Origin of the sequence: Micromonospora terminaliae, assembly GCF_009671205.1 — a bacterium.
Taxonomy (GTDB): Bacteria; Actinomycetota; Actinomycetes; order Mycobacteriales; family Micromonosporaceae; genus Micromonospora; species Micromonospora terminaliae.
In genome coordinates, this window is sequence record NZ_CP045309.1 from 5,350,001 (window position 1) to 5,573,296 (window position 223,296).

Annotated in this window: 222 protein-coding genes and 5 tRNA genes (1 of these 227 running past the window's edge); 135 read left to right on the forward strand and 92 right to left on the reverse strand. The window is 72.5% G+C overall.

Annotated elements, in window-relative coordinates:
* Positions 1-124: 124 nt before the first annotated feature.
* The 5 genes from GCE86_RS24575 (at position 125) to GCE86_RS24590 (ending at position 4,355) form a co-directional block, all read left to right on the forward strand.
* On the forward strand, positions 125-340 hold the full coding sequence (locus GCE86_RS24575) for a hypothetical protein (RefSeq protein ID WP_239542967.1): 216 nt from the start codon (positions 125-127) through the stop codon (positions 338-340).
* Positions 341-392: 52 nt separating this feature from the next.
* Entirely contained in the window at positions 393-560 is a 168-nt protein-coding gene (locus tag GCE86_RS31730; RefSeq protein ID WP_167537068.1) for a hypothetical protein, read from the forward strand.
* 90 nt (positions 561-650) lie between these two features.
* A complete protein-coding gene (gene trpS, locus GCE86_RS24580; protein ID WP_154229104.1) occupies positions 651-1,709 on the forward strand; it encodes a tryptophan--tRNA ligase in 1,059 nt (352 codons plus the stop codon).
* A gap of 282 nt (positions 1,710-1,991) precedes the next feature.
* The gene (gene argS / locus GCE86_RS24585; protein WP_154230658.1) at positions 1,992-3,710 is read left to right on the forward strand and encodes an arginine--tRNA ligase; all 1,719 of its coding nucleotides are present in this window, start codon (positions 1,992-1,994) and stop codon (positions 3,708-3,710) included.
* A 132-nt stretch (positions 3,711-3,842) separates the two neighbouring features.
* Entirely contained in the window at positions 3,843-4,355 is a 513-nt protein-coding gene (locus GCE86_RS24590) for an SRPBCC family protein (RefSeq protein WP_154229105.1), read from the forward strand.
* Between the two features lie 65 nt (positions 4,356-4,420).
* Here GCE86_RS24590 and GCE86_RS24595 read toward each other — a convergent pair whose 3' ends face one another.
* Positions 4,421-5,845, reverse strand: a complete 1,425-nt coding sequence (locus GCE86_RS24595) for a hypothetical protein (RefSeq protein WP_154229106.1) — start codon at positions 5,843-5,845, stop codon at positions 4,421-4,423.
* A gap of 419 nt (positions 5,846-6,264) precedes the next feature.
* On the opposite strand from GCE86_RS24595, the gene GCE86_RS24600 reads away from it, so the two are divergent.
* Positions 6,265-6,792, forward strand: coding sequence for a hypothetical protein (locus tag GCE86_RS24600; RefSeq protein ID WP_154229107.1), 528 nt, complete (start codon positions 6,265-6,267; stop codon positions 6,790-6,792).
* An 84-nt stretch (positions 6,793-6,876) separates the two neighbouring features.
* On the opposite strand, the gene GCE86_RS24605 is transcribed toward GCE86_RS24600, so the two are convergent.
* The 4 genes from GCE86_RS24605 to GCE86_RS24620 all read right to left on the reverse strand — a co-directional run bounded on the left by GCE86_RS24605 (position 6,877) and on the right by GCE86_RS24620 (position 9,806).
* Positions 6,877-7,320 carry a hypothetical protein gene (locus GCE86_RS24605; protein WP_154229108.1) on the reverse strand — a complete coding sequence of 148 codons (444 nt, stop codon included), beginning with the start codon at positions 7,318-7,320 and terminating at the stop codon, positions 6,877-6,879.
* A 769-nt stretch (positions 7,321-8,089) separates the two neighbouring features.
* Positions 8,090-8,401, reverse strand: coding sequence for a hypothetical protein (locus GCE86_RS24610; RefSeq protein ID WP_154229109.1), 312 nt, complete (start codon positions 8,399-8,401; stop codon positions 8,090-8,092).
* Between the two features lie 177 nt (positions 8,402-8,578).
* Complete coding sequence (locus tag GCE86_RS24615) at positions 8,579-9,256, reverse strand: hypothetical protein (RefSeq protein WP_154229110.1); 678 nt, start codon at positions 9,254-9,256, stop codon at positions 8,579-8,581.
* A 235-nt stretch (positions 9,257-9,491) separates the two neighbouring features.
* Positions 9,492-9,806 carry a hypothetical protein gene (locus tag GCE86_RS24620; RefSeq protein ID WP_154229111.1) on the reverse strand — a complete coding sequence of 105 codons (315 nt, stop codon included), beginning with the start codon at positions 9,804-9,806 and terminating at the stop codon, positions 9,492-9,494.
* A 317-nt stretch (positions 9,807-10,123) separates the two neighbouring features.
* Between GCE86_RS24620 and GCE86_RS24625 the strand changes: the two genes are divergently transcribed.
* The 6 genes from GCE86_RS24625 (at position 10,124) to GCE86_RS24650 (ending at position 16,049) form a co-directional block, all read left to right on the forward strand.
* Positions 10,124-11,620 (forward strand): Eco57I restriction-modification methylase domain-containing protein, encoded by a 1,497-nt coding sequence (locus GCE86_RS24625; RefSeq protein WP_163636863.1) that lies wholly within the window; start codon positions 10,124-10,126, stop codon positions 11,618-11,620.
* Between the two features lie 15 nt (positions 11,621-11,635).
* Complete coding sequence (locus tag GCE86_RS24630) at positions 11,636-12,646, forward strand: BsuBI/PstI family type II restriction endonuclease (protein ID WP_204342716.1); 1,011 nt, start codon at positions 11,636-11,638, stop codon at positions 12,644-12,646.
* A gap of 251 nt (positions 12,647-12,897) precedes the next feature.
* Positions 12,898-13,491, forward strand: a complete 594-nt coding sequence (locus tag GCE86_RS24635) for a hypothetical protein (RefSeq protein WP_154229113.1) — start codon at positions 12,898-12,900, stop codon at positions 13,489-13,491.
* An 896-nt stretch (positions 13,492-14,387) separates the two neighbouring features.
* Positions 14,388-14,639, forward strand: coding sequence for a hypothetical protein (locus GCE86_RS24640; protein WP_154229114.1), 252 nt, complete (start codon positions 14,388-14,390; stop codon positions 14,637-14,639).
* Between the two features lie 61 nt (positions 14,640-14,700).
* Entirely contained in the window at positions 14,701-15,612 is a 912-nt protein-coding gene (locus GCE86_RS24645; protein WP_154229115.1) for a hypothetical protein, read from the forward strand.
* A 26-nt stretch (positions 15,613-15,638) separates the two neighbouring features.
* Complete coding sequence (locus GCE86_RS24650; protein WP_167537069.1) at positions 15,639-16,049, forward strand: PIN domain-containing protein; 411 nt, start codon at positions 15,639-15,641, stop codon at positions 16,047-16,049.
* 6 nt (positions 16,050-16,055) lie between these two features.
* Here GCE86_RS24650 and GCE86_RS24655 read toward each other — a convergent pair whose 3' ends face one another.
* The 3 genes from GCE86_RS24655 to GCE86_RS24665 form a co-directional block, all read right to left on the reverse strand.
* On the reverse strand, positions 16,056-16,412 hold the full coding sequence (locus tag GCE86_RS24655) for a hypothetical protein (protein ID WP_154229117.1): 357 nt from the start codon (positions 16,410-16,412) through the stop codon (positions 16,056-16,058).
* Positions 16,413-16,649: 237 nt separating this feature from the next.
* Positions 16,650-17,345 carry an HAD family hydrolase gene (locus tag GCE86_RS24660; protein WP_154229118.1) on the reverse strand — a complete coding sequence of 232 codons (696 nt, stop codon included), beginning with the start codon at positions 17,343-17,345 and terminating at the stop codon, positions 16,650-16,652.
* Positions 17,342-18,208, reverse strand: a complete 867-nt coding sequence (locus GCE86_RS24665) for a GntR family transcriptional regulator (RefSeq protein WP_154229119.1) — start codon at positions 18,206-18,208, stop codon at positions 17,342-17,344. Before GCE86_RS24665 ends, GCE86_RS24660 begins: the two co-directional genes overlap by 4 nt.
* Positions 18,209-18,394: 186 nt before the next feature.
* Between GCE86_RS24665 and GCE86_RS24670 the strand changes: the two genes are divergently transcribed.
* From GCE86_RS24670 to GCE86_RS24720, 12 genes are all read left to right on the forward strand, one after another.
* The gene (locus tag GCE86_RS24670) at positions 18,395-18,793 is read left to right on the forward strand and encodes a transcriptional regulator (RefSeq protein WP_154229120.1); all 399 of its coding nucleotides are present in this window, start codon (positions 18,395-18,397) and stop codon (positions 18,791-18,793) included.
* Complete coding sequence (locus GCE86_RS24675; protein ID WP_239542966.1) at positions 18,793-19,008, forward strand: hypothetical protein; 216 nt, start codon at positions 18,793-18,795, stop codon at positions 19,006-19,008. Before GCE86_RS24670 ends, GCE86_RS24675 begins: the two co-directional genes overlap by 1 nt.
* A gap of 96 nt (positions 19,009-19,104) precedes the next feature.
* Positions 19,105-19,275: a hypothetical protein gene (locus tag GCE86_RS31735; protein WP_167537071.1), complete on the forward strand. Its 171-nt coding sequence runs from the start codon at positions 19,105-19,107 to the stop codon at positions 19,273-19,275.
* Positions 19,275-20,924, forward strand: a complete 1,650-nt coding sequence (locus GCE86_RS24680; protein WP_154229122.1) for an FtsK/SpoIIIE domain-containing protein — start codon at positions 19,275-19,277, stop codon at positions 20,922-20,924. The genes GCE86_RS31735 and GCE86_RS24680 overlap by 1 nt, the downstream gene beginning before the upstream one ends.
* Positions 20,921-21,226 carry a spread protein gene (locus tag GCE86_RS24685; protein WP_244317059.1) on the forward strand — a complete coding sequence of 102 codons (306 nt, stop codon included), beginning with the start codon at positions 20,921-20,923 and terminating at the stop codon, positions 21,224-21,226. The genes GCE86_RS24680 and GCE86_RS24685 overlap by 4 nt, the downstream gene beginning before the upstream one ends.
* Positions 21,227-21,244: 18 nt before the next feature.
* Entirely contained in the window at positions 21,245-21,433 is a 189-nt protein-coding gene (locus GCE86_RS24690; RefSeq protein ID WP_154229123.1) for a hypothetical protein, read from the forward strand.
* On the forward strand, positions 21,430-21,699 hold the full coding sequence (locus GCE86_RS24695; RefSeq protein WP_154229124.1) for a hypothetical protein: 270 nt from the start codon (positions 21,430-21,432) through the stop codon (positions 21,697-21,699). The genes GCE86_RS24690 and GCE86_RS24695 overlap by 4 nt, the downstream gene beginning before the upstream one ends.
* Complete coding sequence (locus tag GCE86_RS24700; protein WP_154229125.1) at positions 21,684-22,316, forward strand: hypothetical protein; 633 nt, start codon at positions 21,684-21,686, stop codon at positions 22,314-22,316. The genes GCE86_RS24695 and GCE86_RS24700 overlap by 16 nt, the downstream gene beginning before the upstream one ends.
* A complete protein-coding gene (locus tag GCE86_RS24705; protein WP_154229126.1) occupies positions 22,313-22,750 on the forward strand; it encodes a hypothetical protein in 438 nt (145 codons plus the stop codon). The genes GCE86_RS24700 and GCE86_RS24705 overlap by 4 nt, the downstream gene beginning before the upstream one ends.
* A 223-nt stretch (positions 22,751-22,973) precedes the next feature.
* A complete protein-coding gene (locus GCE86_RS24710; protein ID WP_154229127.1) occupies positions 22,974-24,692 on the forward strand; it encodes a replication initiator in 1,719 nt (572 codons plus the stop codon).
* A gap of 13 nt (positions 24,693-24,705) precedes the next feature.
* Positions 24,706-24,906: an excisionase family DNA-binding protein gene (locus GCE86_RS24715; RefSeq protein WP_013477449.1), complete on the forward strand. Its 201-nt coding sequence runs from the start codon at positions 24,706-24,708 to the stop codon at positions 24,904-24,906.
* Entirely contained in the window at positions 24,906-26,138 is a 1,233-nt protein-coding gene (locus GCE86_RS24720) for a site-specific integrase (protein ID WP_154229128.1), read from the forward strand. Before GCE86_RS24715 ends, GCE86_RS24720 begins: the two co-directional genes overlap by 1 nt.
* A gap of 76 nt (positions 26,139-26,214) precedes the next feature.
* On the opposite strand, the gene GCE86_RS24725 is transcribed toward GCE86_RS24720, so the two are convergent.
* Positions 26,215-26,287: transfer RNA gene (locus tag GCE86_RS24725), tRNA-Arg, on the reverse strand.
* A 35-nt stretch (positions 26,288-26,322) separates the two neighbouring features.
* A tRNA-Ser gene (locus GCE86_RS24730) sits at positions 26,323-26,413 on the reverse strand.
* A 133-nt stretch (positions 26,414-26,546) separates the two neighbouring features.
* On the opposite strand from GCE86_RS24730, the gene GCE86_RS32200 reads away from it, so the two are divergent.
* Positions 26,547-27,941, forward strand: a complete 1,395-nt coding sequence (locus tag GCE86_RS32200) for a hypothetical protein (protein WP_154229129.1) — start codon at positions 26,547-26,549, stop codon at positions 27,939-27,941.
* 79 nt (positions 27,942-28,020) lie between these two features.
* Here the strand turns inward: GCE86_RS32200 and GCE86_RS24740 are convergent, their stop codons facing one another.
* On the reverse strand, positions 28,021-28,794 hold the full coding sequence (locus GCE86_RS24740; RefSeq protein WP_154229130.1) for a CPBP family intramembrane glutamic endopeptidase: 774 nt from the start codon (positions 28,792-28,794) through the stop codon (positions 28,021-28,023).
* A 143-nt stretch (positions 28,795-28,937) separates the two neighbouring features.
* Here GCE86_RS24740 and GCE86_RS24745 point away from each other — a divergent pair, with 143 nt between their 5' ends.
* Positions 28,938-30,059: a globin domain-containing protein gene (locus tag GCE86_RS24745; RefSeq protein ID WP_154229131.1), complete on the forward strand. Its 1,122-nt coding sequence runs from the start codon at positions 28,938-28,940 to the stop codon at positions 30,057-30,059.
* A gap of 119 nt (positions 30,060-30,178) precedes the next feature.
* Here the strand turns inward: GCE86_RS24745 and GCE86_RS24750 are convergent, their stop codons facing one another.
* Complete coding sequence (locus GCE86_RS24750) at positions 30,179-31,711, reverse strand: peptide deformylase (RefSeq protein WP_154229132.1); 1,533 nt, start codon at positions 31,709-31,711, stop codon at positions 30,179-30,181.
* 322 nt (positions 31,712-32,033) lie between these two features.
* Between GCE86_RS24750 and GCE86_RS24755 the strand changes: the two genes are divergently transcribed.
* Positions 32,034-32,816 carry an IucA/IucC family C-terminal-domain containing protein gene (locus tag GCE86_RS24755; RefSeq protein WP_154230661.1) on the forward strand — a complete coding sequence of 261 codons (783 nt, stop codon included), beginning with the start codon at positions 32,034-32,036 and terminating at the stop codon, positions 32,814-32,816.
* Between the two features lie 16 nt (positions 32,817-32,832).
* On the opposite strand, the gene GCE86_RS24760 is transcribed toward GCE86_RS24755, so the two are convergent.
* Positions 32,833-34,644, reverse strand: a complete 1,812-nt coding sequence (locus GCE86_RS24760; RefSeq protein WP_154229133.1) for a glycosyltransferase family protein — start codon at positions 34,642-34,644, stop codon at positions 32,833-32,835.
* 210 nt (positions 34,645-34,854) lie between these two features.
* Between GCE86_RS24760 and GCE86_RS24765 the strand changes: the two genes are divergently transcribed.
* The gene (locus GCE86_RS24765; RefSeq protein ID WP_154229134.1) at positions 34,855-35,565 is read left to right on the forward strand and encodes a class I SAM-dependent methyltransferase; all 711 of its coding nucleotides are present in this window, start codon (positions 34,855-34,857) and stop codon (positions 35,563-35,565) included.
* A gap of 39 nt (positions 35,566-35,604) precedes the next feature.
* Here the strand turns inward: GCE86_RS24765 and GCE86_RS24770 are convergent, their stop codons facing one another.
* On the reverse strand, positions 35,605-36,138 hold the full coding sequence (locus tag GCE86_RS24770) for a YbhB/YbcL family Raf kinase inhibitor-like protein (protein WP_154229135.1): 534 nt from the start codon (positions 36,136-36,138) through the stop codon (positions 35,605-35,607).
* A gap of 136 nt (positions 36,139-36,274) precedes the next feature.
* Positions 36,275-36,361 (reverse strand) — tRNA-Ser (locus GCE86_RS24775).
* A gap of 97 nt (positions 36,362-36,458) precedes the next feature.
* Between GCE86_RS24775 and GCE86_RS24780 the strand changes: the two genes are divergently transcribed.
* Together GCE86_RS24780 and GCE86_RS24785 are read left to right on the forward strand one after the other, a co-directional pair.
* A complete protein-coding gene (locus GCE86_RS24780; RefSeq protein WP_244317061.1) occupies positions 36,459-36,998 on the forward strand; it encodes an AAA family ATPase in 540 nt (179 codons plus the stop codon).
* Positions 36,999-37,007: 9 nt separating this feature from the next.
* Entirely contained in the window at positions 37,008-37,982 is a 975-nt protein-coding gene (locus GCE86_RS24785; RefSeq protein WP_154229136.1) for an NAD(P)H-quinone oxidoreductase, read from the forward strand.
* A gap of 4 nt (positions 37,983-37,986) precedes the next feature.
* On the opposite strand, the gene soxR is transcribed toward GCE86_RS24785, so the two are convergent.
* Positions 37,987-38,445, reverse strand: a complete 459-nt coding sequence (soxR, locus tag GCE86_RS24790; RefSeq protein WP_154229137.1) for a redox-sensitive transcriptional activator SoxR — start codon at positions 38,443-38,445, stop codon at positions 37,987-37,989.
* A gap of 46 nt (positions 38,446-38,491) precedes the next feature.
* Here soxR and GCE86_RS24795 point away from each other — a divergent pair, with 46 nt between their 5' ends.
* Both GCE86_RS24795 and GCE86_RS24800 read left to right on the forward strand, forming a co-directional pair.
* Complete coding sequence (locus GCE86_RS24795; protein ID WP_154229138.1) at positions 38,492-39,184, forward strand: transketolase; 693 nt, start codon at positions 38,492-38,494, stop codon at positions 39,182-39,184.
* Positions 39,185-39,192: 8 nt separating this feature from the next.
* A complete protein-coding gene (locus GCE86_RS24800) occupies positions 39,193-40,086 on the forward strand; it encodes a transketolase family protein (protein WP_154230663.1) in 894 nt (297 codons plus the stop codon).
* Positions 40,087-40,155: 69 nt separating this feature from the next.
* Here the strand turns inward: GCE86_RS24800 and GCE86_RS24805 are convergent, their stop codons facing one another.
* Positions 40,156-40,863, reverse strand: coding sequence for a glycosyltransferase family 2 protein (locus tag GCE86_RS24805; protein ID WP_154229139.1), 708 nt, complete (start codon positions 40,861-40,863; stop codon positions 40,156-40,158).
* A 241-nt stretch (positions 40,864-41,104) separates the two neighbouring features.
* Between GCE86_RS24805 and GCE86_RS24810 the strand changes: the two genes are divergently transcribed.
* The gene (locus tag GCE86_RS24810) at positions 41,105-42,703 is read left to right on the forward strand and encodes a ricin-type beta-trefoil lectin domain protein (RefSeq protein WP_154229140.1); all 1,599 of its coding nucleotides are present in this window, start codon (positions 41,105-41,107) and stop codon (positions 42,701-42,703) included.
* Between the two features lie 48 nt (positions 42,704-42,751).
* Here the strand turns inward: GCE86_RS24810 and GCE86_RS24815 are convergent, their stop codons facing one another.
* From GCE86_RS24815 to GCE86_RS24845, 7 genes are all read right to left on the reverse strand, one after another.
* Positions 42,752-43,360 carry a hypothetical protein gene (locus GCE86_RS24815; RefSeq protein WP_154229141.1) on the reverse strand — a complete coding sequence of 203 codons (609 nt, stop codon included), beginning with the start codon at positions 43,358-43,360 and terminating at the stop codon, positions 42,752-42,754.
* A gap of 56 nt (positions 43,361-43,416) precedes the next feature.
* Positions 43,417-44,862, reverse strand: coding sequence for a sensor histidine kinase (locus GCE86_RS24820; protein ID WP_154229142.1), 1,446 nt, complete (start codon positions 44,860-44,862; stop codon positions 43,417-43,419).
* Complete coding sequence (locus GCE86_RS24825) at positions 44,855-45,547, reverse strand: response regulator transcription factor (RefSeq protein WP_154229143.1); 693 nt, start codon at positions 45,545-45,547, stop codon at positions 44,855-44,857. Before GCE86_RS24825 ends, GCE86_RS24820 begins: the two co-directional genes overlap by 8 nt.
* Before the next feature lie 69 nt (positions 45,548-45,616).
* Positions 45,617-46,129, reverse strand: a complete 513-nt coding sequence (locus tag GCE86_RS24830; protein WP_154229144.1) for a hypothetical protein — start codon at positions 46,127-46,129, stop codon at positions 45,617-45,619.
* A gap of 140 nt (positions 46,130-46,269) precedes the next feature.
* A complete protein-coding gene (locus tag GCE86_RS24835; protein ID WP_154229145.1) occupies positions 46,270-48,009 on the reverse strand; it encodes a COG1361 family protein in 1,740 nt (579 codons plus the stop codon).
* Positions 48,010-48,236: 227 nt separating this feature from the next.
* Positions 48,237-49,214, reverse strand: a complete 978-nt coding sequence (locus GCE86_RS24840) for a phosphotransferase (protein WP_244317063.1) — start codon at positions 49,212-49,214, stop codon at positions 48,237-48,239.
* Between the two features lie 42 nt (positions 49,215-49,256).
* Positions 49,257-50,429 carry a thiolase family protein gene (locus GCE86_RS24845; protein WP_154229147.1) on the reverse strand — a complete coding sequence of 391 codons (1,173 nt, stop codon included), beginning with the start codon at positions 50,427-50,429 and terminating at the stop codon, positions 49,257-49,259.
* A 100-nt stretch (positions 50,430-50,529) separates the two neighbouring features.
* On the opposite strand from GCE86_RS24845, the gene GCE86_RS24850 reads away from it, so the two are divergent.
* Positions 50,530-50,964, forward strand: a complete 435-nt coding sequence (locus tag GCE86_RS24850) for a PH domain-containing protein (RefSeq protein ID WP_244317064.1) — start codon at positions 50,530-50,532, stop codon at positions 50,962-50,964.
* A 31-nt stretch (positions 50,965-50,995) separates the two neighbouring features.
* Here the strand turns inward: GCE86_RS24850 and GCE86_RS24855 are convergent, their stop codons facing one another.
* Together GCE86_RS24855 and GCE86_RS24860 are read right to left on the reverse strand one after the other, a co-directional pair.
* Positions 50,996-51,940: a rhomboid family intramembrane serine protease gene (locus tag GCE86_RS24855; RefSeq protein WP_154229148.1), complete on the reverse strand. Its 945-nt coding sequence runs from the start codon at positions 51,938-51,940 to the stop codon at positions 50,996-50,998.
* A 25-nt stretch (positions 51,941-51,965) separates the two neighbouring features.
* Complete coding sequence (locus tag GCE86_RS24860; RefSeq protein ID WP_107075444.1) at positions 51,966-52,496, reverse strand: peptidylprolyl isomerase; 531 nt, start codon at positions 52,494-52,496, stop codon at positions 51,966-51,968.
* An 84-nt stretch (positions 52,497-52,580) separates the two neighbouring features.
* Here GCE86_RS24860 and GCE86_RS24865 point away from each other — a divergent pair, with 84 nt between their 5' ends.
* Positions 52,581-53,384 (forward strand): hypothetical protein, encoded by an 804-nt coding sequence (locus GCE86_RS24865; RefSeq protein ID WP_154229149.1) that lies wholly within the window; start codon positions 52,581-52,583, stop codon positions 53,382-53,384.
* Positions 53,385-53,453: 69 nt separating this feature from the next.
* Here GCE86_RS24865 and corA read toward each other — a convergent pair whose 3' ends face one another.
* Entirely contained in the window at positions 53,454-54,602 is a 1,149-nt protein-coding gene (corA, locus tag GCE86_RS24870) for a magnesium/cobalt transporter CorA (protein ID WP_154229150.1), read from the reverse strand.
* A gap of 368 nt (positions 54,603-54,970) precedes the next feature.
* Complete coding sequence (locus GCE86_RS24875) at positions 54,971-56,065, reverse strand: aminotransferase-like domain-containing protein (RefSeq protein ID WP_154229151.1); 1,095 nt, start codon at positions 56,063-56,065, stop codon at positions 54,971-54,973.
* A 201-nt stretch (positions 56,066-56,266) separates the two neighbouring features.
* Here GCE86_RS24875 and GCE86_RS24880 point away from each other — a divergent pair, with 201 nt between their 5' ends.
* Both GCE86_RS24880 and GCE86_RS24885 read left to right on the forward strand, forming a co-directional pair.
* Positions 56,267-57,082, forward strand: coding sequence for a 3'(2'),5'-bisphosphate nucleotidase CysQ (locus GCE86_RS24880; protein WP_154229152.1), 816 nt, complete (start codon positions 56,267-56,269; stop codon positions 57,080-57,082).
* Positions 57,083-57,182: 100 nt separating this feature from the next.
* Positions 57,183-58,334 carry a glycoside hydrolase family 26 protein gene (locus GCE86_RS24885; RefSeq protein WP_154229153.1) on the forward strand — a complete coding sequence of 384 codons (1,152 nt, stop codon included), beginning with the start codon at positions 57,183-57,185 and terminating at the stop codon, positions 58,332-58,334.
* Between the two features lie 10 nt (positions 58,335-58,344).
* Here GCE86_RS24885 and GCE86_RS24890 read toward each other — a convergent pair whose 3' ends face one another.
* From GCE86_RS24890 to GCE86_RS24905, 4 genes are read right to left on the reverse strand one after another with little or no spacing between them, the layout of a single operon-like run.
* Positions 58,345-59,259, reverse strand: a complete 915-nt coding sequence (locus GCE86_RS24890; RefSeq protein WP_154229154.1) for a glycosyltransferase family 2 protein — start codon at positions 59,257-59,259, stop codon at positions 58,345-58,347.
* Positions 59,256-60,218, reverse strand: coding sequence for a sulfotransferase family protein (locus GCE86_RS24895; RefSeq protein ID WP_154229155.1), 963 nt, complete (start codon positions 60,216-60,218; stop codon positions 59,256-59,258). The genes GCE86_RS24890 and GCE86_RS24895 overlap by 4 nt, the downstream gene beginning before the upstream one ends.
* Positions 60,215-60,748 (reverse strand): glycosyltransferase, encoded by a 534-nt coding sequence (locus tag GCE86_RS24900; RefSeq protein ID WP_154230665.1) that lies wholly within the window; start codon positions 60,746-60,748, stop codon positions 60,215-60,217. The genes GCE86_RS24895 and GCE86_RS24900 overlap by 4 nt, the downstream gene beginning before the upstream one ends.
* 56 nt (positions 60,749-60,804) lie before the next feature.
* Positions 60,805-61,245, reverse strand: coding sequence for a glycosyltransferase family 28 protein (locus tag GCE86_RS24905; RefSeq protein ID WP_154229156.1), 441 nt, complete (start codon positions 61,243-61,245; stop codon positions 60,805-60,807).
* Positions 61,246-61,553: 308 nt separating this feature from the next.
* Here GCE86_RS24905 and GCE86_RS24910 point away from each other — a divergent pair, with 308 nt between their 5' ends.
* Complete coding sequence (locus tag GCE86_RS24910) at positions 61,554-62,477, forward strand: sulfotransferase (protein ID WP_163636859.1); 924 nt, start codon at positions 61,554-61,556, stop codon at positions 62,475-62,477.
* Positions 62,478-62,522: 45 nt separating this feature from the next.
* On the opposite strand, the gene GCE86_RS24915 is transcribed toward GCE86_RS24910, so the two are convergent.
* The gene (locus tag GCE86_RS24915; RefSeq protein WP_154229158.1) at positions 62,523-63,377 is read right to left on the reverse strand and encodes a core-2/I-branching beta-1,6-N-acetylglucosaminyltransferase family protein; all 855 of its coding nucleotides are present in this window, start codon (positions 63,375-63,377) and stop codon (positions 62,523-62,525) included.
* Positions 63,378-63,679: 302 nt separating this feature from the next.
* On the opposite strand from GCE86_RS24915, the gene GCE86_RS24920 reads away from it, so the two are divergent.
* The 8 genes from GCE86_RS24920 (at position 63,680) to GCE86_RS24955 (ending at position 75,898) form a co-directional block, all read left to right on the forward strand.
* Complete coding sequence (locus tag GCE86_RS24920; RefSeq protein WP_239542965.1) at positions 63,680-65,431, forward strand: Wzz/FepE/Etk N-terminal domain-containing protein; 1,752 nt, start codon at positions 63,680-63,682, stop codon at positions 65,429-65,431.
* A complete protein-coding gene (locus tag GCE86_RS24925; RefSeq protein WP_154229160.1) occupies positions 65,428-66,423 on the forward strand; it encodes a DUF3048 domain-containing protein in 996 nt (331 codons plus the stop codon). Before GCE86_RS24920 ends, GCE86_RS24925 begins: the two co-directional genes overlap by 4 nt.
* Positions 66,420-67,880, forward strand: coding sequence for an O-antigen ligase family protein (locus GCE86_RS24930; protein ID WP_154229161.1), 1,461 nt, complete (start codon positions 66,420-66,422; stop codon positions 67,878-67,880). Before GCE86_RS24925 ends, GCE86_RS24930 begins: the two co-directional genes overlap by 4 nt.
* On the forward strand, positions 67,880-69,106 hold the full coding sequence (locus GCE86_RS24935; RefSeq protein ID WP_154229162.1) for a hypothetical protein: 1,227 nt from the start codon (positions 67,880-67,882) through the stop codon (positions 69,104-69,106). The genes GCE86_RS24930 and GCE86_RS24935 overlap by 1 nt, the downstream gene beginning before the upstream one ends.
* Complete coding sequence (locus GCE86_RS24940) at positions 69,103-69,963, forward strand: sulfotransferase family protein (RefSeq protein WP_154229163.1); 861 nt, start codon at positions 69,103-69,105, stop codon at positions 69,961-69,963. Before GCE86_RS24935 ends, GCE86_RS24940 begins: the two co-directional genes overlap by 4 nt.
* A complete protein-coding gene (locus GCE86_RS24945; RefSeq protein ID WP_244317065.1) occupies positions 69,951-71,495 on the forward strand; it encodes a lipopolysaccharide biosynthesis protein in 1,545 nt (514 codons plus the stop codon). Before GCE86_RS24940 ends, GCE86_RS24945 begins: the two co-directional genes overlap by 13 nt.
* Before the next feature lie 102 nt (positions 71,496-71,597).
* On the forward strand, positions 71,598-72,608 hold the full coding sequence (locus GCE86_RS24950) for a glycoside hydrolase family 26 protein (RefSeq protein ID WP_239542964.1): 1,011 nt from the start codon (positions 71,598-71,600) through the stop codon (positions 72,606-72,608).
* Positions 72,609-72,826: 218 nt separating this feature from the next.
* A complete protein-coding gene (locus GCE86_RS24955) occupies positions 72,827-75,898 on the forward strand; it encodes a malectin domain-containing carbohydrate-binding protein (RefSeq protein ID WP_244317067.1) in 3,072 nt (1,023 codons plus the stop codon).
* A gap of 67 nt (positions 75,899-75,965) precedes the next feature.
* Here GCE86_RS24955 and GCE86_RS24960 read toward each other — a convergent pair whose 3' ends face one another.
* On the reverse strand, positions 75,966-76,358 hold the full coding sequence (locus tag GCE86_RS24960) for a CBS domain-containing protein (protein WP_154229166.1): 393 nt from the start codon (positions 76,356-76,358) through the stop codon (positions 75,966-75,968).
* A gap of 114 nt (positions 76,359-76,472) precedes the next feature.
* Between GCE86_RS24960 and GCE86_RS24965 the strand changes: the two genes are divergently transcribed.
* The 5 genes from GCE86_RS24965 (at position 76,473) to GCE86_RS24985 (ending at position 80,282) form a co-directional block, all read left to right on the forward strand.
* Positions 76,473-76,922 carry an NUDIX domain-containing protein gene (locus GCE86_RS24965; protein WP_167537072.1) on the forward strand — a complete coding sequence of 150 codons (450 nt, stop codon included), beginning with the start codon at positions 76,473-76,475 and terminating at the stop codon, positions 76,920-76,922.
* Positions 76,919-77,728 carry a hypothetical protein gene (locus GCE86_RS24970; protein WP_244317069.1) on the forward strand — a complete coding sequence of 270 codons (810 nt, stop codon included), beginning with the start codon at positions 76,919-76,921 and terminating at the stop codon, positions 77,726-77,728. Before GCE86_RS24965 ends, GCE86_RS24970 begins: the two co-directional genes overlap by 4 nt.
* Before the next feature lie 70 nt (positions 77,729-77,798).
* Entirely contained in the window at positions 77,799-78,530 is a 732-nt protein-coding gene (locus GCE86_RS24975) for a phosphocholine cytidylyltransferase family protein (RefSeq protein ID WP_154229167.1), read from the forward strand.
* Entirely contained in the window at positions 78,518-79,582 is a 1,065-nt protein-coding gene (locus tag GCE86_RS24980; RefSeq protein WP_154229168.1) for an iron-containing alcohol dehydrogenase family protein, read from the forward strand. The genes GCE86_RS24975 and GCE86_RS24980 overlap by 13 nt, the downstream gene beginning before the upstream one ends.
* Positions 79,560-80,282, forward strand: coding sequence for a CDP-alcohol phosphatidyltransferase family protein (locus GCE86_RS24985; protein ID WP_154229169.1), 723 nt, complete (start codon positions 79,560-79,562; stop codon positions 80,280-80,282). The genes GCE86_RS24980 and GCE86_RS24985 overlap by 23 nt, the downstream gene beginning before the upstream one ends.
* A 135-nt stretch (positions 80,283-80,417) precedes the next feature.
* Here the strand turns inward: GCE86_RS24985 and GCE86_RS24990 are convergent, their stop codons facing one another.
* A complete protein-coding gene (locus tag GCE86_RS24990) occupies positions 80,418-81,683 on the reverse strand; it encodes a glycosyltransferase family 4 protein (protein ID WP_154229170.1) in 1,266 nt (421 codons plus the stop codon).
* 24 nt (positions 81,684-81,707) lie between these two features.
* Between GCE86_RS24990 and GCE86_RS24995 the strand changes: the two genes are divergently transcribed.
* From GCE86_RS24995 to GCE86_RS25015, 5 genes are all read left to right on the forward strand, one after another.
* Positions 81,708-82,568 (forward strand): Fpg/Nei family DNA glycosylase, encoded by an 861-nt coding sequence (locus GCE86_RS24995; protein ID WP_154229171.1) that lies wholly within the window; start codon positions 81,708-81,710, stop codon positions 82,566-82,568.
* Positions 82,569-82,893: 325 nt separating this feature from the next.
* A complete protein-coding gene (locus GCE86_RS25000) occupies positions 82,894-84,405 on the forward strand; it encodes a sugar transferase (RefSeq protein ID WP_154229172.1) in 1,512 nt (503 codons plus the stop codon).
* Positions 84,406-84,438: 33 nt separating this feature from the next.
* A complete protein-coding gene (locus GCE86_RS25005) occupies positions 84,439-85,662 on the forward strand; it encodes a sensor histidine kinase (protein WP_154229173.1) in 1,224 nt (407 codons plus the stop codon).
* The gene (locus GCE86_RS25010; RefSeq protein WP_154229174.1) at positions 85,659-86,423 is read left to right on the forward strand and encodes a LytR/AlgR family response regulator transcription factor; all 765 of its coding nucleotides are present in this window, start codon (positions 85,659-85,661) and stop codon (positions 86,421-86,423) included. Before GCE86_RS25005 ends, GCE86_RS25010 begins: the two co-directional genes overlap by 4 nt.
* A gap of 74 nt (positions 86,424-86,497) precedes the next feature.
* Positions 86,498-87,160, forward strand: coding sequence for a DUF5701 family protein (locus GCE86_RS25015; protein ID WP_154229175.1), 663 nt, complete (start codon positions 86,498-86,500; stop codon positions 87,158-87,160).
* A 47-nt stretch (positions 87,161-87,207) separates the two neighbouring features.
* Here the strand turns inward: GCE86_RS25015 and GCE86_RS25020 are convergent, their stop codons facing one another.
* Positions 87,208-88,437, reverse strand: a complete 1,230-nt coding sequence (locus GCE86_RS25020; protein WP_154229176.1) for a beta propeller repeat protein — start codon at positions 88,435-88,437, stop codon at positions 87,208-87,210.
* Entirely contained in the window at positions 88,424-88,948 is a 525-nt protein-coding gene (locus tag GCE86_RS25025) for an RNA polymerase sigma factor (protein ID WP_244317071.1), read from the reverse strand. Before GCE86_RS25025 ends, GCE86_RS25020 begins: the two co-directional genes overlap by 14 nt.
* Positions 88,949-89,151: 203 nt before the next feature.
* Between GCE86_RS25025 and GCE86_RS25030 the strand changes: the two genes are divergently transcribed.
* Together GCE86_RS25030 and GCE86_RS25035 are read left to right on the forward strand one after the other, a co-directional pair.
* Entirely contained in the window at positions 89,152-89,598 is a 447-nt protein-coding gene (locus tag GCE86_RS25030; RefSeq protein WP_154229177.1) for a DUF485 domain-containing protein, read from the forward strand.
* Entirely contained in the window at positions 89,598-91,238 is a 1,641-nt protein-coding gene (locus GCE86_RS25035; protein ID WP_154229178.1) for a sodium:solute symporter family transporter, read from the forward strand. The genes GCE86_RS25030 and GCE86_RS25035 overlap by 1 nt, the downstream gene beginning before the upstream one ends.
* Before the next feature lie 30 nt (positions 91,239-91,268).
* On the opposite strand, the gene GCE86_RS25040 is transcribed toward GCE86_RS25035, so the two are convergent.
* The gene (locus tag GCE86_RS25040; RefSeq protein WP_154229179.1) at positions 91,269-91,727 is read right to left on the reverse strand and encodes a pyridoxamine 5'-phosphate oxidase family protein; all 459 of its coding nucleotides are present in this window, start codon (positions 91,725-91,727) and stop codon (positions 91,269-91,271) included.
* 136 nt (positions 91,728-91,863) lie between these two features.
* Between GCE86_RS25040 and GCE86_RS25045 the strand changes: the two genes are divergently transcribed.
* Genes GCE86_RS25045 through GCE86_RS25055 form a run of 3 tightly spaced genes read left to right on the forward strand, consistent with a single transcriptional unit; the run spans position 91,864 to position 94,816 of the window.
* Positions 91,864-92,628: an ABC transporter ATP-binding protein gene (locus GCE86_RS25045; protein ID WP_154229180.1), complete on the forward strand. Its 765-nt coding sequence runs from the start codon at positions 91,864-91,866 to the stop codon at positions 92,626-92,628.
* Positions 92,613-94,316: an ABC transporter permease gene (locus GCE86_RS25050; protein WP_154229181.1), complete on the forward strand. Its 1,704-nt coding sequence runs from the start codon at positions 92,613-92,615 to the stop codon at positions 94,314-94,316. Before GCE86_RS25045 ends, GCE86_RS25050 begins: the two co-directional genes overlap by 16 nt.
* Entirely contained in the window at positions 94,316-94,816 is a 501-nt protein-coding gene (locus tag GCE86_RS25055) for an SRPBCC family protein (protein WP_154229182.1), read from the forward strand. Before GCE86_RS25050 ends, GCE86_RS25055 begins: the two co-directional genes overlap by 1 nt.
* 19 nt (positions 94,817-94,835) lie before the next feature.
* Here the strand turns inward: GCE86_RS25055 and GCE86_RS25060 are convergent, their stop codons facing one another.
* Together GCE86_RS25060 and GCE86_RS25065 are read right to left on the reverse strand one after the other, a co-directional pair.
* On the reverse strand, positions 94,836-95,045 hold the full coding sequence (locus tag GCE86_RS25060) for a DUF397 domain-containing protein (protein ID WP_154229183.1): 210 nt from the start codon (positions 95,043-95,045) through the stop codon (positions 94,836-94,838).
* Positions 95,042-95,827 (reverse strand): helix-turn-helix domain-containing protein, encoded by a 786-nt coding sequence (locus GCE86_RS25065; RefSeq protein ID WP_154229184.1) that lies wholly within the window; start codon positions 95,825-95,827, stop codon positions 95,042-95,044. Before GCE86_RS25065 ends, GCE86_RS25060 begins: the two co-directional genes overlap by 4 nt.
* 414 nt (positions 95,828-96,241) lie before the next feature.
* On the opposite strand from GCE86_RS25065, the gene GCE86_RS25070 reads away from it, so the two are divergent.
* The 12 genes from GCE86_RS25070 to GCE86_RS25125 all read left to right on the forward strand — a co-directional run bounded on the left by GCE86_RS25070 (position 96,242) and on the right by GCE86_RS25125 (position 108,076).
* Positions 96,242-96,859, forward strand: a complete 618-nt coding sequence (locus GCE86_RS25070; protein ID WP_420846489.1) for a flavin reductase family protein — start codon at positions 96,242-96,244, stop codon at positions 96,857-96,859.
* Between the two features lie 160 nt (positions 96,860-97,019).
* Positions 97,020-97,388 carry a DUF485 domain-containing protein gene (locus GCE86_RS25075; protein ID WP_091265236.1) on the forward strand — a complete coding sequence of 123 codons (369 nt, stop codon included), beginning with the start codon at positions 97,020-97,022 and terminating at the stop codon, positions 97,386-97,388.
* Positions 97,366-99,039, forward strand: a complete 1,674-nt coding sequence (locus tag GCE86_RS25080) for a solute symporter family protein (RefSeq protein ID WP_154229186.1) — start codon at positions 97,366-97,368, stop codon at positions 99,037-99,039. The genes GCE86_RS25075 and GCE86_RS25080 overlap by 23 nt, the downstream gene beginning before the upstream one ends.
* 70 nt (positions 99,040-99,109) lie before the next feature.
* Positions 99,110-100,090 carry an NAD-dependent epimerase/dehydratase family protein gene (locus GCE86_RS25085; RefSeq protein WP_154229187.1) on the forward strand — a complete coding sequence of 327 codons (981 nt, stop codon included), beginning with the start codon at positions 99,110-99,112 and terminating at the stop codon, positions 100,088-100,090.
* Between the two features lie 74 nt (positions 100,091-100,164).
* Positions 100,165-101,418 (forward strand): LCP family protein, encoded by a 1,254-nt coding sequence (locus tag GCE86_RS25090; RefSeq protein ID WP_154229188.1) that lies wholly within the window; start codon positions 100,165-100,167, stop codon positions 101,416-101,418.
* Positions 101,419-101,627: 209 nt separating this feature from the next.
* Positions 101,628-102,839, forward strand: a complete 1,212-nt coding sequence (locus GCE86_RS25095; RefSeq protein WP_154229189.1) for an LCP family protein — start codon at positions 101,628-101,630, stop codon at positions 102,837-102,839.
* 208 nt (positions 102,840-103,047) lie between these two features.
* Complete coding sequence (locus GCE86_RS25100) at positions 103,048-103,965, forward strand: LCP family protein (protein ID WP_167537073.1); 918 nt, start codon at positions 103,048-103,050, stop codon at positions 103,963-103,965.
* Between the two features lie 29 nt (positions 103,966-103,994).
* Positions 103,995-104,330 carry a rhodanese-like domain-containing protein gene (locus GCE86_RS25105; protein WP_091265213.1) on the forward strand — a complete coding sequence of 112 codons (336 nt, stop codon included), beginning with the start codon at positions 103,995-103,997 and terminating at the stop codon, positions 104,328-104,330.
* 14 nt (positions 104,331-104,344) lie between these two features.
* Positions 104,345-105,130 (forward strand): glycerophosphodiester phosphodiesterase, encoded by a 786-nt coding sequence (locus GCE86_RS25110; RefSeq protein ID WP_154229190.1) that lies wholly within the window; start codon positions 104,345-104,347, stop codon positions 105,128-105,130.
* Positions 105,131-105,206: 76 nt separating this feature from the next.
* On the forward strand, positions 105,207-106,661 hold the full coding sequence (locus GCE86_RS25115; RefSeq protein WP_154229191.1) for a sensor histidine kinase: 1,455 nt from the start codon (positions 105,207-105,209) through the stop codon (positions 106,659-106,661).
* A gap of 64 nt (positions 106,662-106,725) precedes the next feature.
* The gene (locus tag GCE86_RS25120; RefSeq protein WP_244317073.1) at positions 106,726-107,142 is read left to right on the forward strand and encodes an ATP-binding protein; all 417 of its coding nucleotides are present in this window, start codon (positions 106,726-106,728) and stop codon (positions 107,140-107,142) included.
* A gap of 49 nt (positions 107,143-107,191) precedes the next feature.
* Positions 107,192-108,076 carry a DUF5926 family protein gene (locus GCE86_RS25125; RefSeq protein ID WP_154229193.1) on the forward strand — a complete coding sequence of 295 codons (885 nt, stop codon included), beginning with the start codon at positions 107,192-107,194 and terminating at the stop codon, positions 108,074-108,076.
* On the opposite strand, the gene GCE86_RS25130 is transcribed toward GCE86_RS25125, so the two are convergent.
* Positions 108,063-109,283, reverse strand: a complete 1,221-nt coding sequence (locus GCE86_RS25130) for an arginine deiminase (RefSeq protein WP_154229194.1) — start codon at positions 109,281-109,283, stop codon at positions 108,063-108,065. The genes GCE86_RS25125 and GCE86_RS25130 overlap by 14 nt on opposite strands.
* A 163-nt stretch (positions 109,284-109,446) precedes the next feature.
* Here GCE86_RS25130 and GCE86_RS25135 point away from each other — a divergent pair, with 163 nt between their 5' ends.
* The 5 genes from GCE86_RS25135 (at position 109,447) to pheA (ending at position 112,902) form a co-directional block, all read left to right on the forward strand.
* Positions 109,447-110,184 carry a hypothetical protein gene (locus GCE86_RS25135; protein WP_154229195.1) on the forward strand — a complete coding sequence of 246 codons (738 nt, stop codon included), beginning with the start codon at positions 109,447-109,449 and terminating at the stop codon, positions 110,182-110,184.
* 227 nt (positions 110,185-110,411) lie between these two features.
* Entirely contained in the window at positions 110,412-110,867 is a 456-nt protein-coding gene (locus tag GCE86_RS25140; protein ID WP_154229196.1) for a hypothetical protein, read from the forward strand.
* 74 nt (positions 110,868-110,941) lie between these two features.
* On the forward strand, positions 110,942-111,331 hold the full coding sequence (locus tag GCE86_RS25145; protein WP_154229197.1) for an ACT domain-containing protein: 390 nt from the start codon (positions 110,942-110,944) through the stop codon (positions 111,329-111,331).
* Positions 111,332-111,380: 49 nt separating this feature from the next.
* Positions 111,381-111,935: a hypothetical protein gene (locus tag GCE86_RS25150; RefSeq protein WP_154229198.1), complete on the forward strand. Its 555-nt coding sequence runs from the start codon at positions 111,381-111,383 to the stop codon at positions 111,933-111,935.
* A 10-nt stretch (positions 111,936-111,945) separates the two neighbouring features.
* Positions 111,946-112,902: a prephenate dehydratase gene (gene pheA / locus GCE86_RS25155; RefSeq protein WP_154229199.1), complete on the forward strand. Its 957-nt coding sequence runs from the start codon at positions 111,946-111,948 to the stop codon at positions 112,900-112,902.
* 43 nt (positions 112,903-112,945) lie between these two features.
* Here the strand turns inward: pheA and GCE86_RS25160 are convergent, their stop codons facing one another.
* From GCE86_RS25160 to GCE86_RS25170, 3 genes are all read right to left on the reverse strand, one after another.
* Positions 112,946-113,668, reverse strand: coding sequence for an AIM24 family protein (locus tag GCE86_RS25160; protein ID WP_091265171.1), 723 nt, complete (start codon positions 113,666-113,668; stop codon positions 112,946-112,948).
* A gap of 94 nt (positions 113,669-113,762) precedes the next feature.
* Positions 113,763-114,107, reverse strand: coding sequence for a metallopeptidase family protein (locus GCE86_RS25165; RefSeq protein ID WP_208602825.1), 345 nt, complete (start codon positions 114,105-114,107; stop codon positions 113,763-113,765).
* Positions 114,108-114,194: 87 nt separating this feature from the next.
* On the reverse strand, positions 114,195-114,623 hold the full coding sequence (locus tag GCE86_RS25170; RefSeq protein ID WP_154229200.1) for an OsmC family protein: 429 nt from the start codon (positions 114,621-114,623) through the stop codon (positions 114,195-114,197).
* Positions 114,624-114,741: 118 nt separating this feature from the next.
* Between GCE86_RS25170 and GCE86_RS25175 the strand changes: the two genes are divergently transcribed.
* From GCE86_RS25175 to GCE86_RS25185, 3 genes are all read left to right on the forward strand, one after another.
* On the forward strand, positions 114,742-115,485 hold the full coding sequence (locus tag GCE86_RS25175) for a hypothetical protein (protein ID WP_154229201.1): 744 nt from the start codon (positions 114,742-114,744) through the stop codon (positions 115,483-115,485).
* 212 nt (positions 115,486-115,697) lie between these two features.
* On the forward strand, positions 115,698-116,519 hold the full coding sequence (locus GCE86_RS25180; protein WP_154229202.1) for an HAD family hydrolase: 822 nt from the start codon (positions 115,698-115,700) through the stop codon (positions 116,517-116,519).
* On the forward strand, positions 116,519-117,331 hold the full coding sequence (locus GCE86_RS25185; RefSeq protein ID WP_154229203.1) for an HAD family hydrolase: 813 nt from the start codon (positions 116,519-116,521) through the stop codon (positions 117,329-117,331). Before GCE86_RS25180 ends, GCE86_RS25185 begins: the two co-directional genes overlap by 1 nt.
* Positions 117,332-117,361: 30 nt before the next feature.
* On the opposite strand, the gene GCE86_RS25190 is transcribed toward GCE86_RS25185, so the two are convergent.
* Entirely contained in the window at positions 117,362-117,952 is a 591-nt protein-coding gene (locus GCE86_RS25190) for a bacterial proteasome activator family protein (RefSeq protein WP_091265155.1), read from the reverse strand.
* Positions 117,953-118,037: 85 nt separating this feature from the next.
* Between GCE86_RS25190 and GCE86_RS25195 the strand changes: the two genes are divergently transcribed.
* Together GCE86_RS25195 and GCE86_RS25200 are read left to right on the forward strand one after the other, a co-directional pair.
* Positions 118,038-118,865, forward strand: a complete 828-nt coding sequence (locus GCE86_RS25195) for an alpha/beta hydrolase family protein (protein WP_154229204.1) — start codon at positions 118,038-118,040, stop codon at positions 118,863-118,865.
* A 49-nt stretch (positions 118,866-118,914) separates the two neighbouring features.
* Positions 118,915-120,144: an ABC transporter substrate-binding protein gene (locus GCE86_RS25200; RefSeq protein WP_154229205.1), complete on the forward strand. Its 1,230-nt coding sequence runs from the start codon at positions 118,915-118,917 to the stop codon at positions 120,142-120,144.
* Between the two features lie 61 nt (positions 120,145-120,205).
* Here GCE86_RS25200 and ddaH read toward each other — a convergent pair whose 3' ends face one another.
* Positions 120,206-120,991, reverse strand: a complete 786-nt coding sequence (ddaH, locus tag GCE86_RS25205) for a dimethylargininase (protein ID WP_154230670.1) — start codon at positions 120,989-120,991, stop codon at positions 120,206-120,208.
* Between the two features lie 107 nt (positions 120,992-121,098).
* On the opposite strand from ddaH, the gene GCE86_RS25210 reads away from it, so the two are divergent.
* Both GCE86_RS25210 and GCE86_RS25215 read left to right on the forward strand, forming a co-directional pair.
* Entirely contained in the window at positions 121,099-121,557 is a 459-nt protein-coding gene (locus tag GCE86_RS25210) for an Lrp/AsnC family transcriptional regulator (RefSeq protein ID WP_091265141.1), read from the forward strand.
* 64 nt (positions 121,558-121,621) lie between these two features.
* On the forward strand, positions 121,622-122,578 hold the full coding sequence (locus GCE86_RS25215) for a zinc-binding dehydrogenase (RefSeq protein ID WP_154229206.1): 957 nt from the start codon (positions 121,622-121,624) through the stop codon (positions 122,576-122,578).
* Positions 122,579-122,632: 54 nt separating this feature from the next.
* Here the strand turns inward: GCE86_RS25215 and GCE86_RS25220 are convergent, their stop codons facing one another.
* The 3 genes from GCE86_RS25220 to mobA all read right to left on the reverse strand — a co-directional run bounded on the left by GCE86_RS25220 (position 122,633) and on the right by mobA (position 124,675).
* Positions 122,633-123,733 carry a T3SS (YopN, CesT) and YbjN peptide-binding chaperone 1 gene (locus GCE86_RS25220; protein ID WP_154229207.1) on the reverse strand — a complete coding sequence of 367 codons (1,101 nt, stop codon included), beginning with the start codon at positions 123,731-123,733 and terminating at the stop codon, positions 122,633-122,635.
* An 88-nt stretch (positions 123,734-123,821) separates the two neighbouring features.
* On the reverse strand, positions 123,822-124,079 hold the full coding sequence (locus GCE86_RS25225) for a DUF6457 domain-containing protein (RefSeq protein ID WP_154229208.1): 258 nt from the start codon (positions 124,077-124,079) through the stop codon (positions 123,822-123,824).
* On the reverse strand, positions 124,076-124,675 hold the full coding sequence (mobA, locus tag GCE86_RS25230; RefSeq protein WP_154229209.1) for a molybdenum cofactor guanylyltransferase: 600 nt from the start codon (positions 124,673-124,675) through the stop codon (positions 124,076-124,078). Before mobA ends, GCE86_RS25225 begins: the two co-directional genes overlap by 4 nt.
* Positions 124,676-124,846: 171 nt before the next feature.
* On the opposite strand from mobA, the gene fdhD reads away from it, so the two are divergent.
* Positions 124,847-125,737: a formate dehydrogenase accessory sulfurtransferase FdhD gene (fdhD, locus tag GCE86_RS25235; RefSeq protein WP_154229210.1), complete on the forward strand. Its 891-nt coding sequence runs from the start codon at positions 124,847-124,849 to the stop codon at positions 125,735-125,737.
* A 40-nt stretch (positions 125,738-125,777) separates the two neighbouring features.
* Here fdhD and GCE86_RS25240 read toward each other — a convergent pair whose 3' ends face one another.
* On the reverse strand, positions 125,778-126,860 hold the full coding sequence (locus GCE86_RS25240; RefSeq protein ID WP_154229211.1) for a DUF4192 domain-containing protein: 1,083 nt from the start codon (positions 126,858-126,860) through the stop codon (positions 125,778-125,780).
* A 162-nt stretch (positions 126,861-127,022) separates the two neighbouring features.
* On the opposite strand from GCE86_RS25240, the gene GCE86_RS25245 reads away from it, so the two are divergent.
* The 5 genes from GCE86_RS25245 to GCE86_RS25265 all read left to right on the forward strand — a co-directional run bounded on the left by GCE86_RS25245 (position 127,023) and on the right by GCE86_RS25265 (position 133,788).
* Positions 127,023-127,937, forward strand: coding sequence for a fructosamine kinase family protein (locus GCE86_RS25245; protein WP_154229212.1), 915 nt, complete (start codon positions 127,023-127,025; stop codon positions 127,935-127,937).
* Positions 127,934-128,950, forward strand: a complete 1,017-nt coding sequence (moaA, locus tag GCE86_RS25250) for a GTP 3',8-cyclase MoaA (protein ID WP_154229213.1) — start codon at positions 127,934-127,936, stop codon at positions 128,948-128,950. The genes GCE86_RS25245 and moaA overlap by 4 nt, the downstream gene beginning before the upstream one ends.
* A gap of 3 nt (positions 128,951-128,953) precedes the next feature.
* A complete protein-coding gene (locus GCE86_RS25255; protein WP_154229214.1) occupies positions 128,954-129,199 on the forward strand; it encodes a MoaD/ThiS family protein in 246 nt (81 codons plus the stop codon).
* 19 nt (positions 129,200-129,218) lie between these two features.
* A complete protein-coding gene (locus GCE86_RS25260; RefSeq protein ID WP_154229215.1) occupies positions 129,219-130,505 on the forward strand; it encodes a metallophosphoesterase in 1,287 nt (428 codons plus the stop codon).
* 94 nt (positions 130,506-130,599) lie between these two features.
* Positions 130,600-133,788: a UvrD-helicase domain-containing protein gene (locus tag GCE86_RS25265; RefSeq protein ID WP_154229216.1), complete on the forward strand. Its 3,189-nt coding sequence runs from the start codon at positions 130,600-130,602 to the stop codon at positions 133,786-133,788.
* A 97-nt stretch (positions 133,789-133,885) separates the two neighbouring features.
* On the opposite strand, the gene GCE86_RS25270 is transcribed toward GCE86_RS25265, so the two are convergent.
* Positions 133,886-134,512, reverse strand: a complete 627-nt coding sequence (locus GCE86_RS25270; RefSeq protein WP_154229217.1) for a prepilin peptidase — start codon at positions 134,510-134,512, stop codon at positions 133,886-133,888.
* Between the two features lie 11 nt (positions 134,513-134,523).
* The gene (locus tag GCE86_RS25275; RefSeq protein ID WP_154229218.1) at positions 134,524-135,531 is read right to left on the reverse strand and encodes an EamA family transporter; all 1,008 of its coding nucleotides are present in this window, start codon (positions 135,529-135,531) and stop codon (positions 134,524-134,526) included.
* 86 nt (positions 135,532-135,617) lie between these two features.
* On the opposite strand from GCE86_RS25275, the gene GCE86_RS25280 reads away from it, so the two are divergent.
* Positions 135,618-136,397: an LppU/SCO3897 family protein gene (locus tag GCE86_RS25280; RefSeq protein ID WP_154229219.1), complete on the forward strand. Its 780-nt coding sequence runs from the start codon at positions 135,618-135,620 to the stop codon at positions 136,395-136,397.
* 135 nt (positions 136,398-136,532) lie between these two features.
* A complete protein-coding gene (locus GCE86_RS25285) occupies positions 136,533-137,768 on the forward strand; it encodes an ATP-binding protein (protein ID WP_091265089.1) in 1,236 nt (411 codons plus the stop codon).
* 4 nt (positions 137,769-137,772) lie between these two features.
* Here GCE86_RS25285 and GCE86_RS25290 read toward each other — a convergent pair whose 3' ends face one another.
* Positions 137,773-138,318 carry a GNAT family N-acetyltransferase gene (locus GCE86_RS25290; protein WP_154229220.1) on the reverse strand — a complete coding sequence of 182 codons (546 nt, stop codon included), beginning with the start codon at positions 138,316-138,318 and terminating at the stop codon, positions 137,773-137,775.
* A 135-nt stretch (positions 138,319-138,453) separates the two neighbouring features.
* On the opposite strand from GCE86_RS25290, the gene GCE86_RS25295 reads away from it, so the two are divergent.
* Both GCE86_RS25295 and GCE86_RS25300 read left to right on the forward strand, forming a co-directional pair.
* Entirely contained in the window at positions 138,454-138,999 is a 546-nt protein-coding gene (locus GCE86_RS25295) for a DoxX family protein (RefSeq protein WP_154229221.1), read from the forward strand.
* A 204-nt stretch (positions 139,000-139,203) separates the two neighbouring features.
* Entirely contained in the window at positions 139,204-140,640 is a 1,437-nt protein-coding gene (locus tag GCE86_RS25300; RefSeq protein ID WP_154229222.1) for a glycosyltransferase 87 family protein, read from the forward strand.
* Positions 140,641-140,644: 4 nt separating this feature from the next.
* On the opposite strand, the gene GCE86_RS25305 is transcribed toward GCE86_RS25300, so the two are convergent.
* The 5 genes from GCE86_RS25305 to GCE86_RS25325 form a co-directional block, all read right to left on the reverse strand.
* Positions 140,645-141,076: a molybdenum cofactor biosynthesis protein MoaE gene (locus GCE86_RS25305; RefSeq protein ID WP_154229223.1), complete on the reverse strand. Its 432-nt coding sequence runs from the start codon at positions 141,074-141,076 to the stop codon at positions 140,645-140,647.
* Between the two features lie 55 nt (positions 141,077-141,131).
* Positions 141,132-142,391 (reverse strand): molybdopterin molybdotransferase MoeA, encoded by a 1,260-nt coding sequence (locus GCE86_RS25310; protein WP_154229224.1) that lies wholly within the window; start codon positions 142,389-142,391, stop codon positions 141,132-141,134.
* 37 nt (positions 142,392-142,428) lie between these two features.
* Positions 142,429-142,899 (reverse strand): MogA/MoaB family molybdenum cofactor biosynthesis protein, encoded by a 471-nt coding sequence (locus GCE86_RS25315; RefSeq protein ID WP_154229225.1) that lies wholly within the window; start codon positions 142,897-142,899, stop codon positions 142,429-142,431.
* A complete protein-coding gene (gene moaC, locus GCE86_RS25320) occupies positions 142,896-143,387 on the reverse strand; it encodes a cyclic pyranopterin monophosphate synthase MoaC (RefSeq protein WP_154229226.1) in 492 nt (163 codons plus the stop codon). Before moaC ends, GCE86_RS25315 begins: the two co-directional genes overlap by 4 nt.
* 224 nt (positions 143,388-143,611) lie before the next feature.
* A complete protein-coding gene (locus tag GCE86_RS25325; protein WP_154229227.1) occupies positions 143,612-146,644 on the reverse strand; it encodes an AfsR/SARP family transcriptional regulator in 3,033 nt (1,010 codons plus the stop codon).
* Between the two features lie 543 nt (positions 146,645-147,187).
* Here GCE86_RS25325 and GCE86_RS25330 point away from each other — a divergent pair.
* The 5 genes from GCE86_RS25330 (at position 147,188) to GCE86_RS25350 (ending at position 152,921) form a co-directional block, all read left to right on the forward strand.
* On the forward strand, positions 147,188-149,704 hold the full coding sequence (locus tag GCE86_RS25330) for a putative bifunctional diguanylate cyclase/phosphodiesterase (protein WP_420846487.1): 2,517 nt from the start codon (positions 147,188-147,190) through the stop codon (positions 149,702-149,704).
* A gap of 62 nt (positions 149,705-149,766) precedes the next feature.
* On the forward strand, positions 149,767-151,122 hold the full coding sequence (locus GCE86_RS25335; RefSeq protein ID WP_154229228.1) for a glycosyltransferase 87 family protein: 1,356 nt from the start codon (positions 149,767-149,769) through the stop codon (positions 151,120-151,122).
* A complete protein-coding gene (locus GCE86_RS25340; RefSeq protein WP_154229229.1) occupies positions 151,119-151,751 on the forward strand; it encodes a phosphoribosyltransferase in 633 nt (210 codons plus the stop codon). Before GCE86_RS25335 ends, GCE86_RS25340 begins: the two co-directional genes overlap by 4 nt.
* 23 nt (positions 151,752-151,774) lie before the next feature.
* Positions 151,775-152,155, forward strand: coding sequence for a TFIIB-type zinc ribbon-containing protein (locus GCE86_RS25345; RefSeq protein ID WP_154229230.1), 381 nt, complete (start codon positions 151,775-151,777; stop codon positions 152,153-152,155).
* Between the two features lie 82 nt (positions 152,156-152,237).
* Positions 152,238-152,921 (forward strand): maleylpyruvate isomerase N-terminal domain-containing protein, encoded by a 684-nt coding sequence (locus tag GCE86_RS25350; protein WP_154229231.1) that lies wholly within the window; start codon positions 152,238-152,240, stop codon positions 152,919-152,921.
* An 18-nt stretch (positions 152,922-152,939) separates the two neighbouring features.
* Here GCE86_RS25350 and dnaB read toward each other — a convergent pair whose 3' ends face one another.
* On the reverse strand, positions 152,940-154,343 hold the full coding sequence (gene dnaB / locus GCE86_RS25355; protein WP_154229232.1) for a replicative DNA helicase: 1,404 nt from the start codon (positions 154,341-154,343) through the stop codon (positions 152,940-152,942).
* Positions 154,344-154,736: 393 nt separating this feature from the next.
* On the opposite strand from dnaB, the gene GCE86_RS25360 reads away from it, so the two are divergent.
* Positions 154,737-156,332 carry a hypothetical protein gene (locus tag GCE86_RS25360; RefSeq protein ID WP_154229233.1) on the forward strand — a complete coding sequence of 532 codons (1,596 nt, stop codon included), beginning with the start codon at positions 154,737-154,739 and terminating at the stop codon, positions 156,330-156,332.
* Between the two features lie 85 nt (positions 156,333-156,417).
* Here GCE86_RS25360 and rplI read toward each other — a convergent pair whose 3' ends face one another.
* From rplI to rpsF, 4 genes are all read right to left on the reverse strand, one after another.
* Positions 156,418-156,864 carry a 50S ribosomal protein L9 gene (rplI, locus tag GCE86_RS25365; RefSeq protein ID WP_091265040.1) on the reverse strand — a complete coding sequence of 149 codons (447 nt, stop codon included), beginning with the start codon at positions 156,862-156,864 and terminating at the stop codon, positions 156,418-156,420.
* A gap of 14 nt (positions 156,865-156,878) precedes the next feature.
* On the reverse strand, positions 156,879-157,118 hold the full coding sequence (gene rpsR, locus GCE86_RS25370; protein ID WP_013289355.1) for a 30S ribosomal protein S18: 240 nt from the start codon (positions 157,116-157,118) through the stop codon (positions 156,879-156,881).
* Positions 157,119-157,159: 41 nt separating this feature from the next.
* Positions 157,160-157,690, reverse strand: coding sequence for a single-stranded DNA-binding protein (locus GCE86_RS25375; RefSeq protein WP_172967885.1), 531 nt, complete (start codon positions 157,688-157,690; stop codon positions 157,160-157,162).
* Positions 157,691-157,770: 80 nt separating this feature from the next.
* Entirely contained in the window at positions 157,771-158,061 is a 291-nt protein-coding gene (gene rpsF, locus GCE86_RS25380; protein WP_046563719.1) for a 30S ribosomal protein S6, read from the reverse strand.
* A gap of 635 nt (positions 158,062-158,696) precedes the next feature.
* On the opposite strand from rpsF, the gene GCE86_RS25385 reads away from it, so the two are divergent.
* Entirely contained in the window at positions 158,697-159,479 is a 783-nt protein-coding gene (locus GCE86_RS25385; RefSeq protein WP_154229234.1) for a deoxyribonuclease IV, read from the forward strand.
* Complete coding sequence (locus tag GCE86_RS25390; protein WP_154229235.1) at positions 159,476-161,692, forward strand: hypothetical protein; 2,217 nt, start codon at positions 159,476-159,478, stop codon at positions 161,690-161,692. The genes GCE86_RS25385 and GCE86_RS25390 overlap by 4 nt, the downstream gene beginning before the upstream one ends.
* Positions 161,693-161,707: 15 nt before the next feature.
* Here GCE86_RS25390 and GCE86_RS25395 read toward each other — a convergent pair whose 3' ends face one another.
* From GCE86_RS25395 to GCE86_RS25405, 3 genes are all read right to left on the reverse strand, one after another.
* A complete protein-coding gene (locus GCE86_RS25395; RefSeq protein WP_154229236.1) occupies positions 161,708-163,261 on the reverse strand; it encodes a glycosyltransferase family 87 protein in 1,554 nt (517 codons plus the stop codon).
* Between the two features lie 123 nt (positions 163,262-163,384).
* On the reverse strand, positions 163,385-166,183 hold the full coding sequence (locus tag GCE86_RS25400) for a transglycosylase domain-containing protein (protein WP_154229237.1): 2,799 nt from the start codon (positions 166,181-166,183) through the stop codon (positions 163,385-163,387).
* Between the two features lie 194 nt (positions 166,184-166,377).
* Positions 166,378-166,824 (reverse strand): DUF5318 domain-containing protein, encoded by a 447-nt coding sequence (locus tag GCE86_RS25405; protein WP_154229238.1) that lies wholly within the window; start codon positions 166,822-166,824, stop codon positions 166,378-166,380.
* A 174-nt stretch (positions 166,825-166,998) separates the two neighbouring features.
* On the opposite strand from GCE86_RS25405, the gene GCE86_RS25410 reads away from it, so the two are divergent.
* Positions 166,999-167,637, forward strand: coding sequence for a PadR family transcriptional regulator (locus GCE86_RS25410; protein WP_154229239.1), 639 nt, complete (start codon positions 166,999-167,001; stop codon positions 167,635-167,637).
* 24 nt (positions 167,638-167,661) lie between these two features.
* The gene (locus GCE86_RS25415; protein ID WP_154229240.1) at positions 167,662-168,741 is read left to right on the forward strand and encodes an inositol-3-phosphate synthase; all 1,080 of its coding nucleotides are present in this window, start codon (positions 167,662-167,664) and stop codon (positions 168,739-168,741) included.
* 61 nt (positions 168,742-168,802) lie between these two features.
* Here GCE86_RS25415 and GCE86_RS25420 read toward each other — a convergent pair whose 3' ends face one another.
* Positions 168,803-169,282 carry a methylated-DNA--[protein]-cysteine S-methyltransferase gene (locus GCE86_RS25420; protein WP_154229241.1) on the reverse strand — a complete coding sequence of 160 codons (480 nt, stop codon included), beginning with the start codon at positions 169,280-169,282 and terminating at the stop codon, positions 168,803-168,805.
* A 70-nt stretch (positions 169,283-169,352) separates the two neighbouring features.
* Here GCE86_RS25420 and GCE86_RS25425 point away from each other — a divergent pair, with 70 nt between their 5' ends.
* Genes GCE86_RS25425 through GCE86_RS25440 form a run of 4 tightly spaced genes read left to right on the forward strand, consistent with a single transcriptional unit; the run spans position 169,353 to position 173,043 of the window.
* Positions 169,353-169,862, forward strand: coding sequence for a SigE family RNA polymerase sigma factor (locus GCE86_RS25425; RefSeq protein WP_244317075.1), 510 nt, complete (start codon positions 169,353-169,355; stop codon positions 169,860-169,862).
* Positions 169,859-170,950: a PD40 domain-containing protein gene (locus GCE86_RS25430; protein ID WP_154229243.1), complete on the forward strand. Its 1,092-nt coding sequence runs from the start codon at positions 169,859-169,861 to the stop codon at positions 170,948-170,950. The genes GCE86_RS25425 and GCE86_RS25430 overlap by 4 nt, the downstream gene beginning before the upstream one ends.
* An 18-nt stretch (positions 170,951-170,968) precedes the next feature.
* The gene (locus GCE86_RS25435) at positions 170,969-171,511 is read left to right on the forward strand and encodes an NfeD family protein (RefSeq protein ID WP_154229244.1); all 543 of its coding nucleotides are present in this window, start codon (positions 170,969-170,971) and stop codon (positions 171,509-171,511) included.
* Positions 171,512-171,537: 26 nt separating this feature from the next.
* Positions 171,538-173,043 carry a flotillin family protein gene (locus tag GCE86_RS25440; RefSeq protein ID WP_154229245.1) on the forward strand — a complete coding sequence of 502 codons (1,506 nt, stop codon included), beginning with the start codon at positions 171,538-171,540 and terminating at the stop codon, positions 173,041-173,043.
* Between the two features lie 65 nt (positions 173,044-173,108).
* On the opposite strand, the gene GCE86_RS32420 is transcribed toward GCE86_RS25440, so the two are convergent.
* Complete coding sequence (locus tag GCE86_RS32420) at positions 173,109-175,151, reverse strand: S8 family serine peptidase (protein ID WP_154229246.1); 2,043 nt, start codon at positions 175,149-175,151, stop codon at positions 173,109-173,111.
* A 179-nt stretch (positions 175,152-175,330) separates the two neighbouring features.
* On the reverse strand, positions 175,331-176,791 hold the full coding sequence (locus GCE86_RS25450) for a CCA tRNA nucleotidyltransferase (RefSeq protein ID WP_154229247.1): 1,461 nt from the start codon (positions 176,789-176,791) through the stop codon (positions 175,331-175,333).
* A 132-nt stretch (positions 176,792-176,923) separates the two neighbouring features.
* Here GCE86_RS25450 and murJ point away from each other — a divergent pair, with 132 nt between their 5' ends.
* The 7 genes from murJ to GCE86_RS25485 all read left to right on the forward strand — a co-directional run bounded on the left by murJ (position 176,924) and on the right by GCE86_RS25485 (position 185,289).
* Complete coding sequence (gene murJ / locus GCE86_RS25455; protein ID WP_154229248.1) at positions 176,924-178,672, forward strand: murein biosynthesis integral membrane protein MurJ; 1,749 nt, start codon at positions 176,924-176,926, stop codon at positions 178,670-178,672.
* A gap of 430 nt (positions 178,673-179,102) precedes the next feature.
* Positions 179,103-180,713, forward strand: a complete 1,611-nt coding sequence (locus tag GCE86_RS25460; RefSeq protein ID WP_154229249.1) for a protein kinase family protein — start codon at positions 179,103-179,105, stop codon at positions 180,711-180,713.
* A 43-nt stretch (positions 180,714-180,756) separates the two neighbouring features.
* Positions 180,757-181,488, forward strand: coding sequence for an RNA polymerase sigma factor SigM (gene sigM / locus GCE86_RS25465; protein ID WP_154229250.1), 732 nt, complete (start codon positions 180,757-180,759; stop codon positions 181,486-181,488).
* Entirely contained in the window at positions 181,485-182,444 is a 960-nt protein-coding gene (locus GCE86_RS25470) for a hypothetical protein (RefSeq protein WP_154229251.1), read from the forward strand. Before sigM ends, GCE86_RS25470 begins: the two co-directional genes overlap by 4 nt.
* A 180-nt stretch (positions 182,445-182,624) precedes the next feature.
* The gene (gene trxB, locus GCE86_RS25475) at positions 182,625-183,578 is read left to right on the forward strand and encodes a thioredoxin-disulfide reductase (RefSeq protein WP_154229252.1); all 954 of its coding nucleotides are present in this window, start codon (positions 182,625-182,627) and stop codon (positions 183,576-183,578) included.
* A gap of 38 nt (positions 183,579-183,616) precedes the next feature.
* Positions 183,617-183,940, forward strand: coding sequence for a thioredoxin (gene trxA, locus GCE86_RS25480; RefSeq protein WP_154229253.1), 324 nt, complete (start codon positions 183,617-183,619; stop codon positions 183,938-183,940).
* A 188-nt stretch (positions 183,941-184,128) separates the two neighbouring features.
* Complete coding sequence (locus tag GCE86_RS25485; RefSeq protein ID WP_154229254.1) at positions 184,129-185,289, forward strand: N-acetylmuramoyl-L-alanine amidase; 1,161 nt, start codon at positions 184,129-184,131, stop codon at positions 185,287-185,289.
* A 33-nt stretch (positions 185,290-185,322) separates the two neighbouring features.
* On the opposite strand, the gene GCE86_RS25490 is transcribed toward GCE86_RS25485, so the two are convergent.
* Complete coding sequence (locus tag GCE86_RS25490; protein WP_154229255.1) at positions 185,323-185,988, reverse strand: GNAT family N-acetyltransferase; 666 nt, start codon at positions 185,986-185,988, stop codon at positions 185,323-185,325.
* Positions 185,989-186,280: 292 nt separating this feature from the next.
* Here GCE86_RS25490 and GCE86_RS25495 point away from each other — a divergent pair, with 292 nt between their 5' ends.
* Both GCE86_RS25495 and GCE86_RS25500 read left to right on the forward strand, forming a co-directional pair.
* Positions 186,281-187,594 carry an aminotransferase-like domain-containing protein gene (locus GCE86_RS25495; protein WP_154229256.1) on the forward strand — a complete coding sequence of 438 codons (1,314 nt, stop codon included), beginning with the start codon at positions 186,281-186,283 and terminating at the stop codon, positions 187,592-187,594.
* Positions 187,595-187,601: 7 nt separating this feature from the next.
* A complete protein-coding gene (locus tag GCE86_RS25500) occupies positions 187,602-188,600 on the forward strand; it encodes a D-alanine--D-alanine ligase family protein (protein WP_154229257.1) in 999 nt (332 codons plus the stop codon).
* 2 nt (positions 188,601-188,602) lie between these two features.
* On the opposite strand, the gene GCE86_RS32210 is transcribed toward GCE86_RS25500, so the two are convergent.
* From GCE86_RS32210 to rpmH, 10 genes are all read right to left on the reverse strand, one after another.
* Positions 188,603-189,526, reverse strand: a complete 924-nt coding sequence (locus GCE86_RS32210) for a hypothetical protein (RefSeq protein WP_420846486.1) — start codon at positions 189,524-189,526, stop codon at positions 188,603-188,605.
* Between the two features lie 1,957 nt (positions 189,527-191,483).
* On the reverse strand, positions 191,484-191,837 hold the full coding sequence (locus GCE86_RS25510; protein ID WP_239542962.1) for a nucleoside triphosphate pyrophosphohydrolase family protein: 354 nt from the start codon (positions 191,835-191,837) through the stop codon (positions 191,484-191,486).
* A gap of 447 nt (positions 191,838-192,284) precedes the next feature.
* A complete protein-coding gene (locus GCE86_RS25515) occupies positions 192,285-193,340 on the reverse strand; it encodes a ParB/RepB/Spo0J family partition protein (RefSeq protein ID WP_154229258.1) in 1,056 nt (351 codons plus the stop codon).
* Between the two features lie 27 nt (positions 193,341-193,367).
* Positions 193,368-194,738: an AAA family ATPase gene (locus GCE86_RS32425; protein ID WP_154229259.1), complete on the reverse strand. Its 1,371-nt coding sequence runs from the start codon at positions 194,736-194,738 to the stop codon at positions 193,368-193,370.
* 248 nt (positions 194,739-194,986) lie between these two features.
* Positions 194,987-195,766 carry a 16S rRNA (guanine(527)-N(7))-methyltransferase RsmG gene (gene rsmG, locus GCE86_RS25525; RefSeq protein ID WP_244317077.1) on the reverse strand — a complete coding sequence of 260 codons (780 nt, stop codon included), beginning with the start codon at positions 195,764-195,766 and terminating at the stop codon, positions 194,987-194,989.
* A 626-nt stretch (positions 195,767-196,392) separates the two neighbouring features.
* Entirely contained in the window at positions 196,393-196,977 is a 585-nt protein-coding gene (locus GCE86_RS25530; protein WP_154229260.1) for a Jag family protein, read from the reverse strand.
* 215 nt (positions 196,978-197,192) lie between these two features.
* On the reverse strand, positions 197,193-198,182 hold the full coding sequence (gene yidC / locus GCE86_RS25535) for a membrane protein insertase YidC (protein ID WP_154229261.1): 990 nt from the start codon (positions 198,180-198,182) through the stop codon (positions 197,193-197,195).
* Complete coding sequence (yidD, locus tag GCE86_RS25540) at positions 198,183-198,422, reverse strand: membrane protein insertion efficiency factor YidD (protein ID WP_013477538.1); 240 nt, start codon at positions 198,420-198,422, stop codon at positions 198,183-198,185.
* Between the two features lie 41 nt (positions 198,423-198,463).
* Complete coding sequence (gene rnpA, locus GCE86_RS25545) at positions 198,464-198,877, reverse strand: ribonuclease P protein component (protein ID WP_154229262.1); 414 nt, start codon at positions 198,875-198,877, stop codon at positions 198,464-198,466.
* A 35-nt stretch (positions 198,878-198,912) separates the two neighbouring features.
* Complete coding sequence (gene rpmH / locus GCE86_RS25550) at positions 198,913-199,050, reverse strand: 50S ribosomal protein L34 (protein ID WP_007073824.1); 138 nt, start codon at positions 199,048-199,050, stop codon at positions 198,913-198,915.
* A gap of 606 nt (positions 199,051-199,656) precedes the next feature.
* Here rpmH and dnaA point away from each other — a divergent pair.
* The 5 genes from dnaA (at position 199,657) to GCE86_RS25575 (ending at position 206,054) form a co-directional block, all read left to right on the forward strand.
* Complete coding sequence (dnaA, locus tag GCE86_RS25555; RefSeq protein ID WP_154229263.1) at positions 199,657-201,492, forward strand: chromosomal replication initiator protein DnaA; 1,836 nt, start codon at positions 199,657-199,659, stop codon at positions 201,490-201,492.
* Positions 201,493-202,255: 763 nt separating this feature from the next.
* The gene (gene dnaN, locus GCE86_RS25560; protein WP_154229264.1) at positions 202,256-203,389 is read left to right on the forward strand and encodes a DNA polymerase III subunit beta; all 1,134 of its coding nucleotides are present in this window, start codon (positions 202,256-202,258) and stop codon (positions 203,387-203,389) included.
* A 38-nt stretch (positions 203,390-203,427) separates the two neighbouring features.
* Positions 203,428-204,300 (forward strand): phosphogluconate dehydrogenase (NAD(+)-dependent, decarboxylating), encoded by an 873-nt coding sequence (gene gnd / locus GCE86_RS25565; protein WP_154229265.1) that lies wholly within the window; start codon positions 203,428-203,430, stop codon positions 204,298-204,300.
* Positions 204,301-204,316: 16 nt separating this feature from the next.
* Positions 204,317-205,450, forward strand: coding sequence for a DNA replication/repair protein RecF (gene recF / locus GCE86_RS25570; RefSeq protein ID WP_154229266.1), 1,134 nt, complete (start codon positions 204,317-204,319; stop codon positions 205,448-205,450).
* Positions 205,440-206,054 carry a DciA family protein gene (locus tag GCE86_RS25575; protein ID WP_154229267.1) on the forward strand — a complete coding sequence of 205 codons (615 nt, stop codon included), beginning with the start codon at positions 205,440-205,442 and terminating at the stop codon, positions 206,052-206,054. Before recF ends, GCE86_RS25575 begins: the two co-directional genes overlap by 11 nt.
* Here the strand turns inward: GCE86_RS25575 and GCE86_RS25580 are convergent.
* Complete coding sequence (locus GCE86_RS25580; RefSeq protein ID WP_154229268.1) at positions 206,045-206,278, reverse strand: hypothetical protein; 234 nt, start codon at positions 206,276-206,278, stop codon at positions 206,045-206,047. The genes GCE86_RS25575 and GCE86_RS25580 overlap by 10 nt on opposite strands.
* A 94-nt stretch (positions 206,279-206,372) precedes the next feature.
* Between GCE86_RS25580 and GCE86_RS25585 the strand changes: the two genes are divergently transcribed.
* Entirely contained in the window at positions 206,373-206,867 is a 495-nt protein-coding gene (locus tag GCE86_RS25585) for a MarR family winged helix-turn-helix transcriptional regulator (RefSeq protein WP_154229269.1), read from the forward strand.
* Here the strand turns inward: GCE86_RS25585 and GCE86_RS25590 are convergent.
* Positions 206,852-207,406, reverse strand: coding sequence for a hypothetical protein (locus tag GCE86_RS25590; RefSeq protein WP_091316247.1), 555 nt, complete (start codon positions 207,404-207,406; stop codon positions 206,852-206,854). The genes GCE86_RS25585 and GCE86_RS25590 overlap by 16 nt on opposite strands.
* 529 nt (positions 207,407-207,935) lie before the next feature.
* Here GCE86_RS25590 and gyrB point away from each other — a divergent pair.
* The 6 genes from gyrB to GCE86_RS25615 all read left to right on the forward strand — a co-directional run bounded on the left by gyrB (position 207,936) and on the right by GCE86_RS25615 (position 213,938).
* Positions 207,936-209,882: a DNA topoisomerase (ATP-hydrolyzing) subunit B gene (gene gyrB, locus GCE86_RS25595; protein ID WP_154229270.1), complete on the forward strand. Its 1,947-nt coding sequence runs from the start codon at positions 207,936-207,938 to the stop codon at positions 209,880-209,882.
* Between the two features lie 130 nt (positions 209,883-210,012).
* A complete protein-coding gene (gene gyrA, locus GCE86_RS25600) occupies positions 210,013-212,538 on the forward strand; it encodes a DNA gyrase subunit A (RefSeq protein WP_154229271.1) in 2,526 nt (841 codons plus the stop codon).
* A 3-nt stretch (positions 212,539-212,541) separates the two neighbouring features.
* Positions 212,542-213,462, forward strand: a complete 921-nt coding sequence (locus GCE86_RS25605) for a DUF3566 domain-containing protein (RefSeq protein WP_154229272.1) — start codon at positions 212,542-212,544, stop codon at positions 213,460-213,462.
* 145 nt (positions 213,463-213,607) lie between these two features.
* Positions 213,608-213,681, forward strand: a tRNA-Ile gene (locus tag GCE86_RS25610).
* A 43-nt stretch (positions 213,682-213,724) separates the two neighbouring features.
* The gene (locus GCE86_RS31885; protein ID WP_208818042.1) at positions 213,725-213,853 is read left to right on the forward strand and encodes a DLW-39 family protein; all 129 of its coding nucleotides are present in this window, start codon (positions 213,725-213,727) and stop codon (positions 213,851-213,853) included.
* 9 nt (positions 213,854-213,862) lie between these two features.
* Positions 213,863-213,938: transfer RNA gene (locus tag GCE86_RS25615), tRNA-Ala, on the forward strand.
* A gap of 151 nt (positions 213,939-214,089) precedes the next feature.
* On the opposite strand, the gene GCE86_RS25620 is transcribed toward GCE86_RS25615, so the two are convergent.
* The 3 genes from GCE86_RS25620 to GCE86_RS25630 all read right to left on the reverse strand — a co-directional run bounded on the left by GCE86_RS25620 (position 214,090) and on the right by GCE86_RS25630 (position 215,869).
* Complete coding sequence (locus tag GCE86_RS25620) at positions 214,090-214,470, reverse strand: VOC family protein (RefSeq protein ID WP_154229273.1); 381 nt, start codon at positions 214,468-214,470, stop codon at positions 214,090-214,092.
* A 155-nt stretch (positions 214,471-214,625) separates the two neighbouring features.
* A complete protein-coding gene (locus GCE86_RS25625; RefSeq protein WP_154229274.1) occupies positions 214,626-215,168 on the reverse strand; it encodes a hypothetical protein in 543 nt (180 codons plus the stop codon).
* Between the two features lie 65 nt (positions 215,169-215,233).
* Positions 215,234-215,869, reverse strand: a complete 636-nt coding sequence (locus tag GCE86_RS25630) for an AAA family ATPase (RefSeq protein ID WP_154229275.1) — start codon at positions 215,867-215,869, stop codon at positions 215,234-215,236.
* 95 nt (positions 215,870-215,964) lie between these two features.
* On the opposite strand from GCE86_RS25630, the gene GCE86_RS25635 reads away from it, so the two are divergent.
* Positions 215,965-216,930 carry a phosphotransferase enzyme family protein gene (locus tag GCE86_RS25635; RefSeq protein WP_154229276.1) on the forward strand — a complete coding sequence of 322 codons (966 nt, stop codon included), beginning with the start codon at positions 215,965-215,967 and terminating at the stop codon, positions 216,928-216,930.
* A 25-nt stretch (positions 216,931-216,955) separates the two neighbouring features.
* The gene (locus tag GCE86_RS25640) at positions 216,956-217,309 is read left to right on the forward strand and encodes a hypothetical protein (protein ID WP_154229277.1); all 354 of its coding nucleotides are present in this window, start codon (positions 216,956-216,958) and stop codon (positions 217,307-217,309) included.
* A 4-nt stretch (positions 217,310-217,313) separates the two neighbouring features.
* Here GCE86_RS25640 and GCE86_RS25645 read toward each other — a convergent pair whose 3' ends face one another.
* Complete coding sequence (locus GCE86_RS25645; protein ID WP_154229278.1) at positions 217,314-217,904, reverse strand: dienelactone hydrolase family protein; 591 nt, start codon at positions 217,902-217,904, stop codon at positions 217,314-217,316.
* Positions 217,905-217,967: 63 nt separating this feature from the next.
* Here GCE86_RS25645 and GCE86_RS25650 point away from each other — a divergent pair, with 63 nt between their 5' ends.
* Positions 217,968-218,567: a winged helix-turn-helix domain-containing protein gene (locus GCE86_RS25650; protein WP_154229279.1), complete on the forward strand. Its 600-nt coding sequence runs from the start codon at positions 217,968-217,970 to the stop codon at positions 218,565-218,567.
* On the opposite strand, the gene GCE86_RS25655 is transcribed toward GCE86_RS25650, so the two are convergent.
* The 3 genes from GCE86_RS25655 to GCE86_RS25665 are packed head-to-tail and all read right to left on the reverse strand — an operon-like array spanning position 218,561 to position 220,324.
* Complete coding sequence (locus GCE86_RS25655; RefSeq protein WP_154229280.1) at positions 218,561-218,818, reverse strand: DUF7660 family protein; 258 nt, start codon at positions 218,816-218,818, stop codon at positions 218,561-218,563. The genes GCE86_RS25650 and GCE86_RS25655 overlap by 7 nt on opposite strands.
* On the reverse strand, positions 218,815-219,720 hold the full coding sequence (locus GCE86_RS25660) for an aminoglycoside phosphotransferase family protein (RefSeq protein ID WP_239542970.1): 906 nt from the start codon (positions 219,718-219,720) through the stop codon (positions 218,815-218,817). Before GCE86_RS25660 ends, GCE86_RS25655 begins: the two co-directional genes overlap by 4 nt.
* A gap of 52 nt (positions 219,721-219,772) precedes the next feature.
* The gene (locus GCE86_RS25665; RefSeq protein WP_154229282.1) at positions 219,773-220,324 is read right to left on the reverse strand and encodes a hypothetical protein; all 552 of its coding nucleotides are present in this window, start codon (positions 220,322-220,324) and stop codon (positions 219,773-219,775) included.
* Positions 220,325-220,398: 74 nt separating this feature from the next.
* Here GCE86_RS25665 and GCE86_RS25670 point away from each other — a divergent pair, with 74 nt between their 5' ends.
* Positions 220,399-221,346, forward strand: coding sequence for an L-threonylcarbamoyladenylate synthase (locus tag GCE86_RS25670; protein WP_154230674.1), 948 nt, complete (start codon positions 220,399-220,401; stop codon positions 221,344-221,346).
* 4 nt (positions 221,347-221,350) lie between these two features.
* Here the strand turns inward: GCE86_RS25670 and GCE86_RS25675 are convergent, their stop codons facing one another.
* Both GCE86_RS25675 and GCE86_RS25680 read right to left on the reverse strand, forming a co-directional pair.
* Positions 221,351-221,815 carry a GNAT family N-acetyltransferase gene (locus tag GCE86_RS25675; RefSeq protein WP_154229283.1) on the reverse strand — a complete coding sequence of 155 codons (465 nt, stop codon included), beginning with the start codon at positions 221,813-221,815 and terminating at the stop codon, positions 221,351-221,353.
* A gap of 41 nt (positions 221,816-221,856) precedes the next feature.
* Entirely contained in the window at positions 221,857-222,147 is a 291-nt protein-coding gene (locus tag GCE86_RS25680; protein WP_154229284.1) for an antibiotic biosynthesis monooxygenase, read from the reverse strand.
* 119 nt (positions 222,148-222,266) lie between these two features.
* Between GCE86_RS25680 and GCE86_RS25685 the strand changes: the two genes are divergently transcribed.
* Complete coding sequence (locus tag GCE86_RS25685) at positions 222,267-222,686, forward strand: CBS domain-containing protein (protein ID WP_091264855.1); 420 nt, start codon at positions 222,267-222,269, stop codon at positions 222,684-222,686.
* Positions 222,687-222,739: 53 nt separating this feature from the next.
* Here the strand turns inward: GCE86_RS25685 and GCE86_RS25690 are convergent, their stop codons facing one another.
* Positions 222,740-223,296, reverse strand: the 3' portion of a protein-coding gene (locus GCE86_RS25690; RefSeq protein WP_154229285.1) for an MBL fold metallo-hydrolase. 232 nt of this gene lie beyond the right edge of the window; only the last 557 of its 789 coding nucleotides appear in the window; its start codon lies beyond the right edge, outside the window — the gene reads right to left on this strand; it ends in the stop codon at positions 222,740-222,742.

Consider the following 223,296-nt stretch of genomic DNA (forward strand, 5'->3'; position numbering starts at 1 on the left):
ACCAGGGAGGCGGCATCTGAATCGATCGGCGGGCACCGATTATGAGGTATCTCGCATAAACGCATCACGATGAATTCAGAATTGCTTTCGTGTTTCCCGCATTCGACGTTCGGGCACTGTTCGGGTGGAGGCGACCGACGGGCGGATCGGCGCGGTCGACCGGGCGAGCGAGGACGCGGGCGCGGGCTACCTGATGGTGGACACCGGACCGTGGATCTTCGACCGGAAGGTGCTGCTGCCGGTCAAGGAGTCACCGGCCTTCGACCCGGACGACTTCGACCGACCCGAGTACCGGGAGCAGGTCGGCGACTACTACGCCGAGAGCTACCGGCGGGGCTGACCAGGCCGTTCCGGTCTGCGCGCGGGGCGCTGGACCGGCTACCGTGTCAGGCATGGTCCGGCCGAGCACCTGCGCCCCGGAGACCCTCGACGGTCTCCCGACGGCTGCCGCTCCGGTTGTCCCGGCCCGTGTCGACGACGGTCGGGAGCAGATCCTCGACGTCCTCCGTGCCGGTGGGCTGCGGTTCCGCGCCGGCGGGCGATGGCGGCGCTCGCACTGACGAGCCAACCCCACTGATCCGGGCACACCCCGGGTCTTCTCCGCGCGCCCGCGCGTCCTCCACCGACTCAGCCACGAGAGGCGTACGACCATGTCTTCAGCACGGATGCTCACCGGTGACCGCCCGACCGGGCGGCTGCACCTGGGCCACTACGTCGGCAGCATCGCCAACCGGGTGAAGCTGCACCAGCGCTACGAGAGCTTCTTCATCATCGCCGACCTGCACATGCTCACCACGCGGAACAGCCGCGAGGACATCGAGCAGGTCTCCCGCAACGCCCGCGAGATGGTCACCGACATCCTCGCCGCCGGCGTCGAGCCGGACCGGGCCACCTTCTACCTCCAGTCGGCGATCCCCGAGGTCGGCGACCTGAACACCCTGTTCCAGAACCTGGTCACGGTGCCCCGCCTGGAACGGGTGCCGTCCCTGAAGGAGATGAGCCGGGACGCCGGCAAGGAGGAGATGCCGTACGGGCTGCTCGGCTACCCCGTCCTCCAGGCCGCCGACATCCTCTGCGTGAAGGGGCAGGTCGTGCCGGTGGGCAAGGACAACGCGGCGCACGTGGAGGTGACCCGGGAGATCGCCCGGCGCTTCAACCACCTCTACGGCGAGGTGTTCCCCGTACCGGAGATGATCATGTCGGAGACGCCCACCCTGGTCGGCACCGACGGCGCCGGAAAGATGAGCAAGAGCCGGGGGAACGCCATCGCGCTCTCCGACGACCCGGCCGCCGTGCGGCGCAAGGTCATGGGGATGTACACCGACCCGAACCGGGTCCGCGCCGACGTGCCGGGCACGGTCGAGGGGAACCCCGTGTTCGCGTACCTCGAGGTGTTCCACACCGACCGCGCCACCGTCGAGGAGCTCAAGGGGCGCTACCGCGCCGGGCGGGTCGGCGACGTCGAGGTCAAGGAGGAGCTGGCGGGCGCGCTCAACCGCTTCCTCGACCCGGTCCGGGAGCGGCGGGCCCGGTTCGAGGGGCAACCCGGCCTGGTCGACGAGCTGATCGTCGAGGGCACCGAGCGGACCCGCGCCGAGGTGCGCCGCACCCTGGTCGAGGTCCGCCGGGCGATGGGCCTGACCAGCGCGTACACCCAGGTGCGGCGGCGGGCCGAGCGCTACCGCAAGGCCGTCGGCACGCCGGCCTGACCACCCGGGTACGCCGGCCGGCCGGCCCGGGTACGGCCTTGCGCCGCCCCCGGGCCGGCCGGTTAGGCTGCTCGCATGACCAGCTCGCACGCGTTCCCGACGGCGTCCTCCGACGTCCTGTTCGGCGCGCTGCGACGCCGGCGGTCCCGCGACCGCCTGCGCTGAGCATTCCTCACTGCGACCGGCGGATCGAGCCGCCGGTCATCGCCGATCGTCCTCGGTCCGCCCGCATCCCCGTCCGGTGATCCGCGTGTGGCGGATCCGAGCGAGATCGGCGTACCCATGGATCTGGAGAAACTGCTGACCGGCCGGCTGGCGCCGGCGTTCGCGACGGTGGCCGGCGTGCCGGTCGACCCGGTCGTGCGGCGCTCCCAGCGCGCGGACTTCCAGTCCGACGCGGCGCTGGCGCTGGCCCGGCGGCTCGGCCGGCCGCCGCGCGCCGTCGCCACCGAGGTGCTGGAGCGCGCCGAGCTGGCCGACCTGTGCAGCGCGGCGGAGGTCTCCGGTCCGGGTTTCCTCAACCTGACGGTCGCCGACGGGGCCCTGGCCGGGCTGGTCTCGGCACTGGCCACCGACCCGCGGCTCGGGGTGCCGGTGACCCGCGCACCGGAGACCGTGGTCGTCGACTACTCGGCGCCGAACGTGGCGAAGGAGATGCACGTCGGCCACCTGCGCTCGACGGTGATCGGCGACGCGGCGGCCCGGCTGCTGGAGTGGCTGGGGCACCGGGTGCTGCGGGCCAACCACCTGGGCGACTGGGGCACGCCCTTCGGCATGCTCATCGAGCACCTGGCCGACCTGGGCGAGGCCGAGGCGGCGCAGGAGCTGTCGATGGGCGACCTCGACTCGTTCTACAAGACGGCCCGGGCCAAGTTCGACGCCGAGGAGGCGTTCCGCGAGCGGTCGCGGCTGCGCGTGGTGGCGTTGCAGGGCGGCGACCCGGCGACGCTCCGGCTGTGGCGGCTGCTCGTCGAGCAGTCCGAGCGGTACTTCCTGACCGTGTACGACCTGCTCGACGTGACCCTCACGGCGCGCGACTTCCACGGCGAGAGCAGCTACAACGACCTGCTCGGCCCGGTGGTCGAGGAGCTGGACCGGCTCGGGCTGCTGCGGGACAGCGACGGGGCGGCCTGCGTGTTCCCGCCCGGCTCGGTGGGCCGGGACGGTGAGCCGCTGCCGCTGATCGTGCGCAAGTCCGACGGCGGGTACGGCTATCCCGCGACCGACCTGGCGGCCATCCGGCACCGGACCGGCACGCTGGGCGCGACCCGGCTGCTCTACGTGGTCGGGCTGCCGCAGCGGCGGCACTTCGAGATGGTCTACGCCGCCGCCGCGCAGGCCGGTTGGCTGGCCCCGCCGGCCCGGGCCGAGCACGTCGGATTCGGGTCGATCCTCGGCCCGGACGGGCGGATGCTGCGCAGCCGGGCCGGCGAGTCGGTGAAGCTCGTCGGGCTGCTCGAGGAGGCCGTGGCCCGCGCCACGGCGCTGGCCCGCGAGCGGAACCCGGAGCTGGGCGAGGCGGAGGCGGCGGAGGTCGGCCGGGCGGTCGGCATCGGCGCCATCAAGTACGCCGACCTGTCCAGCGACCGGCACAAGGACTACGTGCTCGACTGGGAGCGGATGCTCTCGCTGGACGGCAACACGGCGCCCTACCTGCAGTACGCGTACTCGCGGATCCGGTCGATCTTCCGGCGGGCCGGGGTGGCGGCCCGGCCGGAGGCTGCGGTCTCACTGGCCGAGCCGGCCGAGCGGGCGCTTGCCCTGGAGCTGGTCGGCTTCGGTGCGGTGGTCGGCGAGGTGGCGGAGAACCTGGAGTTCCATCACCTGGCCGGCTATCTGTCCCGGCTCGCCGCTGCGTTCAGCGCCTTCTACGAGCGGTGCCCGGTGCTGCGGGCCGACGAGCCGGTCCGGGAGAGCCGGCTCGTGCTCTGCGACCTGACGGCGCGGGTGCTCGGGCAGGGCCTGCACCTGCTCGGCATCCGCACACCCGAGCGACTGTGACCTCGAACCCGGGCCGGACCGGTGACGCCCGCGCGGTCGTCACCGGTCCGGGCCGGGTTTAGTGAACGGGCCCGCGGGCAAGCGGCCCGGGTCGCAGCAGGGCTGGGACGGGAAGATCTGTGGGAGGCAGCCATGCGCTCACCACCACCGGCCGAGGCGAGAGTGACCATCGAGCGCCGGGCCGCCGACGTCTTCGACTTCTACCGCGACTTCCACAACCTGCCCCGCTTCCTGGGCGACGTCATGGCCAGCGAGCAGATCGGTCCGGCGACGTTCCGCTGGACGATCCAGGGACCGCTCGGGGTCCGGCTGCGCTCGACGGTGCGGCTCACCGAGGAGCGCGCGAACGAACTGCTCCGGTACGAGACGGCTGCCGGGCCCGGGATGCGAACCCGCTGGACGGTCCGGTTCAGCCCCGGGTCGGAACCGGGTCGGACCGAGGTCCACGAGGTGCTGACGACGCCCTTCGGAGCACTGGGCCGCATCGCCCTGACCCTGGCCGGGAAGCCGCCCGCCGCCGAGGTGGCGGCGAACCTCCGCAGGCTCAAGCAACTCCTGGAGACGGGAGAGGTCACCGACACCGCGCACGCGGTGGCCGGCAAGTTCGGCCGGCCGGCCGTCGGCGGTCACGATGGCCCCGACTGACCAGAGTCCGTGGGGAGCTCAGTCAACAAGCCGCCGGATACGCCGTCCGCAGCCGGCTGACCAGCTCAGGCATGGCGATCAACGTATTCCTGGCCGCGGTGACCGGCGGCGGCATCGGTTGGATCGTCGGGTGAGGGTGTGCCGTCGGGCTCGCCGGCCTCCGGGCCCGGATCGATTCGACCCGTACTGGTCCGCTCGCGGATCGCCGCCGTGGCCGCATCCACCGCTGCGGCCACGAGCAGGATCAGCCCGACGCGCAGTAGCACCGCCTCCTGGATGCCGAACCGGGCGTACTCGCCGGCCGTGAACAGAGTGCCGGCCACTGCGCTCGCGGTGCTGCCCAGGACGAGCAGGCCACCGGCCGCGGCGACCCACCGGGCGCGCCGGAATCCGCGGGTGAGCAGCCCGACGGCCACAGCCAGCGCCGCGACCAGGCCGGCCAGCAACAGCACCCGCTCGGGGCGGGGGAAGATGAGCCGTTCGGGGAAGGCCGGCACCGCCGCGACCGGCTCGGCGTAGTGGCCGGCGGTGCCGCCCAGCAGCACGGGCATCGTCTCGACGGTCTTCGCGGCGGCGTGCCTCGGGTGTGCCAGCGCGTAGCGGTAGGCGACCGAGCCCTTTTCCCGCTGCGTCCAGGCGATCAGGTCGGGGCAGCCCTCGTAGGCGTCGAAGAAATCGGGCATCTTCCAGGCGGGGCGGCCGGCGATCCGTTCCGCCTGCTGGCAGTGGGGCATGCCGAACTCGTCGCGGTAGGCCTTGGCGACCTGCGGGTCGTTGAGCACCTGGAAGCGCAGCCGGTACACGAACGTCGCCTCGGAAAGGCTCAGGCCGTTGTACCAGGCCCGGTAACTCTCATCCACGGTGGCGACCGTGGCGACGTTCCAGGTCAGGCCGGCGAGCAGGGCCAGAACGGCGACGACAGCCGCGCGGCGGTAGCGACGCAGCAGCGCGTAGCCGGCGAGCACCACGACCAGGAGCAGAACGTAGGGCAGCACGTCCTGCCGGACGAAGGTCCACCACACGGCGGCGACGACCAACGCCCCGAGCGCGACCCGGGACCGGGACCGGACCCAGATGGCCAGCAGCGCCAGCGCGGCGATGCCGAGACTGATCGACAGCGACTCGGACAACACGGCGTGGTCCCACGAGTAGACGGATCGGCTCAACGCCAGGCCGACCACGGCCGACACGGCGCCGATCCGGGCGAAGGAGGTGCGCAGCAGCAGCCAGCAGGCGCAGATCAGCAGGGACCAGGCGAGAGTGCTGATCCCCCACTGCGCGACCGTGCCGGCCCGGTCGGAGCCGGCCAGCGCGTAGAGCAGGGGCACGGCCCACGGGCGCGGGGCATGACCGGTGAACGACAACAGCTCGATGGTGTTGCCCGGCCGGTCCGCGTACGACGTGCTGTCGACCGAGGTGAAGACCGTGTACCGAGCCAGGATGACCAGCCGGGCGGTCACATAGAGGCCGAGCAGGACGGCCAGCGGCACGTGCCGCGGCGAGGGGCGCCACCTCAGAAGCAGCGGGGGACGCGCAGGCGCGTGAGGGTCCTCTGGCGGCATGCGGGGACCTCCGAGAGAGTCGGGAAGCGCACCAGCCGGAAAGCATAGTGACGTGGGCCGGCAGAAGCGTCCACGGACCTCAGCAGGAGGTTCACTCCTCCGCTGATGACACGACAGTTCACGTGCCGTCACGCTTGTCATAGTGGTAAGGGCCGGTCTCCCGTGACAGGAAACCGGCCCGTTGACCTCTGTGCGCCCGAAGGGACTCGAACCCCTGACCTTCTGATCCGTAGATTCCCAAGACCATTCCGCAGCCGTTCGGCAACCCGCGTGGCCCTGGTCGCCGCGCCGTCAAGTCGTTCTCTCGTCGTAATCGCCTGGTGACCGTCGATGCTCACGCTGAAGGGATGCGACGGACGGGGATGCTGGGACTGGTCTGCGCGTTGGTGCTGGCCGGGCTGACCGGCTGCGTCGCTGCCACCGAGGGCGCGGTCGGGGTACGGCTGGACGCCGACGGCCGGCTGGTCGGGGTATTCGACTGGTGCCGGGGCAAGGCCGGGACCGACCGGATCACCCTCTACCTCAGCAAGGACGACGGCACGCTCACCGACAAGGTGATCCGGCTCGAGCGGGATCCCGGCCGCAGCGCCCGCACCGCAGAGGAAGTCGTGCTGCTCGACCCGGGGGCCGGCTGGCAGACGACGCTGGCACCGCCCACGTTGGACGACGACCAGATTTACGACCTGACCGCGGGGAACAAGGACTACGGCGCAGTAAAGGACTTCCCGTTCCGGATCAGCGAGCTGCGCGGCCGGACCGGATCCGACGTGATCCTCACCAAGCAGTGGGACGGCGGGGAGCACGGCGCCTACGTCGCCAAGTTCCATACGCCCGAGGACTTCGCGCGCTACGCCAACACGGTGTGCGACGGCTGAGGAGGCCACACGGTCGAGCCTGTCCCTCCGTCGACTGACGTGCGACACGCGTCCGCCTTATGGCGGGTGGGTGCGCGACGTGCGTCACCCCTGCGGGGTGTTCCAGTCGGATGGCCGCCCCTCGACCACGGCGTCATACCGGCCCGCCGCCACCTGGTGCGCCGTGAACATGCCGATGGGCGCTTGGTCGCGGGCAAGACGGTGGAGCACTGCTTCGTAGGCGGACACGGCGACGCCCGACAAGTAGCCAACGAAGATTGCCTTGACCTTCTCAGAGGGCACCGTCCAGACGCCGACCGTGCCTGGCCCGTCGCATCTGAGCAGCACGTCCAGTTCCACCGGAAGCCGCACGCCGGGGGCAAACTGATCGCGAAAGGCATTGAACCGGTCGAACTGAGAAGCACACGCTGGCTCTACGTTCACCGCCGCCCGGGGCACCTCGTCCGCCCTCAGCCAGTATCTATCCTGCTTCAGCAGGTCCTTGCGTCGAGGACCGCGCGGGCGACGTCGAGGAAAGCCGCGGTTCATGAAGCACCCGGCTCCGCCGTTCCTGCCATCGCTCACATAGGCATGGTTCCTCATCCCGATCGATCGGGCATCCCGGGAAGCGGATCGGCAGGATCCCGGAAGTGCGCTCCTCGGCGTGGTCGGATGTGCCTCACACGACGAGCCGTCACCGCACGACCAGCGGCAGTTGAGTAAGTCGGTGGTTGGCAACGCGATGCGTACGATCCGCGAGCAGCGGCATCCACCCCTCGCCCTGCGAGCGATCGACTGCCTCAACTGGTAGATCGATCCCGACAACTTCTCGCACCGGCTCTCGACTCTGTGCAAGCGCGCCGGCCTCGGTCATGGCACCCTCACGAGCTTCGCCATTCCGGGGCGTCGCTGATGCTGGCCCAGGGCACGCCGCTGCATGTCCCACGCCCTGTTCGGGCAGTGAACGGGCCGGTGGCTCCCAACATGGCTCCCACGGCTGCCCCGCCCGTGATCCTGGCGGATATGGAAAAGCCCCCGACCTCGCCGTTACGGCTGGTCGAGGGCTTCTTCCTGCTCTGTGCGCCCGAAGGGACTCGAACCCCTAACCTTCTGATCCGTAGCTCCGGGCGATGCGATCTCCTACGGTCGTTCCCGACGTCAGACAGCTCCTAATCGCCACCTGGTAGCTCTTGCGGCTCGATCGGTTGCTGTACATCACTGCTGTACTGCTGGCTCCCGCTTCGGGATTAGGCAGGGTCAGCCAGAGCCTGTCCGCAGCAGCGTCTGACCGTCCCGCGCCGACAGGCACGTGCGCGCGTCACTTCCGCCATCCGCGGGGCGCAGGGGTCTCGCCTTCCATCGCCTGGTTGGCTTGCAGCCGGGCCAGCTCGGTCAACGCCCGAGCAGTTTGCGCCTGCGCCGCCGCCTTGGCCAGTTCTACCCATATCCCGGCCAACGCCAAGTCCGCTTGCGCGAGCGTTGCATATGCGGCCACCTCTTCAGGCTTGTCCGTGCCCGGGTAGACGTGGGAGCGGCGATCGTCGACGGCTTGCGCGCGAGCCCATGCGTCGGTTAGATACTTGCCGATCTTTTCTTCGAAGTCTGCATCAGGCATCGTGTCCTGCTCCATTCCTCATAGACGACGGGATGCGGGCGACAACCCCGGGATTATTGAGGTCAACACCGAAGGCGGCTGGCTCGCGCTGCCATTGAAGGTCGCGGCAGGCCGGGCGGTTTGGGTTACTGCTACGGTGGAATTAGGTCCGCGGGCTCAACGGGCGTGGACTGGGCGACCTGGGGTGCACTGCTAATCCTCGATCGGCGGGTCGCCCATGGGAAGAGGCCGCAAAGCCCGCTCGGGAGTTCCGTTGTCGGTCCGCTCCCACTCTCGGCCCCGTGAATCAAAGAAGCGCAAGGTTACGAACGAGTCCGGCATGCGGTCTTCCCCCCACGGCGACAACCGTTTGTCGGGCGGTACCAGCACGGCAGGCAGCTCGAACCTGCCTGATGCCGGCCTCTCGTCGCCGGGCCCGATGACCTCCCCGACGTGCAGTACCCAGACGTTCGTTACGCGAGTTGATCCGACTATCGCAACAACCCCGCGCACCGGCTCGGCGCCGTAGTTCGTGACCGTCATGCCTATCGAGAGTCGCGCCTCTCCGCTGCTAGCTAGCCACATGGTCGCCAAGAGGCTTCGATGCTGAACGGCACGAGCTGCCATCTTCTCTGCTTCGACACGCTCCTGTCGGAGTTGTTCTCGCGCCTCTCGGGCCTGCTGCCGTTCATGTAGGAGCAACCAGCTTGCCGCCACTGCCGCCACGGCACCGGCAACCACACCCGCCAAGCTGCCCCAACCCTGCATCCAGTCCGTCACCTTCGGCGGCTCGATGCCAGGGGGTGGCTCGTACGTCATCGACACCACGACAGTGAGCAGCGCCACCGCGGTCAGGCCACACACGACGCAGCCAGCCAGCAACCACGGCATCCAGCGGTCTCGTTGCGGAGTCATCCGGAGCACAGTACCGACCGAACATCAGAAAGCCGATGAACGCGGGCCCTGGCCAGGTGGCCGGGCTGAGCCACGCCTCTAGCTACTCGCCTCGGACCCGGCCTTCGGTCTACCGGCTCCCGCCACGGAAGACAAGGTGCCTACGGCCCTGGATCTCTGGCGGCAGGGAAAACATCCACGTCCCTGACCTTCGGCCCCTCCAAATCCCTCCTCAAGATTCCTCTGACCCGACGGTCCACTTCCACAGGTAGTAGACCGTGCCCCGGCCTGGGACGGGCTCAGCCTTGATCTGTTCAGCAAGGGTGCGGATGCTCTCCGTTCGATCCTCGATGGTCGCGTCGTCATCGCACAGGATCGCTGCGAGGACGGTCAGGAAACACACCAACTCTCGGGTCCCGCCGACGACAGCGATGCTGACCCAATCGGCGTACACATTGCCGTGGCTGACGTCATGGACGCCAAGGTCATCCAGTTCGGCAACGAGGCGGCTCCACTGCTCGTTGGTGATCCACAGATTCCGTCCCACTGGACACCCCTTAGACACCCGCCCGGCACTGCCCTGCCTCGCAAAGATCAAGACTACTGTCAGCCAACGTCGGCTCGTGCCGCTGGCCTGCTCGCCGTGTCGCCTTCGTCGGTCCCGTGCATGCTCCGTTTGCTGGCTTGGCTGTACGGATTGCGGTAGAGCCCCGTTCCTCTGAACTTCTTCCGCCCGGCGACGATGCTCCCGCTGGCTTCTGGCCGCCTTATGCAGCGCAGACGGCCAGTAGTGGCTCGAGACACAGCAACCTCCCTTGCTAGCCCTGGCTCGGCGTTCTGACTATGAGGCGGCAGACTGGGCGCATGACAACCAGGCCCGACGACCTCATCGCGCGTACGGAGCAACGCCGGCTTGCTTGCAGTGCCCAGCTCCCGGACGCGACGCGCACCAAGCTCGGGCAGTTCTTTACGCCAGCGGCAGCCGCTGACCTGATCGTTGGCTTGGCAGAGATCCCTGATAAGGGAAGCATTCGCAGCCTCGACGCGGGTGCCGGTACGGGCTCCCTCACTGCGGCGCTAGTTGCGCGGGCTGCCCGCGAAGCTCCCGACCTGAAGCTGCACCTGACGACGTTCGAGGTCGATCCCAACGTCAACGCCGAGCTGGCTGCCACCCTCGCAGACTGCGCCGACGCGCACCCAGTCACTATTGACCAGCGCCCCGACGACTTCCTTGCTTGGGCAGCTGAACAGCTGCGGACGGGTGCCGCGCCACAGTTCGATCTGGCGATCTTGAATCCGCCGTACCGCAAGATCCGCGCCGACAGCCCTGAGCGTGCCGTCCTGGATCCCATAGGCGCGTCGACGACGAACCTCTACACGGCGTTCGTCCTGCTCGCGTTGCGGCTGCTCGCGCCTGGCGGTCAGCTAGTTGCTATCACCCCGCGCAGCTTCGCGAACGGCACCTACTTCCAGAAGTTCCGAGAGGAGCTACTGAGCAAAGCTGCGCTTCGCAACCTGCATGTCTTCGACAAGCGCAACATCGTGTTCGGCGACAGCGATGTTCTTCAAGAAAACGTGGTCTTCCGAGCAGTCGTCGGCGACCCGCCGAGCAGCGTAAAGATCTCAACCAGCGAGGGGTACACCGATCACCCGATCTCGCACGAGGTGCCGTATGGCCAGGTGGTAAGCCCGAGCGACCCTAAATCATTTATCCGGATCACAACCGACGTCGCAGGGCTTGAGCTGGCTGAACGAGTAGCCGACCTACCGGCCTCGCTTGCCGACCTCGAGTTGAGAGTGAGTACCGGGCGCGTCGTAGACTTCAGGACCCAAAACAACCTGCGCGCAGAGTACGGCGTGGGAACGGTGCCGCTGCTATATCCGGGGCACCTGCGTGCCGGGCGCATCAGCTGGCCGATGGCTACTGGCCGCAAGCCGAACGCCCTGGCAGACAACACCGACACGGCGCCACTTCTGCTTCCGTCTGGCGCGTATGTGCTAGTGAAGAGGTTCAGTGCCAAGGAAGAGCCGCGGCGGGTGAGTGCAGCGCTGCTGCTGCCGGACGACCTCCCAGGGACGACCGTCGCGATCGAAAACCACCTCAACGTCTTCCACGCGAACAGTGCTGGCATTGACCCCCAGGTCGCGGCCGGGCTGGCAGCGTTCCTGAACAGTGAGCCGGTCGACCAGTTCGTCCGCCTGTTCAGCGGGCACACCCAGATCAATGCCGGCGACCTGCGTAGTCTTCGGTACCCGTCGCTTGAACAGCTACGCGAGATCGGATCGAGGGTCGGGTACTCGATCAAGGTTGGCGATGTGGATGCAGTCGTGCAGGATGTGGTGCCAGGCCTATACCCGTAACCCTGGAGCATCCTCGTGTCCATCGAAGATGAGCAGAACGCCCGCGTTCAAGAGGCGCAAAGCGCGTTGAAGCAGCTGGGGCTACCCAAGCCTCAGCAGAACGTCCGCACAGCTCTTGTGCTCTTGAGCATGCTCGACCTGGACGCGAACAAGCCGTGGGCAGTAGCGCAACGGCAAACCCTTGGCATCACCGAGAGCATGAACTGGATGGCAGCGCGCTACCCGTCGGTGAAGAAGGGCCGGAAGGACCCAGTCCGATATGCCCCGAATAGCCGCGAAAGCGTCCGCAAGCAGAGCGTCCACCAACTGATGGCCGCGGGGATCCTCGAGGCGAACAGCGACGCACCGGACCGCGCAGTGAACAGCGGTGACTACTCGTACCGGCCGACCCATATTGCCCTTGCTGCGCTTCGGACTTTCGGCACGCCGGACTGGGATGCCGCTCGGGCCAACTTCGAACGGGAGCTTGGGTCGCTCCGGGACCGGTGGGCCGCCGAGAGAGAACGGCATCGGGTACCGGTGCGACTGCCGGACGAGTCCAAGGTGACACTCAGCGCCGGCAAGCACAGCGCCCTGATCGCGGCTGTAGTAGAGGACTTCGCGGCCTACTACACGCCGGGTGCCAAGGTCGTGTACCTGGGCGACACAGGCGCCAAGTGGGTTGTGAACGAAGAGGCGTACCTCGCCGACCTGGGCATCAGGGTCGATCCGCACGGCAAGATGCCCGACGTACTCCTGCATGACGTTGACAGGGACTGGCTGGTCTGCGTCGAGGCCTACCAGTCAGTGGGGCCAATGAACGCAAAGAGAGTCGATGAGCTGCGGAAACTCTTTGCTGGCTGTCGACCCGGTCTGGTGTTCGTGACTGCCTTCCCAGACCGGGCCACGTTTCGGGCTGCCGCCGTCGACATCGCTTGGGAAACAGATGTCTGGATCCGGGATGCTCCTACCCATTTGATCCACTTCAACGGTGAGCGTTTCCTTGGCCCTTATGAGACACCCTCCGGAGTGGTGGACCTCGATTGATCTTGGACGCCTGGGGTTCCGGTAGGGCGCTCCTGCTGGCGGGGCTGACACCCCTTGCGCCGGTGTAGAAGACTTGTCCAGTGCTCGCCCAGATACTTCCCGGCGTCCGCCACGTACGTACGCCCCTCGTAGCAGGGTCACTATGGCTCTTCGTATTCTGGCTCCTGTTTGGACGCCACCTGCCTTCTCAGGACCAAGCGGCGGGACTGTGGGCTGACCTATACCGCCTCGCGGGCGCCCTCGGGCAGCCGGTGCTGATTGCAGCACTAACGGTAACGGCGTATGTCGTCGGCGTGCGCATTTCATCCCTGGTAGAGAACTTTCAAGATGCGGTGAAATGGTTGAGGGGCAAGCTGCCTTCCTGGCTCCGCCCGTCTGGGTCAAGTGGGCATATACCGCCTCAGGTCGATGCCGTTATCCAGGAAATTGCCATCAGGTATCCCTCCAATGAGGAGGGAGACGACGTTGCCCACCTCAGAGCTGTATACAGGTCATGCATCGATCAAGCGGTGGCCGAAGCGAAATTCAGGTGGCCGGCCGAAGCCGCTGATTTATTTCAGGAATACGATCGCCGCGAGTCTGAAAGAGACTTTGCCTATGGGATCTCGGTGCCCCTAGCGACCCTCGCATTCGTGCTTGTGGTGACGGGAACGGGCTGGTCAGGGGTTGCCTTGGCGCTCGTCGTTATCGCACTGCTTTCCAAGCAGGCCGGGTTTCGGCATCAACGAGAATTGGAACGGTTCGTTTTGGAAGCAGTAATGGTGGGACGAATTAGGTCGGATCTCACCAAACTGCTGTTGGACTGGGGTAACCAGGTTGGTCGTCCGCTGGTCAAGCCGTTCTAGCATTTGACGACAGGATGGTTTTTGTACTGCCCGCCACGTGCGCGCCCCTGCTTCTGCTGCCATCCCGTCTGCCGCCGACCCACACTCCGTGGAGCGGGCCAGGGCCAGGGTGACAAGGTGGAGCGCCCCACTGGACGTACGACCTTGGCATCCTGGCCCTGGTCTGCTCGGCTTGCCTGGGTCGGTGGTAGACGGGATGGCAGCTCCCCAACCACTCACTCACCGGAACCGTTCGGCAATTCCATCTCGGAGTCGTCTGGCCCCCGCCGGAGGCACAGCTCTAACCCCGCCCGCTCCCTCACCTCTCACCCTCCCCCACCTCCACCCCTTCCCTCCCTGGGAGCCTCAGCGACCCCGCACGGGCCGTTCGGCAACTCCGTCCGCCCGCTGTTGACCTCCGCCCTTCGTGAGTCTCTGGACTGTCGAGAACGGGTGAGGCGGGTGCTTCTGGCTCAGGTCCACACCGGGACTCGTCACCGGGTCACCTACTGACCAGGGTGACGCGCGGGGCGGGGCGTGGGGTTCGGGCCGGCTGACTTTCCGCCCCGGCGCCGTAGGCAGCCGGGGCGGCGGCTCCGTAGGAGCCGTTTGCCGCGCCCCGGCCCGCGCCGCGCGGAGCGCTTGATCTAGTACAGGCCAATTCGGCAACAGATCACGGGTTGCGTCCGAGTCGACCTAGCCGGCACGACACAACCCCTCCCGGCCGTCGTCCTCCCGGTGTCACCTCGGGGATCGCTGCGGCTCATACAGTGCGGGACGCTGGCTGCCTCGTCCGCTCCGTTCGTGGTCGCCTGTCCACCCTCTCTGTCACCGGCCGTGCGCAATTCTGGTCCCTCGCCCTCGGGCATCCTTCGCTCCCTTCCCGCCACTCCTTCGAACGCCTGTACGATCGCCCAGTGGGGAAAGACCTGGTGGCGCGCTGGTGGAATGGCACGTGGGGTCGGCTGACCCGGCGTGATGTGTGGCTCGCCCGCGAGGTTCGTTGGCACGTCGTCGCCAGGGCAGGCGACTCCGAGGCCGGCAACGTGCTCCGCTGGGAGTTCGACACCGAGGAAGATGCTCGGCAGATGGTGAAGCGCCTCGTGCAAGCGGATGGCGGCCACTGGCGTGAGATGAGCTCCGAAGCGGCCACGCAGCCGCCGATGTGAGGCACGCTGCCCAGCGCCTTAGGTGCTAGACGGCCGGGATCAGATGTAGGAGTCTTGGTTCATGAGGATCGTCCGGGCGAAGCTGGAAGGCGTCAACGCTGAGCCTGGCCGCGTTGCGGCAGCCGACGTCGCCCGAATGATTCTTGGCCTCGAACGGGCAATCGCTCGTGCGGCGTACTTGGTTCTGGGCAAGGCTCGGCGTGGCACCGGAAGGCATAGCCAGGCTATTGAGAGCGCTGCTCGGCTTCGGTTCGTGGGGGTCGAACGCGGCAGCTTCGTTGAGCTCCTTGCTCTGCCAGAAGGGGCAGAACCGACGGATGAGGAATTGCCGTTCTCGGTGGCGGACCTCAGTTCCCTGGCCTTTGATCGGTTGCTAACCGTCATCACAAGCGGTAGCCCCGATACTGACGCCGAACTGGCTGCCGCAGTCGCGCAATTGGCAACAGAGCTTGGTATCGGTGACCGAAACACCGCCATTACGCTGATCAACGATTCCGAACAAACGGGAAAGCCGGCCCGTCGGGCGACGATTGACGTTGCTGTCCGAGAGCGCATGCAGCGCCTCAGTGAGCAAGCTCCGGCGAGCAGGGATGAGACGTTAGTCGGCGTGCTATTCGAGGCCGATTTCGAGGGAAATACGGCACGGTTGCGCTTAGCCAGTGGCGGCGTCGTGACTGTTAACTTTTTGCCCGAGCTTGCAGATGATATTCAAGAGGCACTGCGTTCGCGTGCACGTCTTGAAGGTCATGTGCGTTACCATCCACGGACCGCGCAGGCGACCAGCGTCGAGCTGCGGGCAGTCTCCCGGAGTACTCAGCTGGAGCTAGACGTTGAGTCCTTCTGGGAGTCGCAGACATTTGCTGAACTTCAAGCAGCGCAGGGAACCACGGGCCGGGTCGACGCAGCAGCTCTTGGGATGGCCGATTTGACGAACGACGAGCGAGCCGCGTTCCTCGCGGCTCTGGGCGAGTGAGGCCGGAGGACGTCCCCGATGGGCCGTTGCTCATCGATACGGACGTCGTGAGCTATTGGCTGGTCGAAACCGAACTCGGCAAAGAATTCGCTACCCTCACGGCCGGCCACGAGCAGGCAGTAAGTTTCGCCACGTATGGAGAGCTGCTTGCGAATGCCCACCGCAGCCGATGGGGAGAGCGACGCATAGAGGCGCTACGGAATCAGCTCAAGTCCTTCGTGGTGGTGCCGTACAGCTCCCAAGTTGTGGACTTGTGGGCGGAGATGCACGCAAAGCTTTCCGGGCACCTTCAGAAGGGCGGAACTAACGACCTCTGGACCGCCGCCTGCGCGCTCACCCTACGTCCGCAACTACCGATCGTCACCAACAACTTGAGCGATTTCGGAACGATTTCGAGAGCTTTCCCCGACCTTCGCCTCATCCACCCGAGGCTCTGACCAGGCTCAGGGTCCGTGGCATACGTCGGCGCGGACGTGTACTCCGCACCACGGGGGCAGGTCGACGGACCAGACGCGCCAACCGCTGCCATCCTCGCGCAGCTCCCACCGCCAGGGATGATCGTCACCCGCGAGAAGGTGGGGGCCATCCCACCACACTGCGCGCACCTGCTCCACGACCGTTGCCCGGTCGTCGCCCTGGTGCTCGATGGTCATTTGTCCGACCGCCTCCAGCTTCGACGGTGGCCTCCCTGAGCTTGTCATCTCGGCGCGGTAGTCGCGCCACTGCTGCCGGAGCTCGTCATGACGGCGCTTCGCCAACACCCGCGACATCCCCAGCTCATCCCCGGCGCTGAGCTTCACGAACCACACCGTGACGGCTGCCTCCGGCGTCGCCTCACCTCGCTCCGCCTCCAGCTGCTTCCGCACTGCCCACGACGCGGGTACAGCAACAAGGCCGGCGCAGACGATTGCCACGAGCGCTAAGAGCACCCACGGCCACCGCCGCGCCGGCCAAGCTCGCCGCACCCGGTGCGGCCGCCATCCCGGTAGTTCCTCCCCCATGGTCATCTGCCGACCATACGAAGCGCCCGCGAGAGATCAAAGACCTTCAAGGCGCACGAGGGCTTGAGCTATCTGCCGCATCGACGTGACCACAGCGTCCGCGCCCACAGCTTGGAACGCTGCTGTCTTCGCTGGCTTGTTGGCATACCCAATAACGCTGGCGCCCGCGGCTTTCGCCCCCTCGACGTCGGAGAGCGAGTCGCCGACCAACACACACCGCTCCGGGACGATCCCAAGAGATGCAGACGCGTCGAGGATCGGCGCGGGGTTCGGCTTCATGCGCGAGGGATCGGCGTAAGCCCGACCAACGATCCTGGCGACATGTTGGCTCAGTCGGTGCTCTCTCAGGTAGGTGTCTATCGCCTGCGGCGAGTTGTTGCTGACCACTGCGATGGGCATGTTTAGCTGGCGCGCGGCCACGATTACCTCTCGCCCGTAGGCAGTTGGTTCCGCAGTCGACGCCGCCTTCACCTCCGCTGCGATCAAGGCATCTTCGACAAGGCGCGTCAACTCCTGGTCCGCCGAGTTGCCGGTCTCTCTCAGTACCTCCAGCGGGTCCGATTCTTCGGTTTGCTCGGCCGTGAGCGCCACGCCTTGGCTCGCCAGCAAGTCCAGGAGCTCCCTGGCAACCTGTGGCGCTGGGTAGTTGGCAAAGATGCTGCAAACCGGCCCGTCGAAGTCGAGCAGTAGGGCGCGTGCATCACTGCACAACTGCTCAAGGTCGGCCATCACCCCTCGTACCGGTAGGCGATGGTCGACCACAGGGAGTCGAACCACTGGCGGGATGCCTCCACGAACTGGGTGCCGTGGGAGGTGTCGTCGTCGCTAACGGCGTAGTGGAAGAGCGGCACATCCTTGCCCATGAGGTCGTAGATGGCTGTCGGCTCGCCTTTGATGCTGACGGTTCGCTCGACCGCAGGGTAGAAGCCGAAGAAGACCTCTTCGTCGTTGAGCATGTAGAGCTTGAACTGAGGGGAGCCGCGGTGTATCCGCACCTCGACAGTGGCCGAGCGGATCAGGCCGAGGTCGCCTAGTTCGGAGACCTGGTCGATGATGCCGTCGACCGCTCGCCGGGTGATCCGGTCGGCTCGTTCGCGTACCGCTGGATCATCGGCCTGCGTCTCAGCCCTCGCGGGGAGCGCCATCGGCACCGACATGTCGGAGACCAGCACGCGCACTGCGATCGTCTCGGGAGCGAGCCGGCCCACTCGGACCTTGTCCAACACCTCCGCGAGGGCATCCCGCAGGGTCTCGCCTGAGAAGCCGGCGAAGTCGATGGCTACGTGAGGTCGTTCAAACGCTGCTTCGATGTGGGGCCGTAGCTCGACCGCTCGTTGTGTCTGGGCGCGGACGAAGGCGCCGCTGCCCTGCCTGGTGATGATGAGGCGCTCCGAGCGAAGGATTTCCAGCGCTCGTTTGACAGTCTCGCGTGCTACCCCATATCGGGACGCGAGTTCGGGTTGCGACGGGAGCTTGTCGCCGGGCGCCAGTCGGCGCGTGAGGATGGCAGCCCGAAGCTTGTTCGCGATCTGCTGTGACGCTTGCTTCGGGTCATCGGGGTCAAGTCCCCCCAGGTAATCCCAGTGTTCAGCCACCCAACAAGGCTACTGCTGACTAGCCAAGCTAGGAAACTCCTTCTCCAACTCTTGACCTGACTAGCCAAGCACCCCTAACCTCAATGGCAAGCTACTTGGCTAGCCAGGCAGGCCAAGCCTGGCGCATGAGTTCGGTCGGAACTCGTCCGATCGAACAGGAAGCGCCCAGCGCTAGAGGAGGAATCCATGGCTCTTCGTGGTGGCACGCGGTTCTCGGTTCCGTTCGAGGCGGTTTTCCCTCACGGCGCGGTGTTCGTCCCGGACTCGATCGCGGAGGCGCAGGACTTCGACGAGAAGACGCGGATGCGGACGCCGAGCAAGGACAAGCTGACGGGCCAGCGGGTGTGGCAGTGCCGGGTGATGGACATGGACCCGGAGCTGGGCGCGCGGTCGCGTGAGGTGTCGATCAAGATCCTGGCCGATCACCAGCCGGTGCCGCCGGTGGGGCCGTTCCAGCCGGTGGAGTTCGAGAACCTGACGGTCACGCCCTACGTGGGCAGCAACGGCCGGCTCGCGTTCTCGTACCGGGCGACTGCGCTGGTCGCGCCGAAGACCCTGGCCGAGTCGCGCGGTAAGGCTGCCTGATGGCCACCTACGTCGCGGCGTCGGTGCACGTGAAGCCGGACACGGAGCTGTCGTTTCACGCCTACCCCGAGGACGACCGGGTGACGGTGGACCTCGGGCAGGTACCGGGCGCGGTGACGCTGTTCCTGCCTCGGTCGGAGATCGACCGGTTGGCCGGTGTGCTGGCTGAGGCGCGCGAGTCCCTGTCGGTCCCGTCCGTGAAGGCGGCGGCCTGATCCCTGATGTGGCGCGGGGCGGTCCTGGCCCTAGGAAAGCTTGACCGCCCCGCTGCCCTCTCCAAAACCCTCACGGCCTGGAAGGGCGGGTTCATCATGCCTGTTTTCTTGGACTGGACGCGCGGTGGTGGTGCCGGCGAGTCGGTCCCGTGTGTCATCTGCAACCGGCCGACCATCTGCCGCAGTCCGGCGGGCAAGCCGGTGCACAAGGTCTGCGCCGAGCAGTGGACCGAGCAGCATCGCGCCGACCGGAAGGCGGTGGCCTGATGGTGCGGGCTCCGCTGGTCAACTTCCGCCGTTTCCAGATCACCGCCCCGTGGCCGTTGGTCTGGACCCTCACCGGCCTGTTCCTGCTGTTCCGCCTCGCCGTGCTGGCGGTGCGCTTCGCCGTTTTCGCGGTAGGGCACTGGCGGGCCTGGCCGCTCGTCGCTTTCGCCGTGGTCGCCGCCGAGGTCTATGACTCGCACGGCTGGGTGCCTCACCTCCTGGTCCTCATCGTCCTCGGGGCTGCCGGCGGCCTGTGGTGGTGGCGGGCTCGGGACTCCTTCCACCGCCTGGTGGTGCTCCGGTCGGTGTCGGTGTGGCGCCGGTTGTGGGTGTACCGCCGGCAGTGGCACGAGGTGATGTCGCTGTGCGGCCTGGTGAAGAAGTACGACGGCGGCGAGAAACTGCCGCGGCTGCTGTCGGTGCGGTGCACCTACGCCACCGACGAACTCGTCCTGCGCATGCCGAAGGGGCAGAACCCGGAGGTGTACCAGAAGGCCGCCCGTGACCTGGCGTACTCGTTCGGCACCCGCCACTGCCGGGTGTTCTCGGTGCGCCGGCAGGCCGCCCCGCACCGTTCCGGCCGGCTGGCTTGGCTGCTGCGGCTGGTCGACCGGGTGCGGTTCCGGGACCGGCCCCGGCATGTGTGGCTGGTGTTCATCCGCCGCGATCCGCTGACCCGCATCGTCGCGCCGCTGCCGGTCCCAGCTCGGCCGGACTTCACCGCCCTGCCGCTGGGTCTGCGGGAAGACGTGGCTGTCTACTGCGTGCGGCTGCTCGCCACGCACGTCCTGATCGGTGGCGCGACCCGCATGGGCAAGGGCTCCGTCATCTGGTCCCTTCTGCGGTCGCTCGCCGCCGGTATCCGGTCGGGACTGGTGCGGGTGTGGGCGATCGACCCGAAGGGGGGCATGGAGCTGTCCATCGGCCGGGGCCTGTTCTCCCGCTACGTCGATGACGACTGGTCGCGCATGGCGGACCTCCTGGAAGATGCCGTGGCTCGGATGCGGGCGCGTCAACAGGCGCTGCGCGGCAAGGTCCGAGTCCACACACCGACCGTGGATGAGCCGCTGATCGTCGTCGTTATTGACGAGATCGCCGCGCTGCTGGCGTTCCTCCCGGACAGCGAGATCCGCCAGCGGATCACCCAGGCGCTGGGGTTGCTGCTGTCCCAGGGTGCCGGCCTCGGCGTCCTGGTCGTGGCCGCCACCCAGGACCCGCGCAAGGAAGTCGTGTCTGTCCGGGACCTGTTCCCCACCCGCATCGCCCTCGGGCTGACCGAACGCGGCCACGTCGACCTGATCCTCGGCGACGGCGCGCGCGACCGCGGAGCCCTCGCGGATCAGATCCCGCTGTCGGCCAAGGGCGTGGGCTACGTCCTGCTCGACGGACAGCCCGAACCCGCCCGCGTCCGGTTCTCCTTCCTCGATGACGAGCTGATCCGGGACATGGCCGCGACCTTCCCCGCCCCGCCGGAGGTCCAGCCCGAACCCGAAGCCGTCCCGGCCCCCGTGAAGCCGTCCCCGACCAGCGGCAACGGCCGGCACGTCTACCGGCCCACCCTGCCGAAGCAGGCCGCGCCGCTGCTGCCCCCGTCCCTGCTCAACGCCCTGGACCTCAACACCACCCCGAACGGAGGTGAGCCGCGGTGACCCCCGAATACTCCGACACCCCGGCCCGGATGCCCTACGCCGATGAACCCGATGAGCAAACCCCGGAGCCGCGTCGCTTCTACCGGCTGCGCGCCCCGCACGTCGACAAGACCTCGGTGCCGGTCACGGTCCGGGTCACGCCCGACGCGGATCTCTACGTCGCGGTCGGCTCCGGTCGGCGCCGCATGTACCTCACCCCCTCTGAGGCGTGGGCGCTGTGGCGCTGCCTGTCCGAAGCCGTGGCGTCGACCGGTGAGCCGCCGGAGTGGATCCGCGTGCACATCACCCCCACCACCCGCTGACCTGTCTTGGAGACCGTGATGCGTACCCGTCGACTTGCCCGCCGACCGATCCGCCGAATCTGCCTCGACCTCGCCCACACCGACCCCGACCAGTCCTGCCCCTACTGCGCCCCCGACACCCAGGCCGCCGCGCTCCTCGACGCCGCGCTCACCCGGCACGCCGAGATCGCCGCCGAGGACGCCGAAGCGTGGGGGTGGGCCGCATGAGTCACCAACTGTGGTCCTGGCTGCTGATGGCTGTCGGCGTCACCGGCCTGTGGCTGGCCGGCAAACGCTCCTGGACCGGCTGGGCCGTGGGCCTCGCCGCGCAACTGCTCTGGCTGGCCTACTCGATCACCACCCGGCAGTGGGGGTTCCTCGTCTCCTGCTTCGTCTACGGCGCGGTCTACCTGCGCAACCTGAGCGCCTGGCTCCGCCCCACCCCCGCCCCGCCCCCGCCGGCCGAAAAGGTGACCCGATGCGTCGCTTCCTGAACGCCGACGGCCTGGAAGCCGTCGCCCTGGTCCTCATCCTCCTAGTCGTGGCAGGCACCGCCGGGTGGGCGTCGTTCTCCCACGTCCACGACTGGACCATGCGCCACGTCCCCGACGGCACCCCGGACGCCTTCGGCTGGGCCAACGCCGTGCTCTCCGACCTCGTGCCGGTCGCCTGCCTGCTCGACATCCGCCGCCGTCGCCGCCGCCAGGAACCGATCGGCTACCCGGTGTTCCTGATGCTGGCCTTTGCTTGCTTCTCCCTCGCCGCCCAGCTCGCTGTCGCGGACGCCAGCCCGTCCGGCTGGCTGCTCTCGGCGCTGCCCGCGCTGGCGTTCATGGCCCTGACCAAGCTCGTCTTCTCCGGCTCATCGGCTCCGGCTCCGGCTCCGGCTCCGGCTCCGATTAAGGCCCCCGCCCCAGCTCCGGCCCGAGAGCCGGTCGACGTGGAACCGGTGGACGTGCCCACCGCCCCGGCTCCCGTCCTCACCCCGTCGACCCCGAGCCCGGTTCCCGTTCCGGCGCCTGCTGTCGCCCCAGTTCGGTCCGCTCTCATTTCCTCCGTCGTCCAGACACCCCGCAACGGTCAGGTCTTCGCCTCGGAGGTGACCCGATGACCCGCACCCAGCTCGCCCGCCGCACCCACGCGCAGCACCGCGCCGGTGCCCTGACTCGCCGCATCGTCGGCACCCCTGCCGAGGTCGCCGCGACCGTCGCCGTCCTGCGGGACTCCGGCCGGCTGCTGTTCATGGACCGGACCCAGCAGACCGGCGCCGACCGGGTCACCGTCACCGTCCGGTTCCTCGACACCCCCGGCCCGGCTCCGGCTCCGGTGCGCCGGCTGCGCCGCGGCCCGGTCATCGCCGCCGTCACCGTCTCCACCGTGGGCGTGCTGGCTGGCGTCGGCTACCTCGCCGCCCAGCTCACCCACACCGTCCGGGCCGCCTTCCCCGGCGTTGTGGGCGTCGTCCTGGTCCTCGTCGTCCTCGCGCTCCTGCTGCGGCGCAAGACCCGGTGCGCCGGGCTGCACTGCGCCGGCTGCAACCACTGACCGCCATGACCGCCGAACGGCCCACCTACTGCGCCCGCTGCCGTAGGTGGGCCACGGCCCTCATCGAAGCCGGCCAACCCGGCACCGGCCGCTACCGCGCCGAGACCGCCTGCCCCCGCCACGAACCCGCCGCCCACCGCTGGGCCGGCCGACTCGGTCCTACCCGCTCCACCCCGATCGGCTCCGCACAACCCGCCCTGTTCGATCTCCCGGAGGTGACCCGTTGACCGCCCCGACCCTGCCCGGCCTCACCCCCGCCCCCGACCCGGAAACCGTCGCGGCCGCTGTCGCGCCGGCGCCGGGCTCCCGTGCCGCCCGCCTTGCCCTGCCCATGTCCCGGCGAGTCCTGACCGAGATGGCCGCCGAGTACGGCGTCTGTCTGCGACCGGTCACCCTGCGCCGCACCGACCTGCACACCGGCCAAACCGAAGTCATCGACCTGCCCTGCGGCACCACCCGCGAAGACAAGTGCCCACCCTGCGCCAACCGTGCCCGTCGACTCCGGCAGACCCAGATCCAGGAGGGCTGGCACCGCACCGACGAACCCGTCCCCAGCCCGAACCCGGCGACCGAGGAACAGCGAGAGCTGGTCATGCTCCGCGCTCATCTGGAATTCGCCCGCGACGAAGCCCAACGGGCCGCCCAGTTCGACCAGGTACCCGCGATCGATCAGGCCATCACCGAGGTAGAGGAAGCCATCGCCGCCGAAGGGCTCCGCGGTGCCATCGCTCCCTCGCACGAGCAGGACGACAACCACGGTCGGCGCAAGCGCTCCACCCGCCGCCGCCAGGACGCACCCGACCTGCCCCGCAAGAAGGTCGAACCCCGCACGGTCGGGAAGGTCTACACCGCGCCGGACGGCACCCAGCACCGGCCATCCATGTGGCTGTCGCTCACCCTCGACACCTACGGGCGGGTCCTCCCCGACGGCACGCCCGTTGACCCGGACACCTACGACTACCGGCGAGCAGCGTGGGATGCGGTGCACTTCGCCCGGCTGCTGGATCGGTTCTGGCAGAACCTGCGCCGCTGCGTCGGCTGGAACGTCCAATACGCCGGCTGCGTCGAGCCGCAACGCCGCCTCGCCCCACACGCGCACTTCGCCATCCGAGGCACCATCCCCCGGGCCGTGCTGCGGCAGGTCGCCGCGGCCACCTACCACCAGGTGTGGTGGCCACCCGCTGACGAGCTGGTGTACTCCCTCGACCGGCCGCCCGTGTGGGACGGCGACCGCGGGGAGTGGGTCGACCGCGACACCGGCCAGCCGCTGACCTCGTGGGCTGATGCCCTGGACCTCATCGACACCGACCCCGACGCCACCCCGGCGCACGTGGTCCGCTTCGGTGCCCAGGTCCACGCCGAAGGCGTCACCCCCGGCACCGTCCATGCCAACCGCACCATCGGCTACATCACGAAATACATCACCAAGTCCGCGGCCGACTGCCACAAGGCGGCCAGCGACCGCCAGCGGGACCACCTCGACCGGCTATGGCAACAGCTCCGGGTCACCCCGTGCAACGAGCGGTGCGCCAACTGGCTGCTCTACGGCATCCAACCGAAGAAGGCACACGGGCGCCTGCAAGCCGGCCGGTGCAAGGGCAAAGTCCACCAACGGGCCACCCTCGGCATCGGCGGCCGACGCATCCTCGTCTCCCGCGACTGGTCCGGAAAGACCCTCGCCGACCATCGCGCCGACGCCCGCGCCTGGGTCCGCCGACTCCTCGGCATCACCACCGGCGCCGACGACACCGACCCCGTCGACCAGGAAGACCCGCCCGTCTACGCCTGGGAACTCGCCCGCCCGGAAGACCCCGACATCCCACCCCTGCAACACCGACTCCTGCGAGCCCTGTCCCAGCGCGCCCAATGGAAAGCCGCCCTACTGGCCGCCAGAGACAGGCCGTCACCCGATCCAGCACTGCCCACCGACCAGCCCGCCTGACGGAGAGGACCACATGAGAACTCAGCCCCTGGCCCCGAAGTGGTACTCGCCCGCCGAGGTCGCCGCTCTGCTCGGCTTCGGCTTGTCGAAGGTCAAAATGAAGATCGCCACGGGTGAGCTGCGCTCGGTGAAGGACGGCAAGTACCGCCGGATCCTGCCGGAGTGGGTCGATGAGTACATCCGCGAGCAGGTCGAGCGGCAGGAGGCGGCCTGATGCCCGGACGCACCCGCGCCAACGGCGAAGGATCGATCTTCCCCTACCGCAACGGCTACGCCGCGTACGTCTGGGTTGACAAGCCGGACGGCAAGCGTGATCGCAAGTACGTCTATGGGCAGACCCGCGAGATCGTCCACGAGAAGTGGTTGAAGCTGCACCACCAGGCCAAGGCAGGGCCGGTGGCCACCCGGGTGCCGACGCTTGCCCGCTACCTCGGGTACTGGCTGGAAGAGATCGTGAAACCGAACCTGGCGCCGGCTACGTACGTCTCGTACGAGGGCTTCACCCGGCTCTACATTGTGCCGGGCATCGGCGCGAAGCGGCTCGACCGGTTGCAGGTCAAGGACGTGCAGACCTGGATCAACAAGGTTGCTCGGACGTGCCAGTGCTGCGCCCAGGGCAAGGACGCCGCCAGGCCGCCGGCCAAGCGACGCTGCTGCGCCCTCGGGTCGTGCTGCAACGCCGTCCCTTCCGACAGCGCGATCAAGGGCCTGCGGGCGACGCTGCGGGCCGCGCTCTCTCAGGCCGTGACGGAAGAGCTGGTCAGCAAGAACGTTGCGGCCCTGGTCAAGCTGCGTGCCACCCGCAAGAGGCCGGGCACGGCGTGGGACAGCGACGAGGCGCGCCGGTTCCTGGAAGCGGCACGGGCGGACAACGATCCGATGTATGCGGCATGGGTGCTGCTCCTGGTGCTCGGGCTGCGCCGTGGTGAACTTCTCGGCCTCGGCTGGGACGACATCGACCAGGCGACCGGCGAGCTCAACGTCTCCTGGCAGCTCCAGCGCATCGGCGGGCAGCTGGTGCGCCGCGAGACCAAGACGGCGGAATCCGACGCGTCGATGCCGCTGCCCGACATCTGTCGGACCGCCTTGGCCATTCGCCGCGCAGAGCAGGTAGCGGACCGGAAGGCGGCCGGCGAGGTGTGGCAGAAGTCGTCACTGGTGTTCACCACCCGATTCGGCACGCCGATTGAGCCGCGGAACTTCAACCGGGCCTGGGAAGCTCGGATCCGCCGCTATGGTCTCCGGGAGATCACTCCGCACGGCGCCCGGCGAACCTGCGCAAGCATCCTGGCCGATCTCGACGTGCATCCGCGGGTGGCGATGCAGATCCTCCGGCACGCCGATTTCAAGGTCACGATGGAGATCTACACGCGGGTCAGCTCGAAGCAGACTCGTGAGGCGTTGAAGCGCCTGGGCGATCGGATGAACGGCACGGAATCGGCATGACCGCTGCTGTACTTTGCTGCTGTATCCCACGAAACAGGGGCCGTCTCGGTCTCCCGAAACGGCCCCTCACCTGCTGTGCGCCCGAAGGGACTCGAACCCCTAACCTTCTGATCCGTAGTCAGATGCTCTATCCATTGAGCTACGGGCGCTTGCTGCTCGGCCAGTCTACACACCGGCTTTTGCGCGGAGACTCCGGGATTCGAACCCGGGAGGGGCTTTAAGACCCCAACCGCATTAGCAGTGCGGCGCCATAGACCAGACTAGGCGAAGTCTCCCTGGTGGCCCGGAGACCACCGCGCCCGAGGATACAGGTCCGTACCCACCCGGAGCAAAGCGACTACCGGGAAGGGCCCGCCTCCAGCGTTTTCGCCGTGTGCCAGGTCACGCTCGGGTCTACGCTCCATCGATATGCACGAGCAGCCGCCGAGCGATCCGCCCCGTCGCGAGCCCGCCCCCCAGGCCCGGCGGCGCCGCTCCCCGCGCCCGACCTTCACTCCGCCGCCCACCCCGGATCCCGCGCCGGCCGAGGCGGCGGACGACACGCCCCCGCGGCCCCGGATCGCGCCGACCGTCCTGTTCCAGCCACCCGACCCGGCGCAGGCCGCCCCGCCCGCCGCGGCCGCGCCGGCGGCCCCGCACCAGCGCCCGCCCGCGGAGGCCGCCGCCGGTCCGGGCACGCCGGCCGGCGTCGTCGCCCCCACCGACCCGGGTACGCCGGCCGTCGCGCCGCCACCGGCCACCGTCCCCGCCGATGAGGCGGTGATCGAGGAGGCCCCGAAGCGGACCCGCCGTGCAACGGCCCCGAAGAAGGCCACCCCGGCGAAGAAGCCGACGCCTGCGGCGCGGAAGCCGGCTTCCACCGCCGAGGCTCCCGTGGCGGCTCCCGATTCGGTGCCAGCTTCAGAAGCCCCGGCACCCCGGGCGACCGCACCCGGAGCCGATGCGGTGGGGCCGGCCGGAGCGGCCACGGAGACCGTCACGCCGGCGCGGAGCGACCGGGCGCGGAAGAGCACCAAGGCCACCCCGGCGAAGAAGGCCGCCCCGGCGAAACGGACACCGGCCCGCCGCGCCTCCGCCACCCCGGCCCCCGTCCAGCCGGACGTCGCCGCCCCACCGTTCCCCGCCCGGGAGGTCGTCCCCGTGGCGGCCGTACCGGTCGGCCGGCAGGTGGAAGGGCAGGGCTGGCGGGAGCTCACGGCCCGCGTACTCGATCACCCTGGCTTCGCTCCCGAACTGCTGGCCCTCGCCGCGGTGGACGCCCTCGGTCCGCGCGCCGCCGCCTGGGTGGGGCGGACCCGTGACGCCTATCCCGACGCCGACGCGGACGGGCTGGCCCGGCTGGTGACCCGGCGGTTCGTCCGGCTGGCCGGCACGGGTGGTGCGCTCGCGGCGGGCGCCGGGCTGTTCGCGCCGGTGGCGGAGCTCACGGCGGTGCTCTGGACCCAGGCCAACCTGGTGCTGCACCTGGCCGCCGTCTACGGCCGGGACCCGGCGCATCCGGACCGGGTGGCCGAGCTGCTGGTGCTGACGCAGGTGCACCCGGACGCCGGCACGGCCCGCGCCGCGCTGGACGGGCTGCGCTCGGCCGGCGCTCCGGTGGAGGGGTCGCTGTCCCGGGTGGCCGAGGCGGCCTGGCGGCTGGCCACCCCGCTGGCCGCACAGGCCGCCGGCTGGCTGGCCCTCCGGCTGGCCGCACGGCTGCTCCCCGGTGCGGCGGCCCTGGCCGCGGCGACCGGCGACGCGACGGCGGCCGAACGCCTGGCCGCCCGCGCCACCACCCTCTACCGACCGGCCCGCCGCTGATCCACTCCAGCTCGGCGAGGTGGCGCGGTCCCGCACCCGGGGAGACCGCCACCTCCCGCGAGCTGGTGGCGGGCCCGCGTCAGAGCCAGCCGAACCAGGACCTCGGGAGAAGGGCGTAGCCGACGAAGGCGACCACGTCGAGCAGGGTGTGCGCGACGATCAGCGGCCCGACCCGGCGGGTGCGCAGGTAGAACAGGCCGAAGATCACGCCCATCACGGCGTTGCCGAGGAACGCGCCGAAGCCCTGGTAGAGGTGGTAGGACCCGCGCAGCACGGCACTCGCCGCGAGCACGGCGCCGAGCCGCCACTGGAGCTGCCGCAGCCGGGTGACCAGGTAGCCGACCACGATCACCTCCTCCAGCACGGCGTTCTGCACGGCGGCGAGGATGAGCACCGGCACCGCCCACCAGAGGTGCGGCAGGGCGGCCGGGACGAGGGTGGCGTTGATCCCGAGCTGGGCGGCCGCCCAGAAGAGGGCCAGGCCGGGCAGGCCGATCAGCGCCGCCAGCCCGGCGCCGCGGGCCAGGTCCGACCCGGGCCGGGTGAGGTCGGCGCCGAGCGCCCGCGCCGGGTCGCCGGGGTCGCGCGCCAGCAGGTGTACGGCGAGCAGCACCGGCAGCAGCGCGAAGAGGATCCCGAGGAGCTGGTACGTCAGGTCGAGGTACGGCCGGGCCGACGCGGAGGTGTTGAGCGCGGCGGTCTGCTTCGACAGCCCGCCCGTGGCGGTCAGCTTGGCGACCAGCGAGACCAGGGCGTACACGGCCGACTGGCCGAGGGAGAGGCCGAGCACGAGCAGCGTCTCGGTGCCCAGGGTCCGGCGGGAGACCGGACGGGTCAGCTCGTCAACCGTCACCGGACCACTGTGCCGCACCCGGCGGGCGCTCGGCACGTCCCGGCGGCCAGGTGAGCCGATCGCACATTCTGTGCGACCGGCCCGCACGCTCCGTGGAGATTCTGTGGGGGCCGATCCGCCCGTCCGGAGAAGGAGCGTGCCCTGTGGAGAACTTCGCGCGGTTGCTGAAGGAGAGCTGGACCCTGGTCGAGGGGGACCGGGAGCGGCTCAGCGGTCACTTCTACGCCCGGCTGTTCCTCCTCGACCCGGCTCTGCGCGGCCTCTTCCCGGTGCAGATGAACGGTCAGGGTGACCGGATCCTGGAGGCGATCGTCACCGCCACCCAGACGGTCGACGACCCGGAGAGCTTCGACGAGTACCTGCGCGCGCTGGGCCGGGACCACCGGAAGTTCCACGTCGAGGCGAGCCACTACGCGACCATGGGCGTCGCCCTGCTGGACGCGCTGCGCAGCACGGCGGGGGACGGCTGGAACCTGGAGTACGACCAGGCGTGGCGGGAGGCGTACGCGAGCATCACCGAGCGGATGCTGGCGGGTGCGGCGGCCGACGACAACCCGCCGTTCTGGCACGCCGAAGTGCTCACCCACGAGCGGCACGGCCCCGACACGGCGGTACTGACCGTGCGCGCCCTCCAGCACCCGATGAGCTGGCAGGCCGGCCAGTACGTGAGCGTCGAGGCGCCCCGCTACCACCCGCGGGTGTGGCGGACGTACTCGGTGGCGAACGCCCCGAACGAGGAGAACGTGCTGGAGTTCCACGTGCGGACACCGGCCGGGGCGGCGGGCTGGCTGTCCGGGGCGCTGGTGCGCCGGACCCGGCCGGGCGACCTGCTGCGGGTGGCCGCGCCGATGGGTTCGATGACCCTGGACCGGGCGTCGACGCGGGACATCCTCTGCGTGGCGGGCGGGGTCGGGCTGGCCCCGATCAAGGCGCTGGTGGAGGAGCTGACCCGGGTCAACCGGACCCGCTGGGTGCACGTCTTCTACGGGGCGCGGCGGCCGGCGGACCTGTACGGGTTGCCCGGCCTGGAGAAGCTGGTGGCCGCCCACCCGTGGCTGTCGGTGACCCCGGCGTGCAGCGACGACCCGGGCTTCGACGGCGAACTCGGCGCCATCTCCGACGTGGTCACCCGCTACGGGCCGTGGACCACCCACGACTGCTACGTCTCCGGCTCGGCGGCGATGGTCCGGGCGACGCTGCGCGCGCTGGCCGCCGACGACGTGCCGCCGGACAACATCCGCTACGACACCTTCGGCAACCTGTAGACCTTGCTCCCCCCGAGCCGGGTCGCGTGCCCCTGCCCCCTGGGGCACGCGACCCGGCCCCCGTTCACCGGTGTGCGGGTCGGGCCGGCAACCGGCCCGCGCACCGGAGTTCCGGCGGGTCAGTAGCGCCAGGGGGTGCCGCTCTCCCGGTACTCCTCGACCGGCACCAGCGGCACGCCGGGGGCCATCCGGTCGGCGTACAGGCGACCCTCCAGGTGGTCGATCTCGTGGGCGACCAGCCGCGCCATGGCGTACTCGAAGGAGGTGATGACGCGGCTGCCGTCCCACTGGGCGTGCTCGACGTCGATCCGCAGCGGCCGGGGCACCAGACCGCGGTGGTCGAAGAAGGAGAGGCAGCCCTCGTACTGCTCGTCGATGTCCCGGGAGCTGTCCACCACCCGGGGGTTGAGCAGCACGACGGGTTCGGCGGCCCGGTCGGCGGGGCGGACCAGGGCGGCGGCCCAGCCGAGCCCGAGCTGCGGCGCGGCGATGCCGACGCCCTTGCTGAACGGGTGCAGCTCGTCGAGGCGGACCAGCAGGCCGGAGAGCCGGTCGACCACGTCCCGGGCGAGTTGTTCCTCGCGCGGCAGGTCGAACTGGCGGGCGGGCTGCCGGAGCAGGTCGTCGCCGCGCTGCACGATGCCGACGGCGCGCATCCGGTCGCTGGCCCGGAGGCGGGTGCCGGGGGCCGGCCCGTCGGGCTCGACGTCGGGGGGCTGGCTGCGGAACCGCCACTGCATCCGGTAGCGGGCGTTCAGCGGCGGGTCGTCGGTCGCCCACTCGAAGATCGCCCGGCCGCCGCCGTCGTCGGTGCGCAGGATCGGGGTACGCAGCGGGCCCTCCTCGGCGGAGAGGGAGGTCTCCGCGCCCCACACCTTCGGGTCGAGGTCGGCGGGGAGGTCGAGGCGCACGGCGAGGTGCCGGGTGGGCAGGCGTACGGCGCGCTGGAACCAGGGGCCCCACTTGTCCCGCCCGACGCGGTACGCGTACTCGATGGTGGCCCGGTCGCCGGGATAGAGCGGGAAGCGGCCCTCGTCGTTCTCGAAGAGCAGCCAGATCTCCTTGAACGCGTCCCGGTCGTGCTTGGCGCGCCAGTGCATCGGCTCCCGCGCGCCCCCGTCGTCCCGGTAGGCGGTGAGTTGCAGCTCGGCGAAGGTGAGCGGGTGCTCCCGGTGGTGCCGGTTGGAGCGGCCCGGGTCGTTGGGGTAGCGGTCGACGGCGACCCGGACCAGGTAGCGGGTGACCGGTTCGGTGCCGGCGTTGTACAGCTCGCGCCGGATGGCGCAGTGGTAGCCGTCGCCGGTGTACGTGAGGGTGGCGGTCTCGCGCTCGACCACCAGCCCGGTGCCGGGCGGCAGCCACTGGCCGGGCACGGGCGGGTCCCGGTGCGACCCTCCGGACCGGCCGTGCCGCAGCTCGTCGTACTCCCGGAAGCGCTGCCAGATCGCGCCGCTGGCCTCCAGGACGGCCTCGGCGCGGCGGGCGAAGTCCTCGGTGGGCCGGTGCCGGCGCCCCTCGACGTGGCTCACGTACGACGGGTCGAAGCCCATCAGCGTCGCCAACTGCTTCTTGGACAGCCCGCGGCCGGTGCGCTGCCGGGCGAGTTCGGCCGCGAACGAGTCGGCGGCACGCTCGATGGGTGAGGTCGTCATCGGCTTCCTCGTACGCGGGAAGACCATTTTCACGTTCGGTGGCCGAACGTGTACGGAAACTGCCTCGTATTCGACACTCGCCTTGACAATTCAGCGGTGCCCGTCGATGCTTGCGCCGCCTGCCGCCCCGCTCGGCGGCGTTTTCCGCCCATCCCGCCGGGTAGTACGCGACGGGCGACGGAGTGAGCGGGACCTCTCTTCCGAGCCCCCGGGACCACTTCCCTCCACCGGGAAGCTGTGGTTAGGCTAGCCTTAGTCCGAGCCGGCGACACGCGACGGCCGGTGGGGCGACCAGACAGGGGACGACCAGGTGACTGCGGTGATGCCGGGGCGGGACGTCGCCACCCCGTTCGCCCCGGTCACGGCGACCCTGCGCGCCATGTTCGGCACCGACGACCTGCCCGGGCTCGCGCCCGGCCTGCTGGTCACCGACGGCGCGCCGCACTGGGCCCCGGCGACCCGGCTGATCGACGGCACCCTGCTTCCCGAGTTCCTTCGTGCGGCGGGCCGGCGCTGGGGTGGCACCCCGCACGCCTGCGCCGCGCTGGCCTGGAAGTCCTACAGCTACTGGACGGCGCTGCCGGCCGTGCTCGGCTGGGCCTCGGCCCGGCGGGTGCCGCTGCTCGACCCGGCCGACGTGCTGGTCCACTTCGAGGACCACCACCAGCTGCTGACCCTCGGCCTGCGCAGCTCGACCACCGTCGCGGTGCTTCCCGGCGACCCCCTGGCACTGGCGGGCGTCCCCGGCGTCCGGGTTGTCGCCGACGAGGCCGCGCTGCTCGACGCCCTGCGCGCCACGCTGCTCGACGCCCACTTCGCCCCGCTGATCGAGGCGATCCAGGGCGAGGTCCGGATCGGCACCCGTACCCTGCTCGGCTCGGTCGCCTCCGGCATCGCGCACGGCATCCTGCGCGCCTCGGACGCGCTTCCCGGCTCCTCCACCGGAACCATCACCACGCTGCTGGACACGCTCGACCTGAGCGACCTGATCGAGCTGGTGCCCGGTCCGGCGGGCGAGCCGACCGTGCAGCGGCGCACCTGCTGCCTGGCCTTCACCCTGCCCCGGCCGAAGATCTGCCAGGGCTGCTGCGTCCGCCAGGCCTGACCCGCCGCCGTCCCGGTCAGTCGACCAGGGGACGCACGTCCCAGAGCCAGACCCCGCCGGTGAACGTCGGCGTGATCCCGGTCAGCTCGGTCATCCCCCGGTACAGCGAGCCGGCCTGCTGCAGTCGCGGGTCGAGGACCACCGCGCCCGCCCGCCAGTACCGGAGGTCGTCGACGGCGGCCACCCGGTCCTGGGGCGTGATCGGCGGCACCGCGTCGGTCTTCCGGATGGTGGTGAAGAAGGTGCTCGTGGGACGGGGTGGGGCGGTGAAGAGGGCGACCCGGCCCGCGCCGGGGCGCGTGTCCGGATAGAGGAAGTAGCCGCGGGCCAGCGGCATGTCCAGCCGGGTCTCGGCGGACCAGCGCAGCGGGACGGCGTAGGTAGTGTCGGGCAGCGGGAGCGTGACGATGCTGCGGCCGTCGGCCACGTAGGGCCGCCAGGCGCTGGAGGTGACGAAGCTCGGGGTGGGGTCGAGGCGTACCGCGGGCAGCGGGGTGGGCAGGAGCGGCAGCAGCGCCATGGTGAGCACCGTGGCGGTGGCGAACCGGATCTGGTGCCGGGCGCCCGGGTGCCGCCGGGCCAGCCGCCGCACGTGCTCGGCGCCGAGCGCGAGCAGGACGCCGACGATCGGGGTGAGCGCCAGCGACCACCGGGTGGGCACCACCGAGTGCAGGATCGGCAGGTGTTCCAGCGCCGCCCAGGGGCCGGGGATGCCGGTGTCCCGCCCGTCGAAGCGGATCTCCCGGCCGAGCGAGAACAGCACGAAGACCGCGCCGACGGCGGCCAGGCCGAGCACCACGACGTTGCGGCGCAACCACCAGACCAGCGCGACCACCAGCACGGCGAGCGGCCAGCCGAAGAACGCGTTCTCCTCGGTGGCGTTCTTGGCCAGCCAGACGCTGCCCCGCGCGTCGCCCGCCAGGGACTCCCGGGACCAGGCGACGTAGGAGGCCAGGTCGGTGCGGTAGCCCCGGATCAGCGTGGAGAGCCCCTGGTAGGCGCCGGGTCCGAAGAACTGGACGGAGAGCGGGTACGCCAGCAGCACCCCGGAGAACACGGCGGCCACGGCGAGCCCGGCGCCGAAGGGCCGGGCGGCCGTACGCAGTTCGGGCCGGCCGAGGGCGAGCGCCAGCACCACGACGCCCAGGCCGATGGCGGTCATCAGCAGGATCTCGAGGTTGAGGAAGGCCTGCCAGACGATCAGCAGGCCGAGCAGCACACCGTTGCGCAGCCAGCGGCCCGGCTCGGCGAGGCGCAGCGTCCGCCAGACGAGCAGGGGCACCACGAACTGGCTGACGATGTTGGGGTGGGCGTTGGCGTGCGAGACCATGGCCGGCGCGAACGCGCAGAAGCCGGCGCCCAGCCAAGCCGGGCCGCGAGCTCCGATGAGCACCCGGGAGAGGACGAAATACCAGGCCACGCCGGTGGCGGCCATTCCCAGGGTGAGAAAGAGCAGGAATGACCAGCGGGGCCCGAACAGGACGGTGACCGGCGTCATTGGCAGCGAAATGGATAATACGGACGTATTCGCCATGAGATTGACGCCGTCCGGCACATTCATCCGGTCCGACGTGAAGGGATAGGCGAAATCGGTCACAACCCGCGCACCGTGCGCCATCATCCACTCGAACTGCGCCTGATCGGTGCGGTTGTCCCGGACCCCGTTCGCCGGGTCCAGCCAGAGCCGGGCGGTGATCCAGAAGGCGAGCAGCACGAAACTGAGCACGGCGACGGCGTCGACCCACCTGCCCTGCCCCGGTCGTCCGCCCTCGTCGGGCCCGTCCTCGGCGGCACCACCCGCGGCCGCGTCCGATTCAGGAGTAGTCATGACAATTCAGAGCGTAGTCAGGGTATGGCAGGGCCGTGACATGTTTCTGGGTACTGGCGTACTATGTGCCGGGTTCGCCTACCGCCGATCACGTGCCCACCCCCGACCACAATTCGGCCACCCCCGGTGCCCCGATTCCCCCGCCGTCCATCCGGATGGTTGACTCTGTCGGTCCAGGCGCGGGTCAGTCATATCGTGAGGAATCGACGCATGGCAGAAATCACTGGGGATCAGCGCGTCCAGTCGGAGGTGCTCGAAGGGCTCGCGACGGCGGTCAACCACCGTCGCTGGTTCGTCGAGCTCGCCGTGCCCTACCTCGGTGACAACCCCATCGAGATCGGCAGCGGGCTGGGCGACTACGTCCTCGAGTGGTCCGAGCACATCCCTCGCATCACCGCCACCGAGGCGGACCCGGACCGCCTGGTCCGGCTGAAGGAGCGGCTGGCCGACCACCCGGCCATCGAGGTCCGGCAGATGCTGCTGCCGCACTCGGAGCGCGGCGACTACAGCGCTGCCGTGTCGTACAACGTGCTGGAGCACATCGACGACCACGTGGGCGCGCTGCGCAGCATGCGCGACCTGGTCCGGCCCGGCGGCGCGGTGATCATCATCGTGCCCGCGTTCCAGTTCGCCATGAGCCCGGCCGACATCGCCACCGGCCACGTGCGCCGCTACACGAGGAAGACCCTGACCGCGGCGATGACCGAGGCGGGCCTCACCGTCGAGAAGATCCACTACGCGAACGCGCTCGGCCTGATCGGCTACTTCATGGCCACCAAGGTCTTCCGGCTGATGCCGAAGGAGGGCCCCATGGTGAAGGTCTACGACACCCTGGTCCTCCCGGCCACCAAGGCCGCCGAGCAGCGCGTCCGGCCGCCGTTCGGCCAGTCGGTCTTCGCGGTCGCCCGCGTACCGGGCTGACCGGGCCGGGGCCTCCGCGGGTGCGGAGGCCCCGTCGCCTCACTCCTTGACCTGGTACGTCGGGCGGATGACCGCCCGGGCCAGGGTGTGGAAGGCCAGGTTGAAGCCGACGTACCCGGGGCTGGCCCCCTTGCCCACGTCGAGCCGCTCCACGTCGACGGCGTGCACCGCGAAGACGTACCGGTGGGGACGGTCGCCGGCCGGCGGGGCGGCACCGCCGTAGCCGGTGTCGCCGTAGTCGTTGCGGATGCTGAAGGCGCCACCGAGGTCGCTCTCCCCGACCCCGGTCGGCAGCTCGGTGGTCGAGGCGGGCACGTCCACCAGCACCCAGTGCCAGAAGCCGCTGCCGGTCGGCGCGTCCGGGTCGAAGCAGGTGACCACGAAACTCCTGGTCTCGTCCGGGAAGCCCGACCAGGCCAGGTGCGGGGAGAGGTTCTCGCCGCCGGCGCTGCCGTGCGCGTACCGGGCGTCCATCGGCTCGCCGTTGTGCACGTCGTCACTGGTCAGGTTGAACGACGGCACCGTCGGCAGCAGCTCGTACGGGTCCGGGGCGATCGGTCGTTCCAGGCTCATCGAAACGGTCCTTCCGGGTGCGCGCGAATGTCCTGCGCCCCTTCATACCCCCTCGGCGGCCCGAATCGAACCGGATGCCCCCGGTGTCCGGACAAGCTGCTGCTCGACGAGGGATGACGGACCTGACGGTCGGGGGCGGAGGGTGTGGGATTCGAACCCACGAAGACATCGCTGCCTTACCGGTTTTCAAGACCAGCGCCATCGGCCACTAGGCGAACCCTCCCTGCCACGTCCCCGACGGGGTACGCGGCCGTGCCTAGTCTGCCACGGCCGGTGAAACCGGCGAGCCACCGTCCCACCCCTGCTGTCAGGATGCTTCCGTGTGGGAGACCCCGGCGGTGGTGCTGATCAGTGGAATCATGGCGGCCGGCAAGTCCACTGTGGCCGACCTGCTGGCCCGGCGGCTGCCGCGCGCGGTGCACCTGCGCGGTGACGTCTTCCGGCGCATGATCGTCAGCGGGCGCGCGGCGATGACCGCCGGGCTCACCGACGAGGCGTGGCGGCAGCTCCGGCTCCGCTACGACCTCGCCGCGTCGGCCGCCGACCGGTACGCCGCCGCGGGCTTCACCGTCGTACTCCAGGACGTGGTGCTCGGTGCGGAGCTGCCGGCCCTGGTCGAGCGGATCCGGCACCGGCCGCTGGCCGTGGTGGTGCTCGCTCCCCGCGCCGACGTGGTCGCCGCCCGCGAACGGGACCGGCCCAAGCAGGGGTACGGCGACTGGCCGGTGGCCGACCTGGACGCCGACTTCCGTTCCACCACGCCACGGATCGGGCTCTGGCTGGACACCTCGGCGCAGACCCCGGAGGAGACGGTGGACGAGATCCTGGCCCGGGCGTGGACGGCGGGCCGGATCGGGTAAGACTGGGACATGCATGCGATCACGATCCCGAAACCCGGTGGCCCCGAGGCTCTCGTCTGGGCGGTCGTGCCCGACCCGGAGCCCGGCCCGGGTGAGGTGCTGGTCGAGGTGTGCTCCAGCGCGGTGAACCGGGCCGACCTGCTGCAACGGCAGGGGAACTACCCGCCGCCTCCGGGCGCGCCGGCGTACCCCGGTCTGGAGTGTGCCGGGGTGGTGGCCGCGGTCGGGCCGGAGGTGACGGGCTGGTCGGTCGGCGACGAGGTCTGCGCGCTGCTGGCCGGCGGCGGGTACGCCGAGCGGGTCGCCGTGCCCGCCGGCCAGCTGCTGCCGGTCCCGGCGGGGGTGGACCTGGTGGACGCGGCGGCACTGCCCGAGGTGGCGTGCACGGTCTGGTCGAACGTGGTGCAGCTGGCCCGGCTGGCCGAGGGCGAGACGCTGCTGGTGCACGGCGGCGGCAGCGGGATCGGCACCTTCGCCGTCCAGCTCGGGGTGGCGCTCGGCGCGACCGTCGTGGTGACCGCGCGGGCGGCGAAGCACGAGCGGCTGCGCGAGCTGGGCGCCGCGCACACCATCGACTACGCGGAGCAGGACTTCGTCGAGGAGCTGCGCCGGGTGACCGACGGCCGGGGCGCCGACGTGATCCTGGACATCATGGGTGCGGCCTACCTGCCGGGGAACGTGGCGGCGCTGGCCACCGGCGGCCGGCTGGTCGTGATCGGCATGCAGGGCGGCCGCAAGGGCGAGCTGGACCTCGGGATGCTGCTGGCGAAGCGGGCCTCGGTGCACGCGACCGCGCTGCGGTCCCGCCCGCTCGCCGAGAAGGCGGAGATCGTCCGGGGTGTCCGCGAGCAGGTGTGGCCGCTGGTCGAGTCGGGCAAGGTCCGGCCGGTCGTCCACGCCCGGGCGAAGATGGCCGAGGCCGCGGACGCGCACCGGCTGGTGGAGACCAGCGACCACGTGGGCAAGGTGCTGCTGGTCCGCTGACCGGTCAGGCGGCGTCCGGCGCCGGGCGGGGAAGCATGAGCCGGGCGCCGGAGCCCTCGGCGGCGAGCGCGTCGCCCGGGTTGTAGAGGGTGCAGCGCTGCAACGACAGGCAACCGCAGCCGATGCAGCCGTCGAGGTCGTCGCGCAGCTTGCCGAGCAGCCGGATCTTCTCGTCGAGGCGGCTCCGCCAGGCCCGGGAGAGGGCGGCCCAGTCGTCGGGGGTGGGCGTCCGCCCCGCGGGCAGCGAGTCCAGCGCGTCCCGGATCTCCTCAAGCGAGACGCCGACCTGCTGGGAGATCCGGATGAAGGCCACCCGGCGCAGCTCGGTGCGGGCGTAACGACGCTGGTTGCCGCCGGTCCGCTCGGCACGGATCAGCCCGAGCCGTTCGTAGTAGCGCAGCGCGGAGGGAGCCACGCCGCTGCGCTCGGCGAGCTGGCCGATGGTCAGGGTTGCTTCGTGCATCACAGGGCCTTGAGTTGAAGTTCGCTTCAAGTCCGAGGCTATCCGCATGACGACGACAACCGCCACCGACCCCGCGGTCCTGGAGGCGCTGCTCGACCGGGTACGCGCCGGTCGCGAGTTCGGCGCCAACGTCCATTCGACGCTGGACGTCCTCCAGGTGCTCTACGACCGGGTGCTCCGGATCACCCCGGCGAGCGTGGACGACCCGGACCGCGACCGTTTCCTGCTCTCGAAGGGGCACGCGGTCGCCGGCTACTACGCGCTGCTCGCCGCCAAGGGCTTCATCCCGGTGACCTGGCTGGACGGCCAGGGCGGTCCGGAGAGCCGGCTCGGCGACCACCCGGACCGGACGCTGGTGCCGGGCGTGGAGATCGGCTCGGGGTCGCTCGGCCACGGTCTCGGCCTGGGCGTGGGCACCGCGCTGGGGCTGCGGGCCCAGGGCCGCACCGACCCCCGGGTGTACGTGCTGCTCGGCGACGCCGAGCTGGACGAGGGCTCGAACCACGAGGCGATCGCCTACGCGGGGGCCACGGAGCTGGGCAACCTGACCGCGATCGTGCTGGACAACCGGTCGGCGAGCCACGGCTGGCCGGGCGGCGCCGCGAGCCGGTTCACCGTCAACGGGTGGACCGCCGCGACCGTCGACGGCCGGGACCACACGGCCCTGCACCTCGCCCTGACCGGGCACGACCACCACCGGCCGCACGTCGTCGTCGCGGTCGTCACCGACGGGGAGTGACCATGACCATGCGCGATGTCTTCGTGACCACGGCCGAGGAGGTCCTGAGTGATCCTCGCACCACGGTTGTGCTGGCCGACATCTCGGCGGCCGCGTTCGCCCCGGCCGCGGCCCGCTACCCGGGCCGGGTGGTCAACGTCGGCATCCGGGAGCAGTTGATGGTGGGCGTGGCCGGCGGGCTGGCGCTGACCGGGCAGCGGCCCATCGTGCACAGCTACGCGCCGTTCCTCGTCGAGCGGGCGTACGAGCAGATCAAGCTGGACCTCGACCACCAGGGGGTCGGCGCGGTGCTGGTCAGCGTCGGCGCGTCGTACGACCGGGCGGCGGCGGGACGGACCCACCTCGCGCCGGCCGACGTGGCGCTGATCGACACCCTCCGGGACTGGACCGTGTACGTGCCGGGGCACCCCGACGAGGTTCCGGGGCTGCTGCGCGACGCGGTCTGCGGGGCGGGTTCGGCGTACCTGCGACTGTCGACGCAGACCAACGCGCGGGCGTACCCCGGGTCGGGTGACCTGCGGGTGCTGCGGGACGCCGGGCCGGGCGCGCCGCTGCTGGTGGCGGTCGGGCCGGTGCTGGACGCGGCCCTCGCGGCGGTGGCCGACCGGCCGGTCACGGTGGCCTGGACCCACCGGCCGCGCCCGTTCGACGCGGCCGGGCTGCGGGCGCTCGCCGGCACCGAGGTGATCCTGGTCGAGCCGTACCTGGCGGGCACCTCGGCCCGGGTGGTGGGCGCCGCGCTGGCCGACCGGCCGCACCGGCTGCTGGCTCTGGGGGTGGGCCGGTCGGATCTGCGCCGCTACGGCACGCCCGAGGACCACGATCGCTGGCACGGCCTGGACGCGGCCGGCCTGCGCCGCTCGGTCGACGCGTTCCTCACTCCGGCCCGGGCCGCCGCCTGACCGGCGAAACGACGGGACCCCGCACGCCGGCCTGGCCGGGGTGCGGGGTCCGGTGTCGTGCGTGGGGCGTCAGCGGGCGGCGGGGCCGACCGGGTGGCGCCGGGCGCGCTCGCGGGCCAGGATCCAGATCGCCTCGACGCCGTCCTTCCAGGTGATCTTCTTGCCCTCCTCGCGGCCCCGGGCGCGGTAGCTGATCGGGACCTCGTAGGGGCGGATGCGCTGGCGGAGCAGCTTGCCGGTGACCTCGGCCTCCATGCCGAAGCCGCGCGAGCGGACCCGGAGCGAGCGGTAGAGCTCCAGCGGCATCAGCTTGAAGCAGGTCTCCAGGTCGCCGATGTAGGAGTTGTAGAGCACGTTGGCGGCGAGCGTCACGCCCTTGTTGCCCATCACGTACCAGAAGCTGTAGGAGCTGTGGCTGCCGAAGGTCCGGTTGCCGTAGACCACCGTCGCCCGCCCGTCGAGCACCGGCTCGAGCAGCCGCGGGATGTCCTGCGGGTCGTACTCGAGGTCGGCGTCGAGGATGACCATGTACTCACCCTCGGCGTTGTCGACGGCGGTCTTGATCGCCGCGCCCTTGCCGGCGTTGCGCTGGTGGGTGATCACCCGCAGCCGGGCGTCGTCCACGCGGCCGAGCACCTCGCCCGTGCCGTCACGGCTGCCGTCATCCACGACGACGAGCTCGATCTCGCACGGGTAGTCCACCGCCAATGCCTGCTTCAGGGCATCCGCAATGCGTTCTTCCTCGTTGTATACCGGCATGAGGATCGAGAGCTTCACGGTTTCTCCACGGTGGCGACGGCCAAGTCGGGGCCTAGCCTAACCCGACTGGTCGCCGAGGTCACCACTGCCCGTCCGCCCTGCCCGGACGCCCTCGGCACCGGCCCGCCCGATGTGCCGGAGAAGTGCCCTTCCGCACCCGCCCGCAACGTTTCCGAGATGCATTCACATCCCGTGACGCGGCGGTTACCTTCTGGTAACTCGATCGACATCCCGCGATCGAGGCGAAAGGAGTGCGTCGATGTCTGGTACCCCCGCCAGGCGCGCACGGACGACCCGACGCCGCACCCTGGCCGTCCTGTCCGCCGCCGCCCTCGCCCTGCCGATGCTGTTCGGTCCCGCCGCCCCCGCGGCCGCCGCCGACCGGCCCGCCGTCCAGCCGCTGCCCGCCGCGCTGGAGACCGTCCGCGCCGCCGAGGCCACCGCCCTCTACGGCTCCCCCGACATCCGGCCCCTCGAACAGCGGCGCACCGCGCTGGTCACGATGGGCGACAGCGAGATCTCCGGTGAAGGCGTCGGCAACTACGTGCCCGGCACCCACCAGGACGGGAACTGGTGCGACCGCTCGTACGACCAGGCGGTGTTCCGCACCGGCATCCCGGCCGACCAGAAGTACAACCTGGCCTGCTCGGGGGCGACCCCGTGGAACCTGATCGCCGGCGGGCCGACCCAGCACAACGAGCTGAACCAGGGCGACCAGTTGGCGATCAAGGCACGCAACACGCACGTCCGGCTCATCTGGGTGGTGGTCGGCGCGAACGGCGACGGCACCATCCAGTTCGGGCCGGTGGCCACCGACTGCGCGATCCGCCGGGTCTTCTTCCAGGGCGCGTGCTGGCCCACCTACACCGACCAGTGGACGATCCGCACCGACGGCAGCCGGCAGGCGGTCGAGGCCGCGCTGACCTCGATCCGGCAGACCATGACGGGGGCCGGCTACCTGCGTTCGGACTACGAGCTGGTGCTCATGTCGTACCCGAGCCCGGGCAGCCCGGACGTCGAGGACAATCCAAACTTCCCCGGCTGGTACTCCGGCGGCTGCCTGCTCTACCTGGCCGACATGGCGTTCGCCCGGAACAAGGCCGTGCCGATGTTCGAGTCGGCGCTGCGCGCCGCCGCCAGCAACACCGGCACCCGCTACCTGGACGCCAGCCGGCTCTTCCACGGCCACGAGGTGTGCACCGACAACACCTCGGTCCGCGGCCTCTACATCGAGGTGGGCATCTGGGACGAGAACGCGGCGCGGCAGTCGTTCCACCCGAACTACCGCGGGCACGGCATGTTCGCCCAGTGCGTCACCCAGTTCTGGAACTCGGGCGCGCAGCGGGCCACCTGCGTGGACCCGGCCAGCACCGGACAGGGCGTGCTGGTCGACGGGCTGCTGGAGTTCCGGCAGCTGCGGAACGCGGCCACCGGGACCTGTGTGGACGGCAGGGGGTACGACTCCCGCAACGGCACGGTGCAGCAGTCGTACGCCTGCCACGGCGGTCGCAACCAGGGCTTCTGGTACGACCCGGCCCGGCAGTCGCTGCACTCCGAGCTCTCCCACGACCGCTGCCTGGACGTGAGCGGCGGCAGCCTGACCGCCGGCACCGCGGTCAACGTCCACGACTGCCACGGCGGGGCCAACCAGAAATTCGTCTTCGCCGGCAACCAGCTCAAGCCGGCCGGCGCGACCACCCTCTGCGTCGGCTTCGACAACCCCTGGCTCACCACTCCGCGACTGCGGCTGGCGACCTGCTCGACGAGCAGCCGCCAGCAGTGGTACTTCGAGTCCCGGTCGTACGCGAACCCGGTCGGCTACGGCCACGACGACTTCATCGGGTCGCGCGTCTACTGAGGAACGGCACCGGGGCCGGCGCGCTGACGCCGGCCCCGGTGCCCCGCCTCAGCGCTGCTTGAGCGGTACGACGACGAGGCGGGCGACGGACGTGTCGCCGTCCTTCGCACCGGCCACACCGACCGTCGTGCCGACCTTGATGTCGCTGGGCTGCACGGTGCTGCGGCGCTCGACCACCCGGAGCTTCTCGTCGAAGGTCCAGGTCATGGTGAAGCCGTCGGTCGACTTCACGGTCATCGACCTGGCGTCGATGGCGGTCACCTGGCCGCGCTGGACGGCGACGGTCTTCGTCCCGCCGTCCTTCGTCTGCACCACGACCTCGCCGTGCAGGGTGTTCCTGCGCAGCAGCACCCGGGCGCGGTGCCGCTTGCGCCACTCCTGCGCCTGCTCGCCCCGCTTGCCGCGCGGGCCGGCCTGCTCTTCGGGCGTGCCGGAGGCCGACGGCGCCGGGGCGGCGACGGGGTCGACGTCCAGCTCGGCGGCGTCGACGCCGAGCGCGGCCAGCGCCTGACCGTCCGCACCCAGGGCGGCGGCCACCTCGACGGCCGTCTCCTTCGCCGAATCCTGGGCGACCTCGGCCGGGCCGCATCCCGCGAGCCCGAGGGCGGCGGCCGCGAGCAGCGCCGTGACGCCGGTGACGATTCCCTGACGTGCCATCAGTGTTCCTCTCGTCCGTGGTGCCGTCAGCCTCCCCCACCGCCGCGAGCGGATCGTCAGGCCGATGTTCGGGTCAGGTAAGGATCGCCGGGCAGCCGGACGGTGAAGGCCGCCCCGCCCTCCGGAGCGTGACCGGCCCGGATCTCGCCGCCGAGCCGCCGGACCAGCCCGGCGGCGAGCGCCAGCCCGAGCCCGCTGCCCACCTTGCGCACCCCCCGGTACCGCTGGTGCAGGGCCCCGCGCTCGAACGCCACCGCCAGGTCGTCGTCGGTGAAGCCGGGTCCGCCGTCCCGGACCTCGACGAAGCCGCCCGCGGCCGGGTCCGCGCCGGCCGCCCGCACCGCGAGCACCACGGGCGCCCCCGGGGGTACGACCCGCAGCGCGTTCTCCAGCAGCCCGTCCACGACCTGCCGGATCCGCCCCGGATCGGTGTACGCGGGCACCGGCCCGTCCGGCGTCTCCACCCGGAACGGCACGCCGACCGCCGCGCACCGGTCGGACCAGGTGCGTGCCGCGTCGGCGGCCAGCCGGGTCAGGTCGACCGGCCCGGGTTCCAGCGGGAAGTCGGCGGCCTCCAGCCGGGCCAGCGCCAGCAGGTCGCTGACCAGCCGGTCCAGGTGCTCGGACTCGGCGAGCACCGTCCGCCCGGTGGCCGGCACCGCGTCGGCCTCGATGACCCCGTCGGCCAGCGCCTCGGCGTAGCCGCGGATGGCGGTGAGCGGGGTGCGGAGCTCGTGGGAGACCGAGAGCAGGAACTCGCGCTGCCGCCCCTCACTGGTGGCCAGCGCGGCGGCCAGCCCGTTCAGCGCGTACGCCAGGTCGGCCACCTCGTCGGGCGGCTCCACGGGCACGCGCACCGCCCGGTCCCCGGCCCGCAGCCGCGCGGCGGCCGTGGCCGCGGTGCGGATCGGCCGGGCCAGCCGGCGGGCCAGCAGCAGGCCGGCGGCCGCCCCGGCGGCGAGCCCGGCGAGCATCGGCAACCAGAGGCTGAGCAGCACCTGCCGCCACGGTCCGTTGCGGGTCGGCCGGGCCAGCACGACGCCGTCGCCGCCGGGCAGCGCCCGCCCCTCGACCAGGGCCCGTTCGCCGCCGACCAGCCGCCGGCCGGAGACGTCCCGGCCGGCCGCCACCCGCTTCACCACCTGCGGGGGCAGGCCGGCGTGGTCGGCCTGGCCGGCCCGGACCAGGTACACCTGGATCTGCTGCTGGCGGAGCTGGCGGATGAGCCGGTCCCCGGCATTGTCCCGCTGGCGCGCCGCGCGGACCCGGAGCACCTCGGCGGCCAGCCGGGCCTGCGCGGCCAGCGCCTCCTGGTCGCGCCGCTCCGCCCCGCGTACCGCCAGGGGCACCGCGACCAGCGCGGTGACCAGCACCGACACCAGCGCCACCGCGCAGGTGACCAGCACGGCGCGGGCGGTCAGGGTGTGCGCGAACCGCCGCCGGGGCGGGGCCGCCGGGCCGGACCCGATGACCGGGAGCGCGACGGTGGGCTGTTCAGGCATCGGCCGCGTACCCGACGCCGCGGTGGGTGCGGATCACGCTGGCCGGGCCGAGCTTCGCCCGCACCTGCGCCACGTGCACGTCGACGGTCCGGGTGCCGGCGTGTGCCGCGTACCCCCAGACGCCGGCCAGCAGTTCCTCCCGGGTGAAGACCCGGCCGGGCCGGGCCATCAGGTGCGCGAGCAGGTCGAACTCGGTGGAGGTCAGCTGCACCGGGGCGCCGCCGGCGGTGACCGTGCGGCGGGCCGGGTCGAGGGTGACCGCGCCGACCACCCGGGGCTGCTCGGCCGTGGCGGGTGCGCCGGCGGCGCGGCGCAGCACCGCCCGGACCCGGGCGACCAGCTCGCGGGGGCTGAACGGCTTCGTCACGTAGTCGTCGGCGCCCAGTTCCAGGCCGACGATCCGGTCGACCTCGTCGTCGCGTGCGGTGAGGAAGATGACCGGCGTCCAGTCGCCGGCCTCGCGCAGCCGCCGGCAGATCTCGGTGCCGGCCAGGCCGGGCAGCGCGATGTCGAGCACGCAGGCCACCGGCCGCAGCCGCCGCGCGGCGGCCAGCCCGGCCGACCCGTCCCGTTCCAGGTGTACGCCGAACCCGTCCCGGGTCAGGTAGAGCCGGACCAGGTCGGCGATGGCCGGCTCGTCCTCCACCACGAGGACGAGCCCACGCGGAGCGGCGTCGGCGGTCACCGGCCCATGATTACCGACCGGGGGCCGGTCGGGCGGCCGGCGGAATGTTCGGGTTCGGTAAGGAGCCGGTCAGCGGACCGTCGCGGGCCGGAGCACGGCCGTGCGGGCGGCGGCCGGCGGCTGGCCGATGGTGGCGACCAGCCGCTCCGCGGGCGTCCGGAGCCGCGTCCGGAAGGCGTGGTTGAGCAGGGTGTCGAGCTGCCACACCTGCTTCGGGTGGTGGGTCCGGATGAGGAACCGCTCCCGGACCCCGTCGATCGCGGTGGCCGCCAGCTCCAGGCTGTGCGACCGCGGGTCGGGGCTCCAGGTGACGTTGCTGAGCTCGCGTAGTTCGGTGTTGAGGTGCAGGCGCAGCCGGTGCAGCACCCGGGTCTGCTGAGTGACCACCAGGCGGCGGTGGGTGAGCAGCATGAGGTAGTCGCCGCCGATCGGGTGGTCCGGACGGCTGCAGCGGGTGACCAGGATGGTCGCGTCGCCGGAGCCGACGCACCGGCGGAAGACCGGCATGTGCCGGCTGACGGTCTGGGTCGCCAGGCCGGTCTCGGCGGCGGCCGGAAGGAACGTTCGCGAGAACACGTCCATGCAAGATGCAACGAGCATGTGAGCAGGGGTGATATGGGTCACTCCCGATTTCTGGAACTTCCACCCGTGCAAATCGCACTCGATGTGCGACAGACGGCGGGCCCCGGTCGCCGCGAGGGCGGCCGGGGCCCGTGGTGGGGTCAGGAGGTGACGCGTACCAGTCCGGCGTCGACCTGCCACTCGCTGCCGTTCGGCACGTACTGGTCGACGCTGTGGCCGATCACCTCGTCGCCCTCGACGGCGTACCGGGAGACGTCCGAGTCCACGGCGTCGTCGGTGGCGTCCCGCCCGGTGAAGTCGTACGTGGCCGCGACCCGCACCTCGACCCGGTACTGGTTCGGCTTGACCTCCACGGTCCAACTGCCGTCGGCGGCCACCGGCACGGCGATCGGGGTGCCGTTCGGCTGCCCGGCGAAGGTCGGCACCACCCACACCGAGGCGTTCGCGGCGACCGGGTCGACCGCCACGTCCTCGGCGTCGCGCCGGCCGTCGCCGTCCAGGTCCTGCCAGAGCTGACCGTGCACGGTGCTGGTGTCCGCGAACTCGACGCTGGTGCCGATCTCGTTGGCCCCCGAGGGCAACTCCGGCGTGGCGGTGGTGAGCACGCCCTGGAACGGGATCAGGTCACCCGCGACGCCGCCGACCACCGTGAAGTCGAGGGCGATCACCGCCTGCTCGCCCGTGACCATCGGCGCGTGCCGGCAGTCCCACCCGTCGGTGACGGTGGTGCACTGCCACGGCGCGGCCACCCCGTCGGCGGCGACCGGGCGCAGCCGCGGGTCAAGGGTGATCCGCATGGTGACGTCCTCGGCCACCATGTCGCCGACGTTCTCGAACTCCCAGGTCGTACGGACCGTGTCACCCGCGACCACCCAGTAGGGCCGGACGTCGAGGGTGGTGAACCGGAGGTCGGCGCCGTGCGGCTCGGGCACGATGCTCGCGTCGTAGGTGAAGACCGCGTCGCCGATGTTGTCGCCGCTGTTCGCTTCCTCGCTGGTGGTGCTCACGTCCACCGGCACGGTGATGGTCGACCCGTCCGTGCCGCCCGGGAGCCGCACCCCCAGGGTCAGCGCGGCGGCGGCCTCCCCCGCGGCGAGCGCCGGGTGCGTACAGGCGACCACCGGCGCGGAGACGTCACACTGCCAGGGGCCGTCCGCCGGCACCCCGCCGCCTTCGCCGGCGACGGTCACGCCGTCGGGCAGCCGGACGTGGAGGTTGATTCCGTCGGCGACGGCGTTGCCCCGGTTGACCAGGGCCAACCCGACGCCGGCCGCCTGGCCGTCGACCAGGACCCGCTCCGGATCCGGGGTGACCGTGAGCCCGAGGTCCGCGACCTCCGGCTCGGGTACCACGATGCTCGCGTCGTAGGTGAAGACGGCCGTACCGGCGTTGTCGGCGGTGGAACTCTCCCGGCTGGTCGTGGTCACGCCGACCGGCACGGTGAGGGTGCCGCCGTCCTGCCCGGCCGGCAGCCGCACCTGAAGCTTCAGCGGGGCGGCGGCCGCCCCGGCGGCGAGCGCCGGGTGCGTGCAGCTCGTGACCGGGGTCGAGAGGACGCAGTGCCACGGGCTGTCGGACGGGACGCCGCCCTCACCGGCGGGCGCGACGCCCTGCGGGAGGCGGAAGGTGAGAGTGACGCCCTCGGCGGTGGCACGACCGTGATTGAGCAGGTCGACCCCGATGCCGGCCACCTGACCGGCCACCAGGACGCGTGCCGGGTCGGGCGTCACGGTGAGCCCCAGGTCGGCGCGGGGCGGGGCGGCGGAGACCGGGCCGGCGCCGAGGGCCGTGGCGGCGGTGGTGAGGGCGAGGGCGGCGACTCCGGCGCGCAGCGCCGGGCCGCCGGGACGACTGGAACGGACGAAGCGGATGACGGGCATGCCTGCCTTTCGTCGGTGGAACGGCGGCGCGGCCGGCGCCGCCGGGTGCCGGGGGCCGCCACGTCACCCCGTCGGGGGCGGTCGGCCTCGGCCGGCATCCATCGATTCAGGCGCTGCCCGGCCGACGGCCGTTACGCAGCGAGCCGCCACACCCTCCACTGTTCACCGACGGGCAACCGGGACGCCACCGGGCCGGCCACGCACTGATCGCCGCCGCGGCCGCCGTCTCAGGCAGGGCTGGGAGCGAAGAGTTCCCCGAGCCAGCCGGGCACGGCGGCCGCGTACTCGGACCGGGCCGGATCGGGCGTGGCCAGGGCGCGCCGCCAGGACAGCGCCCGGCTCACGGTGGCGACCGTCATGGCCAGCCCGGCGGCCTCCCGCAGGGCCGCCCGGTCGTACCGGCCGGTCCACGCCTCCAGGTAGGCGTCCCGCAACCGGCCCAGCACCGGGTCGCCCGGTGCCAGCCCGGCGCCGTGCGCCACCGAGTTGAGCGTCACCAGCAGAGTGGCGAACGGGTGGGCCACCGAGGCGTCGCCCCAGTCGAAGAAGCGGTAGCCGGCGTCGGCGACGAAGACGTTCCCGTCGTGCAGGTCGTCGTGCTGGACGCTGGCCGGGACCCCGAACTCCGCCAGCCGACGGCAGGTCGCCGCGAACTCCGGCCGGTGCGCCCGCAGCCGCGCGTGCAGTTCCGGGGTCAGCCCGTCCGGCCGGCCCAGCAGCAGGGCGTCGGAGTCGTCGAGCAGCCCGTCGAGGAGTGCCGGCATCAGCTCCGGCCGGTGGTCGGGCACCCCCGCGGCGAGCAACCGGTCGACCCTCGGCGCGACCGCGATCTGCACGGCCGCGTACGCGGGCAGCACCCGCTCCCAGAGCGTCAGGTCCCCGGCGAGCACGTCCCGCAGGCTCGGGCCGCCGTCGGGCAGCAGCGACCAGCCGCGCGCGGGGTCCACGGCGAGCGGGTCGAGCACCGCCTCCGGGGCGAGCCGGGCCAGCTCGGCCAGGAGCGCCGCCTCGAAGCGGGTGCCCGCGTTGTTGGCCTTGAACCAGGCCGGGCCGGCGTCGGTGGGCACCCGCCAGACGAGCGACCAGGGGCGGACCCGGGGCTCCACCGGGCCGGTCACCCGCCGGCCGTGCCGGCCCAGCGCGTCACCGACCCAGGCCAGCGCGGCGTCCCGCCACCGCGGATCGGACCAGTCGGGTGTCGTCACGGTCGGCACGCTAGGCGGCGCCCCCGGCGGCGGCCAGCGATTTCAGAGCAGCTCGACGATGGTGGCGTTGGCCATGCCGCCGCCCTCGCACATGGTCTGGAGGCCGTAGCGGATCCCGTTGTCGCGCATGTGCTGGAGCATCGTGGTCATGATCCGGGCGCCGGAGCCGCCGAGCGGGTGGCCGAGCGCGATCGCCCCGCCGCGCGGGTTCAGCCGCTCCGGGTCGGCCTCGGTCTCCGCCAGCCAGGCCAGCGGCACCGGGGCGAACGCCTCGTTCACCTCGTACACCCCGATCTCCTCGATGCCCAGCCCCGCGCGGCGCAGCGCCTTCGCGGTGGCCGGGATGGGGGCCGTGAGCATGGTGACCGGGTCGTCGGCCGCGACCACGGCGGTGTGCACCCGGGCCAGCGGGCGCAGGCCGTGCCGGCTGGCCCACTCGCTGGTGGTGACCGCGAGCGCCGCGGCCCCGTCGGAGATCTGCGACGCGGAGCCGGCGGTGACCACGCCGTCGGCCCTGAACGGGGTGGCCAGCTCGCCGAGCTTGGCCAGCGACGTGTCCCGCCGGATGCCCTCGTCGGCGCTGAACTTGCCGCCGTCGGCCAGCGCCACCGGCGCGAGCTCCGGGTCGAACGCCCCGGCGTCCTGCGCGGCGGCCGCCTTCTCGTGGCTGGCCAGCGCGAACTCGTCGAGCTGGGTACGCGAGAAGCGCCACCGCTGGGCGATCAGCTCGGCGCCGACGCCCTGGTTGAACGGGAGCGGGCTGTCCGCGGCGACGCCCTCGACGCCGCGGTAGCGCTCGAGGATCGCCGCGCTGAACGGCATCCCGCCGGCCACGCTGGAGCCCATCGGCACCCGCGTCATCGACTCGACGCCGCCGGCCACGACGAGGTCGGCCTGGCCGGAGAGCACGGTGGCGGCGGCGAAGTGCAGCGCCTGCTGGCTGGACCCGCACTGCCGGTCGAGGGTGGTGCCGGGGACCGACTCGGGCCAGCCGGCGGCCAGGACGGCGTTGCGTGCCACGTTCCACGACTGCTCGCCGACCTGCGACACGCAGCCCCACACCACGTCGTCGACGTCGCCGGGATCGATGCCGGTCCGCTCGGCGAGGGCGCGCAGCACGTGCGCCGAGAGGTCGACCGGGTGCACGCCGGCGAGGCTGCCCTTGCGTCGCCCGACCGGGGTCCGTACCGCACCGACGATGACCGCGTCACTCATGACTACTCCCCGGTAACTTGGCTTGCCCCGATCCTACGTGCTGACCCGGCCGGTCGTCCTCCCCCCGGTCCGGGGCCCGTCCGGCTGGCATGCTGGGACCGTGACTCCACAGTCGTCCCCGGCCCGGCAGTGGCGGGTGCCGCCCCTGCTGCCGGCGGTCAAGGCGCTCGGCGCGCTCGTGCTGGTCGCGCTGGGCCTGCTCTTCGCGGGCGAGGACCGGATCCAGCTCGTGCTCGCCGGCCTGGCCGCGGCCGCGCTGCTCGGGTGGGCGCTTCGCGACCTGGTCGCGCCGGTCCGGCTGGCCGCCGACCCGGAGGGGATCACAGTGATCCAGGGCTACGCCCGCCGCCGACGCCTTCCCTGGGCGGCCGTGGAGGCGATCCGGGTGGAGCGGCGTACGCGGCGCGGGCTCACCGCCGAGACGCTGGAGATCGACGCGGGCGAGTCGCTGCACCTGTTCGGCCGCTACGACCTGGACGCGCCGCCCGAGGAGGTCGCCGCCGCGCTGGAGGCCGCCCGCGCCGCCGCGCGCTGAGCCCGCCGCGCCCTGAGCCGGCCGCGCCCGGTCAGCCGGTGAGCGTGGCCGTGCGGACGAGGATCAGCCCGAGTAGCGCCACCAGCAGGATCGCCCCGCCGGCGACCTGGAAGGCGGTCCGCCGCATCCGCGGGGCGTACGCCAGGACCAGGGCCATCAGCGCCCCGACCACCAGCCCGCCGAGGTGCCCGGCCACCGAGATGCCCGGCACGGTGAACGTGAAGATCAGGTTGATCACGAGGATCGGCACGATGGCCGAGGTGTCCCGGCCCAGCCGGCGGAGGATCACGAAGATCGCGGCGAACAGGCCGAAGATGGCCGTCGACGCACCGACGGCGGGCTGGTTGGGGGCGCTGAACAGGTAGACGGCGACGTTTCCGCCGAGCCCCGCGATCAGGTAGAGCGCCAGGAACCGCAGCGGGCCGAGCACCGCCTCCAGGTTGCGCCCCAGCACCCAGAGCGCCCACATGTTGAGCAGCAGGTGCACCAGGCCGTAGTGCAGGAACATCGCGGTGACCAGCCGGTACCACTGGCCCTCGGCCACCCCGCCGACGGTGCCGTCGGGGAAGACGGCCTGGCCGAGCACGGCGCCCCAGTTGGTCAGCGGCGTCGAGCCGCCCATGAGGCCGCCGAAACCGGACCCACCGGCGGCCGCGTCCCCGCCCCGGTCGGAGGCGATGGACAGCACCATCACCAGGACGTTCAGGGCGATCAGCGTCTTGGTGACGTAGCCCTGGCGGCCGGCGGCACCGCCCCCGAAGGCGGTACGCGCCGGCCGCACGCTGCGGCGTCCCTCGTTGACGCACTCCGGGCACTGGTGGCCCACCGAGGCGTCCCGCATGCACTCCGGGCAGATCGGCCGGTCACAGCGGGTGCACCGGACGTACGTCTCCCGATCGGGGTGCCGGTAGCAGACCGGAGTGGTCGGCGCCGGCCCGCCGGTGGCGTCGCCTGCCTGCCCGGAGCGCTCAGTCATGCGAGCAAAGGTACCCGCGCGACGCTCAGGCCGGCTTGCGCTCGATCTCGACGCGCTCGATGACCACGTCCTGGAGCGGCCGGTCGCTCGGGCCGGTCGGGGTGTTGGCGATCGAATCCACGACCTTCGCCGACTGCTCGTCCGCGACCTGACCGAAGATGGTGTGCCGGTTGTTCAGGTGCGGCGTCGGGCCCACCGTGATGAAGAACTGCGAGCCGTTGGTGCCCGGCCCGGCGTTCGCCATCGCGAGCAGGTAGGGCCGGTCGAAGCGCAGCTCCGGGTGGAACTCGTCCGCGAACTTGTAGCCCGGGCCACCGCGACCGGTGCCGGTCGGGTCGCCCATCTGGACCATGAATCCGCTGATCACGCGGTGCGAGATGGTGCCGTCGTAGTACGGCCCGCTGCCCGGCTGGCCGGTACGCGGGTCGATGTACTCCCGGGTGCCCTCGGCCAGCTCGACGAAGTTGCGGACGGTCTTCGGCGCGTGGTTCGGGAAGAGCTCCAGCCGGATCGGGCCAGCGTTGGTGTGCAAGGTGGCGTAGACAGCCTCGGCCACGGGTACTCCTCACTCGTTGGTCAGTTCCATGCGGATCCTCCCATGTGCCCGATCTGGCCATGCGGAGGCATCCGAAGGTGGAGGATGACGGAGGAACAACTCCCAGGAGGTGGGACCGTGTTTGGAATCGGGCGGCGCAAGACCCAGGGGCAGCTCGCGAGGGCGGAGCTGAACCAGGGCATCGGTCACCTGAGGCAGGCCGCCACGCACGCGGCGAAGGGTGCCGGCGCCACGGTCGGCCCGCGCGTCCAGGCAGCCCGGGGCGCTGTCGGGCCCACCGCGATCGTCGTCCGGGACCGGGCGTCGAGCGGTGTGGCATCGACGGTCGCCGCGCTCGCGCCGCTGCTCATGACGATGCGCAACGCCCAGGCCGAGGCCGCCGGCAAGGCCCTGACCGGTCGGAAGGCCGCCGCCGCCAAGCAGGCCGCGATGAGCAAGAAGGTGAAGGCGAAGAACATGAAGGCCGCGAAGAAGAAGCAGAAGAGGTCGCGCGGCATGACGACCGGCCTGCTGGTCGCCGGGACCGTCGCCGGCCTGGCCGGCGCGATGGCCATGCGGCGCCGCCGCGAGCAGCAGGAATGGGCCGAGTACGACCCGACCGGCAAGCTGGAGCCGATGCGGGAGGACGTGGACACCATCGTGGTGGAGACCCCGGACGCGACCGCGAAGGTCACCCAGGCCGGCCCGACCGGCGCCGGCAGTTCGGCGGTGGCCGGCAGCGGCAGCGCCTCGACCGCCACGTCGAGCAGCCAGCCGGTGATCCAGCCGACCGACAAGGTTCCCTCGGTCGCCGAGGGTGCCCGGGACGTTTCCGGCCGCCCGGCGGACGACGTCACCAAGGCCACGCAGAACGGCCGGAGCACCGCCAAGTCCAGCGGTCGCCGCTGACCCGACGGTCACCGGAAAGCGCCGGCGCGCGGGGGTACGCCCCACGCGGCCGGCGCTTCCGTCTGCGGGTCAGAGCCAGCCGTTGCGGCGGAACAGCCGGTAGAGCGTGAACGACGAGATGAGCATCAGCGCCCACACGCCCGGGTAGCCGTACGTCCAGCCGAGCTCCGGCATGTACTTGAAGTTCATGCCGTAGATGCCCGCGATGGCGGTCCACACCGCACCGATCGCGGCCCAGGCCGCGATCTTGCGCATGTCGTTGTTCTGGTCGACGGTGACCTGGGCCAGCCGCGCCTGGAGGATGGAGTTGAGCAGGTCGTCGTAGGAGTTCACCTGCTCGACGGTGCGGCTGAGGTGGTCCTGCACGTCCCGGAAGTAGCGCCGCACCTCCTGCGGCACCTCCCGGTTGACCTGCGAGGTGAGGGTGAGCAGCGGGCGCTGCAACGGCACCACGGCCCGCTTGAACTCCACCAGCTCCCGCTTCATCTGGTAGATCCGCTGGATCCGCCCGCTGCCCTGCCGGTCGAAGACGTCCGCCTCCAGCACGTCGAGGTCGTCCTCCAGCCGGTCGGCCACCTCCAGGTAGAGGTCGACCACCCGGTCGGTGACCGCGTACGCGACGGCCCACGGGCCGTGCTCCAGCAGGTCCCGCTTCGCCTCCAGGTCGGCCCGGACCGGCGACAGCCGGCAGGCGTCCCCGTGCCGGACGCTGATCAGGAAGTTCGGCCCGATGAAGAGCATCACCTGGCCGGTCTCCACGACCTCGGAGTTCTCCGTCAGCTCGGTGTGCTCGCAGTAGCGGGCGGTGCGCAGCACCAGGAACGCGACGTCGCCGAAGCGCTCCAGCTTGGGACGCTGCTGGGCCTTGACCGCGTCCTCCACGGCCAGCTCGTGCAGGCCGAAGGTGGCCGCGATCGCGGTCATCTCCTCCAGCTCCGGCTCGTGCAGGCCGAGCCAGACGAAGCCGTTCCGCTCCTCGCGGGCGGCGGCCAGGGCCTCGGCGTAGTGCCACTCGCCGGGCCGGCGCTCGCCGTCGACGTAGAGGCCGCAGTTGACGATCCCGCTCCGTCCGGAGTCGGCCGGCTGGGTCGTACGCGGGGAGCCGTCGGCGTTGAGGATGCGCGACATGGCGCGTACCGGGGCGGCCCAGGCCCGTGGTCTGGGTGCCCGGTCGCCGTTCTGCCCGGCGCTGCGGTCGCGTGCCACCCGGTCCGTCATCTCGCCCCCTCTCCACGAAGCTGCGGCTTGCAGGTTACGCCGATCGGGACGGGGTGCAGCGCCGGCGAGCACGGGGCGGGCGGCCCGGTGCGACCCGCGTCACGTCGCCGCGAGGCGGGTGACGGCGCCGGGCGGGCCGGCCGCGTCAGGGGGGTGAGGGGCGACACGGCCCACCCGGCACCCATTGGGGGCGGGAGTTGTGCTGTGCGCGCCGGCGGCCCGGACGGGGCGGCGCGTGGCCTACCCGGTCGGCGGACCGGCCACCGAGGAGAGGTGAGCGGCGCTCGCAGCATTGTGGGCCGCCGGCCGGCTCAGCGGGAGAGCCGGACCGGCCGGTAACGCCATTCTGTCGGAAACCCGACAGACAGCTAGCCTCGGACGGCCGCCATCGCCTCGGCCAGCCGCCGGACACCCTCGTCGATGCGGTCGGCCGTCACCGCGGAGAAGGCCAGCCGGAGCGCGTGGCGGCCGCCGTCGATCATGAAGTCGCTGCCCTTGACCACCGCGACGCCACGCTCGGCCGCCGCCGGGGCGAGCCGGTCGACGTCCACGTCCTCGGGCAGCTCGACCCAGAGGAAGTAGCCGCCGTCCGGCTCCACGAACCGCGCCTCGGGGATGTGCCGGCGCAGCGACTCGGCCAGCACCACGGCGCGCTCGCCGAGCGCGCTCCGCACCGTGTGGATCGACCGCTCGATCTCACCGGAGACGCAGAACTGGTGCACGATCGCCTCGGAGACCATGCCGGGCGAGATGTAGAGGCTGGTGGCCCGCTTGGCGATCGTCGCGATCACGTCCGCGGGGCCGACCAGGTAACCGACGCGGACGCCCGGGCAGACCGTCTTCGTGAAGCTGGAGGCGTGCACCACGACGCCCCGGCTGTCCATCGACAGCATCGAGGGCAGCGGCTCGCCCCGGAAGCGGATGTCCGCGTACGGGTCGTCCTCGAAGATCGTGAAGCCGTACTCGGCGGCCAGGTCGAGCAGCTCGCGACGCTTCTCCAGGGAGAGGGTCACGCCGGCCGGGTTCTGGTAGTTCGGGATGACGTGGGCCAGCCGGGGCCGGACCCCCGACTCCAGCAGCTTGCGCAGCTCGGCCGTGTCCAGACCGTCGGGCTGGATCGTCACGCCGTGGATCTCGCCGCCCATCTGCTGGAGGTTGAGCAGCGTCCGGTCGTACGTCGGGCGCTCGACGACCACCGCGTCGCCCCGGCGCACCAGGTGGTCGAAGAGGAACGCGTCGGCCTGGAGCGAGCCGTTGGTGATCAGCACCTGGTCGGCCTCGACGCCGTGCTTCTCCGCGATCCACTTCCGCAGGGGCGGGTAGCCGACAGAGGTGCCGTACGCCGTGATCCCGGCGGGGTCGGCGTCGAAGGCGCGGACGGCGGCGGCCTTGAGCCCCTCGACATCGACGATGTCCAACGAGGGAGCGCCACGGGCGAAGGAGATCAGCTGCTCGGCGGTCATGCGCACGAGCCTAGGGCCTGGCCCGGCGGGTCCGACCGCCATACACGCGAAGTTCAACATGCGGGCAGAACTCGGTGGGCCGGGCGTACCGTTCCGGCCGCCGCACTTGTTGTCGGCTCACCCCACCGGCCAATATGGTGCGGTCCGGGCGACAGGGACCGCCGGCCGCCCGTCGACGCCAGAGAAGGTGGTGGGTAGCAGGTGTCGGACGACATCGACCGGCTCGACGATCAGGCCTTCGCGCGGTGGTTGGCCGGCCATGCCGGCAGCGCGTTGACCGCGTTGCGGGCCAGCCAGGGCTTCGCCGACCCGCGGGCGCTCAAGGACGCCGGCGACCGCGCCTCGCACGAGCTGATGCTGGCGGCGCTGGCCCGCTACCGGCCGGCCGACGAGGTGCTCTCCGAGGAGCAGGCGGACTCCCGGCAGGACTTCTCCACCGGCGACCGGCCGGCCCGGCTCGACGCCGACCGGGTCTGGATCATCGACCCCCTGGACGGCACCCGCGAGTTCTCCGAGGAGGGCCGCACCGACTGGGCCGTCCACGTGGCCCTCTGGGAACGCTCGGCCGGCCCGGACGGCGGGCTGACCGCCGGCGCCGTCGGCATGCCGGCGCGGACCGGCGCGGACGGCGACCCGCTGGTCCTGGGAACGAGCGAGCCCACCGCTCCGGCGGCCGACGGCCCGCTGCGGATCGCGGTGAGCCGCAGCCGGCCGCCCGCGTTCGTCCCCCAGCTGATCGAGGAGCTGGGCGCGGAGGCGGTGCCGATGGGCTCCGCGGGCGTCAAGGTGTGCGCGGTGGTGACCGGCCAGGCCGACGCGTACGTGCACGCCGGAGGGCAGTACGAGTGGGACTCCGCCGCCCCGGTGGCCGTCGCGCTCGGTGCGGGGATGCACGCGTCCCGCATCGACGGTTCGCCGCTGCGTTACAACGCCGCCAACCCGCGCCTGCCCGACCTGCTCGTCTGCCGGCCCGAGCATGCCGAGCAGCTGCTGAAGGCCATCGACCGGTTCCTGTGAGACCGGTCGCCGCACCGACCCGCCGCCTGGCTCGTTGCACGTCGAGGTGGCGCCGGCGCCGAGCCGGGAAGCAGCTGACACGCCGATCCAGAGGAGGGTCATGGGACCCGGCCCGTCAATCGCCCCCGTTCTCGACCCGTACCCGGCCCCGGCTCCGCCGCCGGGCCGGCGGCCCCGCCGCCTGTTCCGGCGCGGCTGGCTCGTCGCCATCACCGCGGCCGTCGTCCTGCTCAGCACGACGGTTGCCATCGCGGTCACCCGGGATGACGAGCCCGCCCGGCAGGCCGCACCGGGGGGGCCGGGGAGCAACGCACCGGAGCCCGGCCCGGCCGCGTCCCTGCCGGCCGCCACGCCGGGCGGTGTGACGGGGCTCGGCGCGAATCCGAGCCTCGGACCCAGCGCGTCGCCGTCCGCGACTCCCGGCGGGGGCTTCCGGCCCTTCCCCGCGCCGCGGACCACTCTGCCCGGAGCGAGCATCCACCTGCTCGGCGGCGAGAGCTTCAGCGCCGGGCTCGCCCGGTCCGACCGCGCCTACGGGCCGCTGCGGATGGTCCGGGTGTTCTACCCGGGTCTGCCGCCCGCCTGGCCGGGCAGCCGCGCCGACGTCGTCAACCGGACGGTGGTGGTCTCCTTCAAGGCGCCGCCCGGCGAGGTCTCGGCCGGCAAGCACGACGCCCGGCTGGCGAAGTGGTTCGCCTCGATCCCGCGTGACCACGACGTCTACTGGTCGTACTTCCACGAGCCGGAGAACGACGTGGAGGACGGCAACTACACCACCGCCCAGTTCCGCGCCGCCTGGCGCCGGGTGGCCGGCCTCGCCGACCGCGCCCGGAACCCGCGGCTGCGGGCCACCCTGATCCTGATGTGCTGGACGCTGAACCCGAACTCGGGGCGGAACTTCAACGACTACTACCCGGGCGGCGACGTCGTCGACGTGCTCGGCTGGGACTGCTACAACAGCGGCGGCAAGTACAACCGCTACACCGAGCCGGCCAAGGTCTTCGGACCGATGATCAGCAAGTCGAAGGCGCTCGGCAAGCCGTGGGGCCTCGCCGAGACCGGCAGCGTACGGATCGCCGGGGACAGCGGAGCCGGACGCGCCGCCTGGATCCGCTCGATGAGCACCTACCTGAACGGCCAGCGACCGCTCTGGGTGGCGTACTACGACTACCAGGTGTCCGGCGGAGACTTCCGGCTCACCGACACACCCAGCAAGGACGCCTGGCGCGCCTGGTGCTCGGCGCCGAGCTGACCGGTCCGGCTCAGATGCCCCGACCGCGTTTGTGCAGCGTACGCAGGACGCGGTCGGGGTTCACGGCCTTGCTGGCCACGGCGAGCGCCAGGTAGGCGCGGGGCTCCTTCGGGTTGCCGGCCAGCGTCCGGCGGGCCCAGCGGACGGCCTCCCGGCGGTTTCCCATCGCGGCCTGGGCGAAGGCGATCTGCCCGGCGACCCGGGCCTCCCCCGCCGGCACGGTCGCGAACTCGGGGTAGCGGGTGAGCAGCCACTGCAACGCGGTGGAGATGGTCTCCCAGCGCTGGGCGAAGTACGACCGCTTGTGCCAGCGCACCGTCACGTACGGCTCGGTCAGGTTGACCAGCGGCGCGTGCCGGGCGGCGCGGAGCAGGAACTCGTAGTCCTCCGCGTAGCTGCCCGGGATCTCCTCGTCGACCAGCCCGATCGCGTCGACCAGGGCGTCCCGCCGGATCAGGAAGGTGGACGGGTGCAGTTCGGTGTGCCGGTCCCGCAGCAGCGCCGTCAGCGGCACCCGGTCCATCGGCAGCGAGCGGTCGACGCTGCGACCGTCGTAGTCGACCCGGATGCCGCAGCTGACGAAGGCGCCGTCCGGTGCCGCCCGCAGCGCGGCCACCTGGGCGGCCAGCTTGCCGGGCAGCCACTCGTCGTCGTCGTCGCAGAACGCCACCAGCTCGCCGGTGGCGGCCAGGATGCCCGTGTTGCGGGCGCCCGCCAGGCCGGGGGTACGGCTGTTGGTGACCACCCGGATCCGCGGGTCCTCGGCGAGGGTGAGGTCGGGCTCGGACTGGTCGTAGACGACCACCACGTCGATCCCACCGGGGTAGTCCTGACCCAGGATCGCGTCGAGGGCGGCGCGCAGCAGCACCGGCCGGTCCCGGGTCGGGACCACGGCGGTCACCTGTGGCGAATTGCTCGCGGTCACGACGCCTCCGTGCTGTTCGTTCGGCCGCCGCCGAGATATCCGTAGCGCAACCGCAGCGGCAGCGTCGCGGCGCTGACCACGGCACGGCTGCGGGTCGGCAGGTTCTCCCGCCAGGCGTTGTCCTGTCGCACCCGCAGCGGGCCCGCGCTGAAGCGCAGGGGGTTGCCGGCGATGCTGTGCGCCCGGACCAGCGGCACGGGCGGCTCGTCGAGCACCCGCAGCGCGTCCGCCGTGTCGGCGAGGCCGGCGAACCGGCGTACCCGGGCGACGGTGCCACGCGGATCGGCGGTGAAGTCCTCGTAGCGCAGCCGGACCACCGGCACCCGGGCGGCGAGCAGGTGGAACGCGGCGTTCTGCGCGGTCCACAGGCCGCTCACCGTGAACGGGGAGAAGGTCGGCATGTACGCCTCGCTGTCCACCACCTCGGGGCGGCGGACCTGCTTGGCCCAGGAGTAGGCGACCGCCCGGCTGTCCCGGACCAGGTGGACGACCCGCAGGTCGAGATCCGGTGCCCAGCGCAGGGCGAACGCCAACGAGGCGTGCTTGCTGGAGTCCACCACCACCTCGGCGCCGGTGACCTCGGTCGCCGCCCGGTAGATCCGGGCGTAGAGGTCGGCGTACCGGCGCACCGCCGCCAACTGCTCGGCGGGCAGGTCGCCCCGGGCGAGCTGGGGGATGTGCCGGGTCCGGTCCACCTCGGCCTTGAGCGCCAGCACCTCGTCCCGGTCCACCGCGTCCCAGCCGCCGAAGGCGTGGTCGCCGACGCGCTGCCAGAAGTCGCAGGCCGTGAAACGCTCGCCGCAGCCGCAGCGTTCGTCACCCCCGAGGGCCCGCTCCCACAGGTGCACCACCTCGCCCACGGCACAGACGTCGGGGTGCTGGGCGAGGATCAGCTCGAGCAGGGTGGAGCCGCTACGCCCCAGCCCACCCACGAAGAGCACGCGGGCGGGGCCGGTCACCGCCGCCACCGGCGCCGTCCCGACGCACGCTGGCGTACCAGGTCCTCGACGATCTGGCCGACGCGCACGGCCGCGGCGGCCCGGGGGTCGGGCAGGTCCGGGTCGGCGACCACCCGGAACGCCCTCGGGTCGACGAGCGCCTTGTCGAGCGACTCGACCAGGTCGGCTTCCGTCTCGACCAGCCGCACCATGCCGGCGGCGCCGAGGCGCCGGGCGAAGAGCTGCTGGTGGTTGTCGACGTGCTCGTGGTAGGTCGGGTCGCGCGGGACCACGATCGGCAGGTGACCGGTGCGCCGGGCCTCCGTGATGGTGGCCGGCCCGCCGTGGCAGACCACGACGCTGGCCTCGGCGATCGCCCGCTGCAATTCCTCGTGGGCCAGGAACGGCACCGCGTCCGGCAGGTTCGGCGGGGTGCTGCTGCCGTACTGGAGGACGAGCCGGACCTGCTGGGCACCGCCGGCACGCGCCGTCCACCAGCGCTCCAGCCAGCCGACCAGCCGGTCGAAGCGGTGCACGTCGGTGCCGACCATCGCCAGCACGGTGTCCTGCTCCGGCCCGGTTTCCGGTTGCCGGGGAATGAACGCGGTCACAGGAGGTTCCCCACCAGGGTGCCGTCGGGGTAGAAGCGGCGCTGCTCTTCCCACTGCACCAGCATCACGGAGAGGAACGGGCGGCAGAGCCGGGCGGTGAGCGTGGGGCTGTCGATCCGGTCGTACACCTCGATGTAGACGGTGGGGATACCGCGCAGCCGGGCCACCACGACGAACGGCAGCGCGACGCCGGCGCCGGTGGTGACCACCGCGTCGACGTTCCGCCGCTTGAGCGTCCGGACCGCGAGCAGCAGGTTGCGGACCAGGTTCTTCAGGTTGCGGGTGGTGGGATGGTGCGCCCACACCACCTGCTCCCCGTCGAGCAGCGAACGCGCGTCCGGGGTGTCGAAGGTCACCCAGGACCGCGCGCGGCCGCGGTACCAGGGAGCAAGCGCCAGCAGCTGGGCCAGGTGCCCACCGCTGGAACCCACAAGCATGACTTCACCGGGCTCCACGTCTCCAACCGCCTCCCCATCGCGCACCCGTGCCACCCACCCGGGACGGTCACCTGAGCTACGAAGCGCCGGAACAATCTAACGGGACGGCCCGCGGAACAGAAGTGGCAGTCGCATTCACGAACCCGCCGGACGCACGGTTCCGAGGTTTCCGCCGGCCCGCGCTCTTCCGATCGCGCCTACACTGCCGCTTGACATCCACCGGGTACGAGGAGAAGCGATCGATGACGGCCCAGCAGCCTCTGGCGGGAGACGGTTCAGGGGCTGGCGCTCCGTCCGGCACCGGCCGGGTGACGGTGCTCTACGTCTGCGGGATGCCGCGCAGTGGCTCCACCCTGCTCGACCTGATGCTCGGGCAGTTCGTCGACCACTGCGACGTCGGCGAGCTGTTCTACCTCTGGCAGTCGGGGGTGGAGCGCAACTTCCGCTGCGCCTGCGGGCAGCACTTCGACGAGTGCCCGTTCTGGGGTGAGGTCGGCCGGCAGGCGTACGGCGGCTGGGCGAACATCGACGTGCAGGAGGTGCGGGCGCTGCAACGCCGTGTCGACGCCACCGGCAAGGTGCCCCTGATCGTGGGCTCCCGGGTCACGCCGGGCTTCCGGCAGGACCTGGAGCGCTACACGGCCCTGATCACCAAGCTCTACCGCGCGATCGCCCAGGTGTCCGGGGCCAAGGTGGTGGTCGACTCGACCAAGCGCCCGTCGCTGGCGTACATCCTGGCCCGCGCTCCGGAGATCGACCTGCGTCTGGTGCACATCCTCCGCGATCCGCGCGGGGTGGCCTACTCCTGGAGCCAGGTCGTCGAGCTGCCCGAGGGCACCTCCACCAAGGGCCGGATGAACCAGCGCTCCGCCCGGCTGACCGCGCGGCGCTGGGTCACCGTCAACGCGATGATCTCGTCGCTCGCCCGGTCCGGCGTACCGCGGGTGGTCGTCCGGTACGAGGACCTGGTCCGCGACCCGCGGAGCGAGCTGGGCCGGATCGCCGCCCTCACCGCCGACGTGACCGGGCAGGTCGATCCGCTGTCGTTCCTGCACGGCACCGAGTTCGAGCAGGCCGGCTCGCACGCGGTGGCCGGCGGACGGATCCGGATGCGCAGCGGGCCCATCGCGCTCAGCCTCGACGAGAAGTGGCGCCGGGAGTACGCGCCGGGGCGCCGCCGGATGGTCGGCGCGATGACCTGGCCGCTGCGCCGGAGGTACGACTACCGCTGACCGGCCGGGTCCGGCGGCGGCCGCGCGGCGGCCGCCGGACCCCGGTCAGGACCGGGCGGCCCCGGGGCTCGCCACGGCCGCCAGGTGGGCGTCGAGGACGTCGAGCAGTTCCGGGTTGCGCTCGTAGTCGAACTTGCGGGCGAAGTGCGCGCCGCTGGCCAACGCCCTGGGCAGGTCCTCCGCGGTGAGCGACTTCGGGTGGTTGAACGAGCTGTTCCGGAAGTCGAAGTAGCGCTTGCAGTCGGGCACCAGGTTGAACCGGTCCGCGCTGCACACGATGGTCTGGAAGACCGCCTCGACCGGGGAGAGGCAGTGCCGGAAGTAGTCCACCACGTCCGGCCGCCGGTCGAAGTACTCCCGCAGGTAGGCCACGACCGGCCAGGTCAGCGACGAGAACGCCGACCCGCCGTGCAGCCGCAGGTCGGGCCCGAACGGGGTGCGGGCCCGACGGCCCACCACCAGCCCGTACGACACGTGCACCCGCATCAACGGCTGGACCCGGTTGACGGCCTGCAGCGGGCGGAGCAGCTTCTTGGCCCGGGGGCTGAGGCCGCCCAGCCGGCGGTGCTGGAAGTGGTAGCGGGAGCGGACCCGGCTGCGCGGCCAGTGGCTCTCCGGACCGAACGCGTCCCAGTACTCCATGAACCCGTCGGCCCCGGAGTCGACCAGCTCGGCCTCCGCCTGGTCGAGCGGACGGATCGGATAGTCCTGACCGGTGATGTTGACCAGCCAGTCGACCTGGACACCCTCGCCGTTCAGCCAGTCCACGGCCGCCATGTAGCGGTCGACGTGACTGAAGTCGCCGTAACCACCCTCGTGGTACTGGACCGCCACGTCGGGTAATGTGCGCAGCTCGGCAAGGTCGAGCGGAGCCCCGTTCACATCGTGGCTGATGTGCACGATACTGTCCGGACTGTACCGCTTCACCGCGTGAACCAGCCTGGTCAGCTGCTCAGGTGAACGGTGACTCTGGATGTGATAGCAGAAGCGCACCCGTGCATTATCGTCCCCGGCACCCTGCGGGCAGAAGTGGCGGACCTTCGGCGACTTCCACTCTCCGCGCCGATCAGGGAGACTCAGGTTTCACCGTGGCGCGGACGTCCCACGGCTGACTGGCCGGTCCGGTCGAAAGGGAGCGACACACTTCGATGCCCTCGCCTCACCACCCCGATCTGCGTCACGACGCGGACGGACCCACGCTGATGGCCTACCTCGAGTGGCTCCGCCGCCGATGGTGGATCCTGGCGCTCGCGGCCCTGCTCGGCATCGGCTCCGGCCTCCTCGTCACCCAGATGCAGACGCGCACCTACACCTCCACGACGTCGGTGCTGGTCCGCCAGGTGGGGCCGGACGCGGTCCCCGGCACCAAGGTCAACCTCGACACCGAGGCGCAGGTGGTCCGCTCCCTGGTGGTGGCCGAGCGGGCCCGCGCCCTGCTGAAGACCGGCACCGCCAGCGAGGACCTGGTCCGCTCGCTGACGGTCACCGTCCCACCGAACAGCCAGGTCCTCCAGATCGCGTACGAGGGCACCACGCCGCAGGCGGCGCAGAACGGCTCGCACTCCTTCGCGCAGGCCTACCTCGACCTGCGGCTCGCCACGGCGACCAAGGCGGTGGAGAACGAGATCACCTCGATCAAACAGCAGATCGCCGAGGTCAACAAGGATCTGGCCGCGACCGCCGGCAAGATCGCTGCGGCTCCGGCCAACTCCGCCGCCCGGGCGCAGGCCGAGGCCAACCGGCAGGTCCTCACCAACCAGCTGACCCGGCTCAACGAGCGGCTCAGCCCGCTGCAGGACAACGCGCCCGACCCGGGCCAGATCATCTCCGACGCGGCGCTGCCCCGGAAGCCCAGCTCGCCGAACCGCACGCTGAACCTGGCCAGCGGGATGGGCGCCGGCCTGCTCTTCGGCATCGTGCTGGCCCTGGTCCTGGACCGGCTCGACACCCGCGTCCGGCGGGGCCGGGACGTGACCGCCCGCACGGGCCTGCCGACGCTGCTGGAGCTCCCGGTCCGCGCACCGTCGCTGACCGTCCTGCCACCCGCCCACCGGGTCTCCCGTGAGCTCGGCCGGCTGCGCAACGTGCTGCTCTCGATCATGCCCGAGCCCCGTCCGGGTCGCGGTCGTCAACTGCTGCTCACGGACACCTCGCCCGGCCGGGCGGCCGGTTTCGTCGTCGGGAACCTGGCCGCCGCGTACGCCCGTACCGGTGCGCAGGTCGCGGTCGTCACCACCCGGGCCGACTCGCCGCTGACCGCCATGTTCGGCGGGCTGAAGCCCCGGCGCACCCTCGCCGACGTGCTGCGGCACGACGTCGGCGCGCTCGCCGCGCTCACCCCCGCGCCCGGTCTCAACACGCTGCGCCTCCTGCTGCCCGGCGACCTGGACACCGATGTGGAGCTGCCGGTCGCCAGCATGCTGACGATCCTCAACGAGCTCGCCGACCGCTTCGACCACGTGCTGATCGAGACCGCCCGGCCCACCCAGGCCGTCGAGGCGCAGGCCCTGGCCCGGCACGTCGACGGCGTCATCCTCGTCATCGAGAGCGGGCGGACCCGGAGCAGCGAGATCACCGCGGCCCTGCAGCAGTTCGAGCAGGTGGATGCGCCCGTGCTCGGCAGCGTGCTGGCACCCCGCCTGCCGGAGCAGGCCAGCGGTCCGGCTGCCACCGGAGGCGGCCAAGCGGACCGGAAGCCGTCTCCCCGCCCACGCCCGGAGCCCGCCTTCCGCCCGGGTGCGCAGCCGGCCAGTGACAGCACGATGATCCTGCCCCGGCCGGTCAGCCGTCCGGCGAGCACTCCGCCCAAGCCGGGCCCGAGCACCGCCCAGCCCGCCACCGGCGCGGCCCGGCCGTCGCCGTCCACGGTCTATCGGTCCAAGCGCGAGCGCGACGGCGTCGACGGCCAGAGCCGGCTCTCGATGGCCTTCGACCCCGTGGAGGACCAGGAGTGAGGCTTCGACGGGCTCTCGCGGCGTCGGCCGCGGGGGTGCTGATCGCGACGCTGGGTGCCGCCTGCTCCGAGCCACCGCCCCCGGGCGCGAGCGACCTGGTCGATCCCGGTACCCCCGCGCCGAAGCCCACCCCGACGCCCAGCCTGCCGGCGGGGCCGCTCTCCGGACAGCCGCTCACCCAGCCGGCCGTGGCCGGCCGGCAGGCGATCGCGGTGCCGATCCGGGTGAGCGAGTCCGGCACCCCGGCCGGGCTCGACGCGGCGGACCTGGTCTACCAGGAGTTCGCCGAGTCGGGCAGTCTGCACCTGAGCGCGGTCTACCAGTCGCGCGACGCGACGAAGATCGGCCCGGTCGCCGAAGTCCGGCCGGTCGACATCCGCAGCGTGGGGGTGCTCCACCCCTGGCTCGGCTACGCGGGCGGTCCCACCGGCTTCGTCAACCAGCTCGCGGCCGCCAACCTCAGCGGCGTCACGCCGGCGCAGCGCAGCGCCGCCTTCCCGAGCGGATACACCTCGACCACCGCGCTCCGTGCGGCCGCGCCGAAGGGCGGCACCGCCCCGGCCCCGCTGTTCGACTACGCCACCACGGGCACGCCGCTGGCCACCCGGGACGTCACGGCCGCCGGCAAGCTCACCGTCTCCGCGTCCGGCCATCCCACCCAGACCTGGACGTACGACCAGGCGACCCAGCAGTGGTCGGGGCGGGTCGGCAAGACCACGGTGAAGGCCTCCGCGGTCGTCGTGCTCACCATGGAGTACCGGACGCTGACCGTCCGTAAGCCCAGCGTGCGGTCGCTGCCGAGCGCCAATGTCTACGGCAAGGGCAAGGCCCTGGTCGTGTCCGGGCCGTCGAGCGCCAAGGCGGAGTGGAGCAAGCCGGGACAGAAGCTCGTCTGCAACGTCACCGATCTGGCCGGGTACCAGATCCGGCCGCAGCCGGGCACCACGTGGGTGATCTACGCACCGACCACGGCTCGGGTAGCGGTCACATGAAGACGCTCGTCCCGCTCCAGCCCTCGCGGCCGGAGCCGGTGCCGAGGGGTACGGTCCCGACGGGCACGTCGGCGGGCGCGGCCCGCCGCCGGCGGCTACCGACCGCGTGGCCGCTGACCGCGCTCTTCGTGCTCTATCCGGTGTGGTGGGCGCTCGGCCTGCCCTCGTTCATCTTCGCCATCCTCGCCGTGCCGATGGCGCTCCAGCTGCGCAAGCGCGATCGCATCCGGGTGCCGCCCGGGTTCGGATTCTGGCTCATCCTGCTCGCCTGGGTCGTGCTCTCCGGGCTGATGCTGGACATCACCGCACCGAACACGCTGACCCCGGACGGTTTCGGCCGGTACATCGGCTGGGGCATCCGGGTGATGAACTACACCGCGCTGACCGTCGCCATGCTCTACGTGCTCAACCTGAGCGAGAAGGAACTGCCCCGGATCCGGATGCTGCGGCTCTTCGGGTTCCTGGCCGTGGTCACCGTGATCGGCGGGTACGTCGGGGCGCTGCTGCCCGACCTGAAGTTCACCGCTCCGCTCAACTACCTCCTGCCCGACGTCGTCGCCCACGAGCCGTTCGTCAACCGGCTGATGCACGTCGAAGTCGCCCAGGTGCAGGAGGTGCTGGAGGGCGAGGCCAGTTCGCCGCGTCCCGCCGCCCCCTTCGAGTACACGAACACCTGGGGCGAGAACATGGGCATCCTGCTCGTGTGGTTCCTCGTCGGCTGGGTGGTGTACGGCCGGGGGTGGCGCCGGCTCGGCGGGTACCTGGTGGCGGCCGCCGCGATCTTCCCCATCGTCTTCTCACTCAACCGCGGTCTCTGGATCGGCCTGGTCATCGCCGCCGTCTACGTCGCGCTGCGGCTGGCGCTGCGCGGGCGGATCGCCGTCCTCGCCGGGATGGCGCTGGCCACCGCGCTGGCCGGAGTCCTGGTGCTGGCGTCGCCGCTGGGCGGGCTGCTCGACGAGCGGATGCAGAACGGGCACAGCGACGAGATCCGGGCCACCCTGTCCAGCGGGGCGGTCGAGGCGGCCAGGCACTCCCCGGTGCTGGGCTACGGCGCCAACCGGGCGCTGATCGGCAGCAACCGGTCGATCGCGATCGGCAAGTCGGCCGACTGCAAGCAGTGTGGCAACCGCGAGCTGGGCAGCAACGGGCAGGTCTGGAACCTGCTCGTGGGGCAGGGCTGGGTCGGCGCCTTCTGCTACAGCGCGTTCTTCCTCTGGTGCCTGTGGCGGTTCCGGCGGGACAACACCCCCATCGGCATCGCCGGCAGCGTGGTGCTGATCCTGATGCTGTTCTTCCAGTTCCTCTACGGCGCGCTCAACACCACGCTGGCGTACGGCCTGATCAGCGTGGCGGTGCTGGCCCGCAACGACCGGCATCTCCGCGCGCTGCGCCGGGAGGCGCTGGCCGCGGCGGAGTCCGCCGAATCGACCGACCGACCGGAACGGACCCGCTGATGACCGCAACCCCACGCGTCGATGACGCGCGCGCGGCGTACCTGCCCGAGCTGGCCGCCGTGGTCTGGCCCGAACCGGCCGGCCCGACCCTGCGCCGCGGCGGCGCCGGCTACGCCGTGGTGCCCTCGGCCGCGCGGCCGCGGCTGCTGGTGCCCGCCGGCTCCCGGCGGGCCGCGGCCAGTGCGGTCCGGCACTCGACGGAAGCGGTGGGTACGAAGGCCCGGCTGCGCCGGTCACTGCTGGCCACGGCGTTCCGCACCGGCGTCGGCCGGATCGCCTTCCGGGATCGCCTGCTGGTCGGGGCGACCGAGGGGACGCTGGAGGAGCACCTGAGCGAGGTGCTCGGCCGCCCGGCGTTGCTGAGCGTCCACATCGGTCCGGCCCGGGCCAACCGCAAACCGGTGATCCAACTGCTCGACGACCGGGGCCGGCCGCTGGGGTACGCCAAGCTGGGTGTGGACCGGCTCACCCGCGGCCTGGTCGACGCGGAGGCCGAGGTCCTGCGCCGGCTTGCGGCCGTCGACCTGCCCGGAATCGTGGTGGCCGAGGTGTTGCACCACGGCGGCTGGGGCGAGCACGCCCTGCTCGTGCAGAGTGCGCTCCCCGTGGAACTGCCCCGGGCGGCGCCTTCGGTGGCCGCCGAGCGGGAGCGTGCGGCGATGGTCGCGGTCAGCCGCTGCCTGGGCGTCGACCGCCGGCCCTTCGCCGGCAGCGGGTACGCCGAGCGGCTCGCCGCCGAAGTCCAGGCGCTGGGTGACCGGCCGGAGACGGGCCGGCTGCACGCGGTCCTGGCGACCGTGCTCGGGCTGGACCCGACCGTCGACCTCGGTGCCTGGCACGGCGACTGGAACGGTGGCAACAGCGCGGCGCTGGCCGACGGACGGGTGCTCATCTGGGACTGGGAGCGGTTCGCGGCGGGCGTGCCGGTCGGCTACGACGCGCTGCACCGACGGCTCCAGACGGCGATCACCAAGGCCGGGGTGGAGCCGACGACGGCGGCCCGCGAGTTGCTGGCCGGGGCGGCCGTGACGCTGGCGCCGTTCGCGCCGCCGGCCGGCACCGAGGACCTGGTGGCGGTGCTCTACCTGGTCGAACTGGCCGCGCGCTACCTGCGCGACCGACAGGCCGAGGCGGGCGCCCGGCTGGGACACGTGGCCGCCTGGCTGTTGCCGGCGGTGGAGGATCACCTGGCCGCCCGGCCGGGTGCGGGAGGAGTGGCGAAATGACGCTGGCCAAGGCTCAGGCGCGACGGGCCGTGCGCTCGGTGACGCGGACGGTCGGCAGGTGGACGGCGGGCTCGCGGCTGACCCCCGACTTCCTCATCGTGGGCGCCCAGCGTTGCGGCACGACGTCGCTGTTCAAGACGCTCTCCCAGCACCCGGCCGTGCTGCCGGCGGTCTACCACAAGGGCGTCCACTACTTCGACACCGGCTACGACCGGGGCATGGACTGGTACCTCGGGCACTTCCCCACGGTGCGCCGGGCCGAGGCGGTGCGGGAGAAGCTCGGTGTGCGCGGGGTGACCGGCGAGTCGAGCCCGTACTACATGTTCCACCCGCTGGCCGCGGACCGGATCGCCGCCGAGCTACCCGCGGTCCGGCTGCTGGTGCTGCTGCGCGACCCGGTGGAGCGGGCGTACTCGGCGCACGCGCACGAGTCGGCCCGGGGTTTCGAGAGCGAGCCGTTCGAGCGGGCCCTCGAGCTGGAGCAGAGCCGCATCGCCGGTGAGCGGGAGCGGCTGCTCGCCGACCCGACCGCGCACAGCCACCACTACCAGCACAACGCCTACCTGACCCGCGGGCAGTACATCGAGCAGCTGGAGCGACTGGAGTCGATCTTCGGTCGGGAGCGGCTGCACGTGATCGACGCCGACGACTTCTTCGCCGACCCGCGGCCGTCCTTCGACGCGGTCTGCGACTTCCTCGGCCTGCCGCACTGGGCGGACATCTCGTTCGGCAAGCACAACTCGCGGTCCCGCTCGCCCATGGACCCGGAGTTGCGCGACCGGTTGGAGGCGCACTTCACCCCGTACGACGAGCGACTGGCCGCCTGGTGGGGACGCGTACCGTCGTGGCGACGGTAACGCCCACCCGGGCGGCGGGCACCGAGCTGGGCGGGGCCGCCCGGCACGGGGTGCTGAACCTGCTCGGCGTGGCGGTGGCCGCGATCACCGGCTTCGGGCTGAACATCGTGGTCACCCGTGGTTGGTCCATGGCGGACGCGGGCCTGTTCTTCGCCGCCACCAGCGCCTTCATGATCGCGTACGCGGCCGCCCGGCTCGGCACGGGCGTCGGCTCCGTCTACTTCATCAGCCGGTACCGGGCGCTCGGGCAGCCGGAACGGATCCGGGCCTCGGTGCTGGTCGGGCTGCTTCCGCTGCTGTTGGTGGCTGTCGTGCTCGCGGTGGCCGGCTGGCTGCTCACCCCGCAGGTCGTCGAGCTGACCTTCGCCGATCCGGTCCCCGGCGCGGTGCCGGCGCTCCGTGCGCTGCTGCTCTTCGTACCGCTGGCCGCGCTCTGCGACTTCGCGCTGGCCGCCTGCCGGGGCTTCGGCAAGATGCGCCCGCTGCTGCTGATCGAGCGGCTCGGACGCAACGTGCTGCAGCTGCTCGCCGTGCTGCTGGCCGCGGTGCTCGGCCTCTCCGCCACCACGGCGTTGCCGCTGGCCTGGGCGCTGCCGTACGTGCCGGCCGCGCTCGCCGCCGCGATCTGGCTGGCCCGGCTGGTCCGGCGTGCGGAACGCGGTGCCGGACCGGAACGCCCACGGCCGGTCGGGTGGCGGGAGGAGTTCGGCCCGTACTGGCGGTACAGCGGGCCACGGGCGCTGAGCGGCCTCGCCCAGATGGTGGTGCAGCGACTCGACATCGTCCTGCTGGGCGCGCTGCGCGGGCTCTCCGAGGCGGCGCTCTACACCGCGGCCACCCGGTTCCTGACCCTCGGCCAGCTCTCCGGTCAGGCCCTGTCCACCGCCGTCCAGCACCGGCTGGCGGAGCATCTGGCCCGCGAGGACCGGGCCGCGGCCGGACGCCTCTACCAGGCCGCGACCGGTTGGCTGGTGCTGCTGACCTGGCCCATCTACCTGCTGTTCGCGTCGTTCGCCGGCCCCATGCTGGCCCTGTTCGGCTCCGGCTACGACACCGGACGGACGGTCACCGTCTACCTGGCCCTGATGATGCTGGTCGCCACCGGTTGCGGCATGGTCGACACGGTGCTGAACATGGCCGGGAAGACGGCCTGGACGTTCTACAACGCGCTCTCCGGCACCGTGGTCAACGTGGTCGCCAACGTGCTGCTCATTCCCCGCTACGGCATCATGGGTGCGGCGGTCGCCTGGTCCGCCTCCATCCTGATCACCAATCTCGTGCCGCTGTTCCAGTTGCACCGGGCGTTCCGGCTGCATCCGTTCGGGCCGGGCACACTCACCGGGGCCGGGCTGGCGCTGGCCTTCTTCGGGGTGCCGTCGCTGCTGCTGCACGCGTTCACCGACCCGGGGGTGCTGGCCCTGCTGGTGGTCGCCGTGCTGGGTGCCGGCGGCTACGCCGCGGCGGCCTGGCGACTTCGTGGGGTGCTCCAGCTCGACACCCTGCGGACGCTGCGACGCAGCCGGAGGCGATGACCGACGGCCCGACACGACGTCGAGTCACCGGCACGGCCGGTGGCATGAGCACGGGGAGGCACGGAAACGATGAAGTGGGTCCATAGCTCGGCGGCACTCCTGATGGGATCGGTACTCGCCCTGACGGCCTGTCAGGGGGAGGCGCCCGCACCCCTCACACCGGCCCCGGCCGGCAGCGCGACCGCACCGGTCCAGCCCCGGCCCGCCAACGGCCTGGAGACCACCGGACGGGGCCCGGAGATGCCGGCGCGAGGCGCCTGGCTCGGCGCCTGGGTGAAGCCGGACTGGCAGACGCCCGACGGGCGGGTCAACGCCCTGACCTCGTTCGGCGAGCAGACCGGCGGCAAGGTGGCCCTGGCCCACATGTTCCACGAGTGGGAGGACGAGTTCCCCGGCCCGACCGAACACGCGATCCAGGCGGCCGGAATGCTGCAGATGATCTCGTGGTCCGGTGCCGACACCCGGTCGATCACGGACGGCGTGTACGACCAGCTGATCCGGCAGCGCGCCAAGGAGATCAAGGACTTCGGGGTCCCGCTGCTGCTGCGCTGGCGGTGGGAGATGGATCGGCCCAACCTGCGCCAGAGCGTCCGCTCGCCCGAGGACTACGTGGCCGCGTGGAAGCACATCCGGGCCATCTTCACCGAGGTGGGGGCGACGAACGCCGCCTGGGTCTGGTGCCCGCACGTGCTCGGCTTCGTCGAGTCCGACCGGAACGCCGCCGCCTACTACCCCGGCGACGACCAGGTCGACTGGCTGTGCACGGACGTCTACCCGGGTAAGGACTACGCCGGCTTCGCCGAGCAGATGGACAGCTTCATGGCCTTCGCCCGGGAGCGGCCGCGGCCGGTGCTGATCGGCGAGTTCGGCGTCACCCATGACGGCGGGCCGGGCCAGCGGGCCGCGTGGCTGCGCGAGGCGCACACCTACGTGAAGCGGCACCCCCAGATCAAGGCGGTGGTGTACTTCGCGGCCAAGCAGACCAAGGGAACCGCGTACGACAGCACCTTCGACGACGACCCGGAGGGCCTGGCCGCGTACCGCGAGCTGGCCGCGGACCCGTACTTCTCGGCACCCGTGCCGACTGCCACGCCGGGGGGCCCGGTGAGCTGACCTCCACCGTTCGTGTGGCCGGGCCACCTCTCCCGGTATCCGCCATGTCGTGTGGACGGGTATAAAGGTCATCCGGGGTGGACGCCATAGCTGAAATACGGAAGTGTGTGCCCATCACGCGTCAACCGGCCGTGCGCCCCCGATCGGCAGCCCCAGCAACCTCTGTCCGATCGGCCGGGCCGGCCACCTCATTCTCCGTCACTCCCTCGGAGCTGCCCGTGCTAACTCTTCCAGCGATCACGCGCCGATCGTTCGCGCTGGTCACCGCCACCTTCCTCGGCGTCGGTGGCGTGCTGTCGGCCAGCCCCGCGCTCGCCGCACCGGGCCACGAGACCGTGGTCAGCAGCGAAACTTCCAGCAACACGCCGAACATCATGGACGGCACGGTCTTCGCCATCCACGACGCCGGCAGCAAGGTGATCGCGGGTGGGTCCTTCACCCAGGTGCGCAACCGGAACAAGTCGGCTGACATCGACCGCAACAAACTGCTGGCCTTCGACAAGGCCACGGGCACTGTCGACGAGGCGTTCGCGCCCGTGCTCGACGGCGACGTGCTGGCGATCATCGCGGGCCCCACCGCCGGGACGGTCTACATCGCCGGCGACTTCAACACCGTCAACGGGGTCAACCGCCGGAAGCTGGCGCTGCTCAACGTCGCCGACGGCTCGCTGGTCACCACCTTCAAGGGGCCGGCCTTCAACGGCCTGGTCAACGACATCGCCAAGGTCGGCGACCGGCTGCTGGTGGGCGGCATCTTCAGCAAGATCGGCACCGACGTCGTCCGCAACGGGGTGGCGTCGATCAACGCCAACACCGGCGCGCTGGACGACTACCTCACCGTCGCCCTGACCGAGAACCACAACTGGACCCCGGGCAGCACCGGTGTCGCCAAGGCCGGTGTGGGAGCCGAGAAGCTCGCCGTGTCGCCGGACGAGAAGCAGCTGGTCGTCATCGGCAACTTCAAGAAGGCCAACGGCGTCGTCCACGACCAGATCGTCCGGATCAACCTGGGCGACAGCACGGCCACCATCGCGGACTGGAACACCGACAGCTACTCGGGCGCCTGCAAGTACAGCGCGTTCGACTCGTGGGTACGCGACGTGCAGTTCGCCCCCAGCGGCAAGTACTTCGTCGTGGTGACCACCGGCGCGTCCTACCCGGGCACGCTCTGCGATTCCGCGGCCCGGTGGGAGACCGCCGCCACCGGTGACGGGCAGAAGCCCACCTGGACCAACTTCAGCGGCGGCGACACCTTCCTCTCCACCGGCATCAGCGAGGAGGCGGTCTACGTCGGCGGCCACTTCCGCTGGGCGAACAACCCGCTCGCTCGCGACCAGGCCGGCCCCGGCGCGGTGCCGCGGCCCAGCATCGCGGCCCTCGACCCGGCCAGCGGCCTGCCGCTGGCCTGGAACCCGGGCCGCAACCCGCGCGGCTACGGCGTGACCGAGATGCTGGTCACCCAGGAGGGCCTCTGGATCGGCAGCGACCAGGACTACATCGGCGACCGCGAGTTCCTGCGCAAGAAGATCGCGTTCTTCCCGCTGGACGGCGGCAACGCGCCGCACTCCACCAGCACGAAGGGCCTGCCCGGCAACGTCTACCAGGCCGGCCGTGCCGCGCAGAGCGAGGTGCTCTACCGGGTCAACGCCGGTGGTCCGGCGATCCCGGCGACCGACGGCGGTCCGGACTGGTCCGCCGACAGCGCCGCCGCGCCCAGCCCGTACCACAACAGCGGCAGCAGCGTCTCGGCCTACACCACCAACGCGACGTTCGACGCCACGGTGCCGGCGAGCACGCCCGCCACGCTGTTCAACACCGAGCGCTGGGACCAGGCGACCGCGCCGGACATGCAGTGGGACATCCCGATCGCGGCCGGCACCCGGGTCGACGTGCGCCTCTACCTGGCCAACCGGTACGCCACGACCGGCACGGTGGGTAAGCGCAAGTTCGACGTCAGCATCGACGGCGTGCTCAAGCTGAACGACTTCGACCCGGTGGCGGGCGCCGGCGGCACGGACCGCGGCACCATGCGGTCCTTCTCGGTGGTCAGCGACGGCGTGATCGACGTCGACTTCGGTCGCGTACTGGAGAACCCGCTCGTCCAGGGCATCGAGGTCGTCAAGACCGCGCCCACGCCGGACGCCGCTGACGTGCTCTACCGGGTCAACGCGGGTGGCGACCAGCTGGCCGCGCCGAGCGGCCCGGCCTGGGCCACCGACAGCCTGGCGGCGCCGAGCACCTACCACAACACCGGCAACACCGTCTCGACCTACACCACGAACGCGGCGCTCGACGCCACCGTTCCGGCCGGCACCCCGGTCGCGCTGTTCAACAGCGAGCGCTGGGACGAGTCGACCACGCCGGACATGCAGTGGGACTTCCCCGTCCCGGCGGGCACCCCGATCCAGGTGCGGCTCTACCTGGCCAACCGGTACGCGGGCACCGCCACGGCCGGCAAGCGCAAGTTCGACGTCAGCATCGACGGCGTGCTCAAGCTGAACGACTTCGACCCGATCGCCTCGATCGGTGCCACCAACAAGGGCACCATGCGGGCCTTCGCGCTCACCAGCGACGGCAACGTCGACATCGACTTCGGTCGCGTGCTGGAGAACCCGCTGGTCCAGGGCATCGAGATCGTCAAGCTCCCGCCGGTGCCGCCGGCCACCACGGTGGACAGCATCACCACGCGGACGTACGACGGCGCCACCGCGGTGGGCGACGCGACCACGGTCGCCAACCCGGACAACACCGCGTGGTCCACGGTGAAGGGCGCCTTCTGGGTCGGCGGTGACCTGTTCTACGGCGTCAACGGCGACCTCTACAAGCGCTCGTTCGACGGCACGGCCTTCGGCACCCCGAAGAAGCTCGACCCGTACCACGACGCCAAGTGGGACCTGGTCCTCACCGGCTCCGCGCCGGAGGGCCAGACCTACGCGGGCCGGACGGTCAACTTCGCCGCCGAGCTGCCGAACGTGACCGGCATGTTCTACAGCAGCGGCCGCATCTACTACACGCTGGCCAACCAGAGCGCCCTGTTCTGGCGCGGGTTCGCGCCCGACACCGGCACCGTCGGGGCCGAGCGGACCACCATCGCCGACACCAACGGCTACGGCGGCGTGGGTGGCATGTTCCTCAGCGACGGCAAGCTCTACACGGTGAGCCGGAACAACGGCAACCTGTACGTCCGGGACTGGTCCGCGGGCGCACCGGCCAACAGCGCCACGCTGGTCAGCGGTCCGACCGTGGACAAGGTGGACTGGCGGGCCACCGCCGTCTTCGTCGGCCCGTGAACTGACGCGTCGAACGACGATGGCCCGGCCGGTATCGGCCGGGCCATCGCCCTTTCCGCGGTCGGTGTCAGACGCGGGGGGCGCTGTGCTCCCGCGCCCAGACCCGCATCAGGTCGCGCACCGAGATCACCCCGGCCACCTCCCGGCCGTCGAGCACCACCAGGTGCCGGAATCCGCCCCGGGCCATGGCGGCGGCCGCCTCCTCCACCGTCCAGTCCGGGCCCGCGTAGACCACGTCCCAGGTCAGGTGCGCTCCGGTGCGTTCGACATCCGGGTCGAGCCCGGCCCCGATCGCGTTGAGCACGTCGCGTTCGGTCATGATCCCGATCCCCTCGGAATCCGGGTCGATCACGACCGCCGACCCGACCCGGCGGGCCGACATCATCTGGGCCGCCTGGCGGAGCGTGTGCTCCGGGCCGACCACGAGCACCTCGTTGGACATCGCTTCGCGTACCTGCATCACGCATCACCCCTGTGGGACGGCGGCCTCGGTACGGACATGGTGGGCCATCGATGCGGAACGGGACAAGACCGGGCATCGCCACGAACGGCGCGGGATCGCTACTGTCGTGAGGTGCCCACCGAGCCCCTCCGCTGCGCCGGCGCGCTGATCGTCGACGACGACGGCCGCATCTTCATCCAGCGCCGGTCCCCCGAGCGGCGCCTCTTCCCCAACTGCTGGGACATCGTCGGCGGCCACCTCGAGCCCGGCGAGGAGGTGCAGGACGCGCTGCGCCGGGAGGTCGCCGAGGAGACCGGGTGGACCGTCTCCCACGTGCTCGGCCAGGTCGGCGAATACCGGTACACCGGCGACGACGGGCTGACCCGCGTGGAGACCGACTTCCTGGTCCGGGTGGACGGCGACCTGAGCCGGCCCCGGCTGGAGGCGGGCAAGCACACCGAGTACCGGTGGCTGGCGGAGCAGGACGTCGCGTTGCTCGACGAGCACCGCGACGTCAACGACGGGCTGATCCGGCGGATCGCCGAGAACGGCTTCGCCGCCCTGCGTTCGATCGGTCTGTGAGCGCGACGATTCCCGGTCGCGGCGCGCCGCGGTCTCCGACGCACCGGGTCGAAGCGGGCGACGCCGTCGAGCTGCCGCCGCACCGGTTCGCGGGGCTGGTCGCCCCGGCCGTCGACCGGGCCTTCGTCGCCGGCATGCTCGCCGGCCGTGACGGCGGCGGCGCGGAGCTGAGTTCCCGGTACGGGGGACCGGCCGCCACCGGCTTCCTCGTGGAGTTCCGCACCCGGCTGGCCGTACCGGGCGGCACGGTGGACGCCGAGGGCTTTGCGGCGGTGACCCGCTACCGGGACCCGGCCGCCTGCCAGCGGGCGCTGGACAAGCAGGTCGCGTACGGGATGATCCAGCGCTTCCCGGACGGCGGCTTCTGCGCCACCGAGCGCGGGCTCGCCTTCCTGGCCGAGCTGTTCGGCGTGCACGGCGAGGTGACCGAGGAGCTCTGGGCGGGGCACGACGACCGGGTGGCGCGGCTGGTCCCGGCGCTGGGCCGGGTGCTGGCGTGCGCATTCGCGGCGGCGGAGCCCGGCGCCTTCGCGACCATGGCCCCGCCGCACGAGCCGGACGGCACCCCGCCCGGGGTGCTGCTGCTCAACCGGCTGGGCACCCTGCGCTACCACCGTGCCGACGCGCACGCGGCCGCGTGGACCGCTGCCGGGCACACGGCCGCCAGCGTCGTCGAGCTGCCCGCCGGGCCGGAGCGGCTCGCCATCGAGCAGGAGACGGACCGCCGTGCGGCCGGGCCGTGGGCGGTGCTCGCCGCGGAGGAACGGCTGGAACTGCTCGCCGACCTGGCCGCCCTGCCGGGCTGAACCACGGCCGGCGGCGGCGCGACGATATCCTCCCCCGGTGGAGCGGAGTCGAGAAGAGGATGGTGCCGGCATGATCGGGATGGTGCTCGCCGCCGGTGCGGGGCGCCGGCTGCGCCCGTACACCGACACCCTGCCCAAGGCCCTGGTGCCGGTCGACGGGGAGACCACCATCCTCGACATCGCGCTGCGCAACCTCGCCGAGGTCGGGCTGACCGAGGTCGTGATCGTGGTGGGGTACGCCGCGGACGCCGTCCGGCAGCGGCAGGCCGCGCTGGAGGAGAAGTACGGCGTCACGATCACCCTCGTCCACAACGACAAGGCCGAGGAGTGGAACAACGCGTACTCGCTCTGGCTGGCCCGGGAGCACTTCTCCCGCGGCGTGCTGCTGGTCAACGGCGACACCGTGCACCCGGTGAGCGTCGAGAAGACCCTGCTGGCCGAGCGTGGCCCGGGCATCCTGCTGGCCATCGACAACATCAAGGCGCTGGCCGAGGAGGAGATGAAGACCACCTTCGACGCGGCCGGCCAGCTCACCCGGATCACCAAGCTCATGGACCCGGGCGAGGCGTACGGGGAGTACATCGGCGCGACGCTGATCGAGCCGCAGGTGGCCGAGGCGCTGGCCGACGCCCTGGAGGCGACCTGGCGGCGCGACCCGAACCTCTACTACGAGGACGGCTACCAGGAGTTCGCCGACCGGGGCGGCGAGGTGCGGGCCGCGCCGATCGGCGACGTCTCCTGGGTCGAGGTCGACAACCACGCCGACCTGGCCCGGGCGCGGGAGATCGCGTGCCGCTACTAGCCCGGACGATCCTCACCCCGCTGCACATCGACGTGCGGCGCGGTGCGGTGGCCGACCTCGCCGCGATCCTGGCCGACGGGCGGATCTCCGCCGGCGGCGACGTGGCGGTGGTGGTCGGCCCCGGGCAGGGCGAGCAGATCGCCGAGCTGCTGCGCCCCTCGCTGCGGTCGGCGGACCTGTTCACGGTGGCCGGCGGCTCCCTGGACGCCGCCGACGACCTGGGCGCGAAGCTACGCAACCGGTCGTACGACGCGGTGGTGGGCATCGGCGGCGGCAAGACCATCGACGTGGCGAAGTACGCGGCGACCCGGCGCGGCCTGCCCATGGTCACCGTGGCGACGGCCCTGGCCAACGACGGCATCGCCTCGCCGGTGGCCAGCCTGGTCACCGAGGGCATCAAGGGTTCCTACGGGGTGCACATCCCGATCGCCGTGATCGTGGACCTGGACTTCGTCGAGGCGGGGCCGGAGCGGCACAACCGGGCCGGCATCGGCGACGTGGTGAGCAACATCAGCGCCCTGGCCGACTGGGAGCTGGCCCGGCAGGTCCGCGGGGAGCCGGTCGACGGGCTGGCCGCCTCGCTGGCCCGGATGGGAGCCGAGGCGGTGCTCGCCCACCGGGGCGACATGAGCGACGACGGCTTCGTCACGGTGCTGGCCGAGGCGCTGATCTCCACCGGGCTGGCCATGGCGGTCTGCGGCACCAGCCGACCGGCCAGCGGCGGCTGCCACGAGATCATGCACGCGATCGACTCGCTCTACCCGGGCACGGCGTCGCACGGCGAGCTGGCCGGCCTGGGCGCGTTGTTCTGCACCTTCCTCCGGGGGGACGAGCGCCGGCTCACCGAGATGTCGGCCTGCCTGGCCCGGCACGGCCTGCCCCGGCTGCCCGCCGACGTGGGCCTGACCGACGAGCAGTTCGTGGAAGCCGTGCAGTTCGCCCCGGCCACCCGACCGGACCGCTACACCATCCTCGAACACCTGGCGATGTCGCCTACCGAGACCCGGGAGCGGCTGGCAGACTACGCCGGTGCACTCCGCGACCTTGGCTGAGCCGTCCCGCCCCTCCGTCGCCGACTTCCACCGGGTCAACCGGGGCGGCGGCCTGTTCAGCGAGTCGATCAGCCAGTGGATCGGCGCGGTCTTCGCGCTGGTCGCCCAGCGCCTGGGGCTGCGCCCGACCGCGCTGACCATCACGAACCTGGTGCTCGGCCTGGCCGCCTCGGTCACCGTGGTGGCGCTCGCCGACGATGTCGCGGCGGGGTCGGTCCCCGCCTGGGCCGTGGGGCTGGTCGCCCTCGTCGGCTGGCAGATCGCGTACGCGCTGGACTGCGCCGACGGGCAGCTCGCCCGGGTCACCGGGCAGGGCAGCGCGGCCGGCGCCCGGGTCGACGTGCTCTGCGACGTGGCGGCCCAGATCGCGCTGGTCACCGCGCTCGGGGCGACCGCCGTGGCGCAGCGGCCCGCGACGCCCGTCTGGCTGATCGCGGTCTTCGCCGGCACCTGGATGGTCAACCTGGTGACCTCGGTGATGCAGGCCGGCCCGAACGCTGCCAGCATGGTCACCTCGACCTCGCTCCCGGTCCGCCTGGCGAAGCTGGTCCGCGACTACGGCGCCGTGATCTTCCTGGCCGGCCTGGTGCTGGCCGTGGCGCCCGCCCTGACCGTGTGGGTGATCGTCGCCTTCACGGTCGTCAACGGCGGCTTCCTGCTGGCGAGCATCGCCTTCTCCGCCCGCGCCTCCCTCCGCTGACGGCGCTCCCCGCCCTCCCCGCCCTCGTTTCCGCGTCGATCATGGAGTTGGGGCGGTGGACGAAAGGCATGAAGACGGGCAAGTCAGGAACCCCAAGTTCATGATCGACGCGTCGGGGGCGGTGGCGGCGGCCGGTCAGCGGCGGGCGGTGCTCGCGACGCCGGTGTAGATGTCGATCAGGCGCTTCGTCACCACGTCGGGGTGGAAGGTGCGCTCGTAGCGGGCGCGGGCGGCCGGGGCGAGAGCCGCCGCGCCGGCCCGGGCCACCGGGAGGGCGGCGGCCAGCGCCTCCGGGTCGGGCGCCACCACCCAGCCGGCCTCGCCCCGTTGCACCCCCCTCGGCAGGGAGACGTGCCCGTCGCCGGGCGCCGCGGTGGCCACCTCGGCCGGTCCGGTGCCGGCCGGCTCCCGGGGATCGTCCGCGCCGACGAGGTACGGGATGCCGCCCAGCGCCGTGCCGAGGACCGGCCGGCCGCTGGCCAGCGCCTCGATGATCACGGTGGGCAGCACGTCGTGCCAGGTGGAGGTGGCCAGCACCACGGCGCTGTCGGCCAGCACGGCGCGCACCCCGGCCCGGTCGAGCTGGCCCAGGTAGACCACGTCGGGCCGCTCGGCGGCGGCCGCCTCGGCCAGCGCGCGCAGCTCGCCGTCGCCGGCGATCCGCAGCGGGCCCAGCGACCCCACGGGGTGCCGCCGCCACGCCGTCAGCAGCAGGTCGAGCCCCTTCTCCGGGCTGAGCCGGCCCATGAACAGGAACCCGTCCCCGGGCGGCGCCGGGGTCCCCGGGTCGGGCACCGCGTTCGGCTTGACCACGATCCGGTCGTCCGGGATGCCGTAGTCACGCAGGTGGTCGGCGACCGCGGTGGTGAGCGCGATGTACCGGTCCACCGACTTCCAGGTCGGCCGGTGCACGGCGAGCGTGGTGGCCATCAGGGCGCTCTGCGCCCGGGAGCCCCGGTAGCAGCGGTGCACGATGGCCGGCACGCCCAGCGCCCGGCCCCGGCAGTCCTGGCAGATCACGCCGTCGCGGAAGTAGAGCCCGGACGAGCAGACCTGGCGGTAGTTGTGCACCGTCTGCACCACCGGCACGCCACGCCGGTGCGCGGTCCGCACCACCCAGGGCGAGAGCAACGGGTACGGGTTGTGCAGGTGCAGCACGTCCGGGCGGTGCTCGGCGAGCAGGCGGTCCAGGTCGTGCTGGGCCTTCGGGGCCCAGATCGGCGAGATCGGCAGCAGCGCCTTGGCCGGCTTCGACATCGCGGGGATCTCGTCGGAGCTGCGCAGGAACGGCAGCACCTCCACCCCGGCCGCGGTCAACTGGGCGATCTCCGCGTCGACGATGGTGTTCTCGCCGGAGGGCTGGGCTTCCCGGTACCGGTTGTGCGCCACCACGATTCTCACGGGAAAGAAGGCTACCTTTGTACGGTGCCTGAACTACCGGAGGTGGAAGCGCTCGCCGGGTACCTGCGCGAGCGGGCGGTCGGCCGGCGGGTCGAGCGGTTCGAGGTCGCCGCGATCAGCGCGCTGAAGACGTACGACCCGCCGCCCAGTGCGGTCGCGGGCCGGGCGGTGACCGGCGCGGGCCGGCACGGGAAGTTCCTCGACGTCCGGTTCGACGAGGGCCTGCACCTGGTGATCCACCTGGCCCGGGCTGGCTGGCTGCACTACCGGGAGGCGTTCCCGTCGGCCGCGCCGCTGCGCCCCGGCAAGGGCCCGATCGCCGTGCGGGTACGCCTCGACGACGGCTCCGGCTTCGACCTCACCGAGGCGGGCACGCAGAAGAAGCTGGCCGCCTACCTGGTGACCGACCCGGCGCTGGTGCCGGGGGTGGGCAAACTGGGCCCGGACGCCCTGGAGGCCGACCTGGCCACCTTCGGCTCCCAGCTGCGCAGCCGCCGTGGGCAGGTCAAGGGGGTGCTGACCGACCAGTCGGTGCTGGCCGGCATCGGCAACGCGTACTCCGACGAGATCCTGCACGCGGCGAAGCTGTCCCCGTTCGCGATCACCGACCGGCTGACCGACGACCAGCTCGCCACGCTGCACGCGGCGACCCGTGCCGTGCTCGGCGACGCGGTGCGGCGCTCGATGGGGCAGCGGGCCGCGGAGCTGAAGGGCGAGAAGCGCTCCGGGCTCAAGGTGCACGCCCGGAAGGGCCTGCCCTGCCCGGTCTGCGGCGACCTCGTGCGGGAGGTCTCGTTCGCTGATTCCAGCCTTCAGTACTGTCCCACCTGTCAGACCGGCGGCAAGCCGCTGGCTGACCGACGGTTGTCCCGCCTCGTACGGTGAGTAACCACACCTCGCGGTTACGGAGAGGAATCGTCCCCGGATCACCGAAGGTCCCACTCCGCACCTCTACCGGGGGCCCGATCCATCGGTATAGTGGCTCGGTCCCCGGCTTCACAACCGACTCGAAGCCGGCCAGATCCCCGCGAGCACCATCAGACGGCTTCTCCCTCCGGGGTCCGTCCGGGCCGTGCCCGCGTGGGAGACTGGGACGGTGGGCGACCCGGGCCCTCACGGCGAGTGAGGGCACGTGTCATGCGGGAGGACACTGGTTGAGGTGACGACAAGCCTCCAGCGCCCGGTAACCAACACAGGCCGGAGCGAGAGCGTGCGGCACGTCGACAGCTTCGAGATCCAGCCGCCGACTCCGCCGTCGCACAACGGCGTACCCCGGTCGGCATGGGCCCGTGCCCGGCGTCGGGTGTCCCGCTGGCACCGTCCCTACATCGCGATGCTGCTGCTGCTCGACTTCGGGGCCGCCGCCCTGGCCAGCCTCATCGCGATCAACGTCTTCGAGCAGGCGTCCGCCGGTTTCTACGGCGCCGAGGAGAACCCGGCCTGGTTCCACACCGTCGCCTTCGGCCTGCTGCCGCTGGGCTGGCTGCTCATCCTCTGGGGCAACCGGGCCTACGACCGGCGCTACCTGGGCCTCGGCCCCGACGAGTTCAAGCGGGTGATCCGGGCCGGCGTGGCGGTGGCCGCGACGGTCTCGTTCCTGGCCTTCGCCACGAAGACCATGCTGTCCCGGTGGACCGTGGGCTTCGCCCTGCTCGGTGCCCTGCTGCTGATCCTGCTGGGGCGCATGGTGGCCCGGGTGGCGCTGCACGCCGTCCGCCGCCGGGTCGGCCAGGCCGGGCACCGGATGGTGCTGGTCGGCACCCTGCCGGAGTGCCTGGAGGTCTACACGGCGGTCACCCGCAACCCGGGGGCCGGCCTCGTGCCGGTGGCCATCCACCTCACCGACGGGTACGCCGCCGCCCGCGGCATCGAGACCCCGGTGCCGGTCTACGCCGGCCGGGACGTGCTCGCCCTGGTGCGCGAGGTCGGCGGGGACACCATCGCGGTCTGCGGCTCGGCCAGCGCCGAGCCGGGCGAGCTGCGCCGGATGGCCTGGCAGCTGGAGGGCTCCGGCGTCGACCTGGTGGTCGCGCCGCAGCTCACCGACATCGCCGGCCCGCGGGTGCACATCCGCCCCATCGAGGGCCTGCCGCTGCTGCACGTCGAGGAGCCGACCCTGTCCGGGCCGGCGCTGCTCGCCAAGAACCTCATGGACCGGGTCGCCGCCGGGCTGGGCCTGCTGCTGCTGACCCCGCTCTTCGCGGCCATCGCGATCGCCATCCGGATCTCCGACCCCGGGCCGGTCTTCTTCCGGCAGCCCCGGGTCGGGCACGAGGGGCGCACCTTCCGGGTCTGGAAGTTCCGGACCATGTACGTCGACGCCGAGGAGCGGCTGGCCGGCCTGGTCGACCAGAACGAGACCGACGGCATGCTGTTCAAGATGAAGCAGGACCCCCGGGTCTTCCCGGTGGGCCGCTTCCTGCGCGCCTCCTCGCTGGACGAGCTGCCCCAGCTGATCAACGTGCTGTGGGGCGAGATGTCGCTGGTCGGCCCGCGCCCGCTCCCCGCCGACGACGGTGACTTCCTGGGCGACGTCCGGCGGCGGCTGCTGGTCCGCCCGGGCATGACCGGGCTCTGGCAGGTCTCCGGCCGCTCCGACCTCTCCTGGGACGAGGCGGTCCGGCTCGACCTCTACTACGTCGACAACTGGTCGCTGGCCTACGACCTGAGCATCCTCTGGCGGACCGTCGGCGTGGTGCTCGCCCGCAAGGGCGCGTACTAGCGTTCCGGCCCGCCACCCGTCAGGATCGCGGGCGTGGGTGGCAATCTCTCGGCCGCGTTCGGCGTCGTCTCGCTGGTCACCGCGCTGGCCGCGGCGCTGTGGGCGGTGCTGCGGCTGCGCGCCCGCCGGGGCATCGCCACGGCCACCCAGCGGGCCACCTACGAGGTGCTGCACACCGCCGGCCTCGCCGCCGAGCCGCTGCGGGGCGGCCTGAGCGCGGCGGGCGCGGCGAAGGCCGTACGCCATCTGCGGGCCCTCGTGGGCGCGGCCGGGCTGGCCCTGACGGACCGGGAGGCGCTGCTCGCCCTCGACGGGCACGGCGCGCACCACGGCGACCAGTTGCTCGCGGCGGCCCGGCGGGCGGTCGGCACCGGGCGCTCGACGGTGCTGCGGGAGTCGGAGCTGCACTGCGACCTGGTGGACTGCCCGGTCCGGGGCGCGGTGGTGGCCCCGCTGAGCGCCGACGGCCGGGTGGTCGGTGCGCTGGTGGCGGTGGCCGGCGAGCGGCCGGCACCGGGACTGGTGCAGGCGACCCTGGAGACCGCGCACTGGGCCGGCGACCAGCTGGCCCTGGCGGAGCTCGACTCCTCCCGGGAGCGCCTGGCCCGGGCCGAGGTACGCGCGCTGCGCGCCCAGATCAGCCCGCACTTCATCTACAACGCGCTGACCGCGATCGGCTCGTTCGTCCGGACCGATCCGGAGCGGGCCCGCGAGCTGATCCTGGAGTTCGCCGAGTTCACGCGCTACTCGTTCCGGGCGCACGGGGAGTTCACCACGCTCGCCGAGGAGCTGCGCTCGATCGACCGCTACCTGACCATCGAGCGGGCCCGCTTCGGCGAGCGGCTCCAGGTACGCCTCCAGATCGCGCCGGAGGTGCTGCCGGTGACCCTGCCGTTCCTCTGCCTCCAGCCGTTGGTGGAGAACGCGGTCCGGCACGGGTTGTCCCGCAAGCCGGGCACCGGCATGGTGAGCATCGAGGCCCGGGACGCGGGCGCCGAGTGCCACATCACGGTGGAGGACGACGGGGTGGGGATGGATCCGACGACGCTGACCGCCGGCATCGCCGAGCTGGCCGGCGCCGGCAGCGACCCGGCCGACGACCCGGGCCAGCACGTCGGCCTCTCGAACGTCGACGAGCGGCTCCGGTCGGCCTTCGGGGACCGGTTCGGCCTGGTCGTCGAGACGGGCCTGGGCTCGGGTACGAAGGTCAGCATGCGGGTGCCGAAGTTCCACCCCCGGGTACGGGCGACGTCATGAACGCGGCGACCGGGTTTCTCCGCGTGCTGGCGGTCGACGACGAGCCGCCGGCCCTGGACGAGCTGGCGTACCACCTGCGGGCCGACCCCCGGGTGGCCCGGCTGCACACCGCCGGCGACGCGACCGAGGCGCTGCGGGTGCTCCGCGACGGCGACGTGGACGTGGTCTTCCTGGACATCCGGATGCCCGGGCTGGACGGCATGGAGCTGGCCCGGGTGCTGCGCCGGTTCGCCCGGCCACCGGCCATCGTGTTCGTCACCGCCTACGACGACGGCGCGGTGGACGCCTTCGACCTGGGCGCGACCGACTACGTGCGCAAGCCGGTCCGGGCCGAGCGGCTGGCCGAGTCCCTGCGCCGGGTGATCGGCTCGCGGGTGGTCCCCTCGCACCCGGCGGCGCTGGCCCGGGCCGAGGAGGACCCGACCATCCCGATCGAGCTGGCCGGGACCACCCGGATGCTGCCCCGGTCGGCGGTGCGCTGGGTGGAGGCGCAGGGCGACTACGCCCGCCTGCACACGGCGGACGGCTCGCACCTGGTCCGGGTCTCGCTGGCCACCCTCGCCGAGCGCTGGGCCGACGCGGGGTTCGTCCGGGTCCACCGGTCCTACCTGGTGCAGCTCAAGCTGATCGCCGAGCTGCGGCTGGTCAACTCCGGCTACGTCGTGGTGATCGACGGGGCCGAGCTGCCGGTGAGCCGCCGGCACACCCGCGAACTGAAGGACAAGCTGGTCCGCGCGGCCAAGCAGGACTGGAACCGCTGACATCCTCCGCCGGCGGGGAATACCCGCCCCTTGTCGTACGCTGTACGGGACGCCGTACGACAGATGGAGGCCGCATGTCCGACAGCCGCTACGACGCCGCGACCGAATTCGACCGGCAACTCGACCGCCTCGTCCAGCTCGGCTACCCGGCAATGGCCGGGCTGACCGAGGACGCCTTCCGTGACCTGCTCACCCCGCTGCGCCCGGCGGCCGTCGCCCGGGCGGCCGACCTCGCCGCGCCCACCGACGGGCGGGTGCCCTTCCTGCTGGTGACCACCCGCGAGCTGGTGCCGGTCCAGGAGCGGATCGCGCTGACCACGCTCGCCGGCAAGCGGAAGCCCGGCATCCTCGACCGGAACTTCCCGGCCGGCGACCTGCCGGCCTTCGATCCGATCAAGGAGCTGGAGGTGCCGGCCGGGCCGGCGTACCTGCTCTTCGACGTGGACCGGGGGGAGGAGTACCGCAACCTGCCGCCGTCGACCGCGCTGGCGCAGATGACCGAGCGGGGCCGCCTGCCGATCACGATCGACGAGGGCCTCGCCTTCGTCACGCTGCACCCGCCGGCGCTGGCCAGCAACCGGTGCTTCTCGCTGGTCGGCTCCCGCTGCGGGGACAAGCGGGTGCCGGCGCTGTGGATCAGCCAGGGCGCGCCGAAGCTGGGCTGGTGCTGGTTCGGCAACCCGCACACCTGGCTCGGCTCGGCCACCGCCGACCCGGTGCGAGTCGGACTGGAGTGAGAAATGCGTCGGCGCGGCCCCTCGGCGGGTGCCGCGCCGACGCCTGTTCAGTGCGGCAGCGCGAAACGCTTCCAGGTCGTGCCGTCGGTGGTGACGATCACGTGATCCGGCCCGGCGTCGGAGAGGTCGTCGCGGCCGTACAGCCAGGCCAGACCCGGACCGGCACCGCCCGTGCCCTCCTGCGTCCGATAGTCGCGGGACACGGTGAAGTGGCGACCGTCGTCGCGGCTCACCAGGAGCTTCGCCGAAAGCTCCGGCGTGTCGGCGAACCCGAGCGGAACCAGCAAGGCACCGTCGGCACCGCTTGTGAGGAACGGCATCTGCTGGGTCGCCGGGAGGTCGGTGCCGGTGTCCACCCAGGTCCGCGCCCCGTCGGTGGTTCGCAGTAGTCGGGCCGGGCCAGCCGGTACGGTCGAGCCGGCCGGTGGCGGCGGCTGGATCAACAGATAGCCCTCCCGGGCATCCACCCCCACCACCGCCACGACGACGGTGCCGGCTTGCGGGCGCCAACTTACCCAGCTCGCACCGCGGTCGGCGCTGCGGGCGACGATCGGCTGGGCAGCCTCGCCCGGCCAGTACGTCACCCAGATCGAGCCGTCGACCGCGGGGTAGATGCTGAACGGCGGGTACGGCGACGGCGGCTTCCCGGTCAGCCGGTAGACCGTCGCGGTGGTGTCGTCCACGGCCAGTGGCTCCCGGACCGCGCCGCAGCCCTGTTGACAGAAGACCGGTCTCGCCCGGGTCGGAAACCTGGCCACCGGCACGGTGGCCTCTGCCGCGTCCTGCCAGGTGCGACCCTGGTCGGTGCTGAGCAGGTCGCGTTCGCCGTCACGCACCAGGTAGCTGCTGTTGCTGAGCACTGCGTACTCCAGGTCGGCGTTCCGGTTGCCCGCGCTGTTCGTGGGGCAGCTCTCGGCCTCGTAACGGGCCGCGTCCCAGTCCGACCAGCTCCGCCCCTCGTCCGCGCTGTGCGAGAAGAGCAGGGCGCACTCCATCCGGATGACCGCCACGCCGGAGTCTCGGCTGGTGAGCACGACCTCGCCGGCCCGCGCCGGGCGGGCAGGCGGTTGGTCCGGGCCAGCCCAGCCGGACCTGTTCGAGCCGCGGAGCAGCGGCGTCACCACCAGACCAGCCATGACCAAGACGGCGACCGCGAGCCTGGTGGTCCGCTGCCGGCGGCGGGACCGCGCCGCCGTCCGCAGGTCGGCCAGCGGCGGCTGGCGCACGGCCTCGGCCACGGTGTCGACGTCGAAGCCGGAGAACTCACGATCGGACATCGATCCTCCCGATGCTCGGCTCGGTGGTGTCGGAATCGGTGAGCAGGGCGGCCAAGGCCTGCCGGCCGCGGGAGAGGCGGGACTTCACCGTGCCGGGCGACACGCCGAGAGTCACCGCCACCTCGTCCACCGGCAGGTCGACCAGGTAGTGCAACGCCAGGGCCTGTCGCTGGCCCTCGGGCAGCCCGCGCAGCGCGGCGAGCAGGGCGAGGTGCTCGGGCGAGCGGTCGGCCACCGCGGGTGGCGGGCCGATGCGCCGCAGCAGCGTGTCGAACAGCCGGCGTCGCCGATGCCGGCTGCGGGCCACGTTCACCGCCACCCGGCGCAGCCACGCCTCCGGGTTCTCCAGGCCGGCGATTCGCCGGGGTGTGGCCAGGGCGCGGGTGAACGCCTCCTGGACCGCCTCCTGCGCCTCGCTCAGGTCACCGGTCACCGCGTAGAGCTGGACGACCAGCCGTCGGAAACAGCCGGCGTACAGCTCGGAGATCAGCTCGCCGTCGGACACCGTCACCTCCCCTCTCCACCTGTTCCACTCACCGGGCGGGCGGAAGGTTCCGGGAAAAGCTCAGAAGATGTCGCCGACCGGCGTCGTCCACAACGAGGCGGCCGTCATCCACCGGGTTGTCCACAGGAGTGAGGCGTTATCCACAACTTGTGCACAGGCCTCTCCCGGGCACCCTTGACATTCCCGCTGATCAGGCGAGACTGCCGGGGATGACCGGACCGGAGGAGCAGGACGTCCCGGGGCGGCCCGACCAGGCCGCTCCGGTCCCCGCTCCGCGCGCCCCGCAGCCGCCCCGGCGGACCCGGGTCGTCCTGGCCGAGGTCGCCCGGCCGCGCAGCCGCGCCGAGCGCACCCGCTCCGAGCTGACCCAGCAGACCCGGGTCGGCGAGACGCTGGTGCAGGGCCTCATGCGGGCCCAGCTCTCGCTGGCTCTTCGGCTCAGCGTGCTGGTGCTGATCGGGCTGGGCGGCCTGCCCTGGCTCTTCGCCATCGCGCCCTCGGTCGGCCGGGTCACCGTGCTCGGCGTCAACCTGCCCTGGCTGCTGCTCGGGGTGGCCGCCTTCCCGTTCCTCATCGGGGTCGGCTGGGCGTACGTGCGGCTGGCCGAGCGCAACGAGCAGGACTTCACCGACCTGGTCCAGCGGCCGGAGCGCTGATGGGCAACGGCTACGTGGTCCCCGCGATCGTGGCGGTCACCCTCGTCACCGTCGGGATCGGCTTCTACGGGCTGCGGCTGGCCCGGACCACCTCCGACTTCCTGGTCGCCTCCCGCGCGGTCAGCCCCACCTGGAACGCCGCCGCGATCGGCGGGGAGTACCTGTCGGCCGCCAGCTTCCTGGGCGTGGCCGGGCTGATCCTCAAGTACGGCGTCGACGTGCTCTGGTACCCGGTCGGCTTCGCGGCCGGCTACCTGGCGCTGCTGCTGTTCGTGGCCGCCCCGCTGCGCCGCTCCGGTGCGTTCACCCTGCCCGACTTCTGCGAGGTGCGGCTCGGCTCGCGGCGCCTGCGGAAGCTGGCCACCGTCTTCGTGATCTTCATCGGCTGGCTCTACCTGGTGCCGCAGCTCCAGGGGGCCGGGCTGACCCTGGCCACGGTGGCCGGCTCGCCCTATCCGGTGGGCGCGCTGCTGGTGGCCGTGGTGGTGACCGCGAACGTGGCGCTGGGCGGGATGCGCGCCATCACCTTCGTCCAGGCCTTTCAATACTGGCTGAAGCTCACCGCGCTCGCCGTACCCGCGATCTTCCTGGCGCTGCAGTGGCAGGCCGACGCCCGCCCGGCGGTGACCCCGCCCGACGGGCCGGCGTTCCGGACCGCCACCACCGTCGTGGTCGAGCACCGCGCGACGCTCACGCTGCCCGACGGCGAGACCCGGGAGGTACGCCCCGGCGACCGTCTCGACTTCGCGGCCGGCGACCCGGTGCCCGAGGTCTCGGGCGCGGCCACCGCCGCCACCGACTGGCTGCTGCCCGACACGGCCGGCGACGACGACCGGGGGCTGTTCGGCACGTACTCGCTGATCCTGGCCACCTTCCTGGGCACCATGGGGTTGCCGCACGTGCTCGTGCGCTTCTACACCAACCCCGACGGTGCGGCCGCTCGGCGTACCACCCTGGTCGTGCTGGCCCTGGTCGGCGTCTTCTACCTGCTGCCCACGATCTACGGCGTGCTGGGCCGGGTCTACACGCCGCAGTTGCTGGTCACCGGGCAGACCGACGCCGTGGTGGTGCTCCTGCCGGGTGCGGCGCTGGGCGACGGCACCACCGGGAGGCTGCTCGCCGCGCTGGTCGCCGCGGGGGCGTTCGCGGCCTTCCTCTCCACGTCCTCCGGCCTGCTGACCAGCGTGGCCGGGGTGATCTCCACCGACGTCCTCGGCCGCGGCTCGGTGCGCGGCTTCCGGCTGGCCACGGTGATCGCCGGTGGGGTGCCGGCGGTGCTCGCGTTGAACGTCTCCGGGCTGGACGTGTCCCAGGTGGTCGGGCTGGCCTTCGCCGTGGCCGCCTCGAGCTTCTGCCCGCTGCTGGTGCTCGGCATCTGGTGGCGCGGCCTCACCGACCTGGGCGCCGCCGCCGGGGTGCTGGTCGGTGGCGGCGCCGCGATCGGCGCGGTGCTGCTCACCGTGCTCGGCCCGCCGCTGTCCGGCTGGCCGGCCACGCTCACCACCCAGCCGGCCGCGTGGACGGTGCCGCTGGCGTTCACCGTGATGGTGGCGGTGTCGATGGCCACCCGACGGCGGCTGCCCCGGGACGTCGGCGTCACCATGCTCCGCCTGCACACCCCGGAGACCCTGCGCCTGTAGGAGCCTCCGTCATCGTGGCGGGGCCGGCCTTCACTCGGTGATCCGGTCACCGTCCCGCATGAGGTCCCGGCCGGCGAGTTCGTTCTCCTCCCGCCACGCCTGCACCAGGCGCGGTCGCACCCGGAAGTACCGGTACCGGTCCCCGAGCCGCCGCGGATCGAAGCCCGTCTTCGCCGCGAAGGCGTCACCGACCCCGTCGGGCAGCTCCTCGGCACGCAGCGTCTCCACGGTGCCCTCCACCAGGACCACGTCCCGCGTCTCGCCGACACCGAGGCGGACCCGGCCGGTGGCCAGCAGGTTGCGGCCCGTCGGGCTCGCCACGGCGGTGGAGAGCAGCAGCGTCTTCCCGTCCCAGAGGAAACTGAGCGGCACCAGGTAGGGAGTGCAGTCGGCCGGATCCGCCGTTGCCACCCAGACGTCCACGTCCCGGTCCAGGCGGTCCAGGGTGTCTTTCCAGCGCTGAGCACGGGAGCGGGGCGGTGCGACCATCGGTGGCCTCCTCCTCGGGGCGGTTCGACGGGTACGGCAACGGGCCGGCCGGTACCGAACCGTACCGCTCAGGTAGGACCAGAGATCATCCTCCGGCGGGAGTGACCGTTGGTCACGGCGGGCTACGGTCGGGGGCATGACCGATCAGCACCCGGCGCTGTCCCTCCGTGGCCTGGCCAAGCGGTTCGACACCAAGGTCGCGGTCGCCGGCGTCGACCTCGACGTGCCGACCGGCTCGTTCTACGGGCTGCTCGGCCCGAACGGGGCCGGCAAGACCACGACCCTCTCCATGGCCGTCGGCCTGCTGCGGCCCGACGCCGGCCAGGCCCGGGTGCTCGGGCACGACGTCTGGGCCGATCCGGTACGCGCCAAGGCGCTGCTCGGCGTGATGCCCGACGGGGTACGCCTCTTCGACCGGCTCAGCGGGGCCGAACTGCTGGCCTACCACGGGCTGCTGCGCGGCATGGACCCGGCGGTGGTCGACCAGCGCGCGGCCGAGCTGCTCGACGTGCTGGCGCTCTCCGACGCCGGCCGGACCCTGGTGGTCGACTACTCGGCCGGCATGAAGAAGAAGATCGGCCTGGCCTGCGCGCTGCTGCACGGCCCCCGGCTGCTGGTGCTGGACGAGCCGTTCGAGGCGGTCGACCCGGTCTCCGCGGCCCTGATCCGGGACATCCTGCACCGCTACGTCGTGGGCGGCGGCACGGTGATCTTCTCCAGCCACGTCATGGAGGTCGTCGAGCGGCTCTGCTCGCACGTGGCGATCCTGGCCGACGGCCGGATCAAGCGGGTGGGCACGCTCGCCGAGGTCCGCGGCGAGCGGTCGCTGGAGGAGGTCTTCGTCCAGGTGGTCGGCGGGCGGACCGCGACCGGCGAGGAGCTGTCGTGGCTGTCCCGGTGACGGTGACCGCCGCCGAGCGGCCGGCCCGGGCCGTCTCGCCCCGGCACTTCGTCCGGCTCAAGCTGCGGGTGCTGGGCAACAACTTCCGCGGGCAGGGGTGGCGGATCGCGCTGTTCGTGGGCGGCGTGCTGGTCGGGCTCTGGTTCGCCGTCAGCGGCTTCTTCGGACTCGCCGCCCCCGGCCTGGCCGGTGAGTCCCGCTACGCCCTGATGACCGCGGCCTTCGGCGGCGGCCTGCTGACGTTCGGCTGGATGCTGCTGCCGCTGGTCTTCTTCGGCGTGGACGAGACGCTGGACCCGGCGCGCTTCGCGCTGCTCCCGCTGTCCCGCCGGACCCTGGTCACCGGGCTGTTCGCGGCCGCCCTGGTCAGCGTCCCGGCGCTGTCGACCCTGCTCGCGGTCGCCGGGCTGGTGGTCACCGCCGGCGCGCTGGGCGGCTGGTTCGCCGCGCTGGTCGGGCTGCTCGGGGTGCTCCTCGGCGTGCTGCTCTGCGTCGCCGCCGCCCGCGCGGTGACCAGCGCCTTCGCCACCATGCTCCGCTCCCGCCGGGTACGCGACCTGGCCGCCGTGCTGCTCGCGGTGGTCGCCGCCCTGCTCGGCCCGCTGCAGCTGCTGGTGCTCGGCGCCGTCCAGCAGGCCGACTGGGACCGGCTGACCGGGGTGGCCCGGGTGGTCGGCTGGACGCCGTTCGGAGCGCCCTGGACCGCCGGCGTCGAGGTGGCCGAGGGGCACGCCGCCGCGGCCGGGCTCAAGTTGCTGATCACCGTGGCGGCGATCGGCGTACTCCTGCTGTGGTGGTCGCGGTCGCTGGAGTCGGCGATGGTGGGCGCGGCGAGCGCCGGGCCGTCCCGGGACCGGCGCGGCGCGGTGGCCGGCGCGGCGGTCGGGCAGCTCTTCCCCCGGGCCGTCGGCTGGGCCCGGCGGGACCGGTTCGGCGCGCTGGTGGCGCGGGAGTGCCGCTACTGGTGGCGGGACGCCCGGCGGCGCGCCAACCTGATCACCGTGGCGGTGGTCGGCATCTTCGTGCCGCTGATGGTCAACCTGGGCGGCTCCCGGATGGCCACCGAGGGCGGGGCCGCGTTCGGCGAGGCCACCGCCAACGCGTCCCCGGTGCTGGTCAGCCTCTCGATGCTGTTCGTCGGGGTGCTCGCCTCGGTGACGCTGGCCAACCAGTTCGGCTTCGACGGCAGCGCGTACGCGGCCAACGTGGTGGCCGGTGTACCGGGGCGGGTGGAGCTGCGGGCGCGGATGGTCGCGTTCTCGCTCTACGTGGTGCCGATCCTCGGCGCGGTCGCGTTGGTGCTGGCCGTCGTGCTCGGGCGGCCCGGCTGGCTGGGCGTGATGGCCGGTGGGCTGTTCGCCGCGTACGGGTGCGGGCTGGCCATCAACGCCGCCGTCTCGGTGCTCGGCGGCTACTCGCTGCCGGAGACCAGCAACCCGTTCGCCATGAACACCGGCGCCGGGATGGCGAGGGGCCTGTACGCCCTGGTGTCCATGGTGGTCTCGGCGGCTGCCGCGGTGCCGCTCGTGGTGGCCGCCGCGCTCCTCGGCGACGTCTGGCTGTGGCTGGCCCTGCCGGTCGGCCTGGCGTACGGCCTGGGTGCCGCACTGCTCGGCGCGTACCTGGCCGGAGACGCGCTGGACCGTCGCCAGCCGGAGCTGCTGGCCGTCGTCACCCCGAGGCGCTGATGCCCGTCGTGGAGGCGGTGACCACCGTCCCGGTCCCGCCGGAGCTGGCCTTCGCGGTGTCGCAGACCGTCGCGCCGGTCCGCTACCGGTGGGACCCGTTCGTCCGGGAGCAGCACTTCGTCGACGGGGCGACCCGGCCAGGCCGGGGTGTGCGCACCTTCACCCGGTCCCGGCACGGCCTGGCCATGGTCAGCGAGTACGTCTCCTGGGCGCCGCCCACGAACGTGGGCATGAAGATGGTCCGCGGCCCCTGGTTCTTCGAGCGGTTCGGCGGCGGCTGGCGGTTCGCGCCCGGCACCGAGCCGGGCACCACCGTGGCCACCTGGCGGTACAACTTCCGGTGCCGGCCGGCGTTCCTGCGTCCGGTGGCCGACCGCATCGGCGTCTGGCTGCTGCGCCGCGACATCCGGCGCCGGATCGCCGGGTACGCGGCGGGCTGCGCCGACCCGGAGGTGCTGGCCGCCGCCCGCCGCTCCCTGCCTCCGGAGCGCCAGCGGTAGATCCTCGACGACCTGCCGTTCACCTCGAACGGAAAGTCTCCGAGATCGGGGTGCCCGCGCTCACGAAGGCGCGCCAGGCGTCGGAGGTGAACGTGAGAGTCGGGCCGGACCGGTCCTTGCTGTCCCGCACCAGCACCACCCCGGGCAGATTGCCCGCCACCTCGACGCAGTTGCCACCGGAGTCGGTCGATCGCGACGACGTGCGCCAGGCGGGCTCGGCGGTGGTCATGGCGTCACCTTCAACTTCCGGATCAAATCCAGTGAGGCTCCCGTGGACAGCGCTTCGCCGAGGAGGCTATCCCACTTCCGCTCGATCAAGCCGATGGTCTCCGGGTCGTCGATCACGTGTCCGCGCGCGGCATTCTCGAGGTAGAGCACCCGTTCGGAGTCCGGCAACTCGGCCAGCACGAAGCCGCCGCCGAGACCGGCATGCTCGCCGACGGCCAGCGGGACGACATGGAGCCGCACAGCTGGCAGCTCGGCCACCTCCAGCAGGCGCGCGAGCTGCGCATCGAGTACCGCCGGCCCACCGACCGGCCGACGAACGGCGGTCTCGTCCAGCAGGAAAACGCAGTGTGGCGGCTGGTCACGGTGCAGCAGTTGCTGCCGCTCCAGCCGGAGGGCCACTAACTCGTCAACGGTGCCGGGCGGGTGCAGGCCGCCGGTCGAGATCACCGCGCGGGCATAGTCCTCGGTCTGCAACAGGCCCGGGACCAGGCACGCCTCGAAGGCGCGGAGCCTGACCGACTGCTGTTCGTAGCCGCGCCAGGGCACGAACCATGACGGACCGCGCTCCTGGTCGGCGGCCTTCAGCAGTTGGGCGAGGAGGCCGCCGGTGCCGAGGGCCTGGTCGGCGGCCACGGCGAACTCCATGGTCGGCCGTCGGCGCCCGGTCTCGATGGCGGCCACCGTCGACGGGCTCCACTTGATGAGCGCGGCCAACCCTTCCTGGGAGACGTCCGCACCCGACCGAGCGGCCTTGAACGCCCGGATCCACACCTCGATGTCCATCCTTACGTCCCCGGTAAGTACGTGACTGCGCCGCGTAGTAAGCCCTGGCATCCTCCCCTGCCCGCGCCGCCGAGTCCAGGGTGGAGACACGCGGCCCGGCCGGTGGAGGCGACGACCCGGCGGCCGGTCCTGCGCCCGGTCGCCCCGGCCATCCCCCGGCCGGGGCGACCCTCATCCGGGGAGGCGCTGATGGGAGACGACCGCCGAGATCTTGGAGGGAAACGGCCCTCCGAGGGGCCGAATTCGGCCAAGATCTGGAGGAGGCCGAGCCCGGTCAGGGCACACGTCGCCATGCGGCCCGCGTGGCGGTGTCGGGCGTGCGGGGCGCCCTGGCCGTGCCAGCCGGCGCGGCTCGCACTGCTGGCGGAGTACGGGCACGATCGGGTCGCGCTGCTGCTCCACCTGGGGCGGCTCATGGCGGAGGCCGCCGAGCAGCTTCCACAAGCGCGGGACCTGCACCGGCGCTTCCTCGGCTGGGCGCGGGGGCGGGGCGGCACAATGTTTCACGTGAATCATGAGCCGGGCGCCGAGATCCACCACACCGACCCGTTCGCCGTACCGAGCGGGCAGCGCTCCCCGGTCCGCCGGCTGCGGGGCCGGCTGGCCGCTCCGGTGACGCTCTGGACCGCGCCCGGTCCGGCCGGGCTGACCGTCTCGTCCACCCTGGTGGCCGAGGGGGAGCCGGACCGGCTGCTCGGGCTCGTCGACCCGGAGTCGGACCTGTGGGCGGCGGTCGAGGAGGCGGGCCGGTTCGCGGTCGTGCCGCTCGGCCCGCAGCACCGCCAGCTCGCCGACCGGTTCGCCGGCCTCTTCCCGTCCCCGGGCGGCCTCTTCGCCCTCGACTCGTGGACCGAGACCCCCTACGGGCCGGTACCCGCCGACGCCGGCGGGTGGGCCGGCTGCCGGCTCGACACCGCCCGGGAGTACGGCTGGGGCCTCCTGGTCGAGGCCACCATCGAGACGGTCGACCTGGCCGAGGAGACCACGCCGCTGCTGCACTACCGCGGCCGTTACCGGGGGCTGACCGACTGACCACCGACCGCTGAGCGGAGTGACGTGGGTCACTCGGCGCAGCCGGGGTGCCGTTCGGCGCAACCGTCGACCATGGCCGATCCGAGCCTTCCCCGGCGGGGAGCGCGCTCTCTACCGTGCGCGAAAACTCCCCCACGCCTGCGAAGGTGGTGATCCACAGATGTCCACGGACACACCCGCGTCCGCACCCGCCGAGTCGGCGGCGGAACGGTACCTCGCCGTCCAGCGGTCGGACGAGTTCGCCGGGTTGCGGCGCGCACTGCGCGGCTTCGTCTTCCCGATGACCGTCGCGTTCTTCCTGTGGTACGCGCTCTACGTCATCCTCTCCGCGTACGCGCGGGGATTCATGGGGACGAAGCTGGTCGGCAACATCAACGTCGCCCTGGTCTTCGGCCTGCTCCAGTTCGTCTCCACGTTCGTCATCGCCTGGCTCTACTCGCGGTTCGCCGACCGGAAGATCGACCCGGTCGCCGACCGGATCCGCGCCGAGATGGGGGAGGTGACCCATGAGCACGGTCCTCGCGGCTGAGGCGGGCGACACCACCGCCCGGAACCTCACCATCACGCTCTTCCTGGTCTTCGTGGCGATCACGCTGGCCATCACGGTCTGGGCCAGCCGGCAGACCAAGACCGCCACCGACTTCTACGCCGGCGGCCGATCCTTCTCCGGCTTCCAGAACGGCATGGCCATCGGCGGCGACTACATGTCGGCGGCGTCCTTCCTGGGCATCGCCGGCCTCATCGCCCTGTACGGCTACGACGGCTTCCTCTACTCGATCGGCTTCCTGGTCGCCTGGCTGGTGGCGCTGCTGCTGGTCGCCGAACTGCTGCGCAACTCCGGCCGGTACACGATGGCCGACGTGCTGGCGTTCCGGATGCGCCAGCGCCCGGTCCGGACCGCGGCCGCGGTCTCCACCATCACGGTGTCGATCTTCTACCTGCTGGCCCAGATGGTCGGCGCGGGCGCGCTGGTCGCCCTGCTGCTCGGCATCAAGCCGGGCACGACCTTCCTCGGCATGGACGCGGACACCGCCAAGGTGGCCACGATCATCCTGGTCGGCGCCCTGATGATCATCTACGTCACGGTCGGCGGGATGAAGGGCACGACGTACGTCCAGATCGTCAAGGCGTTCCTGCTGATGACCGGCGCGATCGTCATGACCCTGCTGGTGCTGGCGCACTACAAGTTCAACCTGTCCTCGCTGCTCGGTGATGCCGCCAAGCAGTCGGGCAAGGGTGCGGCCTTCCTCGAACCCGGGTTGCGCTACGGCGTGGAGACACCCGGCGACGCGCTGAAGACCTTCTACAGCAAGATGGACCTGCTCTCGCTGGGTATCGCGCTGGTGCTCGGCACGGCCGGCCTCCCGCACATCCTGATCCGCTTCTACACCGTGCCGACCGCGAAGGCGGCCCGCAAGAGCGTGCTCTGGGCGATCGGCATCATCGGCACCTTCTACCTGCTCACCCTCGCCCTCGGCTTCGGCGCGGCGGCGCTGGTCGGCGGCAAGGCGATCACGGCGCAGGACAAGGCCGGCAACACGGCCGCCCCGCAACTCGCGGAGAAGCTGGGCCTGGACTTCCTCGGCGGGGACCTGGGCGGGGCGACGCTGCTGGCGATCATCGCGGCGGTCGCCTTCGCCACGATCCTGGCGGTGGTCGCCGGCCTCACCCTGGCCTCGTCGTCGAGCCTGGCGCACGACTTCTACGCCAACGTCGTGAAGAACGGCCAGGCGTCCGAGCGGCAGGAGGTGAACGTCGCCCGGATCTCCGCCCTGGTGATCGGCGCGATCTCCATCGTGCTGTCGATCTTCGCGCAGAGCCTGAACGTGGCGTTCCTGGTGGCGCTGGCCTTCGCGGTCGCCGCCTCGGGCAACCTGCCGGCGATCCTCTACAGCCTGTTCTGGAGGCGGTTCAACACCTCGGGCGCGGTCTGGGCCATCTACGGCGGCCTGCTCGCCGCCGTGGTGCTGGTCTTCTTCTCCCCGGTCGTCTCCGGGGCGCCGACGGCCATGTTCCCGAAGCACGACTGGCACTGGTTCCCGCTGTCGAACCCGGGCATCATCTCGATCCCGTTCGGCTTCCTCTGCGGCTGGATCGGCACCCTGGTGTCGAAGGAGCACGACGAGGACAAGTACGCCGAGCTGGAGGTGCGTTCGCTCACCGGCGCGGGCGCGCACTGACACACCCCCTACCCGTGTGGGCCGGAGCCGATGGCGGCTCCGGCCCACCGGCTTGAGTAGGCTGGCCCGCATGAAGGTCGCTCCCCGCTTCGGCTCCGGACATCGCATCCTCGTCACCGGCGGCGCCGGGTTCGTCCCGTCCCACCTGGTCGACCGCCTCATCGAGCGCGGCTGCACGGTCGTGGTGCTGGACAACTTCGTCACCGGCTCCAAGGACAACATCGCGCACCTCCTCGACCGGCCGACCTTCACGCTGATCGAGGCGGACATCTCCGAGGGGCTGCCCACGCACCACCCGGCGATGGCCGAGCGCTTCGACGCGATCCTGCACATGGCCTCCCCGGCCAGCCCCACCGACTTCGAGAAGCTGCCGGTGGAGATCCTGCGCGTCGGGTCGGTGGCGACCCTGCACCTGCTCGAGCGGGCCACCGCCGACGGCGCCCGGTTCCTGATGGCCTCCACCTCCGAGGCGTACGGGGACCCGAAGGAGCACCCGCAGCGCGAGACGTACTGGGGCAACGTCAACCCCATCGGCATCCGGAGCGTCTACGACGAGGCGAAGCGCTTCTCGGAGGCGGCCACCATGGGATACCACCGCAGCCGGGGCACCGACACCGCGATCGTCCGGATCTTCAACACGTACGGCCCGCGGATGCGGCCGGACGACGGCCGGGCCATCCCGACCTTCATCTCGCAGGCGCTGCGCGGCGAGCCGATCACGGTGCACGGCACCGGCAACCAGACCCGGTCGATCTGCTACGTGGACGACCTGGTGCGCGGCATCCTGCTGCTGCTCGACTCGACCGAGACCGGCCCGATCAACTGCGGCACCGAGCACGAGATGTCGATGCGGCAACTGGCCGAGACGATCGTGTCACTCACCGGAAGCAGCTCCGAGGTGAGCTACATCACCCGCGCGGCCGACGATCCGGAGATGCGGCGGCCCGATCTCACCCTCGCCCGTGAGCTGCTGGGATACGAACCCACCGTGACGCCCGAAGACGGCCTCCGACGCACGATCGAGTACTTCCGCGGCCGGCTAGGGTACTGACTCCCCCTGGGAGGAGGCTGACACCCGGCTGCGCCTCAGGGCGACGGTGGCCCGCCCGACCTACCCTCGGTTACATGTCAGCGACCTCGTCTGCCGGCGTCCCGTTTCCCGCTCCCCTGAGCCGGAGCGCGGGCCGCGCCCAGGTGCCCGGCTCCGGCCGGGGCACCACCGGGCGTGCCCGCGCGACCGACGCGCGCTGGTACCCGTCGCCCGACGACGAGCCGCGCCCGGGCGGTCCCGGTGGTCCGGGCGGACCGACCGGACCGGACGGGCCGGACGGGCCGGGCGGCGGCTCCGGGGGCTCGGGCCGGCGCGGCCCGCGACCGCGCTGGGGGCGCATCGGCCTGGTGGCCGGCATCGCGGTACTGGTGCTGGCGCTGCTCGGCGGCGCGGGCGCGTGGCTCTACGCCCGCAACCTCAACGGGGACCTGGCCCGGACCGACCCCTTCTCCCAGATCACCGGGGGCCGGCCGGCCAAGCAGGTCGACGGCGCGTTGAACATCCTGCTGGTCGGCAGCGACTCGCGGGACCCGGACGCCGAGGTCGACGCCGCGGGCAAGTGGCGGGCGGACACGCTGATCGTCATGCACATCCCGGCCGACCACAAGCAGGCCTACCTGGTCTCCATCCCGCGCGACCTCTACGTGCCGATTCCGGAGAACGCGGGCGCGTCCTGCGACTCGGGCTCCCGTAACAAGATCAATGCGGCGTTCGCGTTCGGCGGCCTGCCGCTCGCCGTGAAGACGGTGGAGTGCTTCAGCGACGTCCGGATCGACCACGTCATGGCCATCGACTTCGCCGGCTTCAAGGAGGTCACCGACGCCCTCGGCGGGGTGGACCTCAAGGTGGAGCGGACGATCACCTCGATCCACAAGCCGTACCGGACGTTCACCAAGGGTGTGAACCACATGAACGGCGCCGAGGCCCTGGACTGGGTGCGGCAGCGCAAGCAGTTCCCCGACGGCGACTTCGCCCGGATGCGTCACCAGCAGGAGTTCCTCAAGGCGCTGATGGACAAGGCGGCCAGCACGGGCACCCTGACCAACCCCAGGAAGCTCAACGACTTCCTCAAGGCGGTCACCGCCGCCGTCACGGTCGACCAGGGATTCTCGTTGACCGACATGGCACTGCAGTTCCGGAGCCTGCGTGGGGAGAACCTGACCTTCGTCACCAGCCCGAACCTCGGCGGCCAGACCATCGACGGCCAGTCGGTGGTGGTCTCCGACCGGGAGAAGGCGCTCGCCATGTACAAGGCCATCGCGGCGGACACGATGGCCGACTGGGTGAAGGCCAACCAGCAGACCGACAGCGACGGGAGCGGCGGCTGAGGCCGGCCCCGCGCCGCAACACGTCCGGTCGACGAGTCAAGACTCGTCCCACAGCAGGCCAACCGCCGACCGGATCTTTTCAATTATCCGTTCGGACACAACCCTGAGCCATTGGCCGAGATTGACGGGAATAGCCCTCGCACGAGGTCGCGAGAACGGGAACAGATACGTACAGTGGTCCCGCCCCCGATCACCGAGCTGGAGCACGCATGCCGGTCCAGACCAGCCGTCGCCCTCAGTCACTGGAGCCCGGATCACCCGGGCGGGTTCCCCCGATCGTCCCGACGCAACCCGGCCACGGCGGCCGCGGACCCGGCGGCGGCAAGAAGCGCACCAAGCGCAAGGACCCGCTCTGGGCCAAGCTCACGGTGATCTTCGGTGCCGTGCTCATGATGACCAGCGGCATCGCGATCGTCGGCAGCAAGGCGGTGATCGGCCAGGCGACCAGCAGCATCGACCAGGGCAACCTGCTCGGTGAAGCGGGCAAGACCGACGCCGAGGGCGGCAACAGCCTCGAAGGCCCGATCGACATGCTGCTGCTCGGTGTGGACGCCCGGGCGCGCTGGGCCGCCGACGACGTCCGGTCGGACACGATCATCATCCTGCACATCCCGGCCACCCACGACCAGGCCTACCTGATCTCCATTCCCCGGGACACCGAGGCGCAGATCCCGTCCTTCGAGAAGAGCGGCTACCGGGGCGGCACCGACAAGATCAACGCCGCGTTCTTCCACGGCGCGCAGAACGGTGGCGGCTGGGAGGGCGGCGCCCAGCTGATGGCCAAGACCATCAAGTCGATGACCGGGATCAGCTTCGACGGCGCCGCGATCATCAACTTCGGCGGCTTCAAGAACGTGATCGACGCCCTCGGCACGGTGCGGATCTGCGTGAGCCACGAGGTCAAGTCGCACCACATGATGATGGTCGACGGCAAGCCCATGTGGAACGCCGACGCCAAGAAGACCGGCAAGCCGATGACCCCCGTGGTGCACAAGAAGGGCTGCAAGGAGATGGAGGGCTGGGAGGCCCTCGACTTCGCCCGCCAGCGCTACGGCCTGCCGAACAGCGACTACGACCGCCAGCAGAACCAGCAGCAGCTGATCAAGGCGATGGCCAAGAAGGCCACCGACAAGGGCATGCTGACCAATCCGATCAAGCTGAACGCGCTGATCAAGGCGGCCGGCAAGGCCTTCATCCTGGACACCGGCGGCGTGCCGATCGCGAACTTCATCTTCACGCTCAAGGGCGTCAGCGGGAACGACCTGGTCACCCTCCGGACCAACGGCGGCACCTACAGCACCGCCGGCAACGGCCGGGAGAAGTTCAACGACACGACCATGCAGATGTTCCAGGCGGTCAAGAACGACAAGCTCGCGGACTTCGTGGTCTCGAACCCGACCGTCCTGTCGACCCGCAAATGACCTGGTGACCGGCCGGTAGCCGCCGCGAAAGCGGCACCGCCCGGAGGTTCCCCCCGTAGCCTGACGTGAGCGGGTCTCATGTCGCGGCTACGGGGGGAATGTCACGTCCAGGCCAGCACGGAACGCAGGCGGGCGGGGGCGACCCGCCCGCTGGTCCCGATTCCTGCTCGGCGCCGGTCTCGCCCTGCTCCTGCTCGCCGCCCTCGGCATGGCCGGGATGCACTGGCTCACCAACCGGTACGACCGCACGGTCACCAAGGAGCAACTGCTCGACGCGTCGGCCCGGCAGAAGCGCACCGACCTCTCCGGGCCGCTGAACTACCTGCTGATCGGCTCCGACCACCGCCCCGGGGCGAACCCCGAGGACCAGCGCTCGGACAGCATCCTCATCGTGCACGTGCCGGCCGGGCTGCGGGAGGCGTACCTGATCTCCGTGCCGAGGGACCTGCTGGTCGCCATCCCGGCGGCGCCCGGCTTCGGCGGCGGCCAGGACAAGGTCAACGCGGCGTACGAGCACGGCGGCGGTGGCGCTGCCGGGGCCCGGCTGCTCAGCGCCACCCTGACCCGGCTCACCGGGGTGCGCTTCGACGGCGCCGCGCTGATCGACTTCTCCGGTCTCAAGCAGGTCATCGACCTGCTCGGCGGCATCCGGATGTGCGTGGACACCCCGGTCCGGTCGATCCACACGAAGACCCAGTTCGACCCCGGCTGCCAGCAGATGGACGGCGCCCGGACGCTGGACTACGTGCGGCAGCGCTACGACCTGCCCGGCGGCGACTACGACCGGCAGCGGCACCAGCAGCAGATGCTGCGGGCGGTGCTCGACAAGGCCGGCCAGAACCACCTGCGCAGCGACCCGGTGCAGCTGGACCGGGTGCTCCGGGCCGTCGGTGGGGCGCTGACCCTGGACAGCAACGGCGTACCCCTGGAGGACCTGCTCTTCGCGCTCCGCGGGCTGCCCGCGGACGCCCTGCACGGGGTCCAGGTGCCCTCCGCCCCGCAGACCATCGACCAGGTCTCCTACGTGGTGCTGGACAACGGCGGCGGCGGGCTCTTCGACGCGCTGCGGGGCACCCGCATGCCGGAGTGGGCCGCGGCCCATCCCCGCTGGGTCAACCGCCTCTGACCGGCAGCGGCCGTCTAGGCTTGGTAGCCGTGTTCGGACCCCAGGTTCCCAGCGTGCCCGCGTCGGCCGTGCCCGACGACGTCTACCTGCTCGACGTCCGGGAGGACGACGAGTGGGCCGCCGGCCACGCGCCGGCCGCCCACCACCTGCCGATGACCGAGCTGCCCGCCCGGATCGCCGACGTGCCGGACGACCGCGAGGTGGCCGTGATCTGCCGCTCGGGCGGGCGGTCCGCGCAGGTGGTCGCCTACCTCATGCGCAACGGCTGGGACCAGGTGCGCAACGTCGAGGGCGGGATGGGCGAGTGGGCCGCCGCCGGCCGCCCGGTGGTCACCGACGACGGGCAGCCGGGCCGGGTCGCCTGAGGCGCGGCGCGGCCATGACCATCCCCCTGGTCTTCGCGCACCGCGGCGCGTCGTACGACCTGCCGGAGCACACGCTCGCCGCCTACCTGCGCGCCCTCGACGAGGGTGCGGACGGGCTGGAGTGCGACGTCCGGCTCACCCGGGACGGGCACCTGGTCTGCGTGCACGACCGCCGCCTGGACCGGACCAGCAACGGTCACGGGCTGGTCAGCGCGCGTACCCTCGCCGAGCTGGAGGCGCTCGACTTCGGCTCGTGGCACCCCGGCGGAGTCGCGGGGGACGAACCGCTCGACGAGTCGCACACCCGGCTGCTCACGCTCGAGCGGCTGCTCGACGCGGTGCTGGCCGCCGGCCGGCCGGTCCGGCTGCTCATCGAGACCAAGCACCCGTCCCGCTACGGCCGGGACGTCGAGCGCCGGCTGGTCACCATGCTGCGCCGGTACGGCCTGGCCGAGCCCGGGCCGGACGACCCGGTGCGGGTCACCGTGATGTCGTTCTCCCCGCTGGCCGTACGCCGGATCCGGGACCTCGCGCCGGCGCTGCCCACGGTGCTGCTGCTGGAGGTGCTCCCGCGCTGGCTGCGGCTGGGCCGGCTGCCGTTCGGCACCCGGATCGCCGGGCCGGGGATCGGCCTGGTCCGGGCCCGCCCGCAGCTCGTCCCCGCGCTGCGGGCCGCCGGCAACCAGGTCTACGTCTGGACGGTGAACGAGCCGGCGGACCTGGAGCTGGTGCTGGCCGCCGGCATCGACGGGGTGATCACCGACCGCCCGGCCCGGACGTTGGCCCGGTTGGGCCGGTGAGGGCGGCCGGTCCGACCGGTGTGCGGTCGCCCGGCCGGGGGTGTCCCCGCACCGGGCGGCGGGGCACACTCGGGACATGCCGGAGCGAACCGACTTCCCCGCCCTCATCGCCGGCCACACCAGCGTGATCAAGATGATCAACTCGGGTGAGTCCGGCCTGGCCGTGCTCACCCGGCTGCTCAGCGAGGTGGGGCCCGCCATCGGCGCGGCCGGCCTGGCGTTCGTGGAGTTCGCCCCCACGGGCGGCCGGGTGATCGCGGCGACCGGCAGCGCCGAGTTCGCCACCGGTCACCCGCTGCCGGCCACCGACCCGGCCACCGTCTGCCTGCTCTCCGGCCCGCCGATGAACGAGGTCCCCGTCGACTCGATCCCCGGCACGGCGGCCGACGAGCTGACCGCGCGCGGGCTGCGCTGGATGATCCTGGCCCGCGCCGAGATCGGCGGCCTGACCGTGGGCAGCCTGCACGCCTTCTACCCGGAGGCCGAGCCGCTGGACGCCTCCCAGCGCGCCGTGGTCGGTTACGTGGCGGCCTGCATCGCCCACATGTACGGCGACCAGACCGGCCTGCCGGTGCACGGCGACGGCCCCGTGGTGGCGGCGCTCGCCGACGGCCTGGCCGTGGTGGACCGCGAGCACCACGTGCGGCTCTGGAACCCGGCGGCCGCGCAGGTGACCGGGCGACCGGTCGGCGAGGCGCTGAACCGGCCGCTGCCGTTCCCGCTCCCACCGTCCGGGCAGGTCCTCGACCACCGGCTGGCGGACGGCCGCTGGCTGCGGATCACCTCGGGCGAGCTGCCCGGGCCGGGCACCCTGCGGGTGGTCACCTTCCGCGACATCACCGACCAGCAGCGGCGCGACAACGACCGGGACCTCTTCGTCGCGGTGACCAGCCACGAGCTGCGCACGCCGGTCACGGTGATCAAGGGGTACGCGGACACCCTCACCGACCACTGGGAGTCGCTCAGCGACGACGACCGGCGGCAGGCCGCCCGGATCATCGGGCAGCGCGCGAACGAGCTGGCCCGGCTGGTCGACCGGCTCCTCACGGCCGCCACCGAGAACCGTCCCGGCGGCGAACCGGCCGCACCGTTCGACCTGGCCGACGCGCTCCGGGCGGCGGTGCCCGACCTGCCGGCGGACGTCCGGCACCGGGTGGTCCTCGACCTGCCGCCCGACCTCCCCAAGGCGCTCGGCGACCGGCACAGCCTGGCCACCGTGCTCACCGAGCTGAGCACCAACGCCGGCAAGTACTCGCTGCCGGACACCCCCATCGAGGTTCGCGCCGAGGCGAACGAGCGCACGGTCTCCTTCCGGGTCGCCGACCGGGGCATCGGCATCCGGCCCGAGCACGTGGAGCGGGCGTTCGACCGGTTCTGGCAGGGGGAGTCCGGCGACCGCCGCCGCTACCCGGGGGCCGGGTTGGGGCTCTATCTCGTCCGGCAGATCGTTGAACAGCAGAATGGCTGGGTATCCCTCCGGCCGAGAGCCGGTGGGGGTACCGTCGCTGAGGTGCGGCTGCCACGGGGGTGAACCCGGCCCGCACGGGGTGGAAGGAACGGCGGTGGGGACGGGTTCGGCCGAACGATCGTGGTGCGTGGTGGTGCCCCACCACGCCACCGGCGCGCGCCTGGCCCGGCACCGGCTCGCCGACGAGCTGGCCGGCCTCGTGCCCCCGACCCTGCTGGCCGACCTAGTGGCGGTCCTCGCCGAGCTGGTCGGCAACGCCGTGCGGCACGCCGACCCGCTGCCCGGGGGCGTCGTCCGGGTGGCCTGGCGGCTGCGGGCGGCGGCCGGCGGGCAGACCGTCCAGCTCCGGGTGACCGACGGCGGTTCCGCCTCCGGCCCGCTGATGCGGGTCGCCACCCCGGACGCCGTCGACGGGCGCGGCCTGCACATCGTCTCCGGGCTGGCCAGCCGCTGGGGGGTCGAGCGGGACGGCCTCGGCCAGAGCGTCTGGGCCGAGTTCGATCCGGCCGGGTCGACCCGGCCGGACCTGGTGGTGGCCGGTTGAGCCGGGTCCGGCCCACGGCCACCCCGTCCGGCATCTAGGCTGTCTCGCCGTGAGCAAGCGTCGAAAGAGCCAGCGGGCCGCCGAAGCCACCCCGAAGCGGGAGAAGGTGCGCGACATCTTCGTGCCCCGACCGTTCGAGGGCCTGGCCGACGAACCGGAGTGGATCGCCCTGCGCGAGCTGGTCCCGGCCGCGTCCGCGCCGCTGCGGCTGACCCCCGAACTGGCCGAGGAGCACGGCGACCGCCCGGTCACCCTGGCCACCGTGCTGCCCATGGCCGCCCCGGCGATGACCAAGCCGGACGGGCGGGTGTTCATCGGCCTCCAGCGGCACCAGCAGTCCGGCGACGTCTCGCGGGATCTCGCCGACGCGCTGCTCTGCGCGCTGCGCACCGAGCCGGGCGGGCAGGTGAGCGTGCCGCCGCTGCCCGGGCCGGGCCCCCGCCTCCAGGACATCCTGGTGGACGGCCCGCTGGAGATCACCATGCACGACGGCTTCGAGTTCTGGCTCGACCCGGGCGCCGCCGACGACCCGGGCGTGCAGGCGTCGCTGGAGCGGGCCAACGCGGCGATCTACCCGACCGTCAAGCTGGCCGCGGCGCGGGCCGCGTACTGGTGCCAGGTGCCGGAGAAGGCGCACGTGCGCTGGGTGCTGCCGGAGGACGAGGACGTGGCGCTGGACGCGCTGTCCCGGCTGGGCGCGGCCGGCACGCTGACCCTGGGCGACGACACCCGGTTCGCCGGCATGTTCCGGGCGCACGGCCGCCTCGTGCCGGTCTGGGACCTGCCGGAGGACGTCCCGTCCGCCGACTGGGAGGAGCCGGTGACCGAGTTCGCCAAGCGGTACGCCGAGGCGCTGGAGGAGGAAGGCCCGCTGGACGCCGCCGGGCGCCGGGCCCGTCAGGGCCTGCTCGGGCGCCAGCTCACCCTGCGCTGAGGCTCAGCGGCTCGCGGACCAGCGGGCAGGACATGCAGCGCGGCCCGCCCCGGCCGGAGCCCAGCTCGGACCCGGCGATGGCGATCACCTCGATGCCGGCCCGCTCGAGCTGCGCGTTGGTCTCGACGTTCCGCTCGTAGCCCACACAGAGCCGGGGGGCGAGCGCGAGCGTGTTGTTGCCGTCGTCCCACTGCTCGCGTTCGGCGGTGACCGGATCCAGGCCGGTGTCGATCACTCGGAGCTGGTCGAGGTCCATGGCGTCGGCGGCGGCCCGCAGGAACGGCGCCGGCCCGTCGACCCGCGGATCCTCGCCGTCCGCGCCGGCGATGACCGTGTACGCGGAGAGTTCGCTGGCGATGTTCGGATACATGAGCACGGCGTCGGCGTCGACCATCGTGCAGACGGTGTCGAGGTGCATGGTGGCCCGCTCCTGGGCGATCGGCACCACCAGGATCGTGTGCGCCAGACCGGCGGCGAAGACCTGCCGGGACAGCCGTTCGGCACCGGCCGGCGTGGTGCGCTCGCCCACGCCCACGGCGAGCACCCCCGGCGCGAGCAGCAGCACGTCGCCGCCCTCCAGGTGCTCCAGCTCGGGGTGGTAGACGAACTCGGTGCCGACGAAGCGCGGGTGGTAGCGGTAGATCGCGTCGGTCAGCGTGGTCTCGCGCCGGCGGGCCGGCATGGCCAGGCTGGTCACGCCGACCCGGTCCCCGATCCACAGCGACGAGTCGCGGGTGAAGAGCAGGTTGGGCAGCGGGTCGATGACGAAGTCGTGCCGGTCCATCAGCGTCCAGACCAGACCGCCGGGGCGGTCCGGCCCGACTCGCAGCTCCTCGTGGGCCAGCCCGGCGACGAACACGTCGGCCAGCGCGGCCGGGTCGAGGTACGTCAGGTGGTCGGCGACCCGGCGGCGCAGGGTGTCGCCGAGCCGGGGCGAGCGGAGCACGAGGTCGGTCAGCTCGGCCCGCGCGTCCGGCACGGCGAGGGTCTCGGCCAGCAGGGTGGCCAGGTAGAGCACCTCGACGCCGCGGGACCGCAGGGCGCTCGCGAAGGCGTCATGCTCCTCCTGCGCACGGCCCACCCATGGGATAGCGTCGAACAGCAGGGAGTCGTTGTTGCGTGGGGTGAGGCGGGCGAGTTCCGGCCCCGGGCGGTGCAGCAGCACCGTGCCGAGCCGACCGACCTCGCTGTCCACATAGTGGGTCACCTACGCAGCCTAGGGCAGGCCTCCGCACCATCCGGGAAAAGAAGTGTGAATGAATATGGCATTCATCCGCACTCATTCCGGCGCTCCAACTTGCCGAGCACCGGGGTGCGCAACGTAGGGTAGTGGAGACATAACTTCGAGAGACCTTTTGCCGGAGGTCGCGATGACTGTCTTTCCCGCTCGCCGAGCCGTACCGAGCCGGGCACTGCCGCCCGTCTCGGTGCCGCACCCCCGGGTCGAGTCCACCTCGGTGCTCGAGCCGGCCCGACCGACTCCGCTGGAGTGGGCCCGCCGCCGGCGGGCCGAGCGGGGGGCCCGCCGGTTGGAGGCGGCCGGGGCACGGGCCCTCGGTCAGCTCGACCACCTCGGCCCCGCCTGGCACGTCATCGAGTGGCCCCGCACCGACGCGGCGGACTTCCTGCTCGACCGCACCCAGGACGAGCGGGCCGGGTTCCTCGCCATCGGGCCGAGCGGGCTCTTCGCGGTCACCGTTGCCGACCACGGCCGGGCCCGGGTGCTCGTCGCGGGTGACGTCGTGCAAATCAACGGCAAGCGTCCGCCCTACGTGGCCGAGGCGCGCCGCGACGCCAAGCGGGCCGGCAAGGCCCTCTCCGATGCCGTCGGCCTGCCGATCCCGGTGACCCCGGTGCTGACCTTCGTCGGCTCCGGGGTCATCAGCGTCTACGGCCTTCCCAAGGACTGCCTCATGGCCACCCACCGGGAGCTGGATCGCCTGCTCGTGGCCGGTGGCAACCGGATCAGTCCGGCCACCGCCGAGAAGCTGTCCCGGGTCGCCCAGGCCCCGTCGACGTGGCTCAACGGCACGTACCGTCCAACGGCCGACTACCGGTGGTACGACGAGGGCCGAACGGCCGCTGACAAGCGGCCCGCCCGCCGGTAACGTCTGCGACGACGCCACGCGGTCCGCGGATCCGCCCCCGGTGGTTCCGTCGGCCCGCGCCGTCGCCGGCCGCCCGGCACCGGGCACCCGTCGCACCGACACCTGGCCCCTGGTTCCCGCCGAGCCCGGATCCGCGAACGGCCGGCCACCGGAGAGGCAGCGCGGTCGGGCGGTCGTCGCGACGACCGGCTAGCGTGGACAGACCGTCGGTGTACATAGGAGGCGCGGTGGCCCACGTCGAACTCTCGCTCTCGGAAGTGTTCGTGCCCGACGCGGCGACACCGACCGAGCAGGAGTCCGACAACGTCGGGCAGTGGTCCGGCATGGTCTCCCGGGCCGCGGAGCCGTGCCTGCTGATCGACGCCGACACCACCGTGGTGGCGATCTCCTCGTCCGGCTGCGACCTGCTCTGCCTGGGCGCCCCGGAGGACGTGATCGGCCGCCCGCTGCTGGAGGGCGGCCTGCGCCTGGTCGACTTCACCGCCAGCCCCAGCGAGCTGACCGAGCAGGAGACCGACAAGATCCCACCGCTGCTCGCCCTGCACTCCGGCCGGCTGGCCCGAGGGCTGCTCCGGGTCCAGGGGCCCGGCTCCGACGCCGGCACGACGGTCGACGCCATTTCCACACCGGTGCTCACCGACGGCGAGGTGGCCGGCTCGCTCACCTTCTTCTCGGCGGTCTGACCTGCGGCGACGTGTGGCGATCGCCGCACCGGGCGGTGCTGGGGCACAGCCGCACGGAGCCGTAGGGTGCCCTCATGCTCGATGTCGCTCTGTTGCCGGGCGCGTACGCGGTGTGCCGCCTGCCCGCCGGCGCCGTGCTGCCGCCGGACGTCTGGGGCGCGCTGGGCGGCCGCGACGTGGTGACGGTGAGCTGGACGGCCGACGGCGTCTCGGTGATCTGCCCCGCCGACCGGGCGCCCGACGGGGCGGACGTGGAGACCGAGTGGCGCTGCCTCCGGCTGGTCGGCCCGCTGGACGCGGCGGTCACCGGCACCCTGGCCGCCCTCGTCGACCCGCTCGCCCGGGCCCGGGTCAACGTCGTGGCCTTCTCCACGTACGACACCGACCACCTGCTGGTGCCCGCCGTGCGGCTGGCCGAGGCGACGGGCGCGCTGGAGCGGGCGGGGCACCGCGTCCACACGTGACCTTCACTCGCTCGGGCGATCCTCCTACGATGGGCTCGGCCCACCGGCCATGACGACGCCCATCGATGCCGAGGATCGCATCGTGCCCTGCACCCCGCCCCGCCCGGCCCGCCGGCACCTCCCCGTGGCGCTGGCCGCCCTGCTCGCCCTCGCCGGCTGCGGCGCTCCGCCCGAACTGAACGCCCCGACCGCGTCGGTCACCACCGCCCCGACCGCCTCCGCCACACCCACCCCCAGCGCGACGCCCGCCGCACCGGTCACCCCGACCGCTCCGGCCCGCACCGCGCCGACGCCGGACCCGACCGCCACCCCCTGCCGGTCCGGCCCGTCCGGCGACCGGGTGGTGGCCCTCCTGCGCGGCCGGGCCGGGGTGCTGCCCCGCGACGTCCGGGTCACCGTGCGGACCGGGCCGCTCTGCGCCGAGGGCTGGCAGTACACGGTGCTGGCCGTGAGCGGCCACGAGGAGCTCCAGGTGGTCACCCGGGGCCGGCCCACCGCGCTGGAACTCGTCACCGCCGGCACCGACGTCTGCGGCGTGGAGGTACGCGCCGCCGGCCCGTCCGGCATCCGGACCCTGGCCTGCGACGGCACCCCGGGTGCGTAGTCTGGTCGACATGCCGGGAACACCGCCGACCCGCTTCGTCTACCTCGGTCCCGAGGGCACCTTCGCCGAGCAGGCGCTGCGCACCGTCCCCGCGGCCGAGCGGGGTGACCGGACGCCGGCCCGCAGCGTGGGCGAGGCGCTGGACGCCGTACGGGCGGGCGAGGCGGACGCGGCGCTGGTGCCGCTGGAGAACTCGATCGGCGGCGCGGTGGGGGTGACCCTGGACGAGCTGGCCGAGGGCGAACCCCTGGTGATCACCCGCGAGGTGATCCTGCCCGTCGAGTTCGTGCTCGCCGCCCGGTCCGGGGTGGCGCTGGCCGACGTGCACAGCGTGGCGGCACACCCGCAGGCCTCCACCCAGTGTCGGGGCTGGCTCCGCGACCACCTGCCCGACGCCACGGTGGTGGACGTGCTCTCCAACGGCGCCGCCGCGGCGGGCGCGGCGAGCGGCGAGTACGACGCCGCCATCTGCGCCCCGATCGGCGCCACCCGGCACCGGCTGCCCGTGCTCGCCGACAAGATCGCCGATCACCCGGACGCGGTGACCCGGTTCGCGCTGGTCTCCCGCCCCGGCCCGCCCCCGCCACCGACCGGCGACGACGTGACCTCGCTGGCCGTCTACATCGCACACGACCGGGTCGGCGCGCTGCTGTCGGTGCTCACGGAGCTGGCCACCCGCGGGGTGAACCTTACCCGGATCGAGTCCCGCCCCACCGGCGAGGCGCTGGGCCGGTACGTCTTCTTCCTGGACTGCACGGGGCACGTCGCCGACGTACGCCTCGGCGAGGCGTTGCAGGGGCTGCGCCGGGTGTGCGCGGACGTGCGCTTCCTCGGGTCGTACCCCCGGCACCGGTGGAGCCCGGCGGCGGGCGACCGGCCGGTTCCCGCTCCGGCCGGCCTGTCCGACGCCGACTACGCGGACGCGGCGGCCTGGCTGGCCCGGCTGCGGGCCGGCGAGCTGAACTGACGGCGGCGGGGCGCCCGGACCGGGCGCCCCGCGCACCGGCCGGTCACTGGAGCAGGCCGCCGAGCAGGCCACCCTGCTGCTGCTGGGCACCGCTGCCCTGCACCGGAGGCTCCTCCGAGGGCTGCACCACGACGAAGCCCTGGCCCGCGAAGCTCATGGTGAACGCCTCGCCGGTGCTGCGGCCGAGCAGCGTGCCCAGCCCGAGCTGCTCGGCCCGGTGGTAGCCGGTCTGGAGGTTGGCCGACCAGCAGACCGCGGCCTGCGGGTCGACGTAGGTGGGCTGGTCGACGTTGAGCACGACCGGGGTGCCCTTGGTGGTGATGGCGATCCGGCCGTGGCCGGTGAAGACGCAGTTGAACAGGCCGGACGAGGATGCCATGCCGGCGCCGCCGACCATCTTGATGTCGTACTGGAGCGTGGAGTCGAAGGCCAGCACGCTGGAGCCGTTGATCGACAGGGCGTCGCCGGGCTCCAGGTCGATGATGTGCACGTCCTTGGCCAGCTCGGCGAGGAACACGTCGCCGCGCCCGGTGAGCTTCATCAGCGGCACGCCCTCACCGGTGAGCCGCTGCTTGATGAACTTGCCGATGCCGCCGGAGCCGAGGGCCTGAAACTGCACCTGCCCCTGGTAGGCGACCATGGACCCCACCCGGGCCATCGCCTCGCCGTTCAGCTCGATCTTCAGCATCTTGGAGTTCTGCAGCCGCATGCCCGGCTGCTGGGACTCCTTCTCAAGGTTCTCCGCGGAGAACAGCGCGCTGCGCATGGGTTTCCTCCTGCATCGGGATGTGCCTGCACCGGAGGTTAGGGGACCGGCGCAACAGCGCGGATCAGCCGAGCGGGGCGCGCCGTGGACCCGGTCAGCCCCAGCCGAGGGCGTGCAGGCGCTCGTCGTCGATGCCGAAGTGGTGGGCGATCTCGTGCACCACCGTCACCGCCACCTCGTCCACGACGTCGTCCTCGGTGTCACAGATGCCCAGGATGGGGTTGCGGTAGATGAGGATGCGGTCCGGCAGCACGCCGGCGTAGTCCCAGCCCCGCTCGGTGAGCGCGTGCCCCTCGTAGAGGCCGAGCAGGTCCTCGCCCGGCGGCGGGTCGTCCTCGACCAGGATGACCACGTTGCTCATCAGCCCGAGCAGCTCCTCGGGCACCTCGTCGAGCGCCTCGCCGACGAGCTCCTCGAACCGCTCCCGGCTCATCTGCACAGCCACGCCGCCGGGTCACCCCTTCACGATCGGCACGCGGCACGGCAAGGGCGCCCGGTGGGGGCACCCTTGCCGTGTCGGACGTGGTCAGGCCAGGCGGGCGTTGAGCGTGATCTGCGCGCCGGGGGAGAGCAGCCGCGAGATGGGGCAGTTCTCCTTGGCCGCCTCGGCCAGCTTGGTGAACTCGGCCTCGTCCAGGCCCGGGACCTGGCCGACGGTCTCCAGGTCGATCCGGGTCACGGTCATGCCCGCGTCGGTCTTGTCGAAGTGCACCTTGGCGGTGGTCTCCACCGAGCTGTCGGTGGCACCCGCGTCGGCGAGCTGCTTGGAGAGGGCCATCGAGAAGCAGGCCGAGTGCGCGGCGCCGATCAGCTCCTCGGGGTTGGTGCCCTCGCCCTCCTCGAAGCGGGACTTGAAGGAGTAGTTGCCGGTGAGGCCGCCCTTGCCGGTGCGGACGGTGCCGGACCCCTCGGTGAGGTTGCCCTGCCAACGAGCGGAAGCGGTACGGATAGGCATGGCACCGACGCTAACCGAAAGCGGCGGCGCGCGCACCGGCCTGCGCGCTTGCGACCCCTGTCCCGGGGTGCCGGCTGTGCCATGATTCGACGCAGGCCCGCGTACGGGAAGGTGACCGATGTCCCAGGATCTCCCCATCCCCAGACAGGACAACCGGTCCGACGGCACGACCGTGGTGGAGTGGGGCGAGGCCGAACCGGCTTCGTCCGGCCGGGTCGGACGCTCGCTCGCCGGCCTGGGCCGGGACCGTCGGCTCCCACCGGTGCTCGCCGGCCTGGGCGCGGTGGCCGCGGTCGCCTCGCTCATCGGGGAGTGGCTGGTGATGACCGTGCCGAACGACGGCCCGGACGGGAACACCTCCGTCCGGCTGCCGAGCGGGGTGGCGGAGGTCGGCGGCTTCGGTGTGGCGTACCTCGTGGGACTGCTCGGCCTGGCGGTCGCCGTGGCGCTCGCGCTGCGCGGTGCGCCACCGGTCCGGCAGCACGCGCGCCTCGCCGGTCTCGGCCTCGCGGCGGCCCTGCTCGCCCTGCTGGCCGCGGCCGCCTACTCGCTGGACGAGCTGGGCCGGCGTGCCTTCTTCCTCCCGACCGAGCAGCGGTTCCAGGTGGAGCACGGCCGCGGCCTGGTCACCGCGTTCCTCGCCGTCGTGCTGCTGGCGGCCGCGCTGCACCTGTCCGGCCGGGCCGGCGCCGAGCCCGCCGGCCGGGCGGACGAGCCCGCGGCGGAGCCGGAGGCCGGTGCCTCCGACGGCTGGTCCGGCCGGGGCCGGCGCCGGGCGGCCGAGGACGAGCTGCCGCCGGCCCCCGCCGACCTGAGTGTGCAGCCCACCACACCCTTCGCCCGGCCCGAACCGCCCCGCTGACCTCCCGTTCGTCCGCCCCGGACCGACCGTCCGCCGCCCTGCACGGCCGGCCGCGAGGGGACACCGGACGGCCGCCGCGGGTTGGTGTCCGATTCGCCGAAAAGCCATGGTTGCGACCCGTTCCGCGAGATACGGTTGCTGCCCGCCGTCCGGTGGCCGCGGCACCGAGGACCTGGACGGCCGACGCGACGGCGGCGGGCGAAGGAGGAACCATGATCCGCCCGGGACTGCCCAAGCTGATCGCCACCGACCTCGACGGCACGCTCGTCCGCAGCGACGAGACCGTCTCCGCCTACACCCACGAGGTGCTCGACCGGGTGCGGGCCGCGGGGATCCCGGTGGTCGGCGCGACCGGCCGCGGGCCCCGCCTCACCGAGCTGACCCGCAACGACATCCGCGCCGCCGACTTCCTCGTGATGGCCGGCGGGGGCCGGGTGGTCGACCAGAGCGACCCGGCGGGGCCTCTGGTGCTGCGCGACGAGCGCCTGTCCGGCACCGTGCTGGCCCGGATCCTGGCCGATCTGGAGTCGGCCGTCGGCCCGCTCACCGTGATGGTGGAGGCGTCCGACGAGCCGGACGCGCCGCTCTGGGGCGACTACCACCCGAGCTGGCCCTATCCGGACCGGTTCGAGGCGCGCAGCCGCGCGGAGTGCCTGTCCGGCGACGTGCTCAAGGCGTTCGCGCGGACCGCCGACCACCACGTGGACGAACTGTTGTCGGTGGCCCGCCGGATCGTCCCGGCCGGGCTGGCCACGCTCACCCAGGCCGGCCTCGGCTTCGTCGAGATCTGCCCGGCCGGGGTGGACAAGTCGACCGGGCTCAGCGTGGTCGCCGAGCGGCTCGGCGTCGACCCCGCCGAGGTGCTGGTCTTCGGCGACCAGCCGAACGACCTGCCGATGTTCGAGTGGGCCGGCTGGGGTCGCGTGGCGGTGGCCAACGCGCACCCGGAGGTGCGGGCCGCCGCGGACGAGATCACGCTGCGCAACGACGACGACGGCGTCGCGGTCTACCTGGACCGACTACTCTCCCGGTGATGGGAGAGGCACCTCGGCTCGTCGCGACCGACATCGACGGCACGCTGCTCCGGGACGACCGGACGCTCAGCCCGCGCACCGCCGCGGTGCTGGCCCGGATCTCCGCGGCGGGCACGCCGGTCGTGCTGGTCACCGGCCGTCCCATCCGCTGGCTCCAGCTCGTGTACGACCAGCTCGCCGAGCCGCTGCCGGCCATCTGCGCGAACGGCGCGGTGGTGTACGACCCGGTCACCGACGAGGTGCTCCGCGCCGACCCGCTCGCCCCCGAACTGCTGGCCGAGGTGGCCCGCCGGCTCCGGGCGGAGGTGCCCGGGGTGAGCTTCGCCGTGGAGATCGTGGACAGCCGGCAGATGCGGCACGAGGCGCACTACCCGCTGCGCTGGGACGCCGACGCCGACGCGATCCGGGCCATCGAGTCGCCGGAGGAGCTGCTCGCCGTCCCGGCGGTGAAGCTGCTGGCCCGGGCCGGGGAGCAGGATCCGGACGTGTTCGTCCGGGTGGTGGCCGGTGCCCTCCAGGGGCTGGCCGAGGCGACCCACTCGTCCTACAGCGGCCTGGTGGAGATCTCCGCCGCCGGTGTGACCAAGGCGGCCGGCCTGGCCTGGTACGCGACGCGACTCGGCATCGACGAGCGGGACGTGCTGGCCTTCGGCGACATGCCGAACGACGTGCCGATGCTGACCTGGGCCGGCCGGGCGGTGGCCGTCGCCAACGCACACCCGGCCGTCCTGGCGATCGCCGACGAGGTGACCGGGGCGAACACCGAGGACGGGGTGGCCGCGTATCTGGAGCAGGTCTTCGGGGTGGCCTGAGCGGCCGGGGCGCCCTCGCGCCCCGGCCGGTCAGAGGTACTGGCCGGGCGCGTGGCCCTCGTTGCCCTGCGGCATGCCGGGCATACCGGGCACCATCCCGCCCGGGCCGCTGGGCAGCGCCTGCCGCCCGGAGCGCATCTGCTCCAGCTGGACGCGGGCGGCCATCTGCTGGGCCACCAGCGCGGCCTGGATGCCGTGGAACAGCCCCTCCAGCCAGCCGACCAGCTGGGCGTGGGCGATCCGCAGCTCACCCTCGCTGGGCGCCTGGTCCTCGGTGAAGGGCAGCGAGATCCGCTCCAGCTCCTCGCGCAGCTCGGGGGCGAGGCCCTCCTTCAGCTCGACGATCGAGCGCTCGTGGATCTCGCGCATCCGGTGCCGGCTGGCGTCGTCCAGGGGCGCCGCCTTGACCTCCTCCAGCAGCTGCTTGATCATGCTGCCGATCCGCATCACCTTGGCGGGCTGCTCGACCAGGCGGGTCGGATCCTCACCCTGGCCCTCGTCGGTCTGCACCGTGCCGACCGGCCGGCCGTCCGGCCCGACCACCACCACGGTGCCGGGGATGCCATCGTTGCCCTGTTCGTCGTCCTGTCCGGCGAAGCGCGCTTCGGTCATGGGACCCATCTTTACCCACCCCCACCGCCCGCACGCGCCCGGACCCGCTGCCGGGCCGCGTACCACCCGGGCGGGGCGCGCTACCGTCGCCGTCATGCCCGCAGACCCGCGCGCCGTGCTGACCCGGCCGGCCCCACCGCCGGACGCCACCGTCGCCTACGGCGACCACCCGGACCAGTGTGCCGACCTGCGCCGGCCGGCCGGCGACGGGCCGCCCCGGCGGCTGGTGGTCGTGGTGCACGGCGGTTTCTGGCGGGCCGAGTACGACCGCACCCACACCGGTCCGATGGCCGCCGCGCTGGCCGCGCTCGGCTACCCGGTCGCCCAGGTCGAGTACCGGCGCACCGGCCAGCCGGGCGGGGGCTGGCCGCACACCCTCACCGACGTGCTGACCGGGGTGGCGGCGCTGCCCGGGCTGGCCGCGGCCGCGCTGCCCGGACTGGTGGCGCCCGCCCCACCGATCGTGGTGGGTCACTCGGCGGGTGGGCACCTGGCGCTGTACGTCGCCGCGCACGCCCCGGTCACGGTCGGCGGCGTGCTGGCGCTGGCGCCGGTCGCGGACCTCGCCGAGGCGTACCGGCTGGACCTGGACGGCGGCGCGGTGGCGGCGCTGCTCGGCGGCGGCCCGGCCGACGTCCCGGACCGGTACGCGGCCACGGATCCATCGGCATTGGTGCCGATCCGACCACGCACGGTAGTCATGCACGGAGTTCTCGACCGGCAGGTGCCGATCACCCTCAGCCGGTCATGGGTGGCGGCGGCCCGTGCCGCCGGCAGTCCCACCACGCTGATTGAGCTGCCCGAATGTGAGCATTTCGGGCTCATCGCGCCGGACTCGGCCGCCTGGCCGCAGGTGGTGGCCGCGTTGCGGTCGCTGCACGATGATCTTCCGGGCATTGACGCAGCGTCGCCAAGCAGGTAGAACGCCGAGGGGGCGTTGCACCCTGGCCGCTCCATCGGGAAGGAATTCGGTGTCACAGATGAACCGCAGGCGGGCACTACAACTGCTGGCCGCACTGGGTACCACCGGACTGGCGGCAGCCTGTGGCTCCGGGACCGACACCGCGGACGAGGCCGAGCCCGGCAGCCCGATCAAGATCGGGCTGATCGTCCCGGGCAGCGGCCCGAACAAGGTCATCGGGGACGAGATCACCAACGGGTTCCAGACCTTCCTCACCCTCAACGAGGGCCAGCTCGGCGGCCACCCGGTGACGGTGGTGCCGGCCGAGGAGGGCGACACCGCCAAGACCGGCCAGGCCGCCGTGGACCGGCTCATCAATGAGGGCGTGCTGGCGCTCACGGGTGTGGTCAGCTCCACCGTGATGCTGGGCATCCGGGACGCCGTCGAGCAGGCACGGATCCCGCTGATCGGCTCCAACGCCTCCCCCATCAGCCTGCAGAGCGTGGTCTACATCTGGCGCACCTCGTACGTGCTGAACGAGCCGGGCGAGGCGCTCGGGGAGTACCTGCGGCAGACGCTGGACGAGTCCAGCCGGATCGCGATCTTCGGTACCAAGGGCCAGAGCAGCCAGGACGTCATCGACGGCCTCCGGCGCGGCTACGAACAGGGCGGCCGCCGGCTGACCGAGGACCCGATCTTCACGGAGGACTTCGCCAACCCCGGCAAGGGGGTCTACACGGGCTCGATCCGCAAGGCCCTGGATCGGCGGCCCGGGCCCGACGCGGTCTTCTGCCACTACACCGGCGCGCAGGCCGTGCAGTTCATCAAGCAGCTCTACGCCGCGGGTTACCGGGGCCCGGTCTACGCGCCGGGCTTCCTCACCGAGGGCACCGTGCTCAGCCAGCTCGACGACGGCGAGAAGGGTGAGGAGCGGGCGCTCATCCAGAACAACCCCATCCGTACCGCGCTGAACTACTCGGCCGACCTGAACAACACCGCCAACCGGGTGTTCGCCTCCGCGTACCGCAAGACGTACAACGTCTCCCCCACCACCTTCGCGATGGCCTCCTACGACGCCGCGCAGGTGCTCGACAAGGCGATCCGGCTGGTCGGGGGGAACCCGACCCCGCAGCAGGTCAACCTGGCGCTCGGCAAGATCGGGCAGGTCGACAGCCCGCGCGGCGCCTGGCAGTTCAACCAGTCGCGCACCCCGCAGCAGAAGTGGTACCTGCGCAAGGTCCAGCTCGACGGCCGCATGCTCGCCAACGTCGTGATCAACGAGCTGGCCACGCTCGGCTGACCCGCCTCCGGCACGCGAGACGGGCGGCCTCCCCCAGGGGAGACCGCCCGTTCTCGTTGCGTCAGTGGCGCAGCTCGGCGATGCAGCACTTCACGCTGCCACCGCCCTTCTTCAGCTCGGCCAGCTCGACCGGGACCGGGTGGTAGCCGACCGCCTTGAGCTTGCCGGCCAGCCGGGTCGCCTCGCTGTTCAGCACGACGTTGAGCCCGTCGCTGACCAGGTTGAGGCCGAAGGCCAGGGCGTCCTCGTCGTCCGCGATCACCGCGTCCGGGAAGAGCTGGGTGAGCACCCGCTGGCTGGCCGCCGAGAAGGCGCCCGGGTAGTAGACGACGTTCTCGTCGTCGATCGAGGCCAGCGCCACGTCCAGGTGGTAGAAGCGCGGGTCGACCAGGCGCAGCGAGACCACCGGCCGGCCGAGCGCCTCCTGCGCCTCGGCGTGCGCGGCCGTCTCGGTGCGGAAGCCGTGGCCGGCGAGGATCAGCCCGCCGTGCGCCTCCGGCAGGTAGGCGAAGTCGCCCTCGCCCTCGTTGGTCTCGCTCGGCGCGATGAACCGCCAGCCGTTCGCCTCGTAGAACGCCCGGTGCGCGGCGGCCTCGGCGTGCCGCTGCTCGTGCTTGAACTGGGCGCCGTAGACCGTGCCGTCCACCACGAACGCGCCGTTCGCGGCGAAGACCATGTCCGGCAGCCCGCGCTCGGGGGTGAGCAGGTGCACCTCATGGCCGAGACCGACCAGGGTCTCGCGCAGGCGGTCCCACTGCTTGACCGCCAGCTCGGCGTCGACCGGGGCGGTCACGTCCATCCACGGGTTGATGGCGTACTCGACCGCGAAGTGCTCGGGCGAGCACATGAGATATGTCCGCTTTCGCGGGACTCGCTGCTGGTTCACGGTCACCAAGAGTAGGTACGGTACAACTTTGGTAACAGCCACAACCATTGCTTCCCAGAGGCGGAACGTTGCAGATAGACGCAGTTGACCAGCGAATCATTGCGTTACTCGTGGCGGATGCCCGCGCCTCGTACGCGGACATCGGCACGCGGGTGTCACTCTCCGCCCCCGCGGTCAAGCGCCGGGTCGACCGGCTCCGCTCGGCCGGGGTCATCCGGGGCTTCACCGCGGTCGTCGACCCGGCCGCCGTCGGGTGGACCACGGAGGCGTTCGTCGAGCTGTTCTGTGCCGGCCGGACCACGCCCGCGCAGATCGGCGCCGCCGCCCGGCGGCATCCCGAGGTGGTCGGCGCGTACACGGTCTCGGGCGAGGCCGACGCGCTGGTGCACCTGCGGGCGGCCGACATCGCGCACCTGGAGGAGGCGCTGGAACGGCTGCGGGCCGAGTCCTTCGTCACCTCGTCCCGCAGCACCATCGTCCTCTCCCGGCTGGTCGAGTCCCCCGGCGTCGGGCCCTCCTCGGCTTGACCTGAACCGCACTTCAGGTCGTCAACTGGACCGGACGGTGCGGTGACGACAACGGGGAGGCGACGTGCGGGCAGTGTGGCTACGGGAGTTCGGCGGGCCGGAGGTGCTGGTCCCCGGGCCGGCGCCGGATCCCGTGCCCGGTCCGGGACAGGTGCTCGTCGAGGTGGCGCACGCGAACATCACCTTCGTCGAGACGATGTTCCGGGCGACCGGGTTCGGCCCGTTCGCCGCGACACTGCCGGTGATCCCGGGGAACGGCGTCGGCGGGACGATCACCGAGGTGGGCCCCGACGTCGACCCGGCGCTGATCGGCCGGCGGGTGGTCAGCACCACGGGCGGCACCGGCGGGTACGCCGAGCGCGTGGCGGTGGACCAGAGCGCGCCGCTCCCCGTACCGGACGGGTTGGCGCTGGACGCGGCCGTGGCGCTCCTGGCCGACGGACGGACCGCACTGATGCTGGCCCGCGCGGCCGGGCTGCGGCCCGGACAGCGGGTGCTGGTCGAGGCGGCGGCCGGCGGGGTGGGCGGCCTGCTCACCCAGCTCGCCACGGCGGCCGGAGCCCGGGTGGTCGCGGCGGCCGGCGGACCCCGCAAGGTCGCCCTGCTCCGCGAGCGCGGGCTCGACGCGGTGGTCGACTACCGGGAGCCGGACTGGACCGACCGGGTCCGGGCGGCCGTCGACGGGGTGGACGTGGTGTTCGACGGGGTGGGGGGCGCCGTGGCCCGGGCGGCCTTCGACCTGCTCGACCGGGGCGGGCGGATGGTCAGCTTCGGGCTGGCCGGCGGCGCCTGGGCGGACCTGCCCGAAGCGGAGGCCGCCGCCCGGGGGGTGACCCTGATCCGCCCCGGCGGGACGCCCGACGAGCTGCGTGCCCTCACCGAACAGGCCCTCGCCGAGGGTGCGGCCGGCCGGCTCCGGCCGTTCATCGGGCAGCGTTTCCCGCTGGACCGGGCGGCCGACGCCCACGCCGTCATCGAGGCCCGGGCCACGATCGGCAAGACCCTCCTCGACGTTCGCTGAGGCCGCCGGGCCGGGCCCCGGCCCGGCCTCCTCGGCGTTTCTCCGCCGCCGGCGTCAGAGGTACATGCCGGTGCGGTGCTCCTGCGACCGCGCCGGCTTGTCCCCCTCACCGAAGAAGCGCTTGCCGCCGAACTCCCCGTGCAGCCGGTCGTCCAGCTCGTCGGCCAGCCCGGTCATCACCTGCACGGCGAGCATCAGGTGGGTGGCCTGGAAGTTGCGGCCGAACACGGGGATCGAGGCCCACACCGTGTCGTCGGCGCAGTAGAGCCGGCCGATCGGCATCCGGTTGGTCAGCTCGGACAGCTTCACGTAGAGACGCTCGGTCGGCTCGACCTCGGTGAGCACCGGCGAGAAGACGTCGACCAGCGGCGGGTTGTCGCGGACCCGGACGAAGACCATGGCCGACCCGGCGCGGATGTTGATGTCGCCGTCCGAGTCGACCTGCACCTGGTCGGCCTTGGACTTCAGCATCGTGGAGACGACCGTGCGCACCCGCTCCTCCAGGGCCAGCACGTCGTTCTCGGTGTTCTGGGCGGTCGCGGCGGCCGCCAGGGCCTCGTCGAGGTCGGCCTCCACGTCGCGGTCCGGGCCGAACTCGCTGCGCGCCGTGCCGAGCGGCTCCTCCGGCAGCGGTTCCCCCTCGGCGTCGTGCACCAGGTAGACCAGGAAGGCGGGGTGCGGGGCGCCGTAGACGTCGCGCAGGGTCCGGGACAGCACGGCCGCCAACCGCGTGGCCTCGTCGGCCAGGCAGTCCAGGCCGAACTGCTCACCGGAGCCGGGCACCACGCCGGGCGGCGACCAGCCGAGCGCGATCATGTCGGCGACCGCGGCCCGGTCCAGCCGGTAGCCCTGCGGCAGCGTCGCGTTGCCCACCGCCCGCGCCGAGAGGTGGCCCTCCTCGCCGGCGTCCACGCTCACCGAGTAGACGGCGTCCCCGGTGCCGGACGCGGTCGGGTCGAGGGTGACCTCCAGGTGCGCGCCGGCGGGCAGCCCGCGCAGCCGGTCGGCCAGCGCGCGGGCGAACTCCCGCCAGGCCTCGGTGACCTTGGCCCGCAGGTCGGCCGTGGTCGGCTCGTCCAGCAGGATCGACTCGTGCTGCTCCGGCGTCGCGCCGGCGGGCTCACCAACCGGCGCCGAGGGGTGGTCTGCCGTCATGATCGCCTCCGTCCGTCCTCGCCACCCTACCCACGGACGACGGGGGTCCAATCACCCCCGACCGGCTTCGGACACCAGGCCGGAGGGGCTACTCGGTCGGGGCGGTCCCGTCCAGCTCCACCGGCCACGTGCCCGCCAGCGTGGCGAGCCGGCCGGCCGCCGCGGCCGGCTCCGCGCCGCGCCCCACGGCCAGCCCCAGCAGGTACGCGGTCACCGGCGCCCCCGGCCGCAGCACCTGGTGCGCCACGTCCTTCGCCAGGTCGAGCACGGTCGGCACGGGCACCTCGGCCGGGTCCAGTCCCAGCTCGGCACACGCCGCCGTGACCCAGTCGTCCATCACCGTCATCGCGTCCACTCCTCGGCCCGGCGTACGTCCTCGTCAGTGTCGCAGTCGAACCAGGGCGGCGGCCCGGACCCCGACCAGGAGACCTCCCGGACGGTCGTGCCGGCCAGCAGCCCGCGCACCGGCGCCCCGTCGACCGTGCCGCCGCGCTCGGCGGCGAGCCGGTCGAGGGCGGCCCGGAGCGCACTCGCCCGCCAGACCGCGCAGAGCTGCTGCCGGCGGCCCTCGCCGTCGACGTAGCAGGCCACCCCGGCCGTCGAGCCGTCGAGGGCGCCCCGCAGCTCGGCGACCGCCGCCGGGGTGAGCAGCGGCAGGTCGGCCGCGAGCAGGGCGACGGTCGTGGTCCCGGGGTCGAGCAGGTCCAGGCCCGCCGCCGCCCCGGCCACCGGGCCACCGCCGGGCGGCTCCTCGCGGGTCACCCGCACTCCCTCGGGCACCGGGCCCGCCGGGCCGACCACGACCCGCTCGCTCGCGTCGGCCACCGCGGCCAGCACCCGGTGCAGCATCGGCCGGCCGCCGACCGGCCGGGCCGGCTTGTCGACCCCGCCCATCCGCCGGGCCGCGCCGCCCGAGAGCACCACCGCCGCGTACGCCGTCACCGGGCCACGGTAACCGCGGCGGCGTCGCGGTGCCGGTGTGCCGGGCGCGGGCAGGGGGGCGTCGCCGTGCGGATGTGCCAGGGCGCGGTGCGGCGTGGCCGTGTGGCTGTCCCGTGGCTCTGCGGCGGCGTCGCCGTGCGGATGTGCCGGGGCGCGGGGCAGGATGGCGGCATGGGACGGGCGACTGACCGGCGTGGCGTGCTCCGGATCGACCTCGACGCGGCGGCCGACGGGCGGGAGCGGATCCGCCGACAGGACACCCTGGCGGTGGAGGAGCCGCTGGAGATCCGGGTCGGCCCGGCGGGACCCGGGCGCCGTAGGCCGCTCGCCGTGACCATGCGCACCCCGGGCGACGACCTGGACCTGGCGATCGGCTTCCTGCTCACGGAGGGGCTGATCCGGTCGACCGACGACGTGCGCACGGCGCAACTCTGCGCCGGGGCGGAGACCCCCAACACCTACAACGTGGTCGACGTGGTCCTGGCCCCCGGCGTGCCGGAGCCCGTCACCGACCCGGCGCGGAACTTCTACACCACGAGCTCGTGCGGGGTCTGCGGCAAGGCGAGCATCGACTCCGTCCGGACCCGCTCGCAGTTCGTCGTGCGCGAGGACCCGCTGGCGGTGACCGCCGAACTGCTCGCCGGGCTGCCCGACCGGCTGCGCGCGGCCCAGCGCGCCTTCGACCGCACCGGGGGCCTGCACGCGGCCGGGCTCTTCACCGCCGACGGCGAGCTCGTGGTGCTGCGCGAGGACGTCGGCCGGCACAACGCGGTGGACAAGGTGGTCGGCTGGGCCGTCCGGGAGCGGCGGCTACCGCTGGCCGGGCACGTGCTGCTGGTCTCCGGGCGGGCCAGCTTCGAGCTGACCCAGAAGGCGTGGATGGCCGGGGTGCCACTGCTCGCCGCGGTCTCGGCGCCCAGCACGCTCGCCGCCGACCTGGCCGAGGAGGCGGGCATGACCTTGGTCGGCTTCCTGCGCGGCGGCACCATGAACGTCTACACCGGGGCGCACCGGGTGCCGTCCGAGGCGGTCGCCGCCGGGGCGCAGCGCGTTCCCGAGTGACCCGGCCGCCGGCCCGCTCCGCACGCGCCGACAGACCCGGTCACCGGCGAGGTCGGCGCCGGCGGGGGCGGAGCACCGCCCGGCCCGCGGTCACGGGCCAGCCGTCCAGCTCGGACGGCGCGAGCCCGCGGCGGAGCGCGTCGTCGAGGAGCAGGGCGAGCGAGTAGCCCGGATGGGCAGCGAGCACGCGTTCCAGGGCGACGGCCGCCAGCGCGCCGTGTCCGGCTCGCCAGGCGGCGAAGGCCAGCAGGCTGCCCGGGGCGGCGATCAGCTCCGGCTCGGCCCGGCGCAGCACGTCGGTCCAGAGGCTGATGTCGGCGTCCCGGCCGTCGGTGCGGGACCAGGCGTGGTCGCGGACCGGGAGGTGGGTGAGGAGCACGGTCAGCCAGGCCACCTCGTCGTCGCCGAGCCGCTCACCGCGCCGGTGCCGCCGGAACGCCGTCCGCACCGCCGCCACCCCCGCCGACCGGACCGCGCGGGCATCCACCGGCCCGGCCCCGACGGCGTCTCCGGCCCGCCCGTCCGCTTCCTCGGCAGGCCCGGCCGTCGCACCGGCGAGTGCGTTCAGGCGGTGGCGGGCCCGTGTGGTCGCCCGGTGCATGGCCAGCCGGACCGGCCCGCCGATCGGGGCCACCTGCGCGGCCAGCGCGGCCCGGTCGGGCAGGGCGACCTGACCGGCGAACACGGCCGCCGCGCTGACCTGGCTGGCCGCCGGGTCGTAGCGGGTGCCCTCGGGCGGGCAGCAGGCCGGCTCGGCGCAGAGGTAGGACCACCAGCGCCCGTCGGTCACCCGGAGCGCGTCGAGGACGAGCAGCCCGGCCCGGTCCAGTGCCTCGCCGACCGCCTCGACCGTGCCGGTGACGCGGGCGGCCGGGCCGTAGCCGAGCACGGTGGCGGCGTCGGTGCGCTGCCGGGCGACCACGTCGGCCAGGTGCCGGGCGGCCGGGCCCGGATCGCTGCCCGGCTCGGGCAGGTCACCCCGGGCCGCGAAGACGACCCGCCGGCCCCGCATCGCCACCACCACGACGCTGTCGGCGGGGTGGAAGCCGAGCAGGTACGGCACGGCGGCGACGAGGTCGGCGGGCGAGCGGACGGCGAGGCGGGGGCGCTCGATGGAGTTCATGCCGGGAGCGTGCGGCGAACCGGTGCCGGCGCGACAGGCCCTGTGGACGACACGCGGGTTGTCCACAGCTACGGAGAGTATCGAGCCAGGTCGGCGAGGAGCGGCACACCGCAGAGCCGGTCACGGCCCGCGCCGGCCCCGCGGACCGGCTACGTTGCGCTCATGGACCTGGCGTACCTGCGGGCACACCCGGAGCACCTGCCGACCTTCCTGACCCACCAGCGGATCCGGGAGACGCCGGTCTCCGGCGGCGACATCTGCACCGCGTCCCGGCTCACCCTGGACGACGGGCACTCGGTCTTCGCCAAGACCTGGCCGGAGCATGCGGAACGCGCGGCGCCCGAAGGCTTCTTCGCCGCCGAGGCGGCCGGGCTGCGCTGGCTGCGCGCGGCCGGCACGGTCGCCGTACCGGAGGTGGTGGTGGCGCTGCCGGAGCTGCTGGCGCTCGACTGGATCGAGCCCGGCGAGCCGACGCCGGAGGCGGCCGAGCTGTTCGGGCGCGAGCTGGCCGGGCTGCACCGGGCCGGCGCCCCCGCCTTCGGCGCCGAGTGGCCCGGCTTCATCGGCGCGCTGCCGCAGGACAACACGCCCGACCCGGGCCCGTGGCCGGCGTGGTTCGCGGAGCGGCGGCTGCTGCCCTACCTGCGGATGTCGGTCGACAACGGCGCGCTCACCGGCGCGGAGGCCGGCCCGGTCGAGGAGCTGATCGACCGGATCGCCGAGTTCGGCGGCGACGAGCCGCCGGCCCGGGTCCACGGCGACCTCTGGCCCGGCAACCTGCTCTGGGGCCTCGACGACCGGGTCTGGCTCGTGGACCCGGCCGCGCACGGCGGCCACCGCGAAACCGACCTGGCCCAGCTCGCCCTCTTCGGCGGCCCGCCGCACCTCGACCGGATCACGGCCGCCTACCGGGAGGCGTGGCCGCTGGCCGACGGCTGGCGGGAGCGGGTGCCGTTGCACCAGCTCCACCTGCTGCTGGTGCACACCGCGCTGTTCGGGGCCGCGTACCGGGCGGCGGTGGACTCCGTCGCCCGCGCCGCGCTGAGCGGCACCGAACGCGCTACGGTCGACGGGTGACCGCCGCCCCGACGACGACCGACGGGGTCCTCGTCGACCGGTACGGCCGCGTCGCCCGGGACCTCCGGGTCTCGCTGACCGACAAGTGCAACCTGCGCTGCACCTACTGCATGCCGGCCGAGGGGCTGCCCTGGCTGGCCGGGCCGCAGCTGCTCGACGACGACGAGATCGTCCGGCTGATCCGGGTGGCGGTGCACCGGCTCGGCGTCACCGAGGTGCGCTTCACCGGCGGCGAGCCGCTGATCCGGCCCGGCCTGGCGCGCATCGTGACGGCGGTGGCGACGCTGGAGCCCCGCCCGCGCATCTCGCTGACCACCAACGGCATCGGCCTCGACCGCCTCGCGCCCACCCTGCGCGCCGCGGGCCTCGACCGGGTGAACGTCTCGCTGGACACCCTCGATCCGGCCCGGTTCGCCGCGCTGACCCGGCGGGACCGGCACGCCGACGTGCTGGCCGGGCTGGCCGGCGCCGCGGCCGCCGGGCTGACCCCGGTGAAGCTCAACGCCGTGCTGATGCGCGGGGTCAACGACGACGAGGCGCCCGCGCTGCTCCGGTTCGCCCTGGCCCACGGCTACGAGCTGCGGTTCATCGAGCAGATGCCGCTGGACGCGCAGCACGGCTGGGACCGGTCGACCATGGTCGTCGCCGACGAGATCCTCGCCGCCCTGCGCGCCGAGTTCACGTTGACCGCCGACCCGGGTGAGCGGGGCGCGGCGCCGGCCGAGACCTGGCTGGTCGACGGCGGTCCGGCCCGCGTCGGCGTGATCGCCAGCGTGACCCGCCCGTTCTGCGGCGACTGCGACCGCACCCGGCTCACCGCCGACGGCCAGGTCCGCAACTGCCTCTTCGCCACCGAGGAGTCCGACCTGCGCGCCGCGTTGCGCGCCGGGGCCGACGACGAGGAGCTGGCCCGGCGCTGGCGCGCCGCGATGTGGGGCAAGCGGGCCGGGCACGGCATCGACGACCCGGCCTTCCTGCAACCCAGCCGGCCCATGTCGGCGATCGGAGGCTGACCGGTGCAGCTCACCGTCCGCTATTTCGCCGGCGCGCGGGCCGCGGCCGGCCGTACCGAGGAGACCGCGCCCGCCGGTGGGTCGCTCGACGAACTCCTCGACGAGCTGACCGGGCGGCACGGCGAGCGGCTGGCCGTGGTGCTGAAGGCGGCGAGCTTCCTGGTCGACGGAGTGGCCTGCCATGATCGTCAGGCACCGCTGCCGGCCGGGGCGACGGTCGACGTGCTGCCCCCCTTCGCGGGCGGCTGAGGAGGCTCCCGTGCTGGCGATGGCGACTTTCGTGGGCTTCGCTGTGCTCGTCACCGCCCTGATCCACCTCTACCTGTGGAAGCGGCTGGTCCGCGACACCACCCGCCCGGGCCGCTGGCGGAAGGCCGGCGGGGTGGCCGCGCTGCTGCTCGCGCTGCTGGTGCCGGCGACCATGGTGGGCACCCGCAACGGCTCGTACTGGCTGGCCTGGCCGGGCTACCTGTGGCTGGCCCTGATGTTCTACCTGCTCGTGCTGCTGCTGGTGCTGGAAGTGCCCATGGCCGTGGCGAAGCTGGTGCTGCGCCGCCGCGAGCGCGCCGCGACCGGTGCGGCCGCCGAGCCGTCGACGGTGCCGGCGGGCGGCAGCGGCGCCGCCGCCACGTCGCCCATCGCGCTCGCGGAGCCACCCGCCGCGGCGGCCGACGCTCCGCCGAACGGCGGGCCGGCTGGCGACCGGCCGGACCACGACCCGTCCCGCCGGTTGCTGCTCACCCGGGGGGCCGCCATCTTCGCCGGGCTCACGGCCGCGGGCGTCACGGGGTACGGCGTACGCACCGCAATGGGTCCGCCGCGGCTGGACCGGGTGCGGATCCCGCTGGCCAAGCTGCCCCGCGCCATGGACGGGCTGCGCATCGCCACCGTCTCGGACATCCACCTCGGGCCGCTGCGCGGCCGGTCGCACACCGAGCGGATCGTCGCGATGATCAACCGGCTCGACGCCGACCTCGTGGCGGTGGTCGGTGATCTGGTCGACGGGTCGGTGGCCGAGCTGGGGCCGGCCGCGGAGCCGCTACGCGACCTGCGCTCCCGGTACGGCAGCTTCTTCGTCACCGGCAACCACGAGTACTACTCCGGGGTGGAGGAGTGGGTGCGCGAGGTGGATCGGCTCGGCCTGCGGGTGCTCCAGAACGAGCGCCAGGAGATCCGGGCCCGCCGCGGCGTGCTCGACCTGGCCGGGGTCAACGACGTGACGGCCGCGGGCACCGGGCTGGCGGCGCCCGCCGACTACGCCGCCGCCCTGGGCGACCGCGACCCGGCCCGTCCCGTGGTACTGCTGGCCCACCAGCCGGTGGCCGCGCACGAGGCGGCGAAGTTCGGCGTGGACCTCCAGCTCTCCGGGCACACCCACGGTGGCCAGATGGTGCCGTTCAACCTGCTGGTGAAGCTCCAGCAGCCGGTGGTCTCCGGTCTGGGCGAGGTGGACGGCACGAAGGTCTACGTGACCAACGGGGCCGGCTTCTGGGGTCCGCCGGTCCGGGTGGGCGCGCCGCCGCAGGTGACCCTGGTCGAGCTGCGCGCCCCATAGCGCGTTCCGGCCGCCCGGTCCAGCACCGCATTGCTCAGGTCACGCGTACGCGTGGCGGCGGGCGGCCGGGGGACCGGGCGTGACAGGATGCGGCGTGCCTCCGTTCAGCGCCGCACCCCCCGGTGGCCTCCCGCCGTTCGTCGCGGATCTGCACATCCACTCGAAGTACTCGCGCGCGTGCAGCCGTGACCTGACCCTGCCGAACCTCGGCTGGTGGGCCCGACGCAAGGGCATCGGTGTGCTCGGCACCGGCGACTTCACCCACCCCGCCTGGTACGACCACCTGCGGGAAACCCTGCACCCCGCCGAGCCCGGCCTCTACCGGCTGAGCCGCGAGGCGGAGCGGGACATCGCCCGGCGGCTGCCGCCCCGGCTGGCGAGCGAGGCGGAGGCGGACCCGGTCCGGTTCCTGCTCAGCGTGGAGATCTCCACGATCTACAAGCGCGACGACCGGACCCGGAAGGTGCACCACCTCATCTACCTGCCGGACCTGGACGCGGTGGCCCGGTTCAACACCGCGCTGGGGCGGATCGGCAACCTGGGCTCGGACGGCCGGCCGATCCTCGGGCTGGACTCCCGCGACCTGCTGGAGATCACCCTGGAGGCCAGCCCGGACGGCTACCTGGTGCCGGCGCACATCTGGACGCCCTGGTTCTCGGCGCTCGGCTCGAAGTCCGGCTTCGACGCCATCGCCGACTGCTACGCCGACCTGGCCGAGCACATCTTCGCCGTGGAGACCGGCCTCTCCTCCGATCCGGAGATGAACTGGCGGGTCGGCAGCCTGGACCGCTACCAGCTGGTGTCGAACTCGGACGCGCACTCGCCGCCGGCCCTGGCCCGGGAGGCGACCGTCCTCGACTCGGCCCGCGACTACTTCGCGATCCGCGAGGCGCTGCGCACCGGCGACGGGCTGGCCGGGACCATCGAGTTCTTCCCGGAGGAGGGCAAGTACCACGCCGACGGGCACCGGCTCTGCGGGGTGAACTGGTCCCCGGAGCGCACGCGGGAGGCCGGCGGACGCTGCCCGGAGTGCGGGAAGCCGCTGACGGTGGGCGTACTGAGCCGGGTCGAGGAGCTGGCCGACCGGCCCGAGGGGCACCGCCCGGCGCACGCCCGGGAGGTGACCCACCTGGTGCCGCTGGCCGAGATCCTGGGTGAGCTGAACCGGGTGGGCGCCCGCTCGAAGAAGGTCGAGGGCAAGCTCCACGAGCTGATCGCCGCGCTCGGGCCGGAGCTGGACATCCTCCTCCGTACCCCGCTGGACGAGATCGGCCGCGTCGGTGGTGAGTTGCTCGCGGAGGGCATCGGCCGGCTGCGCCGTGGCGAGGTGCGGCGGGTCCCCGGCTACGACGGCGAGTACGGCGTGATCACCCTCTTCGACCCGGCCGAGCTGGGGTCGCCGGGCGGGGGCACCGGCCAGGACGCACTCTTCGACGTACCCGTGCCCGCGCAGCGGAGGCCCGCGGAGCCGGCGCCGAAGCCGAAGGCCAAGCGCCCGGCGGCGGCCAAGGCGGAGCCGAAGCGCAAGCCGGCTCCCCCGCCACCGCCACCGATCGCGCCCCCACCCTCCCCGCACGAGCCGTTCGAGCCGATGCTCGCCGGGATGGAGGAGGTCGGCACCGGGCTGCTGGACCGGCTCGACGCGATGCAGCGGGTGGCGGCCTCGGCGCCGGGCGGCCCGCTGCTCATCGTGGCCGGCCCGGGCACCGGCAAGACCCGGACGCTGACGCACCGGATCGCGTACCTGTGTGCGGAGCTGAACGTCTTCCCGGAGCAGTGCCTGGCGATCACCTTCACCCGGCGGGCGGCGGAGGAGCTGCGGCACCGGCTGGACGGGCTGCTCGGCCCGGTGGCCGAGGACGTCACGGTCGGCACGTTCCACTCGCTGGGCCTGACCATCCTGCGGGAGAACGCGCCGGCCGCGGGCCTGCCGGCGGACTTCCGGATCGCCGACGACGCCGACCGGGCCGCCGCGCGCGCGGAGGCCGGCGAGGACGACGACCGGTACGCGACGCTGCTGCGCAAGCGGGACCTGGTCGACCTGGACGAGCTGCTCACCCTGCCGGTGGCGCTGCTGAAGGGTGACCGGAAGCTGGTCCGGGAGTACCGCGAATGCTGGAAGTGGATCTTCGTCGACGAGTACCAGGACGTCGACGCCGTCCAGTACGAGCTGCTGCGGCTGCTCAGCCCGCCCGACGGCAACCTCTGCGCCATCGGCGACCCCGACCAGGCGATCTACTCGTTCCGGGGCGCGGACGTCGGTTACTTCCTGCGCTTCTCCCAGGACTTCACGGACGCCCGGCTGGTCCGGCTGAACCGCAACTACCGCTCGTCGGCGCCGATCCTGGCCGCCGCCGTGCAGGCCATCGCGCCGTCGTCGCTGGTCCGCGGCCGCCGGCTCGACCCGGCCCGGCTCGACCCGGAGGCCCCGCTGGTCGGTCGCTACGCCGCGACCTCCGTCGCGGACGAGGCCGATTTCCTGGTACGCACCATCGACGACCTGGTCGGCGGCCTCTCCCACCGCTCCCTCGACTCGGGCCGGATCGACGGCCGGGCCACCTCGCTGTCGTTCTCCGACATCGCGGTGCTCTACCGCACCGACTCGCAGGCCGCGCCCCTCGTGGACGCGCTGGCCCGGGCGAACATCCCGGTGCAGAAGCGGTCGCACGACCGGCTGCGCGACCGGCCGGGCGTGACGGCCATCGCCCGCGAGCTGCGGCACGCCGGGCTCGACGGCTCGCTGACCGCCCGGGTACGGCTGGCCGGCCAGATCCTGGCGGAGCGCTTCGCGGTGCCCACCCTCGACGGTTCCGGCGCGGTACGCCCCGAGGACGTCCGCACCGCCGTCGACCTGCTCACCCCGCTGGCCCGGCGCTGCGGCGACGACCTCGGACTGTTCCTCGCCCAGCTCGCGACCGGGGCGGAGGTGGACGCCCTCGACCCGCGCGCCGAGGCGGTCACCCTCCTCACCCTGCACGCCGCGAAGGGGCTGGAGTTCCCCGTGGTCTTCCTGGTCGGCGCCGAGGACGGGCTGCTGCCGCTGCGCTGGCCCGGGCAGGAGCCGGACGACGCGGTGGCCGAGGAGCGGCGGCTCTTCTTCGTCGGGCTGACCCGGGCCCAGGACCGGCTGTACGTGAGCCACGCGGCCCGGCGTACCCGGCACGGGTCGGAGCGCGAGTGCCGCCCTTCTCCATTCCTGGACGTGATCGACCCGGGCCTGTTCGAGCGCTTCGGTGACACGGAACCCCGCCGCCCGAAGGATCGCCAGCTCCGCCTGATCTGAGCCTTCGCCGCAGCTCGGCGAGGTGGCGCCCGCCGCGATGACGGGACACCGCCACCTCGCCGAGCCGGCGCAGCCGAGCGGCGCGCGCTCCACCGGGTCAGGCGAGCAGGACCGCGAGCCAGGCGCCGGTGAGGAGCGCCGGACCGAACGGGAGCGGCGTGTCGCGGGCGACCCGGCGGGCGGCGAGCAGGCCGAGGACGACCACCCCGTGCAGCACGTGCGGGAGGAGCAGGCCGAGACCCAGGGCCGGCCAGCCCAGCCAGCCGAGCGGCAGGCCGAGCGCGGCGGCGAGCTTGACGTCGCCGAAGCCGAGCCGTGAGCGGGGGAGCAGGGCGAGCAGCACGTACCCGGCGAAGGAGACCGCCGCGCCGGTCAGGGCGGCCAGCAGCCCGCCCGGCGTGCCGGCGACGAGTGCCGCCCCGACCAGGCCGGCCCCGCCCGCGCCCGCCGCGGCGGCAACCAGCCGGTCGGGGAGTCGCAGGCAGTCGAGATCCACGAGGGCGAGCGCCAGCCCGATAGCCGCCATCGCCAGGAACGCCGGCAACGCCGGATCGCCGCCGCGCGTGGCAGCGAGGCCGCCGAACACGGTCGCCCCGGCTAGTGTCGGCCCGGTGGACCGGGCGGCCGGAGGCCGAGGGTGTGCGGAGTGCCGGGCGAGCGGAACGGCGGCGCGGCCGGCCAGCGCGCCGAGGAGCGCGACACCCGTCACCAGCCCCGCCGACACGGGCCGGGACGTTACCGGCGGGCCGGCTCCGGGGCCGCCCCTTTGACGGGTCGTGCCGCGGACCGGTGCGGGCGCTCGGTGCTCACCACCACGGCGACGCCGGCCACGATCACCGCGCCGCCGAGCAGCACCTGCGGGGTCACCGGCTCGGCGACGAGCAGCGCGCCGAGCGCCACGGCGACCGCCGGGTTCACGTACGCGTAGGTGGAGACCAGCGAGATCGGCGCGTGGGCCAGCAGCCAGACGTACGCCGTGAAGGCGACCAGCGAACCGGCCACCATGAGGTAGACCAGCGCGGCCCAGGAACGGCCGGTCACCTCGGCGGGGGAGAAGCCGTCCAGCTCGCCCCGGACGGCCGCGACCACGGCGAGTGCCGCGGCGCCGGCGAGCATCTCGTAGACGGTGGCCACGAACGGGTCGGCCGGCATCCGGATCCGGCCCGAGAGGTACGAGCCGACCGACCAGCTGACGGCACCCGCCACGACGGTCAGCGCGCCGACCAGCGGCACGCTCCCCGAGCCGCCGCCCGGCAGCACGAGCAGCACGAGACCGACGAAGCCGACGGCCACCCCGGCGAAGGTCCACGGGCGGGGCCGGTCGCCGCCGACCGTGCGCAGCAGCACGACCAGCAGCGGGACCGTGGCCACCAGCAGCGCGGCGATGCCGGAGGGCAGCGCGGTCCCCTCGGGGCCGGACTCGGCGAGCACGACGAGACCGTTGCCGCCGGCCAGCAGCAGCACCCCGACCAGCGCGGCCGAGCCGAGCTGCCGCCAGTCGACGCGGAGCGCACCCGGGCCGCGGCGCAGCCGCAGCACGAGACCGAGCACCACGGCGGCGGCGGCGAACCGCAGCGCGGCGGAGGTGAGCGGCGGCAGGGACTCGACCGCGACCCGGATGCCCAGGTAGGTCGAGCCCCAGAGCACGTAGACCAGGACCAGCGCGGTCCAGATCAGGGCGGGACGGGCCGGTGCGGTGGCGTGGTCGACGGCGGGCGTCGCACTCGTGGGGCGTGAGCTCATCGGTGGACCACGCTACGGTGACCACGGCGTCGGCGTCCCCTGTTGGTGGCCGGCCTCTCAGCACTGGCGTACGCAGGAGGACGTTCATGTCGAACTTCGGACCACCGGGCGGCGGCTCCCCCGAGCCGTGGGGTGGGCGGCGCCCCGACGACGGCTACCCTCCGCCGGCCGATCCCCGCTACGACCCGGGGTACGGCGGGCAGCAGGGCGGCTGGGGCGAGGCGCCGACCCGGCACTACGACCCGGCGGCCCCCCACTACGAGCCGCCCGCCCAGCGCTACGACCAGTCGACCCAGCGCTACGAGCCGGGTCCCGCCTGGAACGCCGGCCCACCGCCGGCCGCCCCGCCCTACCAGGGCTACCCGGCCGACCCCGGCTACGGCGGCCAGCAGCCGTACGCCGAGCCGACGCCGCCGAAGCGCGGCAAGGGGCCGCTGCTCGTGGTCCTGGTCGTGCTGGCGGTGCTGCTGCTCGGCGGCGCGGGGGCCTACTGGATGCTCGGGCGGGACGACGCCACCCCGAGCGGGACGGCGTCGGCCTCCGCGCCGGCCGCCGGTCCGACCGGAGCCTCGGGCGCGCCGGCCGATGTGCCCACGACCCCGCCGGCCCCGGCCTCCTCGACGGACCCGCGGTTCGTGAAGGCGGGCCAGTGCGTCGCCAACGAGGGCGCCGCCGCCGAGCCGAAGCTGGTGATCACCGAGTGCGGCGCGAAGACCTACCAGGTGCTGCGCCGCATCGACGGGTCGACCAGCGGCAAGAAGGACGCCGAGGCGAAGTGCGCGAAGGTGGCGGGCTACACCGACTGGTACTTCTTCGACAGCCAGCTCAACGACCTCGACTTCGTGCTCTGCCTCAAGCGGCGGTAGGGCACCGTAGCCAAAACTAGGGCTGTCTAGCGTTATTGCTAGACAGCCCTAGTTTCGTCTCGACGGTCCGACACGCGGTAGCCGCATCTACACATGTCTAGCCCCGCCGCTAGACGGCCCGATACTGTGCGATTCGTGGATCCGGTCCGCAACCCGTACGCCCCGGGCGCCGGTCAGCGCCCGCCCGAACTCGCCGGGCGGGGGCGGGAGCTGGATGTCTTCGACGTGGTGCTGGAGCGGATCGCCCGCGGCCGGCCGGAACGCAGCCTCATGCTCACCGGGCTGCGCGGCGTCGGCAAGACCGTCCTGCTCAACACGCTGCGCTCGCAGGCCATCAACCACCTCTGGGGCACCGGCAAGATCGAGGCCCGGCCGGACCAGTCGCTGCGCCGGCCGGTCGCCGCCGCGCTGCACATGGCGGTCCGCGAGCTGGCCCCCCGGCACCGCGCCCCCGACCGGATCGACGCCTTCCTCGGGGTCCTCAAGGCGTTCGCCCAGCGCGCCGCCCCGGCCGGACGGGGCGGAGCCGCCCCGAAGCTGCGCGACCGCTGGCAGCCGGGCATCGACGTGCCGGCCAGCAGCGGCCGGGCCGACTCCGGCGACATCGAGATCGACCTGGTCGAGCTGCTCACCGACGCCGCCGCGGTGGCCACCGACGTGGGCACCGGCGTCGCGATCTTCATCGACGAGATGCAGGACCTCGGTGCGGAGGACGTCTCCGCGCTCTGCGCCGCCTGCCACGAGCTGTCCCAGCTCGGCGCGCCGCTGATCGTGGTGGGCGCCGGGCTGCCGCACCTGCCGGCCGTGCTCAGCGCCGCGAAGTCGTACTCGGAGCGGCTCTTCCGCTACCAGCGGATCGACCGACTCGACCGGATCGCCGCCGACCAGGCGCTCTGCGCCCCGGCCGAGCGGGAGGAGGTCGAGTACGAGCAGAAGGCCCTCGACCTGCTCTACGAGAAGTCCGGCGGCTACCCGTACTTCGTCCAGGCGTACGGGAAGGCCACCTGGGACCACGCGCCCCGGTCGCCGATCACCGCGGCGGACGTCCGGGTCGCCGCGCCCGAGGCGGAGGCGGAGCTGGCGGTGGGCTTCTTCGGCTCCCGGTTCGAGCGGGCCACCCCGGCCGAGCGCGAGTACATGCGCGCCATGGCGACGCTCGCCCTGGTGGACGGGGAGGAGAGCGGCCGCGACGACATGGACGCGGCGGTGCCCACCGCGGAGATCGCCCGGGCGCTGGGCCGGAAGCCGGCCAGCCTCTCGCCCGCCCGGGACGCGCTGATCAAGAAGGGCCTGATCTACTCGGGCGAGCGGGGCACGGTCGCCTTCACCGTCCCGCACTTCGGCCGCTACCTGCGCACCCAGCCGGCCTGAGCGGTCAGACCTTCGACCAGGGTGGCGGGAAGACCACCTCCCCGGCCGGGGGCGGTGGCTCGTTGCTCGTGGACGGCGGCAGCACCAGCGCCTGCCACGGCTCGCCCAGCCCCGACCACGGGCTGGTCAACCCCAGCCGGTCCGCCCGCCCGAACCCGAACCGGCGGTAGTACGCCGGGTCGCCCAGCACCACCACCAGCCGCTCGCCCAGTTCGGTGGCCGCGTCGAGGGCGGCCTGCACCACCGCCACGCCGTGCCCGACCCGCTGCCGGTGCGGGGCGACCGCCACCGGGCCGAGGGCCAGCGCCGGCCAGGCGCCGCCGTCGGTACGCACCTGCACCCGGGTGAGCAGCGCGTAGCCCACCACCTCGCCGCCGTACTCGGCGACCATGGCCAGTTCCGGGATCCAGGCGTCGCTGCGCCGCAGGTCCTCGACCAGCCCCACCTCGGGCGGGGTGGCCACGTCGGGGCGGGCGAACGCGCCGGCCAGCACCCGGGCGACCGGCTCCTCGTCCGCCGGGTCCTCGGGTCGGAGTCGCAGCGTCGTCACCCGCGCGACCTTACCGCCCGGAGCCCGTCCATCCGCGACGGTCGCTGAAATCGGTACCCACTGGACGTCCACGTCGGCCGATCCCTTTCGGGTGTTGCGGGGGTGGCGAGGGCCGCGACGGGGTATGACTGAGCCATGAAGCCCGTGCGCTCCCTCGCCCGCGTCATGTTGAGCGGCATCTTCGTGGTCAGCGGCGCCCGCAACCTGCGGAACCCGGGACGGCTGGTCCCGGCCGCGCAGCCGATCACCGACAAGGTGACGCCGCTGCTCCAGAACGTCCACCCCCGCATCCCCACCGACACCGCGACGCTGGTGCGGGCCAACTCGGCCACCCAGTTGATCGGCGGCCTGATGCTGGCGACCGGCAGGTTCACCCGGCCGGCCGCGCTCGTCCTCGCCGCCACCCTGGTGCCGACCACCGCCGCCGGCCATCCCTTCTGGAACAACGACGACCCGGCGGCACGGAACAACAACCAGATCCACTTCCTGAAGAACCTCGGGCTCTTCGGCGGCCTCCTGCTCGCCGCCGCCGACACCGAGGGCAAGCCGGGGCTCCGCTGGCGCACCGGCCACCGGATCAACCACTCGCGCCGCTCGGTGCAGCGCGCGGTCCGGACCGCCCGCCGGGAGGCGAAGATCGCCGTACGCTCGGCGGCCACCGCCCGCCGGATCCCCGGCTGACCTGCATCAATACGGCCACCACCCCCCGCAAGGCCACCAATCACCTGAACCGTCCGACACCCGTTAACGCGGTGGAAATGTCAAAAACACGTGTGGGATCGGACACGGTCGCATAACGCGGGAGGCAGTGACGTGAGGCGCCGTTCTAGGCTCCGTGCTGGACCTGGAGGGGCAGGACGATATTGGTACGGGGGTGGCCACGCCATGCCGACGACAGTCGGTAGACGGATGGACCGCCTCACTCCCCTCCAGCGCGTGACGCGGGGGGTCGACCGCCGGATCGTCGTACGGGCCGGGGTCGTGGCCGCCGTCGCCTACAGCGCGTGGCTCGCCATCGGCGCCTTCGGCCGGCCCTACAACTTCTTCGACATGAAGATCTACCACGGTGCCGTCGTGTGGTGGGCGAACGGCAACGAGCTGTACGACTTCATCGCCCCGTCCACCACCCTGGGCTTCACCTACCCGCCGTTCGCGGGCCTGGCCATGCTGCCGATGTCCTGGCTGCCGGTCGACGCCGCCGGCTGGCTCAACGCCCTGGCCAGCATCGCCGCCCTCGCCGTCGTGCTGGCCGCGCTGCTGCGCCCGATCATCGACCGGCTGGGCTGGTCGCTCTGGTTCACCGTCGGCATCGCCACCCCGCTGGCCGTGGCCATCGAGCCGTCCCGGGAGACCCTCGGCTACGGCCAGGTCAACCTCCTGCTCTTCGCGCTGATCATGGCGGACCTGGTCGGTTTGCGCTGGCGGGCCCGGCGCGGCACCCACCACGAGACCGCCGACTCGGCGCTGGCCCGGTTCGTCTACAGCGGCACCTGGGCCGGGGTGGGCATCGGGCTGGCCACCGCGGTCAAGCTCACCCCGGCGCTGTTCGTGGCGTACCTGATGATCACCCGGCAGTGGCGGGCCGCGCTGACCGCCGTCGGCACCACCATCGGCGTGACCATCGCGTCGTTCGCGCTGGTCGGCGAGGAGTCGCGGACGTACTTCACCAGCGTGCTCTGGCAGACCGAACGGGTCGGCGCGGCGGACATGACCGCCAACCAGTCGCTCGCCGGCCTGCTGGCCCGGCTCTACGACTCCATCGAGACGCCCGGCCTGCTCTGGCTGGCCTTCGCGGTGCTGATGCTGGCGCTCGGGCTGTCCCGGGCGACCAGCGCCCGCGCCGACGGCGACGAGCTGACCGCGTTCACCCTGGTCGGGCTCACCGCCAACGTGATCAGCCCGATCTCCTGGTCGCACCACCTGGTGTGGGTCATCCCGGCGATCATCGTGCTGGCCGACGCCGCCGTACGCCGCCGCGAGGCGAGCCGCGGCCTGGTGCCCCGGGCCACCGCCACGCCACCGGCCACCGGGGTTCCGGCGCTCCGGCCGCCGATCTGGTACCCGGCCCTCACCGGGCTCCGGCACGGGGCCGGCGCGCTCGGGCTCTACCTGCTCTTCCTCGTCTCGCCGATCTGGCCGTACGAGCACCAGCTCCCCGAGGTGTCCCACTACCAGGACGGCCTGTTCGGCGCGCTGATGGAGAACTCCCTGGCCGTCGCCCTGATCGTGCTGGTCGCGGCGCTGCCCTGGCGCCCCGGCGCGGAACCGGCCTTCTACCACGACCGGCTCGCCCGGGTGGCTCAGCCCGCCGCCCGGCGCTGAGGAGTCAGGGGCAGTTCACCCACTCCTCCGTGCCGTCGGCGAACACCTGCCGCTTCCAGATCGGCAGCCGCGCCTTCACCTCGTCGACCAGCCGCGCGCAGGCCGCGAACGCCGCCGCCCGGTGCGCGGTGCTGACCGCCGCGACCAGGGCCACGTCGCCGATCTCCAGCGGGCCGATCCGGTGGGACACCGCCACGGCGTACACCTCGGGGTCGGCGGCGATCTCGGCCGCCACCTCGCGCAGCACGGCCTCGGCGGTCGGGTGGCCCTCGTACTCCAGCAGGGTGACCGTGCGGCCGTGGTCGTGGTCGCGGACCACGCCCTGGAACGAGACCACCGCGCCGGCGCGGCGGTCGGCGACCGCCGCCTCGTGCGCGGCCAGGTCCAGCGGCCGGTCGGTCACCGCGCCGAGGACCACACCGACGGCCGTACTCACTGAGCCTCCCCGGTTTGCGACTGCGGGGCTCGCAACCCCGGCTCACTCCTCGCGCTCACCATGCCCGCTCTCCAGTGGTCAACGGCAACGGTACGAGTGGCACCCGGTCGCCCGCCGCGCCGCTCGTGCCCGGGCGGATCACCGCGAAGCCGTCGGCGCCGGCCAGACCCCGCAGCATCGCCGAACCGACGTGGCGGACCGGGTGTGCCGTGCCGGCCGCCCGGTCCCAGCGCACCAGGGCCAGGTGGGTGTGGTCGCCGCGCCCGGGGACCGCCTCTGCCAGGGTGACCTGCGGCAGCACCGGCATCGGCCGGCCCTGCAGGCCGGCGAGCAGCGGCGCGACCAGCGAGACCAGCGCCACGACGGCGGACTGCGGGTTGCCCGGCAGGCCGGCCACGAAACGGACGCGGCCGTCGTCGCCGACCAGCCGGGCCAGCAGCATCGGGAAGCCGGGCCGGACCGCCACGGTGTTCACCACGTAGTCGGCGCCGAGCGTCTCCAGCGTCGGGTGCAGGTGGTCGACCGGGCCGTGCATGGTGCCGCCGGTGGTGCAGACCAGGTCGGCGTCGGCGAGCGCGGCGCGCACCGCGGCCACGTGGGCGGGGAGCGTGTCGGCCACCGGGCCGACCACGTCGGCGGGGCGCACCTGGCAGCCGTAGCGGCGCAGCCAGGCGGGCACCGCCGGGCCGAGCGCGTCCCGGACCCGGCCGGCCCCGGGCGGACCCTCGGTCAGCAGTTCGTCGCCGAAGACCAGCAGCGCGGCGCGGGGCCGGCGGCGGACCCGCAGGGTGTCGTACCCGCAGGAGGCGGCCAGGCCGATCACCGCCGGGTCGACAGGCGTGCCGGCGGGCAGCAGTTCCTCCCCGGCGTACGCCTCCTCACCCGGCTCCCGCCACTCCGGCACGGGCCGGGGCGTGCCGGTCACCCGGCCGTCCGCGGTGCGGGCCGACTCCTCGATCCGCAGGATCGCCGTCGTGCCCTCGGGGACCATCGCACCCGTGGCGATCTCCACCGTGCTGCCGTCCGCCGCCAGCGGGGGCGGGGTCTGCCCGGCGAGCACCCGGCCGACCACCCGCCACGGGCCGTCCCCACGCACCGCCCAGCCGTCCACGCTGGAGGTCGGGAACGCCGGCAGGTCGGTACGCGTCGCCAGCGGCTCGGCCAGGGTGTGCCCGTCGGCCTCGGCGAGCGACCGGCCGATCGTGGGGAGCGCGGCGGCGAGACCCACCGCGTACACCCGGGAGCGGGCCTCCTCCCACCCGGCCGGCGGCGGCGCGGCGACCTCGGCCGCGGCGGCTGCGGTTTCCGTGCTCATCGGCCGAGCCTATCCCCGGTGCGGCGGGGGTGTGCGGTCAGTGGTCGCCGCCGCGGAGCTGGTCGACGGTGTGCCGCAGGATCGGGCCGAGCACCACCAGGCCGTCCTTCGCCCCGCCGCGCGACCCGGGCAGGTTGACCACCAGCATCCGGCCGGCCACCCCGGCCAGCCCGCGCGACAGCGCGGCCGTCGGCACGGCCTCGCGGCTGTGTGCCCGGATCGCCTCGGCGATGCCGGGGATCTCGTAGTCGAGCAGGGGGCGGGTCACGTCGGGAGTGCGGTCGGTCGGGGTGACCCCCGTGCCGCCGCTGGTCAGCACCACGTCGACGCCCTCGTCGCGGGCCGCCCGCAGCGCCACGCCGACCGGCTCGCCGTCGGGCACCACCACCGGCTCGTCGACCTCGCAGCCCAGCTCCCGCAGGCCGGCGACGAGGAGCGGGCCGCTGGTGTCCGCGTACACCCCGGCGGCCGCCCGGTTCGAGGCGACGATCACCCGGGCCCGGATCACGGCCGGTCCTCCGGCCGGACCCACTCGCCGGTCTTGCCGCCCTCCTTGCGCAGCACCCGGACCGCGTCCACCGAGGCCGCCGGGTCGACCGCCTTGACCATGTCGACCAGGGCGAGCCCGGCGACGGCCACCGCGGTGAGCGCCTCCATCTCGACCCCCGTCCGGTCGGCGGTCTTCGCCGTGGCGGTGATCTCGACCGTGTCGTCGGTGAGCCGCAGGTCGACGGTGACGCCGTGCAGGGCGATCGGGTGGCAGAGCGGGATCAGGTCGGGGGTGCGCTTGGCCCCCATGATCCCGGCGAGCCGGCCGACGGCCAGGGCGTCCCCCTTGGGCAGGCCGTCGCGGCGCAGCAGCTCCACCACCTCGGCGGTGGTGCGGAGGCGGCCGGCGGCGACCGCGAGCCGGCCGGAGACCGGCTTGGCGGAGACGTCGACCATCCGGGCCGCGCCGGCCGGGTCGACGTGGGTGAGCTGCGCGGGATCGGTCACGGCCGCGAGCCTATCCGCCCGGTACGCCCGGGCGCGCGCGTCGGGGCCGGCGGCGGGGAGGGGCACCGCACGGCACCCCTCCCACACCTGCCCGCCGTCGATTCGCTGGGGGGAAACTGACGGCGGGGGCCTCGTCGACCGGGTCCCCCGTGCAGCGGACCGCCCCCGTTGGCCGACATGCCGCGACGCTAACGAGCCAGGCGATAAGGAATCGATAAACCGGTTCAGACCCGGTCCGGCCGGACCTCCGCCAGCAGCCGGCGGATCTCGTGCTGCTCAGGCACCCCCGTCCGCTCGAAGATCGCCAGGGCCCTGCGCCGGTACCGGCGTGCCTCCTCGGGATCGGTGTCCGCCAGGTGTTCGGCGAGGCCGCTCAGCGCCCGGCCCTGCTCGTAGGGATGCGCGATGCGGGTGGCGATGTCGAGCGCCTCATGGAACATGGCCACCGACTCCTCCGGTCGTCCGGCGACCCGCAGTGTCATGGCCAGTTCGTTGCGGGCCTCGGCCTGGACGTGGCGTTCCCCGGCGTTGGCCGCCGCCTCGATCGCGGCGTGGTGGTGCCGCAGCGCCTCGTCGAGCCGGCCGAGCTGCCGGTAGGTACCGGCCAGGTCGCTGAGGGTCTCGGCCCGGGCGTACCCGTTGCCGGTGCGGTCCCGCAGCGCCAGGGACGCCCGGAGCAGGCGTTCCGCCTGTGCGTTCTGGCCGATGCGGTAGCGGACGCCCCCGAGGTGACCGAGCGCGTTGGACAGGTGGAACAGGTCCCCTCTGACCCGGGCGACGAAGAGGTGCAGCCGATGGACCGCCATGGACTCGTCGTGCCGGCCCAGGAACCGCAGGGTGAGACCCAGGTTGGGCAGCACGGGCAGGGTGTCCAGGGCGCCGGCCCGCACGGCGGCCTCGTTGACGTCGAGCGACTCCTGGATGCGGCCGGTCAGCCAGTACACGACGCCCAGGTTCACCCGCGCGCGATCCGTGCCCTCGACGTCGCCGAGTTCCGCCCGGATCGACACCACCTCGTGCAGGTGGGCCGACGCCTCCTGATAGGCGCCGGTACGCACGCAGGCCGAGGCGAGGTAGTTGTGCATGAGGGCGACGGCGTGCCGGTCGCCCGTCCGCCGCGCCGCGACCAGCCCTTCGCCATGCGTGGCGGAGATGTCGTCGAAGTAGCTGCGCATGTAGAAGAAGCGCCAGGCCGCCCGGGCCAGCCGCCACGCCATCGCCTCGTGACCCTCGCGGGCGGCCTGCCGGACGAGGGAGTTCAGATTGAGGCGCTGCTCCTCCAGCCACTCCAGGTCACCGGGGAGCCGCGCCGAGAGCAGATCGGGACGCCGGGGCGCCGTCAGGCGCAGATTCCGGTCGACCAGGCGCTTCTCCTCGATCGGCGCGGAGACCACCACGACCGAATGCAGGAGGTGATCGAGGAGTCCCGCCACCGCCGCCTTCCGGACCGGTTCCGGGTCCGTCTGCAGCGACAGTTCGTAGGCGTACTGTCGCATCAGGTCGTGCAGGCGGTAACGCCCCTCGGCGATCTCCTCCACCAGGTGCCGGTCGACCAGTTCGTCGATCAGGTCGGCGGCCTCGTCCAGTGGCAGGTCGGTGAGCGCGGCCACCATGGCGGTGTCGAAGTGACCCGCGGCGACCAGTCCCAGGGATCGGAAGAGACCCCTGGCCGCGCCGTCCAGCGGCTCGTACGACTCGGCGAACGCCTCGACCACGGTTCGCGCCTCCGCCTTCAACCGCGGAAGGAACGCCGGCTTCCCCGCCAGCCGGCGGACCATGTCGGACATGGTCCACGCCGGGCGATGGGCCAGCCGGGTGCCGGCCAGGCGGATGGCGAGCGGCAGCCCGCCGCACATGCGCACCATCTCCGCCGCCCCGTCGGGATCGGCCGCGACCCGCTCCTCGCCGACGAGGGACGTGAGCAGGGCCAGCGCTTCGGGCTCGGGCAGCACGGGAAGCGACACCGGAGGCCGCTCGGTGAGCGCCAGAAGCCGGCGCCGGCTGGTCACCAGGACCACGGCACGACCGGTGACGGGCAGCAGGGGCTCGACCTGCGCGCTGTCCACGGCGTTGTCGAGCACCACCACGGCCCTGCGGAGGGTGAGTTCCCGCCGCCACATCTCGATCCGGTCGGGCAGGTCCCCGGGGATCCGACCGGCCGGCAGACCGAGCTGACGGAGCAGGGTGACCAGGGCGGACGCGGGTGGGACCGGCGCACCCTCCGCGTGGCCACCCAGGTCGACGAACAGTTGCCCGCCCGGAAGCCGGTCCGCGAGCCGGTGGGCGAGGTGGACCGCGAGTGTCGTCTTGCCGCAGCCCGCCATGCCGTCGATCACCCGCACCACCGGGCCGGTCTCATCGGCGGTGATGTCGCCGAGCATCCGCTCGATGACGTCCCGCCGTCCGACGAAGTCCGGCACCACACGGGGCAGCCAGTTCGGGCCCCGGCCGGCGTCCTCGTTCCCACCGCTCGCCGCGGCTGCCACCGGGCCGCCCGCGAACCTCCGCCGCGCCCTCCGGGCACCGAGCGCGGCACGGTGGACCCGTTCCAGCTCGGGCCCGGGTGGCACACCGAGCTGCTCGGCGAGCGCGTCGTGCGCGGCCTCGTAGACGGCGACCGCTCCGGCGAGGTCGTCGGTGCGGATGAGCGCGCGCATGAGCAGGGCCTGGGCGGGTTCGCGCAGCGGATACCGCGACGCGTGGGCACGCAGGAGCGGCAGGGCCAGGTCGGGGCGATCGGTCCGCAGTCGTAACTCGCCCAGCAACTCGACGGCGGCCTGGCGCTCGCGGTCCACCTCCGCACGTCGCGCCGTCAGGGTGGGACCCAGCGGCAGCCCGGCCAGTAGCGGCTCGGGCCAGGCTTCGATCGTCTCCGCGAGCAGCGCTGCGGCGTCGACCGGCTCACCCGCCTCCGCCAACTCCCGCGCCCGGCGCCACCCGGTGCCGACTCGGACCAGGTCGACCCGGCTCGGTTCCACCCCGAGGCGATAGCCGCCCTGTTCCCGGACCACCGAGACACGCCCGGCGGTCGCCGCTTCGACGCTCCGGCGAAGATTGGCGGCGTAGGTGCGCACGTTGGGAACCGCCGAGCGCGGTGGGTCCTCCGGCCACAGCTCGTCCACCAGCCCGTCCACGGTGACCAGCCGGCCGACCTGCACCGCGAGCATGGCGAACACGAGCTGCTGTTTCGGTGTGCCGAGGTGCACATTCCCGTCCTCGGTCCGTACCGCGAGACCACCCAGGACTCGAATATCCACGTCGGCCGACTCCGGATTTAGCACACGTCAATCGATCGCGTCGGAATTCTACCGACGGTCGCGGGGAGCCACCGGCCCGCTACGGGGTATTTACGCACGTGCGTCGCCCATTCCGGTTCGGACCGTCAACCAAAGTGAGGTTGAAAATAGAGCGGCAACTGTCCAGGCTGACAAGCAAGGTGCAAGTCTCACAGCAGTGCGGTCGCGCTCGGCTACCGGCCGGGCACGTGCGGGATAGGGCTCACTCCGCTCCGCATAACCGCCATGGACAGACCGTCATATACCGCCACAGTGTTGGCTAATATTGCGCATACCGACATTTATCTCTTCTGACTGGACACCTCTGGCTCCTAAGCTGCATTCGAGGTTTTACGGAACCTTCTAACGCTTCGGAAAGAGCCGGAAGGAGTCGGGCGATGCGCGGCAGCGAGTGGCACTGAAACTGCGGGGCTTCACCCCGGGAATCCCTCGCGGTAGGCTCCTGGCATCGAACCTGCTGGTTGATGCCGGTCCAGGCTTCAGCCGTTCAGCTACTGGAGCCGGGTGAGCCATACCGACGGACGACGCGATGTTGAGACCGATCGGCACCTGCTGACGCTCGTCGGTCTCATCGTCGTCCTCGCCACAGCGGTGACGGTCACCGCCATGGTCTTCCTGGCACGAACCCCACCCAGCTCCGTCCGGGACGTGGCCACGTTCGCCACGCTGACCTTCATGATCGCGGTCGGCGGGGTCGTCAAAACGTCGGTCCGGATCCGGTCGACCACCCATTCCATCGCGTGGGTCGAGACGGCCATCGTGATCGGCGTCGCGATCAGCCCGGCCTCCTGGGTCGTCGTGGCCACCGTTCTGGGTGTCGCCGGCGCCTCCGCCGTGCTGCGCCTGCCGGCCATCAAGGCGGCCTTCGGCATCGGCAAGAACGTGCTGATCGCCGGGGGAACCGTGGCCGTCGCCGGGTTTCTCCACTGGCCCGGCGCAGCCCCGCCCGTCGGTGACCTCATCGGCACCCTGAGCATCGTCTACCTGGTCGCGGCGCTCCTCGACGACCTGCTGGCGATGCCGGTCATCGCACTCGCCTCCGGCACCCGCATCCTCCGGCAGTTCCGCGACGACCTGGACCTGCGGCTCGCCGGCTTCGCCGTCCGCTTCGTGGTGGCCGCCTGCACCGTGCTCATCCTCCGGGCCGACCCCCGGCTGCTGCTCGCCGTGCCGCCGCTGGTGCTCAGCCTGCACCTCGCCTACTCGACGCGCGTCCGCACGCGCACCGAGCAGCAGGCCTGGCAGAGGCTCGCCCGGGCCACCGACGCGCTCAACGTCGTCGACCTCGGCCAGGTGCTGACCACCGCCGTCACCGAGGCCGCCGAGCTCTTCTCCGCCGACGAGGTCGAGATCGAGCTGCGCGACCGGGGGCGCACGGTCCGCGGCAACGCCGGCGGCATCACGTACGACGGGGCGACGCCCGAGCCGAGCGCGGTGAACGGCAGGGTCCTGCCGGTCGCGCTGGAGGGGCACGACCGGGCGGTGGACCTGGGCGTCCTGCGACTGCGGTTCGCCGGGCCGATCGAGCTGTCCGAGCGGGAGCAGTACACCCTGCGCACCTTCGCCTCGGCGCTCTGCACCGCCGTCCGCAACGCCCAGGCGTACGCCGAGCTGGCCCGCATCGCCGACGAGCACGCGTACGCCGCCACCCACGACGCGCTCACCGGGCTGTCCAACCGCCGGCACCTGCTCGACGAGGGCACCGAGCAGCTCACCAGCCGGCACGCCGAGGGCGTCACCGCCCTGGTGCTGATCGACCTCAACCACTTCAAGGAGGTCAACGACACCCTCGGGCACGGCGCCGGCGACCGGGTGCTGACGCAGGTCGCCGACCGGCTGCGCGACGCGGCCCGCCCCGACGACCTGGTGGCCCGCCTCGGCGGCGACGAGTTCGCCGTCCTGCTGCGCGGCCTGCCCGCCCCGGCGATCGCGGCGCACCGGGCCGAGGCGCTGCTCGCCGCGCTGCACGAGCCGCTCGACCTGGACGGCATGCGGATCAGCGTAGAGGCCAGCGGCGGCATCGCGGTCGCCCCGGCCAGCGGCGGCATGGCCGAGCTGCTGCGCCGCGCCGACGTCGCGATGTACCAGGCCAAGCGGGCCGGCCAGCGCATCGCCACCTACGCCCCGACCCGCGACACCGCCGACCTGAGCCGGCTCACCCTCGGCGGCGAGCTGCCCCGCGCGGTCGCCGACCACGAGTTCACCGTCAACTTCCAGCCGATCGTCGACCTGGGCAGCGGCGAGGTGATCGGCGCCGAGGCGCTGGCCCGCTGGCACCACCCGACGCACGGCATGATCGACCCGCTGCGCTTCATCGAGGCGGTCGAGCGCTCCGGGCTGCTGCCCGCCTTCGCCGAGGCGATCCTCGACCAGGCGCTCATCGCCGCCGGGTCGTGGCGGGACGCCGGCTTCGACCTGCCGGTCTCGGTCAACGTGTCGCCACGCAGCCTCCTCGACGCCCGCTTCCCCGGTGCGGTGCTGGCCCGGCTGCGGGCCCACGACCTGCCGCCGGACCGGCTCGTGCTGGAGCTGACCGAGACCCTGACGCTCAGCCAGCTCGACGTTGTCGACCGCGTGCTCAGCCGGCTGCGCGACTCCGGCGTACGGCTGGCCCTGGACGACTTCGGCACCGGCTACTCCTCGCTCTCGCTGCTCTCCCGGATCCCCGTGCACGAGCTGAAGATCGACCGGAGCTTCGTCACGGCGATGGAGAGCGCCGCCGAGGCCGCCGCCGTGATCCGCTCCACCCTGGACCTGGGCCGCAGCCTCGACCTAACCGTGGTGGCCGAGGGCGTGGAGAGCGAACCCCAGCGGCGGGCGCTCTGGGAGCTGGGCTGCGCCGCCGGGCAGGGCCACCTGTTCGCCCGGCCGCTGCCGTCCGGCACGCTGCTCGCCGCTCTCCACCGGGGAGCCGGCGGCCGACCGGGCGCCCTCGCACCGCCACTGCACGACGCCGGCGCGGTGATCCGCCTGCCCGGCCGCCGCACCGGCGCCGGCCGCAACCGCACCGCCACCCCCTGACCACCGCCGCCCGCCATGATCGGCGGCCGGGGGCGCCGTACCCGTCTGCCAGACTGGCCCGCGTGACCGCCGACGCCACCCGGACCGCCCCCGCCCTCCGCCGCTGGCAGGCGATCGACACGGCCGCCGGCGGCCTCGCCCTCGACGTGGGCCTCTACGCCCTGTCGGCGGTCTTCGCCGCGGTCACCGCCGCCACCTCCACGCTGCTGCCGCACCGCGCCTGGGGCACCCTCGCCACCATCGGCTACGCCCTGGCGGCACTCGCCGCGACCGCCCAGCTCCTGGCCCGGCACCGGCGTCCCGGCACCGCCCTCGCCGCCCTGCCCGCCCGCTGGGCGGTCACCGGCTTCGTCTGGGCCACCACCGCACTGCTGCCGGTGGTCGCCCAGAGCATGCAGCGCGCCGGCGGCCGGACCGACCGGGCGCAGGAGGAGGTGGTGGTGGTGGAGCACGCCGGGGCGCGGCTCGCCGAGCACGGCACCCCCTACCTCGGGCACGACGCGATCGCCGCCCTGCCGCCCGGCGAGCAACTGCTCGGCTACACCCCCTACCAGCCGGGCATGGCGCTGTTCGGGCTGCCCCGCGCCGCCGCCGACACCTGGTGGACCGACGCGCGGGTCTGGTTCGCCCTGGTCACCGCGCTGGTGTTGGCCGCCGCCGTGCACACCCTCCGGACCACCGCCGGCTCCACGGCACCGCCTCGGGACGCCGCCGTGCTGCGCGCGGCCCAGGCCGCCACCGTCCTGCCCATCTGCGCGCTCACCCTCGCCACCGGCGGCGACGACCTGCCCGTACTCGCGCTCTGCGTCCTCGCCCTGGCCCTGGCCGCCGCCGGCCGGCCCGGCCGCGCGGGCCTCGCGGTCGGCGCGGCCGGCGCGCTGAAGCTCTTCGCGTGGCCGGTCGCGGTCGTGCTGGTCTGCTGGGCCGCCACCCGCCGGGCCGGCACGCGCACCGCCCTGGGCGCCCTCGGCCTGCCGGTCCTCGCGCTGCTCCCGGTGCTGCTGGTCGACCGCGACGCCCTGGTGGAGAACGTGCTGCGCTTCCCGCTCGGGCACGGGCTGGTGACCAGCCCCGCGCAGTCCCCGTTCCCCGGCCACCTGATCGCGAGCGCGCTGCCCGGCGGCCGGCTGGTCGCCGCCGCGCTGCTGGCGGCCGTCGCGGTGGCGATCGCCGTCCGGCTGCTGCGCCGCCCGCCGCGCACCGCCGCCGCCACCGCCCTGATCTGCGGGTACGGGCTGCTCGCCGCGATCCTGCTGATGCCCTCGACCCGCTTCGGCTACCTGCTCTACCCGATCGCCCTGCTGGTCCTCGCCCCCGCCCTCGCGCTCGCCGGGCACCGCCCCGACGTCGCTCCCGGACCGCCTTTCCCGGCAACTGGCCGGCGCGGCCCGGCCGGAGGGCGTAGACCTGAGGCATGACCACCTACCGCGACCGCGCCGAGGCCGGACGCATCCTCGCCGGCCGGCTCGGCGACCTCGCCGGTCGACCCGGCGTCATCGTCCTCGGGCTGGTCCGCGGCGGCGTACCCGTCGCCCAGGTGATCGCCGACCGGCTCGGCGCGCCGCTGGACGTGCTGGTGATCCGGAAGCTCGGCATGCCCTGGGCCCCCGAGGTCGCCTACGGCGCACTCGGCCCCGGCGGCGTGCAGGTGCTCAACGACATGATCGCCGACCGCATCGACCCGGACGAGCGCGCCGACGTACGCCGGCGCGAGCAGACCGAACTGGACCGCCGCGAGCAGCTCTACCGGGGCGGCCGCCCCCAGCTCGACCTGGCCGGGCGCACCGCCGTCATCGTCGACGACGGGCTGGCCACCGGCGCCACCGCCCGCGCCGCCGTGCAGGTGGCCCGGCACCTGGGCGCCGCCCGCGTGGTGGTGGCCGTCCCGGTCGGCTCCGACCAGGCGTACGAGATGCTCGCCGCCGAGGCCGACCAGGTGATCTGCGACCAGATCCCACCCGATTTCGCCGCCGTCGGGGCCTACTACGACGACTTCCACGAGGTCTCCGACGACGAGGTGACGCAGGCGCTCAGCGCCACCGCGTGATTCCACCGGGTACCTTCGGTGTCATGCAGCTCACCTGCCCCAAATGCCATGGAGAGATGCGCCAGTACGAGCGCAGCGGAGTGATCATCGACCAGTGCGGCGAATGCCGCGGCATCTTCCTCGACCGCGGCGAACTCGAGAAGCTGTTCGAGGCTGAGGCGAACTGGAACCAGCAGCACGGCGCGCGGCAGGCCGCGCCGGCCGGAGGCGGCTACACCCCGCCCCCGCCCCCGCCGCCCGCCGCCGCTCCCCACCAGCCCGGCTACGGCGCCGTCCCACCGCCGCCCCCGCCGCCGCCCGGCCACGGCTACGCGCAGCCCGCGTACGGCCAGCACTACGGCTACCACGGCCACTACCGCCGCAAGAAGAAGCACCACGGCTTCCTCGGCGAACTGTTCGACTGACCGTCGCCACGCCGGGCCGGCGACCCACCGGCCCGGCGTCACCGCCGTGCCGAGTCCGCCACGTCGTGGCAGGCTGCACGGCATGACCGCGATCCGGCAGCACGAGGCGCTGGCGCAGGCGTACGACGGCATCACGGCCGTCGTCACCCCACTCGACGACGCCGACCTGCAACGACCCACCCGCTGCCGCGGCTGGCTCGTCGCCGACCTGCTCTTCCACGTGCTCTGCGACGCGCAACGGGCGCTCGTCACCCTCGCCAGCCCGGCACCCGGCCCGGCCGACGTCGACGACGTCAGCTACTGGCGCGCGTTCACCCCGGGCGGCGACGACGAGGCGAGCGTGAAGCACGCCTGGTGGGCCCGCCGCTCCGCCGCCGCCTTCGACCGGCCCAGCGGCGTGGTACGCATCTGGTCCGACACGGCGCCCGCCGCCGCGCGCGCGGCCGCGGCCGCGGACCCCGACGGGCACGTGACCACGCAGGGGCACGTGCTGCGCGTACCCGATTTCCTCGCCACCCTGACCACCGAGGCGGTCATCCACCACCTCGACCTGGTGCTGGACCTGCCCGGCGCACCGCTCCCCACGGAGGCCCCCACCCGGGTGGCGGTGGCCACGGTGGACGGGCTGCTCCCCGATGACGCGGTCCGGCCGACCGGCTGGGACGACCGGGACTACCTGCTCAAGGCCACCGGCCGGGTGCCGCTGACCGACCGCGACCGGCTGGAGCTGGGCGAGGCCGCCGGCTGGTTCCCCCTGCTCGGGTGACGGCTGCGCCGCTCCGGCTCAGACGATGGCCATGTCGACGAATCGGGACAGGTGCAACTGGGCGGCAACCGTGATCGTGTCCGTCGGGCCATTTCGATGCTTGGCGACGATCAGGTCCGCCTCCCCGGCCCGCGGCGACTCCTTGTCGTAGTAGTCGTCGCGGTGCAACAGGATGACGACGTCGGCGTCCTGCTCGATCGAGCCCGATTCACGTAGGTCAGACAGCTGCGGGCGCTTGTCGGTGCGCTGCTCCGGGCCACGGTTCAGCTGGCTCACCGCGATCACCGGGCACTCGACCTCCTTGGCCAGCAGCTTCAGGCCACGGGACAGGTCCGCGACCTCCTGCTGCCGGCTCTCGGTGCGCTTCGGCGAGGTCATCAGCTGGAGGTAGTCGACCACGATCAGCTTGAGGTCGTGCTTCTGCTTGAGCCGCCGCGCCTTGGCCCGGATCTCCATGAGGTTCATGCTCGGCGTGTCGTCGACGAAGAGCGGCGCCTCGCTGATCTCACCCATGCACCGGGCCAGCTTGGTCCAGTCGTCGTCGGAGAGTTGGCCGCTGCGCAGCACGTGCAGCGGGACGCGCGCCTCGGCCGAGAGGAGTCGCATGACGATCTCGACCTTGCTCATTTCCAGCGAGAAGATCGCCGACGCCTGGTTGGCCCGAATGGCGGCGTTCCGGGCAAAGTCCATAGATGCGGTACTTTTACCCAAGCCCGGCCGGCCGGCCACGATGATGAGCTGCCCCGGGTGCAGGCCGTTGAGCAGGCGGTCGAGGTCGCTGAATCCGGTCGGCACACCGGTCATCACCCCGCCCTGGGCACCCACCGCCTCGATCTCGTCGAGCGTCGGCTGCAGCATGTCGGCCAGGACGGCGAAGTCCTCGCTGACCCGCTTCTCGGTCACCTCGTAGACCGCCTGCTGGGCGAGGTCGACGACGTCGTCGACGTCCCGGCTGCCGCCCTGGCCGGTGCCGTAGCCGAGCTGGACGATCCGGGTGCCGGCCTCGACGAGCCGGCGGAGCACGGCCCGCTCGCCGACGATGCGGGCGTAGTAGGCCGCGTTGGCCGCGGTGGGGACGCTGGCGATCAGGGTGTGCAGGTAGGGTGCGCCGCCGATCCGCGCCAGGTCGCCGGAGTCGGCGAGCGCGGCGGCCACGGTGATCGGGTCGGCCGGCTCACCGCGGCCGTAGATGTCGAGGATCGCGTCGAAGATGGTGGCGTGCACCGGGCGGTAGAAGTCGTTCGACTTGAGGATCTCGACGACGTCCGCGATGGCGTCCTTGGAGAGCAGCATGCCGCCGAGGACGCACTGCTCGGCGGCCACGTCCTGAGGCGGGGTCTTCTCGAACTGGCCGTCCCGCTGCGCGGGCGCGGGCGGCTGCCCCCCGGCCCGCTCCGAGCGCGTCTCGTCGGTGACCGACACGGGTCCCCCCTTGCTGCGTCGGATCGGATCCAGCTTCGCCGCCGGGTGTGACAACTTCCGACGACCTCCTGGTCGATCGGGGGTCATCGCCCGGGCGGTCGGGGGACCACGATACGGAACCCGAGCTCAGCCGCTCAACAGCACCGGTGGACGAGCCTCGGGACAACCTGTGGACGCCGGTGGACCGACATGTGCGCAGGGTGTGCACAGGGTGTGGATAAGTGATGGGGAATTTCGGCTGGCTCGGCGCTGACCTGCGGTTATTCAATCCCCACCCTGTGGACGGAAGATTTCGGGTCGAGCTTGGGCGCCGTTCGTCCCGTACTATCTCTGCGAACGGCTACACCTGGACAGCGGATTGCGCTATGGGTTGAGAAGGGTCACGCTCCGGCCGTGAGAAACCGGGACTGGGGAAGCGGGGAGGGCAGCCCGCGCGAGCGCCGCCCGAGGCCCTCCTGGGCCGCTCCCGCCGGCCCGCTCCCGATCGAATCCTCCGCCCCGGAGAGCTACCGCACGCCGAGTCGCCGGCGCGCCGTCGAGCGTGGCCAGGACGAGCCGGTCGACACCTACCTTCCGCGGTGGGCGCTCGAGTCGGGCATCCGGCGGGCCGACGGCGGCGGCCGGCACGCCGCGCGCGACGACGAGGACGCCGACCCGCCGTACTCGGGTGGGGGCTGGCGGGCGGAGCCTTCCTGGCGCCGCGACGACGACCGCCGCGACCTGCGCGCCATCGGCGCCGGCCCGGCGTCGGACCACACCGCCGAGTGGACCATGGACACCCCGCAGGATCAGGGGTACGTGGGAAGCCGGCGGGCCGACGGGGTCGAGGGTGAGCCGGTGTCCGGCGTGGCCCCGCGGAGCCGGCCGCGTCGCGCGGCGACCCGGCGGCCGCAGGTGACCTGGTCGGGGCTGGAGGAGTCGCCCACGTCCGGCGAGGACGGTGACCGGTGGGAGACGGAGCGGCCGACCCGGCGCAGCCGGCGCGTGACGGCCGATTCGTGGTCGCGGCCGGCGGTGGACCCGTGGGAGCGGGGCCGGGCGGCCGAGCCCGATCCGGCGGAGCAGCCGGCGGTCGACCCGTGGGACGCGTCGGGCGTGCACGCGTGGGCTCGTTCCACCGGCTCGGCCCGGTGGGACCAGGCGGAGGACCGCTGGGACCGGACGGAGCACACCGGCCAGTGGGACCGCTTCCCGGAGGCCGGCGCATGGGACCGGCGCGCCGGGACGGGCGCGTGGGACCGGCGCGCGGGCACCGGCCCGTGGGACCGGTCCGGCGACACCGCCCAGTGGGACCGGGCGCGGGAGACGGGTGCCTGGGACCGGAGCGCGGAGGTCGACCCGTGGGACCGGACGGCGCCGCCGGTACCGGCCCGGGAGGGTTGGGCGTCGCCGGAACGGGCCGAGGCGTTCTGGTCCGGCACGCGGCTGGCCGGCGACGATCCGCGCTGGACGGAGACGCCGCCGTCGGCCCCGCGGTCGCCGATGGTCGCCTCCCCCGCGCCACGCCCGGCGCCTCGCCGCCGGCCGGTCGCGCCGGTGGCGGCGGGCGGGGCCGGCGCGTCGACGCTGCGGCGGCGGGTGGAGACGGTCGGCGGCGGGTCGTGGGGCCGCCGGCTCGAGGACGACCTGCTCGACCCGGATCCCGGTGGTCCGCTGCGGCCGCTGGCCTACACGGCCGCGTGCTATCTGGTGCCGGCGTTGCTGCTCGTCGTCGGGCTGGTGTTCCTCGACGGGCAGCCGCCGGCGGGGTGCGTCACCGACATCACCGGGGGTGGTTGTGACTCGCCGCGTGCGCACGCCGTCGCCTCGTTGGTCGCGGGGGCGCCGCGGTTCGGGTTGGCGCTGCTGAGCAGTCTCGTGGTGGCGGTGGTGCTGCGCCGGGTCGGCACGACCTGGCGGTCGGCGACGGTGGCGTTGGCGGCGGCCGTGGTGGGCGGTGGTCTCTCCACCGTGGTGATCAGCGCGGTGACGGGCCAGCCGATCGGGTGAGGCCACGGCCGGGAGTTCCCGGCCGGACATGCGGAAGGGCCCGCACCGGGTGTCGGTGCGGGCCCTTCCGTCGTGCGGTGGGGTGTCAGCCCTTGACCACGTTCAGGTCGAACTTGGCGGTCACCTCGGGGTGCAGCCGGATGCTGACCGGGTAGGCGCCGAGCGACTTGATGTGGCTGGGCAGCACCAGCCGGCGGCGGTCCAGGGTCGGGCCGCCGGCCGCCTTGACGGCGTCGACGATCTCGGCCGGGGTGACCGAGCCGAACAGCCGACCGCCGTCGCCGGCGCGGGCCTTCAGGTTGACCTTCAGACCCTCGACCTGGGCCTTGACCTCGTTGGCGTGGTCGAGGTCGCGGATCTCGCGGGCCGCGCGGGCCCGCTGGATGACCGTGACCTGCTTCTCCGCGCCCTTGGTCCAGGCGATCGCGAAGCCCTGCGGCAGCAGGTAGTTACGGCCGTAGCCGTCCTTGACCTCGACGATGTCGCCCGGGGCACCGAGGCCGGACACCTCCTGAGTCAGGATGATCTTCATATCGGTGCCTCCTCTCAGCGGGTCGTGGCCGTGTACGGCAGGAGCGCCATCTCGCGGGCGTTCTTGACCGCACGGGCGATCTGCCGCTGCTGCTGCGAGGTCACGCCGGTCACCCGCCGAGCGCGGATCTTGCCGCGGTCGGAGATGAACTTGCGCAGCAGCGCGGTGTCCTTGTAGTCGATGTAGGTAATCCCGTCCTTGTCGAGCGGGTTCACCTTCTTCTTCGGCTTGCGAAGTGCCGCAGCCTTGGCCATTGCTCTTGCTCCTGGTTTGCGATCGCGGGCGCTCGGCGCCATTAGAACGGGGGCTCCTCGTCGAAGTTTCCGCCGCCCGAACCACCGCGCGAGGGAGCCGGGGCAGCCGAGGCCCAGGGGTCGTCGAAGTTGCCTCCGCCGCCACCCTGGCCACCACCACCACCGAAGCCGCCGCCTCCGCCACCCGAGCGGGACATCTTCTGCACCTTCGCCGTGGCGTAGCGCAGCGACGGGCCGATCTCGTCGACCTCCAGCTCGATGACGGTGCGCTTCTCACCCTCGCGCGTCTCGTACGACCGCTGACGCAGCCGGCCGGACACGATCACCCGGGCGCCGCGCTGCAGCGACTCGGCGACGTTCTCGGCGGCCTGCCGCCAGACCGTGCACGAGAGGAACAGCGGCTCGCCGTCCTTCCACTCGCCGGACGCCTTGTCCATGAAGCGGGGCGTCGAGGCGACGCGGAACTTGGCGACCGCCGCCCCGGAGGGGGTGAACCGCAACTCGGGGTCATCGGTCAGGTTGCCGATGACCGTGATGGTGGTGTCTCCTGCCATGACCATCTCCTCGCGCACTCATCTCTGTGCCCTACAGGCTCTCAGAGCCCTCCGACAGCGTCGATGAGGCTTGATCCGGACGTGCCGGGTCTAGATGCTCAGCGCATCTCCGGGCGGATGACCTTGGTGCGCAGCACCGACTCGTTGAGTCGGAGCTGACGGTCCAGCTCAGCCACGGCCTCCGGCGACGCCTGGAGGTCGATGACGGCGTAGATGCCCTCGGCCTTCTTGTTGATCTCGTACGCGAGGCGCCGGCGGCCCCACACGTCGGTCTTCTCCACCGAGCCACCCGCGGTCCGGATCACGTTCAGGTACGTGTCGAGCGACGGGGCGACGGTGCGCTCCTCGAGGCTGGGGTCGAGGATCACCATGACTTCGTAATGACGCAAGACGTGCTCACCTCCTGTGGGCTAAGCGGCCACGGTCCTTCCGTGGCAGGAGGTCGTGCGTCGTCACCCGCGACCGGAGCCCGGGGGAACCCGGCCGGACGCGGACAACCGGACCAGGATACCCGGTCCGGACGATCATGCCGGGCCCGGTCGCCCACGGCGTCAAGGCGCGGCGACAGGGGCCCACCTCCGGCGTCGCATACCGGAAGGTGGACCCCTGTCCACGGGGCCGCGGGGCGTCCCGTCCGCATTCCTTGGGTGGGACCTGGGGAGGAACGACCACACCGATGAGGTTGGATCGAGGACGCCCCGCGGAGCTTTATCGTGTTGTTACCTGGTCTGACCATACAACGGCTCTCGTCACCTCTTGGGGGAAATGGAGGAATTCGCCGGACTGGTTCTGCGGCGGCCTTCAGGTGTGACGAGCGGATCCCGCCCCGTCGTGCCGGGCCGCACGGCGGGGCGTCCCGTTGCCGGGGGTCTCGGCCTCACCCGCACGCGCTGTGGACCCGCGTCCGGCCGGAGCGTCGACCATCGATCCCACCTCGGACAACGACCGCCGGGCCCGCTGGTGACGCGATCCGTACCGCGCGCGGTAACCCCGGGCGTCGGGGGCGCGACGTAGGCTGCCCTGCATGCGAATCGGAGCCCACGTCGATCCGACCGACCCGCTGGCCGAGGCGGCCGCCCGGGACGCCGAGGCGGTGCAGTTCTTCCTCGCCGACCCGCAGGGCTGGAAGGCCCCGAAGCCGCGGGAGGACGCCGAGCGCCTCCGGGCCGCCGACATCGACCTCTACGTGCACGCGCCGTACGTCATCAACGTGGCCACGCTGAACAACCGGATCCGCATCCCCAGCCGCAAGCTGCTGCTCGGCCACGCCGCCGCCGCGGCGGCGGTCGGCGCCCGCGGGCTGATCGTGCACGGCGGCCACGTCAACGCCGGTGACGACCTCACCGTCGGCTTCGACAACTGGCGGAAGACCTTCGCGTACGCGGCGGACTCCGGTGGCTTCCCGCTCCCCATCCTGATCGAGAACACCGCCGGCGGTGACAACGCCTGCGCCCGGCACCTGGACGCGCTGGCCCGGCTCTGGGACGCGCTCGGCGACTACGAGGTGGGCTTCTGCCTCGACACCTGTCACGCGCACGCCGGGGGCGAGGAGCTGCTGGGCCTCGTCGACCGGGTGAAGGCGATCACCGGCCGGATCGACCTGATCCACGCGAACAACTCCAAGGGCGCGTTCAACTCCGGCCAGGACCGCCACGACAACCTCACGGGCGGCACCATCGACCCGGAGCTCGTGGTCGCGGTGATCCGGGCGGCGGGCGCGCCGGTGATCGTGGAGACTCCCGGCGGCACCGAGGGCCAGGCGGCCGACATCGCGTTCCTGCGCGGGCAGCTGGGCCCGACGGCATGACCACCGAGCAGTCCGACGCGACCGGCGGCCGGGCCGACAGCGGCCCGCAGGCGGCCTCCGGCGACGGCGCGCCCGACGCGAAGCCCAAGGCGACCAGGCGTCGAAAGGCTCCGAAGAAGGGCGCCACGGCGGGTGGAGCGACGTCGGGCGAAACCGGCCCGACGGAGCGGCCACCGGCCACCGGGGACGAGCCGCCGTCGACTGCCGGAGCCGGCGGGAACGGTGACCGCGCCGAGAGCGGTGCGGCAGCCGGGACCACTGCCACCGCGGCGGCAGGCAGCAGCGGCATGGCCGCCAGGACCGATGCCGACGCCGCCGGGACGGCTGACGCGGCCGCGATCGACGGCCAGGTCGCGACCGACAAGAGCGCGACCGACAAGAGCGCGACCGAAAGCCAGGCCGGGGCGGGCAGGACCGGGGACGACGGCACGGACGGGGAGAAGCCCGCCGACCCCTGGACGGCGTTCGGTCCCGCTCCCGATCCGGTGCTCACCCGGCCCCGCCGGGCGGTCCGCGCGGTGGGCCGGTTCCTGGTGCACGAGTGGACCCTGGCCGCCGTCGCCTCGCTGGTCCTGGCCGTGCTGATGACCTGGCCCACGCTCCGCTACCCGCGCTACACCCTGCCGCAGGACTACTGGGACCCGAGCCTCCAGGCCTGGCAGATGGCCTGGTCCGGCCACATCCTGCTGACCGACCCGGCGCAGCTGTGGACCTCGAACACGTTCTTCCCCGAGCCGTGGAGCTTCGCCTTCTCCGACACGCTGCTCGGCTACGCCCCGGCGGGCATGATCGGGGCTGGTCCCGGGGACGCCCTGCTGCGCTACAACATCATGTTCGTGCTGGCACACGCCCTCGCCACGTTCGGGGCGTACGCGCTGGCGCGGCAGCTCGGCGCGGGCCGCATCGGCGGCGCGGTGGCCGGTGCCGGCTACGCCTACGCCCCATGGCTGCTGGCCCAGGCCGGGCACCTGCACATCATCTCCAACGGCGGCATCCCGCTGGCGCTGGCCATGCTGGCCCGCGGTCACGGCTGGTCGCTGCGCCACGGCTACCGCCCCCGGCGCCGGCACGCCGGCTGGGCGTTCGCGGGCTGGCTGGTGGCCGCCTGGCAGCTCAGTCTCGGCTTCGGCATCGGGCTGCCGTTCGCGTACCTGCTGGCCGGTGTCGTGCTGGTCTCGGCGATCCTCTGGTTCATGCGGCGGCGCCGGGTGAAGCGCCCGTTCGGCCGGCGCCTGTTCCTCGCCGACCTGCTCGGCGGGCTGGTGTTCGCCGCCGTGGGGGCGCTGCTGGCCGTGCCGTACTTCAAGGTCGCGGAGCTGCACCCGAACGCCGCGCGGACGCTCGGCGAGATCCAGCTGTACTCGCCACCGGCCAGCGGGTTCTTCACCGCGCCGGCCGAGTCGCGGATCTGGGGTGAGCTGCACGAGGGCGCCCGGGCCGTGCTGCCCTGGCATCCGGAGATGACGTTGCTGCCCGGCTTCGTGCTCTACGCGCTGGCCGCCGGCGGGCTGTTCTTCTCGGTCTGGCGGGTGCGCCACCGGCTCTTCCTGCTGGCCGGGGTGCTGGTGACGATGGCGCTGGCCATGGGCACCCGGTTCTTCGGCGGCCGCTTCACCTACGTGCCGCTCTTCGAGCACCTGCCGGGCTGGAACGGGCTGCGGACGCCGGGCCGGATGATGCTCTGGACGACCCTCCTTCTCGGCCTGCTCGCGGCCGGTGCGGTCACCGCGTTCTGCGCCCGGGTACGCGAACTCGCCGCCGAGCGGGTCCCGGCGTGGCCGGGCCCGTGGCTGCGACTGGCCACCCTGGTGCCGCTGCTGCTGGTCGTCGTGGAGGGGTCGAACGTCACCCCGCACCCGGTCGTGCCGCGGCAGCCGGCGGTGCTGCGGACGGTCGACGGTCCCATGCTGGTGCTGCCGAGCAGCCAGAACCTGGACCAGCCGGTGATGCTCTGGTCGACCGACCGGTTCCAGCCGATGGTCAACGGCGGCAGCGGCTTCACCCCGAACGCGCAGGCCCAGGTACGCGAGGCGACGGTCAGCTTCCCCGACTTCGGCAGCGTCGACTACCTACGGAAACTGGGTGTCAAGAACGTGGTGGTGCTCCGCGACCGGCTCGGCGGCACCCCGTGGGAGGGGATGCTCGACCGGCCGGTCGACGGGCTGGGCGTGACCCGGGAAGAGGTCGGCGACGCGGTGGTCTACCGCCTCTGACCCGATCTCCGAGGGTCAGGCGGCGACCGTTTCGGCGGGGTGGACCACGGTGGCCGGGTGCCGCCAGCGCTGGTACCAGGGCGCGTCCGGCGCGCCGTCGAGCACCCCGCCGTCCGGGTCGTCCGCGTAGGTGTCCCGGACGGCGTCCCGCTCGGGGCGCAGGATGTCCCGGATCACGAAGCCACAGAGCACCGCGACGGTGATGAGGCGGAGGCTGGCGGCGAGCACGAAGACACCCTCGGGGAAGACCGGCCGGGTGGTGGCCGCGCCCAGCAGTTCGCCGTAGAAGGCGGCGAAGTAGCAGACCTCGGCGAACTGCCAGGCCAGGAAGGCGCCCCAGCGCGGCCGGGCGAGCACCGCGAGCGGCAGCAGCCAGAGCACGAACTGCTGGGACCAGACCTTGCTGAAGATCAGGAAGGCGGCGACCACCAGGAAGGCCAGCTGGGCGAGGCGGGGGCGGCGCGGCGCGAGCAGCGCCAACGCGGCCACGCCGAGGCAGGCCAGGCCGAAGAGCAGGTACGACAGCCAGTTGAGCGTGGAGATGTGGGCGTTCAGCCACTCGAAGGGCCCGAGGTCACCGGGCGCGGAGGGGCTGATCCTGCCGTCCAGGTAGCGGCCGATGTACCAGAGCGTGCCCCAGTCGATCGGCCGGGTGGTGTTCAAGTCGAAGAAGCGTTCCCAGCTCTCCCGGTAGGGGATCGCGACGGGCAGGTTGACCGCGATCAGGGCCACCGCGGCGGTGGCCGCGGCGGTGAGTGCGGCCCGGAGCCGTCCCGCGCGCAACGCGAGCACGAGGATCGGCCCCAGGATGAACAGTGGCCACATCTTCGCCGCCCCGGCCAGGCCGAGCAGCACCCCGGCGGTTGCCGGGTGGCGACGTGCCCAGGCCAGCAGTCCGAACGCAGCCAGGCCGACGGCGAGCAGATCCCAGTTGACGGTGGCGGTGAGTACCAGGGCCGGTGAGAGTGCGAAGAGGGCCGCGTCCCACGGTCGTCGCCGGCGCAGGCTGAGGATGACGGCGACGGTGGCGACGGCGAGTGCGCTCAGCACCAGCGCGTTGAGGTTGTAGAACCACTGCCCCTGGTTGATGCCGGGGTTGTCGACGCCGAGGGCGTGCACCGGCAGGCCGAGCGCGCCCATGAAGTAGCCGGTCAGCACCGGATACTCCACCGGGTGGTCGGCGTAGGGGACCTTGCCCTCGTTGAGCCCCTCCGCGTAGTAGAGGGCGAGCACGTCGGTGTAGCACATCCGGGTGTACTGGACGTTGTTCTGCCAGGCGCCGTCCTGGCAGGGGGACTTCTGCACCCAGTGCAGGGCCAGTGTCAGGCAGACCAGGGCCAGCACGATCCGCGCCGCGGTCCAGAACCGGCCCTCCCGGCCGGCGGGCCGGTCGAGGGCGACGGCGTGGTCACCGAGTGGGCCACCGATCAGCCCGCTGGCGCCGCGCACGAAGCCGTCCGAGCGGGACGGGTGGTCCACGACGGCTCCAGGTCGTGGCGCGGAGGCGCCGGGTTGGGGGTGCCGGTCGGACCCGTTGTCGTCGATGCCTGCCGTCGACTGGGTGCTCATGAAGAGGCATCCTGCCGTACACCGGGCCCCGCCGTCCCGCCTCGCGCCCACAATTCCGCTCCGCGAAACGCCGACGGCGGCCGGACCAGGGTGGTCCGGCCGCCGTCGTGGCGTGCGCGAGCGTCAGTACGTCTGGCGGGTCGGTGCTGTGCCCGGTAGCAGGCCACCACCGCGACCACCGGTGTCGCCCGGTCCCGGTGGGAGGCCCGGCCCGTTGTTGCCGCCACCACCGTTGTTGCCGCCACCACCGTTGTTGCCGCCCGGGCAGAACAGGCCCAGCGGGTCGCAGCCCGGCTGGCCCGGTTGGCCCGGCAGCGGCACCTCCGGCGGCGGCTGCTCGCCGTTGCCGGTGTCGTCCTTGCCGACGTGCGCGGCCGGCGGGAAGTCTTCCTTGTCCTTGTCCTTGAGCGCGTCGTTCATGAAGCGCTGGAAGATGGCGCCGGGCATTTTGGCACCGCTGATGTCGTTGCCGTTCTTGTCCTTGATTGCCTTGCGGTTCTTGAGGTTGCCCACCCAGACGGCGGTGGCGAGTTGCGGCGTGTAGCCGATCATCCAGGCGTCGCCGTTGGCTTTGGGCTGCTTCGGGTCGCCGAGTTCCCAGGTGCCGGTCTTCTCGGCGGCCTTGCGACCGTCGTCGAGCCGGCGGTTCACCTGGCCCGGGTACTGCTCGAGCACCGAGGTGACGTCGGCGACGATGTCCTTGTCGATTCGTTGCTGCGGCTTGAGCTTCTCCCCGCCGACCGTGTCCCACTTGCCGGTGACCGGGTTCTGCTTCTGCACCAGCTTCACGAAGTGCGCCTTGTTGTAGACGCCCTGGTTGGCGAAGGTGGCCACGCCGTTGGCGTGGTCGAGCACCGTGATCGGGTACTGGCCGTAGCCGATCACGTGGAAGAACGGCGACGGGGCCAGGTCCTTCGGGTCCGCCCGGGTCAGATCGTGGGCCTTGGCCGGGTTGGTGTCGGTCTGCCACATCGTGGTGACGCCGGCCTGCTTGGCCATGTCGAGCACCTTGTCCGGGCCGATCTTCTCGGTGATGTAGTAGAACGGCACGTTCAGCGACTTGAGGGTCGAGAGTTCGAGGGTGCAGGAATCCCCACAGGAGACCCGGTCGGCACCGGCGTTGCTGACCTTGAACTTCGTGTCCTTCGGGGTGAACGCCGAGCCCTTCCACCGCGACTTGATCGAGATGCCCTCCTTGAGGGCCGCCGCCAAGGTGTAGATCTTGAAGCTCGAACCCGGCGAGTGTCCTCCGGAGATCACCCCGTTGTCGATGTTCTTGCCGGCGTAGTCGGTGCCGGTGCCGTTGTCACCACCGTAGTAGGCGCGGACCGCACCGGTCTTCGGGTCGATCGCCACCACGGCAGCCATCAGGTTCGCCGGCTGCTTGTAGAGCTCCGAGCCCTTCTTGGCTCGCTGGGCGGCCTCGAGAGCCGCCTCCTGCATCTTACTGTCGATGGTGGTGGTGATCTTGTAACCGCCCCGGCTCAGCGCCTTCGCGCAGAGCGGCTTGGTCTCGGTCACCTCGGCCTCGTTGTCGGTGCAGAGCTTCATCTCGCGCAGTTCCTGCGAGACGTAGTTGACGACGTTGCCGTACGGGGTGTCGATGCCGAAGCCGCCGCCGTTGTTCTTCGAGGGCGGCTGTAGCGACTTGAGCGGGTACTCGGTGGGGTGCTGCGGCATGTTGGGCGCGTCGAGCCACTTCTCGGTGATCATGCCGTTGATGACGTAGTTCCACCGGTCCAGCGCGGCTTCCTTGTTGATCGCCGGGTCGTAGCCCCGGTGCGTGGCGCTGGGCTCGGGCTGCTTGATGAGCGCCGCGAGCACGGCCGCCTCGGCCACGGTCAGCTTCGAGACGTCCTTCTTGAAGTACGTCTGCGCCGCCGCCTGGATGCCGTACGCGCCGCGGCCGAAGTAGATCACGTTCAGGTAGTGCTGCATGATCTCGCGCTTGTCGTACTTGTCGTTCAGCTTGGAGGCGAGGATCGCCTCCTTCACCTTGCGGCCGTACGTGTCCTGGTTCAGGTTGTCGAAGGCGTTGCGGGCGTACTGCTGGGTGATCGTCGAGGCGCCCTGCTTGTCGCCGCCGCTGATGTTGTTCCAGGCGGCCCGGGCGATGCCCTTGTAGTCCACGCCGGAGTGCCGGTAGAAGTTCCGGTCCTCGGCCGCGGCGACGGCGTGCTGGACGTGCTCCGGGATCTGGTTGATGGTGACCAGCTGCCGGTTCTGGTCGCCGATCTTGGCGATGGCCGTCTTGCCGGTCTTGTCGTAGATGGTGGTCGACAGCGGCGGGATGGTGTCCTCGGGGAGCGGCACCTTCTGCGAATACCAGGTGAAGCCGACCACGCCCATGCCGGCGAGCATGATGAAGACGGCGAACCCGGCGATCATGATGTTGATGCGCCGGCGCTTCTTCGCCCGGGCCCGCGACGCCGGGTCGTCCCCGCGCCCGCCGCGACCACCCCGGCCGGGGCCGGTCGGGCCGCCGGGCCCACCGGGGCCGCCACCGGCCATGCCGGGCACGCCGGCCCGGGCCACCGTGGCCCGGCCGCCCACGGCCGCCGACCCGACGCTCGCCCGCCCGGCAGTACCGACGCTCGCCGCGCCGACGGACGCACGCCCAGCCGGTGCTCCCGGGGACACCGGCACGGAAGCCCGGCCGCCGGGTGCCGGCGAGACGGGCACCGAGGCGCGCCCCGGACCGGACCGGCCCACGGAGGCCGAGCCCGCGGCACCCCGGGGTGCCGCGGCGCCACCGACCGAGGCCCGGCCGCCGGACGCGGAGCCGCGCGGCGTCACGGAGGCCCGGGCCGAGGCCGCGCCCTCCGACCCGGAGGACCAGCCGTTCCCGGGAGAACCGGGCTCGCCGTTCGGGCCCGGGATCTGGGCCCGCCCACGCGAAGAACTGGGATCGCCGTAGTTCATTCCTCACACCCTGCCGGTCGCGGTGGGGCGCGGGCGCGCCGCCACCGGGTTGCCGTGAGATGGAACACGAGACGCTACACCCCGGAGGGGCCGGGGCGCAGGCGTCAAATCCGACCTATTCGGATCAATCAGACCTAGTGGCTGTCGGTCGCCCCGCCCTGAGGTCGGGCCGGGATCGATCGGGACAGCCAGGTTCACCGTTGCGCCTCTCGCCTTCGCCGAGGGGTGGAGCCGGTCGCGGTCTCCTGCTCCGCCGCGTCCTCCGTGCCGCCGGCCAGCCCGTCCCGGCCGAGCAGGAACTGCTCGACGAGATGGTTCCAGTCGCAGCCGGGGCACACCTCCACCACGAACACCTGGAACTCACGCAGCGTCATGGCCAGGACCGGCAACTCCGCCCGGGTGCGCGCCTGGCCCGCCGACTGCTTGAGTTCGTCGCCGTAAATGTAGTGGACGTGGATGAGGTTCTCACTGCGGCAGATCGGGCAGCGCTCGTCGGTGGGCTCGCCATGGAAGCGAGCGGCGTTCTTCAGGTACGGCGAGGCGTCGCAGACGTCGTAGGTGCCGATCCGCCCGGTGAGGAGTTCGCGCAGCACCGCTCGCTTCTGGAGCGAGTAGTCGACGACCTGGCGCTGCGTACGCATGCGGGAAAGGGTACGCGGTCCGGCGGGGCGAGGCGACCACCGTCACGATCCGTGACGACAGAACCGCGGAATCGGGGGTTTGCCCTGATCATGCGTCTCCGCTAACGTGCGATGTATCGGACCGATACATCGCGGCGGTTACCGCTCCGCGCCGGGGGTAAGAAGGGATGGCCCGTGCTCGAGTTCGCCATCCTGGGTCTCCTGCAGGAGGCTCCGATGCACGGCTACGAGCTGCGCAAGGAGCTGACCGCCAAGCTCGGCGCCATCCGGGCGGCGATCAGCTACGGCTCGCTCTACCCGACCCTGCGACGGCTGCAGGCGGCGGGCTGGATCACCGAAGCCGCCGAGACACCCGCGACCGCCGAGGAGGTTCCCGCGCTGACCAGCCGACGCGGTCGGGTGGTCTACACCATTACCGCCGAGGGCAAGGAACGCTTCGCCCAGCTCATAGCGCAGGCTGGACCCGAGACGTACGACGACACGGGCTTCGGCGTGCACTTCGCGTTCTTCGCCCGGACCGACCAGGCCACCCGGCTCCGGATCCTGGAAGGTCGTCGCCGGAAGATCGAGGAGCGTCGCGAGGGCCTTCGTGACGTGCTCGGCCGGGCGGCCGAGCGGCTCGACGCGTACACCCTGGAACTGCAACGCCACGGGCTCGACGCCTGTGAGCGCGAGGTCCGCTGGCTGGAGGAGCTCATCGCCAACGAGCGCTCCGGCCGGGCCCCGACGGTCCCCCAACCCGGGACGGCCGGCGGCCGCAGAGAAAACGACAGCCCGCCCCCGCCTGGAGAGTCCAGGAAAGAGCGGCCGTGATGAAAGAAGAAGGAGGCAGACGTTATGGGCTCCGTCCGCGTCGCCATCGTCGGTGTGGGTAACTGCGCCTCGTCCCTCGTGCAGGGCGTGGAGTACTACCGGAACGCCGACCCGAACGACCGCGTCCCGGGTCTCATGCACGTCACCTTCGGCGACTACCACGTCTCTGACGTGAAGTTCGTCGCGGCGTTCGACGTGGACGCCAAGAAGGTGGGCATGGACCTCGCCGAGGCCATCGTGGCCAGCGAAAACAACACCATCAAGCTGTGCGACGTGCCGCCGACCGGCGTCACCGTGCAGCGCGGCCCGACCTTCGACGGTCTCGGCCAGTACTACCGCGAGATCATCGAGGAGTCGGACGTCGAGCCGGTCGACGTGGCGCAGGCGCTGCGCGACGCGCAGGTCGACGTGGTCGTCTCCTACCTGCCGGTGGGCTCCGAGCAGGCCGACAAGTTCTACGCCCAGGCCGCGATCGACGCCGGCTGCGCGTTCGTGAACGCCCTGCCGGTCTTCATCGCCTCCGACCCGGAGTGGGCGAAGAAGTTCGAGGACGCGGGCCTGCCGATCGTCGGTGACGACATCAAGAGCCAGGTCGGCGCCACCATCGTGCACCGCGCCCTGGCGAAGCTCTTCGAGGACCGCGGGGTCGAGCTGCTGCGCACGTACCAGCTCAACTTCGGCGGCAACATGGACTTCATGAACATGCTGGAGCGCAACCGCCTGGTCTCGAAGAAGATCTCGAAGACCCAGTCGGTGACCTCCCAGATCCCGCACGAAATGCAGAAGAGCGACGTGCACATCGGCCCGTCCGACCACGTGCCGTGGCTGGACGACCGCAAGTGGGCGTACATCCGCCTGGAGGGCCGCTCCTTCGGTGACACCCCGCTGAACGCCGAGCTGAAGCTCGAGGTGTGGGACTCGCCGAACTCGGCCGGTGTCATCATCGACGCCGTCCGGGCCGCGAAGATCGCGCTGGACCGGAAGATCGGTGGCCCGATCCTCTCCGCGTCCTCGTACTTCATGAAGTCCCCGCCGAAGCAGTACGCCGACCACGACGCGCACGCCGCCGTCGAGGCGTTCATCGCCGGCGAGGTCGAGCGCTGAATCGCTGAGCACTGAGAGGAAGGCCGGGTCCGCACGGACCCGGCCTTCTTCTTCGGGTACGTCAGGACCAGGCGCGGCGCAGCGCCACGGCCGCTTCGAGTTCGAGCAGGGTGACCTTGCGCGGGAGCCCGCCGCCGAAGCCCACCAGCTTGCCGCCCGCCCCGACGATCCGGTGGCAGGGCACGAGCACCGGGATCGGGTTGCGGTTGCAGGCCACCCCGACCGCCCGGGCCCCTCCCGGATCGCCGACCGCCTTCGCCACCTCGCCGTAGGTCTTCGTCTCCCCGTAGGGGATCCGGGTCATCTCGCGCCAGACCGCGCGCTCGAACTCCGAGCCACGCGGCGCCACCACCGGCACGGTGAACCCGGTGAGTTCGCCGGCGAAGTAGGCCCGCAGCTCGGCCACCGCCAGCCGCGCGACCTCGTCGCCGGGCTCGTCGGTCGCCGACGCCACGCGGCCGAAGTGCGCCGCGCGGACGGCGTCGGTGTCGGTGCCGACGGAGAACTCCCCGATCGGTGAGTCGAGCACGGTCCAACGCATGTCACCCATTGTTCCGCGCCATGAGGCAAAGTTCCTCCCGCCCCGGGCGTCTGAGCTACGGAGGTGGGCGGTGGCAGAGGTCGACGGGGAGTTCACCGCGTTCGTCAACGAGCGGGGAGGGGCCCTGCTGCGCGTGGCGTACGCGCTGGCCGGGAACCAGCATGCGGCGGAGGACCTGCTCCAGAACGCGCTGGCCAAGGCGTACGCCCGCTGGCCCCGGATCCGCGGCGACGCGGAGCCGTATGTGAAACGGATCCTCTACCACGACCAGGTCTCCGGTTGGCGGCGCCGGGCACGGCGCCCGGAGGTGCCGGTCGCGGACGTGCCGGAGCGGGCGGCGCACGGCGAGGACAGCGACCTGCGGCTGCTGCTGCGGGACGCGCTCCGGGAGCTGCCGCCCCGGCAGCGGGCCGTGCTGACCCTGCGCTACCTGGAGGACCTGAGCGTCGAACAGACCGCGGAGCTGCTCGGCTGCCGCACCGGCACGGTGGCCAGCCAGAGCGCCAAGGCCCTGGCCAAGCTCCGGCAACTGGTGCCGGGCCTGGACGAGCGGACCAGCCGAGCGGAGGTGACCCGATGACCACGTCGCTGGACGAGACCCTCCGGGCGGCCGTACGCGACCTCGCGGACGGCGCCGGCCCCGCCCCGGACCTGGCCGCCCGGGCGCTCGGCCGGGGCCGGCGGCTGCGCCGCCGGCGGCGGGTGACCGCGGCCGCGGCAGCCCTGGTCGCGGTGGCCGCCGTGACGCTCCCGTTCGTGCTGCTCCGGCCCCGCCCGGCCCCACCCCCCACGACGCCACCCACGACCGCCACCCCGTCGCCCTCGATGCGGCCCACCCCGGGCGCGGACTGGGCCGGGAAACCACTGGTGCTGCCCGGAGACTGGGTGGTGACCCGGGCGCAGGCCGCCGGCGGTTCCGGCGGCGGAGTCCTGCTGGACCGGAAACGAGGTCGCTACTTCAGCACCGACCGCTACGACGGCATCTTCCCGGCGCCCACCGGCTCCCTCGTCGCGGTCCGGGACGACGACCGTCCCCGGGAGATCGGCCTGTTCGATCTCGCCAGCGGAAAGACCCGCTGGTACGAGGTCGGCCGGGCGCTCTCCACACCGCGCTGGTCGCCGGACGGACGGCGGCTGCTGTTCACCAGCCACCAGGTGGACCATTTCGGCTTCATCGTGCTGCACCCGGACGGCACCAGACAGGTCCACCCCGTGGGCCTCCTCGGCTGGCCCTGCGCGGACTCCTGCGAATTCACGTGGACGCGGGACGGCCGGGAGGTGGCGCTGACGCTGAGCAAGCGTCGTTCGGAGAGCTGGCCCCGGGATCTCGCCAAGGGCGTGCAACTCCTCTCGGCGGAGGACGGCCGGCCCACGCGTCTGGTGACCATGCCGGGCGGGCCGGTCGGCCCGGACGCCTGGTCGCCGGACGGGAGGTACGTGGTCGTGCAGGGGCAGCAGGAGCCGCTGCTGGTGGAAACGGCCACCGGCCGGGTGGTGAACCCGCTGCCCACCGCCGACGTCGTCTGGGTCACCGACGACCGGCTGCTCTACCGCCGGCCGAACGGGTCGCGCGACTTCGTGCTCGCCGACCCGTCCGGGCGGGAACTGGTCCGCCAGCCGCTGCCGAAGCAGCTGGTCGGCCTTGAGTTGAGCGTCGCTCCAGGCTGACCGTTCGGTCGGTCGTTGATGTTGCGCGGGATCGATACCGTGCAGGTCGTGGCCACGGGGACGCTCATCTTCCTGATCATCGGTGGGGCGGGGGTCGCGGTGCTGACGCTCGCCCTGCTCGGGTCGGGCGTGCTGCACCTCGGCCATCCGGACGTCGACGGGCCGGTGTCGCTGGAGGCGGTCGCCGGGTTCACCGGCGCGTTCGGGTTCGGCGCCGCGATCGTCAACGAGCTGCTCGGTGGGCGTACCCCCGGGATGATCGCGGCGGCGGTGGCCGGCGGCGCGCTCGCCGCCGTGCCCACCGGCTGGCTCGCGGCCCGGCTCAGCCGCGCGGCCCGGAACATGCGCACGGACGCCACGCCGACCCGTGACCACCTGGTCGGCGCCATCGGCCTGGTGGTGACCCCGGTCCCCGCCGACGGCTACGGCGAGGTCCGGGTACGCCTCGCCGGCCAGCCCGTCAAACTCAACGCCCGCGCCGACCGTCCGATCCCGGTCGGTGCCCGGATCTTCGTGGTCGAAGCACTCAGCGAGACCAGCGTGCACGTCGAGACCTACTGATTCCCCCAGCACAGACGGGAACTCCCATGCCCCTGCTCGTCGCCATCGGCGGCGCGGTCCTCCTCGCCGTCGTCCTCGTCCTCTTCGTGCTCTCCCGGATCAAGGTGGCCGGGCCGAACGAGGCGTTCATCGTCACCGGCCGCAAGGGCCGGACCACCCAGACCGCCGACGGCGGACGCTCCACCGACATGTCCGGGCAGAAGGTCGTGCTCGGCGCGTCGGTCTTCGTGCTGCCCGTCGTGCAGAAGCTCCAGTCCCTCGACCTGTCCAGCCGACGGATCGACGTCGGCATCAAGGGCGCCGTGAGCAAGCAGGGCATCCGCACCGACCTGCACGGCGTCGCGATCGTCAAGGTCGGCGGCACCGAGGACGCCATCCGCGCGGCCGCCCAGCGCTTCCTGCACCAGCAGGACGAGATCGAGGACTTCACCCGGGAGGTGCTCGCCGGCGCGCTGCGCTCGATCGTCGGCCGGCTCACCGTCGAGGAGGTCATCCGGGACCGGGCGGCGTTCGCCAGCGCGGTGGCCGAGGAGGCCGAGCACTCGATGACCAACCAGGGCCTCGTGCTGGACACCTTTCAGCTCCAGGACATCCTGGCCGAGGGGTCCTACCTGTCCGACCTCGGCCGCCCCGAGGCGGCCCGGGTGCTCAAGGACGCGGCCATCGCCGAGGCGCGGGCCCGGCAGCAGGCCGAGCAGGAGCGGCTGCTCGCCGAGGAGGCGATCGCCGAGGCGAACCGGAACCTGTCGCTCAAGCAGGCCGCCATCCAGGCCGAGATCGACGCGGCCAAGGCGAAGTCGGCGGCGGCCGGCCCGCTCGCCCAGGCCGAGCGGGACCAGGCGATCCTCACCGAGCAGCAGAAGGTGGCCGAGCGCAACGCCGAGCTGAAGCAGCGCCAGCTCGACACCGAGGTGCGCAAGCCGGCCGACGCGGCGCGCTACAAGGTCGAGCAGGAGGCCGAGGCGGCCCGCAACGCGGCGGTGCTCACCGCGGACGCGCAGCGGCAGGCCACCATCGCCGCCGCGCAGGCCGCCGCCGAGCAGGCCCGGCTCACCGGTGAGGGCGAACGGGCCCGCCGGGCCGCGCTGGCCGAGGCCAACGCGATCGAGGGTGCCAAGGAGGGTGAGGCCGAGCAGCGCCGGCGTTCCGCGATCGCCGAGGCCGTCGAGCGCGAGGGCCAGGCCGAGGCCGCGGCCATCCTGGCCCGTGGGCAGGCGGAGGCCGACGCGATGGCCCGCAAGGCCGAGGCGTTCGCCGCGTACGGCGAGGCGGCGGTGCTGGACCTGCTGGTCAAGGTGCTGCCGCAGGTGGTCGAGGCGGCCAGCGCCCCGATCGGCGCGATCGACAAGATGACGGTCATCTCGACCGACGGCGCCTCGTCGCTGACGAAGTCGGTCGCCGGCAACGTGGCGCAGGGCCTCCAGCTCGGCAGCGACCTCACCGGCATCGACCTGGCCGGGCTGCTCGCCAAGCTGGGCAGCGCGCACGCCAACGGCAGGAACACCGTGGACGGCAGCGCCGTCAACCCCTGACCTGACACGACGGCGCCCGCCGGTTCCCCTGCGGGGGATTCCGGCGGGCGCCGTTATGTGGACGGTCAGCTGACCGCGACGACGAACTTCTCGCCGATGCCGAGGCCCAGGGTCTCGCTGTTCCAGTCGACGGTGCGGCTGGAGATGAGCTGGCTGGTTCCGGTGCTGCCGGCGGTGACGGCCTGCCCGTCGACGTACGCCCGCAGGTAGATCGAACCGTCCGGGTTGTAGTCGAGGAAGTCGAACGTCTCCCACGGGCCGATCGCGGTGGCCCGGGCGATCAGCGGCTTCGTGCCGGCGCTCTCCGCGGTCACGAACTTGCCGTTGATCAGCGCCTTGAGGCCGAAGAATCCGTCACCGACGCTGACGATCTCGAACTGCTCCCAGGATCCGACGGCCGCCGCCTTGGCGACCAGCGGCAGGCTCCCGCCGTTCTCCGCCATGACGAACTTGTTGTTCGCGAGCGACTTGAGGCCGACGACCGGGGCCGACGCGTCCCAGTCGAACTTCTCGGCGGTGCCGATCGCGGTCTTGGTGGCGATCAGCGGAGAGGTGGTGCTCGGCGCGGTGACGTACCGGCCGTTGACGGTCGCCTTCAGGCTGATGGTGCCGTCCGTGTTGTCGATGATCTGGAACTTCTCCCAGGCGCCGATCACGGCGGAGCGGGCGATCAGCGGCCGGTTGCCGCCGCTCTCCGCGGTCACGAACTTGTTGTTCGTCCGGGCGCGCAGACCGACCAGGCCGCTGCCGGCGTCGACCACGTCGTACTTCTCCCAGGCCCCGATGGCGGTTCCCCGGGCGATCAGCGGCCGGTTGCCGCCACTCTCGGCGGTCACGTAACGGCCGTTGACCCGGGCCTTCAGGGCGTACGAGGTGCGGGCCGTCGGGACCGCGCCGACGTGCAGGAGCCGGTCGATCGAGCCCATGGTGTCGTGCACCGCGCCGCCGACGCCGGTGGTGACGATGGAGTCGCGCACCTGCTGCGGGCTCCAGGTCGGGTGCGCCTCCAGCAGGAGAGCGGCGGCGCCCGCCACGTGCGGGGAGGCCATCGAGGTGCCGTTCATCGCCACCGAGCCGTCGGTGGTGCCCATCTTGGCGGAGACGATGCCGGTGCCCGGTGCGAAGGTGTCCAGGCAGCGGCCGTAGTTGGAGAACCAGGCCCGGAGGTCCACCTGGTCGGTCGCGCCCACCGTGATGGCCGCCGGCACGTTCGCCGGGGAGACGCCGCAGGCGTCCTGCATGCTGTTGCCGGCCGCGACGGCGTACGTGACACCGGAGGCGATGGAGCGGGTGACCGCGTCGTTGACCGCCTGGTCGGTGGCGCCGAAGCCGAGGCTCATGTTGGCGACGGCCGGCTTGACGGCGTTGGCGGTGACCCAGTCGATGCCGGCGAGCACCTGCTCGCTGGTGCCGCTGCCCTCGCAGTCCAGCACCCGTACGGCGACGAGGTCGACCTGCTTGGCCACACCGTACTTCGTGCCGCCGATGGTGCCCGCCACGTGCGTGCCGTGGCCGTCGCAGTCCTGCGCCACGTTGTCCTGGTCGACGGCGTCGTAGCCGTTGCTGGCCCGCCCGCCGAAGTCCTGGTGGGCGATGTCGATGCCGGTGTCGATGACGTACGCGGTCACCCCGGCCCCGGTCGCCGGGTAGGTGTAGACGCCGTTGGCCTTCGCGCTGGTCTGGTCGATCCGGTCCAGGCCCCACGACGGGGTGCCGCTCTGGCTGCCGGTGGCCGACCAGCGCTGCACCTGCTGGACGTAGGCGACGTCGGGGTCGGCGGCGAGCATCTCCGCCTGCCGGCGGTTCATGGTGGCGGAGTAGCCGCGCAGCGCCTTGCTGAACACCCGGCGGACCGACCCGCCGTGCTTGTCGGCCAGCGCCGACGCGTCCGCCCGCACCTCGGCGGGGGTGGCCTTGCCGTCCGCGAGGACGACGATGTAGCGGTCCGGCACCGCACCGGCGGTGTCGGCGCCCCGGACCGCGGCCCGCGGGGTGTTGCTCGGGTCGGCCAGGGCGGGGCCGCCGGTGGTGGCGCAGATGACGGAGGTTGCCGAGGTGAGGGCGAGCCCCACCAGCGCAGAACGGCGCAACGCGCCGGAGCGTCTCACTGAGATTGTCTCCCCGTGTCCAGCGACCGTCCGGATCGGACGGGCGGATTCGATCGGAACCGCCTCACCCTCGATACCGGGGAGGCCGGTGCTGACCAACATCATGCGGGAGACATCGACCGTTGCGCGTCAACCGTTCGGTCGACACGCCGGCGTATCGTCGTGCGGGGTCGCCGGCCTCAGCCGAGAACGTCCTGCTCCCGGGCCCAGCGGAGCAGCTCGGCCTCCGCCTCGTCGCGGTCCAGCGGGCCGCGTTCCAGCCGCAGCTCCTTGAGGTGCTGCCAGGCCCGCCCGACGACCGGCCCCGGCGGTACGCCGAGCAGTTCCATGATCGCGTTGCCGTCGAGGTCGGGGCGGACCCGGGCCAGGTCCTCGTCGGCCGCGATCCGGGCGATCCGCTCCTCCAGCGCGTCGTAGTCGGCGGCGAGCTGGGCCGCCTTGCGCCGGTTGCGGGTGGTGCAGTCGGAGCGGGTCAGCTTGTGCAGGCGGGTCAGCAGGTCACCGGCGTCCGTGACGTACCGGCGGACCGCCGAGTCGGTCCACTCGCCCCGGCCGTACCCGTAGAAGCGCAGGTGCAGGCCGACCAGCTTGACCACCTGGGACGTCACGTCCTTGGGGTAGCGCAGGGCCTTCATCCGGGCCTTGGTCAGCCGGGCGCCGACCACCTCGTGGTGATGGAAGCTGACCCGGCCGTCCGGGCCGACCGACTTGGTGGCCGGCTTGCCGACGTCGTGCATGAGCGCGGCCATCCGCAGCACGAAGTCGCAGCCGTCCTCCTCCATCGACATGGCGTTGTCGACCACGGTCAGGGTGTGCTCGTAGACGTCCTTGTGCTGGGCGTGCTCGTCGATCTCCAGCTTGAGCCCGGTCAGCTCGGGGAGGAAGCGCTCGGCCAGGCCGGTGTCGACCAGCAGCCGCAGTCCCGTGATCGGGTCGGCGCCGCAGAGCAGCTTGGTGAACTCGTCCCGGATCCGCTCGGCGGTGATCCGGTCGAGGTCGGCCGCCATCCGGGTCATCGCCGCGCGGACGTCCGGGTGGACCGTGAAGCGCAGCTGGGCCGCGAACCGGGCCGCGCGCAGCATGCGCAACGGGTCGTCCCGGAACGACTCCTGCGGCGTGCCCGGGGTACGGATGATCTTCGCGGCCAGGTCGGCCAGGCCGCCGTACGGGTCGGTGAACCGGTGGTCGGGGACGCTGACCGCCATCGCGTTGACGGTGAAGTCCCGGCGCTTGAGGTCGTCGACCAGGTTGGTCCCGTACTCGACGACCGGGTTCCGGCTGACCTGGTCGTACGCCTCCGCGCGGAAGGTGGTGATCTCCAACCGGAGACCGTCGCGCTGGCAGCCGATGGTGCCGAACTCCCGCCCGGTCTCCCAGATCGACTCGGCCCAGCCGCGGATGATCCGGATCGTCTGGTCCGGGTGGGCGTCGGTGCAGAAGTCCAGATCGTCACCGAGGCGGCCGAGCAGGGCATCCCGGACCGAGCCGCCCACCAGGTGCAGTTCGTGACCGGCCTGGGCGAAACGCCGGCCCAGCTCGTCGGCGACCGGGGAGACGCGGAGCAGCTCGGCGACGGCGTTGCGCTGCGCAGCGGTCAGGTCGCGGCGGTCGGCGGCGTGGGAGGCGGAGGCTTCGGACATGGGATCGCCAGCCTATCGGGCCGGGGCCGTGGCTCCTGCGCCGGGCGCGGGTAACCGGCCGAGGTTGACTAAGGTTTCGGTTGGGTCGGGCCGGGGAGGCCCGGCTCTCGCGTACCCCTTGGAGGCTGGGAGATGAGCGGCGGGCTCTACCGCAGCGCGAACGCGCACGGCGGCGGCCTGCCGCCGGACGACGGCGCCACCTTCATCTCGGCGGAGCCGCTGAACCAGCCGGGGGTCGAGGCCACCGCGCCGCCCCAGGAGGTCGTCGCCGAGACCAGCGCCGCGGCGAACAGCGCGGTGATGGCCATCGGCAGCCTGGTCAGCCGGGGCACCGGCTTCGTCCGCAACCTCATGATCGGCGCCGCGCTCGGCACCATGGTCGGCGACGCGTTCACCACCGCCCAGTTCCTGCCGAACCAGGTGTACGAGTTCCTGCTCGGCGGCGTGCTGACCAGCGTGCTCGTGCCGGTGCTGGTCCGCCGTCGCAAGGCCGACGCGGACCGTGGCGAGGCGTACGCGCAGCGGCTGCTGACCCTGGCGGTGCTGGCGCTCGCCGCCACCGCGCTGATCGCCGTGCTGCTGGCGCCGGTGCTGACCGCGCTCTACGCCGCCGGCGGGAAGGACCCGCAGTACACCCAGCTGGTCACCCGGCTGTCCTACCTGATGCTGCCGATGCTGTTCTTCACGGGCATCAGTGCGCTGATCGCCGCGGTGCTGAACACCCGGGGGCACTTCGCCGCCCCGATGTGGGCGCCGATCCTCAACAACATCGTCTCCATCGGCACCTTCGGCCTGTACATCGTCGTGTACGGCGCGACCGCGCTGCGGCCCGGCGAGGTGGGCTGGGACCGGATCCTGCTGGTCGGCGGCGGCACGCTGCTCGGCGTGGCGGTGCAGGCGGTCGGCCTGCTGCCGGCGCTGCGGAAGGTCGGCTTCCGCTGGAAGCTGCGCTTCGACTTCCGCGAGCTGGGCCTGCGTGAGCTGGCCCGGCTCGGCGCCTGGATGTTCTGCTACGTCGCGGTCAACCAGCTCGGTCTCTTCGTGGTGGTCAACCTGCTCACCCGGGCCTCCGGCGGCGACCGCAAGAACGCCGGCCTGCTGATCTACAACAACGTCTTCCTGCTGCTCATGATGGCGCACGGCATCATCGCCGTCTCGATCATCACGGCGCTGATGCCCCGGATGAGCGCGGCCGCCGCCGACGGCCGGTTCCGCGACGTCACCGCCGACCTGTCCCGGGGCACCCGGATGGTCACCGCGGTGCTCGCCCCGGTCGCGGTCTGCTACGCCGTGCTGGCCGGCCCGATCTCGGTGGTGGTCTTCCGGTACGGCGCCTTCACCGGCGACAACGCCGTGGCCACCTCGACCGTGCTGCTGGTGGCGGCGGTCGGCCTGGTCCCCTTCGCGATCAGCCAGCTCTTCACCTTCGCCTTCTACGCGCTGCCGGACACCCGCACCCCGGCGCTGGTCAACATCCCGGTGGTGGTCCTGCGGGTGCTCCTCCAGGTGGGCCTCTACCTGGCCTTCTCGGCCACCTTCGCGGCCGCCGGCATGATGCTCGGCAACGCGATCTCGTACGTGGCGGCGGCGGTCGTCTCGGCGCTGCTGCTCCGCCCCCGGGTCGGCCGGATCGGGCTGGGCGGGATCATGCGGACCATGGGCCGGGTGGTGGTCGCCGCGTTGGGCGCCGCGCTGGTCGGCCTGCTCGTGGTGAAGGTGCTCCCCGGCGACCCGGCGCACCTGAGCTGGCTGGCCGCGGCCGTCCAGCTGGTGATCGGCGGCGCGGTGATCGGCGTGACGTACCTCGGGCTGGCCATGGTGCTGCGGATCGGCGAGATCACCGAGGTGGTCGGGATGGTCCGGCGCCGGCTCGGCCGGTGACCTCGACCAGCGCCTATGACGGACGGTGAACGAGGATCACCAGCCTGGGGATACGGCTGTGGATAACTCGGAGTTCCCCCGCCCAATGGGCCTCTCGGCCTGTGGACAACCAACCGTACGGCTGAGGGTGACGGGCCGGAGCAGGGGAAACTCATCCGGGTCGCAAGGGCCGCCACACCGGTGCGCCCCTGCGCCGACTACTTGCCGTCAACATCTAGATTGGGCGTGCGTGTCCCAGCGACGTGGCCGAACCGGACCGTTCACCCGGCCGATCACCATGGTCACTGGCGTCCCACCGGCTCCGGCGGGAAGATGACATGTCGGAGAACCGGGCATCCCGGGTAAGGTCGCTCTCGACGGGTACGGCAGGTGCCGACGTGGGCGTCGACACCGGTCTGCCGGGTCCAGCCAAGGCAGAGCGGGAAGCCACATGCCCAGCAGCACGGATCCATCGATCGACACGATCACCGAGGGAGGACGGGTGACCCAGGTCGGCGAGGGTCAGGAGGCGGAGGAGAGCTCTCCTCCGGTCGTGACCTTCGGTGCTCCCGCGGTCGGTGAAGTCCTTGCCGAGCGGTACGAGCTGGTCGAGCACATCAACAACGACAGCGCGGGCCGGCTGGTCTGGCGCGGTGTCGACGTCGTGCTGCGCCGCCCCGTCGCGGTGGTCCTCCGCTACCCCGGTGGCGACTCCGCCACCGAGATGCTCCAGGCGGCCGTCGCGGCGAGCCGGGTGATCCACCCCAACCTGGTCGGCGTCTACGACGCGATCGACGAGGCCGACCGGGCGTACGTGGTCCGCGAGTGGGTGGACGGCCAGTCGCTGCGCGAGCTGGTCACCGCCGACGGTCCGCTGGACCCGGCCCACGCCACGGCCATCGGCAGCGCGGTCGCGAGCGCCCTCGCCGCCGTGCACGCCACCGGGATGGTGCACGGCAACGTCCACCCCGGCACCGTGATGATCAGCGACGACGGCCGCGTGGTGCTGGCCGACGCGCGTACCGACGGGGCGGACAGCCAGGAGAACGACCTGCGGGCGGTCGGCGGGGTGCTCTACTTCGCCCTGACCGGGCACTGGCCGCACGGCGAGGCGCCACTGCACGGCGCCACCGCCGGCCACGGTCGCGCCGCCCTCCCCGACGCGGTCCGGGACGCCGGCGGCGCCATCGCCGCCCCCCGGCAGGTGCGCGCCGGGGTGCCGGCGTACCTCGACGACCTCACCATGGACCTGCTCGACCCGGAGATGGCCCCGCCCTCGTCGGACGTGCTGTCGGCCGAGCTGAACCGGCTCGACGTCCCCGCCGACGAGCACTTCCTGGAGCAGGCCGGCCCGCTGCGCTTCACCGCCGACCCGGGGGAGGAGCCCTCGCCGCTGGCCGCGGCCGGCGGTCGCAAGGTCGCCCTGGGCATCGCCGGGCTGCTCGCCGTGGCCCTGGTCGGGCTGCTCATCGGGATCAGCGCCCTCGGCGACGACAAGGACCCGGGCAAGGAGCCGGTGGCGCAGCCGACGAGCAGCGCGCCCGCCGGCGGCACCACCGCGCCGGCCGCGCCGGTCCGGAAGCTCAACATCCAGGACGTCCGGATCATCGACCCGGAGAGCCGGGACCGCGCCGAGGTGCGGAACGCCGAGAAGGTGATCGACGGCGACCCGAACGAGGGCTGGGAGACCGCCAGCTACCGGAACAACGGGAAGTTCGGCGGTCTGAAGAAGGGCATGGGGATCTGGATCGACCTCGGCGCCCCGCACACGGTCAAGTCGATCAAGGCCACCCTGTCCTCCACCGGCGCCTCGGCCGAGCTGCGCGCCGGCAAGGGCGAGTACCCGTCCAGCTCCTCCGGCGACAAGGCTCTCGTGGCGGCCTACACCGAGCGGATCGGGCAGCCGTTCGAGGACCACGACGGCACCACGATGGTCTTCGACGGGTTCAACCCGGAGGCGAAGTACCAGTACCTCCTCTTCTGGATCACCGAGCTGCCGGAGAAGGACGGCGGCGGCGGCTGGAAGCTCGGCGTCCAGGAACTGACGGTCGAGGGCTCGTGAGCCGTTCGCCGCACCCGGTGCACCGCCTCCGCCGGACGTGGTGATGGCGGGTCGCGGTGGGCGTACGCCCGAACCGGCGACCGGGGACGGCCCGGCAACCGGCCGGTCCGACCTCGACCTGCTGCGGGCGCACGTCGCCGGCGACCGGGACGCCTTCACCGAGCTGTTCCACCGGCACCGCGACCGGCTCTGGGCGGTGGCCCTGCGGACGCTCGGCGACCGCGAGGAGGCCGCCGACGCCCTCCAGGACGCGCTGCTGTCGGCGCACCGCGCCGCGGCCCGGTTCCGGGGCGACTCGGCGGTCACCACCTGGCTGCATCGGATCGTGGTCAACGCCTGCCTAGACCGGATCCGGCGGCGCCAGGCGCACGCGACCGTCCCGCTGCCGGACGGGGTACACACCGACGGGGAGCCCGGCCGGCACACCGGCGGGGTGGAACCGGCGGCGCCGGCCCGGGACCACGACACCGCCCTGGTGGTCCGGCAGGCCCTCGCCGCGCTCCCGGCCGAGCAGCGGGCCGCGCTGGTGCTGGTGGACGTGCAGGGCTACCCGGTGGCCGAGGTGGCCCGGATCCTCGGGGTCGCCGAGGGGACGGTGAAGAGCCGGTGCGCCCGGGGCCGGGCCCGGCTGGCCGTGCTCCTCGGCCACCTGCGGACCGGCTCCGACGAGGTCGCGGACGTGCCCCGGGTCACCGGCGGGAACCCGCGGCCGCCCGAGGGCGTCGGATCCACGTCGGGATCGTCCCGGCGGGACGCCAGCCAGGAGGAGACGTGACTTCCCGGGAGTTCAGCGAGGTCGACCACGACCTGCTCGCCGACTACCTCGGCGGGGCGCTGGACGGCACCCCGGAGCAGGCCACCGTCGCCCGCCTGGTCGAGCACGACCCGGCCTGGGGCGAGGCGCACAGCGCCCTGGCCCGGGCGCTCGAACTGGTCGACGCCGACCTGGCCGGGTGGGCCGCGGCGCCCACGCCGGAGCTGCCGCCCGCGGTGGCGGACCGGATCACGGCGGCGCTCGCGGGCGCGGGCCCCGCCCCGACCGGCGAGCTGGCGTCCGATCCGGCCGAGCCGGGCTCGACCCCCGCCGCCGTGCCGGCACAGCCCCACCGGGGCACCCACCCGGCGAGCGCGGCGGGCCGGAAGGACCGGAACACCGGGCCGGGACGCCGGGCGCGGCGCTGGGCCCGGCTCGCCGGTCCCGTGGCGCTGGCCGCCGCCTCGGTGACCGCGGTGGGGTTCGGGGTCAGCCACCTGGTCGGCACGGGTGCCGGCCGGATGACCGCGGCGACCGACAACGCGGGCAGCCGGGCCGACGGCGGGGCGGCCCCGATGGCCGCCGCGCCGTTCCAGACCACGGGGCCGGCCCGGCAGAGCGGCATCGACTACACCCCGGACTCGCTCTCCCGCGTGGGGGTCGCCGGCCCTTCGACGCTGGAGAGCGGCAAGGCGAGCTCGGCGGAGGGGGACGGGCGGCGCCTCTCGGAGGCCTTCGGGCTGGATCGGCTCGCCCGCCCCGAGGCGCTGGCCGCCTGCCTGTCCGAGATCGGCGCGGAACACCACTCCGGCCCGCTCGCCGTCGACCTGGTCGACTACGCCCGGTTCCAGGGCAGCCCAGCGCTGGTGGTCACCTTCACCGACGCGGGCGGCACCCGGTGGGCCTGGGTGAGCGGACCCGAGTGCGGGGTCCCCGGGTCCGGCGCCGACACCCGCTTCACCACGCGGGTAGGGTGAGGTCGCGGTCACCCGGCAGTGTCCTGCCACGTGACGTGACCCACCGGATGACCGGCTCGGGAATCCCCGCTTCGTACGATGACGTTCTGCAAGTCAGGTGCCGCTGTCGCTGAGCTGTCGGCACTCGGGATCGACATCGGTGCGCGCGCCGGTGACGAACACACACATCGGGAGACGGCAGTGGACGAGGTCCGCAACCTGATCATCATCGGCTCCGGGCCGGCCGGTTACACGGCGGCGGTCTACGCCGCGCGCGCCAACCTCAAGCCGCTGGTCATCGAGGGCGTGCAGTCCGGCGGTGCGCTGATGACCACCACCGAGGTGGAGAACTTCCCCGGTTTCGCGGACGGCATCCTCGGCCCCGAGCTGATGGACAACATGCGCAAGCAGGCCGAGCGGTTCGGCGCCGAGTTCCTCACCGACGACGTGACCCGCGTCGAGCTGAAGGACACCGGCGAGGTGGGCTCCAACACGGTGAGCACCGTCTGGGTGGGCGAGACGGCCTACCGGGCGAAGGCGGTCATCCTCTCGACCGGCTCGGCCTGGCGCCCGCTGGGCGTGCCGGGCGAGCAGGAGTACCTGGGCCACGGCGTGTCGTCCTGTGCCACCTGTGACGGCTTCTTCTTCCGCAACCAGCACATCGTGGTGGTCGGCGGCGGCGACTCGGCGATGGAGGAGGCCAGCTTCCTCACGCGGTTCGCCGACTCCGTGACGATCATCCACCGCCGCGACTCGTTCCGCGCCAGCAAGATCATGGCCGCCCGTGCCCTCGGCAACGAGAAGATCAAGGTCGAGTGGAACAGCGTCATCGAGGAGATCCTCGGCGAGGACGGCAAGGTCAGCGGCGTACGGCTGCGCAACGTGCACACCGGTGAGACGAAGGTGCTCGACGTCACCGGCGTCTTCGTGGCGATCGGCCACGACCCCCGCAGCGAGCTGTTCCGCGACCAGGTGGAGCTCGACGACGAGGGGTACGTGAAGGTCCAGGCGCCGAGCACGCGCACCAGCATTCCGGGCGTCTTCGCCGCCGGTGACGTGGTCGACCACACCTACCGGCAGGCCATCACGGCGGCCGGCACGGGCTGTGCGGCCGCCCTGGACGCCGAGCGCTTCATCGCCACCCTGCAAGGCTGAAAGATTTTCACGAACAGGTCCCGGAGGAGGGGTTCATAGTGGGAGCAACCAAGGCGGTCACGGACGCGAGCTTCGCGAGCGACGTGCTGAAGTCCGACAAGCCGGTTCTGGTCGACTTCTGGGCGGAGTGGTGCGGTCCGTGCCGCAAGGTCTCGCCGCTGCTGGAGGAGATCGCGGGCGAGATGGCTGACCAGGTCACCATCGTCAAGCTCAACATCGACGAGAACCCCGAGACGGCGCGCACCTACCGGGTGATGTCCGTGCCGACCCTGACCATCTTCAAGAACGGCGAGCCGGTGCAGTCCATCGCCGGCGCCAAGCCGAAGGGTGAGCTGGTCAAGCTCATCGAGTCGGCGCTCTGAGCCGACGCCCGACACCGCCGGAACCCCCGTCCGCCCGATCCCGGGTGACGGGGGTTCCGCGTTTCCGACCTGCGGCGAATCGGTGATCGTCGGTGACCGGCCACGGTACGCTCCGTAAGGCGTCCCCAGCGGGGAAGCACCTCCGTCGGAGTCTCCGGCCAGCCAGCGTCCGTGCAGAGGGGGTCGTCGTGCGTCCCATCCGACCCGGTGACCGGGGACCCGCGGTGGCCGAGATCCGCACCGTGCTCACCGGCCTGGAACTGCTACCGACCGGCCGCGGCGGCGAGGAGTTCGACGCCGAGACCGAACGCGCGGTCCGGGCGTTCCAGCAGTCCCGCGGCCTCAGCGTCGACGGGCGGGTGGGCGCGGAGACCTGGCGGGCGCTGGACGCGGCCCGCTGGCGGTTCGGTGCGCGCAGTCTCTACCACGCGGTCCCCGAGCCGCTGATCGGCGAGGACGTCCGGTCACTCCAGGAACGGCTCCTGGAGATGGGGTACGACGTCGGCCGCGCCGACGCCATCTACGGCATCCGCACCTCCCGCGCGGTGGCCCAGTTCCAGCGGGAGATGGGGTTGAAACCGGACGGGACGTGCGGCCCGCACACCGTCAACGCGCTGCGCCGCCTCGGCCGCAAGGTGGTCGGCGGGCGGCCGCAGTGGCTCCGTGAGGCAGATGCCATCCGGCAGGCCGGCCCGACCCTGGTCGGGCGGACCGTGGTGATCGACCCGGGGCACGGCGGCACCGACCCGGGCGTGGTGGTGCCCGACGGCCCGCTGCGCTGGACCGAGGCGGATCTCGTGCACGACCTGGCCAGCCGGCTGGAGGGGCGGCTCGCCGCAGCCGGCGTACGCGTGCAGCTCACCCGGGGCCCGTCCCCGCGGACCTGCCTGCCGGACGCGGACCGCGCCCAGCTGGCCAACTCCCTCGGTGCGGACGTCTTCATCTCGCTGCACACCGACGGACACGCCAACCCGGCTGCCGACGGGGTGGCCACCTACCACTACGGCACCGACAACGGCGTCACCTCGGCGACCGGGGAGCGGCTGGCCGGGCTGGTGCAGCGGGAGATCGTGGCCCGCACCGGGCTGCGGGACTGCCGCACCCACGCCAAGGCCTGGGACCTGCTGCGGCTGACCCGGATGCCGGCGGTACGGGTCGAGGTGGGCTACCTGACCTCGCCGGCCGACCGCGGCCGGCTGGTGGACCCCCGGTTCCGGGACCGGCTGGTAGAGGCGATCGTGGCCGCCGTTCAGCGGATGTACTACCCGATCGAGCGGGACGTGCCCACCGGCTCGATCGACGTGAGCGAGCTGCGGGCGGTGGTAGCCGCCGGCACGGTGGTCGACTGAGCAGGCCGGGCGCCTCAAGCTCACCGAGCGTCCTCAGCTCATCGAGCGGGTGGCGGGGGCCGGGCGGACCGGGCGCAGCAGCGTCTCCGGGCTCATCGAGCCGAGCAGCTTCTCCAGCGCGTACTCGACGTCGGACTTCCAGCTCAGCGCCGTGCGCAGTTCCAGCCGCAGCCGGGGGTAACGCGGGTGCGGGCGTACCGTCTTGAAGCCCACCGAGAGGAAGAAGTCGGCCGGCGCGAGGCAGGCCCGCCTCGGGTCGTCGCCGTCGTCGCCGAACTTCGCGTCGCCGAACGCCTCGATCGCCTTGATGCCGCGCTTGGTGAGATCCCGGGCCACCCCCTGGACCAGCATCCGGCCCAGGCCGCCGCCTGCGAAGGCCGGCACCACGTGCGCGGTCATCAGCAGCGCCGCGTCCGCGGAGACCGGGGAGGTCGGAAAGGCCATCGAGCGCGGAACGTACGCCGGCGGGGCGTACATGACGAAACCGGCGGGCATGCCGTCGACGTACGCCAGCTTGCCGCAGGACCCCCACTCCAGGAGCGTCTGGGAGACCCAGGCCTCCTTCTCCAGCCCCGGGTCGCCGGCGGCGCACGCACGCTCGGCGGAGACCGGGTCCAGCTCCCAGTAGACGCACTGCCGGCAGGAGCGGGGCAGGTCCTCCAGCGTGTCCAGGGTCAGACTGACCAGACGTCGCGACATGAGCACCCCACCCATAGGCCCGGAGCGGAGACCACCGCGGTCTCCCGCCGCCTTCCTGCCCCCGACGAGCGATCGTACGCTCCCGCCCGACGCTACGGGAGAGGACGCGCGAACGCCCACCCGAGCCGGGGAGCGGGCCGGTCCGGGATGTGGACGTACCCACATGGCGGGCCCGATGCTGGACGGCGGCGACTACGATCGACCAACCGGCCCCCGCGCGCCGCCATGGTTGCCGGCATCGCGGGTACCACACCGGGCGGCAGCCCCGCCGACACCCGATCGAGGTGATGTCATGACCGGCACGACACTCGACGACTACACCGACCGGTACGCCCGGCGGGTCCGGGGGATGACGGCCTCCGAGATCCGGGCACTCTTCGCGGTCGCCAGCCGGCCGGAGGTGGTCTCGCTCGCCGGTGGGGCGCCCTACATCGCGGCCCTGCCGCTCGACGCGGTCGGCGAGATGCTCGGCCGGCTCGGCGCCGAACACGGCGCCACCACCCTCCAGTACGGCATCGGCCAGGGCACCCCGGAGCTGCGCGAGCGGATCTGCGAGGTGATGGCGCTGTCCGGGATCGACGCGTCGTGCGGCGCCTCGCCCGAGGACGTGGTGGTCACCGTCGGCGGGCAGCAGGCGCTCGACCTGGTGGCCCGGCTCTTCCTGGACCCGGGAGACGTGGTGCTCGCCGAGGGCCCGACGTACGTCGGCGCACTCGGGGTGTTCCAGGCCGCCCAGGCCCAGGTGGCGCACGTGCCGATGGACAACGAAGGGCTGATCCCGGAGGCGCTGGAGGCGGCCATCGCCGACCTCGCCCGGGCCGGCCGGCGGGTGAAGTTCCTCTACACCATCCCCACCTACCAGAACCCGACCGGCGTGACGCTGAGCGAGGAGCGGCGTGAGCGGGTGCTCGACATCTGCGAGCGCGCCGGGCTGCTGGTGGTGGAGGACGACCCGTACGGTCAGCTCGGTTTCGAGGGCGAGGCACCCGCGCCGCTGCGGGCCCGACGGCGCGACGGGGTGTTCTATCTGAGCACGTTCTCCAAGACGTTCGCGCCCGGCCTGCGGGTGGGCTGGATCCTCGCCCCGCACGCCGTCCGCGACAAGCTCGTCATCGCCAGCGAGGCGCAGATCCTCTGCCCCAGCGGTTACGCGCAGGCCGCCGTCTCGACCTACCTGGGCACCATGCCCTGGCGGCAGCAGCTCAAGGTCTACCGGGAGGTCTACCGCGAGCGCCGGGACGCCCTGCTCGACGCGCTCGCGGACCTGATGCCGGAGGGCACCACCTGGACCACCCCGGCCGGTGGCCTCTTCGTCTGGGCGACCCTGCCGGACGGCCTCGACTCCAAGGCCATGATGCCGCGGGCCGTCGCCGCTCGGGTCGCCTACGTGCCGGGCACCGGCTTCTACGCCGACGGGACCGGCGCCGGCAACATGCGGCTCAACTTCTCCTTCCCGCCGCCGGAGCGGATCCGGGAGGGCGTCCGCCGGCTGGCCGGTGTGATGGAGCAGGAGATCGCCATGCGCAAGGTCTTCGGCGCGGTCGGCGGGGCGGGTCCCCGGCGCCGGCAGGGCGGCTCGGACGCCCCCGGTCCCGACTTGGCATGATTCCCGCATGTCCGTCAGCCCTGCCGCACACACTTCCGTGACCGGACCCGCCGCCACCGACGAACTGCACGTGCTGGTGCTCGCCGGCGGGCTCTCCTACGAGCGGGACGTCTCGCTCCGGTCCGGCCGGCGGGTGCTCGACGCGCTGCGCGCGGTCGGCGTGGAGGCCGAGCTGCGCGACGCCGACGTGGCGCTGCTGCCCGCCCTCGCCGCCGACCCGCCGGACGCCGTGGTGATCGCCCTGCACGGGGCCACCGGCGAGGACGGCTCGCTGCGCGGGGTGCTCGACCTCTGCGACGTCCCCTACGTCGGCTGCGACGCCCGCGCGTCCCGCCTCGCCTGGGACAAGCCCTCCGCCAAGGCGGTGCTGCGCGAGGCGGGCATCCCCACCCCCGACTGGGTGGCGCTACCGCACGACCGCTTCTCCGAGCTGGGCGCGGTCGCCGTCCTGGACCGGATCGCCGACCGGCTCGGCCTGCCGCTCATGGTCAAGCCCGCGCAGGGCGGCTCCGGACTGGGCGCCGCCGTGGTCCGCGACGCCGGGTCGCTGCCGGCCGCCATGGTCGGCTGTTTCGCGTACGACCAGACGGCGCTGGTCGAGCGCTACGTGCCCGGGATGGACGTGGCGGTCTCCGTCCTGGACCTGGGCGAGGGCCCGCAGGCCCTGCCCCCGGTCGAGATCGTGCCGCGCAACGGCGTCTACGACTACGCGGCCCGCTACACCGCCGGCCGCACCACCTGGCACGCGCCGGCCCGGCTCGACCCGGAGGCGGCCGAGCGGGTGGCCGAGGTGGCGCTCGCCGCGCACACCGCCCTCGGCCTCCGTGACCTCTCCCGCGTCGACCTGATCGTCGACGCGGAGGGGCAACCGCACGTGCTGGAGGTCAACGTCTCCCCGGGGATGACCGAGACCTCGCTGCTGCCGCTGGCGGTCCAAGCGGCCGGGCTGGACTTCGGGCGGGTGCTCGGCACTCTGGTGAGCCGCGCCGCCACGCGCCGGCCTTGACGTCAGGCTGACCCGGCCGCCTGCTTCGGCGTCTCCGCCCGCTGTGGCGTCTCGCCACGTTCCGACGTGCCGGTGCGCTGCGCCGCGTCGGCCTGCTTCGGCACCTCCGGCTGTGCCGGCGTCTCGGCGTGCTCCCCTGCGGCGGCTTGGAGCGTGCCGGCCTGGTCCGGCGTGCCGTTCTGGATAGGCGTGCCGTTCTGGTCCGGCGTGCCGGGCTGCTCCTCGGTCGGCGCCTCCGCCGTCTCGGCCTCCGGGATCTCATCCGCGGCCTCGATCACCGAGGCGGTGTCCTCCTCGGGCTCGTCGGCCACCGCGGTGGTCGGCGAGGCGCTGAGACTCGACGGCGCCTGCCACTGGATGCGGGGCGGCTCGGCCAGCGGACGGCCGCCGAACTCGGCGAGCCAGGCCGCGACGAGCGCCAGGTTCTCCCGCCACTGCGCCTCGGAGATCGGCGGCAGGATCGAATCCCACAGGGACAGGAACGTGCCCCGCAGTTGCAGCTGCCCGTAAGGCCGCGCCAGGAACCACAGGTGAAGATGGGCGGAGCCGTCACCCCAGCGGTTCACGTGCACGCGCGCCACGCCGTCCAGCGACCGGATCGCCCGCTCCAGGCGTACGGTCATGACGCCCAGCTCGGCGGCGAGCAGATTTGGCAGGTCGCCGAGATCGAGGTGCGACCGGGACTCCAGGATCAGCACCATCGGCAGGCCGGTGGGCCGGTCCATGGCACGGACCCGCCATCGCTCACCCACCCAGATGTACGCCTCGTCCGGCGCCTTGCACGCGGTGCACTCCCGATTCCCCTCGCCGCGGCGGGGAGGCTCGACCGGCACCGGCTCATCGAGTTGCTTGACGTGGAGATCGCCCTCGAAGGGAAAGGAGGGCCACTGGGTGAAGTCCGGGACTGAGGGAGGGGTGTCCTGCACGACGCTGACCCTAACCGAGTTGGCGACGCCTGTCCCTACCTGAACGCCGGGCCGGTGAGCGTTCCTCGTCGATCCGCAACAGGTTGTCCACCGCGTTGTCCACAGGCCGCCGAACTTGTCACCACAGCGCGTCATCCACAGCTCAGCAAGGGTTTCCGCGCGGTGTTTCACGTGAAACGAGCGGTGCCTGTGGAAAACGACTGTGGATAACCGACGGCTCGGTCCGGGTTGCCTGGACGGCTGGGTCCTTCCTTCACAACGAGCGAGGCGACGATCGGCACTGGGTCGGTTTCGTCGGTCTCGCAGACCGCGGGCCGCGGGGTGGCGCTGACGGATCGGTGCCGGCTGTGTTTCACGTGAAACCGAACTACGTGCCGGTGCTTGCGGCAGCTCGGTCATGCGCGGCCAGGGCGTTGTAGATCCGCCGGCGACCTTTGGCCGACTGGTTCAGCAGCCGTAATCGCATACCTCGGCTTGGGCGAGGAGGTCGAGGGGTTTCACGTGAAACGAGGGATGGTGGGCGACGGTAGTGCGCACTCGGCAGGGGATTGGGCAAGCGGTCCGGGTGCGACGCCGACTTGGGCCGGCGTGACTACGGGGCCCGGAGTCGGAGCGACGCGGCCCAGGAACCGGAGCCCGAGGCCGCGCCGGCCTCCGGGTGACCGGTGCCGGCCTTCGCCGGCATCTGGTCGCTCTGGGAACTGGCCGGCGAGCGCTTCATCGGCGCCCCGCGACGTCGGGCCCGGCGCAACGGGACGCAGCCCTTTGGACGTCAGCTCCCGAGACGCCAGGCCCTCGCAGACACCGAGCCCGAGGCGCTGGGAAATCCCCCGGGAGTGCCCGGCCCCCTACCCGGTCCCGGGGATGCTCGGCCCCCAAAGGCCGAGTGGCCGGATGCCGGGCCCCGCTGGGCCGCCGCTCCGCAGAGTCCCCAGCCGTCGGGAACACCCAGGTGTCGGCGGGCCGCGTACTCAGCGGCTCGACGGCTCGACGGCTCGGCCGGCTTGGCGGCTCGGCCGGCTTGGCGGCTCGGCCGGCTTGGCGGCTCGACGCTCAGCAGCTCGGCAGGGTTCCGCACCCGCTGGCTCGGATAGGCCGTCGACTGGCCGAGTTCGGAACGCCGGCTCGTCTCGCCGACCACTCCGACCGCGGATCGCCTGAGGGTCGCGCGGTGGGACGCGGCCGGGTAGTCCCGCTCAGCGCCGCTGAGCCGCCGAATAGCCGCTCACCCACCCCCCGGAGGGATCACGGGCGGAAGGTGGCTCCAGGACGCTCACAGCGCCTCGCGCAAACCGCTTCTGCGACGAAGCCCGCGTTCGAGAGATGTCGCAGCGAGCCCGATACAGCCGGAACCAGGAACCTCCACAACGAGGCGTGACGGGATGGCGGCTGCACCAGCCGCAGCCGGACGAGACGAAGGCAGATGACGCGCGCCGAGTAATCGGCACCGCCGAGCGAGCAGCACGCCGAGTGAGCAGCACGCCGAGCGAGCAGCACGCCGAGTGAGCCGAACGGCGAGTGCGGCACGGCGAGTGCGGCACGGCGAGTGCGGCACGGCGAGTGATCGGCATGCTCAGTGGCCGAGATTGGCCCACATGCGTGCCCGAGCGAGCAGTTCGCTTATCGACATCCCGCCGGGGCGGCTCCGATCCTTGGCAGTCCAAGCGGCACCCACACCCCGACCCTGCCCGGCCCCATCGCCCTCTCCCCGTCTTTGTTTCACGTGAAACGAAGACGGCATGGACCGGCGTGACGACGACAGCCCGGCAACCGCCCCTGGGTCCCCGGGTCCCCTGGGTCTACTACCGCCCAAGCACCGCGGCGGTCCGGCGGACGACAGCACCCCCCGCCGGGCGGTGGTCGTTGGGCGTCGGGACCAGTCCACAACCCGTGGCAAGGACTGAACTGGCTTCCGCGTCGAAGGCACCTCGACAACCCGACAGAGGAGTCTCCCGGCTCAGCGGTTGTCGCCGCTTCCGCCCAGCAGGCCGCGGGTCTGACGGCTGGCCAGCTTGGCGAGGTTGCCCGCCGCGATGTCGTCCAGCGACAGATCGAGGTAGTCGGCGAGCACCGCCACGTACCAGAGCACGTCACCTAGTTCCTTGGCGATGTCGGCCCGGTCGATCCGCGACTCGTCGCTGTCGAGGTCCCGAACCCACTTCTTGAACTTCTCGGCGATCTCACCCGACTCGCCAACCAGTCCGAGCACCAGATGGAGCAGTTCGTTCTTCTTCTCACGCGGAGCGGCGGTACGGAGAGCAGAGCGCTGATACGCGTCCAGGTCCATGGCCGACCAGTATGCCGCCCCCATCCGGTGAGCGCGGTCCGCGACGACCAGGAGACCGCTAGCGAAAGGCACAACCGTCTCGATGAGCTGCCCGCGTCGACATCCCGCTCCCGCACGCCTTCTCTACAACCGCCGGCCGGCGGGGTTTCGCCGTCCGAGGCGGGGAGCAACCTCGCCCTGCCGGGGTGTGGCACCCGTCCCCGACGACGATGCCGGTCGACGAGTTAGGAGACGCGGACGTCGTAGCCGGGCAGGCCGACTGGGCCACGGACGCCAGGGATAGCAGCGTTCTCGAATTGGCAGCACGAACTCTCATGCGCCGGGCGCCGAAGCTGGCCGGACGCCTTGCCGACGCCTGCCTCGCCACCGGCCAGAACCGGCCGGACCCGGAGACCATGGCCAGCCGGCCCGGAAACGACTCGGCCGCGTGGCCCCCCGCAGGGACCACGCGGCCGGGACCGACAGGGACGGCTACTCCCCGGACTGCTCTTCCTGCCCCACGCCGATGATTCCGACGATCCGCTCCAGGTCGTCGACCGTCGCGAACTCGATCGTGATCTTGCCCTTGCTGCGGCCGATGTCGACCTTGACCCGGGTGTCGAAGCGGTCCGACAGCCGGTCGGCGAGGTCTGTCAGCGCGGGTGCGTGCGGCTTCGGCCGGCGCTTGGCAGCCGGGGCCTTCGCCGGGCCGTCGGCGAGCGCCAGCGCCACGAGTTCCTCGGTGGCGCGTACGGAGATGCCCTCGGCGACGATGCGCTTGGCGAGTTGCTCCTGCGCCTCGGCGTCGTCGAGGCTGAGCAGGGCGCGGGCGTGACCGGCGGAGAGCACCCCGGCGGCGACCCGGCGCTGCACCTGGGCCGGCAGGTTCATGAGCCGGATGGTGTTGGAGATCTGCGGCCGGCTGCGGCCGATCCGGCGGGCCAGTTCCTCGTGGGTCGCGCCGAACTCCTCCAGCAGTTGCTGGTACGCGGCCGCCTCTTCGAGCGGGTTGAGGTTGGCCCGGTGGATGTTCTCGAGCAGCGCGTCCCGGAGCATCGCGTCGTCCTTGGTGTCCCGGACGATGGCAGGGATGCTCTCCCGGCCGACCGCCTGGGCCGCCCGCCAGCGCCGCTCGCCCATGACGAGTTCGTACTTCTCGCTGTCGAGCTGCCGAACGACGATCGGCTGGAGGAAGCCCACCTCCTGGATCGAGGTCTTCAACTCCTCCAGCGCCTCCTCGTCGAAGACGTGGCGAGGCTGCTTGGGGTTCGGCACGATGCTGTCGACCGGGATCTCGGCGAACCGGGCTCCCGGGACCGGGCTCAGTTGCGGCTCCGGCTCGGTGGCGGCGGTGGCCGCTGCGGGCAGATCGCCGGCACCCACGGCCCCGGTCACTGCCGCCGCCGCACCACCGACGGGGGCGGCCGGAACGGCTGCCCCCGTACCGTTCTCGGGTTCGGCGGCCGCCGGGGCGCTGCCCGGCACGGGCCCGGTGGGGATGAGGGCGCCGAGCCCCCGGCCCAGACCGCCGCGAGGACGGTTCTTCATGCGACGCCTCCCAGCGACTTCTCCGCACTACGCATTCCGGCTCACCGGCTCCTTGACCCCTCGCTCGGCAATTTCCTGAGCGGCCTCGAAGTAACTCGTGGCCCCCCGCGAACCGGGATCGTAGGTCATCACGGACTGCCCGTAGCTGGGCGCCTCGGAGACCCGGACGTTCCGGGGGATCACGGCCTCGAGGACCTTGTCGCCGAAGTGGTTCCGGACGTCCTGCTCGACCGCGTCGGCCAGCCGGGTACGGCGGTCGTACATGGTGAGCAGGATCGTGGAGACCTCGAGCTTCGGGTTGAGGTGCTGCCGGACCAGATTGATGTTCTGGATCAGCTGGTTGAGGCCCTCCAGCGCGTAGTACTCGCACTGAATGGGGATCAGCACCTCCTGCGCGGCCACCAGCGCGTTGACGGTGAGCAGGCCGAGCGAGGGCGGGCAGTCGATGAAGACGTAGTCGAAGTGCCCCGGGTACGCGGCGATGGCCCGGGCCAGCCGGGACTCCCGCGCGACCACCGAGACCAACTCGATCTCGGCACCCGCCAGGTCGATGGTGGCCGGCACACACCACAGGTTCGGGATGCCTTCGACGGCCTGGGCCACCTCCTCCAGCGGCACACTGTCGATGAGGCAGTCGTAGACGTCCGGCACCCCGGTGTGGTGCGGCACGTTGAGCCCCGTGGAGGCGTTCCCCTGCGGGTCGAGGTCGACCACGAGCACCCGGTTGCCGTGCAGGGCGAGCGCCACCGCCAGGTTCACGGTGGTCGTCGTCTTGCCGACGCCACCCTTCTGGTTGGCGACGCACATCACCCGGGTCCGTTCAGGGCGGGGCATGGTGACCTCACCACTGGGGTTCAGGATCTGCACGGCGCGCATAGCCTCCATAGCCAACGGTGGGTCATCCTCTTCGCGCGTCGGGGTTTCACGTGAAACGTACGTGCTCGCCGGAGCTTCGGCACCGTAGCCGGCAGCCGGTGGCGTGTCGGACGGCGGAGCCACGGTGCCGGCCGCCCCGTCCGGTGCGGACTCCGGGGTCGGCTGCTGCGGCACGGCCACCACCGGCGGCTGCGGCTCGTAGCGCGCGGGGACCGCGGCGTTCCCGCGTACCGGGGCCGGACGACTGGCGGGCGCGTTGGCCGGGCCGCCGTTCGGGTCGTGCGGATCCCGGGCCGGCGGAACGTTCGCCGGGACGGACGAGGTGGGCCGGACGGCGCCGGCCTGGGGTGCATCCCGGCGCACCACCGGATCGCAGTCCGGGGGACGCGTGGACGGGTCGTGGGGCTCACCGCTCGCCGGCCAGCCCTCGAAGTTGGTTTCACGTGAAACGGGGCCGGCGGCGGAGGTTCCCTCGCCTGGCCCGGTCACCCGTGGATCGTCGTACCTGCCGTCGTCATGCACCTGTCATCCCTGCCCGCTCCGGATGGTCGGTCCGCACCCGTCATTCAGGCCCCCGTGCTCGCCGCACGGCGTCACCGGCCCGGTGGGAACGGTCGGGTTCGGGTGCCGCCCGGCACCGCCGCTCCACACTATCGACGCGCGGCCAGCCTACGGCCGACGGGCGCAGCGGGTCCACGTCGGGTTCTGATCGATCAGCTCACGCCCATCCGGTCCAACGACCGGGTGCGCGTCCGGAAAGCCTTAGCGCGTCAGCGATCCCGGCCCTGCGTACCCCGGCGCCGGCCGCCCCGCGAGCGCTTCGGCCCCTTCTTCCTGGCCGGGCCGATCACCCGCTCGCGGACCACCTCGATCACCGTGGCGGGCGGGTCGATCACGTCGACCCCGCACCGGTGCAGCTCCGGCTCGCCGCCGCCCAGCCGGGCCACGGCCGCGGCGTGTTCGGCGATCTCCTCGGCGGCCGAGGCACCCTTCAGCGCCACCAACCGGCCACCGGCCACCGCGAGCGGCAGGCACCAGGCGGCGAGCCGGTCCAGCGGTGCCACCGCGCGCGCCGTGACGATGTCGGCGGTCAGCGGCTCCCGGTCCCGGGAGCCGGCGGCGGCCTCCTCGGCTCGCCCGCGGAACACCCGGACCGACCTGGTCAGGCCGAGCCGTTCCACCGCCTCGATGAGGAACGTGGTGCGCCGGGCGAGCGGCTCGACCAGGGTCACCGTGAGGTCGGGCCGCGCGATCGCCAGTACCAGGCCGGGCAGGCCGGCCCCGGAGCCGACGTCGATGAGGCTCGCGCCCTCCGGGATCCGCTCGGCCATCGCCGCGCAGTTGAGAAGGTGCCGGTCCCAGAGCCGGGGTGTCTCGCGGGGGCCGATCAGGCCGCGCACCACGCCGTCCGTGGCCAGCAGTTCGGCGTACGCGGCGGCCAGGTCCAGCCGGTCGCCGAACAGGGCACGAGCGGCGTCCGCGAGGTCGGGCGGCAGCGTTGCGTCCGCCGGGGAGGGGTGGTCACCGGAGGGTCCGGCGGCACCATCCACATGAGACGGACGGGAGCGGCTCGGGCCGGCGTCGCTCCGGCCGACGGACCGCAGGTCGTCCACCTGGTGGCCCGCGGAGGACGGCTCGCGGTCCTCGGAAGACGGCGCACGCCCCGTCGAAAACGACTCGCGGCCCGCGGAAGATGGCTCATGGCCCGCGGAGGACGACTCATGGCCCGCGGAGGACGACTCATGGCCCGCGGAAGATGACTCGCCCGCGGAAGACGGCTCGCGGCCCGCGGAGGACGGCTCGTCGACGGAGGGGGCGGGTTCAGCGAACACCGGGTCGACCGCGCCCACCGGGGCCGGGGACTCCTCCGGCCCCGACGGCTCCGGCCGCCGCTCCGATTCACCGGAGAACGCCGGCGTCACCTCGGCAGCCGGATGGGCCGCGACGGCCTGCTCGCCCGACCCGGGAGCCGGCTCACCGGTGGCCACCGCCTCGCCGGAGAACGCCGGCGCACCGGACAAGGGAGCCTCCGCGGCGAAGGCGGGGTCGGCCGGGGCGTCGCCCTCGGAGAAGACCGGGTCGACCGCTGGATCGGCGTGGACAGGCGACGGCCCGGGCGGCGTACCGCCCGGGCCGGCAACGGCACCCGCCGTCGTCTCGTCGGAGGGCACCTCCGTCAGTCCGTCACCGGCCGGACGACGATACGGCGGTTCGGTTCGACGCCCTCGGACTCGCTCTCCACGCCGCTCATCGCGTTGACCACGTCGTGCACGCACTTGCGCTCGAACGCGGACATCGGCTCCAGGCGGACCGGCTCGCCGTGCTCCTTGACCTTCTCCACCGCGTTCTTGGCGACGGCGGCCAGCTCCTTGCGGCGGGCGGCGCGGTAGCCGCCGACATCGAGCAGGAGACGGCTCGGCGAACCGGTCTGCCGGAACACCGCCAGCCGGGCCAGCTCCTGGAGCGCCTCCAGGGTGGCGCCGCGCTGGCCGACCAGGTTCTGCAGGCGGGCGCCGACCACCTCGACGACCGGGCGGCCGCCGGAGACCAGCTCGTCGATGTCGCCGTCGTAGTCGAGGATGTCGAGCAGGCCCTCGACGTAGTCGGCGGCGATCTCGCTCTGCCGGAACAGGTCGCTGTCGGCGGGGGCCTTCTTCTCCCGGGTCTCGCCCTGGGTCTCCTCGGCCTCCTCCGCGGTGGCAGCCGGCGCGGTGTCCTCGTCCAGGGACTGGTCGGCGCTGGGGATGCTGGTGTCGGTCACGGTCTCATCTCCGTACTCGCTCGGCCGGACCGTCGGGTCCGCTGGTTCCCCGGGGGCCGGCGGGAGGTTCGCCGGTGCCCTCGGGCACGTCTGTACGGGCCAGTTTCGCCCGTGACCGCGCTCCGCGCGGCGGTTCCGGCCCGGCGCCGACTCCTCGGTGGCAGCTCGGGGGCCGGGAGGGCCGCCACCGGTGTCCGGCGGCGGCCCGGCGGGGCTCAACCCTGTCGCTTGGCGGGCCGGCCGCCGCTCTTCTTCGGGTTGACCGGCTTGGCGCCGGGCTTCGGGCCGGCCACCTTGGGGGCGGCGGCCGGGGCCTTGGCGGCCGGCTGGACGGTCTTGCGGCCGAGCAGGCCGCCCGTCTTGACCGGCTGGGCGGTGGTCTTGCCGGCGGTGCTGGTCTTCTTCGGCGGCACCAGCGGGGGGAACTTCCGCAGCACCCACTGCTGCTGGCCGAGGGTGAAGAGGTTGTTCGTGACCCAGTAGATGATCACACCGATCGGGAAGATGGCGCCCGAGATGAGCAGCGAGAACGGGATGCCGTAGAGCATCAGCCGCTGCACCATGCGCTGCTGCGGGTCCTCCGCCCAACCGGTCTTGAGGATCATCTGCCGGCTGGTCAGGTAGGTGGTGGCGATCATGATGCAGACCAGCACGCCGGCGACGATCTTCACGGTGGTGAGGTTCGCGCCGAGGGCCGCCATCTCGGCGGCCGTGGAGCCGAACTTTCCGGAGATCGGGGCGGAGAAGAGCTTCGCGTTCGAGGCGCTGTTGAACTGCTCGACGGTCCAGCCGTACAGGGTCTTGCCCTGGTTGTCGGGGTTGAGCCGCTTGAGCGTGTGGAACAGGCCGAGGAAGACCGGGATCTGGAGGAACATCGGAAGGCAGCCCATGAGCGGGTTGGCCTTTTCCTTCCGGTAGAGCTCCATCATCTCCTTCTGGAGCGTCTCCCGGTCACCCTTGTGCTTCTCCTGCAGCTCCTTGACCTTGGGCTGGAGCGCCTGCATGGCCCGCTGCGACTTGATCTGCTTGACGAAGACCGGGAACAGGATCACCCGGACCGTCACCACCAGGAAGATGATGGAGAGGATCCAGGCCCAGTTCGTGCCGATCACGGCGTCGACCGAGACCCCGATGGCGTCCCAGGCCGAGTGCCAGGTCAGCAGGATCCACGAGATCGCGTAGTAGATCCAGTCGAGACTAAACACTCAGGCTCCAGTCACGTCGGAACGGCGGCGGTCGCCCGGCTCCGGCACCGGGTCGTGTCCACCTGGGTGGAAGGGATGGCAGCGCGACAGCCGCCGGACCGTCAGCCAGGCTCCCCGCAGCGCACCGTGCCGGGACACCGCCTCGACGGCGTAGGCACTGCACGACGGGTAGAACCGGCAGCGGGCCGGCAGTGCCGGACTTATCCACCGACGGTACGCGATGATGGGCGCCAGCAGCATGCGGGCACCGGTGGTGGGCCGCGGCGCGGCAGTGTGTTCGGTCACCGGGACCGCCGACCCCGGGGGGACCGCGCGGCGGCGAGGGCCGCGTCCAGGTCGGCCCCGAGCCGGGCGTACGACGCCTGGGCGGCCGGCGGCAGCGCGCGTACCACCAGGGTGCTGCCGGCGGGCAGGTCGGCCAGCCGCTCGCGGACCAGGTGGCGGAGCCGGCGGCGGACGGTGTTCCGGACCACGGCGTTGCCGACGGCCTTGGACACGACGAAGCCGGCGCGGCGGGGTGGGGAGGTCTCCGCACCGCTGCTCCGCGCCGGCTCCGGCGAGGTTGTCGCGGTGGGTCCGGTCTGCTGGGGGAGGGTCAGGTGCACCACGACGGCGCCACGGCCGACGCGTCGGCCACCCCGGACCGCTGCGGCGAAGTCGCTACTGCGCCGCAGTCGCTCGGCGGCGGCCAGCACGACTGCCCACGTCCCCTGGACCGGACCGGTCGGCCTCAGGCCGACAGGCGGGCGCGGCCCTTGGCGCGACGGGTCGAGAGGATGGCGCGGCCGGCACGGGTGCGCATGCGCAGCCGGAAGCCGTGGGTCTTCGCGCGCCGGCGGTTGTTCGGCTGGTAGGTGCGCTTGCTCACGTCAGGATCTCCGTTGTCGTACGCCCCGCGCGGGGGATCGCCCGGGGTCGTGTGGTGGTCCAGGCCACCTCGACGGTGGCCTCCGATCGGTGCTGCCCGGCGGTGCGGGGAGGTGACCGCGGACAGCAAGCACCCATCACCCTAGCAGAGGGCGACAGAGCAGCCGCTCCAGCCTACGCAGGGGGGCAATGACCGTCAAACCTCACACCGCGTCCGTGAGCAGCGCCGGAAGCACGACCGAAGGGGCGGTTTTCACTGATGTTGACAAGGCTGCCCCGGTGTCGACGGTTGATGACGCGGGGTCCGCGCTGTTAGCGTGCCCGATTGCGGTCGGCGTCGGGGGTCTGGGACGACGCTCCAGGTCGCGGCGCGGCGTCAGACGCGCCGAGCTGGAGTGTCGGTTGTCGCCGACCGGCAAGACCGGACAAGGTAGTGAATCGTTCGGCACGGTGAACCCGCTTCAGCGCCTCCGGGAACCAGGGGGCAGGTCCGACCCGCGTCCGGTGGGCGGCCACAATCGGTCGGTACACAGGCTGTGGATAACTTGTGGATGACCGGTCAGCCGTCCGGGCGGGCGTGAGGAGAGGCGAGGGGGGTGGCACGACGGTGACCGGAGCGACCGACCTTGCCGCGGTGTGGACGGCGACGACCGACGAGCTCGCCGACGAGATCATCTCCGCGCAGCAGCGGGCATACCTCCGGCTGACCCGGCTCCGGGCGATCGTCGAGGACACCGCACTGCTCTCGGTGCCGGACGCCTTCACCCGGGACGTGATCGAGTCCCGCCTCCGCCCGGCCATCACCGAGGCGTTGAGCCGCCGGCTCGGCCGGCCCATCCAGGTCGCCGTCACGGTGCGCGTCGCCGAGGACCCGGGCGGCCGCCCGGCCGGCACCGTCTACCGCGCCGCCCCGGAGCCCGTCGCCGAGCCCGACGGCCCGGCGGATCTGCTGGCCGGTTTCGACCAGTCCGGCCCGGCCGACGCCGCCCCCGGCTTCCCGGGGCTGGGCTTCCCCCCGGCCCGGCCGGAGGTCCCCGCGTACGCGGATCCGCGTCCCGAGCCGCCCGTCGAGGAGCCGGCCCCCCGGCAGCGCACCGCCGACGGCAGCCGGCCGCAGCTCATCCCGGCCAGCCGGGACGGGCAGGACACGCTGTTCAGCGCCGCCTTCGCCGAGCCGCTGCGCGCCGCCCCCGAGCGCCGGGCGTTCGACGAGCCGCCCCTGGTCGAACCGTCCGCCCCCGACGCCCGCGGGTACGAGCCCCGCTACCGGGAGGCGCCCGGGCGGGCCGACGCCGCGCCGCTGCGGGGCCTGCCCCGGGACGGCGCCACCGACAGCGGGCCCGGCCGCGGCGGCCCGGATCACCGCCCGGGTGGCCAGCCCGACCGGCGGATGCCCAGCGGCGCGGACAGCGGCGGCAACCGGCTCAACCCGAAGTACATGTTCGAGACGTTCGTCATCGGCTCGTCCAACCGCTTCGCCCACGCGGCGAGCGTCGCGGTGGCCGAGTCGCCCGCGAAGGCGTACAACCCGCTCTTCATCTACGGCAGCTCCGGGCTGGGCAAGACCCACCTGCTGCACGCCATCGGGCACTACGCCACGACGTTGGGCAACGCCCGCTCGGTCCGGTACGTCTCGACCGAGGAGTTCACGAACGACTTCATCAACTCGCTGCGCGACGACAAGACCAGCGCGTTCCAGCGCCGCTACCGCGACGTCGACATCCTCCTGATCGACGACATCCAGTTCCTGGAGAACCGCGAGCGGACGCAGGAGGAGTTCTTCCACACCTTCAACACGCTCCACAACGCCAACAAGCAGATCGTGATCACGTCCGACCGCTCGCCGAAGCAGCTGGCGACGCTGGAGGACCGGCTGCGGACGCGGTTCGAGTGGGGGCTGCTCGCCGACATCCAGCCGCCGGACCTGGAGACGCGGATCGCGATCCTGCAGAAGAAGGCGGCGCAGGAGCGGCTGTTCGCACCGCCGGACGTGCTGGAGTTCATCGCCTCCCGGGTGTCGAACTCGATCCGGGAACTCGAGGGCGCGCTGATCCGGGTCACCGCCTTCGCCAGCCTCACCCGCTCGTCGGTGGAGCTGTCGCTGGCCGAAGAGGTGCTGCGGGACTTCATCCCGGACGGCGCCGGCCCGGAGATCACCGCCGACCAGATCATGGTCTCCACCGCGGACTACTTCGGGGTGAGCCTGGAGGACCTGCGCGGCCACTCGCGGTCCCGGGTGCTCGTCAACGCCCGTCAGGTCGCCATGTACCTGTGCCGGGAGCTGACCGACCTGTCGCTGCCCCGGATCGGGCAGGCGTTCGGCGGCCGGGACCACACCACCGTCATGCACGCCGACCGGAAGATCCGCCAGCAGATGGCGGAGCGGCGCTCGCTCTACAACCAGATCGCCGAGTTGACCAACCGGATCAAGCAGACCACCTGATCCGTACGCGCGGACCACGACGCCCGGCCGGCTTCCCCGGCCGGGCTTTTTCGTGCCGGTGTACGCCCGTCGCTTGACCCTCGACCCGGTGCAGGGCCCAGGATCGGAGTCGTGTTCATCCACACCTCGGCCCGGTTGTCCACATCCCCTGTTCCACAGACGGTGGAAAACCACGCTCGGTCTCTGTCCGGTTACCCACAGACTGTGGACAACCCCTGGGGACGACGCTGTGGACGCCTGGGGACGACGGTCTCGTTGTCCACCGACGACGGTCGGCCTGTGGGCGGCCTGTTGAAGGTTCTGGGGATGACGACGGTCGACGCCGTCGGCGCTGTCCACAACACTGGGGAGAAACCCGGTGGATTAGCGGTGGACAACCGGTGGACAGCCGTGGAAAACCCGGCGGCTCGCGAGGGCTGTGGATCCGGACACGGGTTGTACCCCTGGTTCTCCACAGCGAAACCACCGGTGGATAACCTGTCTGACCTGCGCGGACGGCGGTTCTCCACAGTTTGCACAGGTGCGATGAAGACGATGAGTTATCTCTTCTAAACAACAAAAACCAATCATCACCGTTGGACTTCCTGTGGATCGGGCCGGAGCACTGCCGCCGGCAGTCGCCCGGGCACCTGGATCCACGGGGTCGGGCGCACAGCCGATGCCCACGCGCCCTAAGGTGCGATGGGTACCCGCACGGTCGGGCGGGACGGGTGGCAGCGGTCGGCATGAGAGAGTTGTCGCTGACGTCGACGCGGAGGCATTGATGAAGTTCCGAGTGGAGCGCGACGCGCTCGCCGAGGCGGTCGCGTGGACCGCCAAGAGCCTGCCCAACCGACCTTCCGTGCCGGTGCTGGCCGGGGTGATGCTCCGCGTCACCGACGGCAACCTCCAGGTCTCGGGCTTCGACTACGAGGTCTCCAGCCAGGTCACCGTCGAGGTGCAGGGTGACGCCGACGGCGCCGCCCTGGTCTCCGGCCGGCTGCTCGCCGAGATCACCAAGGCGCTCCCGGCCAAGCCGGTGGACATCGCCGCCGTCGGCGCGCACCTGGAACTGGTGTGCGGCAGTGCGCGGTTCACCCTGCCGACCATGCCGGTCGAGGACTATCCGACCCTGCCGGAGATGCCGGAGAGCGCCGGTACGGTCGACGCGGCCGCCTTCGCCGCCGCGGTGGCCCAGGTGGCCGTGGCCGCCGGCCGGGACGAGACGCTGCCGATGATGACCGGCGTCCGGATCGAGCTCTCCGGCAGCACGCTGGCGATGCTCGCGACCGACCGCTACCGCCTCGCCCTGCGCGAGATGGAGTGGAACCCGGACGACCCGGAGATCAGCCTCAACGCGCTGGTGCCGGCCCGCACGCTGCACGACACCGCCAAGGCCCTCGGCCCGCTCGGCGGCCACGTGACCATGGCGCTCTCCCAGGGCGGCGCCGGCGAGGGCATGATCGGCTTCTCCGGCGGCACCCGCCGGACCACCAGCCGGCTGCTCGACGGGGCGAACTACCCGCCGGTGCGCTCGCTCTTCCCGGCCAACCACAACGCCGAGGCCCGGGTCCCGGTCGCCACGCTCATCGAGGTGGTCAAGCGCGTGGCGCTGGTCGCCGAGCGGACCACCCCGGTGCTGCTCAGCTTCAGCTCCGACGGCCTCGTGGTCGAGGCCGGCGGCACCGAGGAGGCCCGGGCCAGCGAGGCCATGGAGGCCACCTTCACGGGCGACCCGCTGACCATCGGCTTCAACCCGCAGTACCTCATCGACGGCCTGACCAACCTGGGCGCCCAGTACGCTCAGCTGGCCTTCGTCGACGCCTTCAAGCCCGCGGTGATTTCCCCCGCCGGCGAGGATGGCGAGGTCATCCCGGGGTACCGGTACCTCATCATGCCGATCCGCGTGTCCCGCTGATCGACGGCAGCACCACCCAGACACGGAGGTAGGAGCAGATGCAGCTCGGCCTGGTAGGACTCGGCCGGATGGGCGGCAACATGCGCGAGCGGTTGCGCGCCGCCGGTCACGAGGTGGTCGGCTACGACCGCAACGCGGAGCTGAGCGACGTCGCGAGCCTCGCGGAGCTGGCCGACAAGCTGGAGTCGCCTCGCGCGGTCTGGGTGATGGTCCCGGCCGGCGTCACCGACGCCACCATCGACGAGCTGGCCGGAGTGCTCGGCGAGGGCGACATCATCATCGACGGCGGCAACTCGCGGTTCAGCGACGACGCCCCGCGCGCCGAGCGCCTCAACGAGCAGGGCATCGGCTACATCGACGTCGGCGTCTCCGGCGGCGTCTGGGGCAAGCAGAACGGGTACGCCCTGATGGTCGGCGGCGCCCAGGAGCACGTCGGGCGGCTCATGCCGATCTTCGAGGCGCTCAAGCCCGAGGGCGAGTTCGGCTTCGTGCACGCCGGCCCGGTCGGCGCCGGCCACTACGCGAAGATGGTGCACAACGGCATCGAGTACGGCCTCATGCACGCCTACGCCGAGGGCTACGAGCTGCTGGCCGCCTCCGAGCTGGTGACCAACGTGCCGGGCGTCTTCAAGTCCTGGCGCGAGGGCACCGTGGTCCGGTCCTGGCTGCTCGACCTGCTCGACCGGGCGCTCGACGAGGACCCGGAGCTGGCCGAGCTGAGCGGCTACACCGAGGACACCGGCGAGGGCCGCTGGACGGTCGACGAGGCGGTCCGGCTCGCCGTGCCGCTGAACGTCATCACCGCCTCGCTGTTCGCCCGGTTCGCCTCGCGGCAGGACGACTCGCCCGCCATGAAGGCCGTCGCCGCGCTGCGCCAGCAGTTCGGCGGCCACGCCGTCCACAAGCGCTGACCGGCGTCCACAGCCTGTGTACGTCCGCCGGCTCGAACTGGTCGACTTCCGCTCGTACGAGCGGGTCGGCCTCGACCTGGAGCCGGGCCCGAACGTGCTGGTCGGCGCCAACGGCGTCGGCAAGACCAACCTGGTCGAGGCGTTGGGCTACGTGGCGACCCTGGACTCGCACCGGGTCGCCACGGACGCCCCGCTGGTCCGGATGGGCGCCGCCTCGGCGGTGATCCGCTGCGCGGTGGTGCACGAGGGCCGGGAACTCCTGATCGAGCTGGAGATCGTCCCGGGCAAGGCCAACCGGGCCCGGCTGGGCCGTTCCCCGGCCCGCCGCGCCCGGGACGTGCTCGGCGCGCTGCGGTTGGTGCTGTTCGCTCCGGAGGATCTGGAACTGGTCCGCGGGGATCCGGCCGAGCGCCGCCGCTACCTGGACGACCTGCTGGTCACGCGCCAGCCCCGGTACGCCGGGGTGCGCGCCGACTACGAGCGGGTGGTCAAGCAGCGCAACGCGCTGCTGCGGACGGCGTACCTGGCCCGGAAGACGGGCGGCTCGCGGGGCGGGGACCTGTCGACGCTCGCCGTCTGGGACACCCACCTGGCACACCACGGGGCGGAGCTGCTCGCCGGCCGGCTGGAACTGGTGGCCGCCCTGACCCCGCACGTGGCCAAGGCGTACGACGCGGTGGCGGCGGGCCGGGGGGCGGCGGGGATCGCGTACCGGCCGTCGGTGGAGCTGCCCGAGTCGACCACCGACCGGGCTGCGCTGGTCGAGGCGCTCGCGGCCGCGCTGACCGCGAACCGGTCGGCGGAGGTCGAGCGGGGCACCACCCTGGTCGGTCCGCACCGGGACGATCTGGCGCTGACCCTCGGCCCGCTGCCCGCCAAGGGGTACGCGAGCCACGGCGAGTCCTGGTCGTACGCGCTGGCGCTGCGGCTGGCCGGGTACGACCTGCTGCGCGCCGACGGGATCGAGCCGGTGCTGGTGCTGGACGACGTCTTCGCCGAGCTGGACGCCGGGCGGCGGGAGCGGCTGGCCGAGCTGGTGGGCGGCGCGAGCCAGCTCCTGGTGACCTGCGCGGTGGACGACGACGTGCCGGCGACCCTGCGGGGCACCCGGTACGCGGTGGGCGAGGGGACGGTACGCCGTGTCGGATGAGGTGCAGCTCCCGCCCGCACGGCTGGGGCCGGGACGCGGTGGGCGTACCCCCGAGGGGCCGGAAGCGAAGCCGGGCGGTGCGGCCGGCGCGGACCTGCCGGAGGGTGCGTCCGGGCCGGAGCTGGCCCGGGCGGTGCTGGACGCGGCGAAGGCCCGCCGGCAGGCGGCGGGCGGCACCCGGCGGCGCGGCGCGGTCCGTGGCGACGGTGAGAAGCGGTTGCGCGGCTACTCCGGCCCCGGGCCGGACCCGCGCGACCCGCAGCCGCTCGGCGCGGTGCTGGACAAGCTGGTGAAGGCGCGCGGCTGGCAGCAGCCGGCGGCCGAGGCGACGGTCTTCGGCGCCTGGGAGCGGGTGGTCGGGCCGGAAGTGGCGCAGCACAGCCGCCCGGTGAAGCTGGAGAACGGCGAGCTGACCGTGGAGGCCCGTTCGACGGCCTGGGCCACGCAGCTGCGGCTGCTCGCCGGCTCGCTGCTCAAGCAGATCGCCAGCGAGGTGGGCCACAACGTCGTGCGCAAGCTGCACATCCACGGCCCGGCCGCGCCCTCGTGGTCGCGCGGCCCGCGTCGGGTGCGGGGGCGCGGCCCCCGCGACACCTACGGCTGACCGTCGGCGCGGCGTGCCTCGCGCCGGGCGCGCTTGAGCTCCCGCTGCTCGCGGCTCCACTGCTTGCGGCGCTCCAGGTCCTGCTTCCAGGCCTCGCGGGCGAGCCGGGAGCCGCCCTGCACCGCGCCCTGCACCTGGGAGGGGCCGGCCAGGTTGCGGAACACCCAGCCCAGGAGGCGGCCGCCCTTGCCGGAGGCGTCGCCCACCTGCTCGTCGTCGCTCATCCGCCCGCCCTCTCCGGCCGCGTATCATTGGTGTGCAAACAATTGGTACACCAACCATTGGTACGATCGCAACCGACGACGAGGAGGACCGAGGGTGACCGACCAGCTCGAGGGCGATCCCCTGGCGCTGGAGCAGCAGGTGTGCTTCGCGCTCTCCGTGGCCGCGCGCGGCGTCGTCGCGGTCTACCGCCCGCTGCTGGAGCCCATGGGCCTCACCCACCCGCAATACCTGGTCATGCTGGCGCTCTGGCAGCACGCGCCGCTGTCGGTCCGCGAGCTGAGCCGGCTGCTCCAACTCGATCCCGGCACCCTGTCACCGCTGCTCAAGCGGCTCGAAGCCGCCGGCTACGTGCGGCGCGAGCGGGACGCGGCCGACGAGCGCAGCCTGGCCGTCTCGCTCACGGCCAGCGGCCAGGCCCTCCGGGAGCAGGCGGAGCGGATCCCGCCGGCCATCGTGCAGCGGCTCGGCCTGCCGCTGGCGGACCTGCGGCACCTGCACACCGTGCTCACCGAGGTGATCGCGGCGGCCAACCGGGCCGCCGCGGCCGGGCCCGGCGACGCGGGTCAGGCGGGTCAGGCGTCGGCGTAGACCGCGAAGCCGCGCTCGGCGCAGCGCCGGTAGAACGCGGCGAGCACGCTCAGCTCGGCACAGGTGAAGTTCCACTGCGGCGGCTCGCCGCTCTCGTCGCGCAGCTTGTCCAGCCGGCTGTCCAGCCAGCGGAGCTGCTGCTCGGCCAGGCGCCCGTCGCCGAGCAACGAGCGCAGCACCTCGCTGACCGACTCGAAGGTGACCGCCTCGCCGAACGGGCGGTGGCGGGCCACGAACTTCTCCACGCCCTCGGCGATCCAGGAGCAGCCGTCCGGGTCGATCACCGGGTCCTCGTCCTCGGCCGAGTTCTCCGTGGCGTAGAGCACATTCTCCAGCCCGAGGATGAGGTCGACCAGCTCCGTGTACGCGGTGGCGCGCACCGTGCCCGTCTTCGCGATCAGTTCGGCGAGGGCGGCGGTGGGTGCCGAGATGCGTGGCATGTCCACGATCTCGCCGAAGTCGACGAACTCGGCCGGCGCGACCGGATCGTAGAAGCGGCCGGTCCGCGGCCAGTGCACCGCGACGTTGTCCAGCCCCATCTGGCGTCACCTCTCAGCAAGCACGTTGTCCGACCGATCGGGTCGATCGTCCCGGTTCCGGCCGCGAAAGATCAAGACCGCAGGTGGCGGCGCCGCAAAAGGTACGGCACGGTAGGTCTCACCGCGACCCCCGGTCGGTCACCCGCCGGTACCGATCCGGTGGCGGTCGCGCCCTCGATCAGGGCCTCGCGTGTAGGGGGAGTCGCGGACAGCGGGGTTCGGCCTCCTACGGCAATCTCAGCCGCCCCGCAGGGGGTGCCGAGTGGCGGTTTGGTCGGCTGCGCAGAGTAAGATTGACGGAGAGACGAAAGACCCGACACGGAGCGGCGGACAAGGGCCCCAGGGCCCTTGATCATTGTCCCGCATCGGGTCGAGCCGATCGCGATCCGCGGGCAACCGCGGCGACCGGCGTACGCGATCCGTGACCTGGAGATCCGGGGACCGGTCCGTGCGCGCCGACGTCGCGTCCTGTCCGCCGAACCCGCGCCCCCCGCGCCCTGTCGCGGCGGGTGCGAGAAAGTGGCCGAGGGTGGCAGCGGAGGACAACAAGAAGTACGGCGCCGAGTCGATCACCGTTCTCGAGGGCCTGGAGGCGGTCCGGAAGCGGCCCGGTATGTACATCGGGTCCACCGGTGAACGCGGCCTGCACCACCTCGTGTGGGAGGTCGTCGACAACGCGGTGGACGAGGCGCTGGCCGGCTTCTGCGACACCATCGACGTGGTGCTGCTGGCCGACGGTGGCGTCCAGGTCACCGACAACGGCCGCGGCTTCCCGGTCGACCTCCACCCCAAGCTGAAGAAGCCGGGTGTCGAGGTCGCGCTGACCGTGCTGCACGCGGGCGGCAAGTTCGACGGCAAGGCGTACGCCGTCTCCGGCGGCCTGCACGGCGTCGGCGTGTCGGTGGTGAACGCGCTCTCCACCAAGATGGCCGTGGAGATCCACAAGGACGGCTTCGTCTGGCGGCAGGAGTACCACCACTCCAAGCCGACCCCGCTGGAGAAGGGCGAGCCGACCGACCGCACCGGCTCGGCGGTCTCCTTCTGGCCCGACGCCGACGTCTTCGAGACCGTCGACTTCGACTTCCAGACCATCTACCGGCGCCTCCAGGAGATGGCCTTCCTCACCCGTGGCCTCACCATCCACCTGCTCGACGAGCGGGTCGCCGAGACCGAGGAGGGCAAGCCGCGCGAGGTGACCTTCCACTACGAGGGCGGCATCGCCGACTTCGTCCGCCACCTCAACGCCTCCAAGAACCCGATCCACAAGACGGTGGTCGAGTTCGGCGCCGAGGAGGAGGGCATGTCGGTCGAGATCGCCATGCAGTGGAACGAGTCGTACGGCGAGTCGGTCTACACCTTCGCCAACAACATCAACACCCACGAGGGTGGCACCCACGAGGAAGGCTTCCGGGCCGCGCTGACCAGCGTGGTCAACCGCTACGGCGCGGAGAAGAAGCTGCTCAAGGGCGACGAGAAGCTCTCCGGTGAGGACATCCGCGAGGGCCTGGCCGCGATCATCTCGGTCAAGCTGACCAACCCGCAGTTCGAGGGCCAGACGAAGACCAAGCTGGGCAACACCCCGGTGAAGAGCTTCGTGCAGCGGGTCTGCAACGACCGGCTGGTCGACTGGTTCGACCGGAACCCGGCCGAGGCGAAGACCATCATCCAGAAGGCGTCGCAGGCGGCCCGGGCCCGGATCGCCGCCCAGCAGGCGCGCAAGCTGGCCCGGCGCAAGTCGCTGCTGGAGTCCGGCTCGATGCCGGGCAAGCTGGCCGACTGCCAGTCCACCGACCCGCGCGAGTCCGAGGTGTTCATCGTCGAGGGCGACTCGGCGGGCGGCTCGGCCAAGCAGGGGCGCGACCCGCGTACCCAGGCGATCCTGCCGATCCGCGGCAAGATCCTCAACGTGGAGAAGGCCCGGATCGACCGGGTGCTGAAGAACAACGAGGTCCAGGCGCTCATCACCGCGCTGGGCACCGGCATCCACGACGACTTCGACATCGAGAAGCTGCGCTACCACAAGATCGTGCTGATGGCCGACGCCGACGTCGACGGCCAGCACATCCAGACGCTGCTGCTCACGCTGCTCTTCCGCTTCATGCGGCCGCTGGTCGAGCTGGGGCACGTCTACCTGGCCGCCCCGCCGCTCTACAAGATCAAGTGGAACAAGAAGGGCGACGACGCGCAGTACGCGTACTCGGACCGGGAGCGGGACGGGCTCATCGCGCTGCGCCAGCAGAAGAAGCCCAACGCCCGGCCGGACGACATCCAGCGGTTCAAGGGTCTCGGCGAGATGAACTATCCCGAGCTGTGGGAGACCACGATGAACCCGGCCACCCGCACCCTGCGCCAGGTGACCCTCGACGACGCCGCAACCGCCGACGAGCTGTTCAGCGTGTTGATGGGCGAGGACGTCGAGGCGCGCCGGTCCTTCATCCAGCGCAACGCCAAGGACGTGCGGTTCCTGGACATCTGACGGACCGCGCCGGGCCGGCCGGAGATCCACCGGTCGGCCCGGCGGTCCACAGAGTTATCCACAGTCTGGCCGGTATCCACAGCCGTTATCCACAGCACGAAAACGACTCTGAGTCTGATAAGGGTTAACAGTGACCGATACTCCCGAGTCCACGCCGAACGAGCCGGAGACCCCGGAGACACTGGCCGCGGTCGTCGCGCACGACCGGATCGAGCCGGTCGGGCTCGAGGTCGAGATGCAGCGCTCGTACCTCGACTACGCGATGAGCGTGATCGTCGGGCGGGCCCTGCCGGATGTCCGGGACGGGCTCAAGCCGGTCCACCGCAAGATCCTCTACGCCATGTTCGACTCCGGCTACCGGCCGGACCGCGGCTACGTGAAGTGCTCCCGCGTCGTCGGTGACGTGATGGGCCAGTTCCACCCGCACGGCGACTCCGCCATCTACGACGCGCTGGTCCGGATGGCGCAGCCCTGGTCGCTGCGCTACCCGCTGGTCGACGGCAACGGCAACTTCGGCTCGCCGGGCAACGACCCGGCCGCGGCCATGCGGTACACCGAGTGCAAGCTCGACCCGCTGGCCATGGAGATGCTCCGGGACATCGACGAGGACACCGTCGACCTCCAGGACAACTACGACGGCCGGGCCAAGGAGCCCACGATCCTGCCGTCCCGCATCCCCAACCTGCTGATCAACGGCTCCGAGGGCATCGCGGTCGGCATGGCCACCAAGATCCCGCCGCACAACCTGCGCGAGATCGGCGCGGCCGTGCAGTGGTGCCTGGAGAACCCGGAGGCCGACGAGGCCACCACCCTCGAGGCGCTGCTGGAGATCGTCAAGGGCCCGGACTTCCCGACCCACGGCCTGATCGTCGGCCAGGCCGGCATCCAGGACGCGTACCGGACCGGGCGCGGCTCGATCCGGATGCGTGCCGTGGTTGAGGTCGAGGAGGACAAGCGGGGCCGGCCGGCGCTGGTGGTCAGCGAGCTGCCCTACCAGGTCAACCCGGACAACCTGGCCGAGCGCATCGCCGAGCTGATCAAGGAGGGCAAGCTCGGCGGCATCGCCGACATCCGCGACGAGTCCTCCGGACGTACCGGCATGCGGATCGTGCTCGTGCTCAAGCGCGACGCGGTCGCCAAGGTCGTGCTGAACAACCTCTACAAGCACACCCAGCTCCAGGAGACCTTCGGCGCCAACATGCTGGCGCTGGTCGACGGCGTGCCGCGCACGCTCAACCTGGCCCAGTTCATCCGCTACTACGTCGAGCACCAGATCGAGGTCATCCGCCGGCGGACCGCGTTCCGGCTGCGCAAGGCCGAGGAGCGGGCGCACATCCTGCGCGGTCTGTCGAAGGCGCTGGACGCCCTCGACGAGGTGATCGCCCTGATCCGGCGCTCGCCCACCGTGGAGGACGCCCGCCAGGGCCTCATCCAGCTGCTCGAGATCGACGAGGTCCAGGCGACCGCCATCCTGGACATGCAGCTGCGCCGGCTGGCCGCCCTGGAGCGGCAGCGGATCCTGGACGACCTGGCCAAGCTCGAGCTGGAGATCGCCGACCTCAAGGACATCCTGGCCAAGCCCGAGCGGCAGCGGCGGATCGTCTCCGAGGAGCTGGGCGAGATCGTGGCCAAGTGGGGCGACGACCGGCGCACCAAGATCGTGCCGTTCGACGGCGAGGTCTCGATGGAGGACCTCATCGCCCGCGAGGACGTGGTCGTCACCATCACCCGCACCGGGTACGCCAAGCGCACCAAGGTCGACCTCTACCGCTCGCAGCGGCGCGGCGGCAAGGGCGTCAGCGGGGCGACGCTGCGGCAGGACGACATTGTCAGCCACTTCTTCGTATGCTCCACCCACGACTGGATCCTGTTCTTCACGAACAAGGGCCGGGTCTACCGGGCCAAGGCCTACGAGCTACCCGAAGCCAGTAGGGTGGCCAAGGGCCAGCACGTGGCCAATCTGCTCGCCTTCCAAGCGGACGAGCAGATCGCGCAGATCATCGAAATCCCGAACTACCAGGTGGCGCCCTACCTGGTACTGGCCACGAAGAACGGCCTGGTGAAGAAGACGCGGCTCGAGGAGTTCGACTCCAACCGTTCCGGCGGAGTCATCGCGATCAACCTGCGCGATGAGGACGAGCTGGTCGGTGCTGCCCTCGTTGCCCCGACCGACGACCTGCTGCTGGTCTCCAAGAACGCGCAGGCCATCCGCTTCAATGCCAGCGACGAGGCGCTGCGGCCGATGGGCCGGGCCACCTCCGGCGTGATCGGCATGCGGTTCAGCGAGGAGGATGTCCTGCTGGCCATGGAGGTCGTCCGCGAGGGCATGGAAATGGACGTGCTGGTCGCGACGAACGGGGGATACGCGAAACGTACCCCGATCGAGGAATACCCGGTCCAGGGCCGGGGAGGTAAGGGCGTGCTGACTGCGAAGATCACCGAGCGACGCGGTGGTCTGGTCGGTGCGGTGGTGATCAGCCCGGACGACGAACTGTTCGCCATCACCAGCAACGGTGGCGTCATCCGGACTCCGGTGAAGCCTGTACGCCGTACGCGTGACCGGAACACAATGGGGGTCAAGCTGATGGACCTCCCGGACGGCGTGACTATCGTGGCGATTGCTCGCAATGCCGACGAGCCTGACGAACAGGACTAGTTGATGACGGAGACACAGGCGAAGTCGGGGAACAAGGGGACCTCGGCCAACCCGGTCGACGAGGAGGCCGCACAGGGCGGTACACCAGCGACCGGCCGCGCGGCCGTGGGCCGGGCCACCGTCCCCGCCGACGCGCCTGCCCCGAAGTTCACCCGGGCCCCCGGCATGGCCCCGCCGCCGGAGAAGCCCGGCGAGGACTCGCGGTCCTCCGACCAGGCCGAGACCAAGGTCGAGGCGCCCACGTCGGCCGACGGCCTGGCCGCACCGGCAGCGGCGAAGCCTGCCACGACACCCCAGCCGAGTCCGCAGCCGGCCACGCCGGCGGCGGCCGCCCGGCCGTCCACCGGCACCACCGGCACCCAGCCGCGCGTCGGCGGCGGACTGGGCACCGCGCCCAAGCCCTCGCCGGACGGCGCCCGTCCCGCCGCCACAGGCCGCCCCGCGAACGGGGGCGGCCTGCCGCCGGGCATCAGCGGTGCGGCCGCCGTCGGGGCCGCGCGCGTGGGTGAGGCGGTACGCGCCGCGCGTACCTCGGTCAGCTCGGCCGCGTCCCGCGGACCGCGCCGGGCCCGGCTGAACCTCAAGCGGATCGATCCCTGGTCCGTGATGAAGTTCGCGTTCGCGGTGTCCGTGGTGCTCTTCATCGTGGTGGTCGTCGCCACCTCGGTGCTCTACCTGGCCCTGGACGCCATGGGCGTGTTCAAGAGCGTCAACGACAGCCTGACCGACCTGGTGAACGCCGGCGGCGGCCAGAATGGCGGCGGCTTCCGGATCACGGCCAAGGGCGTGATCCTCAGCTCCGCGCTGATCGGCCTCGTCAACGTCGTGCTCTTCACCGCGCTGGCCACGCTGGGCGCGTTCGTCTACAACGTCTGCGCCGACCTGGTCGGCGGGATCGAGCTGACGCTCGCCGAGCGGGACTGACCCGACCGACGCCGGGGCACCGCGTAAAGCGGTCGCCCCGGCGTCGCGTGTCCGGGTAGTTTGGTGGCGCGGGTGAAGCGCGCCGCCACGGCCCCCCGATTTGGGAGCCACGGCGGCGATGGGTTAACCTTGCTCGTCGCTACGCGGGGCTATAGCTCAGTCGGTTAGAGCGCAGAGCTGATAACTCTGAGGTCGCTGGTTCGATTCCAGCTAGCCCCACCGCACATCGTCCGACGGTAGTCGAGCGCGAGGGGTCAAGCCCATGTTCAAGAAGCTCCTGATCCTGGCCGGCGTCGTCGGTGTGGCCGCCGTCGTGGCCAAGAAGATCAAGGCCTCGAACGACGAGCGCGCTCTCTGGCACGAGGCGACCACCGCACCCGACCTGCGCTGACCGCGCCTCGGGGCCCTAGCTCAACTGGCAGAGCACTGCCTTTGCAAGGCAGGGGTTAGGGGTTCGAGTCCCCTGGGCTCCACCACATCATCTGGCCAGGCTCGCGGCCGACTGCTACGGCCCGGGCGGGAACTCCGCTCACCACCCCACCCAGCCCTCCAGCTGTTGATGGGGGTCACCGGATCTCGTCGGCGGCCGCGGGTTGGCGGCTGCGTCGACCGTTTGGGCGAGGGCCGTCAGAGTGGGTCGAGGCGGCGCCTGAGCAGGCAGAACTCGTTGCCTTCGGGATCGGCGAGGACGTGCCAGGACGCATCCGCGGGCTGACCGATGTCGACAAGTCTGGCCCCGGCGGCCAGGAGACGCTCGAGCTCGGCGTCCTGATCGCGGTCGGTGGCGTTGACGTCGATGTGCAGCCGGGCAGGCCCGTTCTTCGGCTCGTCGTTGCGGATGAGGAAGATCGTCGGCTGCGGGCCGCCGAACCCTTCGCGCGGGCCTATCTCGATGTAGACCCCCTCTTCGCGGTCGAGCTCGATGAAGTCCAGGACCTCGCACCAGAACCGCGCCAGCACCTCGGGGTCGTGGCACTTGAGCACGAGCTCACTGATACGGCATGCCATTGACGAAACCTACTCTCACCGTGGGAACTGCCGGGCGGCCGCACGAGGATCTCACGGGCTCCCGGCAGTGCGAACAAGATCGCGATCGTATCGGGCGAGGCGAGCGGGGTGGGACAGCAGAGCCCCGGACGACGACACCAGCCGTCGGTCGCGTGTCAGGCGTCTTCCTGTTCGGGCGGGAAGTCGTCCGGGAAGGCCGCGGCAGCAGCGGACGGGGAGATGCAGTCGTGGGCGTGCCACCAGCTGCCCGCACCGTCGAGCAGGGGCTCAGGACCGAGGTCAGTGACGAACGTGAACTCGACGCGCTGCGGAAGGGTCCGTATGCCGCACTGACCCTCGATCGGTTGTAGCGGCTCCCACTGGCAATGGGCGGCGGCCAGGGCGTCGAGCAGCTGTCGGTGGGTCACCCGCGCAGGCAGCGTGACGACCTGGCCGGGCCGAAGCGGATCCGGCAGCTCCAGGGTCCGACGCCAGGTTTGCACGGAGATCGAGGCGATGAGGCGACAGCGGCACACGACGATTTCGACGTCGCCGTAGGCGTACAGGTGCGGCCACCGTCGGCTCCTGTCCACCCGCCCGATGGCCCACGGCACCCCGTGGACGGCGACCAGCTCCCGCAGCGGGGCGCCGCGATGGAGAAGACCGACGCGACCGGTCGAGCCGAACTCCGTCAGCACCTCGAGCGCCTGCACGGTCAACGTCTCCTCCGTCGGGGCCATTGTCTTGGGCTGCTGGCGGCGCAGGCGCCGACGTCGATTCCCGCCTACGCGGACTGTCGCTCGGGTTCCGGCGCTCGCGGGTGCCGGCCCGGCTGCTCCCGCCCGAGCAGGGTGGCGACTGCCGCTGCGATCGACTCGACGGCCGGAGCTCCACCAGCCGAGGTGTCGAGCTCGACGACGGCATCGACGCCCTCCGGCGGTGCGAAGACCGACCGCTTCATCGCACCCCGCCGGAACTGCGCCAGGAGCTGTTGATCCACAGCTCTGCCCGCGGCCGCCCGGGCACCGAGTCGCCGGCCGATGGCCTCCTCCTCGGCGACGACGTGGACAGCCACAACCCGGGCGCCGCACGCCAGCAGTACGCCGAGCGTCTCGTGGGACAGCACCGAGGACTCCACGACGAAGCTCACGCCGGAGGCCGCGAACAGCCGGACGGCGTCCACCATCACGGCCTCGGCCCGGAGGCTCACGGGACCACCGGCGACGTGGTAGTCCCGGTCGAACCGGACCTGCCCGTCCTCGGCGACGGAGGCGGTGGACAGCCCGAGACCCGTCTTGATCTCGTCGCGGGTGAGGAACGGAATGCCGAGATGGCCGGCCGTCGCAGCGGCGACCGTGGTCTTGCCGGCTCCCGGGTACCCGCACACCGCGACGACCACCGGCCGTTCCCGCACCACCATCCGCCGATCCTGGCAGAACCCGCCATCGCCAGGGTCAGGAGGGCGCCGGTCGGAATTGCCTTGCCGGGCGGACGGCCGGCTGCGACGCTCCGAGCGTGATCGACAAGCCGGGCGTCGACGAGCGGCTGCTGGCGGCCGAGGTGGCCGCCGCCTGGGCCGTGGACGTCACCGATCTCGTGTTCCTGCCGCTCGGTCTCGACGGGCACGCTTGGGCGTACCGGGTGGACACGTCCGACGGCCGGCGCTACTTCCTGAAGCTGCGCCGCGGCGAGTTCGCCCCGGCGGCCGTCGTGCTACCCGGCTTCCTCCGGGCACAGGGCGTCCGGCAGGTCGTTGCGCCGATCCACCGGCCGACCGGCGGAGCCGGCCACGGATTCGGGGACTACCGGCTGCTGCTCTACCCGTTCCACGACGGCGGCAGCCTGTGGGGTCGCGGCCTCACCGACCGCCAGTGGATCGAGTACGGCGAGTTCCTGGGCCGGCTGCACGCCGTCGCGCCGACCACCGACATCGCCGCGGTCCTGCCGGTCGAGACCTACCGGTCGGACGCGGGTGAGCGGCTGCGGATGCTCGGCGCGCAGGCCGCGGCGAGCGAAACGCTCGGCGGCTTCTGGGAGCGCTACGGCGCGGCGCTGCACCGGTTGTCGGACGTGGTCGAAGATCTCGCCTCCCGCGTGCCGCGCGGTCGACACGTCATCTGCCACGCCGACATCCACCCCGGCAACCTGATCGCCGACGGCGACGGTCCCCTGCACGTCGTGGACTGGGACGGGCCGATCCTCGCGCCGCGTGAGCGGGACCTGATGTTCGTCCACAGTCGGGACTTCGGCGACCACCCGATGGACGCGCGCCGGGCCGAACTCTTCCGCCGGGGCTACGGGCCGGTGGAACCGGACCCGACCCTGCTGAGCTACTACCGCAGCGAGCGCCATCTCGACGACGCCGCCGTGTTTCTCAGCAGCATCCTCGACTCCGGCGCCAGTCCGGAATCTCGCGCCAACGACCTCCACTGGCTCACCCGCATCGCCGAGACCGTCGCCCACCCGGCCTACGTGGCCTGAGCCGGCCCGCGGACAGGCTGAGCCGGTGATCGAAGACGGGAAGCGGCCGTCCCGGCTCAGCGGATTCCGGGTCTGCCTCATCGGCGGCGCCTTCTTCCTGGCGCTGCTGGCGGTCCTCCAGCCGATCACCCGCTTCGAGGACTGCCCGAACTACGGCGGGAACGGCAACGCGAGCGCGTTCGCGAACCCCGCCTGGGACTTCTATCTGACGCTGCTGCTGTTCGGCTGGGTGTTCCTGGTCGTCCTGGAACAGACGCTGTCGGTCACCCGGCGCGGACGCGGCGGCGTGGACGTCGCGCTCCGGGCGGCCGGCGCGATCACGGTGGCGACGGTCGCCTCGTGCGGCCTCTTCGTCAACGTGGTGGTGTTGTGCCATTGACCGGTCAGCCCAGCCGGTCGAGGAACTCCCGCGAGCGCCGCACCGCCAGGGCCGTGGCGTCGGCGTCGTAGGACGGCAGCGAGCTGTCCGTGAACAGGTGCGCCTCACCCGGGTAGACGAACAGTTCGCCGAGCTCGGGCCCGACGATCCCGACCAGCTCGCGGGCGGCGTCGATGTCGCCCTCCAGCGCGAAGAACGGGTCCTTGTCCATGCCGTGGATCTGCACGGGGACGCCGTCCGGCCACGGGCCCACGGCCCACTCGCCGGTGACCGGCAGGCAGGACTCGTAGAGCAGGGCGCCGCGGGCGCCGGGCCGGGTCTGGGCGAGCCGCTGCGCGGTGGCGGCCCCGAATGAGATGCCGGCGTAGACGAGGTCCTTCGGCAGGGCGGCCACGACGCGGTCGGCTCGCTCGTCGAGAACCGCGCCACCGATGCGCTTCGTCAGGGCGGCGCCCTCCTCGATGGTCGCCGGCCGCTCGCCGTCGAACAGATCGGGGGTGTGCACGGTGTGGCCACCGGCGCGGAGGCCGTCCGCGAAGGCGCGGACGCCGTCGGTGAGCCCCTGGATGTGGTGGAAGAGAACGATCTCGGCCATCTTTAGACTCCTGTCATCGAACCAGAGTGATCGAATGATCCAGAATTCTAGAACGGTCGAGAAATGTCGGTCAATCAGCAGATCCCGGATTACGACCTCGACGAGATGCTCGTGGTCACCGCGCCCGAGCAGCTGCGCGCCCTGGCCGACCCGCTGCGCAGCACCCTGCTGGAGCTGCTCCTGGAGCGGGCCGCCACGGTCAACGAGCTGGCCCGGGCGGTCGACCGCCCGAAGAGCAGCGTGGCCTACCACGTGAACCTGCTGGTCGACGCCGGCCTGCTCCGGGTGGTGCGGACGCGACGGGTCCGGGCCATCGAGGAGCGGTTCTACGGCCGGGTCGCCCGTACCTTCTACGTGGGCGTGCTCAACCGGCCCGAGGACAAGCAGGTCGTGGCGCGCATCAACGGCCTCGCCGAGGCGGCCGCCGAGGCCGCCGCGGCCCACGCCGCCGACGAACTGCGGTGCACGCTGCTCCACGCGCGCATCCCGATCGAGGAGGTGCGGACGTTCTGGGCGGAGGTCCAGGCGCTCGCCCGCCGCTTCGCCCAGATTCCCCGCTCCGGCGACCAGGTGTACGGCTTCGCCGCCGGCCTGTACCCCACCGACGCGCCCACCCTGCCCGACACCGAGCCGGAACCGGCCGGCCAGCCCGACGGTCAGTAGCCGTGGGCCGCGTCGTGGAGCACGTCGGCGACGAGCTGCCAGGACGGTTGGGCCGGTCCGGCTCGTCCGGCTCGGCGCTGGAGGCGTACCCGGTCGCGGAGCTGGGTGGCGCAGGCCGCCAGGAACTGGTCGAGTTCCAGGTTCACCACGGCGTCCGGGGCGGCGGCCACGTCGTCGGCGAGCCACTGCAGCCACGTGACCAGGTCGTCGGCGCTCTCGACGCGCTTGCGCGGGCGGTCGTCGTCGGTCATCGGTCCCTCCCTCTGGAGCCGGCGTCGGCGAGCACCTCGCGCAGCGCGTGGGAGGTCTGCCGGACGATCCCCGGATTGGTGTCCCAGTAGTACGGCAGGGCGAGCACCGCCTGGAGCAGCGCCCAGCCCCGGCCGCGCAGCCAGGATGCGTCGTCGACCGCCAGCTCGGCGCGGAACCGGGCGCGGCTCGTGCCCGAGAAGATGTTCCACGCGGGCTGCAGGTCGCAGGCCGGATCGCCGACGTTGAGCCCGCCGAAGTCGATGACGGCGGTGAGCCGCCCGTCGACCACCAGCAGGTTGCCGGGCAGCAGGTCGCCGTGCAGCCAGCGGCCCGGCCCGTCCCAGGCCGGCGCGTCCAGCGACTCCTGCCAGGCGCGCAGCACGGCGGCGCCGTCGACCCGGTCGCCGAGCCGGCGCACCGCGTCGCGGACCCCGTCGTCCAGTTCCGCGAGGTCCGCGCCCCGGGCCCGGGGTGGCCGGGGGTACGCGCCGGCGGTGTCGATCCGCCGCATCGCGGCGACGAAGGCGGCCAGGTCGACGGCCGCCGCGTCCCGGTCGTACCGGGCGGTGGCGGCGCTCTCGCCCGGCAGCCACTCGTAGACCGACCAGTCGAACGGGTAGCCCTCGGCGGGGCGGCCCATGGCCACCGGCACGGGCAGGGCGAGCGGCAGGTGCGGGGCGAGCCGGGGCAGCCACTCGGCCTCGCGGGCCGCCTGTTCGGTGGCCCACCCGATCCGGGGCAGTCGCACCGCCAGGTCGTCGCCGAGCCGGTAGACGTCGTGGTCCGTCCCGTGCGAGGGCACGAGGCGCAGCGGCCGGTCGGCCCACTGCGGGAACTGCCCGGCCAGCAGCCGTCGGGCCAGGTCGACGTCGGTCAGGACCTCGTCGGCGTGCATCTTCATCCGGGTCACGGCGACCATCCTGGATCGGCCCCGGCGAGGGCCGCAAACGAGTTCAGTCCGCGCGGCGGCGCCAGGTCAGCGTCATGCCGAGGATCACGAGGCCGGCCGGCAGTGCCGCCACCAGCAGTCCGCGCCAGAGCGCGAGCCGCAGGCGGAGGGTGAGCCGGCGGTCCGGTTCGCGGGTGACCGCGTACTGCTGGCCGGTGGCGTCGGGGTCGAGCCGGCAGGCGAGGCGGTAGCCGCCCGCGGCCGGGGCGGTGAAGGTGGACGTCCAGGTCCAGACCGTGTCGTCGGTGGCCACCTCGGTCCACTCGACCACGTGATCGGGGTCGGTGGCCGGAACCGGCCGCCCGTCGGGGCCGGTCACCCGGCACCGGTCCGCGTCCGGGGCGCTGGCCGGCCGGGTGGCCCAGACGGCGTACCGGCCGGGGCGGAGGTCGACGGTGAGATCGTCGTAACGCTGGCCGGCGACCCGGATCGGCAGGGGCGTGGGCTCGGCGGCCGGTGAGACGGCCCGCTGGACGGCTGGCACGGCGGTCAGCAGGCCGAGGCAGCCGACCAGCACGAGGACGCCGGCCACCGCGAGCGCCACCCGCCTGCCCATGGGGGCAGGGTAGTGCCGGACCGGCCGTCGCGGCAGGCTAGCGTCGGTGCGTGAGCACCGGATCCCCGCGCGTCCTGCCGGCCGAGAGCGGCATCGCCGAGGCCGCCGCCGTCCTGCGGGCCGGCGGGCTGGTCGCCTTCCCCACCGAGACGGTCTACGGGTTGGGCGCGAACGCGCTGGACGCCCGGGCGGCCGCCCGGATCTTCGAGGCGAAGGCCCGCCCCGGCTTCGACCCGCTCATCAGCCACCTGGCCGACGCCGCCGACCTGCCCGGCCTGGTCGGCGCCGTGCCGCCCGCGGTGGCCGCGCTGGTGGAGCGCTTCTGGCCGGGCCCGCTGACCCTCATCGTGGACCGGCCGGCGGCGATCCCGCCGATCGTCACGTCGGGCCTGGACACCATGGCCGTGCGGGTGCCCGACGAGCCGTCGGCGCGGGCGTTGATCGCCGCCGCCGGGGTGCCGGTGGCCGCGCCCAGCGCCAACCGGTTCGGGCAGCTCAGTCCCACCCGCGCCGAGCATGTGGTGGCCGGGCTGGGCGCCGCCGTGGACGTGGTGCTCGACGGCGGGCCGACCCGCTGTGGCATCGAGTCGACCATCGTGGACGCCCGGGGCGAGCGGCCGGTGGTGCTCCGGCTGGGCGCGCTGCCGGTGGAGGCGCTGGTCGAGGCGGTCGGCCCGGTGGAGGTACGCCTGGGCAGCTCGGGTCAGCCGGTGGCGCCCGGGACGCTGGCCGCGCACTACGCCCCGCGTACCCCGTTGCGGTTGGGCACGGCGGCCGAGGGGGACGGCGGCCGACGCGGATTCCTGGCCTTCCGGGAGCCGCCGGCGCGGGGTGACTGGGCGGCCGTGGAGGTGCTGTCGCCCGAGGGTGACCTGACCTCGGCGGCCGCGCGGCTGTTCGACGCCCTGCACCGGCTCGACGCGACCGGGGTCACCGAGATCGTGGCCGAGCCGGTCCCCGAGGTCGGTGTGGGCCGGGCCATCAACGACCGGCTGCGGCGGGCCGCCGCCTCCTGGCGCTGAGCCGTCAGAGGGCCAGCACGCCGACGACCTGGTCGCCGCTGGTCTCGCCGGTGAGCCGGAAGCCGAGGCGGTGGTAGAAGCGTTCCGGGCCGTGCGGGCCGGGGGCCCAGGTGACGAACATCCGGTCGGTGCCCCGGCTGCGCAGCTCGTCGGCCAGCGTCGTCACGGCGAACCGCCCGTAGCCCCGGCTCTGCTGGTCGGCGGCGATGTTGAGCCGCCACAGGCCGGAGCGGACGTCGGCCGGGTCGTCGTCCGGGCGCCACGGAATGTCGAGGAAGCCCATGAGGAACCCCACCGGCCGGTCGTCGTCGACGATGAGCCGGGGCCAGGCGACCGCCGGCTGGGCGTACGCCTCGGCGAGCGACCGGGCCACGGGGGCGACCAACCCCTCCTGGTCGGGACGGACGGCGATCGCGCAGGCGGCCAGGACGTTGTCCGGGGTGATCTGCTCCAGGCGGGGTGACGGCACGACGGCACCCTAGCCGCCGCGCCGGTCCCCGCTCGACTGCTTTACGCCATCTGTTGAGCCACATCCAGGTTGAGGTAGCGGGGTTCGCCGCTGGCCAGCCGGCGCACGCGCTCGGCGTAGGCGCCGGTCTCCGGGCGGCCGCTGTGCGCCATGGCCTGCTCGTAGCTGTCGAACTCGGCGACCATGACGAAATGGCCCGGCCGGTCCCGGTCCTCGGCGAGGGTCACCCGGGCGGGGCCGGGAGACGGGTGCTCGCGCGTCCACTCCTCGCTCAGTCGGCGTACCTCGTCCGGGCGGTCGGTCTCGTACTCGACGACCTGCACGAAGGGCATCTCCATCACCTCCACGGGCGGTGTTCCCACCGGTCCGCCGTCCATGTCGTCCGCATGCCTGCGGCCGCCGGGGGTAGGAGGTTCGGGTAACAACCCCCCGAAAGTGAGGTGTCATGCCAATGCCGACCGCACGCGAGATCATGACCAGCGACGTGAGCTGTGTCCGGGAGCAGGACGACCTCCGGACCGCTGCCCGACGGATGGCCGAGCTCGGAGTGGGCTCGTTGCCGATCTGCGGCGACGACGACCGCCTCAAGGGCATGGTGACCGACCGCGACATCGTGGTGAAGGTGCTGGCCACGGGGAAGGACCCGGCCGACGTGACCGCCGGCGAGCTGGCCCAGGGCGAGGCCGTGACCATCGGCGCGGACGACGACGCGGCCGAGATCCTGCGGACCATGGGCGAGCACAAGGTACGCCGGCTGCCGGTGATCGACGGGCAGAAGCTCGTCGGCATCGTGGCCGTCGCCGACGTGGCCCGCTCGTTGCCGGAACGCCCGGTGGGCGACCTCATCGAGGCGATCTCCGAGCGCGCCTGACGCACGACCGACACGCCGCCCCTCCGGGTCACCGGAGCGGGCGGCGAGCCGTGTCAGGGGGTCAGCGGCACGGTCTCGCCCCGGCCGATGGTGCGGACCTGCCGGACGAATCCCCGCCGCCGGGCCTCCTCGACGAAGTGCCGCAGCGGCGAGCGGAACACCGGGTAGTCGTCGTAGTGGACCGGCACGGTGAGCCGGGGCCGGATCAGCTCCACCACATCGGCGCCCTGGCGCGCGTCCATGGTGAGCAGGATGCCGGCGACCCGGGTGCCACCGAGGTGGATCAGCATGGCGTCGATGTCCGGGAACCGTTCGGGGATCTGCGCGAGCTGGGGGCGGCGCAGGGTGTCCCCGGTGACGTAGAGCCGGAACCGGCGCTCGCCGGCGCTCTCCAGGTCGACCAGGGTGCCCATCACGTCGGGCAGCAGCCGGTCCAGCGCGCCGGGCCCGTGCTGGCCGGGCAGCGCGGTCAGCCGCAGCGTCTCGGCACCGCGGTGCAGCTCGTACGAGCGCCAGGTGGGCAGCCCCTCCGCCGCCCGGAATCCCCAGCGGCGCAGCTTCCGTTGCGCCTGCGGTGTGGTGACGATCGGCAGGCCGCGGTCCAGCCCGC

Excerpts from the sequence above, each read along its gene's own strand:
- GCE86_RS31730 (WP_167537068.1), top strand. The coding sequence starts at position 393 with ATGGTCCGGCCGAGCACCTGCGCCCCGGAGACCCTCGACGGTCTCCCG.
- trpS (WP_154229104.1), top strand. The coding sequence starts at position 651 with ATGTCTTCAGCACGGATGCTCACCGGTGACCGCCCGACCGGGCGGCTG.
- argS (WP_154230658.1), top strand. The coding sequence starts at position 1,992 with ATGGATCTGGAGAAACTGCTGACCGGCCGGCTGGCGCCGGCGTTCGCG.
- GCE86_RS24590 (WP_154229105.1), top strand. The coding sequence starts at position 3,843 with ATGCGCTCACCACCACCGGCCGAGGCGAGAGTGACCATCGAGCGCCGG.
- GCE86_RS24600 (WP_154229107.1), top strand. The coding sequence starts at position 6,265 with ATGCGACGGACGGGGATGCTGGGACTGGTCTGCGCGTTGGTGCTGGCC.
- GCE86_RS24605 (WP_154229108.1), bottom strand. The coding sequence starts at position 7,320 with ATGAACCGCGGCTTTCCTCGACGTCGCCCGCGCGGTCCTCGACGCAAG.
- GCE86_RS24610 (WP_154229109.1), bottom strand. The coding sequence starts at position 8,401 with ATGGAGCAGGACACGATGCCTGATGCAGACTTCGAAGAAAAGATCGGC.
- GCE86_RS24615 (WP_154229110.1), bottom strand. The coding sequence starts at position 9,256 with ATGCCGTGGTTGCTGGCTGGCTGCGTCGTGTGTGGCCTGACCGCGGTG.
- GCE86_RS24625 (WP_163636863.1), top strand. The coding sequence starts at position 10,124 with ATGACAACCAGGCCCGACGACCTCATCGCGCGTACGGAGCAACGCCGG.
- GCE86_RS24645 (WP_154229115.1), top strand. The coding sequence starts at position 14,701 with ATGAGGATCGTCCGGGCGAAGCTGGAAGGCGTCAACGCTGAGCCTGGC.
- GCE86_RS24670 (WP_154229120.1), top strand. The coding sequence starts at position 18,395 with ATGGCTCTTCGTGGTGGCACGCGGTTCTCGGTTCCGTTCGAGGCGGTT.
- GCE86_RS24675 (WP_239542966.1), top strand. The coding sequence starts at position 18,793 with ATGGCCACCTACGTCGCGGCGTCGGTGCACGTGAAGCCGGACACGGAG.
- GCE86_RS31735 (WP_167537071.1), top strand. The coding sequence starts at position 19,105 with ATGCCTGTTTTCTTGGACTGGACGCGCGGTGGTGGTGCCGGCGAGTCG.
- GCE86_RS24680 (WP_154229122.1), top strand. The coding sequence starts at position 19,275 with ATGGTGCGGGCTCCGCTGGTCAACTTCCGCCGTTTCCAGATCACCGCC.
- GCE86_RS24690 (WP_154229123.1), top strand. The coding sequence starts at position 21,245 with ATGCGTACCCGTCGACTTGCCCGCCGACCGATCCGCCGAATCTGCCTC.
- GCE86_RS24695 (WP_154229124.1), top strand. The coding sequence starts at position 21,430 with ATGAGTCACCAACTGTGGTCCTGGCTGCTGATGGCTGTCGGCGTCACC.
- GCE86_RS24700 (WP_154229125.1), top strand. The coding sequence starts at position 21,684 with ATGCGTCGCTTCCTGAACGCCGACGGCCTGGAAGCCGTCGCCCTGGTC.
- GCE86_RS24705 (WP_154229126.1), top strand. The coding sequence starts at position 22,313 with ATGACCCGCACCCAGCTCGCCCGCCGCACCCACGCGCAGCACCGCGCC.
- GCE86_RS24715 (WP_013477449.1), top strand. The coding sequence starts at position 24,706 with ATGAGAACTCAGCCCCTGGCCCCGAAGTGGTACTCGCCCGCCGAGGTC.
- GCE86_RS24720 (WP_154229128.1), top strand. The coding sequence starts at position 24,906 with ATGCCCGGACGCACCCGCGCCAACGGCGAAGGATCGATCTTCCCCTAC.
- GCE86_RS32200 (WP_154229129.1), top strand. The coding sequence starts at position 26,547 with ATGCACGAGCAGCCGCCGAGCGATCCGCCCCGTCGCGAGCCCGCCCCC.
- GCE86_RS24750 (WP_154229132.1), bottom strand. The coding sequence starts at position 31,711 with ATGACGACCTCACCCATCGAGCGTGCCGCCGACTCGTTCGCGGCCGAA.
- GCE86_RS24755 (WP_154230661.1), top strand. The coding sequence starts at position 32,034 with ATGCCGGGGCGGGACGTCGCCACCCCGTTCGCCCCGGTCACGGCGACC.
- GCE86_RS24760 (WP_154229133.1), bottom strand. The coding sequence starts at position 34,644 with ATGACTACTCCTGAATCGGACGCGGCCGCGGGTGGTGCCGCCGAGGAC.
- GCE86_RS24765 (WP_154229134.1), top strand. The coding sequence starts at position 34,855 with ATGGCAGAAATCACTGGGGATCAGCGCGTCCAGTCGGAGGTGCTCGAA.
- GCE86_RS24770 (WP_154229135.1), bottom strand. The coding sequence starts at position 36,138 with ATGAGCCTGGAACGACCGATCGCCCCGGACCCGTACGAGCTGCTGCCG.
- GCE86_RS24785 (WP_154229136.1), top strand. The coding sequence starts at position 37,008 with ATGCATGCGATCACGATCCCGAAACCCGGTGGCCCCGAGGCTCTCGTC.
- soxR (WP_154229137.1), bottom strand. The coding sequence starts at position 38,445 with ATGCACGAAGCAACCCTGACCATCGGCCAGCTCGCCGAGCGCAGCGGC.
- GCE86_RS24795 (WP_154229138.1), top strand. The coding sequence starts at position 38,492 with ATGACGACGACAACCGCCACCGACCCCGCGGTCCTGGAGGCGCTGCTC.
- GCE86_RS24800 (WP_154230663.1), top strand. The coding sequence starts at position 39,193 with ATGCGCGATGTCTTCGTGACCACGGCCGAGGAGGTCCTGAGTGATCCT.
- GCE86_RS24810 (WP_154229140.1), top strand. The coding sequence starts at position 41,105 with ATGTCTGGTACCCCCGCCAGGCGCGCACGGACGACCCGACGCCGCACC.
- GCE86_RS24815 (WP_154229141.1), bottom strand. The coding sequence starts at position 43,360 with ATGGCACGTCAGGGAATCGTCACCGGCGTCACGGCGCTGCTCGCGGCC.
- GCE86_RS24820 (WP_154229142.1), bottom strand. The coding sequence starts at position 44,862 with ATGCCTGAACAGCCCACCGTCGCGCTCCCGGTCATCGGGTCCGGCCCG.
- GCE86_RS24830 (WP_154229144.1), bottom strand. The coding sequence starts at position 46,129 with ATGGACGTGTTCTCGCGAACGTTCCTTCCGGCCGCCGCCGAGACCGGC.
- GCE86_RS24835 (WP_154229145.1), bottom strand. The coding sequence starts at position 48,009 with ATGCCCGTCATCCGCTTCGTCCGTTCCAGTCGTCCCGGCGGCCCGGCG.
- GCE86_RS24845 (WP_154229147.1), bottom strand. The coding sequence starts at position 50,429 with ATGAGTGACGCGGTCATCGTCGGTGCGGTACGGACCCCGGTCGGGCGA.
- GCE86_RS24855 (WP_154229148.1), bottom strand. The coding sequence starts at position 51,940 with ATGACTGAGCGCTCCGGGCAGGCAGGCGACGCCACCGGCGGGCCGGCG.
- GCE86_RS24865 (WP_154229149.1), top strand. The coding sequence starts at position 52,581 with ATGACGGAGGAACAACTCCCAGGAGGTGGGACCGTGTTTGGAATCGGG.
- corA (WP_154229150.1), bottom strand. The coding sequence starts at position 54,602 with ATGACGGACCGGGTGGCACGCGACCGCAGCGCCGGGCAGAACGGCGAC.
- GCE86_RS24875 (WP_154229151.1), bottom strand. The coding sequence starts at position 56,065 with ATGACCGCCGAGCAGCTGATCTCCTTCGCCCGTGGCGCTCCCTCGTTG.
- GCE86_RS24885 (WP_154229153.1), top strand. The coding sequence starts at position 57,183 with ATGGGACCCGGCCCGTCAATCGCCCCCGTTCTCGACCCGTACCCGGCC.
- GCE86_RS24900 (WP_154230665.1), bottom strand. The coding sequence starts at position 60,748 with ATGGTCGGCACCGACGTGCACCGCTTCGACCGGCTGGTCGGCTGGCTG.
- GCE86_RS24905 (WP_154229156.1), bottom strand. The coding sequence starts at position 61,245 with ATGCTTGTGGGTTCCAGCGGTGGGCACCTGGCCCAGCTGCTGGCGCTT.
- GCE86_RS24920 (WP_239542965.1), top strand. The coding sequence starts at position 63,680 with ATGGCCTACCTCGAGTGGCTCCGCCGCCGATGGTGGATCCTGGCGCTC.
- GCE86_RS24930 (WP_154229161.1), top strand. The coding sequence starts at position 66,420 with ATGAAGACGCTCGTCCCGCTCCAGCCCTCGCGGCCGGAGCCGGTGCCG.
- GCE86_RS24935 (WP_154229162.1), top strand. The coding sequence starts at position 67,880 with ATGACCGCAACCCCACGCGTCGATGACGCGCGCGCGGCGTACCTGCCC.
- GCE86_RS24940 (WP_154229163.1), top strand. The coding sequence starts at position 69,103 with ATGACGCTGGCCAAGGCTCAGGCGCGACGGGCCGTGCGCTCGGTGACG.
- GCE86_RS24950 (WP_239542964.1), top strand. The coding sequence starts at position 71,598 with ATGGGATCGGTACTCGCCCTGACGGCCTGTCAGGGGGAGGCGCCCGCA.
- GCE86_RS24960 (WP_154229166.1), bottom strand. The coding sequence starts at position 76,358 with ATGCAGGTACGCGAAGCGATGTCCAACGAGGTGCTCGTGGTCGGCCCG.
- GCE86_RS24975 (WP_154229167.1), top strand. The coding sequence starts at position 77,799 with ATGATCGGGATGGTGCTCGCCGCCGGTGCGGGGCGCCGGCTGCGCCCG.
- GCE86_RS25010 (WP_154229174.1), top strand. The coding sequence starts at position 85,659 with ATGAACGCGGCGACCGGGTTTCTCCGCGTGCTGGCGGTCGACGACGAG.
- GCE86_RS25015 (WP_154229175.1), top strand. The coding sequence starts at position 86,498 with ATGTCCGACAGCCGCTACGACGCCGCGACCGAATTCGACCGGCAACTC.
- GCE86_RS25020 (WP_154229176.1), bottom strand. The coding sequence starts at position 88,437 with ATGTCCGATCGTGAGTTCTCCGGCTTCGACGTCGACACCGTGGCCGAG.
- GCE86_RS25030 (WP_154229177.1), top strand. The coding sequence starts at position 89,152 with ATGACCGGACCGGAGGAGCAGGACGTCCCGGGGCGGCCCGACCAGGCC.
- GCE86_RS25035 (WP_154229178.1), top strand. The coding sequence starts at position 89,598 with ATGGGCAACGGCTACGTGGTCCCCGCGATCGTGGCGGTCACCCTCGTC.
- GCE86_RS25040 (WP_154229179.1), bottom strand. The coding sequence starts at position 91,727 with ATGGTCGCACCGCCCCGCTCCCGTGCTCAGCGCTGGAAAGACACCCTG.
- GCE86_RS25045 (WP_154229180.1), top strand. The coding sequence starts at position 91,864 with ATGACCGATCAGCACCCGGCGCTGTCCCTCCGTGGCCTGGCCAAGCGG.
- GCE86_RS25055 (WP_154229182.1), top strand. The coding sequence starts at position 94,316 with ATGCCCGTCGTGGAGGCGGTGACCACCGTCCCGGTCCCGCCGGAGCTG.
- GCE86_RS25060 (WP_154229183.1), bottom strand. The coding sequence starts at position 95,045 with ATGACCACCGCCGAGCCCGCCTGGCGCACGTCGTCGCGATCGACCGAC.
- GCE86_RS25065 (WP_154229184.1), bottom strand. The coding sequence starts at position 95,827 with ATGGACATCGAGGTGTGGATCCGGGCGTTCAAGGCCGCTCGGTCGGGT.
- GCE86_RS25070 (WP_420846489.1), top strand. The coding sequence starts at position 96,242 with ATGGCGGAGGCCGCCGAGCAGCTTCCACAAGCGCGGGACCTGCACCGG.
- GCE86_RS25075 (WP_091265236.1), top strand. The coding sequence starts at position 97,020 with ATGTCCACGGACACACCCGCGTCCGCACCCGCCGAGTCGGCGGCGGAA.
- GCE86_RS25080 (WP_154229186.1), top strand. The coding sequence starts at position 97,366 with ATGAGCACGGTCCTCGCGGCTGAGGCGGGCGACACCACCGCCCGGAAC.
- GCE86_RS25085 (WP_154229187.1), top strand. The coding sequence starts at position 99,110 with ATGAAGGTCGCTCCCCGCTTCGGCTCCGGACATCGCATCCTCGTCACC.
- GCE86_RS25090 (WP_154229188.1), top strand. The coding sequence starts at position 100,165 with ATGTCAGCGACCTCGTCTGCCGGCGTCCCGTTTCCCGCTCCCCTGAGC.
- GCE86_RS25095 (WP_154229189.1), top strand. The coding sequence starts at position 101,628 with ATGCCGGTCCAGACCAGCCGTCGCCCTCAGTCACTGGAGCCCGGATCA.
- GCE86_RS25100 (WP_167537073.1), top strand. The coding sequence starts at position 103,048 with ATGGCCGGGATGCACTGGCTCACCAACCGGTACGACCGCACGGTCACC.
- GCE86_RS25110 (WP_154229190.1), top strand. The coding sequence starts at position 104,345 with ATGACCATCCCCCTGGTCTTCGCGCACCGCGGCGCGTCGTACGACCTG.
- GCE86_RS25115 (WP_154229191.1), top strand. The coding sequence starts at position 105,207 with ATGCCGGAGCGAACCGACTTCCCCGCCCTCATCGCCGGCCACACCAGC.
- GCE86_RS25135 (WP_154229195.1), top strand. The coding sequence starts at position 109,447 with ATGACTGTCTTTCCCGCTCGCCGAGCCGTACCGAGCCGGGCACTGCCG.
- GCE86_RS25145 (WP_154229197.1), top strand. The coding sequence starts at position 110,942 with ATGCTCGATGTCGCTCTGTTGCCGGGCGCGTACGCGGTGTGCCGCCTG.
- GCE86_RS25150 (WP_154229198.1), top strand. The coding sequence starts at position 111,381 with ATGACGACGCCCATCGATGCCGAGGATCGCATCGTGCCCTGCACCCCG.
- pheA (WP_154229199.1), top strand. The coding sequence starts at position 111,946 with ATGCCGGGAACACCGCCGACCCGCTTCGTCTACCTCGGTCCCGAGGGC.
- GCE86_RS25160 (WP_091265171.1), bottom strand. The coding sequence starts at position 113,668 with ATGCGCAGCGCGCTGTTCTCCGCGGAGAACCTTGAGAAGGAGTCCCAG.
- GCE86_RS25170 (WP_154229200.1), bottom strand. The coding sequence starts at position 114,623 with ATGCCTATCCGTACCGCTTCCGCTCGTTGGCAGGGCAACCTCACCGAG.
- GCE86_RS25175 (WP_154229201.1), top strand. The coding sequence starts at position 114,742 with ATGTCCCAGGATCTCCCCATCCCCAGACAGGACAACCGGTCCGACGGC.
- GCE86_RS25180 (WP_154229202.1), top strand. The coding sequence starts at position 115,698 with ATGATCCGCCCGGGACTGCCCAAGCTGATCGCCACCGACCTCGACGGC.
- GCE86_RS25185 (WP_154229203.1), top strand. The coding sequence starts at position 116,519 with ATGGGAGAGGCACCTCGGCTCGTCGCGACCGACATCGACGGCACGCTG.
- GCE86_RS25190 (WP_091265155.1), bottom strand. The coding sequence starts at position 117,952 with ATGGGTCCCATGACCGAAGCGCGCTTCGCCGGACAGGACGACGAACAG.
- GCE86_RS25195 (WP_154229204.1), top strand. The coding sequence starts at position 118,038 with ATGCCCGCAGACCCGCGCGCCGTGCTGACCCGGCCGGCCCCACCGCCG.
- ddaH (WP_154230670.1), bottom strand. The coding sequence starts at position 120,991 with ATGTGCTCGCCCGAGCACTTCGCGGTCGAGTACGCCATCAACCCGTGG.
- GCE86_RS25220 (WP_154229207.1), bottom strand. The coding sequence starts at position 123,733 with ATGACGGCAGACCACCCCTCGGCGCCGGTTGGTGAGCCCGCCGGCGCG.
- GCE86_RS25225 (WP_154229208.1), bottom strand. The coding sequence starts at position 124,079 with ATGACGGTGATGGACGACTGGGTCACGGCGGCGTGTGCCGAGCTGGGA.
- fdhD (WP_154229210.1), top strand. The coding sequence starts at position 124,847 with ATGGGACGGGCGACTGACCGGCGTGGCGTGCTCCGGATCGACCTCGAC.
- GCE86_RS25240 (WP_154229211.1), bottom strand. The coding sequence starts at position 126,860 with ATGAACTCCATCGAGCGCCCCCGCCTCGCCGTCCGCTCGCCCGCCGAC.
- GCE86_RS25245 (WP_154229212.1), top strand. The coding sequence starts at position 127,023 with ATGGACCTGGCGTACCTGCGGGCACACCCGGAGCACCTGCCGACCTTC.
- GCE86_RS25260 (WP_154229215.1), top strand. The coding sequence starts at position 129,219 with ATGGCGACTTTCGTGGGCTTCGCTGTGCTCGTCACCGCCCTGATCCAC.
- GCE86_RS25275 (WP_154229218.1), bottom strand. The coding sequence starts at position 135,531 with ATGAGCTCACGCCCCACGAGTGCGACGCCCGCCGTCGACCACGCCACC.
- GCE86_RS25280 (WP_154229219.1), top strand. The coding sequence starts at position 135,618 with ATGTCGAACTTCGGACCACCGGGCGGCGGCTCCCCCGAGCCGTGGGGT.
- GCE86_RS25295 (WP_154229221.1), top strand. The coding sequence starts at position 138,454 with ATGAAGCCCGTGCGCTCCCTCGCCCGCGTCATGTTGAGCGGCATCTTC.
- GCE86_RS25300 (WP_154229222.1), top strand. The coding sequence starts at position 139,204 with ATGCCGACGACAGTCGGTAGACGGATGGACCGCCTCACTCCCCTCCAG.
- GCE86_RS25310 (WP_154229224.1), bottom strand. The coding sequence starts at position 142,391 with ATGAGCACGGAAACCGCAGCCGCCGCGGCCGAGGTCGCCGCGCCGCCG.
- GCE86_RS25340 (WP_154229229.1), top strand. The coding sequence starts at position 151,119 with ATGACCACCTACCGCGACCGCGCCGAGGCCGGACGCATCCTCGCCGGC.
- GCE86_RS25345 (WP_154229230.1), top strand. The coding sequence starts at position 151,775 with ATGCAGCTCACCTGCCCCAAATGCCATGGAGAGATGCGCCAGTACGAG.
- GCE86_RS25350 (WP_154229231.1), top strand. The coding sequence starts at position 152,238 with ATGACCGCGATCCGGCAGCACGAGGCGCTGGCGCAGGCGTACGACGGC.
- rplI (WP_091265040.1), bottom strand. The coding sequence starts at position 156,864 with ATGAAGATCATCCTGACTCAGGAGGTGTCCGGCCTCGGTGCCCCGGGC.
- rpsR (WP_013289355.1), bottom strand. The coding sequence starts at position 157,118 with ATGGCCAAGGCTGCGGCACTTCGCAAGCCGAAGAAGAAGGTGAACCCG.
- GCE86_RS25385 (WP_154229234.1), top strand. The coding sequence starts at position 158,697 with ATGCGAATCGGAGCCCACGTCGATCCGACCGACCCGCTGGCCGAGGCG.
- GCE86_RS25390 (WP_154229235.1), top strand. The coding sequence starts at position 159,476 with ATGACCACCGAGCAGTCCGACGCGACCGGCGGCCGGGCCGACAGCGGC.
- GCE86_RS25395 (WP_154229236.1), bottom strand. The coding sequence starts at position 163,261 with ATGAGCACCCAGTCGACGGCAGGCATCGACGACAACGGGTCCGACCGG.
- GCE86_RS25400 (WP_154229237.1), bottom strand. The coding sequence starts at position 166,183 with ATGAACTACGGCGATCCCAGTTCTTCGCGTGGGCGGGCCCAGATCCCG.
- GCE86_RS25405 (WP_154229238.1), bottom strand. The coding sequence starts at position 166,824 with ATGCGTACGCAGCGCCAGGTCGTCGACTACTCGCTCCAGAAGCGAGCG.
- GCE86_RS25415 (WP_154229240.1), top strand. The coding sequence starts at position 167,662 with ATGGGCTCCGTCCGCGTCGCCATCGTCGGTGTGGGTAACTGCGCCTCG.
- GCE86_RS25420 (WP_154229241.1), bottom strand. The coding sequence starts at position 169,282 with ATGCGTTGGACCGTGCTCGACTCACCGATCGGGGAGTTCTCCGTCGGC.
- GCE86_RS25430 (WP_154229243.1), top strand. The coding sequence starts at position 169,859 with ATGACCACGTCGCTGGACGAGACCCTCCGGGCGGCCGTACGCGACCTC.
- GCE86_RS25435 (WP_154229244.1), top strand. The coding sequence starts at position 170,969 with ATGTTGCGCGGGATCGATACCGTGCAGGTCGTGGCCACGGGGACGCTC.
- GCE86_RS25440 (WP_154229245.1), top strand. The coding sequence starts at position 171,538 with ATGCCCCTGCTCGTCGCCATCGGCGGCGCGGTCCTCCTCGCCGTCGTC.
- GCE86_RS25450 (WP_154229247.1), bottom strand. The coding sequence starts at position 176,791 with ATGTCCGAAGCCTCCGCCTCCCACGCCGCCGACCGCCGCGACCTGACC.
- murJ (WP_154229248.1), top strand. The coding sequence starts at position 176,924 with ATGAGCGGCGGGCTCTACCGCAGCGCGAACGCGCACGGCGGCGGCCTG.
- GCE86_RS25460 (WP_154229249.1), top strand. The coding sequence starts at position 179,103 with ATGCCCAGCAGCACGGATCCATCGATCGACACGATCACCGAGGGAGGA.
- sigM (WP_154229250.1), top strand. The coding sequence starts at position 180,757 with ATGGCGGGTCGCGGTGGGCGTACGCCCGAACCGGCGACCGGGGACGGC.
- GCE86_RS25490 (WP_154229255.1), bottom strand. The coding sequence starts at position 185,988 with ATGTCGCGACGTCTGGTCAGTCTGACCCTGGACACGCTGGAGGACCTG.
- GCE86_RS25495 (WP_154229256.1), top strand. The coding sequence starts at position 186,281 with ATGACCGGCACGACACTCGACGACTACACCGACCGGTACGCCCGGCGG.
- GCE86_RS25500 (WP_154229257.1), top strand. The coding sequence starts at position 187,602 with ATGTCCGTCAGCCCTGCCGCACACACTTCCGTGACCGGACCCGCCGCC.
- GCE86_RS25510 (WP_239542962.1), bottom strand. The coding sequence starts at position 191,837 with ATGGGGGCGGCATACTGGTCGGCCATGGACCTGGACGCGTATCAGCGC.
- GCE86_RS25515 (WP_154229258.1), bottom strand. The coding sequence starts at position 193,340 with ATGAAGAACCGTCCTCGCGGCGGTCTGGGCCGGGGGCTCGGCGCCCTC.
- yidD (WP_013477538.1), bottom strand. The coding sequence starts at position 198,422 with ATGCTGCTGGCGCCCATCATCGCGTACCGTCGGTGGATAAGTCCGGCA.
- dnaN (WP_154229264.1), top strand. The coding sequence starts at position 202,256 with ATGAAGTTCCGAGTGGAGCGCGACGCGCTCGCCGAGGCGGTCGCGTGG.
- gnd (WP_154229265.1), top strand. The coding sequence starts at position 203,428 with ATGCAGCTCGGCCTGGTAGGACTCGGCCGGATGGGCGGCAACATGCGC.
- GCE86_RS25580 (WP_154229268.1), bottom strand. The coding sequence starts at position 206,278 with ATGAGCGACGACGAGCAGGTGGGCGACGCCTCCGGCAAGGGCGGCCGC.
- GCE86_RS25590 (WP_091316247.1), bottom strand. The coding sequence starts at position 207,406 with ATGGGGCTGGACAACGTCGCGGTGCACTGGCCGCGGACCGGCCGCTTC.
- GCE86_RS25605 (WP_154229272.1), top strand. The coding sequence starts at position 212,542 with ATGACGGAGACACAGGCGAAGTCGGGGAACAAGGGGACCTCGGCCAAC.
- GCE86_RS31885 (WP_208818042.1), top strand. The coding sequence starts at position 213,725 with ATGTTCAAGAAGCTCCTGATCCTGGCCGGCGTCGTCGGTGTGGCCGCC.
- GCE86_RS25620 (WP_154229273.1), bottom strand. The coding sequence starts at position 214,470 with ATGGCATGCCGTATCAGTGAGCTCGTGCTCAAGTGCCACGACCCCGAG.
- GCE86_RS25630 (WP_154229275.1), bottom strand. The coding sequence starts at position 215,869 with ATGGTGGTGCGGGAACGGCCGGTGGTCGTCGCGGTGTGCGGGTACCCG.
- GCE86_RS25645 (WP_154229278.1), bottom strand. The coding sequence starts at position 217,904 with ATGGCCGAGATCGTTCTCTTCCACCACATCCAGGGGCTCACCGACGGC.
- GCE86_RS25650 (WP_154229279.1), top strand. The coding sequence starts at position 217,968 with ATGTCGGTCAATCAGCAGATCCCGGATTACGACCTCGACGAGATGCTC.
- GCE86_RS25655 (WP_154229280.1), bottom strand. The coding sequence starts at position 218,818 with ATGACCGACGACGACCGCCCGCGCAAGCGCGTCGAGAGCGCCGACGAC.
- GCE86_RS25660 (WP_239542970.1), bottom strand. The coding sequence starts at position 219,720 with ATGAAGATGCACGCCGACGAGGTCCTGACCGACGTCGACCTGGCCCGA.
- GCE86_RS25665 (WP_154229282.1), bottom strand. The coding sequence starts at position 220,324 with ATGGGCAGGCGGGTGGCGCTCGCGGTGGCCGGCGTCCTCGTGCTGGTC.
- GCE86_RS25680 (WP_154229284.1), bottom strand. The coding sequence starts at position 222,147 with ATGCCCTTCGTGCAGGTCGTCGAGTACGAGACCGACCGCCCGGACGAG.
- GCE86_RS25685 (WP_091264855.1), top strand. The coding sequence starts at position 222,267 with ATGCCGACCGCACGCGAGATCATGACCAGCGACGTGAGCTGTGTCCGG.